General features: G+C 67.0%; 142 protein-coding genes, 2 tRNA genes, 1 pseudogene and 1 riboswitch (1 of these 146 only partly in view). Of the genes and pseudogenes, 70 read left to right on the plus strand and 75 right to left on the minus strand.

Going from position 1 to position 200,430, the window contains the following annotated elements:
* Positions 1-1,725, plus strand: partial view of a winged helix-turn-helix domain-containing protein gene (locus tag ACKN61_RS15765; RefSeq protein WP_408950334.1) — the 3' portion only. 1,215 nt of this gene lie to the left of the window's left edge; only the last 1,725 of its 2,940 coding nucleotides appear in the window; its start codon lies beyond the left edge, outside the window; the stop codon is at positions 1,723-1,725.
* 410 nt (positions 1,726-2,135) lie between these two features.
* Here ACKN61_RS15765 and ACKN61_RS15770 read toward each other — a convergent pair whose 3' ends face one another.
* The 7 genes from ACKN61_RS15770 to ACKN61_RS15800 all read right to left on the minus strand — a co-directional run bounded on the left by ACKN61_RS15770 (position 2,136) and on the right by ACKN61_RS15800 (position 8,964).
* Positions 2,136-2,627 carry a PhzA/PhzB family protein gene (locus ACKN61_RS15770; RefSeq protein WP_031370577.1) on the minus strand — a complete coding sequence of 164 codons (492 nt, stop codon included), beginning with the start codon at positions 2,625-2,627 and terminating at the stop codon, positions 2,136-2,138.
* Positions 2,628-2,696: 69 nt separating this feature from the next.
* The gene (locus ACKN61_RS15775; RefSeq protein ID WP_031370578.1) at positions 2,697-3,551 is read right to left on the minus strand and encodes a PhzF family phenazine biosynthesis protein; all 855 of its coding nucleotides are present in this window, start codon (positions 3,549-3,551) and stop codon (positions 2,697-2,699) included.
* Positions 3,552-3,564: 13 nt separating this feature from the next.
* Positions 3,565-4,194: a pyridoxal 5'-phosphate synthase gene (locus ACKN61_RS15780; protein ID WP_408950335.1), complete on the minus strand. Its 630-nt coding sequence runs from the start codon at positions 4,192-4,194 to the stop codon at positions 3,565-3,567.
* 303 nt (positions 4,195-4,497) lie between these two features.
* On the minus strand, positions 4,498-4,836 hold the full coding sequence (locus ACKN61_RS15785) for a hypothetical protein (RefSeq protein ID WP_036147925.1): 339 nt from the start codon (positions 4,834-4,836) through the stop codon (positions 4,498-4,500).
* Complete coding sequence (locus ACKN61_RS15790; protein ID WP_031370581.1) at positions 4,833-6,704, minus strand: anthranilate synthase family protein; 1,872 nt, start codon at positions 6,702-6,704, stop codon at positions 4,833-4,835. The genes ACKN61_RS15785 and ACKN61_RS15790 overlap by 4 nt, the downstream gene beginning before the upstream one ends.
* Positions 6,701-7,327 (minus strand): isochorismatase family protein, encoded by a 627-nt coding sequence (locus ACKN61_RS15795; protein ID WP_408950336.1) that lies wholly within the window; start codon positions 7,325-7,327, stop codon positions 6,701-6,703. Before ACKN61_RS15795 ends, ACKN61_RS15790 begins: the two co-directional genes overlap by 4 nt.
* Positions 7,328-7,545: 218 nt before the next feature.
* Entirely contained in the window at positions 7,546-8,964 is a 1,419-nt protein-coding gene (locus tag ACKN61_RS15800) for a class II 3-deoxy-7-phosphoheptulonate synthase (RefSeq protein WP_408950337.1), read from the minus strand.
* Between the two features lie 627 nt (positions 8,965-9,591).
* Between ACKN61_RS15800 and ACKN61_RS15805 the strand changes: the two genes are divergently transcribed.
* The 7 genes from ACKN61_RS15805 (at position 9,592) to ACKN61_RS15835 (ending at position 17,876) form a co-directional block, all read left to right on the plus strand.
* Entirely contained in the window at positions 9,592-10,617 is a 1,026-nt protein-coding gene (locus ACKN61_RS15805; RefSeq protein WP_408950338.1) for a methyltransferase, read from the plus strand.
* 1,206 nt (positions 10,618-11,823) lie between these two features.
* Positions 11,824-12,330: a hypothetical protein gene (locus tag ACKN61_RS15810; protein ID WP_408950339.1), complete on the plus strand. Its 507-nt coding sequence runs from the start codon at positions 11,824-11,826 to the stop codon at positions 12,328-12,330.
* 49 nt (positions 12,331-12,379) lie between these two features.
* Positions 12,380-12,706 carry an antibiotic biosynthesis monooxygenase gene (locus ACKN61_RS15815; RefSeq protein WP_051885243.1) on the plus strand — a complete coding sequence of 109 codons (327 nt, stop codon included), beginning with the start codon at positions 12,380-12,382 and terminating at the stop codon, positions 12,704-12,706.
* A 246-nt stretch (positions 12,707-12,952) separates the two neighbouring features.
* Positions 12,953-14,176 carry a flavin-dependent oxidoreductase gene (locus ACKN61_RS15820; protein ID WP_408950340.1) on the plus strand — a complete coding sequence of 408 codons (1,224 nt, stop codon included), beginning with the start codon at positions 12,953-12,955 and terminating at the stop codon, positions 14,174-14,176.
* A gap of 80 nt (positions 14,177-14,256) precedes the next feature.
* Positions 14,257-15,882 carry a flavin-containing monooxygenase gene (locus tag ACKN61_RS15825; protein WP_408950341.1) on the plus strand — a complete coding sequence of 542 codons (1,626 nt, stop codon included), beginning with the start codon at positions 14,257-14,259 and terminating at the stop codon, positions 15,880-15,882.
* A 197-nt stretch (positions 15,883-16,079) separates the two neighbouring features.
* Positions 16,080-16,499, plus strand: coding sequence for a hypothetical protein (locus tag ACKN61_RS15830; RefSeq protein ID WP_408950342.1), 420 nt, complete (start codon positions 16,080-16,082; stop codon positions 16,497-16,499).
* A gap of 594 nt (positions 16,500-17,093) precedes the next feature.
* Positions 17,094-17,876 (plus strand): PAS domain-containing protein, encoded by a 783-nt coding sequence (locus ACKN61_RS15835; protein WP_408950343.1) that lies wholly within the window; start codon positions 17,094-17,096, stop codon positions 17,874-17,876.
* Between the two features lie 88 nt (positions 17,877-17,964).
* Here ACKN61_RS15835 and ACKN61_RS15840 read toward each other — a convergent pair whose 3' ends face one another.
* Complete coding sequence (locus tag ACKN61_RS15840) at positions 17,965-19,863, minus strand: XVIPCD domain-containing protein (protein WP_408950344.1); 1,899 nt, start codon at positions 19,861-19,863, stop codon at positions 17,965-17,967.
* Positions 19,864-20,196: 333 nt separating this feature from the next.
* Between ACKN61_RS15840 and ACKN61_RS15845 the strand changes: the two genes are divergently transcribed.
* From ACKN61_RS15845 to ACKN61_RS15860, 4 genes are read left to right on the plus strand one after another with little or no spacing between them, the layout of a single operon-like run.
* On the plus strand, positions 20,197-21,516 hold the full coding sequence (locus ACKN61_RS15845; protein WP_408950345.1) for an alpha/beta hydrolase: 1,320 nt from the start codon (positions 20,197-20,199) through the stop codon (positions 21,514-21,516).
* A gap of 16 nt (positions 21,517-21,532) precedes the next feature.
* Positions 21,533-23,320, plus strand: a complete 1,788-nt coding sequence (locus ACKN61_RS15850) for a hypothetical protein (RefSeq protein WP_408950346.1) — start codon at positions 21,533-21,535, stop codon at positions 23,318-23,320.
* Positions 23,317-24,723, plus strand: a complete 1,407-nt coding sequence (locus ACKN61_RS15855) for a CHAT domain-containing protein (protein ID WP_408950347.1) — start codon at positions 23,317-23,319, stop codon at positions 24,721-24,723. The genes ACKN61_RS15850 and ACKN61_RS15855 overlap by 4 nt, the downstream gene beginning before the upstream one ends.
* A complete protein-coding gene (locus ACKN61_RS15860) occupies positions 24,707-26,104 on the plus strand; it encodes a hypothetical protein (RefSeq protein WP_408950348.1) in 1,398 nt (465 codons plus the stop codon). The genes ACKN61_RS15855 and ACKN61_RS15860 overlap by 17 nt, the downstream gene beginning before the upstream one ends.
* 28 nt (positions 26,105-26,132) lie before the next feature.
* Here ACKN61_RS15860 and ACKN61_RS15865 read toward each other — a convergent pair whose 3' ends face one another.
* On the minus strand, positions 26,133-26,972 hold the full coding sequence (locus ACKN61_RS15865; protein WP_408950349.1) for a hypothetical protein: 840 nt from the start codon (positions 26,970-26,972) through the stop codon (positions 26,133-26,135).
* A gap of 388 nt (positions 26,973-27,360) precedes the next feature.
* Between ACKN61_RS15865 and ACKN61_RS15870 the strand changes: the two genes are divergently transcribed.
* The 4 genes from ACKN61_RS15870 to ACKN61_RS15885 all read left to right on the plus strand — a co-directional run bounded on the left by ACKN61_RS15870 (position 27,361) and on the right by ACKN61_RS15885 (position 32,581).
* Positions 27,361-28,653, plus strand: coding sequence for a phospholipase D-like domain-containing protein (locus ACKN61_RS15870; protein WP_408950350.1), 1,293 nt, complete (start codon positions 27,361-27,363; stop codon positions 28,651-28,653).
* Between the two features lie 144 nt (positions 28,654-28,797).
* On the plus strand, positions 28,798-30,894 hold the full coding sequence (locus ACKN61_RS15875; RefSeq protein ID WP_408950351.1) for a catalase: 2,097 nt from the start codon (positions 28,798-28,800) through the stop codon (positions 30,892-30,894).
* Complete coding sequence (locus ACKN61_RS15880; RefSeq protein WP_408950352.1) at positions 30,797-32,155, plus strand: hypothetical protein; 1,359 nt, start codon at positions 30,797-30,799, stop codon at positions 32,153-32,155. Before ACKN61_RS15875 ends, ACKN61_RS15880 begins: the two co-directional genes overlap by 98 nt.
* Before the next feature lie 261 nt (positions 32,156-32,416).
* Entirely contained in the window at positions 32,417-32,581 is a 165-nt protein-coding gene (locus ACKN61_RS15885; RefSeq protein ID WP_408950353.1) for a DUF1328 domain-containing protein, read from the plus strand.
* 184 nt (positions 32,582-32,765) lie between these two features.
* Here the strand turns inward: ACKN61_RS15885 and ACKN61_RS15890 are convergent, their stop codons facing one another.
* From ACKN61_RS15890 to ACKN61_RS15925, 8 genes and pseudogenes are all read right to left on the minus strand, one after another.
* The gene (locus tag ACKN61_RS15890) at positions 32,766-33,188 is read right to left on the minus strand and encodes a response regulator (RefSeq protein ID WP_408953839.1); all 423 of its coding nucleotides are present in this window, start codon (positions 33,186-33,188) and stop codon (positions 32,766-32,768) included.
* A pseudogene (locus ACKN61_RS15895) lies at positions 33,186-34,301 on the minus strand (PAS domain S-box protein); the annotation flags it as partial. The pseudogene ACKN61_RS15895 and the gene ACKN61_RS15890, both read right to left, overlap by 3 nt.
* A gap of 197 nt (positions 34,302-34,498) precedes the next feature.
* Complete coding sequence (locus ACKN61_RS15900) at positions 34,499-35,275, minus strand: hypothetical protein (RefSeq protein WP_408953840.1); 777 nt, start codon at positions 35,273-35,275, stop codon at positions 34,499-34,501.
* A gap of 236 nt (positions 35,276-35,511) precedes the next feature.
* Positions 35,512-37,191 carry an ABC1 kinase family protein gene (locus ACKN61_RS15905; protein ID WP_408950354.1) on the minus strand — a complete coding sequence of 560 codons (1,680 nt, stop codon included), beginning with the start codon at positions 37,189-37,191 and terminating at the stop codon, positions 35,512-35,514.
* A 201-nt stretch (positions 37,192-37,392) separates the two neighbouring features.
* Positions 37,393-38,460: an SDR family oxidoreductase gene (locus tag ACKN61_RS15910; protein ID WP_408950355.1), complete on the minus strand. Its 1,068-nt coding sequence runs from the start codon at positions 38,458-38,460 to the stop codon at positions 37,393-37,395.
* 170 nt (positions 38,461-38,630) lie between these two features.
* Positions 38,631-38,906, minus strand: a complete 276-nt coding sequence (locus ACKN61_RS15915; RefSeq protein ID WP_408950356.1) for a hypothetical protein — start codon at positions 38,904-38,906, stop codon at positions 38,631-38,633.
* Positions 38,903-39,796 (minus strand): NAD(P)/FAD-dependent oxidoreductase, encoded by an 894-nt coding sequence (locus tag ACKN61_RS15920; RefSeq protein WP_408950357.1) that lies wholly within the window; start codon positions 39,794-39,796, stop codon positions 38,903-38,905. The genes ACKN61_RS15915 and ACKN61_RS15920 overlap by 4 nt, the downstream gene beginning before the upstream one ends.
* 147 nt (positions 39,797-39,943) lie before the next feature.
* Positions 39,944-40,372, minus strand: coding sequence for a CBS domain-containing protein (locus tag ACKN61_RS15925; protein ID WP_408950358.1), 429 nt, complete (start codon positions 40,370-40,372; stop codon positions 39,944-39,946).
* 303 nt (positions 40,373-40,675) lie between these two features.
* On the opposite strand from ACKN61_RS15925, the gene ACKN61_RS15930 reads away from it, so the two are divergent.
* Positions 40,676-40,900 (plus strand): hypothetical protein, encoded by a 225-nt coding sequence (locus tag ACKN61_RS15930; RefSeq protein ID WP_408950359.1) that lies wholly within the window; start codon positions 40,676-40,678, stop codon positions 40,898-40,900.
* 96 nt (positions 40,901-40,996) lie between these two features.
* On the opposite strand, the gene ACKN61_RS15935 is transcribed toward ACKN61_RS15930, so the two are convergent.
* The 5 genes from ACKN61_RS15935 to ACKN61_RS15955 form a co-directional block, all read right to left on the minus strand.
* A complete protein-coding gene (locus ACKN61_RS15935; protein ID WP_408950360.1) occupies positions 40,997-42,997 on the minus strand; it encodes a hypothetical protein in 2,001 nt (666 codons plus the stop codon).
* On the minus strand, positions 42,994-43,806 hold the full coding sequence (locus tag ACKN61_RS15940; RefSeq protein ID WP_408950361.1) for a hypothetical protein: 813 nt from the start codon (positions 43,804-43,806) through the stop codon (positions 42,994-42,996). The genes ACKN61_RS15935 and ACKN61_RS15940 overlap by 4 nt, the downstream gene beginning before the upstream one ends.
* Entirely contained in the window at positions 43,806-44,264 is a 459-nt protein-coding gene (locus ACKN61_RS15945) for a hypothetical protein (RefSeq protein ID WP_408950362.1), read from the minus strand. Before ACKN61_RS15945 ends, ACKN61_RS15940 begins: the two co-directional genes overlap by 1 nt.
* On the minus strand, positions 44,261-44,893 hold the full coding sequence (locus ACKN61_RS15950) for a hypothetical protein (protein ID WP_408950363.1): 633 nt from the start codon (positions 44,891-44,893) through the stop codon (positions 44,261-44,263). Before ACKN61_RS15950 ends, ACKN61_RS15945 begins: the two co-directional genes overlap by 4 nt.
* Positions 44,894-45,088: 195 nt before the next feature.
* Positions 45,089-45,718, minus strand: coding sequence for a hypothetical protein (locus tag ACKN61_RS15955; protein WP_408950364.1), 630 nt, complete (start codon positions 45,716-45,718; stop codon positions 45,089-45,091).
* 492 nt (positions 45,719-46,210) lie between these two features.
* On the opposite strand from ACKN61_RS15955, the gene ACKN61_RS15960 reads away from it, so the two are divergent.
* Positions 46,211-47,158, plus strand: a complete 948-nt coding sequence (locus ACKN61_RS15960) for a Vps62-related protein (protein WP_408950365.1) — start codon at positions 46,211-46,213, stop codon at positions 47,156-47,158.
* A gap of 1,092 nt (positions 47,159-48,250) precedes the next feature.
* Here the strand turns inward: ACKN61_RS15960 and ACKN61_RS15965 are convergent.
* Entirely contained in the window at positions 48,251-48,499 is a 249-nt protein-coding gene (locus ACKN61_RS15965) for a hypothetical protein (RefSeq protein WP_408950366.1), read from the minus strand.
* 548 nt (positions 48,500-49,047) lie between these two features.
* Positions 49,048-49,269: riboswitch (cobalamin riboswitch) on the plus strand.
* Positions 49,270-49,406: 137 nt separating this feature from the next.
* Here ACKN61_RS15965 and ACKN61_RS15970 point away from each other — a divergent pair.
* Genes ACKN61_RS15970 through ACKN61_RS15995 form a run of 6 tightly spaced genes read left to right on the plus strand, consistent with a single transcriptional unit; the run spans position 49,407 to position 55,641 of the window.
* Positions 49,407-50,921: a CoA-acylating methylmalonate-semialdehyde dehydrogenase gene (locus tag ACKN61_RS15970; protein WP_408953841.1), complete on the plus strand. Its 1,515-nt coding sequence runs from the start codon at positions 49,407-49,409 to the stop codon at positions 50,919-50,921.
* Positions 50,922-50,932: 11 nt separating this feature from the next.
* A complete protein-coding gene (locus ACKN61_RS15975; RefSeq protein ID WP_408953842.1) occupies positions 50,933-52,111 on the plus strand; it encodes an acyl-CoA dehydrogenase family protein in 1,179 nt (392 codons plus the stop codon).
* Positions 52,108-52,917, plus strand: a complete 810-nt coding sequence (locus tag ACKN61_RS15980) for an enoyl-CoA hydratase (protein ID WP_408950367.1) — start codon at positions 52,108-52,110, stop codon at positions 52,915-52,917. The genes ACKN61_RS15975 and ACKN61_RS15980 overlap by 4 nt, the downstream gene beginning before the upstream one ends.
* Positions 52,914-54,086 carry an enoyl-CoA hydratase/isomerase family protein gene (locus tag ACKN61_RS15985; RefSeq protein ID WP_408950368.1) on the plus strand — a complete coding sequence of 391 codons (1,173 nt, stop codon included), beginning with the start codon at positions 52,914-52,916 and terminating at the stop codon, positions 54,084-54,086. Before ACKN61_RS15980 ends, ACKN61_RS15985 begins: the two co-directional genes overlap by 4 nt.
* Positions 54,083-54,973 (plus strand): 3-hydroxyisobutyrate dehydrogenase, encoded by an 891-nt coding sequence (gene mmsB, locus ACKN61_RS15990; protein WP_408950369.1) that lies wholly within the window; start codon positions 54,083-54,085, stop codon positions 54,971-54,973. Before ACKN61_RS15985 ends, mmsB begins: the two co-directional genes overlap by 4 nt.
* Positions 54,970-55,641, plus strand: a complete 672-nt coding sequence (locus tag ACKN61_RS15995) for an epoxyqueuosine reductase QueH (protein ID WP_408950370.1) — start codon at positions 54,970-54,972, stop codon at positions 55,639-55,641. The genes mmsB and ACKN61_RS15995 overlap by 4 nt, the downstream gene beginning before the upstream one ends.
* 48 nt (positions 55,642-55,689) lie before the next feature.
* Here ACKN61_RS15995 and ACKN61_RS16000 read toward each other — a convergent pair whose 3' ends face one another.
* From ACKN61_RS16000 to ACKN61_RS16010, 3 genes are all read right to left on the minus strand, one after another.
* Positions 55,690-57,933 (minus strand): YjbH domain-containing protein, encoded by a 2,244-nt coding sequence (locus ACKN61_RS16000; RefSeq protein WP_408950371.1) that lies wholly within the window; start codon positions 57,931-57,933, stop codon positions 55,690-55,692.
* Between the two features lie 146 nt (positions 57,934-58,079).
* A complete protein-coding gene (locus ACKN61_RS16005; RefSeq protein ID WP_408950372.1) occupies positions 58,080-58,835 on the minus strand; it encodes a capsule biosynthesis GfcC family protein in 756 nt (251 codons plus the stop codon).
* Positions 58,836-59,034: 199 nt separating this feature from the next.
* Positions 59,035-60,141, minus strand: coding sequence for a polysaccharide biosynthesis/export family protein (locus ACKN61_RS16010; protein ID WP_408950373.1), 1,107 nt, complete (start codon positions 60,139-60,141; stop codon positions 59,035-59,037).
* Positions 60,142-61,190: 1,049 nt separating this feature from the next.
* Between ACKN61_RS16010 and ACKN61_RS16015 the strand changes: the two genes are divergently transcribed.
* The 12 genes from ACKN61_RS16015 to ACKN61_RS16070 all read left to right on the plus strand — a co-directional run bounded on the left by ACKN61_RS16015 (position 61,191) and on the right by ACKN61_RS16070 (position 79,148).
* The gene (locus tag ACKN61_RS16015; RefSeq protein ID WP_031372789.1) at positions 61,191-61,625 is read left to right on the plus strand and encodes a low molecular weight protein-tyrosine-phosphatase; all 435 of its coding nucleotides are present in this window, start codon (positions 61,191-61,193) and stop codon (positions 61,623-61,625) included.
* A gap of 36 nt (positions 61,626-61,661) precedes the next feature.
* Entirely contained in the window at positions 61,662-63,887 is a 2,226-nt protein-coding gene (locus tag ACKN61_RS16020; protein WP_408950374.1) for a polysaccharide biosynthesis tyrosine autokinase, read from the plus strand.
* A 1,097-nt stretch (positions 63,888-64,984) separates the two neighbouring features.
* Entirely contained in the window at positions 64,985-67,246 is a 2,262-nt protein-coding gene (gene wecB / locus ACKN61_RS16025) for a non-hydrolyzing UDP-N-acetylglucosamine 2-epimerase (RefSeq protein ID WP_408950375.1), read from the plus strand.
* 172 nt (positions 67,247-67,418) lie between these two features.
* Positions 67,419-68,675 carry a UDP-N-acetyl-D-mannosamine dehydrogenase gene (gene wecC, locus ACKN61_RS16030; protein WP_408950376.1) on the plus strand — a complete coding sequence of 419 codons (1,257 nt, stop codon included), beginning with the start codon at positions 67,419-67,421 and terminating at the stop codon, positions 68,673-68,675.
* A 40-nt stretch (positions 68,676-68,715) separates the two neighbouring features.
* Positions 68,716-70,005 (plus strand): oligosaccharide flippase family protein, encoded by a 1,290-nt coding sequence (locus tag ACKN61_RS16035; RefSeq protein WP_408950377.1) that lies wholly within the window; start codon positions 68,716-68,718, stop codon positions 70,003-70,005.
* Positions 70,002-70,592 (plus strand): acyltransferase, encoded by a 591-nt coding sequence (locus ACKN61_RS16040; RefSeq protein WP_408950378.1) that lies wholly within the window; start codon positions 70,002-70,004, stop codon positions 70,590-70,592. The genes ACKN61_RS16035 and ACKN61_RS16040 overlap by 4 nt, the downstream gene beginning before the upstream one ends.
* A gap of 65 nt (positions 70,593-70,657) precedes the next feature.
* Positions 70,658-71,989 carry a hypothetical protein gene (locus ACKN61_RS16045; RefSeq protein WP_031372783.1) on the plus strand — a complete coding sequence of 444 codons (1,332 nt, stop codon included), beginning with the start codon at positions 70,658-70,660 and terminating at the stop codon, positions 71,987-71,989.
* Positions 71,986-73,083, plus strand: a complete 1,098-nt coding sequence (locus ACKN61_RS16050) for a hypothetical protein (protein WP_408950379.1) — start codon at positions 71,986-71,988, stop codon at positions 73,081-73,083. The genes ACKN61_RS16045 and ACKN61_RS16050 overlap by 4 nt, the downstream gene beginning before the upstream one ends.
* A gap of 117 nt (positions 73,084-73,200) precedes the next feature.
* Positions 73,201-75,354, plus strand: a complete 2,154-nt coding sequence (locus ACKN61_RS16055) for a bi-domain-containing oxidoreductase (protein WP_408950380.1) — start codon at positions 73,201-73,203, stop codon at positions 75,352-75,354.
* A 43-nt stretch (positions 75,355-75,397) separates the two neighbouring features.
* Positions 75,398-77,095, plus strand: a complete 1,698-nt coding sequence (locus ACKN61_RS16060) for a heparinase II/III family protein (RefSeq protein WP_408950381.1) — start codon at positions 75,398-75,400, stop codon at positions 77,093-77,095.
* A 6-nt stretch (positions 77,096-77,101) separates the two neighbouring features.
* Positions 77,102-78,355, plus strand: a complete 1,254-nt coding sequence (locus ACKN61_RS16065; protein ID WP_408950382.1) for a glycosyltransferase family 4 protein — start codon at positions 77,102-77,104, stop codon at positions 78,353-78,355.
* 10 nt (positions 78,356-78,365) lie between these two features.
* A complete protein-coding gene (locus ACKN61_RS16070; protein ID WP_408950383.1) occupies positions 78,366-79,148 on the plus strand; it encodes a YdcF family protein in 783 nt (260 codons plus the stop codon).
* Positions 79,149-79,176: 28 nt separating this feature from the next.
* On the opposite strand, the gene ACKN61_RS16075 is transcribed toward ACKN61_RS16070, so the two are convergent.
* Positions 79,177-79,866 carry an ArsR/SmtB family transcription factor gene (locus ACKN61_RS16075; RefSeq protein WP_408950384.1) on the minus strand — a complete coding sequence of 230 codons (690 nt, stop codon included), beginning with the start codon at positions 79,864-79,866 and terminating at the stop codon, positions 79,177-79,179.
* A gap of 105 nt (positions 79,867-79,971) precedes the next feature.
* Here ACKN61_RS16075 and ACKN61_RS16080 point away from each other — a divergent pair, with 105 nt between their 5' ends.
* The 4 genes from ACKN61_RS16080 (at position 79,972) to ACKN61_RS16095 (ending at position 90,693) form a co-directional block, all read left to right on the plus strand.
* Positions 79,972-80,316, plus strand: coding sequence for an NIPSNAP family protein (locus ACKN61_RS16080; RefSeq protein WP_408950385.1), 345 nt, complete (start codon positions 79,972-79,974; stop codon positions 80,314-80,316).
* On the plus strand, positions 80,313-80,660 hold the full coding sequence (locus ACKN61_RS16085; protein ID WP_408950386.1) for an antibiotic biosynthesis monooxygenase family protein: 348 nt from the start codon (positions 80,313-80,315) through the stop codon (positions 80,658-80,660). The genes ACKN61_RS16080 and ACKN61_RS16085 overlap by 4 nt, the downstream gene beginning before the upstream one ends.
* 1,079 nt (positions 80,661-81,739) lie before the next feature.
* A complete protein-coding gene (locus tag ACKN61_RS16090; RefSeq protein ID WP_408950387.1) occupies positions 81,740-90,484 on the plus strand; it encodes a GH36-type glycosyl hydrolase domain-containing protein in 8,745 nt (2,914 codons plus the stop codon).
* Positions 90,481-90,693: a hypothetical protein gene (locus ACKN61_RS16095; RefSeq protein WP_223620541.1), complete on the plus strand. Its 213-nt coding sequence runs from the start codon at positions 90,481-90,483 to the stop codon at positions 90,691-90,693. The genes ACKN61_RS16090 and ACKN61_RS16095 overlap by 4 nt, the downstream gene beginning before the upstream one ends.
* Before the next feature lie 784 nt (positions 90,694-91,477).
* Here ACKN61_RS16095 and ACKN61_RS16100 read toward each other — a convergent pair.
* Together ACKN61_RS16100 and ACKN61_RS16105 are read right to left on the minus strand one after the other, a co-directional pair.
* Positions 91,478-92,500, minus strand: a complete 1,023-nt coding sequence (locus ACKN61_RS16100) for a FecR family protein (RefSeq protein WP_408950388.1) — start codon at positions 92,498-92,500, stop codon at positions 91,478-91,480.
* Positions 92,497-93,048, minus strand: a complete 552-nt coding sequence (locus ACKN61_RS16105; protein ID WP_408950389.1) for an RNA polymerase sigma factor — start codon at positions 93,046-93,048, stop codon at positions 92,497-92,499. Before ACKN61_RS16105 ends, ACKN61_RS16100 begins: the two co-directional genes overlap by 4 nt.
* Before the next feature lie 165 nt (positions 93,049-93,213).
* On the opposite strand from ACKN61_RS16105, the gene ACKN61_RS16110 reads away from it, so the two are divergent.
* Entirely contained in the window at positions 93,214-96,408 is a 3,195-nt protein-coding gene (locus ACKN61_RS16110; protein WP_408950390.1) for a TonB-dependent receptor domain-containing protein, read from the plus strand.
* A 661-nt stretch (positions 96,409-97,069) separates the two neighbouring features.
* Here ACKN61_RS16110 and ACKN61_RS16115 read toward each other — a convergent pair.
* The gene (locus tag ACKN61_RS16115) at positions 97,070-97,225 is read right to left on the minus strand and encodes a hypothetical protein (RefSeq protein WP_408950391.1); all 156 of its coding nucleotides are present in this window, start codon (positions 97,223-97,225) and stop codon (positions 97,070-97,072) included.
* Positions 97,226-97,296: 71 nt separating this feature from the next.
* Here ACKN61_RS16115 and ACKN61_RS16120 point away from each other — a divergent pair, with 71 nt between their 5' ends.
* A complete protein-coding gene (locus ACKN61_RS16120; protein WP_408950392.1) occupies positions 97,297-98,448 on the plus strand; it encodes a metallophosphoesterase in 1,152 nt (383 codons plus the stop codon).
* 57 nt (positions 98,449-98,505) lie between these two features.
* Here ACKN61_RS16120 and ACKN61_RS16125 read toward each other — a convergent pair whose 3' ends face one another.
* Entirely contained in the window at positions 98,506-99,228 is a 723-nt protein-coding gene (locus ACKN61_RS16125; protein ID WP_408950393.1) for an FKBP-type peptidyl-prolyl cis-trans isomerase, read from the minus strand.
* Positions 99,229-99,286: 58 nt separating this feature from the next.
* Complete coding sequence (locus tag ACKN61_RS16130) at positions 99,287-100,948, minus strand: multicopper oxidase family protein (RefSeq protein ID WP_408950394.1); 1,662 nt, start codon at positions 100,946-100,948, stop codon at positions 99,287-99,289.
* A 910-nt stretch (positions 100,949-101,858) separates the two neighbouring features.
* Here ACKN61_RS16130 and ACKN61_RS16135 point away from each other — a divergent pair.
* Positions 101,859-104,552: a PKD domain-containing protein gene (locus ACKN61_RS16135; protein WP_408950395.1), complete on the plus strand. Its 2,694-nt coding sequence runs from the start codon at positions 101,859-101,861 to the stop codon at positions 104,550-104,552.
* 119 nt (positions 104,553-104,671) lie between these two features.
* Entirely contained in the window at positions 104,672-105,178 is a 507-nt protein-coding gene (locus ACKN61_RS16140) for a hypothetical protein (RefSeq protein WP_408950396.1), read from the plus strand.
* 350 nt (positions 105,179-105,528) lie between these two features.
* On the opposite strand, the gene ACKN61_RS16145 is transcribed toward ACKN61_RS16140, so the two are convergent.
* A complete protein-coding gene (locus ACKN61_RS16145; RefSeq protein WP_408950397.1) occupies positions 105,529-105,876 on the minus strand; it encodes a hypothetical protein in 348 nt (115 codons plus the stop codon).
* Between the two features lie 575 nt (positions 105,877-106,451).
* On the opposite strand from ACKN61_RS16145, the gene pip reads away from it, so the two are divergent.
* Positions 106,452-107,405 (plus strand): prolyl aminopeptidase, encoded by a 954-nt coding sequence (gene pip, locus ACKN61_RS16150; RefSeq protein ID WP_408950398.1) that lies wholly within the window; start codon positions 106,452-106,454, stop codon positions 107,403-107,405.
* A gap of 39 nt (positions 107,406-107,444) precedes the next feature.
* On the opposite strand, the gene idi is transcribed toward pip, so the two are convergent.
* The 3 genes from idi to ACKN61_RS16165 all read right to left on the minus strand — a co-directional run bounded on the left by idi (position 107,445) and on the right by ACKN61_RS16165 (position 109,241).
* Positions 107,445-107,984 carry an isopentenyl-diphosphate Delta-isomerase gene (gene idi, locus ACKN61_RS16155; protein ID WP_031373766.1) on the minus strand — a complete coding sequence of 180 codons (540 nt, stop codon included), beginning with the start codon at positions 107,982-107,984 and terminating at the stop codon, positions 107,445-107,447.
* A gap of 229 nt (positions 107,985-108,213) precedes the next feature.
* A complete protein-coding gene (locus ACKN61_RS16160; RefSeq protein ID WP_408950399.1) occupies positions 108,214-108,552 on the minus strand; it encodes a hypothetical protein in 339 nt (112 codons plus the stop codon).
* 604 nt (positions 108,553-109,156) lie between these two features.
* Positions 109,157-109,241: transfer RNA gene (locus ACKN61_RS16165), tRNA-Leu, on the minus strand.
* A gap of 407 nt (positions 109,242-109,648) precedes the next feature.
* On the opposite strand from ACKN61_RS16165, the gene rnk reads away from it, so the two are divergent.
* Positions 109,649-110,086 (plus strand): nucleoside diphosphate kinase regulator, encoded by a 438-nt coding sequence (gene rnk / locus ACKN61_RS16170; RefSeq protein ID WP_408950400.1) that lies wholly within the window; start codon positions 109,649-109,651, stop codon positions 110,084-110,086.
* Positions 110,087-110,368: 282 nt separating this feature from the next.
* Here rnk and ACKN61_RS16175 read toward each other — a convergent pair whose 3' ends face one another.
* The 5 genes from ACKN61_RS16175 to ACKN61_RS16195 form a co-directional block, all read right to left on the minus strand.
* Positions 110,369-111,763: a heavy metal sensor histidine kinase gene (locus ACKN61_RS16175; RefSeq protein WP_408950401.1), complete on the minus strand. Its 1,395-nt coding sequence runs from the start codon at positions 111,761-111,763 to the stop codon at positions 110,369-110,371.
* Positions 111,760-112,476: a heavy metal response regulator transcription factor gene (locus ACKN61_RS16180; RefSeq protein ID WP_408950402.1), complete on the minus strand. Its 717-nt coding sequence runs from the start codon at positions 112,474-112,476 to the stop codon at positions 111,760-111,762. The genes ACKN61_RS16175 and ACKN61_RS16180 overlap by 4 nt, the downstream gene beginning before the upstream one ends.
* A gap of 49 nt (positions 112,477-112,525) precedes the next feature.
* Positions 112,526-115,654: a multidrug efflux RND transporter permease subunit gene (locus ACKN61_RS16185; protein ID WP_408950403.1), complete on the minus strand. Its 3,129-nt coding sequence runs from the start codon at positions 115,652-115,654 to the stop codon at positions 112,526-112,528.
* Positions 115,651-116,868 carry an efflux RND transporter periplasmic adaptor subunit gene (locus tag ACKN61_RS16190; RefSeq protein WP_408950404.1) on the minus strand — a complete coding sequence of 406 codons (1,218 nt, stop codon included), beginning with the start codon at positions 116,866-116,868 and terminating at the stop codon, positions 115,651-115,653. Before ACKN61_RS16190 ends, ACKN61_RS16185 begins: the two co-directional genes overlap by 4 nt.
* A gap of 344 nt (positions 116,869-117,212) precedes the next feature.
* Positions 117,213-118,037 (minus strand): glutaminyl-peptide cyclotransferase, encoded by an 825-nt coding sequence (locus tag ACKN61_RS16195; RefSeq protein ID WP_408950405.1) that lies wholly within the window; start codon positions 118,035-118,037, stop codon positions 117,213-117,215.
* 196 nt (positions 118,038-118,233) lie between these two features.
* Here ACKN61_RS16195 and parC point away from each other — a divergent pair, with 196 nt between their 5' ends.
* Positions 118,234-120,477 carry a DNA topoisomerase IV subunit A gene (parC, locus tag ACKN61_RS16200; protein WP_223620529.1) on the plus strand — a complete coding sequence of 748 codons (2,244 nt, stop codon included), beginning with the start codon at positions 118,234-118,236 and terminating at the stop codon, positions 120,475-120,477.
* 723 nt (positions 120,478-121,200) lie between these two features.
* Here parC and ACKN61_RS16205 read toward each other — a convergent pair.
* A complete protein-coding gene (locus tag ACKN61_RS16205; RefSeq protein ID WP_408950406.1) occupies positions 121,201-125,442 on the minus strand; it encodes an autotransporter domain-containing protein in 4,242 nt (1,413 codons plus the stop codon).
* A gap of 624 nt (positions 125,443-126,066) precedes the next feature.
* Here ACKN61_RS16205 and ACKN61_RS16210 point away from each other — a divergent pair.
* From ACKN61_RS16210 to ACKN61_RS16235, 6 genes are all read left to right on the plus strand, one after another.
* Positions 126,067-126,143: transfer RNA gene (locus tag ACKN61_RS16210), tRNA-Arg, on the plus strand.
* A gap of 494 nt (positions 126,144-126,637) precedes the next feature.
* Positions 126,638-128,725, plus strand: coding sequence for a hypothetical protein (locus ACKN61_RS16215; protein WP_408950407.1), 2,088 nt, complete (start codon positions 126,638-126,640; stop codon positions 128,723-128,725).
* 324 nt (positions 128,726-129,049) lie between these two features.
* Complete coding sequence (locus ACKN61_RS16220; RefSeq protein ID WP_408950408.1) at positions 129,050-130,582, plus strand: aldehyde dehydrogenase family protein; 1,533 nt, start codon at positions 129,050-129,052, stop codon at positions 130,580-130,582.
* Between the two features lie 123 nt (positions 130,583-130,705).
* Positions 130,706-130,897, plus strand: coding sequence for a hypothetical protein (locus ACKN61_RS16225; protein WP_031373778.1), 192 nt, complete (start codon positions 130,706-130,708; stop codon positions 130,895-130,897).
* Between the two features lie 184 nt (positions 130,898-131,081).
* Complete coding sequence (locus tag ACKN61_RS16230) at positions 131,082-131,276, plus strand: hypothetical protein (protein ID WP_408950409.1); 195 nt, start codon at positions 131,082-131,084, stop codon at positions 131,274-131,276.
* A 173-nt stretch (positions 131,277-131,449) separates the two neighbouring features.
* Positions 131,450-131,737: a DUF4190 domain-containing protein gene (locus ACKN61_RS16235; protein ID WP_408950410.1), complete on the plus strand. Its 288-nt coding sequence runs from the start codon at positions 131,450-131,452 to the stop codon at positions 131,735-131,737.
* Positions 131,738-131,883: 146 nt separating this feature from the next.
* Here ACKN61_RS16235 and ACKN61_RS16240 read toward each other — a convergent pair whose 3' ends face one another.
* On the minus strand, positions 131,884-133,611 hold the full coding sequence (locus ACKN61_RS16240; RefSeq protein ID WP_408950411.1) for a glycosyl hydrolase family 28-related protein: 1,728 nt from the start codon (positions 133,609-133,611) through the stop codon (positions 131,884-131,886).
* A 416-nt stretch (positions 133,612-134,027) separates the two neighbouring features.
* Here ACKN61_RS16240 and ACKN61_RS16245 point away from each other — a divergent pair, with 416 nt between their 5' ends.
* The 5 genes from ACKN61_RS16245 (at position 134,028) to ACKN61_RS16265 (ending at position 139,577) form a co-directional block, all read left to right on the plus strand.
* Complete coding sequence (locus tag ACKN61_RS16245; RefSeq protein WP_408950412.1) at positions 134,028-135,086, plus strand: quinone-dependent dihydroorotate dehydrogenase; 1,059 nt, start codon at positions 134,028-134,030, stop codon at positions 135,084-135,086.
* 57 nt (positions 135,087-135,143) lie between these two features.
* Positions 135,144-136,184: a UDP-N-acetylmuramate dehydrogenase gene (gene murB, locus ACKN61_RS16250; protein ID WP_408950413.1), complete on the plus strand. Its 1,041-nt coding sequence runs from the start codon at positions 135,144-135,146 to the stop codon at positions 136,182-136,184.
* Between the two features lie 20 nt (positions 136,185-136,204).
* Entirely contained in the window at positions 136,205-137,092 is an 888-nt protein-coding gene (locus tag ACKN61_RS16255) for a DMT family transporter (RefSeq protein ID WP_408953843.1), read from the plus strand.
* Between the two features lie 421 nt (positions 137,093-137,513).
* Positions 137,514-138,917 (plus strand): pectin acetylesterase-family hydrolase, encoded by a 1,404-nt coding sequence (locus tag ACKN61_RS16260; RefSeq protein WP_408950414.1) that lies wholly within the window; start codon positions 137,514-137,516, stop codon positions 138,915-138,917.
* A gap of 45 nt (positions 138,918-138,962) precedes the next feature.
* Positions 138,963-139,577 carry a hypothetical protein gene (locus tag ACKN61_RS16265; protein ID WP_408950415.1) on the plus strand — a complete coding sequence of 205 codons (615 nt, stop codon included), beginning with the start codon at positions 138,963-138,965 and terminating at the stop codon, positions 139,575-139,577.
* 30 nt (positions 139,578-139,607) lie between these two features.
* On the opposite strand, the gene ACKN61_RS16270 is transcribed toward ACKN61_RS16265, so the two are convergent.
* The gene (locus tag ACKN61_RS16270; protein WP_408950416.1) at positions 139,608-140,678 is read right to left on the minus strand and encodes a GGDEF domain-containing protein; all 1,071 of its coding nucleotides are present in this window, start codon (positions 140,676-140,678) and stop codon (positions 139,608-139,610) included.
* 333 nt (positions 140,679-141,011) lie between these two features.
* On the opposite strand from ACKN61_RS16270, the gene ACKN61_RS16275 reads away from it, so the two are divergent.
* Positions 141,012-141,380 carry a hypothetical protein gene (locus ACKN61_RS16275; protein ID WP_408950417.1) on the plus strand — a complete coding sequence of 123 codons (369 nt, stop codon included), beginning with the start codon at positions 141,012-141,014 and terminating at the stop codon, positions 141,378-141,380.
* A 145-nt stretch (positions 141,381-141,525) separates the two neighbouring features.
* Here ACKN61_RS16275 and ACKN61_RS16280 read toward each other — a convergent pair whose 3' ends face one another.
* The 9 genes from ACKN61_RS16280 to ispG form a co-directional block, all read right to left on the minus strand.
* Entirely contained in the window at positions 141,526-141,963 is a 438-nt protein-coding gene (locus ACKN61_RS16280) for a hypothetical protein (RefSeq protein WP_408950418.1), read from the minus strand.
* 125 nt (positions 141,964-142,088) lie between these two features.
* Positions 142,089-142,568, minus strand: a complete 480-nt coding sequence (locus ACKN61_RS16285; protein ID WP_408950419.1) for an OmpA family protein — start codon at positions 142,566-142,568, stop codon at positions 142,089-142,091.
* A gap of 539 nt (positions 142,569-143,107) precedes the next feature.
* Positions 143,108-143,749 carry a hypothetical protein gene (locus ACKN61_RS16290; protein ID WP_408950420.1) on the minus strand — a complete coding sequence of 214 codons (642 nt, stop codon included), beginning with the start codon at positions 143,747-143,749 and terminating at the stop codon, positions 143,108-143,110.
* Between the two features lie 379 nt (positions 143,750-144,128).
* Positions 144,129-147,443, minus strand: coding sequence for a S8 family serine peptidase (locus ACKN61_RS16295; RefSeq protein WP_408950421.1), 3,315 nt, complete (start codon positions 147,441-147,443; stop codon positions 144,129-144,131).
* A gap of 493 nt (positions 147,444-147,936) precedes the next feature.
* Positions 147,937-151,221, minus strand: coding sequence for a S8 family serine peptidase (locus ACKN61_RS16300; protein WP_408950422.1), 3,285 nt, complete (start codon positions 151,219-151,221; stop codon positions 147,937-147,939).
* 293 nt (positions 151,222-151,514) lie between these two features.
* Positions 151,515-152,783 carry a YadA-like family protein gene (locus tag ACKN61_RS16305; protein WP_408950423.1) on the minus strand — a complete coding sequence of 423 codons (1,269 nt, stop codon included), beginning with the start codon at positions 152,781-152,783 and terminating at the stop codon, positions 151,515-151,517.
* 142 nt (positions 152,784-152,925) lie between these two features.
* On the minus strand, positions 152,926-156,204 hold the full coding sequence (locus ACKN61_RS16310) for a S8 family serine peptidase (RefSeq protein WP_408950424.1): 3,279 nt from the start codon (positions 156,202-156,204) through the stop codon (positions 152,926-152,928).
* A 283-nt stretch (positions 156,205-156,487) separates the two neighbouring features.
* Positions 156,488-157,225, minus strand: coding sequence for a phosphatase PAP2 family protein (locus tag ACKN61_RS16315; RefSeq protein ID WP_408950425.1), 738 nt, complete (start codon positions 157,223-157,225; stop codon positions 156,488-156,490).
* Positions 157,200-158,471 carry a flavodoxin-dependent (E)-4-hydroxy-3-methylbut-2-enyl-diphosphate synthase gene (gene ispG / locus ACKN61_RS16320; RefSeq protein WP_036149614.1) on the minus strand — a complete coding sequence of 424 codons (1,272 nt, stop codon included), beginning with the start codon at positions 158,469-158,471 and terminating at the stop codon, positions 157,200-157,202. Before ispG ends, ACKN61_RS16315 begins: the two co-directional genes overlap by 26 nt.
* A 209-nt stretch (positions 158,472-158,680) precedes the next feature.
* Here ispG and xseA point away from each other — a divergent pair, with 209 nt between their 5' ends.
* The 4 genes from xseA to ACKN61_RS16340 all read left to right on the plus strand — a co-directional run bounded on the left by xseA (position 158,681) and on the right by ACKN61_RS16340 (position 166,486).
* Positions 158,681-160,042 carry an exodeoxyribonuclease VII large subunit gene (xseA, locus tag ACKN61_RS16325; RefSeq protein ID WP_408950426.1) on the plus strand — a complete coding sequence of 454 codons (1,362 nt, stop codon included), beginning with the start codon at positions 158,681-158,683 and terminating at the stop codon, positions 160,040-160,042.
* A 1,079-nt stretch (positions 160,043-161,121) separates the two neighbouring features.
* Positions 161,122-162,768 (plus strand): acetolactate synthase large subunit, encoded by a 1,647-nt coding sequence (locus ACKN61_RS16330; protein ID WP_408950427.1) that lies wholly within the window; start codon positions 161,122-161,124, stop codon positions 162,766-162,768.
* A 35-nt stretch (positions 162,769-162,803) separates the two neighbouring features.
* Complete coding sequence (locus ACKN61_RS16335; RefSeq protein ID WP_408950428.1) at positions 162,804-164,309, plus strand: aldehyde dehydrogenase family protein; 1,506 nt, start codon at positions 162,804-162,806, stop codon at positions 164,307-164,309.
* 710 nt (positions 164,310-165,019) lie between these two features.
* On the plus strand, positions 165,020-166,486 hold the full coding sequence (locus tag ACKN61_RS16340; RefSeq protein ID WP_408953844.1) for a vWA domain-containing protein: 1,467 nt from the start codon (positions 165,020-165,022) through the stop codon (positions 166,484-166,486).
* Here ACKN61_RS16340 and ACKN61_RS16345 read toward each other — a convergent pair.
* Positions 166,476-169,523, minus strand: coding sequence for an EAL domain-containing protein (locus ACKN61_RS16345; protein WP_408950429.1), 3,048 nt, complete (start codon positions 169,521-169,523; stop codon positions 166,476-166,478). The genes ACKN61_RS16340 and ACKN61_RS16345 overlap by 11 nt on opposite strands.
* Before the next feature lie 217 nt (positions 169,524-169,740).
* On the opposite strand from ACKN61_RS16345, the gene ACKN61_RS16350 reads away from it, so the two are divergent.
* The 4 genes from ACKN61_RS16350 to ACKN61_RS16365 are packed head-to-tail and all read left to right on the plus strand — an operon-like array spanning position 169,741 to position 173,884.
* The gene (locus tag ACKN61_RS16350) at positions 169,741-170,295 is read left to right on the plus strand and encodes an RNA polymerase sigma factor (protein WP_408950430.1); all 555 of its coding nucleotides are present in this window, start codon (positions 169,741-169,743) and stop codon (positions 170,293-170,295) included.
* Positions 170,292-171,425: a hypothetical protein gene (locus ACKN61_RS16355; protein WP_408950431.1), complete on the plus strand. Its 1,134-nt coding sequence runs from the start codon at positions 170,292-170,294 to the stop codon at positions 171,423-171,425. The genes ACKN61_RS16350 and ACKN61_RS16355 overlap by 4 nt, the downstream gene beginning before the upstream one ends.
* 40 nt (positions 171,426-171,465) lie before the next feature.
* Positions 171,466-172,071, plus strand: coding sequence for an IMPACT family protein (locus ACKN61_RS16360; protein ID WP_408950432.1), 606 nt, complete (start codon positions 171,466-171,468; stop codon positions 172,069-172,071).
* A 10-nt stretch (positions 172,072-172,081) separates the two neighbouring features.
* Entirely contained in the window at positions 172,082-173,884 is a 1,803-nt protein-coding gene (locus ACKN61_RS16365; protein WP_408950433.1) for an ABC transporter transmembrane domain-containing protein, read from the plus strand.
* 110 nt (positions 173,885-173,994) lie between these two features.
* Here the strand turns inward: ACKN61_RS16365 and ACKN61_RS16370 are convergent, their stop codons facing one another.
* The 9 genes from ACKN61_RS16370 to ACKN61_RS16410 form a co-directional block, all read right to left on the minus strand.
* Complete coding sequence (locus ACKN61_RS16370; RefSeq protein WP_408950434.1) at positions 173,995-175,194, minus strand: S1 family peptidase; 1,200 nt, start codon at positions 175,192-175,194, stop codon at positions 173,995-173,997.
* A gap of 468 nt (positions 175,195-175,662) precedes the next feature.
* Positions 175,663-175,839: a hypothetical protein gene (locus tag ACKN61_RS16375; RefSeq protein WP_408950435.1), complete on the minus strand. Its 177-nt coding sequence runs from the start codon at positions 175,837-175,839 to the stop codon at positions 175,663-175,665.
* 123 nt (positions 175,840-175,962) lie between these two features.
* Positions 175,963-176,457: a murein L,D-transpeptidase family protein gene (locus ACKN61_RS16380; protein ID WP_081931258.1), complete on the minus strand. Its 495-nt coding sequence runs from the start codon at positions 176,455-176,457 to the stop codon at positions 175,963-175,965.
* Positions 176,454-178,091, minus strand: a complete 1,638-nt coding sequence (locus tag ACKN61_RS16385; protein WP_408950436.1) for an acyl-CoA dehydrogenase family protein — start codon at positions 178,089-178,091, stop codon at positions 176,454-176,456. The genes ACKN61_RS16380 and ACKN61_RS16385 overlap by 4 nt, the downstream gene beginning before the upstream one ends.
* A gap of 1,186 nt (positions 178,092-179,277) precedes the next feature.
* Positions 179,278-179,484 (minus strand): cold-shock protein, encoded by a 207-nt coding sequence (locus ACKN61_RS16390; RefSeq protein WP_031373678.1) that lies wholly within the window; start codon positions 179,482-179,484, stop codon positions 179,278-179,280.
* A 184-nt stretch (positions 179,485-179,668) separates the two neighbouring features.
* Complete coding sequence (locus ACKN61_RS16395; protein WP_408950437.1) at positions 179,669-180,427, minus strand: S-methyl-5'-thioinosine phosphorylase; 759 nt, start codon at positions 180,425-180,427, stop codon at positions 179,669-179,671.
* A 1-nt stretch (position 180,428) separates the two neighbouring features.
* Positions 180,429-180,983, minus strand: a complete 555-nt coding sequence (locus ACKN61_RS16400) for a hypoxanthine-guanine phosphoribosyltransferase (protein ID WP_408950438.1) — start codon at positions 180,981-180,983, stop codon at positions 180,429-180,431.
* Positions 180,983-181,978, minus strand: coding sequence for a beta-N-acetylhexosaminidase (gene nagZ / locus ACKN61_RS16405; protein WP_408950439.1), 996 nt, complete (start codon positions 181,976-181,978; stop codon positions 180,983-180,985). Before nagZ ends, ACKN61_RS16400 begins: the two co-directional genes overlap by 1 nt.
* Positions 181,979-182,093: 115 nt before the next feature.
* The gene (locus tag ACKN61_RS16410; RefSeq protein WP_031373674.1) at positions 182,094-182,624 is read right to left on the minus strand and encodes a CYTH domain-containing protein; all 531 of its coding nucleotides are present in this window, start codon (positions 182,622-182,624) and stop codon (positions 182,094-182,096) included.
* A gap of 93 nt (positions 182,625-182,717) precedes the next feature.
* On the opposite strand from ACKN61_RS16410, the gene ACKN61_RS16415 reads away from it, so the two are divergent.
* Positions 182,718-183,338, plus strand: coding sequence for a hypothetical protein (locus ACKN61_RS16415; protein WP_408950440.1), 621 nt, complete (start codon positions 182,718-182,720; stop codon positions 183,336-183,338).
* 134 nt (positions 183,339-183,472) lie between these two features.
* Here the strand turns inward: ACKN61_RS16415 and rlmD are convergent, their stop codons facing one another.
* From rlmD to ACKN61_RS16430, 3 genes are all read right to left on the minus strand, one after another.
* Positions 183,473-184,816, minus strand: coding sequence for a 23S rRNA (uracil(1939)-C(5))-methyltransferase RlmD (rlmD, locus tag ACKN61_RS16420; RefSeq protein WP_223621705.1), 1,344 nt, complete (start codon positions 184,814-184,816; stop codon positions 183,473-183,475).
* A 165-nt stretch (positions 184,817-184,981) separates the two neighbouring features.
* Entirely contained in the window at positions 184,982-185,605 is a 624-nt protein-coding gene (locus ACKN61_RS16425; protein WP_031373671.1) for a YdbL family protein, read from the minus strand.
* A 116-nt stretch (positions 185,606-185,721) separates the two neighbouring features.
* The gene (locus ACKN61_RS16430) at positions 185,722-187,740 is read right to left on the minus strand and encodes a hypothetical protein (protein ID WP_408950441.1); all 2,019 of its coding nucleotides are present in this window, start codon (positions 187,738-187,740) and stop codon (positions 185,722-185,724) included.
* Positions 187,741-187,785: 45 nt separating this feature from the next.
* Here ACKN61_RS16430 and ACKN61_RS16435 point away from each other — a divergent pair, with 45 nt between their 5' ends.
* Positions 187,786-188,517, plus strand: coding sequence for a response regulator (locus tag ACKN61_RS16435; RefSeq protein ID WP_408950442.1), 732 nt, complete (start codon positions 187,786-187,788; stop codon positions 188,515-188,517).
* Positions 188,518-188,609: 92 nt separating this feature from the next.
* Here ACKN61_RS16435 and recO read toward each other — a convergent pair whose 3' ends face one another.
* The 9 genes from recO to rpoE all read right to left on the minus strand — a co-directional run bounded on the left by recO (position 188,610) and on the right by rpoE (position 198,022).
* Positions 188,610-189,365, minus strand: a complete 756-nt coding sequence (recO, locus tag ACKN61_RS16440; protein ID WP_408950443.1) for a DNA repair protein RecO — start codon at positions 189,363-189,365, stop codon at positions 188,610-188,612.
* A 119-nt stretch (positions 189,366-189,484) separates the two neighbouring features.
* The gene (gene era, locus ACKN61_RS16445; protein ID WP_031373667.1) at positions 189,485-190,378 is read right to left on the minus strand and encodes a GTPase Era; all 894 of its coding nucleotides are present in this window, start codon (positions 190,376-190,378) and stop codon (positions 189,485-189,487) included.
* A 178-nt stretch (positions 190,379-190,556) separates the two neighbouring features.
* Complete coding sequence (gene rnc / locus ACKN61_RS16450; RefSeq protein WP_408950444.1) at positions 190,557-191,216, minus strand: ribonuclease III; 660 nt, start codon at positions 191,214-191,216, stop codon at positions 190,557-190,559.
* Positions 191,209-191,586 (minus strand): DUF4845 domain-containing protein, encoded by a 378-nt coding sequence (locus ACKN61_RS16455; protein WP_408950445.1) that lies wholly within the window; start codon positions 191,584-191,586, stop codon positions 191,209-191,211. Before ACKN61_RS16455 ends, rnc begins: the two co-directional genes overlap by 8 nt.
* A 90-nt stretch (positions 191,587-191,676) precedes the next feature.
* The gene (gene lepB, locus ACKN61_RS16460; protein WP_031373664.1) at positions 191,677-192,462 is read right to left on the minus strand and encodes a signal peptidase I; all 786 of its coding nucleotides are present in this window, start codon (positions 192,460-192,462) and stop codon (positions 191,677-191,679) included.
* Between the two features lie 230 nt (positions 192,463-192,692).
* A complete protein-coding gene (gene lepA / locus ACKN61_RS16465; protein WP_031373663.1) occupies positions 192,693-194,486 on the minus strand; it encodes a translation elongation factor 4 in 1,794 nt (597 codons plus the stop codon).
* Between the two features lie 269 nt (positions 194,487-194,755).
* Entirely contained in the window at positions 194,756-196,312 is a 1,557-nt protein-coding gene (locus ACKN61_RS16470; protein WP_408953845.1) for a Do family serine endopeptidase, read from the minus strand.
* A 139-nt stretch (positions 196,313-196,451) separates the two neighbouring features.
* Entirely contained in the window at positions 196,452-197,420 is a 969-nt protein-coding gene (locus tag ACKN61_RS16475) for an RseA family anti-sigma factor (RefSeq protein ID WP_408950446.1), read from the minus strand.
* Positions 197,420-198,022 carry an RNA polymerase sigma factor RpoE gene (gene rpoE / locus ACKN61_RS16480; protein ID WP_031373660.1) on the minus strand — a complete coding sequence of 201 codons (603 nt, stop codon included), beginning with the start codon at positions 198,020-198,022 and terminating at the stop codon, positions 197,420-197,422. The genes ACKN61_RS16475 and rpoE overlap by 1 nt, the downstream gene beginning before the upstream one ends.
* Before the next feature lie 218 nt (positions 198,023-198,240).
* Here rpoE and ACKN61_RS16485 point away from each other — a divergent pair, with 218 nt between their 5' ends.
* Positions 198,241-200,310: a 3-hydroxyacyl-CoA dehydrogenase NAD-binding domain-containing protein gene (locus ACKN61_RS16485; RefSeq protein WP_408950447.1), complete on the plus strand. Its 2,070-nt coding sequence runs from the start codon at positions 198,241-198,243 to the stop codon at positions 200,308-200,310.
* Positions 200,311-200,430 lie beyond the last annotated feature (120 nt).

Below are 200,430 nucleotides of genomic sequence, written 5' to 3' on the forward strand. Positions count from 1 at the left end.
CAGATCACCATCGAATCGACCAAGCCGGTGCCGGCCGAAGTCGAGGAATCGATGCGCGCCGAAGCCCTGGCGATGGACCCGCGGCGCCATCAGCAGGCGCGCGAGGCGTTCGCGAAACTGGTCGCGCGTTATCCCGCGCAATCGAACTACGCCCTTCAATACGCCCATTTGCTGTCGCAGACCGGCGAGCTGCAGCAGGCCTTGAAGATGCTGTCGGCGCCCGAATGGGAACGCAAGCCGATGGGTACGCGCATCGCCCGCCTGCTGCAGATCAGCGAAATCCACCAGCTGATGGGCGACCCCGAGCGCATGCGCGAATACGCGCGCAGCGCCGAACGCATCACCCGCGAGGCCGGCGCCGGTTGGGAACTGGAACACGGCAACGCCCTGCTGATGATGGCGGTGGCCGACACCATGCAATACAAGGAGCGCGCCGACGTCGGCCAGTACGAGCAGGCGGCCCAGCGATTGGAAGCGGCCGGCAACCGCACCCGGGCGCTGTTCGCGCGCTTCCTCGCCGAAGCCACCGCCGCGCCGGACGCGGCCTCCGCCGCGCGCATGCAGACCTTGTTGGCACAGGCCCGCGCAGGCGGCTACCGCCGTCTCGAGATCGACATCCTCGCGCGCGCCGCCGGCCAGCACTACAAGGCGGGCGACTGGCCCGGTTATCGCAAGCTGCTCGAAGAAGCCTTGATGGTCACCCACGATTCCGGCGACGTGCTGATCGGCAACCGGCTCGCGATGGCCCTGCTCGTCGAGGACATCGTCGGCGCCCGCTTCGACAGCGCCGCCGAGCGCTTGCGCCAGTTGCGCAAGGCCGGCCTGCAGGGCCGCTGGGTGGTCGATCTGGCGCATTTCGAAGCGGCGCTGAGCTCGATCCACGGCCGCTACGCCTATGCCGTCGCGGTGCTGGACGGCGCCGAGCGCGAGTTGGCCAAACTGCCGGACGGCGGCGCCGGCGAATTGCGCGCCCGCATCGCTTGCCTGCGCGCCGAGGCCCGCCTGCCGCTGGGCGATCTGCAGGCGGCGCGCAGCGACTGGTTGCGTTGCGGCGCCTCCGAGCAGCAATCCAACCAGGTCTCGCCCCTGGTCGGCCGTGCCCGCACCGAATGGCTCGGTGGAGACGAGCAAGCCGCAACAGAACTGCTGCGACATGCGCAAACCGAGCTGGCGAAGCTGGGCGATTCGCCCGAAGGCTCGGAAGCGGCGATCGAGATCGCCACGCTGTTGGCGCGTACCGGCGCCCTCGCCGAATCCGATCGTCTCTACCAACGCGCCCTGCCCTTGATGCGCACGGCGCAATACCAGTGGTTGGTCGCCAGCGCCGAGACCGGTCTGGCCGAGAACGCCGCCGCACGCGGCGATTGGGCCGCCAGCCGCCGCTTGGTCGCCGATGCGCGCAGCAAGATACCCGCCGATGCCTGGCCCTTGACCAGCCGCCTGGACTTGCTCGACATCGTCGCCGCCTTGGCCGGCGACGATAAGCAACGCGCGACGGCCTTGGCCTCGGCGCTGCACGCGAAAGCGCAACGCAGCGGCGACCGCGTGACCCAGATGGAATTGCACAGCCTGATGCCGCACGGCGTGGTGGCCGCCGACTGCAGCCGCAACCATCGCGACAGCATGACCGCCAGCACCGGCATGCGCGGTGCGGGTCTGCTGTGGCTGAAGCCGAAATCGCAAGTGCTGGCGGCGGAACCGGCGCTGGAAACGCTGTCGCCTTGACCTTCAAAGCCTTCGCCGACAACGGCCAAAGCAAATCCCCCGGCGCAGCTGCTCTATCCCGGCTTCCCCATACGTGGGCGCCTGCCCCCTTTGCCAAAGGGGGCGAAAAAGCGTACGCCTCCAAAATTTGGTTCGCACAGTGCAACGACGCCGGGGCCGCCCCTGCCGTTGGAGAGGGGCGAGCCGGTTCGCTGGAGGCCACGATGCTGCCGTCGCCCCCATTTGGAAAATGGGGGGATGGGAGGATGGCTCCTCGCAGCAACGGCCGAAGCAATCCCCCGGTGTAACCGCTCTCCCCCAGCCGCCGTTCACGCGAGCGTCTGCCCACTTCTTCAACCCGGTCACGGCGACCGCGATCTTGCGTGCTGCTAGGTGCTGCTATGTCGTACGGCGCCCTGGAACGAACAGCCTCAAGCCGGAATGCCTTCGCGCTTGATTGCCGGAATCGGAATGCCGAGCGCGCGCATCTGCTGGTAGGGGTTCATGAACTCGCGGTTCTGCTTGATCTTTCCGTTCTCCAGCAGGAAGGAATGGATGAAGTGGTTGCTGTAATAACCCGGCGGATAACCGGGGAACAGGATCTGCCCTTCGCCGTCGCACTCGACCCAGAAGCGGTTCGGGTCCTGGGTCTCGAAGATCTGCACGTTCTTCCATTCCCAATCCGGGAAGCACTTCAGCGACCAGGCGCCGTGCGCCTTCAGGCCTTCGTGGCCGCGCGAAACGATGGGCTCGCCGGTGTCGTTGGTCCACAGGCCGCCGCTACCGTCGGGCGTGAACAACAGATAGCGGGTCAGCCGCGTCTCGCCCTTGCGGCTCATATAGTCCTCGACCACCGCCCGATGCCTGCGACGCAGATCGTCGTCGCTGCTGGCCTCGGAAGTCTTGAATGCATGTTCAATCATGATGCCGTCCTCTGTGTATGGCATGAGTCGATCGGTACAAACTGCTTGCCGGCCGGATGCCGCCCGGCCTCAGACTTTCCAGCGCGTAAGTTCGCCGCGCGCGACGACCGTCGCGCTGCCGGAGACGCGGATCGGCCCGATCTGCGCCAGCGAGCCTTCGACCACCGCGTGCATGACCGAGCGGCGGCCCATCTCGACGCCCTGGCAAATCTCGATCGGCTGGCCGAAACCGAGTTGGCCGTGACGGATCAGATGCAAGGCCAGCGGCCCCGCTGCCGAACCGGTCGCGGCGTCCTCGGCTACGCCGTAAGCCGGCGAGAACATGCGCATGCGCCATTGCGAGCCCGAGCCGGCGAAGCAGTTCGCGGCCATGTCCGGCAGGGTCGCCAGGATGCGCAAGTCGGGTTTCACCGCCGACAGCGCCGGGATGCTCGGCAAACCGACGAAGACATGGCGCGGCCCGTTGCGGTAGATCTCCACCGGCAAGGTCGACGACGCCAGGCCGAGGCCTTCGAGCAATACATCGGCGAGTTCGTACGGTTCCCAGGCCGGAATCGGCTGCTGCATGCTCGCAGTGAGGATGCTGCCGTCGTCGCTGCGCTGGAAGGTGAAAGGCACCGTGCCCATCGCGGTTTCCAGGCCGAACCCGGCCGCATCGCACTGCTCGCCGAGCACGATGGCGGTACCGAGCGTCGGGTGACCGGCGAACGGAAGTTCGTTGACCGGGGTGAAGATGCGCACGTGGAAATCGCCGTCGGCGCCGGGCGGGAACACGAACGTGGTCTCGGAGAGATTCATCTCCCGCGCGATGCGTTGCATGTCCGCCGCTTCCAGGCCGAACGCGTTGGTGAACACCGCGACCGGGTTGCCTTCCAGCGGCCGGTCGGTGAATACATCGGCCACTACATACTTGCCTGCCGTCATGATCAGCACATCCTTATGGTTGAAGCCTGCGATGGGTCCAGCCCGACGGCGCGGCGTCGTAGCGCAAACGGCTGTGCAGCCGGTCGTCGGAGGCCTGCCAGAACTCGACGATGGTCGGACGCAGGGCGTAGCCGTGCCAGCCCTCCGGCCGCACCAGCGGAATCGCCGAGCGGGTCAGGCGCTGGGCCTGCAGACGCAGCGCCTTCTCGTCTTCCAGCAAGGCGCTCTGGCGCGACACGGTCGACATGGAATTGGCCTCGGGCGGCCGCTTGCTCCACAGCAAGTCCGACTCGGCGCCCGACAGCGGCCCGATCGGGCCGGACAACACGATCTGCTGCTTGGTCTCGCGCCAATACAACACGCCCGAGGCCCAGCCGTTGAAGGCGATTTCGCGGCCTTTCTGGCTTTTCGCATGGGTGGTGAACACCAGCGAATCGCCGGTGATCTCGAGCAGATGGACCATGCGGTTGGAGGCGCGGCCGTCGATGCCGGTGGTCGCCAGGGCCAAGGTGCCGGGATCGCGCACACGATTGTCGATGGCCTGGTTGAACCATTCGCGCAGCAGCGGGATCGGTAGCTCGGGTGGAACATCGAAGATGGAAATCTCCATCGCCTCGGCTTGCGTGTGGTTGAGTTGACTCATGTCGGTTCGTCCGTTGAATGGGGGCTTGCGTGTTCGCATCGACGCTCGCATCGCTGATCGGTCTGCCGATGGCCGTCGATGCCCGCGCCGAACGCCAGGCGCGGCGATTGCTCGTTTTATTGCCGGCGCGGCCGGTGCGCTTGGAGCCGGCTCCGATACGCCGGCGCCGGCTCCGATACGCCCGGCGCCGGTTCCGGCGCAGCCGGGCACGCGTACCGGTCCGTCGCCTGCACCGACGAACCCTGCGCGCCGCCCGGCTGCGCCGGTGGCCGAACGCTCGGCCATGCGCTTTGAAGCGATGCTTCAGGCGTGCTCTTCCTCCAGCGCGTCGCCGACCAGCCACGGGCCGGCGCGGCCGTTCTCGATCAATACCTCCATGTCGAAGGTCGTGCGCATGCTCGGCGGATAACCGATCAACTCGGTCGCGCGGTTCGGCGGCAGCGGCTGGCTCATCGCGTCGCTCGACTCCCACACCACCACCGCGCCCCACAGGTTGTTGGCCGGGTCGGAAATCCAGAACTTGGAATGCATGCCGCGCACGTCTTCCCAGGGCGCAACGCCCTCCTCCCTCAGGTAGTCGCGCATCGACTCTATGGTCTGGCTCGATTTGTCCAGGTTCCACCAACTGATCGTCGTTTTCATGTGGTCAACACTCTCTTTACGCTCGAAGCGATGATGTCCACGCCGCGGTGGGTCAGCAGCGACTCGGCATGGAACTGGATCGAGGCGAAGCTGGCGCCGCGCAGCGCGTGCACTTCGTTCGACTCGGCATCGCGGCTGACCTCGATCAGGCTGTGGTCGCCGCGGGCGAACTGGCTGCTGTCGCACTTGGCGACATAGGTGTTGTAGAAACCGACCAGCTCGGGGCTGCCGAAGAAATCGATCTCGCGCTGCACGCCCTGGTTCGGCGAAGCGCGCTGGATCAGCTCCAGGCCCAGCTCCAGGCACAGGATCTGGTGGCTCAGGCACACCGCCAGGAAGGATTTCTTCTCGGCGAGCAGGTGGCTCATCGCGCGGCGGATGCTGGCGATGCGCGGGTCGTCCATATTGCGCGGGTCGCCCGGGCCGGGGCCCATCACCGCCAGGTCCCAATCGCCCTTGAACAGCGCCGGTTCGTCGAAGCGGCACATGGTGACGTCCAGGCCGATCGATTTGAGCTGTTGCGCCAGCATCGCGGTGAACGCGTCCTCGGCATCCACCATCAACACCTTGCGCCCGCTCAACGCCGGGTCGATGCGGATGCGGTCGTCGGCATCGGACAACCAGAAGTCGGCGATGCCGCCGTTGCGTTGCTTCAGCGCCGCCTGCACGTCCGGGTCGAGCCCGAAGCTGGACTTGCGGCCGTGACCGAGCGCGGCCAGCAAGGCCTTGGCCTTGGCGCGGGTTTCCGCGGCTTCCGAGGCCGGGTCGGAATGGCGCACGATGGTCGCGCCGACGCCGATGCGCATGCGCCCGCCGGCATCGATGTCGGCGGTGCGGATCAGGATCGCCGAGTCCATCATCGCCTGGCCGTTCGCATCGCGGCCGATCAACGCAGCCACGCCGCCGTAGTAACCGCGGCCTTCCGGCTCGTGGCGGGCGATGATCCGGCAGGCGTTCTCGATCGGGCTGCCGGTGACGGTGGGCGCGAGCAAGGTGTGGCGCAGGATGGTGCGCGGGTCGCTGGTCGTACGCCCTTCGATGAAATACTCGGTGTGGGCGAGCCGCGACATTTCCTTCAGATAAGGCCCGACCACCTTGCCGCCTTGCGGGCAGAAGTGGGCCATCATCTTCAGCTCCTCGTCGACCACCATGTACAGCTCGTCTTTCTCCTTGGCATCGGCGAGGAAACCCATCACCCCCGACAACGACGGCCCCGATGGCGGATAGCGGTAGGTGCCGCTGATCGGGTTCATCGTCGCCACGCCGTCGCGCAGGCTGACCTGGCGCTCCGGGCTGGCGCCGATGAAGGTGCGCTCGCCGGTGTGGACGATGAAAGTCCAGTAGGCGCCGACTTCCTCCTGCACCAGGCGGCGGAACGCAGCCAGCGCGACCCGCAGCGAATAGCCGCTGATGTCGGCGATGAAAGTCCGCTTGAGCACGAAGTTGGAGCCCTCGCCGCGGCCGATCTCGTCGGCGACGATCCGCCGCACCTTGTCGGCGTAGGCCTCGTCGTCGATGTCGAACTCGCCGCCGGCCAGCTCGATCGGCGCTGCGGCGATCGTCTTCAGGGCTTCTTCGACGGAAACGCGCTCACGCTGATGGATCGTCATGACTTGCAGACGCTGGCCATCGTCGACGGACGCGAAACCGCGCTCGCGCAATTGTCCGTAGGGAATCAGCACCAACACTTCCTCGCCGACGGTTCCCGCGTCGGCCAGCGGAATCGATTCGAGCGTATCGAACTGGCCCATCTCGCCGGCGAACACGTCCAGCATGTCCTGGACGTCCGACTGCGGACGGAACAGCAGCGCGAACGCGGCTTTGCCGGTATTACCCGCGACGATGTCGCGCAGCAATGGAGTAGTCATGCGGCCACCTGTTCCGAGGTCACCACGACGGCGCAGCAGCGCGCGGCGTACTCGAGCGCCATCAGGTGACGTTCCAGGGAGAAATCGGCGACGGCGTCGCCGACCACGAAGGTTTCGATATCGTTGGAAAAAGCTTCGACCGCGGTCATCAGCACGCCGATGTGGGCGTAGACGCCGCAGATGATCAGCTGGTCGCGGCCGGCCTCGCGCATGCGCTGGAGCAGGTCCGACTTCCAGAACGCGCTGTAGCGCCACTTGGTCAGCGACCAGTCGCCCTCGATCGGGCTGAGCTCGTCGACGACGTTGCGGTCGACCGGATCGACCTGCATGCCGCTGCCCCAGAAGTCCTTGAGCAGTCCGCGCTCTTCGGCGGTCATGCCGCCCGGCTGCGCGGTATAGGCCACCGGAATGCCGAGCGCCTGGCAGCGCCTGCGGATCGAAGCGGCATTCTTGACCAACACCGAGCCCAGCCCTTCGGACGGGATCGGACGCAGGAAATAACGTTGCATGTCGTGCACCAGCAGCACCGCGCGATCGGGATCGATCTTCCAGCTCGCGATGTTGGCGGGAAGCTGGGCGGAGGTCGGCATCGCATAAGGCTGGATCTTGGGAATACCGGTCATGGTTGCTTCCATCGTCTCGGGCGTAACGCCCTTCGTGGCGGTTGCCGCGGCGGAGCGAGCGCTGCCGCAGCTTGGGATTCGTAGCCCGCGCGCAGCCGCCGCCGACGGCGCGCGGGCGCGATACGCGAGGACACGGCGGTCGTTCGCGGCGTTCGGGTTGGGCAGCGCGTGCTAGCTGCTGCGATGGGCGGTCGCGCGGACGCGACCGCCCATCGCGCTCACAGCGAACCGCCCATCGCCTGCAAGCGCGGCGCGATCGGACGCGCCGACGGCGTGGCGCGGCTGGCGGAGACGATCAGCATCGACAGCTCCAGGGACTGTTCGTAGTTCAGGCGTGGATCGACCGCGGTCTTGTAGGCGCGGCTGAGGTCGGCCTCGGCCAGGTCGCGTGCGCCGCCCAGGCATTCGGTCACGTCCTCGCCGGTCAGTTCCAGATGCACACCGCCCAGGCGTGTGCCTTCGGCGGCGTGGATGTCGAAGGCCAAGTCCAGCTCGCCGCGGATATTGTCGAAGCGGCGGGTCTTGTAGCCGTTGCCCACACTCTCGGTGTTGCCGTGCATCGGATCGGCGACCCACAGCACCCGGCGACCGGCCTGCCGCACCGCCTTGAGCAGGCCCGGCAAGGCATCGGCGATGCGGCTCTTGCCCATGCGCGTGATCAGGGTCAAACGACCCGGCTCTTCGTAGGGATTGAGCACGTCGATCAGGCGCAGCAACTCGTCGGGCTTGGTGGTCGGGCCGACTTTCACCGCGATCGGATTGCCGATACCGCGGAACAGCTCGACGTGGGCGCCATCCAGCGCTGCGGTGCGCATGCCGATCCAGGGCAAATGCGTCGACAGATTGAACCAACCGCCGCGTTGCGGCACCCGCCGGGTCAAGGCGGCCTCGTAGGGCAGCAGCAGGGCTTCGTGCGAAGTGTAGAAGCCGGTATGCATGCGGCTGTCGACGAACTGCCCGCCGACGGTCTTCATGAAACGCAGCGAGTCGGCGATTTCCTCGACCACGCGCTTGTATTCGATGGCGCGCGGCGAGTGCTCGACCCAATCGAGTTTCCAGTACTCCGGATGATGGATGTCGCCGAAGCCGCCATCGACCATGGCGCGGGTGAAATTCAAGGTCAGCGCCGAGTGGGCGTAGGCCTCGAACATGCGGTTCGGGTCGGGGCGGCGAGAGGCTTCGTCGAAATCGGCGCCGTTGACGATGTCGCCGCGGAAGCTCGGCAGCGACACGCCGTCGCGCGTTTCCTCGTCGCTGGATCGCGGCTTGGCGTACTGGCCGGCGAAACGGCCGACCCGGATCACCGGCTGCTTCAGTCCGTGCGCCAGGACGATGCTCATCTGCAACAGCACCTTGAGGCGGTTGGCGATGATCTCGCTGGTGCAGTCGACGAAGCTCTCGGCGCAATCGCCCCCGTGCAGCAGGAAGCGGCGCCCCTCCTGCGCTTCGGCCAGCGCCCTCTTCAGTTTAAGCACCTCCAGCGAGGTCACCAGCGGCGGCAGTCGCGCCAGCCGGTCGGTCGCCTTGGCCAGTTCCCCATCCGCCGCGTACTGGGGTTGCTGCTGCGCCGGACGCTGTTGCCAGGTCTGCGGCGACCAATCGTCCTCGTTTCTGACTACGCTCAACGGTCGAAACATGGATTCATCTCCCCACTAGGTTTGAGTGCCGGCACGCGATCAGTTCGCGTCGATCCCTGCATGCGAGCTTCTGCATCTGGCGCTGCACGCCATGGCGCCGATTGCGACGCGCCGTATATCGAGTGCGTGCCGAATCCGTCGCCCCATCCGTGTCGATGGGAATGCCGCAAACCCCGCTGCTCGAACCGCGTCTTTCCTCGCTCGAATACAGCTCGCGACTTCCAGCAGTGAAAGCAAATTATCAGATGAAAAATGAGGGTTTAACCGTAGAAAGTACGTAACCGACGCCGATGCGATCGATGTAGATTTGCAGCCGCCGAGCAGACTCATCGCGCGGTACGTACGGCACTTCATCGCAGTTTCCGATTTAGTGTGAGCGTTATCGGTTTTTTATTTTGATCAGCGCACCGACGTTGTCCGGACCGCGCCTTGATAGCGTCCGCAAAGTCTCGAAAACGAATCCGATGTTCGCAAGGGGGCGGTCATACATCGGACTTGTTGCGGCGTTTCAATCAACGGCTGAGCGGTTCCGCGCCCGTCGCATCGACTATCCCATCCCGGTTGGGCGATTCGCCCTTCGCCAGTGCCATCCGCGCTTGTTTGCGCATAACCACTCCAGGAGTGCATATGACTGAGAATAACCGTGCCGGCGCCGTACCCTTGTCGTCGATTCTGCTGCAGATGATTACCGGCTATTGGGTGACTCAATCGCTCTACGTCGCCGCCAAGCTCGGCATCGCCGACCTGGTCGCCGATGCGCCGAAGACCATCGAAGAGCTGGCGGCGAAAACCGGCGCCAAGGCGCCGCTGCTCAAGCGCGTCCTGCGCACCATCGCCAGCATCGGCGTGTTCACCGAAACCCAGCCGGGCATCTTCGGCATCACTCCGCTGGCCGCGTTGTTGCGCAGCGGCACTCCGGACTCGATGCGTCCGCAGGCGATCATGCACGGCGAAGAACAGTACCGCGCCTGGGCCGACGTGCTGCATAACGTGCAGACCGGCGAGACCGCGTTCGAGAAGGAGTTCGGCACCAGCTACTTCGGCTATCTGGCCAAGCATCCGGAGGCCGACCGCGTCTTCAATGAAGCCCAGGCCGGCTACACCAAGCAAGTTGCCCATGCCGTCGTCGATGCTTACGACTTCTCGCCGTTCAAGACCGTCATCGACATCGGCGCCGGTTACGGCCCGCTGCTGTCGGCGATCCTGCGCAGCCAGCCCGAGGCCCGCGGCATCCTGTTCGATCAACCGCACGTGGCCGAAGCCGCCGGCAAGCGCCTGGCCGAAGCCGGCGTCGGCGATCGCTGCGGCACGGTCGGCGGCGACTTCTTCGTCGAAGTGCCCGCGGACGGCGACGTCTACATCCTGTCGCTGCTGCTGCACGATTGGGACGACCAGCGCAGCATCGAGATCCTGCGCAATTGCCGGCGCGCAATGCCGGCGCACGGCAAGCTGCTGATCGTCGAGCTGGTGCTGCCCGAAGGCGAGGAACCTTTCTTCGGCAAGTGGCTCGACCTGCACATGCTGGTCCTGCTCGGCGCCCAGGAACGCACCGCCGACGAGTTCAAGACGCTGTTCGCCGCGTCGGGCTTCGCCCTGGAGCGCGTCCTGCCGACCGCATCCGGCCTGAGCATCGTCGAAGCGCGTCCGATCTGATCGCATCGTCCGGCCATGCGCCGGATTACTCGCATGCAGCCGGCCGCCGATGCGGCCGGCTGCATGTCGTTACAGTTGCTACCTAATCGCATCTTGACGACTTAGTGCCGCGTGTTTGGACCGTCGTGCGCAACGCCCTGTCTGCATAGCGATCGCGCTGCGACGGGCTTGCGAGGTTTCGTTCAAGCAAGATCCAGATCCAGATCAAACGCCAAGAGCTTCCGCCACTAAAGCGGCGGGTTACTTTCTTTTGTCATAGGCAACAAAAGTCCGTCTGGATTCCCTTCGGTCAAAGGTAACCAAAGAAGTTGCTTTTCATTGAATCACAGGCCCGCGCGTTCGATGCATACGCGGGGATCTACATACGGGACATCCCTGTCCCGATGAAAAACGGCCCGCATCCCTGCGGGCCACCCTCCGGGTCTTCTACTGCCTTCGCGAGCGCTCGGCGACGCCAAGCCAGAGCCAGAGCCATAGAAAAGGGCATGGGTGCGGTGAGGCCATCCCCTGTAGGAGCGGCGTGAGCCGCGACCATGAGACGCGCTGAGGCAGAAATGCCTATGTCGCCGGGTAGGAGCGGCGTCCTCCTGGATTTCCTTCGGTCACAAGCCGCGACCGCGAATCTGCGGTTGCCGGCGCGGGTGGTCGAAGCTGCGTGGTCGCGGCTTGCGCCGCTCCTACCCAAGAGCAGACCGGAAGCCACCAATCGTTGCCGTTGCCGTTGCCGTTGCCGTTGCCGTTGCCGTTGCCGTTGCCGAGATTTTGATCTGCTTTGCCGCTGTGCCGCTGTGCCGGTCAAGTGGAGACCCGGAGGGCGCCGCACAGGACGTGCGGCGTTTTCCGATAGGACAAGGATGTCCTATCGGAAAATCCCGGCGACAGCATCGCACTCGTGGCCTGTGCCCTTGCAAGGAAAGCCCTTTTCTTTGGTTAGCTTTCTTTTGGGCCAGCAAAAGAAAGTAACCCGGCCGCGTCAGCGGACGGAAGCTTTAGATGTTGCTTTACCGCTCTGCAGTAAGAAACGCAACAACCGCCAGTTGCGTGGTCGCGGCTTATGACCGGAGGAAATCCAGTGGGACGCCGCTCCTACAGGAGGCCGCGGCGCGTAACGCCGCGAAGTCGACGCGGAGCGGCGCGACTTGCGTCGCTCCTACCCTTGGCTACAGGGCATCGTGACGCGAATGTTAGGCAACACGGCCGCAGCTTGTGACCGAAGGAAATCCAGTCGGACACCGCTCCTTCCAACGGCCGATCACCGCCTCGAACTGCGATCGTCATCGATGCGTCATCGTCGCCTCACTTCTTATTCAGCGGCTTGCAGCGACTCGTTTTGGCGTTGATTTCTGCGACGCCGCAGATCATGACGACATACTGATTGTTTATATGACAGATAACACTTGCATCGATTACCGCACAATTTACGCGCATCCACATGCCTACCAAATACCGCTGTTTTCAAGTGATTTTCCGGCAATAGGCGAACCCCTCAGATTCGGCACATTCACCCCGATGTCGCATTTCGCAGCGAATGTCATCTTCGCCCGAACGCCAAAATCTCCACATCGCCATTCTTTATCCGTAGAAAATACAGATGTGCCGATGGGGGGCTCTCATTACTTTATCGATCGAAGCCCGACCGCGAGTTTCACTCGCGGCAAGCGGACACAGGGTCTTCGAGATGCACGGCAAGGCTCCCTGGCGAGTTTGCCGTGACCCCACCGACTGGCGTAGTCCACGCCAGATTAAAGACGAGAATCACATCATGGCCAAGAACGAACAGGTAATCCGCGCCGACGACACGGTGACCTTCATCAACGTTTTCGACGTCGAGCCCTCCAAGCAGCAGGAGCTGGTGAACCTTCTCAACGAAGGCGCCGACAAGGTGATCCGCCATCGCCCCGGCTTCATCTCGGTGAGCATCCTCGCCAGCAAGGACGGCAGCCGCGTCGTCAACTACGCCCAGTGGCGCAGCGCCGAAGACATCAAGGCCACCCGCGAAGACCCCGCCGCGCAGGACTACGGCAAGCGCAGCGCCGAACTCGCGCGCGCTACCCCGCACGTCTACTCGGTGGCTTCGGTCCATCGTTGATATACGCCGCCCGTCGCGACGGTCAGGCGCACGACCCGCTGTCGTGAGCCCGGCGCCGCCGACGGGTTGAAGGTGATGAGGGGTCGGGACGCTCTCGCGGGCGGCTCGGCCCCTCTGCTCGGTAGGTCTGCAGTCCCGCACTCGCTCGCCCTCGCCGACACCGTTGCATGAGCCTCGGGCGTCCTCGATCGAGCGGCTGCTGGAACCGGCAGTCCGACTACACAAGGTCGAGGAGCTTCCGTCGTTATGACCACCGCTACGCAAACCGACATCGTCATCGCCGGCGCAGGGATCGGCGGCCTGACGACCGCGCTGGCCTTGCACGCGCAGGGCATCGAACGAGTCGTGGTGCTCGAGAGCGCCAACGAGATCCGCCCGCTCGGCGTCGGCATCAATGTCCAGCCCGCCGCCATCGCCCAGTTGTTCGCACTCGGTCTTGGCGAGCCGATCGCCGCGACCGGCATCGCCACCCGCGAGCTGCGCTATCTCGACCATGCCGGCACCACGCTGTGGACCGAACCGCGCGGCCTGGCCGCCGGCGATCCGTATCCGCAATACGCGATCCACAGAGGCGAGCTGCAGATGTTGCTGCTGGCAGCCGTGCGCGAACGGCTCGGCGCCGACACCGTCCGCACCGGCCTGCGCCTGCAGGACTTCGAACACACCCGCACCGGCATCCGTGTCCACGCCCAGGACCGCGGCAACGGCGGCTCGACGGTTTCCTTCGAAGCCACCGCCCTGGTCGGCGCCGACGGTCTGCACTCGGCCGTGCGCGCCCGTCTGCATCCCGACCGCTGCGAGTTGCTGCCCGCCAGGATCCAGATGTGGCGCGGCCTGACCGAAGTCGACGAATTTCTCGACGGCCGCAGCATGATCGTCGCCAACGACGACCGTTCCACCCGCCTGATCGCCTACCCCTGCTCGGCGCGCCATGCCCAGCAGGGCCGGGCGCTGGTCAACTGGGTCTGCATGGTGCCCGACGTCGCCCAGGACCTCACCCGCGAGGCGAGCTGGGACTGCTCGGGCCAGCTCAAGGACGTACTGCCCTACTTCGCCGACTGGAAGTTCGGTTGGCTCGATGTGCCCGATCTGCTCTCGCGCAGCACCCAGATCCTCGAATACCCGATGGTCGATCGCGACCCGCTGCCGCGCTGGGGCATCGGCCGGGCGACCCTGCTCGGCGACGCCGCCCATCTGATGTACCCGGTCGGCGCGAACGGCGCCTCGCAGGCCATCCTCGATGCGGTCAGCCTGGCCAACGAACTCGGCGACAACAGCGACACGGTCGAGGCGTTGCAGCGCTACGAAGCGGTCCGGCGCCCGCCGACCACTGCGATCGTCCAGGCCAATCGCGACCGCGATACCGCCGAGCGCGCCATCGCCACCCGCCCCGACCCGGAAAAAACCGCCGCGCTTGCCGCGATCACGAGCTCCTACCGCAGCATCGTCGATCGCTCGCACGTCCGGTGAAAACGTGGTTTCCCGAAACTACTCCGACGCCAGGCCTTCCGAGTGATCGGGGACGCTGAGGAGCACCAAGGAGTCAATCCGTGATCGACAATGACAAGACCCACTTCGATGCGATCGTAATCGGCACCGGCTTCGCAGGCATCTACATGCTGCATAAGCTGCGCAACGAGCTTGGCCTCAAGGTCCGCGCCTTCGACAAGGCCAGCGGCGTCGGCGGCACCTGGTACTGGAACAAGTACCCGGGCGCGCGCGCCGACACCGAGAGCTTCGTCTACCGTTATTCCTTCGACAAGGAAACCTCGGAAGGCTGGGACTGGCGCAACCGCTACGTCGACCAGCCCGAGATGCTCGGCTACCTGCAGGCGGTGGTCGATCGCCACGGCCTGGCCAAGGACATCCAGTTGAAGACCGGCATCGACAGCGCCGTGTTCGACGAGATCCACCATATATGGACCCTGACCACCAGCACCGGCGAGCTGTTTACGGCCCGTTATCTGGTCAACGCGGTCGGTGTGCTGTCCAAGATCGTGATTCCGCAGATTCCGGGACGCGATAAGTTCCAGGGCCAGATCGTGCACACCGGCGCGTGGCCGGCGGATCTGTCGCTGGAAGGCAAGCGCGTCGGCGTGATCGGCACCGGCTCGACCGGCGTGCAGTTCATCTGCGCCGCCTCCAAGCTCGCCCGGCACCTGACCGTGTTCCAGCGTTCGGCGCAGTTCTGCGTGCCGGCCGGCAGCCGCCAGGTCAGCGAGGGCTATGTCGCCGAGTACAAGAACAACTTCGAACAGATCTGGGACGGCATCCGCAACTCGCGCATCGCCTGCGGCTTCGAGGAAAGCGGCGTCTCGGCGATGAGCGTGTCGGAAGAAGAGCGCCAGAAGGTGTTCGAGCACCATTGGGAGATCGGCAACGGCTTCCGCTTCATGTTCGGCACCTTCTCCGATATCGCGGTCGACCCGGCCGCCAACCAGGCCGCCTCGGACTTCATCCGCGCCAAGATCCGCCAGATCGTCAAGGACCCGGAGACCGCCCGCAAGCTGTGTCCGACCGACCTCTACGCCAAGCGTCCGGTCTGCACCAACGACTATTACGAGACCTACAACCTGCCGAACGTGAGCCTGGTCAGCCTGCCGGAGAACCCGATCAAGGAACTCACCGCGAACGGCGTGCTGACCGAGGACGGCGTCGAGCACAAGCTGGACCTGCTGGTGTTCGCGACCGGCTTCGAGACGGTCGAAGGCAGCTACAACCAGATGGAGATCCGCGGTCGCGGCGGCGAAACCCTTCAGCACCACTGGAAGGACGCGCCAAGCAGCTACCTGGGCGTCGCCACCGCCGGCTTCCCGAACATGTTCATGGTGCTGGGCCCGAACAGCGCCTTCAGCAACCTGCCGCCAAGCATCGAAAGCCAGGTCGAGTGGATCGGCGAGCTGATCGGTTGGGCCGAAGGCGAGTCCACGCCGGTCATCGAGACCACCCGCGAGGCCGAGGAGGCCTGGACCGCGACCTGCAAGGAGATCGCCGCCTACACCCTGTTCCCGAAGGTCAAGTCGTGGATCTTCGGCGAGAACATCGACGGTCGGAGCAGCCGCGTGCTGTTCTACTTCGGTGGCCTCGCCGGCTATCGCGCCAAGCTGCGCGAAGTGGCCGACGCCGACTACGAGGGCTTCATCCTGCACAGCGAGCCCTCGTCGATGGTCGCCTGACGCGGCTGCGAACGCCGCGCGGCATTCGCGTATCCATCGTTCGATTCAAGGCCGGCCCCACCGTTCGCGGTGGGGCCGGCTTCGTTATGAAGACTTATTCTTTTCCGATTTATTTTCTACCAAGTTATTCCTCATGCGCTCATGCCGAACACGCATCCGCCGCGTCGACCTGATGTGCGATGTAGCGACTTGCGCACATGCACGACGCCATGCGCGACGGCATCGCCCTCCGCGACCGTGCATTTGCACGGCCGCCAGCGCGCCGAAAGGCTTGTCGCCGCCGATGCCACCGATGTCATGCACGAACTAATGCGAGCGCGATGACGATGGCGAAGCGAATGAACATGCCGAATCGCTTGGCGCCGGCGGATGCCGGCTTTCAAACTCCGCGCAAAACTATCGATGCAGACGATGAAACTCGTTCGTCGAAACCGATCGAGTTCACGCTCTTCGACTTTGTGTCATTTGTCACTGGCCAAGCGAATACGATTGCTGTCGAGATTTCTCGATTCGACGCAATTCCCCTTGTTTCAAGGGATATTTATCGTCTTCACACGATCGTTCATTCGATTCTGAAAGCGTCATTGCGATCACAGACCGGTAACGAAATAGATTGATACTCCGCTTGCGCTGCACGATTCCCAATGCTTATCACACAATAAATCCATGCATCACGTTTAAATAGGTCGGCACGATTCCGAAGCAGCCACACCCTCGGAAGATGCGCAATAGTCAGCCCGAAGTCCGGCTCAAGACGTGCAAGCCTGTCGCGCGATGTTCGATTGAACCAAAACTCGCGGATACGGTCGGATCCTTGCAGCGGCTCGCAAGGAACGGCCTCCGGCAGATTGCACGAACCAGCGGGAACTCAACCTGGATCACGCCGGTCCCGCATTGCGGGCAGGCCGCGCCCATCACTCGACCCATAAAAACCAGTGGGCGCGCGGATGGTGATCGGCAGGGAGCGTAGCGGCTGGCGGTACGGACGCGTCGACGGCAGGACGGACCACAGGACATACGCCGAAGTCGCCCAGCAGTGACCTGCCTCGGCCCCGCTGCGTTACGGCGGACCGAGGCTGCGAACGGCCCAATCCAGGCAACAAGGGTCTCCCTTGCTGCGTGGACCCCTGCGAACCGCGTTATCGAGGAAGTCCAACCTACTCGTTCCGGAAAGATTCGGAATTGCTGCCCTTCAACAAGGATGTCTCCCCATGGCAATCGCAATCAGTTCGGCGCTTTCTTCCATGATCGAGCAAATGCCCGGACCTTGCGCCTGCAAGGACCAGGATTCGAAATTCCTCTACGCCAACACCGAGTTCAAGGCGCTGGTCGGCCTGGAGCCCGACGAGGACGTGGACGGGCTTTCGGATTTCGACCTGCCCTGCGAAGTCGCTTCGCACGGCAAGACCTTTCGCGAACAGGACAAGTACGTGATGGAGCGGCAGATCTCCATCACCACCTTGAACGTGCACCGCTTCAAGTGCGCGAAATGGAGGGCGTTCCTGATCGTCAAGAAGCCGTTCTTCGACCAGGAGACCAACATCCGCGGCGTGCTGTTCCACGGCACCGACATCACCGCGATCAACGCCGGCGCGCTCGGCTCCTATTTCGGCAACCTCGGGCCGCACCAGGCCTCGATCAGCAACCTGCCGCAATCGGGGCAAGCCCATGCCGATTCGGAGGCCGACATCGACATGACCCGCCGCGAGTACGAGGTGTTGTTCTTCCTGCTGCGCGGCGGCACCTCCAAGCGCATCGCCGAGCTGCTGTCGATCTCCTCGCGCACGGTCGAGCAATACATCGACGTGCTGAAGGACAAGTTCGAGGTGCTGACCAAGCCCGACCTGATCGAAAAAGCCATCTGCAAGGGCTATCTGTACGTTGTCCCGGACACTTTGTTCATGAAGTGCTCGTCGAAGATCATCTTCCAGGGCACCCCGCCGCTGTCGCTGATGCAGCCCTCGAACGCCCCCTCCTACCTGCCCACCAACTAAGAGGCGCGGGTCGCCGGCGCCTCCGGGCGGCGGCGACCCCCGTCGCTGCGGCCGGGTCAGTGCGATTGCATGCCTGCCGGCACCGCGTCTACTTGGTCATGCCGGAGTTCTGCATCGGGCCGTGACTCGACAGCGAGGCGACCGCGGTCGGCTTGCTCAAGGCTTCGCTGCTTTGTTCGATGGATTGCGCGATCGCCTGCTGGGTCGGCACTTCCGCCCAGCGCTGGAACGGCGAATGCGGCGAACCGGACACGGCGAACAACTTCGCGCCGTTGTCGCTGCGAGCGATGTAGTCGATACCCGGCAGCTGATTGTCGCGGGCGGCGCACATCAGGGCCCCGGCGGCATTGTGTTGCTGCTGCGACGACAGCCCCCCGCCCGATTTCGCGACCAGGTCCCCGAGCTTCGCCACCGTGTCGCGAAACACTGCGTTGTGCGGGCTCGCCGACTCGTTGATCAGAGGCGCCTTCGCGACCGGCAGCGACGGCGTGGCGAACGCCGAGATCGGCGCACCGAAGCCAGAGGGAGGCGGGCTCGGCGAACCGGACGGCGAAGCGCCGAAGCCCATGCTGCCCAGACTCGAGCTGCCTAAGCCCGTGCCGCCGAAACCCTGGCTGGCCAGACCGGGGTGGCCCAAAGCCGATGGCGATGGAGCCGATGGGCCATGCGCACTCGGGGTCGACCCGCCCAAGCCCGGCAACTGCGCGTGAGCGAACGCAGACCCACCGCTCTTCTGGGTCAGCACGCTCGCCGCCAGCGAATCCGACTGGTCCATCGGCGAGGCGCTCGAACTCTGCGAGCCGCCGCCGAAACCGTTGGATGGGACGCTGGCCTGCGGCGCCGGCAGGCCCGGGCTGTTGCCCTTGCGGCGGACGCCCGGCTGGTGCACCGGGCCGTCCTCGCGCATGTCCATGGCGGAACTCGACGACGCCTTGGGCGTGGTGTCGAAATGCTCGCGGATCAGCGAGCTCACCCCGCTCGCTCCGGTGTTCTTGCCGACCATGAAACCGTCGAACTCGCCATGGATTTCCGGCACCTCCTCGTCGCGGTATTCGCCGGAGACGTTGAGTTCCCATTCGTGCGAGCTGTTGGCGCCGCGGCCGACCAGGCGCAGGTTCGAGGTGTCGTTGTAAGCGTCGAGCGCATCGGCCTTGCTCAGGCCGCCGGGCCCGGCGTGCTTCGCCATCTCCTTGGCCACGGTCTCGAACGGGATGCGGTGATCGATATCGAGTGCGTCGCGCGTGACCAGTTGCTGGGTGGCGGCGCAGCGGAACAGCGGCACGTTGTGCTTGGAGCCGTCGATCGGACTGGTCGCCACCACCGTGCCGACGTAGCTCTCCTTGAGCTGTTGCTCGAACCACTTGCCGCGCACGCCGGCATCGAAGGCCAGGCCTTTGCGTCCGTCCTCGGGCGACCAGGCCTGGCCCAGGGTGGCGCCGGTACGCCGGGCGATGTCGCGCTCGGGATCGAACTTCGGCGGGTCGACCGACGGATCGAAGCCGCAGCGTTCGTTGGTCCAGGCCTTCCATTGGCTGGAGTCGGCGCCATGCAACAGTATCCGGTCGGCGCTGTCGCGCGCCCGGTTGTAAACGGAGGGCAACAGGCGCAAGTTGCCGACGTCGTTGTAGGCGCGATGGGCGTCGGCATAGTTGTCGACGCCCAGGCCGGTCAGATGCGCTTTCCACGGCTTGACGTGATCGACGTCGAGGGCGTCGGCGGAATGCCAGGTCTTGGTGCCTGCGCTGTAGAACAGCAGCAGGTTTTCGCGCCCGAGCGAAACGTGCGCTCCGGGCATGTGCTTCTGCGCCCAATCGTTGCGCATGTAGTGCACGGTCGAGTCGTAGAACGCCATGCCGTCGCGTGCGCTCAAGGCATTCCAGCGCTTGTTCTGCAGGCCGTCTCCGTGCACGGGCGGTTTGTACTCGTCCCATTCGGCCAGGACGACCTGGCGACCGCTGCGCAGACTGACCTTCACTTCGCCGCCCATCCCGCTTCTCCCCGCCAGCGGCGTTCGACTCGAAGCACCGCAGGGCCGGAACGGCGAACCTCTCCCCCTGCGGCATCCTCGGTCGGCACCCTGACCCGAGTGGTCAAACGCACTCCCCGCACGGTGCAGGCCATGACCGGTACCCGCGACACCGACACGCCGCCCCGGCACGAATGAATGCGCCCGTCCCGCATCGATCGCGCCAACACCGACGGCCGGCACGCTGCCCCGCCCGCAATGGCCGCCCCACAAGGCTTTCGCCGTTTCTTTGATCAGGCTAGGGAGTCAGCCCGGCGCCGTCGGCGCCGCTCCCTTCGAGAAGGGGGACTCGGAATGCCATCGCTAATACCGGTTGGACCGTACAAGCAATTCACCACCGCCGAAGGCACGGTATTTCCTTACTACATCGTGCCGTTCGACAAGAACGGCACCTGCGAAGGACCGCTGACGCGCCAGCATGTGCTCGACCATCTGGATGGGCACAGCGATATCTTTTTGTTCTCGCACGGCTGGAACAACGACTGGGAAGCCGCGAGCGAACGCTATGCGAGCTTCGTCAACGGCTATATCGAGCAGCGCCGGCAACTCGGCCTGCCCGCTCCGGCCGGCTATCGGCCGCTGTTGATCGGCATCTTCTGGCCCAGCCAGGCCTTGTCGTGGTTCGACAGCGAAACCGGTCCCGGCTTCGCCGGCGCCGGCGACGATGTCGAAAGCGGCCGCCAACAGATGGCCGACATCGCCGCGATGCTGGCGCCGGAACAGCGCGAACGCTTCCACGCGCTCAGCCAGACCCCGACCTTGTCCGAGGCCGAATCGCGCGAGCTCGCCGACCTGCTGGCCAGCGTGCTGTCGCCCGACGACGAGGGCCACGACGCCGCACCCGCCTCCGCCGACGACCTGCTCGCCGCAGCCGCCTCCTTGACCGAGGCGCCGCCGGATTTCGACGACGTCGGCGCGGTGGCGGCACCGAACGCGGGCGGCCCGGCCGCCGCGGGCGGCATCGGCGATGCGCTGAAGAAACTCGACCCGCGCAACCTGATCAAGCCGTTCACGGTCTGGCAGATGAAGGACCGCTCCGGCAAGGTCGGCAGCCGCGGCGTATCGCAACTGCTGGCCGAGTTGCTGCGCCGTTCGCAGGCGCGCATCCACCTGCTCGGACATTCCTTCGGTTGCAAGGTGGTGATGTCGGCCACCGCGTCGCTGCCGGACGGCCTGCGCAAAGTGCATTCGGCCCTGCTGTTGCAGCCGGCGATGTCGCAGTACGCCTTCGCCGCGCAGGTGCCGGAAACCGGCCGCACCGGCGGCTACCACCGCAACCTGCAGCGCATCGAACGGCCGGTGGTCGCGACCTTCAGCGGACGCGACATCGCCCTGACCAAGACCTTCCATTTGGCCTTGCGGCGCGACCACGACCTCGGCGAGCAGCCGCTCGCCGCCGGCGACTCGCCGAGCAAGTACGCGGCCCTGGGCGGCTACGGCCCGCAAGACTCCGGACAAACCCTGGTCGACATCAAGGACCCGGCGAGCGCCTACGATTTCGGTCCCGGCGGGCGCATCGTCGGCGTGCGGGGCACCCGCACCATCGGCGGCCACGGCGATATCAGCAACGCTTCGACCTGGTGGCTGGCGCACAACCTCGCCTCCAGCCGCTGAGCGCCGGCACCGCACCATGGCCGAACTGCTGAAGCGCGAGAACGACATCGTCACCCTGAAAATGGAGCTGACGAGGCCGCAACACGCACGCGCCACCCTGCAGTTCCAGGCCTGCGGCAGGCTGCAGAGCCTGCCGCTGTGGGAGGGCGGCCTCGAGGAATGGGGGCTGGCGCCGTCGATCGCCTCGGACCTACGCACGCGGCCGGACGAGTCGCAGTTCCATATAGCGCCACGCCTGCTGCCGAGCCTGCACTCGGTCTGGCTGCAGCACGCGGCGCCGCAACGCCCGCTGTGGATTCACCTGGCCAAACCCTACGGCGCGCTGCGCTTCCTGCCGTGGGAACGCCTGCTGGTCGACGCCTTGCAGACGCCGGTGTTGATGCTGCCGGATTTCATTTTCCCGCCGCCGCGCGAAAGCGCGACCATGTTGGACATCGCCGTCTGCGCCAGCGCGCCGCTCAACTGCGAACACGCCCATATCCGCGACGGCCTGGTCGATGCGATCCAGGCGATCGTGTCCGGCATCGACCGGCCGGTGCGCCTGCACGTGTTCGCCGACGCCGAAATGGGCGAACCGGTACGGCATCTGTCGCCGGGCTCGGCCGAACTGATCCTGCACCCGCCGGCCGATGCCGAGCGCTTCGTCGTCGAGGACCCGTCCTCGCGCCTGCTCGACAGCAGCGGCACGCTGCGTTCGCCCTGGCTGCTGTGGATGCGCCAGGCGCTCAAGCCCTACAGCACCGATGCGGTGCACTTCGTCTGTCACGGCCATCTGTCCGGCACGTCCGGAGCCATGCTGCTGGCGCAGTCGCCGCTGGGCCGCACCGAGAATTATCTGGCCGGCCCGGTCGGGGCCTGCGAGCTCACCAGCTTCCTGACCCAGGTCGGCGCCTGGTCGACCGCGTTCTCGGCCTCGCGCGACAACCACAACCCGGTCGGCCTGCGCGCACTGGCCGACGAAATCGCGCAATCGCTGCCGGGGCCGATGCTGTTGTTCAATGCGGCCTACGATGCGCCGACGGCATTGGCGCAAAGCTATCGCTTCATCCACGCGCAGTCGGCGCAACCGCCGCCGCGCTCGCGCGCCGTCTATCTGTATTGCCAGCCCTATCTGGTCTCGCCGACGCGCGGCGCCTCCGACGACAGCGAGTTGTCCGAGCAGGTGCGCAGCCATATCGAGCTGTATTCGCGCAACGACACCCAGCGCGATTCGGCCTTGAAGTCGCTGCCGCTGTCGGCCGCCGCATCCGCGACGCGCAGCCCCTCCTTCGTCCAGGCCGCCAGCAAAAGCATCTCCGCGGTCACCGCCGCGACCGAGCGCCTGGCCGAACAAGTGCAAGTGCAATACCAGCAGGCGATGCGCGACGAAATCCTTCCCGAAGCCATCGTCCAGCGCGACCTGGACACGGCCATGGACACGATCGACCTGCTGCGGCAGGCGGTGGGCGATATCGAGCGCCGCCGCATCCACGGCGAGATCGAGCAGCGCCTGGTCGAAATCGAACAGGATGCGCCGCCCGCCGTCGAGGCCGCGGTCGAAGCGCCGATCCAAGCGCCGGCTGAGGCCGGTATCGAAGACCGTTTCGCTATCGGCTTCGGTGTAGCCGATTCCGCGGAACAGGCGCTGCTGCAGGCCCAGATCGAACGCATGGACCAGATCGTGGACTACCGACTGCAGGTCGAACAATTGCCCGGCGAAGCGACCGAATCGCCGTTGGATCGACGCATCCGCAAGGCCCAGTTGGACATCGAGCAGCGCAAGCTGCAGTTGTCGGACTCCGACGAACTCGAGGACGCGCCATGAACGAGCGCACCATCCTCTCGGTCGATATCCTCGACGACGACCTGATCGCCAGCGTGGTGCGCGCGCCGTTCCCGGTCCACGGCGGCCGCGCCCTGGGCCGGGTGAAACTGCGCGCCGACCAGTTGCCGGGCCTGGACACGCAGACCGCGGTGCTTGCGCGCGGGCGCATGGTGCGCGATGCCCTGCGTCAGCACCAGGGCATCTCCGGCGTGCTCGACAGCCTCAGCCAGACCCTGCCGACCCAGGTCCGGCCTCTGTTCGTCATGCTCAATCCGTCCGAGGCCGAGCTGATCAACTGGGAGATGCTGTGCGACAGCAACGAACAGTTCGTGGCCCTCGACCCGCGCTGGCCGATCGCCCGCATCATCGATCCGATCAATGCACCCAGCCGCCTGCCCGGCGAACTGACCACGCCGGTGCGGCTGATGGCGGTGATCTCCGCGCTCGGCATCGCCGATCAGCGCAAGGAGTGGGAACTGCTGCGCGATGCGGTGCTGGCGGCGCGCCAGGACGGCCTGCCGGTGCTGCTGAAGCTGTTGGTCGGCGACTCCGCCCTGCACACGCGCATCCGCGATGAAATACAGCAAGACCCGGCCGGCCTGGCCGACATCGAAGTGGCGGCGATCGACGAGACCGCGGCGCGGCTGACCCAGCGCATCCGCCAGTGGTCGCCGAACATCCTGCATTTCTTCTGCCACGGCCACGCCGGCAGCGCCGGGCAATGGCTGGAACTGGCCACCGCCAACGATCACGTGCAATTCGCCGCGCACGACCCCGACACCCTCGCCGGCTCGATCAACCTGCCCTCGCAGGACCTGGTGACCCTCGGCGCGTCGCTCGGCAATCCCTGGCTGATGGTGCTGAACTGCTGCTCCAGCGGACAAGGCGGCAACGGCCTGCAGTCGATGGCCAACCAGGTCGTGTCGGCCGGCTTTCCGGCGGTGGTCGCGATGATGGAACCGGTCGAGGCCAACGACGCCTACGAGTTCACCCGCGCCTTCTATCCCGAGGCCCTGGCCGCACTGCTGGGCGCGCGCGAGGAACTCAAGCAACGCGCCAGCACCACCCTGGAATGGACGCCGATCATGTTCCACGCGCGCAGCGCCATCTCCCAGCTCGGCAACCGCGACGCCCAGGCCTCGCCGGAGTGGTCCCTGCCGGTGCTGTACGTGCGTGGCGTCGAGGCCCAGGTCTTCATTCGTCCGCTCGGCATCGAGCAGGCCAAATCCGACGAGTTCCGCATCCGCGCCGAAACCACGGCCTGGTGGCTGCGCACCGCCGGCCAACAGTTCAGCGAAGCCGAACGCATCGAAGCGCTGGAACGCACCCTCGCCGAAAAAGGCGTGCCCCGGGCGCTGTGGCCCTCCGCCGACGGGAACTTCGACCATGTCGGCGGACAATGAGCTGGCGTTGCTGCTGAGCAATGCCTGGTGCGGCGATGCCGTCGCCAGCGGCGCCTGCTCCGAACACGCGACGGCCTGGGCCTTGCGTGGCGCGATGTCGTCGCCGCGTCAACTCAGCGGCGCGGCGCCGGCGCTCGACCTGACGCAGTGGCAGGACCCGCGCGTCGGCTGGGGCGTGGTCCTGCCCGATCGCGACGGCCTCGGCGATGCCGACAAGGCCGCCGCCGCCGATGCGCCGGCGGCGATCCGCAGGCTGATCGCCGCGCGCGGCAACGCACCGGTGTTCCGCTATCGCCCCGAGATCGCCAAGGACGGCCGACTGCAGCGTTATTACCCGCATCGCGGGCCGGCCAGCCTGCGCCTGTCCGGCACCCGCGGCACGGTCGGCGACGCCGCGGTGCCGCGCTATCTGTTGATCGTCGGCTCGCCCGAGCAGATTCCCTGGCGTTTCCAGTACCGCTTGCAGACCGATGCCTTCGTCGGCCGTCTCGACCTCGACGAGGCCGGCCTGGAGCGCTACGTCGATGCGCTGCTCAACGATTGGCCGGGCCATCAGCGCGACGTCGAGGCGCCGTTGTTGTGGGCGGTGGATCACGGCCATCCCGACATCACCTTCCTGATGCGCAAGACCATCGCCGAGACCCTGTTCAAGGCCTTCGATGCCGATGGTTTCCATCCGCTGCTGCTGACCGGCGCGCAAGGACGCCTGGAAGACTTCTATGCCGGCCTGAAGCAACGCCAGCCGGCCTTCGTGCTGAGCTCCAGCCACGGCGCCACGTTTCCGCTACACGACCTCATACAGCTCAAGGCGCAGTTGGGTGCGATGCTCGACGTCGACCACGCCTTGCTCGACATCGGAGCCTTGCTGCGGGCCTGGAACCCGGCCGGCGCGATCTGGTACGCGCATGCCTGCTGCTCGGCCGGCGCCGACCGGCCGTCGACCTTCCAGGGCCTGGTCGACGAACAATCCAGCCTCGGCCGCATGCTCGCCGCGGTGGCCGGGATCGGCCCGTGCACCGCGCCGTTACCGCGCGCCCTGCTCGGCAGCGAACGCCCGTTGGCGGCCTTCATCGGCCATGTCGAACCGACCTTCGACTGGACCTTGCGCGATCCCGATACCGGCCAGCGCATGACCGATGCGCTGATCGTCGACACCTTGTACACCGCCCTGCATTCGGCGCAGCGTCCGCCGGTCGGCCTGGCCATGGACGGCTATTACGACGCCGTCGCCGGCCTGCTGCTCGACCACCTCGATGCCATCGAGGCCTTCAACAACCACGAACACGATGCCGAATCGCGGGCGCGCAAGGCCAAATTGCTGGCCATGGATCGCCTCGCGATGGTGGTGCTGGGCGACCCGACGGTGCGCTTGCCGAATTGAGGCGCGCACGCCTGGATCCGGGTCTCGGTCACTCCTTCGCAGCCGGCTTCCCCGCGCGGCGGGCATCGCCGAGCGTGGCGTAGGCTTTGCCGTCGCTGGACGTCCAACCGCTCAGCGACAACGAATCCGGTAAGGCCTGCGTCTGCACTTGCAGGCCGATGATCGCGGTGAACCCGGAGCCGACCGGCGCCAACTCGGCCAAGCGCGCGGCGCGGTCCTCGGCGGTGCTGAAGACGAAGGGCTGCTCGCAGCGCCCGGCCTTGGCCTCGGCATCGCTGCACTCGCCGGCCTGCGGTGCCGGTTCCGGAGGCGCTTCGCCGCCCACGGTGGCGGTCTTGGCCAGGTCGATGCGATAACGCCCCTCGCCCTGCGCCTGGACCTGCACCCGGTATTTTTCCACGCCGTAGGCCCAACTGGTTTCGCCCACCGCATCGAGATCGCGACCAGGCAAGGGCAGCTCGAAGTTTTCGCCGAGCAGTATGCCGAGCCACATCACCGGCGTACTGGCCAGCAAAGCGCCGAGTTCGGCGGGCGTGGCGACGGCCGTGGATTCGAAATCGGTCTTCGCGACATGGCGGCCATCGCCCAGCACGATCAATTCGATATCTTTTCCGTCGCGCTGCACCGACGCGGCGCTTTCGTTGCCGGGATAACGCTGCCAGCGCCCACGATAGGCTTCGTCCGGCGGAGAGTTCGAGCTCATCTCGACCGAAGCCAGGCACTGCGCCAACTGCAACAGGCGCCGGCAATCGGCTGACGCCGGCGACGCTTGCGTCGCGGCGACAGTCTCGGCCGCGCCGCTGCGCAGCGGCGCGAGCGCAAGCAGGCTCGCAAGGATGGCGAGGACGGCATTACGAATTGCACTCATGCGGTCGATCCCTGATCGTTGATGGCTTCATGCCCGATGCCGCGCGTTCCGCGGCGGCCCGGCACCGAATAGAACGGCGCTCGCCGATCGGCTGGGTGGCGATTGTGCTGCGTTGCCGCATCATTTTCCAGCCGCTACGCCACACGGGTCTGTGCCGGCAACGGCCTCGCAATGCCTGCTCGTCGCCCAACACGCACCGCTCGTCACGCGCCGCGCCGCCCCCAGCCGGAACTTCGCGCGGGCTCCACAGTGCGCGGCCGATGCTCGGACCGTGGGGAAGCGCCATCGCGCCCGATACCGACTAACGCCGCGCCCTCGCCCCCCCGCACGCGCTGCTTTCGCAAAACCGCAGCGCCGCCCCGCCAGTCGCCCTTCACGGTCGCTACTCATGTCTGAACGCTGGACTCGAAAGCAAGTCGCCTCGGCGATCGTCTCGACCGTTCTGATTACGGTCCTGCTGGGATGGCTGGCGGTCAATCTGGCCGGGCCGGAAAAGCGCCTGCAGCGCAAGCCCGAGCATCGCTACGCCGTGACCGACCCGCAGTTCCGCCAGGAGATGGGCGTAATGCTCGGACCGGCGCTGCTGTCCGGCAACCATGTGGTCGATCTGCAGAACGGCGACGAGATCTTTCCGGCGATGCTCAAATCGATCGGCTCGGCGCAACGCACGATCACCTTCGAGACTTACATCTATTGGTCCGGAGAGATCGGTAAACAGTTCAGCGCCGCCCTGTCGGAACGCGCCCGCGCCGGCGTGCGCGTGCACGTCACCATCGACTGGCTCGGCAGCAGCAAGATGGACTCCGATCAGCTCGCACAGATGCAACAGGCCGGCGTGCGCGTGCAGCACTATCGGCCGATCGCCTGGCACAGCCTGGACCGCATCAACAATCGCACCCACCGCAAGATTCTGGTCGTGGACGGGGCGATCGGGTTCACCGGCGGCGTCGGCGTGGCCGATCAGTGGCTCGGCCACGCCCAGGACCCGGAGCATTGGCGCGAAAGCCATTTCATGGTCCGCGGACCGGTGGCCGCGCAGATGCAGGCGGCCTTCAGCGACAACTGGATCAAGACCACCGGGCAGGTGCTGAACGGCCCGGAGTATTACCCACCGCTGCGTCCGGTCGGCCACATGAATGCGCAGATGTTTCTCAGCTCGCCGGGCGGCGGCAGCGACAGCATGCACCTCATGTACCTCATGGCGATCGCCGCCGCCTCGCGCTCGATCGATCTGGCCGCGGCGTATTTCGTTCCCGACGAGCTGATCGTCCAGGGCTTGATGGCGGCGCGCCATCGCGGGGTACGCATCCGCATTCTCGTCCCGGGCAAGCACACCGATTCCGATGCCGTGCGCCTGGCGTCCAAGGCCGGCTGGGAGCCCTTGCTTCTCTCCGGAGTCGAGTTCTACGAGTACGACCCGACGATGATGCACGTCAAGGCCCTGATCGTGGATCGGCACCTGGTGTCGGTCGGGTCGACGAATTTCGACATGCGCTCGCTGCGGCTGAACGACGAAGCCAGCCTCAACATCTACGACAGCGGATTCGCCGAGCGGATGACCACCGTGTTCGAGGCCGATCTGACCCAGGCCACGCCGTACACACTGGCGCATTGGCAGGATCGCCCGTGGACCGAGCGCTTCGCGGAGAAATTCATCCTGCCCCTGAAAAGCCAGCTGTGACGCGCATCGGCTCGGCTTTCGCAGCGGCGATCCTCGCTGCCACGACGCGATGAACGCGCGCGGTGCCACACGGCCTTAACTTTCGCGGGCGCAGGATCGGGTGTCGCCCGCGCATCGGCGCCCCTTTCCTTCAGGAGCAGCTCCATGGCCACTAAGAAGGCTTCCGCCTCGGCATCGAACCCAACCAAGGCCGACCGCGACACTCGCGGCAACGGCGACGAGTTGCATCAGTCCGCCTCCGGACGTCACCCGCCGCTCACGACCAACCAGGGCCTGCCGCTGTCGGACAACCAGAACTCGCTGCGCGCCACCGAGCGCGGCCCGACCCTGCTGGAAGACTTCATCCTGCGCGAGAAGATCACTCACTTCGATCACGAGCGCATTCCCGAGCGGATCGTGCACGCACGCGGATCGGCCGCGCACGGCTATTTCGAACTGACCCGTTCGCTGAAGAAGTACACGACCGCCGACATCCTGACCCAGGTCGGGCAACGCACCCCGCTGTTCTGCCGCTTTTCCACGGTCGCCGGCGGCGCCGGCTCGATCGATACCCCACGCGACGTGCGTGGCTTCGCGGTGAAGTTCTATACCCAACAGGGCAACTGGGACCTGGTCGGCAACAATATCCCGGTGTTCTTCATCCAGGACGCGATGAAATTCCCCGACGTGGTGCACTCGGTGAAGATGGAACCCGACCGCGGTTTTCCCCAGGCCGCCAGCGCCCACGACACCTTCTGGGACTTCATCTCGCTGACCCCCGAGGCGATCCACATGATCATGTGGGCGATGTCGGACCGCACCATCCCGCGTTCGCTGCGCATGATCGAAGGCTTCGGCGTGCATAGCTTCCGCCTGCTCGACGCCAAGGGCGCTTCGACCTTCGTCAAGTTCCACTGGCGGCCCAAGCTGGGGCTGCAGTCGACGCTCTGGGACGAGGCGGTCAAGCTAGCCGGCGCCGATCCGGATTTCCATCGGCGCGACCTGTTCGAGGCCATCGAGAACGGCGATTTCCCCGAATGGGAGCTCGCCGTGCAGTTGTTCACCCAGGAGCAGGCCGACGCCCTGCCCTTCGATCACCTCGACCCGACCAAACTCATCCCCGAGGAAACCATTCCGCTGACCGTGATCGGGCGGATGGTGTTGGATCGCTGGCCCGACAATTTCTTCGCCGAGACCGAACAAGTGGCCTTTTGCCCGTCGCATATCGTGCCGGGCATCGATTTTTCCAACGATCCCTTGTTGCAGGGCCGCTTGTTCTCCTACCAGGACACCCAGCTCTCGCGCCTGGGCTCGCCGAACTTCCATCAGTTGCCGATCAACGCGCCGAAGTGCCCGTTCGCCAACCTGCAGCGCGACGGCCATATGCAGATGAGCGTGCCCAAGGGCAGAGTCAATTACGAGCCCAGTTCGCTCGATCCGAATTCGCCGCGCGAAACGCCGGCCGGTTTCCGCAGCGCCGCCGCGCCGAGCGAGGACGGCAGCAAGGGGCGGATCCGCGCGGAAACCTTCGCCGACCACTACTCCCAGGCCAGGCTGTTCTTCCGCAGCCAGAGCGCGCCCGAGCAAGCGCATATGGCTTCGGCGCTGGTGTTCGAGCTGTCCAAAGTCGGCACCGCGCACGTGCGCGAAGCCATCGTCGGGCATCTGCGCCACGTCGACCCCGACCTGGCCAAGCGCGTCGCGGCCGGGTTGGGGTTGGAACGCCTGCCGCCGGCGCCGCCGACCGCGGTCGAGCCGGTCGATCTGCCGCCGTCGCCGATGCTGCAGCTGATCGGCAAGATGAAAGACACCCTGGCCGGGCGTTGCATCGGCGTGTTGATCGACGACGGTTCCGATGCCTCCGCCATCAAGGCCTTGCGCAAGGCGGTCGAAGCTGCCGGCGCGCGGGTCAAGCTGGTGGCGCCGAAGGTCGGCGGCGCCAAGCTCAGCGACGGCAAGCACCTTGCCGCCGACGGGCAATTGGCCGGCACGCCCTCGCTGCTGTTCGACGCGGTCGCGCTGGTGCTGTCGGACGCCGCCGGCAAGCGCCTGGCGAAGGAAGCCGCAGCCGTGGACTTCGTCCGCGATGCCTACGGCCACCTCAAGGCGATCGCACTGGATGCCGGCGCGCAGCACCTGCTGCGCGCAGCCGGGATCGAGCCGGATGCGGGCGTGGTCGCAGCCGACAAGACCGCGGCCTTCGTCAAGCTCGCCAAGGTCCGGCAATGGGACCGCGAACCCACGCTGCGAACGCTTGCGTGACCTCGCCCCTCATCGCGCATCGCGCCTGCGCTGCATCGCCGTAGCGGCGATGGCGTTTACCCAGGCCGTGACCGCCACGGCCTGGGCGGCGGCGCCGGACTGCAAGGCAGAGCTGCTGCAGGACCTGGGTTGGCGGCTGCGTCCGGCATCCGCCGGCAAGGTCGAGATCCGAGCCGGCGCGCCTTGCGATCGCGCGGATCTGGCCGACGCCCAGGCGGCGGGCGACCTGCGCGTCGCGGTTCCCGTCGGCCTCGACCGCCGCGCACGCGATCGGCTCCACGACGAACTGCTGGCGCATCCGGCCACGGCCTGCGCGTACGACTTCGCGCTCGGTGCGGCGACGCGGCGGGCGGTCGACCGCCTAGTGGCCAACCGAGGCTTTCGCTTTTCGGCCGTACAACTGGGCTGGATCGGCTTCGGCGCCAGCGGCTCGGCGCGAGACGGTTGGAGACCGGTCTCCTTGTTCGGCCGCGGCTACCGTCCCCGCGGCGCCAACTCGCGCGCGATCGAGGGTTTTTACAGCGGACAGGTCCGCGGCGAATGCGGGCTCGGGCGGCAGATCGCCCAGTACGCGGCCCAGGCCGAGCTGTATGGCATGGACGGTTTCGATGCCGAGTTCGATGCCGACGAGATCGTCATCGGCACCTTCAACCGCCTGCATTCCACCCGCAGCATCCTGCTCGGCAGCTCGGCGGGCCGCTATACCCACGACGGTCGCGCCGTCGCCGCCGCGCGCCAGGGCCGCCAGGCCTTCATGGGGCGCCCGGGTTTCGTGTTCCATGTGTTCGACCGCAGCAGCCTGGACGATATCAACAACCAGGCCGAGAACTTCGTCGTCTACGACGTCGACGCCCATGCCGCGGACGCTTTGCGCAAGCACGGCGGTTTCGAGTTCTACAACCGGCGCAATCGCGAAGTATGGCGGCTCGCCCGTTCCTTGCAGCCGTACCGGTCGAAGCGCTTCTTCGAGCGCTTGCTGTATGAGCGCGATCCGGCGCTGCGCGCCAGTCTTCCCGCGCAAACGCAAGCAACGATCGCCCGGCTGGACGCCGAACTCGCCGATCCGTTCTATCGCGGCTTCGAGATCTACGTGCACAAACAAGGCGTCAAGCCAGTCGGCTTCCATATCGTCCGCCTGCTCGACCGCAATCCGCGCACGCCGTTCCGCATCGAGCTGGCATTGCACAACCTGCAGACGACGCTGCAGCAGCGTTACTTCAGGCACAGGCTCAGGGCATGCGAACACGAGCGCAGCCTTTGATGGCCGATGGCGGGCCGCTCGCCGCACCGTGTCAGGACCCGAATCTGCGCGGCCGCATCGAAGCCAACAAGCCGTGAACAGTTCAGCTTCGCTCGTCCGCCGGCCGGCAAGACTCGAAGCCATCGACCGCCATGTGCGTGCAGCGTGAAGGCCGCCGCGTCTTTGTTTCGATGCAGTGAACCCCCGCACTTCGCCGCGCGACCGGCCATTAACACGACATGGCTCAATGTCGATATCAACCGACATCGTGAGGAGAATGAAATGCTCAGCTACGCCGTAGTCTTTCTGGTCATCGCTCTGGTAGCGGCCGTCCTCGGCTTCACCGGCATCGCCGGCGCCGCCAGCAACATCGCATGGATCCTGTTCGTCGTATTTCTGGTTCTGGCCGCGATTTCGTTCTTCCGCGGCCGCGGCCCGGTAGCCTAGCCGCTGCATGACGTCCCGCGACCGGCGCAACGATGCGCCGGTCGCGCGCGCTGGCAGCACCCGCACTGGCAGCAACGGCCATCGCTGTCGTCGTGAGGCGTCTACCCTCTCTCCAACCGCGACAGAACCCCAACCGGGGAGCATCGCGCAGACTCGCTCAAATGGCGAAGTCTTCCGCTGATAGCTACGTCGAAAGCGTCGCCTGATCGGTTGGGCGGCGCTTTCGACGCAGGCGGCGATCCAGGTCCGACATTTCGTAGGGCTTCGGCAGGAACTCGCAGTTCGGCGGAAACTCCGGCAGCCAGTTCGGCGAGTATCCGGAGGTCAGGATCACCCGCAGGGCCGGACGCACTTCGTAGGCATGCCTGGCCAATTCGATACCCGACATGCCGCCGGGCATGGAGATGTCGCTGAATACGACGTCGATCCTGCCGGCGTCTTCATTCAGTATCTGCAGCGCCTGCGCACCGTTCGCCGCGGTAACGACCGAATAGCCCGCATCGCGCAAGCTCTCCTGCACCACATCCAGGATGTTCTCGTCGTCGTCGACCAGCAGCACGGTCGGTTGCGACGGCGCCTCGATCAAGCTGCTCAAAGCGAAGTGCATCACGATGCTGGTGCCGCCTTCGGCAGACGACTTGAGTTCGAAGGCACCGCCGGTCTGCTTGACGAAACCGTAGACCTGGCTGAGACCCAGGCCGGAACCCTTGCCGACATCCTTGGTGGTGAAGAACGGTTCGGTGGCGCGCTTGGCCACTTCCGGCGTCATGCCGCTGCCGTTGTCGGATACCGAAATGCGCAGATGCTCATCGTGGATCTCGGTCGACACCCGGATTCGGCCACCGGCGGATGCGACCGCATCGCGGGCGTTGATCATCAGATTGAGCAGGCTCGCCTCCAGTTGGGTCGGGTCGGCCTGGATCGTCGCCGTGCCGGCGCACAAATCCAGGGACAACTCGATGCGTTCGTCGCAGACGCGGCTCAACAGCACCTCGGCATCGCGGATCAAGGCGTTGACGTCGACCGCCTTGGGTCGCAGGACCTGTCCGCGCGAGAATGCGAGCAACTGCTTGGTAAGGCGCGTGCCGCGGTCCAGCGCGCGGCGCGCGGTGGTCGTCGTGCGATCGAACTTCTCGTCGTCGTGCCGCACCACCCGAAGACGGTCCAGGCTGTGCCCCACCACGGTCAGCAGGTTGTTGAAGTCGTGCGCCATGCCATAGGTCAGTTGCCCGACCGCTTCCAGCTTCTGCGCCTGCAGCAGCGCGTTCTGCGCCTCTTCCAGCGCTTGCGCGGCATGCTTGCGCTCGGTGATGTCGCGGGTGACCTTCGCGAAACCAAGCAGCTCGCCGTCCTCGCGAATGGCATCGATGACGACGCTGGCCCAGAAGCGGGTTCCGTCCTTGCGCACGCGCCAGCCCTCGGCATCGAACTGGCCGGTCTGCGCGGCGCGCGCCAATGCGGCCTGGGGCACGCCGGCGGCGACGTCTTCTTCGGTATAGAAAATGGAGAAGTGACGCCCGATCACTTCCTCGGCGTCGTAACCCTTGATGCGCGCACCGCCCGAGTTCCAACTCGCGATGTTGCCGTTAGGGTCGAGCATGTAGATCGCGTAATCCACCACGCCCATGATCAGCAGTTCGAGCTGGCGCGACTGTTGGACCAAGGCCACGCCCTCGCCAATGCCGGTGAACGCATTGTCGATATGCAATGAGGTCGACATGGAACTCCTCTGACGTCTGGGGCGTCCTACAGTGCGCGTACGATCGGCGCCAGATGCTGAGCAATCGATAGTGCGCACAGGGACGACAGCCTGCAACGGAACCATGCCGATGCCGCCGCCGGATCGATAGGCGACGAGTCCCGAATCGAAGCGTTGCCGGCGCCGAATCGGCGCCGGCAACGTGATCGCCTCAGCCGTTAGCGACCGTCACGGTCGGCGTCGCCCGGAAGCGCCCGTTCGACGCTATGCCAAGCGTCCTTCGTCGCCGCCTTGGCCTTGTCCCAGCCGAGTCGCGACTGGCCTTTGACCTTATCCCAGCCACGGCCCAGCTCGTTTTCGAGCTTGTCGTCCCACTCGCGTCCGGCTGCCTGGTGGCGCGCCTGCACGCCATACCGATAGGCCGGCCGATAATCGTTGTAGCCGACGTCCTTTTCGCGATAAGTCGCCTCATCGAACCTGGATTCGTAGTAGCGGTCGGCTGCGTCGTAAGTACGGTAAGTCCGCTCGGTGCGGTCCCAGGCGTCGCGGACGGCGGGCTTCGCATCGGCCCAATCGAGCCGAGACTGATTGCGCGTACTGGCCCAATCGCGCTCCAGCTCCGCCTCGATGCTCGGGTCCCAGGGGCGATCGTTCAGGCGCGAGCGGGCTTCGGCGCCGTAAGCATAGGCCGGCGCGTAGTCGGTCGCATAATCGTACTTGGCGTCGTAATAAGGCCGCTCGGCATGAGCGCTCTGCCAGTACTCGGACTCTCCGGTCGGATCGATGCGCTCGGCGATGCCCTTACCCGCCGCTGCGCCCGCGATGGCGCCCACGCCGCCGCCGACCAGCATGCCGATGGGTCCGGCGATGGCGCCGATGATCGCGCCCGCCGCGGCGCCGCTGGCGCCGCCCAAGCCGACGCCGACTGGATGCGATCCCGGTGTACCACTGATGGGGTCGCGATTGAGATCGCGCGGCTCGTTTGAATTCGACATGTCGTCTCCTCGTGTGGCCTTGATGGCCGTGTGCAATGCCTGCAAGCATCCTCCCCGAAGGATGTGCAGCGCGTCGCCGAGGCGCGAAGACAGCATTAACATTGGCGAAAATTCGCGGCGAAACTGAAGCAGTCAGCAAGCCCTGAGCATTCGACCGCGGCGCATCGCAACGCAACACTCCATGGTGGCGATCGTTCAGGTGGCGCCTGCTTCGTTACGAACAGGTTCTAGCGCAATCACGAACGCATGCCGCGCTCCTCGCGCGGCCGCGGCTTCTTGTCGTTGCGCAAGGCGCTGACCACGATCGCCAGCCCGAGCCCCACCGCGACCACGAACAACAGCAGCGCGAAGGCCGGATAGCCGAACAGAAACGGCCCCACCCCCGAGCGCAGCAACAGCGCGCTGGAGATCAGCAGCGCGGCGACGACGATGCCGGCGGCGATGCGGTTGGCGATCTTCTGCAGGTTCTCCATGATCGCCGAATCCTGCCAACCGGTGATCCGCATCTGCAGGCGGTTCTCGGCGAGCAGCGACAGCACGGTACCGACCTTGCGCGGCGCATCCTGTAGCAGCGACTGCAGCTCGATCGCTTCGCTCGCCAGGTTCGCCGGCGACAAGGTTTGCAGCAGACGGTCGCGCAACAGACCTTGCAGGTGATCCTCGACCGTCGCCTTCAGGCTCAGCTCGGGGTCGAGCGCGACGCAGACGGTTTCGAGGTTGAGCAGGGTCTTGGCGAGCAGATTGAACTCGGGCGGGGTGCGCAAGCCGCACAAGGCGCTGAGGCGGCTCAGGTGCAGGAACAGGCGCCCTTCCGACCAATCCTGCGAATGGCCGTGCGCCGCATAGCGCGCTACATGTTGCCCGACCTCGCGCACGAAGCGGCCCTCGTCGAAATCGTGCAGCCGCACGCCCAGGGCGATCAGTTCGTCGGCCACCGCTTCGCCGCGCCCGTCCACCGCCGAGAACACCAGTTTCAACAAGCGCCCGCGCATCTTGGGAGGGATGTGCGCGACCATGCCCAGGTCGAATATCGCCAACCGGTGATCGGGCGTGATCAGCAGGTTGCCCGGATGCGGGTCGGCATGCATCTCGCCATGCACGAACATCTGGTCGAGGTAGCCGCGCAACAGATCGACCACCAGGGGGCGCATGGAATGCTCGGTGCGGCGCAGCCCGAGCGGTTCGGTGACCTTGCTGCCGGTCACCAGTTCCATGGTCAGCACGCGCGCACTGGACAGGTCGCGCAGCGGTTGCGGCACGACCAGCATCGGGTACTTGGCCAGGTGCTCGCCGAAACGTTCGAGATGATCGGCTTCGAGCCGATAGTCCAACTCGTCCATGACCGTCTTGCGAAATTCCTGGACCCAATCGACGAAATGCAGGCGCCTGCCGACCTGGGTGTTGTGATCGGCTTTCGCGGCGAGCATCTGCAAGGTGTCCAGGTCGCCGCGGATGAGCTGCGCCACGTTGGGCCGCTGCACCTTGACCGCCACTTCGCGGCCGTCGCGCAGGGTGGCGCGATGCACTTGCGCCAGCGACGCGCAGCCGAGCGGCTTGGCGTCGAATCCCGGAAAGACGCTGTGCAGCCGCACCCCCAGTTCCGCCTCGACCACCGCCTCGATGGTCGCCGCATCCAAGGCGGTAACGTCGTCCTGCATTTTCTCCAGCGCCGCCAGATACGCCGGCGGCACCATGTCCGGCCGCGTCGACAAGGCCTGGCCGATCTTGATGAAGGTCGGCCCGAGGGCTTCGAGGTCGCGTACGAAATCCGCCGGCCGTCCCTCTTCGGGCACCTCCACGTCGAGGTCGGTCGCGGCATCCCAGTCCAACCCGGTGAACACGCCCGAGTTTCGGTACTTGAGCAAAAAGCCGACCAGTTGCGCGGTGCGGGTCAAAGTGCTCGGGGTGGCGCTCATTGCGGCGGCTCCTTGGCGGTGATCGAACCATGACGCAGAACGGACAGGCCGACTATTCCGCAGACCTCGCCAACAGCTCGTGAGGGTCGCGCGGGCGCGCGACGTGTCGGCGAGAACGCGCGTTCAGACAATGCGCGGCCGCGGGCGCTCGCGCCGAGCTCGCAGCTCAGCCATGCGCCGAACCGGTGCCCTGCGTGCGAACTAACCCCGGGGCCCACCCATGACCGGCAGGATCACGCCGTTGACGTACGACGCGCAGATCGGCGCGGCGAGGAACACGTAGGCGGGCGAAATTTCTTCCGGCTGCGCCGGTCGCCCCATGTCGCTGTCCTGGCCGAATTTCGCCACCGCATCGGCCGGTTTGTCGGCCGGGTTCAACGGCGTCCAGACCGGGCCGGGCGCGACCGCGTTGACCCGGATCCCTCTCGGCAGCAATTGGCTCGCCAACGACTTCGTGAACGCATGGATCGCGCCTTTCGTCGCCGAATAATCCAGCAGATGCTTGCTGCCGAAGATGCCGGTCTCCGAGCCGGTATTGATGATCGATGCGCCCTGCCCCAGATGCGGCAAGGCAGCGCGCGCCATATGGAAATAGCCGGCAATATTGGTCTGAAGGGTTTCCTGCAGATGCGCGTCGCTCAGCTCTTCCAGCGACTGCGCATGCAGTTGGAAGGCGGCGTTGTTGACCAGCACGTCGAGGCGCCCGAACTCAGCGACGGTCTGGGCGACCGCCGCTTCGCAAAACTTCGGGTCGCGCACGTCGCCGGCGATCGCCAAGGCGCGGCGCCCTTCGCGCTCGACGTATCTGCAGGTGTCCAGGGCGTCTTCGTGCTCGTTCAAGTACAGCACCGCCACATCCGCGCCTTCGCGGGCGAACAACACGGCCACCGCGCGTCCGATGCCGGAGTCGCCACCGGTCACGATCGCGACCATGCCGTCGAGCTTGGCGCTGCCCAGATAGCCTTCGGCGGCGAACTTCGGCGCAGGCACGAGATCGCTCTCGCGGCCGGGCTTGAGCAGATGCTGCTTCGGCAGCGGGTTCTCGGGCTGGCTATGCGGCCCGGCCTGCACGGCGGTTTTCCCGGAGGCTTTCTTCGAGGCGGACGGGTCCTGGTTCGCATCGATGTTCTTCTGGATGCTGCGCTGTCGCGCTGCGGTACGCTCGGCCGCCGCCGCCCCCATCGAGGCGGTGGAGGCGGGACGAGGCGAGCGCTTCACCGAGCGGTCTACGGATTTCCCGGGCGACTTGGATGCCTTCTTGCTGGCCATGTGATCACCACGACAGAGGAACAGGCCCCGACCATAGAATCGGCTTCATTCGGTGGACGTGAACGGCCGTTCGACATCAACGCCAGTACAGGCAATCCGCAGCGGACGCTCGTGCGGCCTATCCGCTCGTCGTGACCGACCGGCTTCGTTCATCCGCTGCCTGCATGCGCCTACGCCTGCGACCTCGCTTTTTTGCGCTTGGCGACGAGCGCCTGGCCGACGATCGCGGTCGCGAGCACGGCACTGTTGGTCACGATGAACACCCAATTCCCGACCAGGATGCTGTAGGCCACGAACCCGGCCGAGGCCGCGCACTGGCCGATGAACAGCCATTTCGAAACGCCTGCGGCCTCTTTGTCCTGTTGTTGCTTGACGATCTGCCGTATCAGCGTGGCGATCAGCACCGCCGATGCCAGCCAACCGATCGCATCGGGCGATACCGTCATGCCTGCGCAGCCCGGATCGCCGCCGGCAGACGGTTGTGCACGTGCGTGGCCGCGATCGCGGCCTGCCCGACGGCGACGGAGATCTGGTTGAGGCCGCTGACGACGTCGCCAATCGCATACAGGCCCGCGACCCGCGTCATCTGATGCGCGTCGACGACGATTTCGCCGCTCGCGCTCAGCTCGGCGCCGACCGCCGCGGCCAACGGCGCATTGGTGACGCAGCCCAGGTAGGGATAGATCGTGTCCAGGCGCGTCGTCGCGCCATCCGGCTCGCGATAGCTGCAGCGCTCGCCATCGAAGGCCAGTTCGCCGCCGCCGGCCAGTACGGTCAGCCCGGCCAGATCGTCGGCCTCGTCCGCCGAGTACGCATCGGACGGAATGACGAAGACGTGCTCGGAGTAGCCGCGCAGAAACCGGGCATGCGACGCGAGCCGGGCGCGCGGGCCATACACGCCGATGCGCAGATCGCTCGCTTCATAGGCGTCGCAGACGGCGCACAGGCGGACCGCACCGCAGGCGATCGCGTCCTCGATCCAATCTACCTCGGGCAGCTCGTCCTGCACGCCGCTGGCCAGGATCACCGCTCGCGCACGCCATCGTCCTTCGCGCCCCGACACGATGAACCGTTCATCCCGATGGGCGACGGCATCGACCCAATCGGCACGGAACTGCGCGCCTACGCCCTCGGCCTGACGTTTCATACGCGCCAGCAGATCCACTCCGGAAACGCCGTAGGGAAATCCGGGGCAGTTGTGGCTCTCGGGAATTCGCTTCGCCCGGCTGTTGCCGGCGTCGATCACCAGACAGCTGCGATGGAAGCGCCGCAGATAGGTCGCCGCGGTCAGGCCCGCCGGGCCGCCACCGATCACGATCGCATCGAACTCGTTCATCGCCTGCCCGGGCCGGAGCGCAACGCCGACGCGCATGCGCGAGCCGGCTCATGCGCCTGCACGAGCCTTGGCTCCGACTGGCACTCGCTTATGCGCAGGCAAGTTCGGCCCGATGTCTGTCCGCTGCGCATGGACAAGACCGATCGCCTAGTGCGCGGCGGCGGGCGTGGACACTTCCTTGATCACCGCCGCCGTGGCCCGGCTCTGGCCGGCCAGCGCGATATCCGCCAAGGACACGATGCCGACGAGTTCGCCGGTGGCGTTGACCACCGGCACCCTGCGCACCTGCGCGGTTTCCATCAGGACGACGCAGTCTTGCAGATCGCTGTCTTCGCTCACCGTCTTGACCGGCGAGGTCATCGCTTCGCCGGCGGTGGCGGTGCCGTCGCCGCCGGTGGCGACGATACGGATCGCGATGTCGCGATCCGTCACCACACCGAGCGGCCTTCTTTGCTCATCGAGCACGGGAATCTCGCCGCAGTCGTGGTCGAGCATCAGGCGAGCGATCTCCCGCACCGGCGTGCCGATGAAACAGGTCGCCGGATCCGGCGTCATCAGGGTTTTCGCAGTGATCACGATGCTCCTCCGCAGTGAGTGAAAGATGCAGTGCAAGCGGATTGTCGTCCGCGTTTCGTTCGACCGCCGTGAACCGCGGCGATGGCGGCCTTCACGTCGCGGCAATGACGTTCGCAGCGCGCTCGGCGCAATGAATGGCCGTCAGCGCGCAACTATTATTTTTTGCGCTGCTCCGCCCGCGCATCGCGACGCGTGCGCTACGCCACCCGCGCATTGCCATCGGTCGCGCCGCGCCGCCGATGCGACGGCCGGGACCTAGCGCTTCGGGGCCGGGTCTTGCGGGTCTTCGCCGGGCAAGGGTTGATGCCCCTCACCTTGCGGCAAATCGGCGTTCTGGACTTTCCGCTTCCCGTGCTCGCCTTCCTGCGCAGGATTCTCGCCGGGCAAGGGTTGGTGGCCCTGGCCGTGCGGAGGCCGGCCTTGCTGAGGCCCGCCATCGCGTGGGTTGCCGTTGCTCTTGTTGCCCATGTCCGCTACCTCGTCGCCGCCGAAATCGGGGCGGCCCTTGGACGACGGTGGCCCCCATGAGGTTAAGCAGAAGTCGTGCCCGACCGCCCAGGCGTTCACGAACGCCCAACAACCGCTGCGGCGTTCACCGTCGAGGCGGTGCCCGCCGGCTGCGCCTCAGCGCTGCCGCGTCGCCGGAATATCGACGCGTTGGCTGCGCCGCACGCCGACTTCGATCGACTGCAGGCCGCGGTCGTCGCGCACCGCCCACGGCAGCGGCAGGTTGTCGGGAATCACCGCGATCGTGTGCTTGCCGACCGAAACGCGCGGGAACGAGAACTGGCCGTTGCTGTCGGTGCGCACCGCGTAGCGGCCGTCGAGCACCACAGTCACGTTCGGCGCGGCCTGTTCGGACGCGGCGCGCACACCGTCGTCGTTGTCGTCTAGGAACAGCGAACCGTCGATGCTGCCGACCGCCGAGCCGGGTGCCCCGCCGATCACCGGCAGCGCGCGGCCGGCCTGACGCACGTAACGCAGGGTTAGGAAGGCCGAGCGTTCGCGCGGCAGCGACAGGAACGGCGAGTCGACGATCAGCGGATCGAGCGCGAACGGCGAGCGCTGCGAGCCCTGGCTCTGGTACAGCGCGGCGGTCAGCGACCAGCGCGGTGCGATGCGCCAGTTGATGCCGAGGTTCATGTCGACGCCGCGCATCGCCGCCGGGCCTTCGCCGTGGGTCCAGCGCGCGGTGCCGTCGACGGACACGCGGTCGCCGAGCTCCACGCCGCCGTACATCGAAAAGGTCGTGGTGCGGGTCGTGGTGCGGACCGCAAGCCCGGACGAGGTTTCGTTGCGCTCGCCCCATTCGCCGTACCCGAGCGAGACCGACAAACGCCGGCCTTCGCGCAAGGGCAAGGCCTGGTCGATGCTCGCCTGCCAGCTGCGCCCGACTCCGCCTCCACCGCCGGCGTGATCGAACTGGACGCGAGTCTGGCCCCAATCGTTGCGCCGGTCGGCGAACAACTGCGCCGCGTAGGTGTCGTCGTCGGCGTGACGCAGGCTCAGGCTGGCGCCGTAACCGAACACGCTGCTCGCCTGGTAGCGCGCGAACGCAGTCGCGTACTGGCCGTCGAAGCCGGCGCCGCTGATCGAACGGATGTCGTCGACGCCGGTGTTCCAGCTCCAGCGGCCGTACTGATAGGCCAGCCGGTAATAGCCGCCGCGTACGTCCTGGTTGATCGGCGACGCGCCCCAGGTCAGGCCCGGGTCGAGCGAGAACAGGCCGTAGTGGTGGCGATAGCGGCCGCGTCGCGAACTCGCGTCGATCCAGGCGCCGGTGGCGTTGCCGCCGCCGTCGTGACTGCCGAGCAGGTTCAGTTGCACCGCATCGCGATCGGACCGCCACGCGCTCGCCCAATGCGCGGCCTGGCTGGGCCGGTCGACCAGGCCCGGCTCGCCGACGTCGTCGGGCACGATGCGTCCATCGGTGCTCAGCGCCGAGACCGCGTGGGTCCAACCGGGCGCGCCCTGCCATTGCGCGCCGAACGCGCCGACGTGGCCGTCGGCAACATCGAAACCGACCACGCGGGTGCCGTTGTAGAGCCCGGCGCGCCCGACCGCGCCGTACACGCTCAGGCCGCTGGCGTCGCGGGTCCATTGCGTGCTCAGGCCGGCCATCGCCACGCTCGGCAGGAAGAACCGGTATTGGTTGCGTTGCAACTGCGAGGACGGCGTGTTGATCACGCCCAGGCCGTTGTCGAGACGCCAACCGCCGTCGACGAACAGATTGCGCTGCCATAAGGTCGTCGCCCCGCCCCAACCGCTGTCGTCGGCGAAGCGGTCGCGGTCGCTGTGGAAGACGGTCGCGTCGAGCGACAGGCTGCCCCAGTTCGCGGTTTCCCAGAATCCGCCGGCGGCCAGGCCTTGCTCGCCGAAGTGCTCGTCGCCGCGCTCGGTATAGGCCGCGTTGAGCTCGAGCCGGAACGAACGCGGCAGGCCGTCGCCGTCGACGACCTCGTCTTCGTCGGGCGGCAGCGGCGCCAACGCCTGCGCGGCGATGATGCGGTCGCGGTAGACCGGCGCCGACGCATCGGCCGCCAACGCCGCAGGCGCGGCCGACGCAAGCGTACAGGCGACGCAGATCGCCAGTCTGCGCCGGGCGAGCCGTCGGGCGGGTCTCATTTGTCGATGCGTACGTCGAGTTCGAGGCGCTGACGGCCCCATTCCAATGCGCCCTTCAGGCTCAGCGGATAGACGATCGGCGGCGCCGGCGTGGCCGGGTCGTCGCCTTCCGGCACCAAGGCGATCGAACGCGTTTCGCCCGGAAGAATCGGCAGGCTGGACGGTGCGAGCGCGAACTTGCGGCCATTCGCGTCGACGCCGTCGACCAGCCCTTCCAGACGCGTATGCGCCTTGCCGGTGTTGCGGATGTCGAGCACCGGCAGGCGCCGGCCGTCGATCTCGCGCACCTGGCTGGCGACGTGCTGCAACTGCGCGGCGACCTCGCCGATGCCCAGGTAGACGATGATGCCGATGCGCCCGGACACGGGCACGGTGAGCTGATCGCCGACCATCTCCGGCGCGCCTTCGAGCAGGATCGCGAACCGGCATTCGCTGGGCGCCGCCTGTTCCGGCACCACCACCTCGAAGCGATAACGGCGCTTGCCGTTCGGCGCGATCTCGATCTGCGCCGCTTCCAGGCCGACCCAGGGCCGGCAACTGTCGGGCGCGAGCGCCTCGTCGAACACCGCCGCGCCCTGCGCGTCGAGATGCCAGTCGGCGGTCTTCAGGGTGTAGCGGCCGACCGCATTGGAGATGTTGGAGATCTCGACCACGTTGCGGTACGTGGTGCCGGGCTTGGCCGTGTCTTCGAAGCGCGGCGGCGAAACCAGGGCGGAAAAACCCTGGGCGAAGCTCGGACCGGCGATCGACGACAGCGCGAACGCGAGCGCCGCAAACGTCGAGGCATGGCGCAGGACAGCGGTACGCATCAGAGGTCTTCCACGTCGATTTCGAAGGAGAAATTGAGTTGTTCGGTACGCACCAGCTTCTGTCCGTCGGCCTGGATGGTCAGGCGGATGGTGTCGTCGAGCAGGCCGGCCGGCATGGTGCCGCTGTAGACCAGGGTGCGTTCGCCGGCGCGCAGCGTGCCCGGCAGCAAGCGGCCCTGGGTGGTCCAGGTGGCGGTGATCGGGCCGGTCGCCTGTGGCGGCAAGGTCATATAGACGCGGCCGCTGCGGCCTTGCCACGGCGCGAGGTTCAGACGCACCCACACGGTCAGCGCGCCCGACACCGTCGGCCGCTCGCCGCTGCGCGGCGCGACCGAGTCCCACTGCATGCGCAAGGTGTTGGCGGTGACCTGGCTGGCGCTGTCGTCGACGCGATGGGTGCCGGCCTGCGACGGCAACATCGCGGCGAACAGCGCGCAGGCTGCTATGACGCGCTTCATGGCGCGCTCAAGGTGTAGACCACCTGGCCGGTGTAGGTACCGGAGGCGACGACGGCGTCGTTGGCGTAGCGGAAGGTGTGGCAGCTTTCGCGCCAGGTATTGACCGGAAAACTCGCAAGGGTCTGCGGGCCGCCGGTGAAAGTGCCGGCCAGGATCGGCTGCGCGCCGGTGTCGTTATTGCCGCTGCTGGTCCAGCTGATCTGCGAGAACGGGATCGTACTGCCGGCGCCGTTGCTGAGGCCCGCCGCCGGTGCGGTCGCGGTCAGGGTCGCGGTGCCGGTGCTGCCGGGCAGACGATAGAAACCGCCGACATAGATCTGCGCCGGCACGTTGCAGAAGGCGAAGCCGTCGTAGGAACTGTTGGCCTGGGTGGCGTCGGTGGTCATGACCTGGTCGGTGCCGTTGCCGAGCACCGCCGCGGGCACCGTCACCGAGACTTTGTTGATCGCTCCGCCGCGGCCGGGCGTGCCGCCGCTGGAATAATTGCCGGTGAACACGCCGTTGCCGACCCGCAGGTAGACCATGCGCGCGCCCGGCGAGATCGTGACGACGAAGGCCTGGGCGGTGTCGAACCAGCCCAGCGCAAGCAGGAGCAGCACCCAGCACGCCGGGCGTAAGGACAAAGCCATGTCGGGCCTCTGAAATCGGAACCGTTGCCGCGGGTGCAGGCGAACCGGAACCGTTCCCGCGGTCGCGGGGCGGTCCGGAGCCTTTCCGCGGCTGCGGATCAAGCCGGGGCCGTTCCCGCAACCCCCGGGACAAGCCGGGACCGTTCCCACGGTTGCGGGAACGGAGAATGTCGCAAGGGACGTCCGGCTTGCGGCTTACGGCATCGAAGCCGTGTAAGTGACGCGGCTGTTGTTGGCGTTGACGCCGCCGTAGACGCCCGGAGCGACGACGTTGGCGTTCTTGTACTTGTAGGTCCAGGTCGCGTCGCGGTTGACCAGCTTGCCGGTGCCCGGAACCACGGTGGTCGTGGTGGTCGCGCCGTCGGCCAGGGTCGGATGCGGCAGCGCCGCCGCCGAGGTCAGCACGGCCTCGGTCGCTTCGATCTGACTGTAGGAGATGGTGTCGCCGGCGACGCCATTGCTCAACGCGCCCAGGGTGGTCGAGGTCAGGGTGATGGTGCCGTTGTTGCCGACCAGCTTGGCGGTGACCTTGCCGTCGTTGAGGTCGCCGGAGGCGGCGGTGGCAGCGATGCCCGCGCCACCGATACCGACCTGCGCGGCCGGCACGACGAATGCGATCTGGTTGACCGTGGTGTTGGTGGTGTAGTCCGCACCGCTGCCGACGCGCAGGAACAGGATCTTCGGAATCGTGATCTGGAAGTCCAGCTTGGCGCTGGCGGTGATCGGGGTGCCGGTGCCGGTGGTGTACTGCGACTCGGCTTGGGCGAGCATGGGTACGGCGGCGAGCAGCGAAAGGGCCAAAAGGGACTTCGTGAGCGTTCGCATTATTGGGTTCCAGGGAAGGTCGATAGCGTGCCGGGGCTCCGGGCGCAGGCCATAAAAACGCACAAAGTATGCCAATGAGTGACATTCGGCATATTGCTTGTTAAGTATACGTAAACTTCGTGCGACCGATGTCACACTGCTGACGTTCTTGGTCACACCCCGCCCTGCCCGGTCAATCCCGGTCACACTCTGTACAGCTCGCCTCTTCCACAGAGATCGATACCGTACGTGGCCGGTTGGAAGGCGCGCTGCTGGCCCGGTTGAGGTGCCCGCTCCCCCGCCCGGCTCGCCCGCGCTCCTGTGGATTCGATTGCGTACGGCCCCGCGTCCGGCCCGTCCTGCAGGGGCATTCGGGTCTCCCTGCGAGGCAGGTTGCCGGTTTCGCGGTTGCATTCGCATTCGCGCGGCCCGCCCTAGGGTCTGCCCGACTGCTGCAGCCCGATCCGCCTTACTAAACTCGTACCGCGACCTCCCGCGCACTGGAGCAGTGCCATGTATCCCTCCGATATTTCCGGCCCCTCCCGTCAATGCCTGCCGCCGGCCGAACCGGTCACCCCGGCGCCGCTTACTCCCGTGCAGCAGCAGGAACTCGCCCAGCGCTACGCCCCGATCCTCTACTTCCATCCACAGGAAGAAAATTTCCTGCAGGACCCGAACACCTATATCGAGCAATCGACGTTGCGGCAGGAACGCGACTTCTGGGGCGACAAGGAACTGCATGGGCTGGGCGAGGTGCCGGCGCAGGAACTGGCCGACATCGGGCCCGACAACAAGGATGCCGACAGCCAGTTGTTCCTCGACCACCAGAACGAAGAACTCGGCGACGGCGTCCGCGACGGCGACCTCGCCAACAGCAAAAACCTTTACCAATACGACCCCGAAAGCAACACCATCACCTACCACCTGTTTTATTCCTACAACGACGGCCCGTCCGGCCTTGGCGACGTGCAGAACCACGAAGGCGACTGGGAAAAGATCACCGTGCAGCTCGACGACCAATACCAGCCGACCGCGGTGCGCTATAGCGCCCATGGCGGCTTGAACGCCGAGCGCTCGTGGGCGGACACGCCGAAAGAAGACGGCCGCCCGGTGTCCTACGTCGGCCAGGGCTCGCATGCGAATTTCCCCGAGACCGGTTCTTGGGAAACCAAGGCGCCGGGCATCGACGACTCGGCCAAGAGCGGCGGCGTGCGTTTCGACCTGGCCGGCCAGCCGGCGGTCGATGTGACCACGCAGGATTGGTATGGCGGCCACGTGCTGTGGGGCGAACGCGGCAGCGGCCAGGAACTGGGCATCGGCGAGACCACCGGCCCGACCGGACCGTCGGCCGACAAGGGACCGATCGTGGCCGGCGACGCCGATCCCTCGCTGCAGCCCAACGACGAAAAACCGGGCTTCCCGTTTTATGGGCCTTACCCACCGTTCGTGTTTCCGCCGTGATGTGGCCGGGGTAAAGGTGGCATCGATCGCGATAGCGTTCGCGTTCGCGTGCGATCTTGGGCTTGCTTGAGCGATACGCCGCGAAGCCTAGACCCTGCGGTCGCGACTCACGTCGCTCCTACAGGGATGGATTCGCTGCACTGCGTGCTCATGCCGTGCAGAGCCTGCAGTTGTAGGAGCGACGTGAGTCGCGACCGCGGGACGCACAGAGACAACAATGCCGCCGTCGCTCATCGAAACGGCGTGCCATCGCCAGGGTAGGAACGGCGTCCTACTGGATTTCCTTCGGTCACGAGCCGCGACCACGCCGCAACGCTCTTGCCGCGCACTTATCAAGCAAGATCAAGATCAAACGCCAAAAGCTTCCGCCACTAAAGCGGCGGGTTACTTTCTTTTGTCATAAGCAACAAAAGAAAGATAACCAAAGAAAAATGCTTTTCTTTGAGTCAAGGGCCCGCACGAACGATGCCGACGCGGGGCTTTTTCATACGGGACATCCCTGTGCCGATGAAAAACGGCGCGCATCCCTGCGCGCCGCCCTCCGGGTCTCCATCGGTCTCGCCAGTGCATGGCTACGCCAAGCTCTAAATGGCAACGGCAACGACGAATCTCGCTCTAAGGGTAGGAGCGGCGTGAGCCGCGACCACGAACTGTGGATGGCGACGATACTTCGCAGGCAGTGTCAAATACCGGCCTCGGTCGTGGCTTTGGCCTTTGCTGTTGTTGTGCGACGTCTCGCACTAGCGAAGGTAATCGAAGACCCGGAGGGCGGCCTGCATGGATGCAGGCCGTTTTTCATCGGGACAGGGATGTCCCGTATGAAAAATCCCCGCGGAGGCATCGCTCGTGTGGGCCTGTGATTCAAAGCAAAAGCATTTTTCTTTGGTGACTTTCTTTTGTTGCTTTAGACAAAAGAAAGTTACCCGCCGCTTTAGTGGCGGAAGCTTTTGGCGTTTGATCCTGATCTTGGTCTTGCTTGATCGATACGCCGCGAGACCGAAGCAGCGCGGTCGCGGCTCGCGCCGCTCCTACCCTCAGAGCCCCCACCGCGATGCCACGGACACGAACCAACCCGCGCCACCGGCAACCCCCTCAGCGGCGTATCTCGAACCCCGGGTTCTCATTGAGCGAACCGTCCGCCTCCAGCACCGCGTAACGCTCGCCATCGGGATGGAACACCACCGGAATCGGCTCCAGGAACAGCGGCCGCCGAACGAAACGCAGTTCCCAGCGGAAATGCTCCAGGGTCGTCAACGCGTCCAGCTGCTCGCGGGTCAACCCTGCGCGCAAGGCCACGGCACTGGGCTGCTCGGTTCCGTTGCGTCGTTCGCGTTTGGTCATCGGGTGCCGCTCCTTCGAGAATGCCGCGTTGCGCTCACGCCATGATCTTGCAACGGCATGCGAATGTCACCCGCGCGGCCACTGCCCGTGGGATGCTTCAGCGCCGACGCTCGACGACGAACCGATCCACCGCCACCGATGCTCCCCATCGTGGCGATACGCCCATGCCGACCCGGATGCCCCCGTTCACAGCCGTCCCCGCCGCGCCAGTCATTTCGCCCGTATCGTTTCCAGGAATACACGCTGCCCATCACAGTATCGAGCGATGCCACGCGTTTCGCCTGAACCTCGCACACAGGCGAACGCGGCCGACATTGTGGGCGCCGTCGCGACCGACATGCGGCGCACGCGCGCTCCCACGCGGGCAAGTAAACATCGCGCATTGCTCGCCCTGCATTCCATTCGCCGCAGTGCGGTGTGGTGCCGAGTCGTCACACATCCACGCAGCAACAAGATGAATGCGGCGTTCGAATCAATCCGACCACGCCGTCGTGCGAACGAGCGCGCAGCTTTGCGCAGCGCAGCTTGTCCGCTTTCGATCCGGCGCCTACACTCCGCCGGCCACAGGTGTCCTGCCGCCGTACCGGCGAGCAGGGTGAAACGGGAAGCCGGTGCGAGTCGTCAGACTCCATTCCGGCGCTGCCCCCGCAACGGTAGGCGAGAACACCCGACTCAATACCACTGCGATCTCGCGGGAAGGTGTCGGGGTGATGCGGATCGCTCCGCATCGCTCGCAAGCCCGGAGACCGGCCAGTGGCGGGCATCGCATGCGATGTCGTCCTCGGGTGTTGCGGTGGGCAACCGGACGGGCTGGCTCGACGCGATGTCCGTTGCGTGGAACCGACTTGTCTTGCTCCGCAATCCCCGTCACGCGGGTGAGCGACACGGAGCCGAAACAATGAACGATATGAATCGCGTCGCGACCGAAGTCGCGACGGTCAAGCTGCTGATCGACGGCGCATTCGTCGAATCCCGATCCGAACAATGGCGCGATGTCGTCAACCCCGCCACGCAGGCGGTGCTGGCGCGGGTGCCGTTCGCGACCGCGGACGAAGTCGACGCCGCGGTACGTTCGGCGCACCAGGCCTTCAAGAGCTGGCGCAAGACCCCGATCGGCGCGCGCGCGCGCATCTTCCTCAAGTACCAGCAACTGATCCGCGAGCACATGGGCGAGCTCGCCGCGATCCTCACCGCCGAACAAGGCAAGACCCTGGCCGACGCCGAAGGCGACGTATTCCGCGGCCTGGAAGTGGTCGAGCACGCAGCGGCGATCGGCAACCTGCAACTCGGCGAGTTGGCCAACAACGTCGCCGGCGGCGTCGACACCTACACCCTGTTGCAACCGCTCGGCGTCTGCGCCGGCATCACCCCGTTCAACTTCCCGGCGATGATTCCGCTGTGGATGTTCCCGATGGCCATCGCCACCGGCAACACCTTCGTGCTCAAGCCGTCCGAACAGGACCCGCTGGTGACGATGCGCCTGGTCGAGCTGGCGCTGCAGGCTGGCGTGCCCAAGGGCGTGCTCAACGTCGTCCACGGCGGCGAAGACGTGGTCAATGCGATCTGCGACCACCCCGACATCAAGGCGGTGTCCTTCGTCGGCTCGACCAAGGTCGGCACCCATGTCTACCACCGCGCTTCGCTGGCGGGCAAGCGCGTGCAGTGCATGATGGGCGCGAAGAATCACGCGGTGGTGCTGCCCGACGCCAACAAGGAGCAAACCCTCAACGCCCTCGCCGGCGCCGCGTTCGGCGCCGCCGGCCAACGCTGCATGGCCGCCTCCACCGCGGTGCTGGTCGGCGAAGCGCAGGCCTGGATCCCCGAGCTGGTCGCCAAGGCGCGCACGCTCAAGGTCAATGCCGGCACCGAGCCCGGCACCGATGTCGGCCCGGTAATTTCCTGCGCCGCGCGCGAACGCGTCGAAAGCCTGATCGCCTCCGGCGTCGAGCAAGGCGCACGGCTCGAACTCGACGGCCGCAAGCCGTCCGTGCCGGGTTTCGAGCGCGGCAACTTCGTCGGCCCGACCATCTTCTCCGGGGTCGAGCCCGGCATGCGCATCTACGACGAAGAGATCTTCGGCCCGGTACTGATCGTGCTCGCCGCCGCCACCCTGGAAGCCGCAATCGAGCTGATCAACGCCAATCCCAACGGCAACGGCACCGCTCTGTTCACCCAGTCCGGCGCGGCCGCGCGCCGCTTCCAGGAAGACATCGACGTCGGCCAGGTCGGCATCAACGTGCCGATCCCGGTGCCGGTGCCGCTGTTCTCGTTCACCGGCTCGCGCGCCTCCAAGCTCGGCGACCTCGGCCCCTACGGCAAGCAAGTGGTGATGTTCTACACCCAGACCAAGACGGTCACCGCGCGTTGGTTCGACGACGACACGCTCGGCCACGGCGTCAACACCACGATCAGTCTGAAGTGATGGCCGCCGTCATGAACCTGCAGGCGGTCAGTCCACCGCCGTCGCAGCTCGGCGAAGACCAACTCGCCTTCCGCGAGGCCGCGCGCGATTTCGCCCTGGCTGAACTGGCGCCGCACGCGGCGCACTGGGACGCGCAAGGCATCTTCCCGCGCGAGGCCATCGGCAAGGCCGGCGAGCTCGGGTTCTGCGGCTTGTACGTCGACGAAGCCGCCGGCGGCTCGGGCCTGACCCGGCTCGATGCGGTGGTCGTGTTCGAGGAACTGGCCGCGCTCGATCCGTCCACGGCGGCCTTCATCAGCATCCACAACATGGCCACCTGGATGCTGACCGCGCACGCCTCGCCCGCCGTACGCGACCTCTGGGGGCCTCGGTTGGCCTCCGGCGAATGCCTGGCGTCGTACTGCCTGACCGAACCCGGGGCCGGCTCCGATGCCGCGTCCCTGCGCACCCGCGCCGAGCACGACGGCGATCATTACCTGATCAACGGCGCCAAGGCTTTCATATCCGGCGCGGGCGCCACCGACATGCTGGTGGTGATGGCGCGCACCGGCGGCGACGGCGCACGCGGCATCAGCGCCTTCGCGGTGCCGGCCGATAGCGCCGGCATCGCTTATGGGCGCAAGGAAGAAAAACTCGGCTGGAACAGCCAGCCCACGCGCGGCGTGGTGTTCGACAACGTGCGGGTGCCGGCCGCGCATCTGCTCGCCGGCGAAGGCGACGGTTTCAAGATCGCCATGAAGGGCCTCGATGGCGGCCGCCTCAACATCGCCGCGTGCTCGCTCGGCGCCGCCCAGGGCGCACTCGACGCCGCACGTCGTTACCTCGGCGAACGGCGCCAGTTCGGTAAACCGCTCGCCGAGTTCCAGGCGCTGCAGTTCAAGCTCGCCGACATGGCCACGCAACTGGTCGCGGCGCGGCAGATGGTGCATACCGCGGCGCGCAAGCTCGATGCCGGCAGCGCCGACGCCATCGTCTGGTGCGCGATGGCCAAGCGCTTCGCCACCGATGCCGGCTTCGCCATCTGCAACGAGGCCCTGCAAATCCACGGCGGCTACGGCTACATGCGCGAGTACCCGATCGAGCGGCTGCTGCGCGACTGCCGGGTGCACCAGATCCTGGAAGGCACCAACGAAATCATGCGCGTGATCATTGCGCGCCATCTGCTGAACACCGAAGAGGAATTGCGATGAGCCGTGCCGACAAGCAGCACACCGGAAAGGTCTATGACGGACTGAAGCTCGACATCGACGGCCACACCGCCGTCGTCACCCTGAGCAATCCCCCGGCCAACACCTGGACCCGCGACAGCCTCGCCGCCTTGCGCGAGCTGGTGCGCGACCTCGATGCCGACCGCGAGGTCTACGCCCTGGTCGTCACCGGCGAAGGCGAGAAATTCTTCTGCGCCGGCGCCGACCTGAAGCAGTTCGCCGACGGCGACAAGGCCTTGGCGCGCGAGGCCGCACGCCGCTTCGGCGAAGCCTTCGAAACCCTCAGCGCGTTCCGCGGCGTGTCGATCGCCGCGATCAACGGCTACGCCATGGGCGGAGGGCTGGAATGCGCCCTCGCCTGCGATCTGCGTATCGTCGAGGAGCAGGCCCAACTGGCCCTGCCCGAAGCCACCGTCGGCCTGCTGCCCTGCGCCGGCGGCACCCAGCACCTGCCGCGTCTGGTCGGCGAAGGCTGGGCCAAGCGGATGATGCTGCTCGGCGAACGCGTCGACGCCGCCACCGCCCTGCGCATCGGCCTGGTCGAAGAGGTCGTCGGCAAGGGCGAAGCCAAGGCGCGCGCACTGCAGTGGGCCAAGCAGGCCGAGAAGCAGAGCCCGACCAGCGTCGCCGCTTGCAAGGCCCTGATCCAGGCCACCCGCAGCCAGAGCCACGACACCGCCCTGGTGCGCGAGCGCGAGGCCTTCGTCGATCTGTTCGACAGCGCCGATCAGACCGAGGGCGTGCTCGCCTTCCTGGAAAAGCGCGCGCCGCAGTGGAAGAACGCATGAACGCCGTGCTCGAAAACGAAGCAGTCGCCGCGCCGGTCCTGTTCGAGGAACGCGTCGCCGCCAACGGGCGCCGGATCGGCTTCGCCACCCTGAACGCAGCGGCGACCTTGAACGGTCTGTCGCTGACCATGGCCGAACTGCTCGATGCGCAGTTGCTGGCCTGGGCGCAGGACGAAGCCGTCGCCGTGGTCGTGCTGCAAGGCGCGGGCGAGAAAGCCTTCTGCGCCGGCGGCGACCTGCACGGGCTGTATCGCGGCATGCTGGAGCATCGCGCCAGCGGCAGCCGCGACATCCGCGACAACGTCCACGCGCGCGAGTTCTTCGAGACCGAGTACCGGCTCGACCACCGCATCCACACCTACCCCAAACCATTGCTGTGCTGGGGCCATGGCATCGTCATGGGCGGCGGCATCGGCCTGATGGCCGGCGCCAGCCACCGCGTGGTCAGCGAGCGCTCGAAGCTGGCGTTTCCGGAAATCACCGTCGGCCTGTACCCGGACGTCGGCGGCAGTTGGCTGTTAAACCGGGTGCCGCAACGCGCGGGCTTGTTCCTGGCCTTGACCGGCGCCCCGCTCAACGCCGGCGATGCGATCCATGCCGGCCTCGCCGATCACTATCTGCCGGAAGCGCAACGCGAAACGGTGTACGCCGCACTCGCCGCGGTGAACTGGGCCGACGACGGCGACGATGCGCGCCGGCTCAGCGCGGTACTGAAGGGTTGCGCCGAACCCGCTCCACCCGGCCCCTTGCAGCAACACGCGGCCGCCATCGCCGCAGCCTGCGCGCACGACGATCTGCCCGCGTTAGTCGAAGCGATCGCCGCGCTCGACAGCGACGACGCCTGGCTGCAGAACGCGCGCAAGACCCTCGCCGCCGGCGCGCCCGGCTCGGCCCGGCTCGGTTACGAGTTGCAGCGCCGCGCCGCCGGGCTGTCGCTCGCCGACACCTTTCGTCTCGAATACACCGCATCCCTGCATTGCGCCGCGCACGGCGATTTCGCCGAGGGCATCCGCGCCCTGTTGATCGACAAAGACCGCAGTCCGCGCTGGAACCCCGCCAACCTGGCCGAAGCCACGCCGGCCTGGGCCGAAACCTTCTTCACCGCCCCCTGGCCGGTGCAGGCGCACCCACTCGCCGACCTGGGCGCCCTCACGGAGACCACCGCATGAGCCGCATCGCATTCATCGGCCTGGGCAACATGGGCGGTCCGATGGCCGCCAACCTGCTCAAGGCCGGCCACAGCCTGCGCGTGTTCGATCTCGCACCGGCCCTCGTCGCCGGCGCGGTCGTGGCCGGCGCCCATGCCGCCATCGACGCGGCCGATGCCGTGGTCGATGCCGAAGTGGTGGTCTCGATGCTGCCGGCGAGCCGGCACGTCGAAGGCCTCTACCTCGGCGATGCCGGCCTGCTCGCGCAGATGCCGGCGGGCGCGTTGGTGATCGATTGCAGCACCATCGCCCCGGCCTCGGCGCAGAAAGTCGCCGCGGCCGCGACGGCGCGCGGCCTGCAGATGATCGATGCGCCGGTGTCCGGCGGTACCGTCGGCGCCGCCGCCGGCAGCCTGACCTTCATCGTCGGCGGCGAAGCCTCGGCGCTGGATCGCGCGCGTCCGCTGTTGCAGGCCATGGGCAAGAACATCTTCCACGTCGGCGCCAGCGGCGCCGGCCAGGTCGCCAAGCTGTGCAACAACATGGCGCTCGGCGTGATCATGGCCGCGACCGGCGAAGCGCTGGCGCTCGGCAGCGCCCACGGGCTCGACCCGAAGGTGCTCTCGCAGATGATGGCGGTCAGCACCAGCCGCAGTTGGGCGACGGAAGTCTGCAACCCCTGGCCGGGCGTGCTCGAGAATGCGCCGGCCTCGCGCGGCTACAGCGGCGGCTTCGGCAACGATCTCATGCTCAAGGACCTTGGCCTGGCCGCGGAAGCGGCGATGAGCACCGGCGCCTCGATCCCGCTCGGCGAACTCGCGCGCAATCTGTACGCGATGAACAGCCGCGCCGGCCACGGCGGCCTGGATTTCTCCAGTGTCGTCAAGCTGGTGGCGAAAGACCTGTGAGCGCAGCGGCGCTGAGCCCGGGCCGCGAGCGGCTGCGCCTGCCCGGCGACGGCGGCAGGCTGTTGCTGCACTCGTGCTGCGCGCCGTGCTCGGGCGAGTTGATGGAAGCCTTCGTCGAGTCGCAGATCGACTACACGGTGTTCTTCTACAACCCGAACATCCATTCGCTCAAGGAGTACGAGCTGCGCAAGGAAGAGAACATCCGCTTCGCACAGAAGCACGGCGTGCCCTTCGTCGATGCGGACTACGACACCGAGCGTTGGTTCGCCCGCGCCAAGGGCATGGAGAACGAACCCAAGCGCGGCATCCGCTGCACCATGTGCTTCGACATGCGCTTCGAGCGCATCGCGCTTTATGCGCACGAGCACGGCTTTCCGGTCATCGCCAGTTCGCTCGGCATCTCGCGCTGGAAGAACATGGAGCAGATCAACGGCAGCGGCCACCGCGCCGCCGCGCCGTACGAGGGCCTGGTCTACTGGGACTACAACTGGCGCAAGGCCGGCGGCAGCCAGCGCATGATCGAGATCAGCAAGCGCGAGCAGTTCTATCAGCAGGAATACTGCGGCTGCGTGTACTCGCTGCGCGACAGCAACCGCCACCGCAATGCGCAGGGACGCGAGCGCATCAAGATCGGGCTGATGTATTACGGCAACGACGCCGGCGATTGAGCCACGGCCGCCGGGTGCCGGCCGTTCCGCTGCGAACGGCTCCGCCGCTTACTCGACGATGCGGTGCAGGTTGCCGGAGAAGCTGGCGCGGTCGCGATCCTCGGTCAGCGAGTACAGGCCGTAGCGCTTGTTCAAGCGCGCGCCGTTGTCGCGGATGCCCGGCGACCAGACGAAATCGGCGCGGCTGCGGCTGGAACGCTGCCGCGCCAGGTCGAACGGAACCGACAGATACAGGCCGCGGTCGAAACCGCCGTCGCCGGGCTGGCGCGGCGAGTATTCAGTGAAGGTCGCATAGGCGCCCATGCGCACGCCATTGTTGAACTGGCGCGAGACGTCCACGGTCGCGCCCCAGTCGCGCGCCAGATAACGCCCGGCACTGACCTTCAAGCTGATGTCCTTGTAGCCGGTGTCGATGTAGGCGCTGACATGCCCGGTGACGGTGCGATAGCGGCGGAACGAGAAATCCTGGTCGAAACTGCGCTGGCGCACCCAGTTGACGTCGGCGCCGATCGCCCAGCGCTGCCCGAACGGCCGGTACAAGGTCTCGGCGCCGGCGCCGCCGTACATGCTTTCGAGCATGCCGACATAGGCCATGCCGTACCAATCCGCGCCCAGCGAGCCGGCTGCGGTCAGTTGCAGCTGCGGCATGGTCACGCGCGAGGACGTCACGTACTCGCGCACGTCGCTGCGCACGCGCGGCAAGGCCGTGACCGGGCCGCCGTCGTAGCGATCGTAGTTGTCGGCGATCAGGGCCTCGATGCGGCCGCTCAACCACAGGTTCGATGCGAACCGGTAGTCGGCATCGTAGGCCATACCGATCTTGTACAGGGCGGCGGTGTCGGGCGCACCGAGTTCGTGACCGACGCTGAGGCCGAACCCGCCGTCGTAACGGTCCAGCGGCGCCCGATACAGCAGCTCTTCGCGACGCGCCTGCGGGCGGTTGCGCTCGACGCCGAGGCGGAAGGTCTTGAGGTCGGCCTCGCCATCGAGCAGTTCGCCGAAGCGTTCGCGCTGCACGCTGGTCTCGATCACTTCCATGCCGGCGCGGGTCGAGACCAGGGTGTACCAGTCGACCGAGCCATCGACTTGGTTATCGAGGATGCGAGCGGTGCGGCCCAGCCCCTTCGCCGAATGCCGATAGCGGGTCTGCTCGCCGGTGACGAACAATTCGCTGCCGCGCCGCGAGATCTTGCTGACCCTCACGCCGGCGTTGTCGTACAGCTCGCGGCTGACCTGTTCCCAGTCGACCTGCTCGGGCGCGGCCGGCTCGGGCCACGTCTGCGTCGTTGAGGCCGCTCTCGTCGTAGTCTGCGGCAAGCCGGCAAGTGGCGTTGCGCTGGGTTCGCTGACTGCGATCGGCGGTGCAAGCCCCGTAGACGCTGCCGCTTGCGGCAACGGCGAAACGGGGCTTGCGTCGACCAAGGTCCCCGAAGCTCGCAATATCACAGTCGCCGCCGCGGCGGGCGCGGCTTCCAATGCGACCGGTGCCGCCGAATCCGCCACCGGCGCCACACTCGTTGCCATCGGAATCGCCGGCGCATCGTCGTATCGACGAGCGACCGGCGGCGGGTCCTTGGCCTTGATCGGTTCGGCCAGGCGGGCCGCGTTGGTGTGCAGGGTCAAAGCGAACGAGGCGGTATTGCCGCGCTGCAGGCCCAGGCTCAGGTCGAGATGGCGATTCGGGCGATAAACCACGCCGACGTTGAAGGGCGAACTCTGCTTGATGCGGCGCGGCCCGGGCTCGTGCCGGTAGTCGTTGCCGTCGTATTCGACTTTCACTTCCCAGGGCTTGCCGGCCGGGCGATAGGCTACGCCGCCGAACACCGCGGCGCGGCCATGAAAGTAGCGCGGCCGATCGAACTGATAGCGGGCGTCGGAAAAACCGCTGCGCGAAGGACGATGATCGAAGCGATCGTCGAGCGCCGACAAGGGATTGGCCAGGTTGCCGCGCGCGCCCAGGTTGCCCCAGGCGACGCCGAGGCTGGCGTCGACCGGGCCGAAGCGCTTGTTGGCGACCACATACTCGCTGGAGAAATAGCGCTTGCCGGCGATGTCGCGCGCACCGACCGCCACCTCCGGCAGGTAGCGGCTCTCGCGGCTCAGGCGGATCTTGGCGTCGAAGGCCTTGGCCGAGTTCGAACGGCCGCCGTCCGCGACCGGCGCGGCGTCGTTGTCGAAACGGGTGTAGCGGAAGCTGCCTTCCAGCCACGACAAGGGCTGGGCAGTGAAGTTGTAGCGCGAATACGGCTCGACCCGGCTGACCGACAGCGCGAGTTCGCCTTCGTCGGCCATGCGCGCGGTCGGCGTCTGCCACAGGCCGGCGCCACCGAAGTCGCCCTGGGTCGGCGCCTGATCGCCGGCATGGGCGAAGCGCGCGGCCAGCGTGGCGACGACCAGCAGCGCGATCTGGCTGTGACGCGGAGGCGGTCGGCCGGTATTCAGAACGGCCTCGCATCGGCCGCGGCGGCATCGGCCGCGACCGCTTCGGCCTGCGGCACTTCCCTGCCCGCTTCGGGCAAGGCTTGAGTGGCCAGGAACTCGGCGTACTCGCGATTGAGGTCGGGCGCGGTCCGCCGCACACGCCGGTCATCGATCGGTACATAGATCGTCGTGCCCGGCGCCAGGCGCAGAGGCTCGCCGCGATTCCACAGGGCGATGCCGTACTCGCTGACCCCTCCGTCGGCTTGGACCAGATAAACCCAATCGCGGTCGGCTTCGGCCGTCGCCGGGCAATCGCCGAGATAGTCGCGGACGCCGCGCCAGCTCGCATACGGCAGCACGCAATCCTTGCCGACCGCGCCGACGATGCGAAGCGACTTCGGCAGTTCGGGATAGTGCAGGCGGTCGCCGTCGGCGAGCGGCGCATTGTTCGCACGCTCGCTTTCCAGCGCTTTCGGATCGAGCGAGACGATGCGACGTCCGGTCGCCGGCATCGCCCGCACGCCAGCGCTCATGCGTTCGGCGAGCGCCAGCAGGCCCTCGTCGTTGCGCGCGCTCGCCTCGGCGATCACTTGCGACAGATCGAACAGGACGCCGGTCTTGAAACGGCGCTGCGCTTCGACCAGGCCAGGACGCAGCCAGGCCGCGCCGGCCACATAGGCCTGCGGCCGCACCCGCGCCGCCAGCACGGCATCGCGCAGGCGCGCTTTACCCGCATACACCTGCTCGCCGGGATGCTCGACCGCACCGCTCACCGAGACTCGTGTCTGCGCGCCGGCCGCAGCGCCGCACAAGACGAGCGACACCAGCGTCGTCAGCGCGAATCGCGCAGCGAGCGCGCAGAGCAAGGCACGGGCGAACGCAGGCCTCCGAAGGAATCGGCCGCCCACGAGCCCTGCATTGGTGCTGCGATTACCCATCCGCTCGATCGCCTTACTGCTCAGACCTGCCGACTCAGCGCTCGAGCAGGTCCTGCGTGTTCGCGGAGTTGTTGAGGATGTTGGAGAACGGCAACAACTGGTTGACGAATCGGTTCCAACGCGTCACCCCGGCCGGCCCGACGAACACCACGTCGCCGGCCCGCACCGTGAACTGGCTGGCCAAGGCGTACGACGCCGGCGACTTGGCGCTGAGGTGATAGATCTTGGCCGGCTGCTTCTGCATGTCCTCGACGCCGCGGATGACGTAGACCGCATCGCCCTTGGCGGTCAGCGGATTGAGGCCGCCGGTGCGTCCGAGCGCCTGCGACAGGGTCATGTCGCTGGTCTTGAAGTTGATCGCCATCGGCCGGATCACTTCGCCGACCACATAGACTTCCTTGCGGTCGTTGTAGGGCAGATAGATGTGGTCGCCGGCCCTCAGATAAATGTCGGGCGCGATCTGCTTGCCGCGGTTGAGCGCGTCGAGATCGATGCGGTAGTGCTGGCCGGCGCGGGTCAGCACCAGGCCGGACAGATCCGCGCGCAAGGGGTCGATGGTGGCGCTGCCGATGGCCTGCGACAGGGTCAGCGGCGTGGCGGTGATCGACTGGCGCTCGGTCTTCACGAACGCGCCCTGCAAGGTCACGCGCTGGCTGCCGTAATCGATGATGCTGACGTCGACCTGCGGGCTTTCGATCACCTGGGCGATCTTCGCGGTGATCAAGGTGCGCAGTTCGTCGATGGTCTTGCCCTGCGCCTGCAGGGAGCCGATATAAGGATAGAACAGCGTGCCGTCGGGCCCGACCATGCGGCCGTTGGCGGCGGTCTGCTGCTGGGTGCCGGCCGGCGAAGTCAGTTCGGGGTGGTCCCAGATGGTGATGTACAGCGTGTCGCCGGCGCCGATGCGGTAAGGCTCGGGCTTGTAGCCCAACAATTCCGCCGGCACTTCCGCCACCGGCGCCTCGGCCTTGTCCATTGCCAGCAGCTTCGGCGTGATCGGCACGATCTCGACGTGGTCCTCGTCGAGGGACGCGTCGCTCACGAACTGCTTCGGGCTCATGTGTTGGCCCGGGGCCAACATGCAGCCGTTGAGTCCGACGACGGCGGCGGCGATCGCCACCCAGCCAGAAAGCTTTCTCATATGCGGTTCAGTCTCTCGATGTCGCGGGCGCGGGTAGCGCGCCGGACGGGTTCGTGCATCGGCCTGTCGATGGACGGCCGACTTCATGGATGTCGATGGGGAGGTCGTTGAGTCGGCCGGTGCCGACGTGGCCGCGTCAGAGAACCTTGCCGGCTCGGTTAACGCGATGGCCGCCGGCACGCGCACCCGGTTCGGGCTGCAGCGCTGCGGCGGACGAAGGGCCCGGGCGATCCGGCGCGGCCCAATGCGTTGCGGAAGGCGAAGCCAGGGGCGCGGTCGGGTGGAGCGGCGCGGTGGCCTGCGGCAACAAGGGCGAGGTACTTCATGAGACGTGGGCTCCTAGCGGATACGATCGTTAGCAGTGCAGTCCCCTGCCCGAAGTATAGCGACAGCGCGCGGCGATTGGCCCCTCGCCGTTCACGCGCATTCGGGCAAACGGTACCTGATCACGTTTTTCGCGAGCGCGCGATACGGCGCGAAGCGGCCGCAACGCGCGCAGCAAGGCCTTGCGCGCCCTGCGCATACGCCATATCGCGCCGGCGATGTTCAGCGAAGGCTTAAGTTTCGCGTTGCGATACGTGACCGCATCGCCGATCCTCCATCGCCGATGCAATGCGCGTTGCGTACGTATGGCATCGCCGACGAGCGGCTTCGACAATCGTCGACGATGGCGTATCCAAGGCAACGCAATGCGGATAACGCAATGCGGATAAATCCAAATCCGTCAAAATATTCCGTTAAAACACCGTATTGCGAGCGAATTCGTTCCGCGCGCACGCAATCGCCAAGTGACTCGCGTCACGTCTTTGAAGTCGCGGGCCTGCTTCGTGTTGACCCTGCAAGAATCAGCTCTTACATTCCGCACCGTCACTTTCGGCGCACTGCAACATGTTGCGTGCATCGAGTCGCCGACGGCACGGAGCCGGACGAAAGGCCCGAACGATCGCACCCTCGGGCTCTGAGATTCTGCAGCCGCCGGCATCGCGCACGCGAGGTCGAAACTTTCCCGGGCCGTTCCGATGCCCCATCCAAGGTGAGACCTACCGCACGTGTTCAACCGGGTTTTGATGGTCTGCATCGGCAACATCTGCCGAAGTCCGACCGCTGAAGTACTACTGCGGCACCGCCTGCAAGGCAAGAACATCGTCGTCGAGTCGGCGGGCCTGGCCGCGGTGGTCGGCCATCCGATCGACGCCACCGCGCAAGTCCTGCTCAACGAGCACGGCTTGAACGGCGAGTCGCACGTTGCGCGGCAGATCGATCGCGCCATGATCGACTCGGCCGACCTGATCCTGGCGATGGAGCGCAAACACCTAGACGCGGTGCTGCAATTGGCGCCGCACGCACGTGGCAAAACCTACCTGCTGGGCAAATGGCAGGACGACACCGCGGTTCCGGACCCGTACCGGAAACCGCGCAGCGCTTTCGAACAGGCCTATCAGCTGATCAACTCAGGGGTGAGTAGCTGGGCGGCCCGTCTTTGACATAGCACGATCCACTTTTCAGCAGGTCTCACCCCAATGTCGAAAACATCCGCGGCTCCTGGTCCGTCTCAGGACGATAACGATGAGATCGATCTGGCCGCGCTACTCGGCACGCTTATCGACCACAAGTGGCTGATCGCCAGCGTCACCGCGGCCGGCTTCGCCCTCAGCGTCGCCTATGCCCTGCTCGCCGCGCCTGTCTATCAGGCCAACGCGATGATCCAGGTCGAATCCAATACCCCCACCCTGCCCGGCCTCAATGCGGTCTCGCAGGTGCTGACCGATTCGGCGCCGCAGGCGGTCACCGAGATCGCGCTGTTGACCTCGCGCGCAGTGGTCGGCAAGGCAGTGCAAGACCTCAAGCTCGACGTGCAGGTCGAACCCAGGCAGTTCCCGCTGATCGGCGGCGTGCTGTCGCGTGGTTTCAGCCCGTCGACGCCGGGCGAAGTCGCTTCGCCGTGGTTCGGCCTGAGCAGCTACGGCTGGGGCGGCGAGCGTCTCGACGTGTTCCAGTTCGACGTCTCCAAGGAACTGCTCGGCCTGCCGCTGACCTTGGTCGCCGACAACGGCGGCGCGTACCGCTTATACGACGAAGACGACACCCTGCTGCTGACCGGCAAGGTCGGCGAGCCCGCCGCGGGCGGCGGCGTCAAGCTGCAGATCAAGGAGATGGCGGCCAACCCGGGCATGCGCTTCGACCTGGTCAAGCTGCCCAGCCTGGCGATCATCACCGCCCTGCAGAAGAACCTGACCGCGACCGAGCGCGCCAAGGACTCCGGCATCATCCAGCTGAGCTATCTGCTCGGCGACCCGGCCCAGGCCGCCGCGACCCTGGACGCGATCACCCGCCAGTACACCCGCCAGAACGTCGAACGCAATTCCGCCGAAGCCGCCAACAGCCTGGAATTCGTCAAGGGCCAGTTGCCGAACGTGCGCCGCGACCTGGAGAAGGCCGAGCAGGCGCTCAACGCCTATCAGTCGCAGGCGCATACCGTCGACATCACCGTCGAGACCAAGTCCTACCTCGACCAGATCGTCGCCCTCGACAACAGCATCTCGCAATTGAAGATGCAGCAGGCCGAAGTCAGCCGCCGCTACACCCCCAAGCACCCGGCCTACCGGGCGCTGCTGGAACAGCTCGGCGAAATCGAGGCGCGCAAGAAGGAACTCAGCGACCGCATCGGCGGCCTGCCCGAGACCCAGCAGGAACTGCTGCGCCTGACCCGCGACATGCAGGTCAGCACCCAGACCTACACCAACCTGCTCAACCAGGCCCAGCAGCTCGACATCGCGCGCGCCGGCACGGTCGGCAACGCTCGCGTCATCGACCCCTCGGTGGTCGACGTCAATGAGCCGGTCAAGCCCAAACGCCTGCAGTTGGTGCTGATCGGCACCTTCCTCGGCGCGTTCGCGGCGATCGGCTGGGTGCTGGTGCGGCAGATGCTCAACCGCGGCGTCGAGGAGGCCAAGGAAATCGAACAGCTGGGCCTGCCGGTCTACGCCTCGATTCCGATGAGCCAGTACCAGCGCGACCACGAAAGCCTCGGCAAGCAGTTGCGCAGCAACGGCAAGCGCCACGACAAGCCGCACCTGTTGTCGCTGGATGCGCCCAACGATCTGGCGATCGAGGCCATGCGCAGCCTGCGCACCGGCCTGCATTTCGCCATGATGGAGGCCAAGAACAACATCCTGATGATCTGCGGCTCGGGCCCGAGCGCCGGCAAGACCTTCGTCTCGACCAACCTGGCCACCGTCATCAGCCAGGGCGGCCAGCGCGTGCTGCTGATCGACGCCGACCTGCGCCGCGGCACCCTGCATCGGGTCATGGGCCACACCAACCAGAACGGTTTGTCCGATCTGCTGGTCGGCCGCGTCGACGTCGCCGGCGCGACGCGCCATTCGACCATCCCCGGGCTGGACTTCATTCCGCGCGGACAGGTACCGCCGAATCCATCCGAGCTGTTGATGCACCCGAACTTCGCCACGCTGTTGAACACGGTGTCGCAACGCTACGACCTGGTAGTCATCGACACCCCGCCGATCCTGGCGGTGACCGACGCGGCGATCATCGGCCGCTACGCCGGCACCAGCCTGCTGGTCGCGCGTTTCGGCTTCAATTCCGCCAAGGAACTGGCGCTCGCCAAGCAGCGCTTCGAGCAGAACGGTATCGAGCTCAGAGGCGCCATTCTCAACGCGGTAGAGAAGCGCCATGACAGCACCTACGCCTACGGTTACGAATACCAACCGGTCCCCGAGCGCTGATCCGCGCGTCGCTGCGCCGGCAGGATCCGTGCGCAGCGAACGCCGTGGATGCACCGATCCGCGCTCGATGCGATCGGGTTCTGCGGATGTCGTCGCAAGCGCGATGCGAACCGGATCGAGAACGGAACTCGATCGACGTACATATGCACGACGCGCTTTCGCTTATGCAAAAGCGCCATTTGGAACCGCCGACGGCTGCGGCACAGTCGCAGAGGCGGCGCGGTTCGATGCAGGGCGAACGTTTCCGCTCATTCGCCGCGGCGATGACATTGCAGCGTCATGCAAGCGGAGCAGCCTGTCGGCGCTGCGGTATCGCCGAATGAATCATCGCAGCGGCTAGCGCACGGAGCGCACGCGGACAGCCGACCGACTGCGGCGACGGGACATCGGAGCCGGCGTCGCCGGCCACCGCGAAACCCAGTTGCCGGATCCGAAAAAAGGCGCTTTTTCCGAGGAAAACGACGATACGAAAAGCGACGGCAGCGCATGGACACTTTCTGACCATTGGATGTTTTTACGCAAGACATAAGCAATGCGTAACCGCGCATCGCAGTTCGCATGCGAAGCACGACCCAGAACAGAATCACGCTCGCTCACTTGCCGCGAATGCGAACGACAAATGAACGAAACATCGGATTCGCGTTGCTTGGGACGGCGTCACCGTGAAAGCCCTTACAGATTCACAGTATTTCCTGAACTCGAAATGGCAACCTAGGCGCACGTATGCAGCTCACCGTGTAGTACACAGGCAAGCAGTCGCGCACGAGCACGCATGCAAACGGACGCTGCCGCAGGCAGACGATCCCAGCGACATGCGATGCACAGCGCATCTGCACCCACGGCCGCCGGACATGTCGATCAGTCATTCCACTTTTGTTTTTGAAAACCATTATTCGAATCGACCGGCATCGATCGGCCGACGCACCGCGAACAACCGCAAGAACAACTAGAAACGCCAAAGGGACGATCACCGTGGGGGGCGGCGATTGTCGGCCAGGTCAACGAAGACTACCCCCGGACTCATCGTCATGCTGGATGAAAAATTTGCGATAGCGTGCGCCCTCGCGCTATTCGTCACCTGTGTCGCGATGTACGCGATGCATCCTCTGGCCGAACACATAGGCCTGGTCGACCGGCCCAATGCGCGCAAGCGGCATCAGGGGCATATCCCGGTCATCGGCGGCCTGTGTTTCTTCGCCGGTCTGCTCGCCGGCGCGGTCTATCTCGGCCTGGCCGACCGCTATGCGCTCTCGCTGCTCGGCAGCGCCGCGCTGATCGTGGTGGTCGGCGCGATCGACGACGCCAAGGACCTCAGCGTGCGCTCTCGCCTGTTCGTGCAGGTGCTGGCGACGGGCCTGATGATCACCGGCAGCGGCCTCTACCTCAACGACGTCGGCAACGTCTTCGGCACCGGCCCGATCCGCCTCGGTCTGCTCGGCATTCCGCTGACCGTGATCGGCGTGGTCGGCCTGATCAACGCCTTCAACATGCTCGACGGTATCGACGGTCTGGCCGGCAGCCTGGCCCTGGTCAGCATCGCCGCGATCCTGCTGTTCGACCGCGCCGGCCTGCTCTCGCAAGGCGCCCTGCCCTTGTTGCCGGTGCTGTTCGCGGCCTTGATTCCCTATCTGTTCGTCAACCTCGGCGGCTGGCGCGGGCGCAAGATCTTCATGGGCGACGCCGGCAGCATGCTGCTGGGCTACGTGCTCGCCTGGAGCCTGATCTACATGAACCAGCGCGGCGCCCCGCGCATCCACGCCGCCGCCGTGCTGTGGTGCGTGGCCCTGCCGGTGATCGACACCTTGGCGGTGATGTACCGCCGCGTGCGCCAGGGGCGTTCGCCGTTCAAGCCCGATCGCCAGCACCTGCACTACATGCTGCTCGATTCCGGCCGCTCGCCGCGCGCGACCCTGCTGATCCTGATCGCTGCGGCCTGCGTCCTGACCGCGCTGGGGTACTCGCTGCGCGGGGCCGGGCTCGGCCTGAATCTGCTGCTGTTCTTCGGCCTGCTGGGCGGCTACACCACCGCGACCACCCACGGCTGGAAACCGCAGCCGGCCTCGGCCTGGCAGCCCGAGGGCGAGACCGCAACGGCTCCCGCGCTCGCCGAAGCCACGACCTTGAGCTTCGGCCGCAACGAGTTGTTCGGCGACGACGCCGCGACCCTGCCGGCGATGGCCTCGACCGCGGCGATGCCGCAGTCGGCCTACCGCATCAAGACCTTGTGCGTATTCGGCACGCGCCCGGAAGCGATCAAGATGGCGCCGCTGGCCTTGCTGCTCGCCGGCGACCCGCGCTTCGAGGCGCGCGTGTGCGTGACCGGCCAGCACCGGCAGATGCTCGACCAGGTGTTGACTCTGTTCGACATCCAACCCGATTACGACCTGGCGATCATGAAGCCGGGCCAGGACCTGACCGACGTCACCACCGCGATCCTGACCGGCATGAAGCGGGTGCTGTCGGAGCTCAAGCCCGACGTGGTGCTGGTGCACGGCGACACCTCGACCACCATGGCCACCACCCTGGCGGCGTATTACCAGCAGATTCCGGTCGCCCACGTCGAAGCCGGCCTGCGCACCGGCAATCTGTACTCGCCGTGGCCGGAAGAAGCCAACCGCAAGCTCACCGGCGCCCTCGCCGCGATCCATTTCGCGCCGACCGAGTCGTCGAGCGATAATCTGCGCGCCGAAGGCATTCCGACCGACCGCATCGAGATCACCGGCAACACCGTGATCGATGCGCTCAAGCAAGTGGTGCAGCGCATCGAGCGGACGCCGGCGCTGCGCGCCGAGTTGTCGGCGCAGTTCTCGTTCCTGCGCCCGGAGCGCCGCGTGGTGCTGGTCACCGGCCATCGCCGCGAAAGCTTCGGCGGCGGTTTCGAGCGCATCTGCCACGCCCTGCGCGACATCGCCTTGCGCCATCCGGACGTCGACATCGTCTATCCGGTACACCTCAACCCGCAGGTGCGCGAGCCGGTCAACCGCCTGCTCAGCGACATGCCGCAGATCCATCTGATCGAGCCGCTGGACTACCTGCCGTTCGTGTATCTGATGAACGCGGCCCACATCATCCTGACCGACTCGGGCGGCATCCAGGAAGAAGCGCCGTCGCTCGGCAAGCCGGTGCTGGTCATGCGCGACACCACCGAGCGTCCGGAAGCGGTCGGCGCAGGCACGGTCAAGCTGGTCGGCACCGACCGCAAGGCGATCGCCGACGGCATCACCGCCCTGCTCGACGATCCCGCCGCGTATCAGGCCATGAGCATCGCCCATAACCCCTACGGCGACGGCAAGGCCTGCCAGCGCATCGTCGAAGCCTTGGCCGGCCTCAAGACCACGGCCTCGCAATTGGCGGCCTGACGTCGGCATCCGCAGGCGCCGCGGGCTTGCGCCTGCGCGCCGCATGCGCACCGGAGGCGGCCCGTCCGCCTCCGCTGTGCATTCGTATTTTCCCGCTCGTACGGCCCCTCTTCGCAACGTCTCTTAATCGAGCAGCAACGCCCTCCCCCGCGGGCACTCAACGGAGTCTTTCATGAGTTTCGAAACCGTCTCGGTCATCGGCCTTGGCTACATTGGATTGCCCACCGCCGCCGCGTTCGCCGCAGCGCGTAAAAAGGTGATCGGCATCGACATCAACCGCCATGCCGTCGATACCATCAACCGGGGCGAAATCCACATCGTCGAACCGGAACTCGACGTCGCCGTGCGCGCGGCGGTCACCGGCGGCTTCCTGCGCGCCTCGACCCAGCCCGAACCCGCCGACGCCTTCCTGATCGCCGTGCCGACGCCGTTCAAGGGCGACCACGAGCCCGACCTGGCCTACATCGAAGCCGCCGGCAAGGCGCTGGCGCCGGTGCTCAAGAAGGGCGACCTGGTGGTGCTGGAATCGACCTCGCCGGTCGGCGCCACCGAGCGCCTGGCCGACTGGCTCGCCGCCGCGCGCCCGGACCTGAGCTTCCCGCAGCAGGCCGGCGAGCAGGCCGACGTCAACGTCGCCTACTGCCCCGAGCGCGTGTTGCCGGGTCACGTCATGCGCGAGCTGATCGAGAACGACCGCGTCATCGGCGGCATGACCCCGCGTTGTTCGGAACGCGCCTGCGAGCTCTACAAGAGCTTCGTGCGCGGCGAATGCGTAGTCACCAACGCTCGCACCGCGGAGATGTGCAAGCTCACCGAGAACGCCTTCCGCGACGTCAACATCGCCTTCGCCAACGAGCTGTCGATCATCTGCGACAAGCTCGCCATCAACGTCTGGGACCTGGTGCGCCTGGCCAACCGCCATCCGCGCGTCAACATCCTGCAGCCGGGCCCCGGCGTCGGCGGCCACTGCATCGCGGTCGATCCGTGGTTCATCGTCGACAGCGCACCGGAAGAAGCGCGCCTGATCCGCACCGCGCGCGAGGTCAACAACGGCAAGCCGGCCTGGGTCATGAACAAGGTCGAGGAAGCGATCGAGCAGGCGCGGGCCGACGGCAAGCAAGGCAAGGACCTGACCATCGCCGTGTTCGGCCTGGCCTTCAAGCCGGACATCGACGACCTGCGCGAAAGCCCGGCGCTCGACATCGCCATCGAACTGGCCAACCGCCACCCGGGCCGCGTGCTCGCGGTCGAGCCGCACATCTCGGTGCTGCCGGACAAGCTCAACTCGCCGAACGTGATCCTGGTGGACTTGCCGACCGCGAGCGCGCAAGCCGACATCGCGGTGTTGCTGGTCGATCACAAGCCCTTCAAGGAGCTGTCGATGCCGGCGCACCTGAAGATCATCGACACCAAGGGCATCTGGACCTGAGCGCCGCAAGGCGCTCGACCCGGACACGACCACGACCACGATGATGCGGCGACTGATCACCACGGCCAGCCTGTCGGCGTTGAGCGCCATGGCTTCGCGCGGCGCGGTGTTCGCCGGCATCCTGTTCACCGCGCATTCGCTGGGCCCCACCGCGTTCGGTCAGTTCACCCTGATCCAGACCACCGCGCTGTTGTTCACCACCTTCTGCGCGTTGAGCCTGGGGCAGATGGCGACCAAGATCGTCGCCGAGGCCGCGGCTACCGATCCGCGCCGCATCGCCACGGCGCTGACCGTGTCCTACGGTTCGGCGCTGTTCGCCTCGCTGCTGTTCGCGGCCTTGTTGCTCGCCCTGTCGTACCCGCTGGCGGTCAAGGTCGGCGGATCGAACGACCTGGTCGCGGTGTACGCCGCCTCGGCGCTGTTGGTGCTGACCGGCTTCCTCACCGCGATCCAGAACGGCGTCGCCCTGGCTTTGCACAAGGTCAAGGAACAGGCGCTGGCCAATCTGCTCAGCGCGCCGCTGGTGTTCCTGGCGATCGTGCTGGCCGCGTTGCGGCGCGACATCGCCTGGGCGATCTACGGCTACATCGCCGCGCAGATCGTGATCGTGCTCGGTCAGGAACATGCGCTGCGCCGCTACCGGCGCGAGCAGGGCCACCGCCTGTCGCTGCGCAGCACCGAGCGCGGCGACTGGACCGTGCTGTGGAAACTCGGCCTGCCCTCGTCGGTGTCGGGCCTGTTGACCATGCCGAGCATCTGGCTGTCGATGGTGATGCTGTCGAGCAGCGTCGGCGGCGCCACCAGCCTCGGCAATTTCTCGCTCGGCAACCAGGCGCGTTCGATCCTGATGTTCGGCATGGGCGTGGTCGCCAACGCCACCCTGCCGCTGCTGGCGGCGGCGCTGGCGCGCGGCGACAAGCACGAGGCCAACACCGCCTTGCGTCACTCGATCCTGCTGCTGGTCACGGTCACCGCCGCCGTCGCCGGCCTGGTCGCAGTGGCCGCGCCGCCCTTGATCCATCGCTTCGCCCCGGCCTACGCCGGCGCGATCGTGCCGCTGCAATGGCTGTTGCTGTCGACCGTGGCGATGGCGCCGACCACCATCCTGATGCGCAAGGCCACCGCCGACGGCCGGCCCGGCGTGCTGTTCGCCGGCAATGCGGTGTTCTCGGCCGCCCTGCTCGGCGCCAGCGTGCTGGCCCTGCGCCTGCACGGCGGCGCCACCGGCCTGGCGATCGCCTACGTCGTCGCCACCACCGCCCAGTTGTTGACCTTCGCATTGTGCAATCGCGGCGAGTTCCGCAAAGCGCTGCCTGGAAGCCCCCAATGAACGTATCGCGCCTGCTCAAGAAATCCGTCGTGCTGTCGATCATCCGCATCGGCTGGTTCATCAAGCCCGGTCTGGTGACGCGCTTGTTCACCTGGTTCCTGCGTTCGGAAGGCGCGCACATCGAGGGCATGCCGAACTACCTGTCGGCCAAGATCTGGTTCGACGGCACCGATTATTCGCTGATCACCCTCGGCGAGGGCTGCACCATCTCCAGCAACGTGCGCATCCTGACCCACGACGCGGCGATCAACACCGTGGCCAAGGAACTCGGCATCCGCTTCGACAAACCCGAGATACGCATCAAGCCGGTGCGCATCGGCCGTTTCAGCTTCATCGGCACCGGCTCGATCATCATGCCGGGCGCCGATATCGGCGCCGGCTGCATCGTCGCCGCCGGCAGCGTGGTGCGCGGCAAGATCGCCCCGCTGAGCATCGTCATGGGCAGCCCGGCCCAGGTGGTCGGCTCGGTCACCGACTATCTCGCCAAGACCCACCCGCATCTGTTGCCGAGCGCGGTGCGCGAGACCGCCCATCCGCACCCCGAACCCGAACCGAGCTCCTGGCGCAACCGCGGCAACGCGCACTGAGCCCGGTCCCTTCTTTCAGCCCCCTCCCTCCACCGCAGCACTGACGGATCAATCACGGCGTCGTCTTGGCGATTCTCTATTTCATCTTCTTCACGAGCCTGACCCTGGTGACGTTCCTGCGCGTCGGCGGGCGGATGGACCGTATGTTCGTCAAGCCGATCTACGCCTTCCTGCTCGGCATGGCCTTCATCTACGGCTTCATGCCGTGGGTGAAGGAACTGCGCGGCATCCAGTCCTACCCGTTCTACTACTCGACGGACGCCAAGGCCATGGCACTGATGCTGTCGGTGATGTTCTGCATCTCCGGCATCGGCGGTTACCTGGCGATGGGCGGGTTCTCGACGCCGTCGCTGCCCAAGGTGCGCAGCCTGACCGCGCGCGAACGCCGCCGCGTGCTGGTGCTGGTCGGCATTCCGGCGATGGCGGCGGTGCTGTACCTGGCGCGCACCATCGCCAGCCACGACCTCGCCGACTACATGCGCGACCGCATCGTGATCCGGCGCGGCCTCGGCCCGGCGGTAGTGCTGGCCTTCGCCGCGATCTGCTACGGCGCGATCCTGGTCACCAATTATCTGGCCGAAAAGAAAGAGCGCGGCCGCAGCCCGGCGCTGTGGCGGCTGATCGCGATCTCGGCCACGGTGCTGGTGATCGCCGTGGCGTTCGTGGCGATGGGCAATCGCAACTTCGTCTTCAGCCTGATCGCGATCATCCTGTTCGCCTCGCTGTCGATGTTCCCCGGGCGCCTGCGCAAGGCGCTGATGCTGTTGCCGGTGATGCTGGCGCTGGCACTGGGGTTCTCGGCCTGGGCCAAGATCCGCACCACCCTCGACAGCGCCGGCCCGTCCGCACTCAGCGGCCAGGACCCGACCGAGCTGCTCGTGTACGGTTTGAACGGCGCCTTCGGCAACAGCGAAAACCTGATCTGGCTCGCCCAGCACGATTACGCCTGGCATCCGCTGTGGGGCGAGACCCTGTTCGCCGCCGCGGTCAACCCGGTGCCGCGCGCGATCTGGCCCGATAAGCCCTTCGGCGGCGGCCCGGCGTTCCGCAACATGATCTATCCCGGCAGCTACACCCTCGACGGCGAAAAGCTGACCTCCTACACCACGGGCCTGCCGACCGAGGGCTACATGAACTTCGGCATGCTCGGCCTGATCCTGTTCGGCGCGGCCAACGGCATCTGCCTGGCCTTGATACGCAACGCCTATTCGCGGATGCGCACGGTCACCCCGGTCGGGGTGGTGATCTACAGCTTCTCGATCTTCATGTTCTCGATTGGATTTCTGTATATGGAACTGCTCGGCGGCTGGAGCCGTTATTTCATCACCGTGTTGCTGCTGTTCGTGGTGAGTTACCTCGGCAACCGGCCGATCCGCTCCAGGCTGGTGACGGCATGAACGCGATCATTCTCGGCCAGGGCAACCCGTACCTGAAGAATCCGTATTTGAGCAAGCTGTCGAAGGTGCTCGAAAGCGCGTCGATCCCCTACGAGTTCTGGATCTGGAGCCGCGACAAGCAGGCCGCCGAACTGCCGCGGGTGAAGGTGCTGCTGAGCTTCGGCTCCTGGGGCGGCGGCGCGGTCAATGCCCTCGGCTACGCCCTGTGGGTCGCCTGGCTGACCTTGCGGGTGTTCGTGCAGCCGCGCGCCGGCATTTATTTCTGCTCGCGCCTGGACGCCGCTCTGCCCTGCGCCCTGGTAGCCTCGGTGCGCCGCTGCCAATACGTCTTCCTCGACCGCGACAAGCTGTCCAAGAGCTACGCCTGGCCGAAGCCGGTCAAGCGGGTCATCGAATGGGTCGAAGGTTTCGTCGGCCGCCGCGCTTCCCTGCACGTGCTGCCGGGCGCCTCGCGCGCGGTCGACGGCGACGCCGCCAATATCCGCATCGTCCGCAACACCCCGCACACCGACGTGATCGAGCGTGCGCGCAGCCTCGCCGCCGAACTGCCGCCGAAGAGCGGCCGTCTGCGCGTGCTGATCAGCGGCCTGATCTCGCCCGAACGCGGCGCGACCATGATGCGCGAAGCGGTCGAGCAAACCGCCGGCCGCATCGAGTTCGTCGCCGCCGGACGTCTGCTCGGCGACGACGCCAAGCGCCTGGCCGAACTGCTCGGGCCGCATTACCGCGGCATCGTCAGCAACGAGGACGCGCTGGCGCTGTTGCTCAGCGCCGACGTGGTGCTGGCCTTCTACGACCCCTCGCTGGAGATCAACCGCCTGGCCGAGCCGAACAAGTGGTTCGATTGCGCCGCGCTGGAGATTCCGTTCTTCACCAACCCCGGCCTGAGCACCTCGCAGCCGTTCGAAGACTCCCAGGCCTGTTTCCTGTGCGACTACGGCGACAGCCGCCAGCTCAGCGAGCAGTTGCTGCGCATCGCCGAGACGCCGGCCCTGCTCGAACAGCGCCGCGCCGGCCTGCGCACCCTGCGCTACGAAGCCTGGGACACGGCGATGGCGCGGGTGATCGCCGAATGCGCGAGCCTGCAGCCATGAGTCTTCCGCGCGAACCCCAGCTGATCTGCCTGCGTCACTGAGCCGGCCTACCGATCGGCCGCGCGGCTCCCCCCAGCCGGCGCGGCATCCCCCCTCTCGATACGTACTGGAATCACCATGCAACAGGTCCTGCAAAACCTGCGCGACGGCAGCACCGAAATCGCCGACGTGCCCGCCCCCGCCCTGCGCCGCGGCCATCTGCTGATCCGCACCCACGTCACCCTGGTGTCGGCCGGCACCGAGCGCATGCTGGTCGAGTTCGGCAAGGCCAACATGCTGCAAAAGGCGCGCCAGCAACCCGACAAGGTGCGCATGGTGCTGGAGAAGATCCGCACCGACGGCCTGGCCACCACCGTCGACGCGGTCCGCAGCAAGCTCGACCAACCGCTGGCCCTGGGCTATTGCAACGTCGGCACGGTGATCGGCGTCGGCGCCGGCGTGACCGGTTTCGAAATCGGCGACCGCATCGCCTCCAACGGCAAGCACGCCGAAGTGGTGGCGGTGCCGTCCAACCTGTGCGTCAAGATTCCCGACGGCGTCGGCGACGAGGCCGCGGCCTTCACCGTGCTCGGCGCGATCGCCCTGCAAGGCATCCGCCTGGTCCAGCCGAGCCTCGGCGAAGCGGTGGTGGTGACCGGCCTGGGCCTGATCGGCCTGATCACGGTGCAATTGCTGCGCGCCCACGGCTGCCGCGTGCTCGGCATCGACTTCGACAGTTCCAAGCTCGCCATCGCGCGCAGCTACGGCGCCGAGACGGTCGACCTGTCCAAGGGCGAAGACCCGCTGGCCGCGGCGCAGGCGTTCTCGCGCGGACGCGGCGTCGACGCGGTGCTGATCACCGCCTCGACCAAGAGCAACGAACCGGTCTCGCAGGCCGCGCACATGTGCCGCAAGCGCGGCCGCATCGTCCTGGTCGGGGTCACCGGCCTGGAACTGTCGCGCGCGGATTTCTACGAGAAGGAACTGTCGTTCCAGGTGTCGTGCTCGTACGGCCCGGGCCGCTACGACCCGTCCTACGAGGAACGCGGCAACGACTATCCGGTCGCCTTCGTACGCTGGACCGAACAACGCAACTTCGAGGCCGTGCTCGACATGATGGCCAGCCGCGCGATCGACGCGCCGCCGCTGATCAGTCATCGCTACTCCATCGCCGAGGCCGAACAGGCCTATGCCCTGCTCGGCGGCCACGAGCCCTCGCTCGGCATCGTCCTCGACTACGGCCGCGACAAGGCGATTCCGGAAACCCTGGTGCGCCGCACCGTGCCGCTGTCGGTCAAGACCCCGGCCGCGACCTCCGATACCGACAAGGGCGGCGACGCGATCGCCTTCATCGGCGCCGGCAACTACGCCGGCCGCGTGCTGATCCCGGCCTTCGCCAAGGCCGGCGCCGAACTGCACACGGTGGTGTCCAGCGGCGGCGTCAGCAGCGTCCATTTCGGCAAGAAGTTCGGTTTCCGCAACGCCAGCACCGACACCGACGCGACCCTGCGCGAGAACGGCGTGGGCTCGGTGGTGATCGCGACCCAGCACGGCAGCCATGCCGAGCTGACCCTGAAGGCGCTGCGCCACGGCAAGCACGTATTCGTCGAAAAACCGCTGTGCCTGACCCTGGACGAGTTGCAGGCGATCGAAAAGGCCTACGCCGAGCATTCGGTCTACGGCCGCCCGCCGGTGCTGATGGTCGGTTTCAACCGCCGCTTTGCCCCGCAGGTGCAGAAGATGCGCACGTTGCTGGCCGGCGTGCGCGAGCCCAAGTCGTTCGTGATGACGGTCAACGCCGGCGCGATCCCGGCCGACCACTGGACCCAGGACAGCCAGCTCGGCGGCGGCCGCCTGATCGGCGAGGCCTGCCATTTCGTCGACCTGCTGCGTTTCCTCGCCGACTCGCCGATCGTCGGCCACCAGCTCACCGCGGTCGGCAACGTCCCCGGCGCCGGCATCCGCAGCGACCGGGTCAGCTTCACCCTGAGCTTCGCCGACGGCTCGTTCGGCACCGTGCATTACCTCGCCAACGGCGACAAGAGCTTCCCCAAGGAACGCCTGGAGGTGTTCACTGCCGGTCGCGTGCTGCAGTTGGACAACTTCCGCCGCCTGCGTGGCTACGGCTGGCCGGGCTTCAAGAAGATGAACCTGTGGCGCCAGGACAAGGGCCAGGCGCAGTGCGCCGCCGCCTTCATCCAGGCGGTGAAGGGACAGGCCGCAGCGCCGATCCCGGCCGAAGACGTGTTCGAGGTGGCGCGCGTCACCATCGAACTGGACGCCTCGGTCTGAACGCCATGCGCCGCCTCGTCGCCTCTCCGAGCGGAATACGGTCGTGACCTCGTCGTCGCGAGTGCCGCGCCTGTGGCACACGGTGCGCCATCTGCGCGCCGTGCAGATCTACGGCCGCGCCTGGCACCGCCTGCACCGCCCGCGCATCGACGATTCGCCGGCGCCGCCGCCGGCGGTCGTGCGCGATCGCTGGCGCGGTTGCGCGCGCGCGGCCTCGATGCTGAGCGCGCAGCGCTTCCGTTTCCTCAACGACGAACACGAGATCGCCGGCGACGACTGGAACAGCACCGCCCTGCCGAAGCTGTGGCTGTACAACCTGCATTACTTCGACGACCTCAACGCCGACGACGCGGCGGCGCGGCTGGCTTGGCATCGCGACCTGATCCGGCAGTGGATCGCGGCCAATCCACCGGCCGCCGGCAACGGCTGGGAGCCGTATTGCCTGTCACTGCGCATCGTCAACTGGGTCAAATGGTGCTGCGCCGGCGACACCGTCACCGACCCGGCGCTGCGCCGCAGCGTGCTCAACAGCCTGGCGACGCAGGCGCGTTATCTGCGCGGCCGCCTGGAACGGCATTTGCTCGGCAACCATCTGTGGGCCAACTACAAGGCGCTGCTGTTCGCCGGCGCCTTCTTCGACGGCGCCGAAGCCGAACGCTGGCGCGGCGTCGGCCTGCGCGGTCTGCGCGCCGAGATCGACGAGCAGATCCTCGCCGACGGCGGGCATTTCGAACGCAGCCCGATGTACCACGCGATCCTGCTCGAGGACTTGCTCGACCTGGTGCAGTTGGCGGCCTTGTTCCCGGGCGCCTTCCCCGAACGCGACGTCGAGCTGTGGCGCCAGCGTGCGAGCCGCATGCTCGGCTGGCTGGCGGTGATGACGCATCCCGACGGCGGCATCGCCTTCTTCAACGACGCCGCCCACGGCATCGCCCCGACCCTGGCGCAGTTGCAGGCCTATGCGCGCTTGCTCGGCGTGGCGGTGCCGGCGGCCTGCGACGATGCGCTGCAGGTGCTGCCGGTGTCGGGCTATGTACGGCTGCAATGCGGACCCGCGGTGCTGATCGCCGATGTCGGCGAAATCGGCCCGGCCTATCTGCCCGGCCATGCCCACGCCGACACCCTCAGCTTCGAGCTCTCGCTCGGCGGCCGCCGGGTATTGGTCAACGCCGGCACCTCGCGCTACGACATCGGCGCCGAGCGCCTGTGGCAGCGCGGCACCGCCTCGCATAACACGGTCGAAATCGACGATGCCGATTCCTCCGAGGTATGGAGCAGTTTCCGCGTCGCCCGCCGCGCCCATCCGCTTGCGGTCGAACACGGCCGCAACGACGAGGGGCTGTGGCTCAGCGCCGCCCACGACGGCTACCGGCGCCTCAAGGGCCGGCCGCTGCATCGCCGGCGCTGGGTATTGCAAGCCGGCTCGCTGCGCGTCGAAGACCGCATCGAAGGCGAGTTCGAGCGCGCCGTCGCCCGCTTCCGCTTGATGCCCGACGTCCGCCTCGACGGCCCGCAACTGCGCCTGGACGAATCGCGTCTGGGCGAATCGCACCTGGACGAATCGCGCCTGGGCGAATCCGGCGCGGTGCGCTGGCAGGTCGAACCGGCGAACGCAACGACCGCCGCGGCCCGCAGCACCTATCACGCAGGCTTCGGCCTGAGCGAAGCCTGCGACGTCCTCGAAATCGCCCTGCCCCCCGGGGCCGGCGCGCTGACCACCACGTTCCACTGGGATTGCTGAGTTCTCATGCGCATTCTGTTTCTGTCGGACAATTTCCCGCCCGAAGGCAATGCGCCGGCCACGCGCACCTACGAGCATGCGGTGCGCTGGGTGCGTGCCGGGCACGAGGTGACGGTGATCACCTGCGCGCCGAATTTCCCCGAGGGCAAGCTGTTCGACGGCTACCGCAACGCCTGGCGCAGCGTCGAGACCGTCGACGGCATCCGCGTGGTCCGGGTCAAGACCTACATCACCGCCAACGAAGGCTTCGTCAAGCGCACCCTCGACTATCTGAGCTTCATGGCCGCTTCGGTCGCCGCCGGCCTGTTCGAGCCGCGCCACGACGTGGTGGTGGCGACCTCGCCGCAGTTCTTCTGCGCGCTCGGCGGCTGGGCGTTGGCGCGCCTGCGCCGGCGGCCGTTCGTGTTCGAGCTGCGCGATCTGTGGCCGGCCTCGATCACCGCGGTCGGCGCGATGAAGCGCAGCGCCGCGGTGCGCGCGCTCGAACGCCTGGAGATGTTCCTGTACCGCAGCGCCGACGCGATCGTGCCGGTCACCCATACCTTCCGCGAAGAACTCATCCAGCGCGGTATCGCCGCCGACAAGATCCACGTCGTGCTCAACGGCGTCGACCTGCAACGCTACGCGCCGGCCGCGCGCGACGAGGCCCTGAGCCGGCAGTACGACCTGGACGGACGCTTCGTGGTCGGCTACCTCGGCACCCACGGCATGGCCCATGGCCTGGAGAAGGTCGTCGACGCCGCCGAGCGGCTGCAGCACGACCCGCGCATTGCCTTCTTCTTCGCCGGCAGCGGCGCCGAGCGTGCGCGCGTCGAGCGCCTGGTCGCCGAGCGCGGGCTGAGCAACGTGCGCATGATCCCGCGCCAGCCCAAGGAGATGATGCCGAAGCTGTGGAGCCTGTGCGACATCTCGCTGATCCCGCTGCGCAACAACCCGGTGTTCTCCGGGGTGATCCCGTCCAAGCTGTTCGAAGGCATGGGCATGGGCATCCCCGCGCTGATGTCGCTGCCGCCCGGCGAAGCCACCCGCATCGTCGAAACCACCGACTGCGGCGTGTGCGTGCCCCCGGAAGACGCCGAGGCGATGGCCGCGGCGATACTGGCGTTGGTCGAAGACCCCGGCCGTATGCGCCGCCTGGGCGATTCCAGCCTGGCCGCGGCGCCCTCGTATTCGCGCGACCGCCAGGCCGCGTTGATGACCGACGCCCTGGCGCGTCTGCTCGACGACGACACCGCCGACCTGGCGCGAGTGGCGAAGTAAGTCTGCGGCCATGACCGGCATCGGCCGATGGTTGGCGTGGCCGCTGGAACCGCTGCACTTGTCGTGCTGCCTGCTGGTGCTGGCGTTGCTGGCCTTCGCTTTGCGCCGGCGCCGTGGCGCGCTGGCCTTGATCGGGATCAGTCTGGCTTGGTCGTTGCTGTGGTCGTTGCCGGCGGCCTCCAACGCGCTGCGCAATAGCCTGGCGCTGCGCTATCCGCCGCAGTCCGCACACAGCCTGCCGACGGTCGATGCGATCGTCGTGCTCGGCGGCGGCATCGGCAGCGTCGCCTGGTTCGAACAGGGCGACCCCAACGATCCGCGTCTTGCCGGCAACCGCGTCGCCCTGGGCGCGCGCGCCTGGCACGACGGCCGCGCACCGTGGGTCTTGCTCAGCGGCGGCCCGACCTCGCGCACCCGCGGCGTCAGCGAAGCGCGCGAGATGGCCGCTGCGATGCGCGCGCTCGGCGTACCCGAGCGCGCCCTGGTGCTGGACGAGCGCAGCCGCAGCACCAGCGACAACGCCCGCAACAGCGCGCAGTGGGCGCGCACGCACGGATGGCGCAGGGTCGCGCTGGTGACCTCGTCCCTGCACATGAGCCGCGCGCGGGCGCTGTTCGAGCGGCAAGGCCTGCAGGTGCTGCCGCTGGCTTCGGCGGAGAAAGATTTCGAGCCCGTCCCGAAGCACGGCGCCGGCTCGCCGTGGTGGCCGACCCGCCGCGCCCTGCGCCGCAGCGGCGAGGTGTTCAAGGAATATGCGGGCCTGCTCGCCGCGCGGCTCGGCGTCGGCGGCTGAGCCGGGCTGGGTTGAGCCGGGTCGCGCGCTAGGGCGCAGGTTCTTCCACGAATGCCGCCAGACCGCGTTGCCCGCGCGCGGTCACGTTCAACGCGCGCGAGTACTGGATGCGGCGCAGCCAGCCCTGGGCGATGAAACGATCCAGCAAGGCCGCGCCGAGCACGCCGGCCAGATGATGGCGGCGTTCGCTCCAGTCCAGGCAGGCGCGGCACAGCGGCCGACGGGTGCGCGGCAAGGCCTCCAGCGCGATCCCGGCTTCAGCAACGAAACCGCGGCCGCGCTCGGTGAGCTGCAGGTCGTCGTCGCCCAGATGCAGAAAACCGCGGCGCACGAAGCTGTCGTGCACGCGCACGCCCCACTCGCCGGCGAGGTGGTCGTAGCAGACCCGCGCCTTGCGCAGCGCCAGGTCGCTCGGCCCGACGCTGACCGGCGCATCCGAGATGCGGTACGCCACCCGCATCAGATCTTCGAGCAACCGCACCACATCGTCGTCGGCGATGCGGAAGTAACGATGGCGGCCCTGCTTCTCGACGCTGAGCAGGCGCGCTTCGGTCAGCGCCGACAAATGCGCGCTGGCGGTCGGACGGGCCACACCGGCGGCCTCGGCCAGCTCGGTCGCGGTCAGGGCGCGGCCGGCCATGAGCGCGGTCAGGATGTCGACGCGGGCGCGGTCGCCGATCAGCGCGGCGACCCGGTTGAGGTTGGGGGAAATGTCCATGCGGCGATCCTGCATCACGCCCGGGCGGGAATACTTCGATACTGAGCGAAGCATCGCCCCGGCGGCAATCGCTATGGTGCCGGCCACCACTGCCGGAGCCTAACGATGCGCATCGCCTGCATGATCCGATACCGGATCGACCCCTTCCAGCTCGACGCCTTCCGCCGCTACGCCGAAGCCTGGGGCCGCATCATCCCGCGTTGCGGCGGCGACCTGGTCGGCTACTTCCTGCCGCACGAAGGCAGCAACGACATCGCCTGGGGGCTGATCGCCTTCGACAGCCTCGCCGACTACGAGGCTTACCGCGCCCGTCTCAAGACCGATGCCGAAGGCCGCGAGAACTTCGCCTTCGCCCGCGAACACCGCTTCATCCTGCGCGAGGAACGCAGTTGGACCGAAATCGTCGATGGCGCGTTCCGTATGTCTGCGACCATGGGCGTGCCGGCATGATCGCGGTGATCTTCGAAGCGCAGCCGCACCCGCAGACACGCCCGGATTACCTCGACACGGCCGAACGCTTGCGGCCCTTGCTCGCGCAGATCGACGGTTTCGTCTCGATCGAGCGTTTCGAGAGTCTGAGCCGGCCCGGCAAGCTGTTGTCGCTGTCGTACTGGCGCGACGAGGATGCAGTGAGGCAATGGCGCAATCTCGAACTGCACCGGCAAATCCAGGAGATGGGTCGGGGTTCGATCTTCGCCGACTATCGACTGCGCGTGGCGGAAGTTGTGCGCGACTACGGCCTGTATGATCGTGCGCAGGCGCCCGAAGACTCGCGCCGGCGGCACGACGAGTAGTCGCGGCAAACGCTTTAGCTTTAGTTTAGCTGTTGCTGTTGCTGTTGCTGTTGCTGTTGCTGTTGCTGTTGCTGTTGCTGTTGCCGAGATTTTGATCTGCTTTGCCGCTTTACCGGTCAAGTGGAGACCCGGAGGGCGGCGCACAGGACGTGCGCCCAGCCTTTAAAAAGGAATGACTCGATAAGACAGGGACGTCTTATCGAAAAATCCCGGCGCCGGCATCGCACTCGTGGCCTGTGCCCTTGCAAGGAGAGCCCTTTTCTTTGGTTACTTTCTTTTGGGCTTAGCAAAAGAAAGTAACCCGGCCGCGTAGCGGACGGAAGCTCTGCACTTGCTTATGGCTTTCATACAAGCAAGATCAAACGATAAGAGCTTCCGCCACTAAAGCGGCGGGTTACTTTCTTTTGTCATAAGCAACAAAAGAAAGGTAACCAAAGAAAAATGCTTTTCTTTGAATCACAAGCCCGCACGAGCGATGCCTCCGCAGGGATTTTTCATACGGGACATCCCTGTCCCGATGAAAAACGGCCCGCATCCTTGCGGGCCGCCCTCCGGGTCTTCTTTTGCCTTCGCTAGTGCAATGCGACGCACAGCAACGGCAACGGCAACGGCAACAGAAAAATCTATACGGCCACGGCAGGCGACGGCGATGACGAGAGCTCCTGTAGGAGCGACGTGAGTCGCGACCATGCGGCTTCGGTCTCCGGCCAGAACCTGGGAACCGATCATCCTCCAGGCTACGACCGGCGCCGGCGCCCCCCTTTCCCCAACCGGCCAAAGCGCCAACCTCGCCGCAATCGGCGGCTCGTGGCGATGACGATATCGCCGCCGAAGATCATACGCCGGCGACTCAGCGGATGATCGCGACGCTCCGCGCCCCTCGCCGACCCGGCCGCGGAACGGCCGCATCGGTCGCTTTTCGCGCATTCGCTACTGCGATCGCTCGCACATTTCGGCCGAGGCCAGGCCACGAGCCCGCCAGCACGGCGTATCGGCCGCGTCGATCGCGACTTCACAATCGCCTGCCCATGTAAATGCAATGATCCCGACCTTGAAGGCTGAAGTGCCTGGGATCTTGCATGCCCAATGTATGGCGAATTTTCAGTCAGTGGTTGCGCTTGCGCCGACGGCTGTGGCGATGGGGACGTGCGGCGACGAGCAAGCCGTGGCAAGCGGAACAACCTTTGCGCTCGCAGTTGTTCAGCGCCGAGCAGATGGAACGGCACGGCAAATCCCTCGCGCATGCGCATCGGGTGCGGGCGCGCACGGGTTCGGACTTGTTGCTGGGCCGCCTGCGCGAGAACGAGGGCATCCTCGATTCCGCCAGCACCCTGCTCACTCAGATGGTCCAGGACGAGGTCCGCATCACACCGGCGGGCGAATGGTTGCTCGACAACTATTACCTGATCGAAGAACAGATCCGCACCGCGCGCCGCCATCTCCCCAAGGGCTATAGCCGCGAGCTGCCGACCTTGAGCCAGGGCCCGTCGGCCGGCCTGCCTCGGGTCTACGACCTGGCGATGGAAGCCATCGCCCACGGCGACGGCCGCATCGACGCCGAAACCATGACCCGCTTCGTCGCCGCGTATCAGACGGTGACGCCGCTCAAGCTCGGCGAGCTGTGGGCGATTCCGATCATGCTGCGCCTGGCCTTGATCGAGAACCTGCGCCGCATGGCCGTGCGGGTGATGCGCGACGGCGCCGATCATCGCCGCGCCGCCGAGTGGGCCGAGCTGCTCAACGACACCGCCGACGCCAACCCGAAGAACGTGGTGCTGGTGGTGGCCGACATGGCGCGCTCGAATCCGCCGATGTCGGGCGCGTTCGTGGCCGAGCTGACCCGCGGCCTGCACGGCCGCAGCGCGGTCCTGGCCATGCCGATGAGCTGGATCGAGCAGTGGCTGGCCGACAGCGCCCACGGCGTGGAAGAACTGGTGCGCGCCGAGAGCCAACAGCAGGCCGCCGACCAGGTATCGATCAGCAACAGCATCGGCAGCCTGCGCTTCCTGGCCAACATGGATTGGCGCGAGTTCGTAGAGACCATGAGCCTGGTCGACCGGACCCTGCGCGAGGATCCGATCGGCGTCTACGCGAAGATGGATTTCAACACCCGCGACATGTACCGGCACGTGGTCGAGAAGATCGCCCGCCAAAGCGGTGTCAGCGAGATCGACGTGGCGCGCCTGGCCCTGAGCCTGGCGCTCGAGTCCGGCGAGGTCGACGACGGCAAGGCCCACGTCGGCTATTACCTGATCGACGACGGCACCAGCGAGATCAAGGCCGCGGTCGCCGCCTCGCCGGACGCACACAAGCCGGTGCGGTTGCGCTCGCGCAGGATGCCTCTGTCGGTGTATCTGCTGCCGATCGGCGCGATCGCCGCGCTGTTCGGCTACGGATTGTTGTCCGAGCTATACGCAGCGCCGCTTCCGGCGGTGGCCTTGTGCCTGTTCGCCGCGCTCAGCCTGCTGGCTTTCAGCGAACTGGGCATCACCCTGGTCAACTGGATCGCGACCGTGCTGGTTGCGCCGAAGCCGCTGCCGCGCCTGGATTTCTCCAAAGGCCTGCCGTCCAGCTCGCGCAGCCTGGTGGTGGTGCCGAGCATGATCGGCAGCGTCGATGCGATCGACGGCCTGGTCGAAGGGCTCGAAGTCAGGTTCCTGGCCAATCGCGATGCCTACCTGCATTTCGCCCTGCTGACCGATTTCCTCGACGCCGACCAACAGGACTTGCCCGGCGATGCGGCCCTGGTGGCGCATGCCTCGCGCCAGATCGAACAACTCAATGCGCGCTATGCCCCGGAAAGCGGCGACCTGTTCTTCCTGCTCCATCGTCCCCGCACGTGGAACCCGCTGGAAGGCAAATGGATGGGCTACGAGCGCAAGCGCGGCAAGCTCGCCGCGCTCAATCGCCTGTTGCGCAGCGGTGCGCGCGAAGCTTTCATGGCAGTGACCGGCAACACCGAGGTGCTCGCCAACGTCCGCTACGTAATCACCCTGGACACCGACACCCGCCTGCCCCGGGATGCGGCGCGCGAGTTCATCGGCACCCTCGCCCATCCGCTCAACCAGGCCCGCTTCGACGAACGCCGGCGGCGGGTGACGCGCGGTTACGGCATCCTGCAGCCCAGCGTCGGCACCGGCATGAGCGAACGCCGCGGCTCGCGTTATGCGCGCATGTACGGCAGCGAAGCCGGCATCGACCCGTATACGCGCACGGTCTCCGACGTTTACCAGGATCTGTTCGGCGAGGGCTCGTTCGTCGGCAAGGGCATCTACGACGTCGACGCGTTCGAGTACGCCCTGGAAGGCCGCTTCCCGGAAAACCGCGTGCTCAGCCACGACCTGCTCGAGGGCTGCTATGCGCGCGCCGGCCTGATCAGCGACGTACGCCTGTTCGAGGACTATCCCTCGCGCTATGCCGCCGACGTGAAGCGCCGCTATCGCTGGATCCGCGGCGATTGGCAGTTGCTGCCCTGGCTGTTGCCCTGGGTGCCGCGGATGAAGGGCGGTTACGAAGCCAATCCGCTGTCGTGGCTGTCGCGCGGAAAATTGCTCGACAACCTGCGACGCAGCCTGGTGCCGGCCGCCGCCACCGCGCTGCTGGTCGCCGGCTGGGCGATATTGCCGCAACCCTTGGCCTGGACCCTGTGGCTGCTCAGCCTGTGGCTGGTGCCCACCTTCGCCCTGGCGTGCTGGGACTTGGTCACCCGCCCGGTCGACATGGCGCTGGAAACCCATCTGATGCAGGTGGTCAGCTCGATCGCGCGACAGATGCAGCGCGCCGCGGTCAATCTGGCCTGCCTGCCGTACGAAGCCTTCTTCAGTCTGGGTGCGATCGCCCGCAGCGTGTGGCGGATGGCGATCAGCCGTCGTCGCTTGCTGCAATGGAACCCGTCGAGCGAAGTCGAGCGCAATCTCGGCAGCGGCGTCGGCGCGGAACTGCGCAGCATGTGGTTCGCGCCTGCGTTCGCGCTCGCCGTCGCGGCCGCGCTGTCGCGCATCAACCCGGCGTCGCTGTGGGTCGCCGCCCCGGTCCTGCTGCTGTGGCTGCTGTCGCCGCCGCTCATGGCCTGGCTGGGACGGCCGCCGAGACAGCGTCGCGCGAGTCTGTCGCAGACCCAGCTGAAGTTCCTCGGCCGACTGGCGCGCCGCACGTGGGCCTTCTTCGAGATCCACATCCGCGCCGAGGATCATTGGCTGCCGCCGGACAACATCCAGGAACATCCGAGCCTGGTGGTGGCGCGGCGCACCTCCCCGACCAACATCGGCCTGTCGCTGCTCGCCAACCTCGGCGCCTACGACTTCGGCTATCTGCAGGCCGGCGGGTTGATCGAGCGCACCCGCCTGGCGCTGACCACGATGGAAGCCCTGCCGCGCCATCGCGGCCATTTCTACAACTGGTACGACACCGAAACCCTGCTGCCGCTGCCGCCGCGCTATGTGTCGACGGTCGACAGCGGCAATCTCGCCGCGCATCTGCTGACCCTGCGCCAAGGCCTGCTGGCGTTGATCGACGAGCCGGTGTTGGCACGGCATACCTTCGACGGTCTGGCCGATACCTTCGGCGTGCTCGAAGAAACCTTGCGCGCGGCGGGCCGTATCGACGCCGCGCTCGAACAAGCCCTGAGCGCATTCCGCGAACGCATCGACGGCATCCGCGCGCAGCCGCCGGCGTCGCTGCCGGAAGCCGAACGCGTGCTGGCGGGGCTGTCGTCGCGGGCGCTCGCAATCGAATCCTCGCTACCGCCGTCCGCGGAACAAGCGTCGGACGCATCGGCCCCGCATTGGCCGACGATGCTCTCGGCCGCCTGCCGCGCCGCGCAGGACGAATTGCTGTTCTTTGCGCCCGGGCTCGGCACGCCGGAGGAAGGACAGAGCCGGCCTTCCGAGGCCGACCTCCTGGAACGCATTCCGACCCTGCGCGCCCTGCAAATGGCGCCGCAGGACGGACTTGCGCGCGACCGCGCCCGCAAACGCGTGCACGAGCTCGAACGCCTGGCGCATATCGCCGGGCAGCTGTCGCTGATGGAATACGAATTCCTCTACGACCGCGGCCGCCATCTGCTGTCGATCGGCTACAACGTCGAGGAACGGCGCCTGGATGCCGGCTATTACGACCTGCTCGCCTCCGAAGCGCGCCTGTGCAGCTTCGTCGCCATCGCCCAGGGCCAGTTGCCGCAGGAGACCTGGTTCGCCCTCGGCCGTCTGCTGACCGAGATCGACAGCGGCGCCACCCTGCTGTCGTGGAGCGGCTCGATGTTCGAGTACCTGATGCCGCAGTTGGTGATGCCGAGCTATCCCGACACCTTGCTCGACCAGACCGCGCAACACGCGGTGCTGGCGCAGATCCGCTACGGCCGCCAGCGCGACGTGCCCTGGGGCATCTCCGAATCGGGCTACAACACCGTCGATACGCGGATGAACTATCAGTACCGCGCGTTCGGCGTGCCCGGCCTCGGGCTCAAGCGCGGCCTCGGCCAAGACCTGGTCATCGCCCCCTACGCCAGCGCCATGGCCTTGATGGTGCTGCCGGAAGCGGCTTGCCAGAACCTGCAACGCCTCACCGAACTGGGCTTCGCCGGCCATTACGGCCTGTATGAAGCGATCGACTACACCCCGACGCGGGTGCCGCGCGGCCAGGAGCATGCGGTCGTCCGCTCGTTCATGGCCCACCACCAGGGCATGGCCTTCCTGTCGCTGGACTATCTGCTGCGCGACCAGCCGATGCAGAAACGCTTCGTCGCCGATGCCGAGTTCCAGGCGACGCTGTTGCTGCTGCAGGAACGCATTCCGCGCACCGGCGTGTTCCACCCGCACGAGGCCGAAGCCAGCGGCGCACGCGCCGCCCCCGCCGCCAGCGAGACCCAACTGCGGGTATTCGCCAATCCGAGCACCGGCCGGCCGGCGGTGCAGATGCTGTCCAACGGCCGCTACCACAGCCTGCTGACCAGCGCCGGCGGCGGCTACAACCGCCTAGGCGACATGGCGGTGACGCGTTGGCGCGAAGACGGCACGCGCGATCACTGGGGCTCGTTCTGTTATCTACGCGACGTGGACAGCGGCGAATTCTGGTCGGCGACCTATCAACCCACCTGCGTGCCGGTGGATCATTACGAGGCGATCTTCTCCGACGCCAAAGCCGAGTACCGCGGGCGCAAGCGCCGCTACGAGACTCACCTGGAAATCGCCATCTCGGCCGAGGACGACATCGAGCTTCGCCGCCTGCGCATCGGCAACCGCTCGCGCCACACCCGCACCATCGAGATCACCACCTACGCCGAAGTCGTGCTGGCCTCGTCGCTGTCGGACGAGTTGCATCCGGCCTTCAGCAATCTGTTCGTGCAGACCGAGGTTGCCCGCGACAAGCAGGCCCTGCTGTGCACGCGGCGGCCGCGCTCGCACGACGAGGTACCGCCGTGGATGTTCCACCTGGTCGCGGTGCACGATGCCGACATCCAGACGATCTCCTACGAAACCGACCGCTCGCGCTTCCTCGGCCGCGGCAACACCCCGCGCACGCCGCTGGCCCTCACCGCGACCGAGGCGCTGTCGGATTCGGTCGGCTCGGTGCTCGACCCGATCGTCGCGATCCGCACCCGCATCGTGCTCGCGCCCGAGCAGAGCGTCATCGTCGACATGGTCTCGGGCGTGGGCGTCGACCGCGCGGCCTGCAGCCGGCTCATCGACAAATACCGCGACCGGCGCCTCGCCGACCGCGTCTTCGACCTAGCCTGGACCCACAGCCAGGTGGTGCGGCGCCAGATCAACGCCTCCCAGGCCGATGCCCAATTGTACGAACGGCTGGCCGGGCTGATGGTGTATGCGCATCCGTTCCTGCGCGCCGACAACACGGTGCTGTTGCAGAACCGGCGCGGGCAGTCGGGACTGTGGGGGCACTCGATCTCCGGCGACTTGCCGATCGTGCTGCTGCAGATCGCCGAGGCCGCCAACATCGAGCTGGTCCGGCAGATGGTGCAGGCGCATGCGTATTGGCGCCTGAAGGGGCTCAACGTCGACCTGGTGATCTGGAACGAAGAACAGGGCGGATATCGCCAGCAACTGCAGGAGCAGATCCTCGGCCTGGTCTCGGCCGGCCCCGAGGGCAACGTGCTCGACCGGCCCGGCGGCATCTTCGTGCGGCCGAGCCAGCAGATGTCGCAGGAAGACCGCATCCTGCTGCAGGCGGTGTCGCGGGTGATCATCAGCGACAAACGCGGCACCCTCGCCGCGCAGGTCAGCCGCCACGTGCCGCCCGAGCGCGAGATCCCCTTGCTGTTGCCCGACGGCCCGCCCGACGAGTCCGAACCGATGGACGAAACCGCAGCGGCCTATCCGCCGGCGTTGCCGGGCCTGCCGCCGCCGCGCGCCGAAACCGACGAAGATCCGTGGCCGTTCGAAGCGGTGACCGAGGCCTTCGTGTTCGACAACGGCACCGGCGCGTTCGCCGCCGACAGCCGCGAGTATGTCGTGGTGCTGCGCGAAGGCGCGCCGACCCCGGCGCCCTGGTCCAACGTGATGGCCAACGCGCAACTCGGCACCGTGGTCAGCGAAAGCGCGCCCGGCTACACCTGGTTCGAAAACGCACACGAATTCCGCCTCACCCCCTGGCATAACGACCCGGTCGCCGACACCGGCGGCGAAGCCTTCTACCTGCGCGACGAGGACAGCGGCCGGATCTGGTCGCCGATGCCTCTGCCCTGTCGCGGCAGCGGCGCCTACCGCACCCGCCATGGCTTCGGTTACAGCGTCTACGAGCACATCGAGGACGGCATCGCCAGCGAGCTGTGGATCTACGTGGCGCTCGACGAGGCGATCAAGTACTCGGTGCTCAAGCTGCGCAACCTGTCCGGCCGCGCACGGCGTCTGTCGGCCACCGGTTACGTCGAATGGGTGCTCGGCGATATCCGGGTCAAGTCGCAGATGCACGTGGTCAGCGAGCTCGACGGCGCCAGCGGCGTGCTGACCGCGCGCAATCCCTACAACACCGAGTTCGACGGCCGCGTCGCCTTCTTCGACGTGGACGGCGAGCAACCCAGCTTCACCGCCGACCGCACCGAATTCCTCGGCCGCAACGGCAACCTCGGGCAACCGGCGGCGCTGCTCAAGCAGCGCCTGTCGGGCAAACTCGGGGTCGGGCTGGACCCGTGCGCGGCGCTGCAGGTGCCGATCGCGCTGGCCGCCGACGAGAGTTACGAGACGGTATTCCGCCTCGGCATCGGCGCCGACTATGCCGCCGCCGTGCAACTCGCCCAAGCCAGCAAGGGCAGCGGCGCCGCCCGCGATGCGCTGGATGCGGTGCGCATCCATTGGACGCACACCCTAGGCGCGGTCCGGGTCGAGACCCCCGACCCGAGCGTGGACGCGCTCGCCAACGGCTGGCTGCCCTACCAGGCCTTGGCCTGCCGTTACGTCGCGCGCAGCGGCTACTACCAGTCCGGCGGTGCGTTCGGCTTCCGCGACCAGCTGCAGGACACGATGGCGACCGTGCACGCGATGCCGGCGCTGACCCGCGAACACCTGCTATTGAGCGCGGCGCACCAGTTCCCCCAGGGCGACGTGCTGCATTGGTGGCATCCGCCGCTCGGCCGCGGCGTGCGCACGCGCTGCTCGGACGATTACCTGTGGCTGCCGCTGGCCGCCTGCCGTTATCTTGAGGTCACCGGCGATCGCAGCGTGCTCGACGAGCGCGTGCGTTTCGTCGAGGGCCGCCCGGTCAACGCCGACGAGGAGTCCTACTACGACCTGCCGCTGGTCTCCGGCCGCCAACAGCCGTTCTACGACCATTGCGTGCTGGCGCTCAAGCGCGGCACCGAGTTGCTCGGCGAACGCGGCCTGCCGCTGATCGGCAGCGGCGACTGGAACGACGGCATGAACCGCGTCGGCGACGCCGGCAAGGGCGAAAGCGTGTGGCTGGGTTTCTTCCTGTTCGACACCTTGAACCGCTTCGAGCCGGTCGCGCGCGAGCGCGGCGACGCCGCCTTCGCCGATTACTGCATCGAACACGCGCAGCGCCTGCGCGGGAATCTGGAAACCCATGCCTGGGACGGCGACTGGTACCGGCGCGCCTGGTTCGACGACGGTACGCCCTTGGGCTCGGTGCACAGCGACGAATGCCGGATCGATTCGATCTCGCAGAGTTGGTCGGTGCTCTCGGGCGCGGCCGATCCCGAACGCGCGCGCCAGGCGATGGAGTCGCTGGACCAATACCTGGTGCGGCGCGATGCCGGCCTGATCCAGTTGCTGCAACCGCCGTTCGACAAAACCAGCAAGGACCCCGGCTACATCCGCGGCTACGTGCCCGGCGTGCGCGAGAACGGCGGCCAGTACACCCATGCCGCGGTATGGGCGGCGATGGCCTTCGCCGAACTCGGCGACAGCGCGCGGGCCTGGGAACTGGCGCGCATGATCAACCCCATCCACCACGCCCGCGACGCGGAAGCCACCGCCGTCTACAAGGTCGAGCCCTACGTGCTCGCCGCCGACGTCTACGGCGTCGACCCGCACACCGGCCGCGGCGGCTGGACCTGGTACACCGGCTCGGCCGGCTGGATGTACCGCTTGCTGACGGAATCGCTGCTCGGCCTGCAGCGCCACGGCGACACGATGCGCCTGAAACCCTGCATTCCGGCCGATTGGCCTGAATACCGGATCCAGTACCGCCACGGCGACAGCCTGTACCGGATCCACGTGCGTCAGGTCGATGCCGATGGCGGCGCTGCGCAACTGCAACTGGATGGTGTCGTGCAGGAGGGCCTGCAGTTCTCTCTGCTCGGCGGGCGGACGATCCACCACGTCGAGGTGACCTGGCCGCGGCCGCAGCCATGAAGACCCGGGCGCAACTGGATGCCGGACTCGAGCGCCTGGCGCAGATGCTGCCGCCTTGGCTGGAATCGCTGCGTCACGAGGCGCAGTTCTGGCCGCAGTTCAGGGCGCTGGTGGACGAGTTGATGGCCGACGCCGATCCGGCCGATCGCGCGCATGCGCAGCGGCGTATCGATGAGATGTTGGCGAGGCATGGGCTGCGCTGGCGCTGAAGTTAACGCCGTTGCCGTTGCCGTTGCCGTTGCCGAGATTTTGATCTGCTTTTCTGCTTTTCTGCTTTTCTGCTTTGCTGCTCTGCTGCTTTGCCGGTCAAGTGGAGACCCGAAGGGCGGCGCACAGGACGTGCGCCGTTTTTCGATAGGACAAGGATGTCCTATCGAAAAATCCCTGCGCAGGCATCGCACTCGTGGCCTGTGCCCTTGCAAGGAGAGCCCTTTTCTTTGGTTACTTTCTTTTGGGCTTAGCAAAAGAAAGTAACCCGGCCGCGTAGCGGACGGAAGCTCTGCACTTGCTTGAAGGCTGCGCCGGAGGCCGCCAGGGCGTGGTCGCGACTTACGTCGCTCCTACAGGGGACAGGCTTCGCACTTTCCTGTCGCTTTGCAGAAGCAAGATCAAACGCTAAGAGCTTCCGCCACTAAAGCGGCGGGTTACTTTCTTTTGTCATAAGCAACAAAAGAAAGGTAACCAAAGAAAAATGCTTTTCTTTGAATCACAGGCCCGCACGAGCGGTGCCGACGCAGGGATTTTTCATACGGGACATCCCTGTCCCGATGAAAAACGGCCCGCATCCCTGCGGGCCGCCCTCCGGGTCTTCTCTAGCCTTCGCTAGTGCGAAACGACGCACAGCAACAGCAACAGCAGAATCTTCGCGGCAACGGCGATAACTTTTGTAGGAGCGACGTCAGTCGCGACCGCGCGGCTTCGGTCTTGCGGCGAAACCCGCCAAAAACCACCACACATCCGGGTGAGGGGCCATACCGGCGGCACTCCCCTCAATCAACGCCGCGCAGCGATGACGATATCGCCGCCTGAGGACTCATCGACCGCGACCGGGTACAACTCCTCCAAGGCCTCGACGAAGGCATGCGGGTCGTCGCTGCGGAACACGCCGCTGACGCGCAGGCGCGCGACTTGCTCGCCGCCGAGGACCATGCGCCGGCGGCTATAACGGTTGAATTCGGCGACCGCGGCCGACAAGGCCTGGTCTTCGAACACCAACTTGCCCGACAACCAGGTCGGCAAGGCGCCGGGCGCCGCCGGTGCCAACCGGTGCAACGGCTGGTGTTTGCGGAAACGCGCCTTCTGGCCGGGGTCGAGCGTGCCGAGCGCAGCCTGTCCGGCATCGGCGGTCGGCGCCGCCAACAAGGCGACCCGGCCTTCGACCAGGGCGACCTCGGTCGTGTCGTTGCGCCGATAAACCTCGAACTCGGTGCCGACCGCGCGGACGCTGCCGTCCTCGGTATGTACCAGGAACGGCCGCCTGGCCTTGGCCACGCGGAAATACGCGCGACCGCGATCCAGGACGATGCGGCGCTCGGCGCCGGAAAAATCGACGACCAGGCGGCTGTCGGTGTCCATGCTGACGCGCGAACCGTCGTCGAGGGCGATGGTGCGGCTTTCGCCGACCTGGGTGACATACACAGTCTCCGGCACCGGCCGCTCCGACCAGCGCGGCACCACCGCGGCCAGGGCCAACACCGCAGCGAGCGCGCCGGCGCCCAGGGCATAGCGTGCCCAGGCGACAGGCGCACGGCTGCGGCGCTTCGGCGCAGCCGGCGCCACCGCATCGCGCAGGCGTTCGGCGATCTGCGGGTGCTGGGCGTGCTCGCCGGCCGCCGACCACAGGCGCTCGATGCGCTCATAGGCGGCGCGGTGGCGCGCATCGGCGGCCATCCAGTGTTGCCAGCCCTGGCGGTCGCTTTCGGCGACGTCGTCGGCGCGCAGGCGCGCGAACCAGGTCGCGGCCTGGCGACGGAACGGGTCGCCGCCCTCGATCACGTTGAGACGCGGTGGTTTCACGAGCCTCCCAGACGCGTATCGAAATGCAGCAAGGCGCGCATCATGTTTTTCTCCACTGCGCTCACACTGATCTCCAAACGTTTGGCGATGGCGCTGTAGGTCAGGCCTTCGTAGCGCTGCAGCAGGAACACCTGGCGGCAGCGCGGCGACAACTCGTCCAGCGCCGCCAGGAACGCCTGCAGGCGGCGGTTACCTTCGTAGACGCATTCGCCGTGCGGGTCCTCACTCGGCCAGTCCTTGGCGACCTCGTCGATCGACACGTGCTGCAGCACCTGATGGCTCTTGTCGCGGCGGAAACGGTCGCGCAACAGGTTCGAGGCGATCTGCAACAAGAAGGCCTCGACGTTGAGCACACCGCTCAGCGACGGCATCCGCACCAGCCGCACCAGGGCTTCCTGGGCCAGGTCCTCGGCGTCGTCGGCCGATTGCAGATGGCGCGAGAAATAGCGGACCAGGGCCGGGCGGTAACGGGCGATCAGCAGCGGCAGATCGGCGGCGCACGGGGCGTCGCAAGCACCCAGCGTATCGCCGGCTTCGCCGCTGTTCATGGCCCCTCCCCCGCTATCGGACAAGCGGACGCTACGGCACCGGCCGGCCGCCGGCAAGCCTGCCGAAAGGCGAGTGAGGGATCCGTGGCAAGCTGCGTCTACATCGGTGGGGAAAGGACAACAGTCGAAGGATCGAGTCGTAGCCACTCATCGGGGAGCGTTGCAATGGGGATCGTTTCACAGCGTCGCGCAGCACAAGGCAGTCGGTCTAACGGTAGGGATTCGAACCAGCAGGCATCGGCGGGGGCCGATCCGGGACATACACTGAAAACAAGCGCGCATACGCATTGCGCCCGGCGCCCGCTGTCGGTCGCGCTGAGCCTTGCGCTCGGCCTGTCGGCCCTGGTCGCCGCGGCGCCGGCGCTCGCCCAGCAGACGCAGGACAGCGCGCATCACTACGCCTTGCCGAGCCAATCGCTGGCCGCGGCGCTGAACCAAGTGGCGTCCTCGTCGGACGCGCAAATCCTGATTCCGCCGGACCTGGTGCGCGGCCGCATCGCCCCGGCCCTGTCCGGCCGCTACACCACCCGCGAGGCGGTCACCCGCCTGCTTGCCGGCAGCGGCCTGAGCTTCCGCGTCACCCAGAGCGGCGTCATCGCGATAGTGACTGCGCGCGAACCGGCGCCGCCCAAGGCCAAGCCGGCGAGCTCGCGCGAGCCCGCGGCCAAGGCCAAGGCGGAGCCCGATCCGACCGAACTGGCGGCGATCCAGGTCACCGGTTCGCGCATCAAGCGCGCTGAAATCGAAGGCCCTTCGCCGGTCACCGTGATCACCGCCGAACAGATGGAACGCGAGGGCCACGCCACCGTGTTCGAGGCGCTGGACACCCTGGTGATGGCCAACGGCGCGGTCGAGACCGAACTGTCGGGCGGTTTCTCGGCCAACGCCCATCCGCTCAACCTGCGCGGCCTGGGCCCCGGCCGCTCGCTGTTGCTGATCGACGGACGCCGCGCCGCCGACTATCCCTTCCCGTACGAAGGCCGCAGCAACTTCCAGAACTTCGGCAACATTCCCTCCGGCGCGGTCGAGCGCATCGAGATACTCGCCGGCGGCGCCTCCGCCATCTACGGCGCCGATGCGGTGTCCGGCGTGGTCAACATCGTGCTCAAGCGCAATTACCAGGGCGACGAGGTCAAGCTGCGCGCCGGCAGCAGCACGATGGGCGGACGCGACCGCTTCGACCTGCAATGGACCGGCGGCAAGACCGGCGAGCGCTGGGGCGTTACCTATGCCTTCCAGGCCTACAACCAGGAACTGTTGTACGGCTTCCAGCGCGACGACTGGGATCTGCGCGCCAATCCGAGCCCGGATCCGCGGCTCGGCGTGCAACCCGACGCCGGTCTGCGCATCCGCCGCGGCAGCAGCAGTAGCAGCAGCCCGCTGATCGCACCGCCGGCCGGCACCTGCGAGCGTTGGGGCGACGAGTTCCAACGCCACACCTACAAGCGCATCAGCTCCGGCGCCGTGCAAAGCCTCGGCGATGCCTGCGGCACCTGGAAGGACGTCGGCTACCAGCACCTGAGCAAGGGCAAGAACGAACTCGCCGGCTACGTGTTCGGCACCTGGGATTTCTCCGACGACCTGCAGGGCTGGGGTTCGGTGCAGGCCTGGCGCTCGCGGGTCGAGTCGCTCGGCGGCTTCGAGAGCATCACCGGCCCGCATACCGACGGCGTCGGCCGTCGCGGCGATTTCTACGACCCGCAGTTCAACGCGGTGATCGCGCCCACGCGTTTGCTGACCCCGGTCGATCTCGGCGGCGTCGAGCAGATGAACCAGCACTACCGCGAGCGCTCGCTCGACGTCGCGCTCGGCCTGCGCGGCAAGATCGGCGACGGCTGGGATTGGGACGCCACCGTCAGCCGCGCCGAGTACCAGTTCGAACGCACCCGCCGGCGCATGGTCGGCAACCTGGTCAACGATTATTTCTTCGGCAAGCAACTGGGCACCCGCCCCAACGGCGTGCCGATCTATCGCTTGAACCTGCCGCGCTGGTACCGGCCGATGACACCGGAGGAATACGAGTCGATCTCCACCCTCGCCAAGTACGAGGCCGAGTCCTGGGTCAACACCGCCAGCTTCGTGCTCACCGGCGATCTGTTCGAGTTGCCGGCCGGACCGGTCGGCGTCGCCACGGTGCTGGAAGCGAGCTCGCAGGGCTACGACCTGTCCAGCGATGCGCGCGTGCAGCCCGGCGTGGTCCAGCTCTACAACCTCACCGGCACCAACGGCGGCGGCGAACGCGACCGCTATGCCGCGGGCGTGGAGTTCAGCATCCCGATCCTGAGCACGCTCAAGGGCAGCCTGGCCGGCCGCTTCGACAAGTACGACGACATCACCGCGGTCGACGACGCCAAGACCTGGAACGCCGGCCTGGAATGGCGCCCGACCGACAACCTGCTGATCCGCGGCGCCTACGCCACCAGCTTCAAGGCGCCCGACCTGCACTGGGTCTTCAGCGAAGGCAGCGGCAGCTTCGGCAGCGCGGTCGACCCCTGGCGCTGCATCGCCGCAGGCGCCAACCCGGGCTGCTCGGGCTATAGCTACAACGTCTTCAGCTTCACCGAGGGCGACCCGAACCTGGAAGAGGAAACCGGCAAGTCCTGGAGCGTCGGCGCCGTGTGGGACGTCTTCGACGGCTTCTCGGTCACCGCCGATTACTGGAGCATCGAACTCGACGGCGCGATCGAACGTCTCAGCCCGACCAGCATCCTCGAAGGCGAAGCCGGCTGCCGCACCGGCAAGCAGCTCAACGGCCAGCCGTTCGCATTCGGGCCCGACTCGGGTTATTGCCGCAACGTCACCGCCCTGGTGACACGGCGTCCGGAAGGCAGCGAAGCCATCGACCGCATCGCCGAGGTCAAGTCGGCGCCGCTCAACCAGTCCTACCGCCGCGTCACCGGCATCGACGCCAGCGTCAACTGGCGGCTCAAGACCGAGCGTTACGGCGACTACCGTTTCGACCTGAGCTGGTCGCACACGCTGAAGTCCGAACGCCAGGTGTTCGCCACCGATCCGATCGAAAAGGATTGGCGCGACGACCCGACCAACCTCGACTTCCGCAGCCGCCTGCGGGCGGGTGCGAGCTGGCGCGCCGGCGACTGGTCGTCGAGCCTGTTCATGACCCGCTACGGCACCCTGCCGAAGGCGAACGGCCTCGGCCGCACCGGCGTGTATTTCCTCTGGAACGCCAACATCGGCAAGCAGATCACCGACCAGGCCACGATCAAATTCTTCGTCAACAACCTGTTCAACAGCACCCACCCGGACGACGAGACCAACACCTCGTTCCCGTATTTCTACGATGCCTACAGCCCGATCGGCCGCGAGTTCGCGTTCGAGTATGAGTATCGGTTCCGGTGATTGGGGGCTGGCGTGGCGACGACGGCGGTGAGCGCCGCGTCGCCATAGCCGTCGCTGCAGTTTGCCGTTGCCGTTGCCGTTGCCGTTGCCGTTGCCGTTGCCGTTGCCGTGATTTTGATCTGCTTTGCTGCTTTGCCGGTCAAGTGGAGACCCGGAGGGCGCCGCACAGGACGTGCGGCGTTTTCCGATAAGACAGGGACGTCTTATCGGAAAATCCCGGCGCGGGCATCGCACTCGTGGCCTGTGCCCTTGCAAGGAGAGCCCTTTTCTTTGGTTACATTTCTTTTGGGCTTAGCAAAAGAAAGTAACCCGACCGCGTAGCGGACGGAAGCTCTGCTCTTTCTTGAAGGGTTGTGCCGGAGGCCGGCAGAGCGTGGTCGCAACTTACGTCGCTCCTACAGGGGTACTTCGCACTTGCCTGTGGCTTTAATGGAAGCAAGACCAAACGATAAAAGCTTCCGCCACTAAAGCGGCGGGTAACTTTCTTTTGTCTAAAGCAACAAAAGAAAGTAACCAAAGAAAAATGCTTTTGCTTTGAATCACAGGCCCGCACGAGCGATGCCTCCGCAGGGATTTTTCATACGGGACATCCCTGTCCCGATGAAAAACGGCCCGCATCCATGCGGGCCGCCCTCCGGGTCTTCGATTGCCTTCGCGAGGCTTAGGCGGCGCACAGCAACAACAACAGCAACAACAGCGACAGCGACAGCGACAGCGACAGCGACAGCTCGAAGCCTCGATGAATGACGATGGCGCTGCAATGCCTGCCCATTCCTTGGTCGCGGCTCGCGCCGCTCCTACCCTTGGCTGCGGCCATTAACGGCGCAGATGCGTCAGTGCGGCCTCAAACAGCGACAATGCCGATCAGGCGAATACACGAGTACCCCGATGACCAAACTATCCCGCCTTGCCTCCACCTTGCTGGCTCTGTCTCTGTCGGCCGCGACCGCCGTCACCTCAGGCCAGGAACGCGCGCCTGCGGCCTCGGAGAAGACAGCGGCGGCAAACACGCTGGGTTTCGACGACGGCCCCTACCTGCGCTACGCAGCCGACCGCATCGAGGCGCGCTGGGTCTGCGGCGGCAAGCCGGTCGAGCGCTCGTTCCCAGCCCTGCGTTGGCCGGTCGTGGTGCCAGCGCAATGCGGTCATGCCGAGCCGATCTCGGTGCGCGCCCCGGCCGAAGCCGAGGCAGAGGTCTCGCCGCAGGGCGTCGAGCGCATCGCCGCGCTCTCGGACGTGCACGGCCAGTACGAGCTGATGGTCCAACTGTTGCAGAACAACGGCATCGTCGACCGCAAGCTGCGCTGGCGCTATGGTCGCGGCCATCTGGTCATCGCCGGCGACGTGTTCGACCGCGGCCCCAAGGTCAACCAGGCCCTGTGGCTGCTGTACGGCCTGGAACAGCAGGCGCGTGCGGCCGGCGGCGCGGTGCATCTGTTGCTCGGCAATCACGAGATCATGGTGCTGGCCAACGACCTGCGCTATGTCAACGAAGGTTATCAGCGCAACGCCGGGCTGCTCGGCAGTTCCTACGTCGAGCTGTACGGCCCCGACACGGTGCTCGGGCGCTGGCTGCGCAGCAAGTCGGTGATCGGCCAGGTCAACGACCTGTTGTTCGTCCACGGCGGCATCGCCGCGAGCTATTTCGAATCCGGCCTGAGCCGGGCGCAGATCAACGACCGTTATCGCGACACCCTCGGCACGCCCAAGACCGTCTGGCAGCAGGACCCAGCGCTGATGCCGCTGTACAACGGCAAGACCAGCCCGATCTGGTACCGCGGCTTTTTCATCGACCCGGCCCTCACCCAGGAGCAGGTCGATGCGATCGCCGCGCGCCTCGGCGTCGGCCGCATCGTCGTCGGCCATACCTCGCACCAACGCATCGGCAGCTATTTCGACGGCCGCGTGATCGCGATCGACAGCAGCATCAAGAACGGCAAATACGGCGAGCTGCTGCTGATCGAGCGCGGCAAGATCAGCCGCGGCACGCCCGAGGGCAAACGTTTGCCGCTGACCGCCGGCGAAGCGCTCTCCGACTGAACCAGCGCTCGCGACGCGAACGGCGCTGTCGCCGCTCGCGTCATTGCACCACCGCGCTCAGCGTGCGATCTCGAGCAATTCCAGATCGAACACCAGGGTCGCGTTCGGTTCGATCTGGCCGGGCAATCCGGTCTCGCCGTAGGCAAGCTGGGCCGGCACCCAGAAACGGTGTTTCGCGCCCGGCGACATCAGCATCAGCCCTTCGCGCAGGCCCGGCATGATCTGGTTGAGCGGAAATTCGGCCGGGTGATCGGTGGCGTAGGTGCTCTCGAACTCGCTGCCGTCGAGCAGGCGGCCGACGTAATTGACCCGCACCGTGCCGTCGGCCGCCGGCCTGGCGCCGCGGCCGGCGCGTTCGACCCGGTATTGCAGGCCCGAAGCGGTCGTGACCACGCCCGTTTGCTTGCCGTTATCGGCCAGGTAGCGGCTGCCTTCGCCGAGGTTCTTCTGCGCCAGCGCCTGTCGGCCGGCCTCGCGTTTGCGCTGCAGGTGCTCGACGAAGTCGCTGCGGACCTTGGCGATCTGCGCCTCGTCCAGGCGCGGCGGCGCGCCGGCATGGGCCGCGCGCAACGCGCTCACGACGGTGTCGATGTCGACCTCGTCCTTGATCGGTGCAAGCCGCTTGGCCATGTCGAGACCGACCATGTAGCTGACTTGGCCGCGCGGGCCGTCGATGGCGGCCGGCTTTGCGGCTGCAGCCGCGGTTTGCCCGGCATCGGAGCTGCAGGCCGCGGGCGACAACACGAGACAAAAAGCGATGGCGTGGGCGAAGCGGTTCATGGCGCGGCACTCTCCTGGCGATGAGCTGAGAGACGGTCGATAGGCTGGGCTGCAGCCCTCAGTCGGTCACCGCGAAGGCGACCATCATGCCCATGTCCTCGTGCTCGAGGTTGTGGCAATGGATCATGTAGCGATGCGTGCCCGACAGCTCCTGGGCGAAATCGATGGCAATGCGGACGATCTCGCCGGGCCAGATCACCACGGTGTCGTTCCAGCCGGTGTCCTGAGGATTGAGCCCCTTAGGCGCGACGGCGCGGCCGCGGATGTCGGGCGGGCTGATGCTGCGCGAGACCACGCGGAAGCGGAAGCCGTGGACGTGGATCGGGTGCGGCATGCTGGTCATGTTGTTGCGTATCTCCCAGACCTCGCGGCTGCCGCGCTTGATCCGGAACATCGGCTCATGGCCGACGGTGTGCATGTTCCAGTCGTTGATGAACCAACTGCCCTCTTGATTCATGCTCAGGCGGATCGGACGCACCGACCAGCCCGTAGTATCAGGCGGCGGCGCCAGATCGCTCAGGCGCTCGGGCAACTTCACCGGCGGACGTTTGGCCGGCTTCGGCGTGGTGTCGCTGCAACCGGCGATGCAAAACTGCATGAGGTCGAAGGCCTCGCCCATCGCCGCGGCGCCGGGGTGCTCGCCCATCGGGTCGGGCGCGAACGCACCGGACTCGTCTTCGTTCTCCATCGCCAGGTATTCCAGGCTGCGCAGCAACACGCGCTCGCCGGCGGCCACCGTGCTGAAATCGACCAGCACGTCGATGCGTTGCGCCGGCGCCAGGAACACGTCCTCGACCGTCCACGGCCGCGCCAACAATCCGCCGTCGCTGCCGATCAGATGAAACGACAAGGATTGCCCGCGATGCTCGAAAGCGAGCCGCAGCATGCGCGCATTGGCGACATTGGCGATACGGAAACGATACAGCGCCTGCAGCACGTCGAGAAAGGGTTCAGGGGTCCAGTTGACCAGCAGCCGGTTACCGATCCAGTCGTCGGCGCCCTGGCGATAGACGATGGCGTTGTCGGCGTTCACCTGCTTGTCGAAAATCATCAGCGGCAGGTCGCGCACACCCCAGGGCAGACCGAGGCTAGCGGCGAGCGCACGCTCTTCGTCGTCGTCCACGCGCAGCAGGCCGGCCAGGCCGTGTTGCAACTGCGCGCCGGTGCGTCCGTGCGGATGCGCGTGGTACCAGTACAGACCGGCGCGATCGGCGACCCGGAAGCGATAACGCTTGCCGGCGCCGGGTGCGACCGGATGCAGGCCGCTGCCGTCGTTGGCTTCGTCGACGCTCAGGCCGTGCCAATGGATCGTGGTGTCTTCGCCGAGACGATTGTCCAGGCTGACGTCCAATTCTTCGCCGCGATCGATGCGCAGCAAGGGGTTGATGCCGAGGCCTGCGCTGGCGGCATGGGCGTAATGCCAGATCCGGGTCGGCGCGCCGTCGAAGATCGGAAACGCCGCTTCCGTCGCCGCCAACACCAGCGGCGCCGACAGATGGGTTTCGGCGAGCAGGCCGGCAGCGCCTGGAATGCGCAGCGGTTGCCGGAACGGTGCCGGCGCCGACGGCGTCGCCGCATCGGCGGGCGACGCATCGGCATCGGCATGCGCTGCGTGGGACGAGCGGCGAGCGCGTTGCGACAGCGCATACGGCAGCGCGACCGCTGCGGCAGCGGCCGCCGACAGACCCAATACCCACTTGCGACGATTCGTGTTGACCATGGAACGGAACACCCTCGCTAGCGATGCGTCGACGAGTCGCGCTGCCGATGCATTCGTCGTTGCACGGACTCGCCCATTGCTGATCGATTACAGATGGAACCATCCACGCATCGCGCCGGACCGGCTCTGAGCCTCATCGGATCCAGCATGAATTACGGGCATCGATCACGATTTACGCGCCGTCGATGCACGCCGAAACCCCTTGATTCGCAGCGTTTGTTTCATCCTCGACGCGGCCGCGTCAAATAACCAAAGATCATGAGAAATCCGGCCGTTCGCAACTGAGGTATCGGCGAGCCGCGCCGTCTGCATCTCAACAGGGGTGCACTTCAGTCATTCGATGCGAGGCAACCACCATGTCCATGAACGGCGGCGAGGCCGCTCGTCCTCAGTCAGGCGTCACAGTCGTTGCAGCCGGCGCCAGCAGCGTTTCACCGACTCCGCCGATGCGGCAATGCTTCGCCAGACACACTAATGTCATCGATGTCCGACACCTTGCCGTGCGGCATTCTTCTGTTCGACGCGTCTTCGTCCGACGCGCGTTCGACGGCCCCGTCCTTCTCTCGCCGATGCCGCCTGCGGCATCCGGCCAGCCCATCGCGCTTCGCGCGGGAACCAGCGCCCCACTGCGTCGGCCGAGTCGTCGGCCGAGGCATTTCTCCGCAACAAACTACACCGGTCGCCGAAACCAGGCCTGACGACGACACAGGCCTGTGCGTGCGGATCGGGCGACGACTTCAGCGCCCGGCCACCGATGCGCGGGCGACTTCCCTTCAAACACGGAAGCTAAGAGGAGACTCTGATGGCCACCCCAGGTGCAAGCGGTTTTCGCCGGCGAATCACGCTCGGCGCGTTGTTGTTGTTCGGAAGCTTGATCGGATCCCAGTCCGCGTTCGCGGCGCAGCGGACTGTGCAACTCAGCGAAGACGACGTCGTCACCAAGCGTGTGCCGAGCACGCGCTCGGCGCTATTGGCCTCGCCCGGCAATCGCGTCTGCGAGGCCGGCGCGAAATGGGTCCGGGTCGGCTTCAAGGAATTGGTGCTGCAGGGTTACGACTCGCTCAAGATCACCAGTTCCGGCGGCGACCGCTATATCTTCCAGGGCGATCACTGGAACGACCGTGCCTTCCACTCGCGTGCCTTTCGCGGCGAGTGCGTGGTCATCGAGCCCTACTTCGGCCACCCCGACAGCCGTTATGCCGTCGACAGCTACGACTTCGGCACCAAGGACCTCAACCTGACCACGGTGACCGTGGCCGGCGCCGGCGACATCTGCGACAGCTCGCCGGCCGATTGCGGCAGGACCTCGGACCTGATCGTGGCGATCAACCCGACCGCGGTATTCACCGCCGGCGACAACGCCTACGGCAGCGGCACCTTGTCGGAATACAACAACCTCTACCACTCGCGTTGGGGCCGATTCAAAGACCTGACCCGGCCCACGCCCGGCAATCACGACTATCAAACCTCGGGCGCGGCGGGTTACTTCGACTATTACAACGGCGAGGACGAACCGACCGGGCCCGCTGGCGATCGCAGCAAGGGCTATTACAGCTACGACGTCGGCGACTGGCATTTCATCGCCCTCAATACCATGTCCGGCGGCACCATCGCCTCCGCCCAGCTGACCTGGCTGAGCAACGACCTGGCCGCCAACACCAAACCCTGCACGGCGGCGTATTTCCATCATCCGCTGATCAGCCGCGGCAATTACTCCGGCTATAGCTCGGTGAAGCCGATCTACGACCGCCTGTATGCGGCCAAGGCCGACCTGGTGATGGTCGGCCACGACCACAATTATCAGCGCTACGGCAAGATGGACGGCAGCGGCACCGCCAAGACCGACGGCCTGCGCCAGATCCTGGTCGGCACCGGCGGACGCGATTTCTACTCGCTCAGCGGTAGCCACACGCTGTTGCAGGCCAGCCAGGCCCATACCTGGGGCGTGCTCAAGCTGACCTTGACCGCGACCGGCTATACCGGCGACTTCGTGCCGGTGGCCGGCAAGACCTGGACGGATAATTTCTCCGGCACCTGCAACAAGGCGCAGACCGGCAACCTGCCGCCGGTGGCGAACTTCAATTCGGCGACCAACGGCCTGACCGCCAACTTCACCGATGCCTCCAGCGACAGCGACGGCAGCATCGCCTCGCGCGCATGGACCTTCGGCGACGGCAACAGTTCGACCGCGACCAACCCGAGCCACGCCTACGCCAGCGCTGGCACCTACTCGGTGTCGCTGACGGTCACCGACAACGGCGGCGCCACCCACAGCGTGACCAAGTCGGTCACGGTCGTGGCACCGGGCAACGCCAATCCGGTCGCAGCCTTCACCTTCACCACCTCCAACCTGACCGCGGTGTTCACCGACGCCTCGACCGATTCGGACGGCAGCATCGCCGCGCGCGAATGGAATTTCGGCGACGGCATCACCTCGTCCACGACCAGTCCTTCGCACACCTACGCAGCGGCCGGCACCTATACCGTGTCGCTGAAGGTGACCGACGACGACGGCGCCACCCACACGGTAAGCAAGTCGGTGACGGTGAGCGCCGCGCCGACCGGCAACGTGCTCAGCAACGGCGTGCCCGCGACCGGCATCGCCGGCGCCAAGGACAGCGAACAATTCTGGACCTTGGCGGTCCCGACCGGTGCGACCGGCCTCAAGTTCGTCACCGCCGGCGGCAGCGGCGATGCCGACCTGTACGTGAAATTCGGCTCGAAGCCGACCACCGCCAGCTACGACTGCAAGTCGGACGGCAGCAACAACGCCGAAACCTGCTCGATCGCCACCGCCCAGGCCGGCACCTATCACGTACTGATCAAGGCCTATGCGGCGATCTCCGGGGTGTCGCTGACCGGCAGCTATGCCAGCGGCCCGTCCGGCGGCGTGGTCTGGAGCAACGGCGGCCTCAGCACCGGCGCCACCGCCAAGGACGGCACCGCCGCACCCTCGGGCACGAACTGGAGCGAGTTGCAGAACAACAACGGCAACACCGCCGAAAGCAACACCACCACCGGTTACGCCGTCAGCAACGCCACCTATCGCGTGGCCGACGACTTCGTCGTGCCGAGCGGGCAAAGCTGGACGCTGTCCGCGGTCGACGTCTACGCCTACAAAACCAGCTACAGCGGTTCCAGCTCGCCGTTCACCGCTGGCGTCCTGCAGGTCTGGCGCGGCCGGCCCGGCGATTCGGGCAGCACCTTGCTATGCGGCAGCACCAGCAGCAACGTACAGGCGTCCTCGACCGATGCGCGGATCTATCGCACCGGCAACAGCCTGTATCCGTCCCCGGGCAGCGCTACGGTCACCACGCGCAAGGTCTGGCGCAACCGCCTGAACATGCCGGCAGCCTGCGCGGGCAGCGGCTTCTTCAGCGCAGGCAGCTATTGGCTGGTGTGGGGAAGCACCGACAGCAGCGCCGGCGCGCACTTCGCCCCACCGATGACCGTAGTCGGCGCGCGCGGCCGCAGCGGCGCCAATGCCCGCCAGTACGATGTGTCGGCCGGCACCTGGAGTTCCCTGATCGATGTCGGCAACCCGTCCTCGGCACCGGACGTCGCCCAGGAGCTACCCTTCGACCTCATCGGCACGACGCAGTAAAGCGCAGGCCCGGGTCGCCGCCTTCGGCGATCCGGGCTGTCTCAAGCATGGCTGCCCATGCACGGCCGACGCAGGCGAGGTTGCGACCTCGCCTGCGTCTTCGCGACAGAGAAACTCGAATGAAACACCGGACTTACCGCCTCACTGGCGCATCCCTCGTAGTCGTCGCCTACTTGCTGTCCGCTTGCGAACGCCAGGCCACGACGCCGCAGCACGCGACCGAAGCGCCCTCGCCGGCCGCCGCGCCTGGCAAGGACAATACGCTCATGGCGGTATCGACCTCGCCGGCGGTGTCGATCACCGGCGTCGAACTCGGCAGCGCAGCGATGCGGCCGCAGGACCTGCCCAAACGGCAGAAGAGCTTCACCACCGGCGACACCGTGGTGGTGACGATCAAGACCGCGACCCGCGACGCGCAGGCGCGCGTGCCGGGCCGTTTGAAGGTGCGCTGGATCGACCCGGCCGGCAAGGTCTTCAACGAAGAAGCCAAACCGGTGACCTTCAACGGCGCCGGCGTCGACGATTTCCGCGTCGCCGAGCCGATGGGATGGAAGTCCGGCAACTACCGCGTCGAGGTGTCGCTCGATGGCGGGCCGGTAGTGCAGGAGGGATTCTTCGTTCGTTAGGCTTGCGTCGGTGAAGCCCTGGGTCTCCGCTCGATGCGTCGGGGTTGCGACTTCAAAGAGTAGGAGCGGCGTCCGACTGGATTTCCTTCGGTCACAAGCCGCGACTACGGGACGGTCAGAGACAACAACGCTGGTGCGGCCCGTCGAAGCGGAGTGCGTTCGCGGGGTAGGAGCGGCGCGAGCCGCGACCGCGCTGTTTCGATTTTGCGGCGCGGCGCTCAAGCAAGATCAAGATCAAGATCAAGATCAGGATCAAACGCTAAGAGCTTCCGCCACTAAAGCGGCGGGTTACTTTCTTTTGTCATAAGCAACAAAAGAAAGCTAACCAAAGAAAAATGCTTTTCTTTGGATCACAGGCCCGCGCGTTCGATGGCTCCGCAGGGATTTTTCATACGGGACATCCCTGTCCCGATGAAAAACGGCCCGCATCCCTGCGGGCCGCCCTCCGGGTCTTCGATTGCCTTCGCCAGTGCGAGGCGACGCACAGCAACAGCCAAGGCCAAGGCCAAGGCCAAAACCATGGCCCAGGACGGGATTTGACGTCGGCAACGAAATATCGCTGCCATCGACGGTTCGTGGTCGCGGCTCACGCCGCTCCTACAGTGGTCGATCACCGTTGCCCGTTGCCCGTTGCCCGTTGCCCGTTGCCCGTTGCCCGTTGCCGAGATTTTGATCTGCTTTGCCGCTTTACCGGTCAAGTGGAGACCCGGAGGGCGGCGCACAGGACGTGCGCCCAGCCTTTAAAAAGGAATGACTCGATAGGACAAGGACGTCTTATCGAAAAATCCCGGCGACAGCATCGCACTCGTGGCCTGTGCCCTTGCAAGGAGAGCCCTTTTCTTTGGTTACCTTTGACCGAAGGGAATCCAGACGGACTTTTGGGCTTAGCAAAAGAAAGTAACCCGGCCGCGTTAGCGGACGGAAGCTTTAGATGTTGCTTTACGCTTCTACGGCAAGAAACGCCCCAACGACGAGCAGCGCGGTCGCGGCTCACGCCGCTCCTACAGGGGGGGCTACGACTAGTAACACCGCTAGGCCGAAGCGACGCGGTCGCGGCTTGAGACCGAAGGGAAATCCAGTAGGGCGCGGCTCCTACCCTTTGAAGCCGCGACCACGACGCCTCGACCACGACTCCCCTATCACACGCCGCAATGCGAACCACAACGCCTCACACCGTGCCGGATCGGTCAAAATTGCGACGCGAGGTTCGCGGCTGATGACGCGCACGGAACCCTGGCGCTATGCTCGGGCGATTCCCTGCAGGAGACCGTCCGTGCGCGAGCTGTATCCGGAAATCGAGCCTTACCGCACTCATCGCCTCGCGGTCGACGAGCTGCACGAGCTGCACATCGAGGAATGCGGCAACCCCGACGGCTTGCCGGTGATCTTCCTGCACGGCGGCCCGGGCGCCGGCGTCTCGCCGTACCACCGCCGCTTCTTCGATCCCAAGCGCTATCGCATCGTGCTGTTCGACCAGCGCGGCGCCGGCCGCTCCACGCCGCACGCCGAACTGCGCGACAACACCACTTGGCACCTGGTCGCCGACATCGAAGCGATCCGCGAGCATTTCGGCATCGAGCGCTGGGTCGTGTTCGGCGGCTCCTGGGGTTCGACCCTGGCGCTGGCCTATGCGCAAACCCACCCCGAGCGCACGCTCGGCCTGGTCTTGCGCGGCATCTTCCTCGGCAGCACCGGCGAGCTGCGCTGGTTCAACGAACTCGACGGCGGCGCGCGCTGGATCTTCCCGGAACGCTGGACGCGCTATCTCGAACATATTCCCCCGCAGGAACGCGAGGACATGACCGAGGCTTATTGGCGCCGGCTCGACAGCGACGACGAGGCGGTGCGCCTGGCCGCGGCGCAGGCCTGGAGCTATTGGGAAGGCGGCAGCACCACCCTGGTGCACGACCCCGACGAGGCCGGCAACTTCGAGGAGCCGCATGCCGCGATCAGCGTCGCGCGCGCCGAGGCGCACTACTTCCGCAATCGGGTGTTCCTGGAACCGGACCAGTTGCTGCGTGGGGTCGAGCGCATTCGCCACATCCCCGCGACCATCGTGCACGGGCGCTACGACATCATCTGCCCGGTCAAGAGTGCCTACGACCTCGCCTGCGCCTGGCCCGAGGCCGATTTCCGCGTGGTCCTGGCCGGCCACAGCGCGGCCGATCCGGCAATCGTCGACGTGCTGGTCAGCGCGACCGACGCGCTGGCCGATCGCTACGGCTGAGGCTCGCCCGCAGCAGGCAGGACCGCAAAGCCGGCGGCGTTATCGCGTCGCCAGGCTTTGCCAGCGTTCGAACTCGGCGCGCCCGGTTTGGTCGGCGATATGGCGCAGCCAGCGGCTGAACTCCTGCGGCCGTCCGGCCAGGGCATCCCACAGTTCCGGCAGCGGCTTCCAGGCCCAGTCGGAAGCTTCCGCGGGATCGGGCAGCGGCTGGCCGTCGTAGCGGCCGACGAAGACGTGGTCGCATTCGTGTTCGACCAGGCCGTCGGAGACGTCGAGACGATAGGTGATGCGGGCCACGTGCCTGAGCTCGCACTCGAAACCCATCTCCTCGCGCAAGCGGCGCCGCGCCGCGGCATCGGTGGCCTCGCCTTCGCGCGGATGGCCGCAACAACTGTTGCTCCACAAACCGCCGGAGTGGTATTTGCCGTCGGCGCGACGCTGCAACAGCCAGCGCCCCCGGGCATCGAACACGAACACCGAAAACGCGCGGTGCAACAGCCCTTGCCGGTGCACCTGCATCTTCTCGCCGACGCCGATGGCCTGGTCTTGCTCGTCGACCAGGATGAGCATCTCGTTCATATCGCTCTCGTTCGCTGCATGAGCGCGACTATGCCAGCCCCTGCGTTCGGGGTCGTGCGCTCAATCACGGGCAGGACATGAAACCGGCCGAATCGGCACAGCGCAGGGATGGCCGAGCGGGCTTGCGAAGCGCAACCTCTGCGCCTCCTGCAGCTCGCTTGCGAATCCGCAAAAACGAACGGCCCCGCCAAGGCGGGGCCGCTGCGTTCGAAGCGATGTCGCGGCCGGCTTACTTGTCGATGCGGGCCGGGTCGCGATTGGTGGAGCTGGCGCCCTTGGTGTCGGTGGTCGGAGCCGGCGGTTCGCCGCCCAGATCGCCGGCCGGCATGCCGTTCGGGAACGCCTGCTTGCACACGCGCGAGAACAGGTTGGCCGAATAGGGGTTGAAGCACTTGCGGTTGACGACCTTGTACTCGCCGGTGGCGGCGTTGACCGGCCTCCAGCAGTCCTGCGGCACGCCGATCTTGCAGAACAAGAAGGGGTTGTTGCCGTAATACGGAATGAACTCGTTGGCGAAGGCGCTCGAGGACGCCATCAGCAACACGATCGACAGACAAAGCTTTTTCATGAGACCTCTCCTTAGTGTGAACTCGATTTCCTGTATTGCAGACCGGCGCGTCGTTCCCCTCGCCTGGATTCGCGGTCGAAACCGTCGAATCGGCCCCCGGGGCCCTACGCTTCCCCTTGCCGCCACAGCCTTCACGGCTTGAGCTTCGTGGCGAAGACTAGCCGATGAGCCTGGGCCAGGCAAAGGCCGACCCCGGATAAGACTATCGCCGAGCCCGGTCGCAGGGGCCACGACGGCCCGGCCGGCAGGGGCGGACATCCTGGCGCCCCGTCGCCGGCACACCGAATACCGCCCGGCCATCCCGCGCCGGTCTCGGCAGCGCCGGAGGCTGTCCCGACCCTGCAAACGCCCGAAACCCTCGATCGGCCGGCCGCAACGGTCGCGAACGGCCACCTATCTGGACAAATACGGCAGCCCTGGTCCGGACCGGTCAGGCCTCGTGGCCGCAGCAGGATGAATGAGGGGCGGCGGCACTGCGCCGGCCGGGGCCGGCGGGCCGCCGCGAGAGTGGCGCCGGCAAAAATCGCGGGCAACAAAAAACCCCGCCGGGGCGGGGTTCTTCGTTGGATCGTCGCATCGGTGCCGACTGCGATGATCGATGTAGTGGTGCCCAGGAGAGGACTCGAACCTCCACGGTTTTACCCGCTAGTACCTGAAACTAGTGCGTCTACCAATTCCGCCACCTGGGCCTGCCGCAACACGTTCAGTACTGCGGGGCGCGTATGTTGCGTTGCGGCGGGTCGGCTGTCAACGGTTTTGTCACAACTTATTTCAACCAGCATTTAAGGCAAGGTCGGGAAGGCCGCATCCGAGCCGCTGCGCTCGCGAGGACTGCAGCGCAAGGCCCGCGCCATCCGCGCGCCGACGCAATCGCGCCGCTGTGGGCGCCGGCGAACGGCGCTGAACGCTCCGCTTGCCGCGCTCCATCACCGATGCCCGGTTCCATCTGATTCCTACCGCATTCGGACCGCGCAGCCGTGCGGCAGGGCAGCGCCTGCGGCTTGATGCCCCCTCGCCGCCGGGCTAATGTCCGCGAACATCCTGAACCGCGGGCGGCGCATCGTGCGTCGCCCGTTCTTGCTTTGGAGATCCACGAATGAACCCGAACCACCTGCCCCATCCCTCCGGACTGCCTCCTCCGCTGACCCTGTCGCGCCTGGACTGCGACCGGCTCGAAGCCCTGCTGGAACAGCCGCTCGCCGCCGCTCTCGACACCCGCGGCCTGCGCCGCGAACTCGACCGCGCCGACCTCGTCGAACCGGCACAGATGCCGGCCGACATCATCACCATGAATTCGGTGATCCGCTTCCTCGACGAGAGCAGCGGCGAAGAGCGCGAAGTCACCCTGGTGTATCCGCGCGACGCCGACGGCAGCGCCGAACGCATCTCGATCCTGGCGCCGATCGGCACCGCCCTGCTCGGCCTCGCCGTGGGCGCCCGCATCGACTGGCCCCTGCCCGGCGGCCGCAGCGCACGCCTGCGCGTGCTCGCCCTGCGCTACCAACCCGAAGCCGCGGGCGACCTGCACCGCTGAGTCGTACGGCCGCGCCCCTGGGTAGGAGCGGCGCGAGCCGCGACCGCGAAACCAACGGCGACGACGCCCCCGGCAAAGCCCACGAGAGAACCAGCGCGCGAGCGACGGCCATGGTTCGTTCGCGGCGATCAGAAACCGCGCGGTCGCGGCTCACGCCGCTCCTACATCAGCGACGCCGTGCCTGTAGGAGCGGCGTAAGCTGCGACCGCGCAATCCGGTGGGTGGCTTAACTGCGGATTCGCGGTCGCGGCTCGAACCGCTCCAACCCTGTACCGCGCTGGCTCAGGCGGCGCAGGCCGACGGCGTGGCGAGGCTGAAGCCCACCGTCGTCGCGCCCTCTTCGCTGCTCGCGAATACTTCGCCGCCGTGCAGGACCGCGATGGCCTTGACGATCGACAGGCCCAGGCCGTGATGGCGTTCGCCGCGGTGTTCGCGCGCGGCATCGACGCGATAGAAACGATCGAACATGCGCACCAGGTGCTCGGAGGCCACCGAGGAGCCCTGGTTGCGCACCGCGACGCGCGCGCCTTCGCCGCCGTTGCCGAGTTCGACCACGATCTCCGAACCCGGGGTCGCGTGCTGCACGGCGTTATGCAGCAGGTTGGTCATGGCGCGGCGGAACAGCGCGGTGTCGATCCAGGCATCGGCGGTGCCGTCGATGCGCAGGCGCATGCCGGCTTCTTCGAGCAGGTATTCGAGGAACTCGCCGGTCTTGGCGACTTCGTCGGCGAGCGCCACGCAGACCCGGTCCAGGGCGATGTCGCCCTGGTCGGCGCGCGACAGGAACAGCATGTCGTTGACGATGCAGCGCATGCGTTCGAGCTCTTCCAGGTTCGACTGCAGCACGTCCTCGAGCTGGGCGGCTTCGCGCGGCCGCGACAGCGCGACCTGGGTCTGGCCCATCAGATTGGTCAGCGGCGTGCGCAATTCGTGGGCGACGTCGGCGTTGAACGCATCCAGGCGCGTGTAGGCGCCTTCGAGCCGGTCGAGAGCGCCATTGAAGGCGCCGGTCAGATGGCCGAGCTCCGGGGGCAGTTGCGCCGGCTGCAGGCGTTGCGAAAGATTGCTCGGGCTCAAGGCCTGCGCCTGGCTCGACAAACGTTGCAAAGGCCGCAGGCCGACCCGCGCGATCCAGTGGCCGAGCAAGGCCACCACGGCGGTGCCGACCACGCCGAGCACCACCAGCGCCAGCACGAACGAGCGCAAGGCCGACACGTAAGGCCAGGAATCGATACCGATCCACAGCCGCACCGCCGGCCGCTCGCCATGCGCGGGAATCAATTCGTTGAGGGTTCGGTACGGCGCCGAGTGGCCATCCAGCCACAAGCGGCCCATGCCATGGTCGCCCTTGCGCGGCACGTCCACTTCCGGCTCGCCGCTGCCGATGCGGAAACCGGGATTGCCGCTCCAGGCCCAGATGCGGATGCTGCGATCGCTGGAGGTCAGGTTCTCGACCTTGTCCTGCACCTTGTACCAACGCTCGCGGGTGTCGCACATGGCGACGCTGCCGGCGACCGAACGCAGCTTGGTCTCCAGCTCGGCGCGCTGGTAACGCACGATCTGGTTCTCCAGCACCTGGTACAGGGTGACGCCGACCAGGGTGAACACCAACAGCGCAGCGAGCGCGAACATCGCCGCGAGGCGTTGCGCGATGGAGATGTCGCTGAAAGGCCTCATGCCGAGGCCCGCCCCGACGACGACGGGCCCTCGCCCTGCTCGCCCTCGCGCGCCTCCAGCACGTAGCCCATGCCGCGCACGGTGTGCAGCAGCTTGTCGCGGAAGGGGCCGTCGATCTTGGTGCGCAGGCGCTTGATCGCAACCTCGACCACGTTGGTGTGGCTGTCGAAATTGATGTCCCAGACCTGCGCGGCGATCACCGTCTTCGACAAGATCTGGCCGCGGCGTTGCGCCAACAGGGCGAGCAAGGCGAATTCCTTGCCGGTCAGATCCAGGCGGCAGCCGTCGCGATGGGCGCGGCGCGCGATCAGGTTGATCGACAAATCGCCGATCTGCAGCTCGGTCGGCTCCTGCTGGCGGCCGCGCCGCACCAGCGCCTGCAAGCGCGCCAACAGTTCGATGAAAGAGAACGGCTTGACCAGGTAATCGTCGGCGCCGGCGCCGAGGCCATGCACGCGGTCGTCGATGCGGTCGCGCGCGGTCAGCATGATCACCGGCGTCTGCTTGCGCGTGCGCAGTTCGCGCAGCACCGCGAAGCCGTCCATGCCGGGCAGCATCACATCGAGCACGATCACGTCGTAGTCGAGTTCGCGCGCCAGGTGCAGGCCGGACACGCCGTCGCGGGCGACGTCGACCGTCCAGCCCTGCTCGGCCAGGCCGTCGCGCAGGTAATCGGCGGTCTTGATTTCGTCTTCGACGATCAGCAGCTTCATCGCGACACCGAGCTTGCGGGCAGTACCTGGGCCGACATCGTACCGCCGCTCAGGCCGTCGCCGCTGCGGCCGGGTCGGCCGGCGCGGGCGAGGCCGCCTGCGCTGCCTCGCGGCGACGGCGCAGGAACAGCCGGTCCAGCGCCAGATAGATCACCGGCGTGCTGTACAGGGTCAGGACCTGGCTGATCAGCAGGCCACCGACCACCGCCACGCCGAGCGGCTGGCGCAGCTCCGCGCCGGTACCGAAGCCGATCATCAGCGGGATCGCGCCGAGCAAGGCCGCCAGGGTGGTCATCATGATCGGGCGGAACCGGGTCAGGCAGGCCTCGTGGATCGCCGCGGTCGGCGTCAGGCCGCGTCGGCGTTGCGCGTCCAGAGCGAAGTCGACCAGCAAAATGCCGTTCTTCTTGACGATGCCGATCAGCAACACGATGCCGATCAGGGCCATGATCGAGAAATCCAGGCGCCACACCCACAGCAGCAAGACCGCGCCGATGCCGGCCGACGGCAGGGTCGACAGGATCGTCAGCGGGTGGACGAAGCTCTCGTAGAGCACGCCGAGGATGATGTAGACCGCGAGCAAGGCGGCCAGGATCAGCAGCGGCTGGGTCGCCAGCGAGTCCTGGAAGGCCTGCGCCGAGCCCTGGAAATTGCCGCTGACGCTGCTCGGCATGCCGATCTCGGCCTTGGCCCGGTCGAGTGCGGCGACCGCATCGCCGAGGGCGACGCCGGCGGCGAGGTTGAAGGAGATGTTGACCGCCGGCGACAGGCCGTTGTGGCTGATCGACAAGGGCCCGTTGCCGGGCGGCTCGACCCGCGCCACCGCCGACAACGGCACCATCTGCCCGGTGGTGGTCGAACGCAGATGGAAGTAAGCCAGGCTGTCGATGCTGCCGCGCATGCGCGGGTCGATTTCGAGAATCACCCGGTATTGGTTGGTCTCGGTCTGGAACTCGTTGATCTGGCGCTGGCCGTAGGCGTCGTACAGCGCATCGTCGATGTCCTGGGCGCTGAGACCGAAACGCGCCGCGGCGGTGCGGTCGATCGCCAGGCGCACGATGCTGGCGCCGATCTTCTGGTCGTTGGACACGTCGCGCAGCTCCGGCAATGTCGCCAGGCGCTGGGTCAGGCGATCGGCCCACAGCCCCAGTTCGGCGCTGTCGGCGCCGCGCAGGGCGTACAGGTATTGGGTGCGCGAGGGCCCGGTGCCGATGTTGATGTCCTGCGCCGAGCGCATGAAGATCGTGATGCCCGGCACCTGCGACAGCTTGCCGCGCATGCGGTCGATGAACTCGTCGGCGGACACGTCGCGGTCGCCGCGGTCCTTGAGCACGAACCAGAACCGGCCGTTGGACATGGTCGAGCTGCCGGCGGTGGCGCCGACCGAATGGCCCCAGCTCTGCAAGGCCGGATCTTCGGCGGCGAGCTGCGCCAGTTGCTTGTGCTTGGCGACCATGTCCTCGTAGGAAATGTCCTGCGCGGCTTCGGTGGTGGCGAACACGAAGGCGGTGTCCTGCGAGGGAAAGAAGCCTTTCGGGATCAGCGCATAGGAGGCGACCGCGATCGCCACGGTCAGGCCGAAACCGGCCAGCATCAGGCGCTGATGGGCCAGCGCCCATTGCAGGCTGCGGTCGTAGCCGGCGAGCAACCGTGCCGACCAGGTGCCGGCGGCGTCGGCATGGCCGGAGGACTTGCGCATGAAGCGCGAGGCCAGCATCGGCGCCAAGGTCAGCGAGGCCACGATCGAAATCAGGATCGCCACGGTCACGGTCAGCGCGAACTCGGCGAACAGGCGCCCGACCACGCCGCCCATGAACAACAAGGGGATGAAGGCGGCGATCAGCGACACGCCGATGGTCACCACGGTGAAGCCGATCTCGCTGGCGCCCTGCAGCGCCGCCTGCAGCATCGGCATGCCGGCTTCGCGGTGACGGTGGATGTTCTCGACCACGACGATGGCGTCGTCGACCACGAAACCCACCGCGATCACCAGCGCCACCAAGGTGAGGTTGTTGAGAGTGAAACCCAGCGCGTACATCGCCGCGAACGTGGCCACCAGGGCCACCACCAGCACCGCGCCGACGATCAGGGTGGCGGAAAGTTCGCGCAGGAACAGCCCCATCACCACGACCACCAGCAGCACGGTCAGGACCAGGGTCAGCTCGACGTCGTGCAGGGACGCGCGAATGGTGCGGGTGCGGTCGTTGAAGACCTCGACCTCGACGCTGGCCGGCAGGTTGGCGCGCAACCGCGGCAACGCTTCGAGCACCGCGTCGGTGGTCTTGATGATGTTGGCGCCGGGCTGGCGAAACACCACCAGCATCACCCCGTCCTTGCCGTTCGGCCAGGCGCGCACGTAGTCGTTCTCGCCGCCGAAACTGATCCGGGCGACGTCGCCCAACCGCACCGGCGCGCCGTTGCGATAGGTCACCACCAGGCGCTCGTAGTCTTCGGCCTTGAACAACTGGTCGTTGGTTTCCAGGGTCGACATGCGCCGCGCGCCGACCACCGCACCCTTGGCCTGGTTGACGCTGGCGCTCTGGGCGACGTTGCGCAGGTCGGCCAGGGTCAGGCCGATCGCGGCCAGGCGCTCGGGCGCGGCCTGGATGCGCATCGCCGGCCGCACCTGGCCGGCGACGAAGACTTCCGACACACCGTCGATCTGGCTCAGGCTGCGCGCGAAGCGGGTCTCGGCGAGGTCGCTGAGCTCGGTCAACGGCATCAGCGGCGAATGCATGCTCAGGATCAGAATCGGGCTGTCGGCGGGATTGATCTTGGTCCAGCGCGGCAGGCTCGGCATGTCGCGCGGCAGGCGCCCGGAGACGTTGTTGATCGCCGCTTGCACTTCCTGGGCGGCGGTGTCGATGCTCTTGTCGAGCACGAACTGCAAGGTGATCGAGGTGCTGCCCAGGGCGCTGGTCGAGGTCATCTCGCTGATGCCCGGCACCGCGGTCAGCTGCGTCTCCAGCGGCGTCGCCACCGCCGAAGCCATGGTCTCGGCGCTGGCGCCGGGCAGCGAGGCATCGATGCGGATGGTCGGGAACTCAGCCTGCGGCAACGGCGCCACCGGCAGCCGCGGCAAGGCGAACAAGCCGAGCAACAGCACCGCTGCGGTCAGCAGCGTGGTCGCGACCGGATGGCGAACGAACCAGCCGGAAATCGAGACACGCCCGCTCACGGCGCCCCCGCCACGCGCGCCGCCACGGCGTTGCCCGGCGCGGCGCGCACGGTCGGCGCGGTCGGCGCGGTCGGCGCGGTCGGCGCCACGGTCATGCCGGGTTTGAGTCGCGACTGGCCGTCGCGCACCACCACGTCGCCGGCCTGCAGCCCGCTGACCACGGCGAGTTTGTCGTCCTGGTACTCGATCCGCACCGGCACCAGCGCGACTTTGTTGTCGGCCTCGAGGCGGTAGACGAAGTGGTCGTCGACGCCGCGCTGCACCGCTTCGCTGGCGACCACGGTCGCGGCTGCGCTGGTGCCGGTGCGCACGCGCACGCTGACCAGCTGCCCGGGCCACAGGCGGTCCTGCGAATTCTTGAACACCGCGCGGATGCGCACCGTGCCGGTGGCGTCGTCGATCTGGTTGTCGATCACGCTCAACTCGCCTTGCGCCAGCACCACGCCAGCGTCGCGGTCGAGCGCCTGCACCTCGACCGCGCCGGCGGCCTGGGCTTGGCGCAGGCCCGGCAACTGGTCCTGCGGCAGGGTGAACATCACCGAGATCGGATCGACCTGCTGCACCGTGACCAGGCCGTCGTCGTCGCCGGCGCGCACCACGTTGCCCGGATCGACGCGGCGCAGGCCGACGCGGCCGTCGATCGGCGACAAGATGCGGGTATGCGACAGCTGCACGCGAGTGGCGTCGATCGCCGCCTGGTTGGCCTGCGCTGTGGCCTGCAACTGCTGCACCGAGGCGGCCTGTTGTTCCAGCATCTGGCGGGCGATCAACTGACTGCCGGACAACTGGCGGAACCGGTCGAGGTCGGATTTCGCCGCGCGCAGCTGCGCCGCATCGCGCGCCAGCGCGGCCTGGGCGCCGTCGAGATTCGCGGCGATGCTGCGGTCGTCGATGCGCGCGAGCAACTGCCCGCGCTTGACCTGCTGGCCTTCGCGGAACAGCACCTGGGTCAGCACGCCATCGACCTGCGGGCGCAACACCGTGCTCTGCAGGGAGGTCACCGTGCCGATGGTTTCCTGCCAATGCGGCACGTCGCGGCGTTCTACCCGCATCGTCGTCACCGGGACCGGCGGCGGTGGCGCCGGCGGCGGCGCGCCGCGGCTGCCGAAAGCGCCCCAGACCAGCCCTCCGGCGAGGACCGCGAGCGATGCGGCAGCGGCGAAAACGGTCTTGCGGGCGCGGGGCGAAAGCGTGGCGGCGGGCGTGGGCGACATGGCGGCATCCGTGGCGGGTCGATGGAGCGGCGCACCGGAGCGCGCCGCGACGGCCCGCGAGGGGAGGAAAGCAGACCGTGCGACGACTCTAGGCGGCGGCCACGGACAGCAAGCTGTCGCTTGGCTGACAAATTCGTCAGCTGGCGCGGGTATCGGCGGCCGCGCCCATATCGGCCCGTACGACGACAGTGCCTTTCGGCACGGTCGCATCAAACGGTGGCATCAATCGGCCATCGTGCTTTGCGGATCGCGCACGGCGCGAAGCCGCGCCGTAACGGCGCCCCTCGCCTCAACGACGCTTGCCCAAGAAGACGGTGTTCGACAGGTTGGCCTGCGAGGTTCTCTCAGCGCGGCTTGGCGGCGCGCGAGGCCGGTGGCACCAGTTCGATCTCGAACAGATCCGGCCACAACTTGCCGGTCACGAACAGACGCTTTCGCGCGCCGTCGTAAGCGATGCCGTTGAGCACGTCGGCGCCGCGGGCGCGAGTGCCGTGACGCGCGAGCAGGCCGCCCAGGTCGATGCGACCGACGACCCGACCGCTGTTCGGGTCGATGCGGACGATGCTGTCGGTCATCCAGACGTTGGCGAACAGCTCGCCGTCGACCCATTCCAGTTCGTTGAGCTGCGGCAGCGGCTTGCCGTTGAAGGTCACCCGGATGCGCGAGCGCTCGCGCAGCGACTTCGGATCGAGCAAGCGGATCTGCGCGGTGCCGTCGCTCATGTAGATCGTGTCGGCCGAGCGCGCCAGGCCCCAGCCCTCGCCCGGATAGGCGAAGTTGCCGGTCACCGCGAGCCCCGGCAGCTTGACGATGTAGCCGGTCTGCGTGGTCCAGGTCAGCACCAGCAACTGCTGGCCGCGGTCGGTCAGGCCTTCGCCGAACACCGAGGCCGGCAGATCGGTCTTCTCCAGCACCTTGCCGTCGGCCAGACGGACTTTGCGCACCGACGAGCGCCCGTACATGCCGGTGCTCTCGTACAGGAAACCGTCCTTGAAGATCAAGCCCTGGGTGAACGCGCCGGCATCGTGCGGATAGCGCGCGACCACCCGGTAGGAATACACCGGCACCTCGCGCCCCGGCGCCTGGGCCGTCGCCACCGGCAGCACACTCGCCCCGATCAAGGCCAGGCAAGGGATCAGCGAGGCGGGAAGGCGTGCGCGCAAGGGCATGGCAGTCTCAACGTGGGCGATCACGGATGCCGAGAATACCGCCTCGCGCCCAAACCGGCTGCCGCACGGCTGCCGCACGGCGCCCGCGCCGGTCCACGCCCCGTCCACGACGCCCCGTCCACGACGCTTCGTCCACATCAGCCCAGCCGTCCCCGGTTAGAATCCCGGCTCAGCCCTACCCCGCCTCAAAGGTTCCATGACTGATCCCGTACGTCCGGTTTTCCACGGCTTCGAACAGATTCCCCTGCGCGAGTACGCCGAGCGCGCCTACCTCGACTACTCGATGTACGTGGTCCTGGACCGCGCCCTGCCCTTCCTCGGCGACGGCCTCAAGCCGGTCCAGCGCCGCATCATCTACTCGATGAGCGAACTCGGCCTCAACGCCGGGGCCAAGCCGAAGAAATCCGCGCGCACCGTCGGCGACGTGATCGGTAAGTACCACCCGCACGGCGACAGCGCCTGTTACGAGGCGATGGTGCTGATGGCGCAGCCGTTCTCGTACCGCTATCCGCTGGTCGAGGGCCAGGGCAACTTCGGTTCCAGCGACGATCCCAAATCGTTCGCGGCGATGCGCTATACCGAATCCAAGCTGACCCCGATCGCCGAAGTGCTGCTCGGCGAGCTCGGCCAGGGCACGGTCGACTGGACCCCGAACTTCGACGGCACCCTGGAAGAACCGACCTGGATGCCGGCGCGCCTGCCGCACCTGCTGCTCAACGGCACCACCGGCATCGCGGTCGGCATGGCCACTGACGTGCCGCCGCACAACCTCAACGAGATCGTCAGCGCCTGCGTGCGCTTGCTCGACGACCCCGACGCCACCACCCGCGACCTGTGCGAGCACGTGCTGGGCCCGGACTATCCGACCCCGGCCGAGATCATCACCTCGCGCAGCGACCTGTTGGCGATGTACGAGACCGGCCTGGGCAGCGTGCGCGCCCGCGCCATCTTCGAGAAGGACGGCCCGAACATCGTCGTCACCGCGCTGCCCTACCAGGCCTCGCCGGGCAAGGTCATCGAACAGATCGCCACCCAGATGCGGGCCAAGAAGCTGCCCTGGCTGGAAGACATCCGCGACGAGTCCGACCACGCCAACCCGACCCGCATCGTGCTGGTGCCGCGCTCCAACCGTGTCGATGTCGAACAGCTCATGGGCCATCTGTTCGCGACCACGGACATGGAGAAGAGCTACCGGATCAACATGAACGTGATCGGCCTGGACGGCCGGCCGCAGGTCAAGGGGCTCAAGGCCTTCCTCAGCGAGTGGCTGAGCTTCCGCACCGACACCGTCACCCGCCGCCTGACCCACCGCCTGGAAAAGGTCGAGCGCCGCCTGCACTTGTTGGAAGGCTTGCTGGTCGCGTTCCTCAATCTCGACGAAGTGATCCGCATCATCCGCAGCGAGGACGAACCGCGTCCGGTGCTGATGAAGCGTTTCGGCCTCAGCGAAGAGCAGACCGACTACATCATGGAAACCCGGCTGCGCCAGCTCGCGCGCCTGGAAGAAATGAAGATCCGCGGCGAGCAGGACGAACTGGCCGCCGAGCGCGAACAACTGATCGCCACCCTCGGCAGCAAGGCCAAGCTCAAGAAGCTGATCAAGGACGAGTTGCTGGCCGACGCCAAGAAGTTCGGCGACGCGCGCCGTTCGCCGCTGGTCTCGCGCAACGCCGCCCAGGCCTTGTCGGAAACCGAGCTGGTCGCCAGCGAGCCGATGACCGTGGTCATCAGCGAAAAGGGCTGGGTGCGCGCGGCCAAGGGCCACGAGATCGACGCCGCCACGCTCAGCTATCGCGACGGCGACGGCCTGCTCGGCGCGGCACGCGGACGCAGCACCCAGCAGGTGGCGTTCCTGGATTCGACCGGCCGTTCCTACTCGACCCTGATCCACGGCCTGCCCTCGGCGCGCGGCAACGGCGAACCCTTGACCGGCCGTTTCTCGCCGGCACCGGGCGCGTCGTTCCAGACCCTGGCGGCTGGCGACAACGATCAGCGCTTCGTTCTCGCCAGCAGTCACGGCTATGGCTTCGTGACCCGCTTCGAGAACCTGACCGGCCGCAACAAGGCCGGCAAGGCGATGCTGTCGCTGACCCCGAACGCGAAGGTGCTGCAGCCGGCGCAGGTCGGCGATGTCGAGCAGGACCGCGTGGTCGCGGTGACCAACGTCGGCCACCTGCTCGCCTTCCCGGTGTCGGAGCTGCCTGAGCTCGACAAGGGCAAGGGCAACAAGATCATCGACATCCCCAAGGCCAAGCTCGGCACCGAACGCGTGATCGCGGTCGCCGTGGTGGCCCCGGGCGGCACCCTGACCGTCAAGTCGGGCGCGCGCACCATGAGCCTGTCCTGGAAAGACCTGGAACCCTACCTCGGCGCCCGCGCCACCCGCGGCGGCCTGTTGCCGCGCGGCTGGCAGAAGGTCGAAGGCTTGTCGGTGGAGTAAGCCTGCGCAGGCCCCGTCGCAAATCCGATAACGCCCCGCTTCGAGCGGGGCGTTGTCGTTATGAGTCCGGTGGCAGCGACACGCTTTTGGGTAGGAGCGGCGCAAGCCGCAATCAACCGAAGCGGCGAAATTCCACGCCGGTGTCCGGAGCCAAGACGCAATCGGACATCGCTGTAAAGCAGCCGCTTCCCTGCAGCTTCGGCTGACTGCGCTTGCGAGAATTACTTTGGTTGGTCGCGGCTCGCGCCGCTCCTACCCCGGGGCGGCGACGCGCTTTTGGGTAGGAGCGGCGCAAGCCGCGACAGCCGAAGCAGTGCAATACCAAGCTGGTGTCCGGAGCCAGGACGCAATCGGACATCGCTGTAAAGCAGCCGCTTCCCTGCAGCTTCGGCTGACTACGCTTGCGAAAATTACTTTGGTTGGTCGCGGCTCGCGCCGCTCCTACCCCGGGGCGGCGACGCGCTTTTGGGTAGGAGCGGCGCAAGCCGCGACAGCCGAAGCAGTGCAATACCAAGCCGGTGTCCGGAGCCAGGACGCAATCGGACATCGCCATAAAGCAACCGCTTCCCTGCAGCTTCGGCTGACTACGCTTGCGAAAATTACTTCGGTTACCCGAAAAGCAGAACGCTCCGGGTGCGAGCCCGGAGCGTTCTGAGTGCATCGTTTCAATCAACTTCGCGGTTGCGCTTTGCAGCCAATCAACCGCGACTCAACAGCGCCCACTCAACGACCGGTCTCCGGCGTCTTCGTGGCCGCCGCATCCGTCTCCATCGCCACGTCCTGCGCACTCGGGGCCATCATCGCCGCGCCCGACTGCAGGCCCGGCGAGAACGAGAGCAGCAGGCCGAAGCTGGTGCTCGGGTCCTGGCCGCTGCCGTGCTGGCGACGCATCAGCAGCGACAGCTTCCAACCTCTGGAGAAGGTCATGTCCATGCCGGCGCCGTAGCTGAGCGCGTTGTCGCCGTAGCTGCGCAGGCCCAGCACGTAGTCGTTGGCGACCGGCATGATCACGTAGTTGAGGTTGACGTCGCTGCGGTTGTCGAACGACTCGCGGTATTCGAGCAACCAGTAGGGACGGAAGATGTTGCCGCGCGCGGTCACGATCGGCAGGCTGCCTTCCACGCCGAGCGAAGCGCCGCTGTTCTCGACGGTCTGCGAACCGTAGCTCAGGTCGTAGATACCCAGGCCGGTCTCGCGGTAGCCGTCGAGCTTGGTGCGGCTACTGTCGAGGCGGCCGTAACCGGTCAGCATCATGCCGTTGCCGCCGCCGTGTTCGTAACCGGCGGTGAGCGAACCGAACACCTGGTCGCCTTCTCGCTCGGCCGAAGCGGTGGCACCGGCCGTCGCACTGTAGCGGCGGATGTCGAAATCCAGGCGGCCCCAACCGAGGATGCCGTCGACGAACCAGCGTTCGCTCGGCCGCCACAGGCCGTACAGCGACAACGCGCGCTGCTCGGCATCGAGCTTCGAGCGGCCGTCGTCCAGGTCGGTGTCGTTCCAGCCGAAACCGCCGGCCACGCCGAGCAGGAAACGCTCGCCGATACGCCAGTCGGCGCCGACGGTGAGGCCGTCGCTCTGGAAGTCGAAACCGTCGCTGCGCGCGTTGCGTTCGCGCTGGCCGTTGGTGATGCTGCCGGCCGTCCACAGGCCCCAGCCTTCCGGCAGACGCACCGGATCGATCGACATCACCTGGCCCGCGGTCAGCGACATCGCCCCGCCCGAGCGGCTGCTCAGATTAAGGGCCATGTCGTTGCTGGAACGGTTGGCGCCAGCGAAGCGCTGCTGGCGCAGGCGATCGTGAATGTTGGACTGCTGCGCCGAAGCGAAGCGCACGCTGGCGTCGACCTGCGCTTGCAAGCCGCCGACCACGCTGGGATCGCGGGTCGGGTCGGGGCGGCCGGTCACCGTCAAGGTGGCATCGATCGAGGCCTGCAGATAACTGCCGCTGGCCGCCTGCGTCGCGACCAGGGTCGCCACGCCGGCACCGACGATCGTCACCCTGCGTCCGCTGACCGTCGCCACCGCCGTATTGGCGCTGCTGAAGCTGAAGGCGCCGTTGCTGTTGCTGCTCGGGTCGGGCAGATCGAAGGCCGCCTCGCCGACGGTCTTGGCGAGGTCGCCGATCCAGGCCAGGTTCGGCGTGGCGCCGCTGATGATCACTTGCAGAGCGACTTGCGGCGCGGCGGTGTAGTTGGCGTTGCCGGCCTGGTCGGCGGTAAGCGAACACGTGCCCGATCCCAGCGTGCTGACCGTATTGCCGCTGACGGTGCAGATCGCCGGCGACGTGCTGGCGAACACCACCGGATTACCCGAGGCACCGCCGCTGGCCGATACGGTGAAGCTGCCACCCGGCGTGTACACCGGCGCTGCCGGATTCGCGCTGAAAGCGGTGATGGCCTGAGCCGCCGCGCCGATGGTCACGTCCAGCGTCACTTGCGGCGCGGCGCTGTAGTTGCCGTCGGCGGCCTGGTCGGCCGTCAGCGAACACGTGCCCGCGCTCAACATCGTCACGGTGCTGCCGCTGACCGTACACACCGAACTCGTAGTGCTGGCGAACACGACCGGGCTGGTCGAGGCGCCCGGCGTGGCCGAGACCGCGAAGCTGCCGCCGGCCGCGAACACCGGCGCCGCCGGGTTGGCCGCGAAGTCGGTGATCGCCTGGGCCGCCAGGGCGATGGCCACGTTCAAGCTGACCTGCGGCGAAGCGCTGTAGTTGCTGTCGCCGGCCTGATCGGCGGTGAGCGAACAGTTGCCCGCGCTCAGCATCGACACCGTGCTGCCGGCCACCGTGCACACGCTCGGCGTGACGCTGCCGAACACCACCGGGCTGCTCGACAGACCCGGCGTCGCCGAGACCGTGAAGCTGCCGCCCGGCGCATACACCGGCGCGGCCGGATTGGCTGCGAAGTTGCTGATCGATTGAGTTGCGACACCGATCGCGACGACCAGCGAGGCCTGCGGCGCGGCGCTGTAGTTGGCGTTGCCGGCCTGGTCGGCGGTCAACGAACAATTGCCCGCGCTGACGATCGTCACCGTGTTGCCGCTGACCGTGCAGATGGCCGGCGTAGTGCCGGCGAACACCACCGGGTTACCCGAGGCGCCACCGGTCGCCGACACGGTGAAGCTGCCGCCCGGCGAGTACACCGGCGCGGCGGGATTGGCCGCGAACGCGCTGATGGCCTGGCTGGCAGGGCCGATGGTCACCGCGAGCGTCGCCTGCGGCGCGGCGGTGTAGTTGGCATTGCCGGCCTGATCGGCGGTAAGCGCGCAGTTGCCGGCCGCCACCGTCGTCACCGTGTTGCCGGCGACAGTACAGACCGCAGGCGTGGTGCTGGCGAACACGACCGGGTTACCCGACGCGCCACCGGTGGCCGAGACGGTGAAGTTGCCGCCCGGCGCGTACACCGGCGAGGCCGGGTTGGCGGCGAAGGCGGTGATCGCCTGGCTGCCCTGCGCGATCACCAGGGTGTAGGCGCGCGTGCCGCTGAAACCGTTGTTCGAAGTCGCCTGCACGGTGAAATTGAACGAACCCGCGGCCGTCGGGGTACCCGACAACGCACCGGCGCTCGACAAGGCCAGGCCGGGCGGCAGAGCGCCGGCGGTGACCGTAAAGGTGTACGGGGCGACGCCGCCGTTACCGCTGGTGGCGCTGAGGGTCTGCGAATACGCGGTCGCGAGCGCGCCATTGGGCAAGGTGGCCGGATTGACCGTCACCGCCACCGTCACGCAGCTCAGCACGAGGTTGGTCACGTCGGCTGCGATCGCCGAACCGCTGGACGGCGCGACGCTGCACAACTGCCCCGCCGGATTCGTCAGCACGCTGACGTTCCAGTTCGCCCCCTGTGGCAGGCGTGTGGGGAACACGAAACTGCTGGCGGCCTGCGCCACCACGACCTGCTGCGAGCTGACCGGATTGGTCGCGGCGAGTTGCAGGGTGACCGGGCCGGTCTGGCCGCTGGCCGAACCGCCGACCGCGAACTGGGTCGGGGCGAAACAGATCAAGGCCGCGCCGTTGCCGGCTTGCACGCCGTTGTTGATGGTGACCGCGGTCAGGCCGGTTGCGCCCGAGCTGCCGCCCGCGCCGCCGCCACCGCCGCCGTTCCAGTTCTGCTGGCAAGTGACGGTACCGACGCCGGCACCGCCACCGCCCGCACCGACCGTGGCACCGCCGCCGCCGCCGCCGCCGAAGCCGGCACCGCTGAAGGAACCGGAGAAGTTGAAGGCGTCGCCGCCGTTGCCGTTGGCCGCGTTGCCGGCAGTGGCCGGAAAGCTGCCGCAGCCACCGCCGCCCGCACCACCGGTGCCGACCGTGCCGCCACCGCCGCCGTAGGGACCGGGGCCGCCAGGCACGTCGGCGCCCGCGCCGCCCGTGCCGCCGCCGCCGACACCGCCGGCGCCGCCGGCGATGACGTTCGCGGTGCTCCAGCCGGCGTTGCCGCCGCCACCACCGCCGCCGGCGATGCCGACCCGATTGCCGATGCCGTTGCCGCCGACGCGCAGATCGGTGGCGCCGCCACCGATGCCGTCGATGCCCTCGCCGATACCGCCGGGGTTGACCGCCTGCGAGCCCTGCCCGCCGACCCAGATCGACAAGGTCGCGCCGGGCGTGACCGCCAGGGTGCCGCGTACGCGCCCGCCCAGGCCGCCGGTGCCGCCCGGCGAGTTCGGACTGCCGCCGATGGTGCCGGCGCCGCTACGGCCGGCGCCGCCCTGGGCGCCGCTGAGATAGACGGTCAACGAATGCACGCCGGCCGGCACCGCGACGGTCTGTTCGCCGCCGGTGAAACCGAACGCCGCCGGCGTTTCGCCGACGCCGCAACTCTGCGCTTGCGCAGTGCCGGTGATGCCGAGCCCCGCCAGCAACAGCAGGCCGCCCAACCGGGCCATGGCACCGCGAGCCGCGCGCAGGGCCGGGTCGAGACGCAAGCGCGTGATCGCGCCGGCACGGAATCGCAACGTGTTCATAGCCATCCAATCGCCCCCTAGGCGAACCGCAGTGCGGTTGCACGAAACCCACGCACACGCGATCGCGCGCACGGCCTGTGCGCCACGAACGCGGTGCTCCCCTGCAAAAAGTCCTGAGCCTTATCGCTCGCGACCTGCCCCAAGGCCACGCGAGCGTCCGGCCACAGTCGGTAACCGGAACAGAAACGCCACTCCCTGAGACGCTTCGTTGGAACTGCTAACGTGAAACGAGCCCGTTAGCGGACACTTCGTCACATTTTTTACTGTGCCAGGCGACACATTAAGCCAGATGACTCGGATTTCTCGTACCGCTGGTCCGACAACCCCGGGCCAGACTTCACGATGCCGGCCGCGGCTCGTCACCCCGAGCTTGCCGACTCGGGCGCACCGCCCTGCTCGATCGGGCCGGTCATGGCCGAGTTCCTGCGAGACGACCCGCCCACGACGAATCCGGCCGCGAGCCTCGCGGTGCAACGCTCAAGCACGGCATCGCGGCCTCCCCGACAGGGCCGGCGGATGCGGTCGTGGCCCGGCCGCTGTCGCCCCGGGTACAATCCCCCCCGGCTCGCTGCACTCAGGCGCAGCGCGGTCGTAGAGCAGCCGGCTACACCGCGAAATCGCAACGGCCCCGTAGCTCAGCTGGATAGAGCATCCCCCTCCTAAGGGGAAGGTCACACGTTCGAATCGTGTCGGGGTCGCCAACCACGGGCTGGAGAGACAGCAAGCAAGCGCTTCCAGGTCTCGATGGCTCCCCCCATCTCCCATCGGTTCCTGCCTCACCGGGCCGGGCAAGCGGTCGACACCCCGCCACGGCTGCTCGGCCGGCACGATCGACGCATCGGACACTCCCTTCTTTGTGCGTTTCCGTCCGCCCCGGCAGCGACGCCGGCGGCGCGTGCACAACGTCGAACGGCGCCGTCTTCGGCCAGCAGCCATGAACAAAAAATAAGTGTGATTGCCCTGAATTTGACGTATTTCTCTACGTACGACTGAACATGCGGCCCTATGCTTGCGTACTGTCGGAACAACCGACGAACCGCTGGCATCGAGTTGCTACAGCCGTTCTCAGGGGGAATGTTCCATGCCGAAGTCATCGAGTGCTCTGCTGCCGTCAGGTGCAGCCCTGCTTTCTGTGAGCCGGCACATGCCGCGCATACGATTTTCAGGACGCGCCCTGCTGTGCCTGTTTGCGGCGATGTCGGCATTCGGATTCGCCGGCAATGCTTTCGCGCAGACCAATTGGGTCACCTTGTCGGGCGGTAACCCGGGCATCTTGAACAGCGGTCAGACCGCCACGCGCACCTGGCTGTGGGCGCCCGGCGGAAGCTCCATTACCGGCACGGTCGACATGACCCGTACCGGCGCCGGGCAGGTCTATGGATTTACCGAGAATCATCAAACCACCATTACCGCGAGCGGCTTCGGCGCCCCCGCTTATTCCGACGCTTACGCCAACTCTGTCGGTGGCGTGACCGGAATCTTCCACTTCGGCTTCGAGGGCGAATTTCCGCGCGCACCGGACGATGCACCGCCCGCGGCGGTTTCCACGACCGTCGTCGACTTCAAGTTCAACGGCAGCGTCACCTCGCCCGACAACACCATCATCTCGCTGTTCGACCCGGGCTCCGGCGATACCGGCGTCACCGGGCCGTTCACTTATAACTTCGATGCCTACTATCAAGGCGTTCCGATCAACACCAGCACCTGGACAGTGACGGTCGTCGACCCGTATCCGCCGACCGGCACGCCGACGAACTACACCTGGAACGCATCCACCGCGACCTACACGCTGTCGTCGTTTCCGTCGGCGACCGGCGGCAACTATCCCGACACGCTGGTTTTCATCGATACCCACAACACCACCTTCGACCGCCTGGTGTTGACGGCGACCGGGTTGGCGACCGACAACCTGGGCGTCGGTTTCGGCTCGGCCAATGTGCCCAATCTGCCGATCACCCTGGGCAAGACCTGGGTCAACGGCAAGAGCGGCGACACCGTAAGCCTCGCACTCGCGGGAACCGGCGCGGAAAACCCTACCGCCGGCAACTCGACGCCGCCGGCCACGACGACAACGGCAAGCGCGAACGGCTTGCCGGGCCAAACGGTCACCCTCAGCGAAACCTTCACCGCAGGCAGCGCGGCGAACTACACCATCGCCTGGGAATGTCGGCGCATCTCGAACAACACCTTGGTAGCGAGCGGCACCGGCGCCACAGGCAGCTTCACCATGCCGACCGACTCGGGCGTTGGCTGCACCTTCACCAATACCCGCATTGCGCAGCAGATCAATCTGGCCAAGACCTGGCAAAACGCCACTGTCAACAATGCGATCTCGGTGACGACGACGGGCGGCACCAACAACCCGACGCTCGCCTCCACTGCGAACACTACGAACGAAACCGATACCGGCACGGCGGTAACGGTGTATGCCGGCGATGCCGTCGTGCTGCCGGCGGAAACCTTCTCCAACGGCAGCCAGGCGAACTACCTCACCACGGTCGCCTGCGCCGGCGGTTCGACGCTCGCGTCCGGGGCGACCGGACGCTCGCTGACGATCTCGACCAGCACCACCGCGACCATCTGCACTTACACCAATATCAAGCAGCCGGTGATTCGCTTGCAGAAGTCCTTGCCGCTGGGGCGCTTCGTCGCTGCCGATCAGTTCACGCTGAGCGTGGCCGGCCCCGGTGCGCCGGTGCCGCTGACCACGACCGGCAGCGGCAGCAGCGCCACCGGTATCGTGACGGTGGACCCGGCCACGATCGGCTCGGCCTATACGCTGTCGGAAACGGCGGCGGCTGGCGCCAATCTGGCGAACTACACCACGACCTGGAACTGCAGCAACGCCTTTTCGGGCGGACAGACGCCCAGCGGCAGCGGCACCGGTTTCAACCTCACTCCGGTGGCCGGCGACGATCTGACCTGCACCTTCGCCAACACCCGCGCACCGCTCGCGGACTTGTCCATCACCAAGACCAACACCCCGGGCGTGAACGGCGACGTCGACCAGATCAACGACACCTTGGTCCAAGGCGCCACCACCACCTACACCATCGTGGTGACCAACAGCGGGCCCGATGCGGTGACCGGCGCGGTGCTGCGCGATCCGATCGCCGGCCGCAGCGAGCTGACCTGCCCCGGCCCGGCGGCTTGTTCGGGCGCGGGTTGCCCCGCACCCACCCTGACCATCGCGCAACTGGATGCAGGGGTGGCGCTGGCAACCTTGGCGGCGACGGCACCGAACAATCAGGCGACCGTAACCCTGAGTTGTACGGTCCAGTAAGCAGTCCCAGCGCCGCATCGGCAGCGGCGGCCGTGCGGCCGTAGTCGGCCAAATCATGCCCGGCCACAACGGGCGATAACGGGCCACAAGCGCCCGTCGCCGGACGTTGCTGAGCACCGCTGCGGCCCGCCGGCTACAATTCGCCGGAGCACCCCGCGCTTCGACTGGACGCGGCGTCCCCCTGCTAAGGGGACGCTCGCAGGTCCGAATCGTGTCGGGGTCGCCCACTACGCAGCGCCGCCCGTGCGCGCTGCCGGCGCCCGCGAGGGCGTCCCCTTTCCGTCTCGCCACGCCACGGCGCGACCATCACTTGGAGCTTTCGGTATGACCCACCCCGTTCTCGCCGCCCTGGGACTCAAAGACAACGAGTCCGGCACCTACCTCGGTCATGGCGAATGGTCGAAGACCGCCGACGCCGGCGTGCTGGAGCCGATCAATCCCACCGACGGCGAAGTGCTGGCGCGCGTGCAGGCGTCCTCGCAGAGCGACTACGACACCATCGTCGAGCGCGCCCAGGCCGCCTTCGCGGTGTGGCGCACCACCCCGGCGCCGCGCCGCGGCGAAGCGATCCGCCTGTGCGCCGACGCGCTGCGCAAGCACAAGGACGCGCTGGGTTCGCTGGTCGCGCTGGAAATGGGCAAGTCCAAGCCGGAAGGCGACGGCGAAGTGCAGGAAATGATCGACATCGGCGATTTCGCCGTCGGCCTGTCGCGCCAGTTGTACGGCCTGACCATGCACTCCGAGCGTCCCGGCCACCGCATGTACGAGCAGTGGCATCCGCTCGGCCTGGTCGGCGTGATCTCGGCGTTCAACTTCCCGGTCGCGGTGTGGGCCTGGAACTCGTTCATCGCGGCGATCTGCGGCGACATCACCATCTGGAAGCCTTCGCCGAAGACCCCGTTGTCGGCGATCGCGTCGATGAAGATCTGCAACGAGGCGCTGCGCGCCGCCGGCTTCCCGGACATCTTCTTCCTGTTCAACGACGCCGGCACCGAGCTGGCCTCGAACTTCGTCGACGACAAGCGCATCGCGCTGGTCAGCTTCACCGGTTCCACCAAGGTCGGCCGCGTGGTCGGCGAGCGCGTCGCGCGCCGCATGGGCCGTTCGCTGCTGGAACTCGGCGGCAACAACGCCATCATCGTCGACGCTTCGGCCGACCTGAAGCTGGCGATCCCGGCGATCGCGTTCGGCGCGGTCGGCACCGCCGGCCAGCGTTGCACCACCACCCGCCGTTTGTTCGTGCACGAGTCGATCCATGACGACGTGCTGGCCAAGCTGGTCGCTGCGTTCAAGCAGGTCGAGAAGAAGATCGGCGACCCGACCGACCCGGCCAACCTGATGGGCCCGCTCAACAGCCGCGATGCGGTGCAGGCCTACCTGGATGCGGTCGAGAAGGCCAAGGCCAGCGGCGGCAAGGTCGAGACCGGCGGCGCGCAGATCGAGCGCAAGGGCAACTTCGTCCTGCCGACCATCATCACCGGCCTGAGCAACGACGCCGAAGTGGTGCAGACCGAAACCTTCGCGCCGATCCTGTACGTGATGAAGTTCAAGACGCTGGACGAAGCCATCGCCCTGCAGAACGACGTGCCGCAGGGCCTGTCGTCGTCGATCTTCACCGCCAACCTCAAGGCCGCCGAAGCTTTCCTGTCGGCCGCGGGTTCCGATTGCGGCATCGCCAACGTCAACATCGGCACCTCCGGCGCCGAGATCGGCGGCGCGTTCGGCGGCGAGAAGGAAACCGGCGGCGGTCGCGAGTCGGGTTCGGACGCATGGCGCGCCTACATGCGCCGCCAGACCAACACGATCAACTACTCCGACGCATTGCCGCTGGCGCAGGGCATCAAGTTCGATCTGTAAGCGCGGGCGGCGATGCCGTTCTCCGATCGAACGCCAGGTCCGTTGCCACCGGGGTATCCCCTGGCGGCAACGGATGCCGCGGGCCAGCCCATCGGTGCAGGCACGCGGGTATGCATTCCCTGTTTGCCCGACTGGTTGATCCACGACCTGCCCGAGCCAGAGGTCGCGGAGCTGCGCCGCTTCGAAGGCCAGTCGCTGCCGGTTTTGCGCATCGACGCTTACGGTTACCTGTGGTTCGGCGAGAACTCTCCGCGGTTTTGCCTCAGGCCGGCCGAAGTGTTGGTCGAGCCCATCGATTCCAGCAGCCCGGGCTAGCGCAACGCAGCCCCCGGCAATCACACCGTTTTGTGATCACAAGCGCAAAATTCCGCCACACCGGCGATCGCAGACCGCGACGCATTCGGCGTAATCGCCGCGCCGCCGCCCCTAGCATGGGCTTGCCAGATGGACTGGCGACGGTGAAGGACGTCTTGTGGTCACACGGAACCGTAGCATCCGCTTGAGCGCACTGGCCTTCGGCGTATTCGGCTTCGCCGCCGCCCTGACCGCCTACGCCGCGCCGCAATGCGATCACTGCCTGGCCGGCTACTACGTCTGCCGAAGCAACAGCCCCGGCGACACCCAGCCCTGCCTGGAAGCCATGTGGGCCTGCGAGACCGCCAACGGCTGCGCGATGAGTTTTCCGCCGGACTGACCGATCGCGGGCGTCGGCATGCGCCCGAGAACGACATGATCGAACGCGGCCCGCGAACCCGCTTCGTGGACCGCTTCGTCTTTGCGTCGTCGCGATAACCGGCGGCGAACATGCCGGCGCGGCGAGCCCGTCGTATGCTGTGACGATATTCACATCACGAGGGAACGTCCCCCATGCAAATGCCCGTCCGCCAGACCAACGTCCTGGCCATCATCAGCCTGATCGCCGGCATCCTCGGCTGGACCCTGCTGCCCCTGGTCGGCAGCCTCGGCGCCATCATCACCGGCCACATGGCGCGCGGCCAGATCCGCCGGGAGCCGGACCGCTACGACGGCAACGGCCTCGCCATCGGCGGTCTGATCCTGGGCTGGGGCTCGGTGATCATCGCCGTGCTCAGCATCATCGTCATCGTGCTGTTCTTCGGCGGCCTGGCCACGATCGTGGCCCTGAGCGGCCGCTAATTCAAAAAAACAGCGGCGGCGGCTCGCATCGCGTATAGACCGCGACCTACCGAAGTGGGCCGCAGCCGCCGGTGAACAAGCCTGGACGGAGTTAGGGCTTGTATACATCAAATGACCAAGATCAACTGACCGCCGCTCGTTTCCGCTTACTCGTAATGGACCACCGAGAACCGAACTGGCCCGCTCGGCAGGGCTAGGCCGTTGCGCGTTCTGAGCAAATATTGGGCCCGCGTGGGAGTGCTGGCCGGCGACTCGTAATCGTAAAAACACAGGATATCAGCGGCAGCAGTACTGCTGGCCAAGGAAACGGTCGCCTTACTGAGAAAAAGACCCGCCGGGATCTCGAAGGAAATGCTTTCCTGTGGCTGCCCGCCGACCAACTGCTTGACGACGCTCTGCCTCAAATGCCGCCCAGGGGCGTACACCGAGCCGGCAGCCAGCCCGGGCGAGGAAGCGTATTCGGTGTTATCGATTACCGAGGAGCGGCCTCCGAGCCCACTGAGGTCGTAGCAACGCACCGACTGATTCGCAAACACGTTGTGGGTGATGCACCAATCGAAACTATTGCCGTCGGCGCTGATCGCTTGCCCGTAACTCAAAAAAGTGTTGCCGATGACCTGTGTCAGCGAGACATTAGTGCCGTTGAGCGCAATCCCGTCGATGGGATTGCCTGGGCCTGAAAAGGTGTTATTGGAAACAATATTGCGTGAACTGTCTTGAAGCTTGACCGGCATACGGCCGGAGATCCAATTCCCGATCAAGGTCGTGCAACTGGCTTTACTGAAGATCGGAAATCCGCCCTGGGTGACGTCAATGACGTTCGCGGAAAAAACGGGGAGCAAGGTTCCCGCTTCCGCATAAAAATGTGTGATGTTCCTGATGAATGTATTAGCGGAAAACAACCAGCCTTCGCAAAAATCGTTTTGCCCCGGCCGAGGCGTCCCGGTCAGGAAAACAGCGCGGTCGTAGTTCATGAAGGAGCAGTCCACGACCCGCACGTTCACGCTGTAATTGGCCACGATCGCATAGCCGTTGCAAGGCTCTGCCCCGAGCGTGGTGTTCCGGAAGTAGCAGCCGCGGATCGAGAAATTCCAACAACGATTCATCTCCACGACTTTTTCAAAATAACTCCCGGCGCTCTCGGCCACGAAATCGCAATCAACAATCGAGGCGGAATGGTTGTCACTGACCTCGCCGGTCTGGATGCAACAGGCGACCACGCCGTGAGCCACGAAGCGGATGCCGGCGACTTCCCAGCCGAAACCGCTAAACATGAAGCCTGCTGAATTGCCCACAAGGGTAATAACCGTCAAGCCATTGCTGTGCCCATACAGGCTCGTTCCAACCGAATTCGACAAAGAGCCTATCGGCCCGGTGATACGATAGTTTCCGGCCGGCACACTGATGCACTTATGCGCGGCGAACGCGTTGGCAAAGGCACTTGTATCATCAGCAACACCGTCGCCGATCGCGCCAAAATCCTTGACGCTGACGATTTCGCGAACCTTGTCTTGGTAAGTACGCGGTACCGCGCCGGCTCCTGCTTGCAGGAAGGGATCGGAAACGGGATTGGCGAGCGAACTCGTGGCACTCACTGGAGCGACGGCTGCATTGCGTTCGCCGCGTTCGATTAAGAGTGTGGCGCCAACAGGAATCGGCGCGGTAGGCGTCAGGGTGGCGCCGCCCGCCGCGCGCGCGCCGGCCAACGTATAGTCGACACCCAACCGCCATGCGACGGGGGGGAGTGCAGAATCGGCGAATTGTACAGTCGCCCGAATATCCGCGTCGTCCAAAAACCGAAAAGGCACGGCGAGCGGCGCGACGGCGCCGGTGCCGGCATAGGACACACGGGAGTGTTTGCTTTCAGCGGTCATAGCATCATTCCTTTTTATATATGCATTGCAGGGAGAAAGCTTGGCGACCGTTCGGGTCTCAAGCGCTTATCGAGCCCGGTGCGCCGAGCCGAGCCAAGCGGGATTTGCGCCGGCGGACACGGAATTCGCCGCTGTCCGCCCTGTCGCCGCCGTAATGCGGGCGGTTCTGCCTGTCTGAAAGCCGATGTGTACGGGCCCATTGCGACCGCATCGAGCGGATCGAACGTGGTGAACGAATTAGCCCATATTCACGTCGCAACGGTCGCGATCGCCATGGAGATTTCATGGACAGTCCGGCGTTCATATGGCACCTGCGCTGACAGGCTCTGGGATGGAGGAGCGTCGTTGAGCTCGCCGCGGGGCATCGACTTGAGCGATAATCGGCCTCCCCGTCCCCGAGCGCCCCCGACGACCTCGTGTACAGCCTTGCCCGACCCTTTCTCTTCGGACTGGATGCCGAACGAGCGCACGGCCTAGGCCTGACGGCGCTGGAAACCGCTTATCGCAGCGGCCTCAATCCCCTCATGGCGCGGCCGCCCAAGCCGCTGCCGACCAAGGTCTTCGGCCTCAGCTTCCCCAATCCGGTCGGCCTGGCCGCCGGCCTGGACAAGAACGGCGCCCACGTCGACGCCCTGCTCTCGCTGGGTTTCGGCTTCATCGAGATCGGCACCGTCACGCCCAAGCCGCAGGCCGGCAACCCGCGTCCGCGCATGTTCCGCCTGCCCGAACAGCAGGCCGTGATCAATCGCCTGGGCTTCAACAACGACGGCGTCGACGCGCTGGTGCGCAACGTCGCCAAGGCGCGGCGCAAGCGCGGCCTGCTCGGCATCAACATCGGCAAGAACAAGGACACGCCGAACGAGAGCGCAGAAAGCGATTACCTCTACTGCCTCGAACGCGTGTATCCGTTGGCCGACTACATCACCGTCAACATCTCCTCGCCCAACACCGCCGGCCTGCGCGAACTGCAGGAAGAGCAGTCGCTGCGCCGCCTGGTCGGCAGCCTGCGCGAGGCGCAGGAGAAGTTCGCCGCGCGCGAAGGCCGGCGCGTGCCGATGCTGGTCAAGATCGCGCCCGACCTGTCCGACGACGACATCGAGGCCGCCGGCCGCGTGCTCGGCGAGCTGCAGGTCGACGGCGTCATCGCCACCAACACCACCATCGGCCGCGACGGCGTCGAAGACAGCCCGCATGCGAAGGAAGTCGGCGGCCTGTCCGGGCGCCCGCTGATGAGCCAGTCGACCACGGTGCTGCGCAAGATGCGCACGCGCCTGCCGGAAAACATTTCGATGATCGGCGTCGGCGGCATCCTGTCGGGCGCCGACGCGGTCACCAAGATGGCCGCGGGCGCGAGCCTGGTGCAATGCTATTCGGGGCTGGTGTATCGGGGACCGGCCTTGGTCCACGAATGCGTCGAAGCGATCCGCCGCCGCAAGGAAGCGCCCAGCCGCGGCAATGTCCCGCCGACGATCTGAGCCCGCCGTCATCCATCCGTTTCCTAATTCGCAGGCATGGTTCGCAGGCATGAGCGCATGAACCCGAGTGTGCGCGTGCTGCGCGATGCCTCGCTGAAAGACCGCAACAGCTTCGGCGTCGCCGCGCGCGCGCCGTGGCTGGTCAGCGTCGACGAGGCCGCGGCCCTGCCCGAGGCGCTGCAACGCCCCGAACTGAGCGACGGCCTGGCCCTGGTGCTCGGCGGCGGCAGCAACCTGCTGTTCGCCGGCGACCCGAGCGGCGCGGTACTCGAACTCAGCGGCCGCCAGGTGCGCATCGTCGAGGACGACGGCGAACGCGCGATCGTCCGCGCCGATGCCGGCGTGCCCTGGCACGGCTTCGTCATGCAGATGCTCGCGCAAGGTTTCGCCGGCCCCGAAAACCTGGCCCTGATCCCGGGCACGGTCGGCGCCTCGCCGATCCAGAACATCGGCGCTTACGGGGTCGAGGTGCGCGACTTCGTGCACGCGGTCGAGGCCTTCGAACCCGCGACCCGGCGCTGGCTGCGCTTCGACAGCGCGCAATGCGAGTTCGCCTACCGCGACAGCCTGTTCAAGCAGTCGCCGGACCGCTACCTGATCAGCGCGGTCGAGTTTTCGCTGTCGCGCACGCCCGCGCTCAAGCTCGATTACGCCGGCATCGGCGACGAACTCGCGGCGATGGGCGTGCACGCACCGACGCCGCAGGCGGTCGCCGATGCGGTGATCGCGATCCGCCGCCGCAAGCTGCCCGACCCGGCCGTGCTCGGCAATGCCGGCAGCTTCTTCAAGAACCCGATCGTGCCGATAGCGCAAGCAGAAGCCTTGTTGGCCGAGCATCCGGCAATGCCGTCGTTCCGCGGCCACGATGCCGACACGCGCAAGCTGTCGGCGGCCTGGCTGATCGACGGCTGCGGCTGGAAAGGCCATCGCGACGGCGACGCCGGCGTGTCGGCCGCGCATGCGCTGGTGCTGGTCAACCACGGCCAGGCCAGCGGTGTGCAGTTGCTCGACCTGGCCCGCCGCATCGCCGCCTCGGTGCAGTCCCGCTACGGCGTCGCCATCGAACCCGAACCGCGCCTGATCGGCGCCTCGTGGTGAGCGCCGCGCCGGCGCATCCGATGCGGGCCGCCAGCCTGATGCTGGCCAGCACGATTTCGTTCGGCGTGATGACCATCGCGATCCGTTTCGCTTCGCACTCGCTGCATACCTTCGAGATCGCCTTCTTTCGCAACCTGTTCGGCCTGCTCGCGGTGTTGCCGCTGTTGCTCGGCGCGCAGCGCGCGGAACTGCGCACCCGGCAGTTGCCGAAATATTTCGTGCGTTGCCTGATCGGCATCTGCTCGATGCTCGCCGGCTTCTGGGCCATCGGCCACCTGCCGCTGGCGCAGGCGATTTCGCTGACCTATTCGACGCCGATCTTCGTCACCATCGCCGCGGTGCTGTTCCTGCACGAACAAGTGCGCGCGCGGCGCTGGCTCGCGGTGCTGGCCGGTTTCATCGGCGTGTTGGTGATCGTGCGGCCGGGCTCGGCGGATTTCTCCATCGACAGCCTCGCCGCCCTGCTCGCCGCCGTGCTCGGCGGGGTGATCTCGATCCAGATCAAGCAGCTCTCGCGCATCGACTCGGCCAACACCATCGTCCTCTACACCTATGCGTTCTGGGTGCCGATGTCGTTGATCCCGGCACTGTTCGTCTGGCAGTGGCCGCAGGGCACGGTGTGGTGGTGGATCATCGCCGCCGGCGTGTTCGGCACCGGCGGGCAAGTGCTGTGGACGCACGCGCTAAAGCTCGGCGAAGTCTCGGCGCTGACGCCGATCAGCTTCATGCAACTGCCGCTGGTCGCCCTGGCCGGCTGGCTGTGGTTCGGCGAAGGCCTGGACGCCTACACGGTGACCGGCGCGGCGATCATCCTGGCCTCGAACGCCTACATCGCCCACCGCGAAGCGGTACTGGCGCGGCGCGCGGCGTCCGCTGCGGCGACGGCGGGGGCTGTGCCGGGGGAGTGAGTTGCCGCGAATGGTCGTAGCGCTTGCACGGCTCGCCGGTCGGCTGGGTCCTCGCGACTAGGCGCAAATCCCCCCTGCCCCCTTTGCAAAGGGGGGGAACAGCACGGTGGTTTTGAAGGCACGAACGCTCCTGGTGGCTCGTACCAGCGATGCATCGACTCTGCTTGTTGCAGCGCACGAAGGCGCGAACCGCACTCGGCGATTCCGTGATCGGGGTCCGGGCATTAGCGGACAGGCGCGGCCGCATTAGCGGTCAATCTGCGCGGATCGGGTCCGGCGCACGCCGGCGCGATTGACGCGGCCGTACGGCGGGCGATATCCAGACGCGGCAGTACGGAGGGGAACCGGCCACGCGCACGCCCTAGCGCGCGCCGGTAACGCGACCCGCTCCTCCCTTCATGACGATCCAAGGAGAGAGATCATGGCACTGAGCCGTCACGTGGCCGTCGCCCTTCTGGGCGGCGCCGTCGCCTTGTCCAGCCTGCCCTCGCATGCCGAGCAAGGCGATTACGGTTTCTTCGAAACCATCCGCAACCTGTTCTCGCCGCCCAAGGCCGACAACAAAGTCCAGCCGGCGCAGCGCAGCGGGCAATACCCGCTGCTCAGCCGGGATGCCGCACGCGCCGACGGCTTCGATCCCGGCGCGTACTACCAGTGGCAGACAGTGCAGTTGCCGGCCGAGACCGGCGCGGTCTGCGGCAACGGCTCGCCGTACAAGATCTTCGTCAACCGCGTGCCCGACACCACCAACACCATCATCTACATGGAAGGCGGCGGCGCCTGCTGGGACTATGCGAGCTGCTCGGGCCAGGGCGGCGTGCGCGGCGCGCGCAATCCCAACGGCGTGCCCGACGACTACATGAAGCTGCTCAATCCCGGCGCCAGCCTGGTCAGTCCGTTCGTGACCCGGGTCAGCCCCTTCGACGGGGTCAAGACCCAGGGCTGGAACATGGTCTACGTGCCCTATTGCACCGGCGACCTCTACGGCGGCGACAAGGTCGCGGTCTACAACGACCCGAGCGGGCAGGCGCAACCGCTGGTCTGGCACCACAACGGCCTGCGCAACTCGCGCGCGCTCACCGCCTGGCTCAAGGACAACCTGCCGCGACCGGGGCAGATGCTCAGCACCGGCTGCAGCGCCGGCGGTGCCGGCAGCCTGATCAACTACGACCCGCTGCGCCGCGATCTCGCACCGAGCCGCGCCTTCCTGATCGACGACTCCGGCCCGATCTTCCCGACCCCGCGCAACGGCGACCCGGCGCAATACCCCTCGCAGCCGCTGATGGCGCATATCCGCGGCGCCTGGGGCCTGGACGCACCGAACGGCCCGCTGGCCTACCTCGCCAGCGGCCTGCCGCAGCTCGACCTCGACGAACTCGGGTCGATCTATCCCGCGCTCGCCAACAAGCACGGCAACGACCGGCTCGGCGCGACTCACTTCTGGCAGGACCTGAACTACTCCTCGTACTCCTACGAACGTTTCCACGACGACATCCAGTCGGCACCGAACCAGGCCGCCAAGGAAGCCCTGATCCATGCCAAATGGGGCAGCGACACCCAGCGTCTGTCGGAGCGGCTCAACGGCCTGGACAACTTCGGCGGTTACTTCCCGCAGTACCGCGCCTTGAACGAAAGCCACTGCACGACCATCGTCGATTTCAAGAACGGCGATGTGCAGGAGCAGAGCCTGGAGCTGAAGCACTTCATCGACAGCGTGCTCGACGGCAGCGGCAAGGTGCGCGACGCTTCCGAGCAGAACGACAGCCGCGACAAGGCCAAGCCGTTCAACCTGCTGTACTGGCTGGTCGACCAGTTGCTGGCCTGAGCGGCCCACACCTGACCGGCTCACACCTGATAGAAGCAGGCACCGATGCGCACGACCCTCCTGTGGGTGCTCACCCTGACCGCCGCGGCCATCGCCGCGGCGGTCGGCGGCGGCTGGCTGCCGCTGTCCAAAGCGAAAGCCGATGCGGTACCGGCCAGCAACGCTCAGGGCACCGGCGCGCCATCGCAGATGCAGGCCCTGCTGGCGACACCGCAGGCCCGCGACTACCGCCAGCGCCAGCAGTTCCAGCGCGATGCGCAGCGCTTCTTCCGCGATGCGCGCAACCTGGGGCCGGTCGCACGCAGCCAGCGCGCGCAAGTGTTGGAGCGCAAGATCGATGCCTATGAGAACGCCGGCGAACTCTCCGCCGGCGAAACCATGCTGCTGCGGGTCGGGCTGATCCAGGCCACGGTCGCCGACCCCGCCGAACAGGCGGTGCAGGTCGAAGCGCTCGCCCAGCGTTACCGCGCCGATGCCGCACGCCGCAATGCGCAGTGGCAAGACCAGCAACAGCGAGACCCGCGTTTCCGGGACTACAAGCAACGCGAACGCGACGTGATCGCCGAAGTCCTGGCGATGCAACGCATCCCCGGCGGGCTCAGCCGCGACGAGTACCTGCGCCAGCGCCTGCAGGCCGAACGCGAACGGGCCTATCGTTAGCGGTGCTGCTGTCGGCTGGCGGCAACGCGCTCAATCGCCTTCCGCCACCACCACCCGATTGCGCCCGCCGCGCTTGGCCGCATACAAGGCCTGGTCGGCGCGCGCGAACGTGGCGGCCGTGTCCTCGCCGGCGCGGTGCGTGGCCAGGCCGATGCTGATCGTCAGCGGCAGGCCCACCGGCAGGTTAGCGACCGCCTCGCGCACGTATTCGCATTGCAGCTGCGCTTGCGCCTGACCGCACTCGAACATCATCAGGAACTCCTCGCCGCCGTAGCGCGCCACCCCGCCCGGTGCGGCCGCGTACAGGCGCAGCGCCTCGGCGACCGCCAGCAGGACACGGTCGCCTTCGGGGTGGCCGTGGATGTCGTTGATGGTCTTGAAGTGGTCGATATCGAGCACGGCGACATGCAGCGCCGCCGGCGCCTGCTGCCGGGCCAGCGCTTGTTCCAGCGCCAACGCGAACGCGCGCCGGTTCGGCAAGCCGGTCAGCGGATCGGTGCGGGTCAGCGCAGTCAGATCGGCGTTGCTGGCTTCGAGCTCGGCTTGATACTGCAGTAGCTTCTGCTCGTACCAATCGCTCTCCTGCAACTGCCGCGCCAAGGCGTGGCTGACCCGGCGCAATTCGAGCAGGCGCGAGGTCTGGGTCGACAAGGCCTGCAGGGCGAGGTACTGGTGCTGGCGCAGTTCGCGCGGCTGGCGGTCGATCACGCACAGCGTGCCGAGCGCCTCGCCGCCCGGCGTCACCAGCGGCGCCCCGGCATAGAAGCGGATGTTCGGGTCGTCGACCACCAACGGGCTATCGGCGAACCGCGCATCGTTATGCGTGTCCGGCACCACCATGGTCCGGTTCGGCTCGAGGATGGCGTGAGCGCAGAACGCCAGCTCGCGCGGCGTCTCGCTCGCGGCCAGGCCGATGCGCGCCTTGAACCACTGCCGGTCGGCATCGATCAGGCTGACCAAGGCGGTCGGCACATCGCAGATCGCGGCCGCGATCGCGACCAGATCATCGAAGTCCTTTTCCGGGGCGGTGTCGAGGATGTCGTAGCTACGCAACGCCGCCAGGCGCGCGGCTTCGTTGGCGGGTATCTCGGGTTTCTGCACGACTCGGATTCCTGGGGTCGGACCTGTCGGACCCCATCCCCTGTCATGGCCTCCGACCTGCCGAGTCTAGCAAGGCCTCGCCGCCGCGGGATCGGACCAGAGCACGGACCGGACCGGCCGCCCTGCCCCGTAACCGCGCCATGCGCAAGTGCGGGACCGCCCCGACCCTCGTTTCGCCGACCGCCGTCACGGCCATTGCGCGATGCCGTACTTTCAGGCGATGGCGCTGCTTGCAATGTCGGCCCGCTACAATCGAACCTGCCGTGCAGGCGCGCGAGCGGCCTGCGAACGACAACCTGGAACGACCGCACCCATCGCCACAGAGAGGGCCACGTGCAAGTGGAAACGAACGATTACGTCGAACTCAAGAGCGAGATCCTCGACGGCATGCGCAGCTACATGGAAGAAGTCGCCGAAGACGGCAGCGACGCGGGTTACACCGCACAGGACATCGACGACTGCGAAGGGATCATCGATCGTTTCCTCGCCGCCATCGCCCACGCCGCCGGCGACAACGCCCGCGCCAGCGGCGCGGTCAAGGATGCGGTGCTCGCCCTCAACGCCCTCAACGCGCGCTGCGGCCACAGCCTGATCGAAACCGATCAGCGCGAAGGCCTGTGCGAACTGATCATCCGTGTCGCCGCGACCGCCGGCGTGGGCTCGGGCCAGGACGACATCACCGAGGAATGGCGCGAGTGGTGAGGCTTGTCGGCTCCTGATAGCTGCCACTCCGGCGGCATCTCATGCATTCGGAGCGTAGAACGCGAGCCGTTCTACCTCCAACTTGGGCGCATGCATCGCCCCTTCAGGCAAAGCTCATAGCATTCGCAGCACAGGCCTCGCTGCGCTACGGCGGGATGATCTCAGTCTTTCTAACGCTCTGCCTGATATTTGTCTTGCCGAAATAGCACTTACCACGATACTGAATCGATCTACCGCCGTGGCTGTAGACAATCGACGAGCGGCCGCCTATTTCGATCAGTACCGTTTGCTGGCCAGCCGGACAATTCGACGGAACCGCGTCGCGCAAGTGCTGGACTACAGGCCCCATCAGGCGGGCACAGTTCCCTCCACATTGCCGCCTGATCAAGAGCGTGGATTGCTCCTTAATCTCCTCGCGCGTGTACGAATATTCCCCAGTGCGCGACACATAGTAGACCGAGACCGAACTCGATTCGCGCAAGTCTTTTGAAAGCTCAGCGGAAGCCGCGCGACCGGCATCGCCCGCTTGTTGGGCACCCGCAATGGTCAGGAGAAGTGCGGACAGACTCGTTGCAGTGGGCATCGCTTTACGCTCGTTGGCTCACAAGTACTGAGCGACCCAGCAGAGCCTCCGGCGCCAACGGCGTCTGTGCGGTGGAGTACGGCGAATCTTTCGGCCATTCGCTGCCTACAGCGAGGATATGAAACTCATGGTTCGAGCGCAAAGTTGACCTCCGCCCGCTGATTCCGCTTGTAATCATCGCCATCAGCTATCTGGCGCTCCGACGCATACTCACTCAACGATATGAGACGGCGAGCATCGACACCCGCATCCAGTAGATATCTATAAACCAATACTGCACGCCGAAGCGCGAGCTCATTGCACTCCTTCCCAGAACATTCGTGAGGATCGGTATGACCTGTCACCTCGAATTGCAGGATCGGATGCTGTTTCAGTGTCTCAACCGATTGCTTCAAACGGCCGATATCGAACTCACTGGAAACAGCGGACTCCATACTCTCGCCCTTTACCGGACGACCGCTCTTGAAAGATGCACCACCAAGATCGATTGAAGTACATCTTGCGGCACCTGGGAGGGCAAGAAGGCCGATCGCCACCAATAGAGTGTGATCACGGAAAATTCTTATCGCAGTTGATGACATAGCGCCCCCGGTTTCAGAAGACAATTTACCGATGAAAAAACATTCGTCTAACCAGCCCCCCGACCGCCAGTTCGATGAAATCCGTCTCGATACCGATGCTTTGAACGAACTTGCTGTCTCGAAGAGCCTGACAGTACTCGCCCGCGGCAAAGACACCAGCGGAGTAACCTGCCAAAGAAATCCTCGACATCGGCTCTCGGCACGTTGTAGCAGTCCAATTGAATCACCACTCTTTTGCCTAACGAATTCGGGAAGCTGCTGAACAACACCCCATCGAGTGCCGCATCTATACAGCCATAGACACGGTTTTTCAGCCGACAAAGCTCCTCATCAATCGAGCCAACCCACGGCCCTTCTTCGACAAGCACCATCTTCCACTCATCGTGAGAGCCCCCCTTCACAACAAAGTCGACAATAGTATTACTGCGGCTATTCATAGCGGCACAAAAGCACATGATCGATCGCAGTAAACCTTGGCGAGTGACCTAGCCATAGCGGGCGACATAAACCCATCACACAAGCTTGCGCATGTACGGAAAAGAAATTTCGGTCAAGACATAGCGTCATAACCCCACCCTCCTCGAGGCGCGATCACCCAGCCAGTTGAAGGTGTACTTGGTGCCGTCCGGCGCGTAGCCGATCAATCCCTTGCCCGGGCCATTCTGCACGCTGGGCAGTTCGGAGAAGAACCATCCGTCTTTGGTGGCGTAGGTGTAGTTGATCGAATTCACCGGTTTGACGCGCTTGGGATCGGCCGGAATGCTCAGCAAGTCCCCACCGCCGCCACCATCGATGGTGAGCCGGTTACCGCTCCAGAACATCGAGCGGTCGAACTCGATATAGCCGTTGTCGACGTTCGCCGGAACCGGCACCCAGCCATTTTGTTGCGCGCTCTTGCTTTCGTGGATGGCGCCGACATAGGGGATGTCGAGGTCCCAGTTGCCGTTGAGCTGTCCCTGTGCGATGTCGTGCGGGTCGTGGAAAATACCCAGCGCCACGCGCAATCCGCTGTTACCGGGCAAAGCGACCAGATCGTGGCTGAAGCGGACGGTGCCGTTGAACAGGCTGACCTTGTCGCCGAACGCCTCGTCGCCCAGAGGAGACACGTTCTCGGTCGAACGAACCCGCTTGGCGTATTCGTTAGGCCAATCGGTTCCCTGGGCCCGCACCGAGCCAAGCGCCAATGCCAGCGTAAAAAACGCCATCCATGCCAAAACGCGCCGCAACCAGCGATTGCGATCCGTAGTTCCGTTTGTAGTTCTCATGGCTCATCCGTGTAGTCAGCCCTTGCGGCTGAAACCTTCGATGCGGGCAACCTTTCCCGCTTCCCGTCACGATTTTTCTTCGTAAGAAATGTGCTTTGCAAGCGGCACGAGCGGCTGAAAAAGTGAACAGGAGTTGCTTGAAGGTAATGTGCTCTTTGCCTGCTCCATTCGGAGCCAAGCACTCTTATCCACGACGCAGCGATGCGACAGAGAACTATCGATCGATATCCGATTGATGCCTTCGCCGGCGTAACACCAGGCGCAAAAAAACCGGGCCCGCGAACGGGCCCGGTCTGGATGACGCTTCAACCTGCGATGGTTACGGAGTGACGGTCAAGGCCACCCGCAACGCCACCTTCGGCCGCACCGGATCGTCGCTGGCCACGCAGACATAACCCACGTGCCCGCCCGGCGCGAGGCCGGCGGTGTTGATGCGCACGCGATTGGCGATCGTGCCGTGTCCCGGCACGGTGCCGAAGGCGCGCGTCGGCGCACCGATCCAGGGCGCACCGCAAGCGCTCAGGCCCTGGATGTCGTAGGCCAGCCCGGCGAAACCGGCACCGGCCAACCAGGTGCCGACACCGCTCGCGTCCGGCGCGATGGTGCGGAACTGGCTGTCGCCGCTGTTGGAGGCGAACCAGACCCAACGGTTGGCGAAGCTAGTGCGTGCGTTCACCACCAGCCAGTAACGGCCCGGTGCCAGTTCGACGTTCTGCCCGGCCGCGACCAGGTCCAGCGCGATGTTGGCGCCGTCCAGGGTCACGCCCGTGCCGTTCGGCGCGGAGGTGTAGCTCCACACCGCATTGCCGGCCAACGGGTTGCTGCTGGGATTACCGCCGTTATCGGCGTACACGCTCCAGCTGATGTTGGTCGCCGTGCTCGCCAGGGACGCACCGCTGGACACGAAGCCTTCCGAGAACAGCTTGGACAGGCGGGTGGTGTCGGTCAGGGTGAAATCGTCGCTGGAGAACTGCGCCGGCAGACCGCCGGCCGATGCCGGGTCGGTGTAGATCGTGCTGCGGAAGCCGCTGGCGACGCCATCGCTGCTGGCGTTGACGACGGTGCGCGAAGCCGAACCGGTGTTGTCGACCTGGAACTCCAGCGGCGAGGCGCTGGTGTTGCCGATGCTGAAGTCGGCGAAACCACGGCTGCCGGCCCTCAGGCTCAGCGACACCTGTTCCGGACTCAACGCGATCGCCGGCGGCGGCACCGAGATCGCGATCGGCAGATGCAGATCGGGCGATGCGCGGGTCAACAGCGGCTTGAGGTCGAGCTGACCGAAGTGCCAGCTTCCGTCCTTGGCGAAGCCCTTGCTCAGCACGATCACGTGCACCGTCGTGCTCTGCCCGGGCGCGGACAGGAACACCGGCGGGAAGGCGATGCCGTCGAGCCCCTTGACCTGCGCCAGCCACAACTCCGGCTTGCCCTGGGCATGGCGGAAGACGCGCTTGAAGGTGCACGAGCCATAGCACTCGCGCTTGTCCAGGCTGGCCAGGTTGAGCTTGGAGACGTCGCCGCCGGTGGCCGGATCGGCCGCCAGGAAGTTCGCCGTGGTTTCGTTGAGCACCAGGCCCGAGCGCAAGGCGCGATCGACCTGGATGCGGCCCGCTCCCTTGGCGAAGGCGTCGGCCGGGGTGACTTCGTCTTCTTTGAAGACCTCTTCCTTCGAGGTCATCATCAAGGCCGACTTGATCTCGTGCGAGGTCCAGTCCGGCTTGGCCTGGCGCAACAGCGCGGCGGCGCCGGCCTGATGCGGCGAAGCCATCGAAGTGCCGCTGAGCAGACCGACGATGTTCTCGCTGCCGGTCAGGGTGGTGCCGGAAATCACCGCGAGCACGTTGACGCCGGGTGCGGTGACGTCGGGCTTGATCAGGTCCAGGCCATCGGTCGGTCCGCGCGAGCTGAAACCCGCGAGCACATCGGGCGTGTTCGGAATCGGCGTCGGCGGGAAGTTGATCCCGCCGGTCGTCGTATTGCCGTTGCCGGTGGCGAAGTTGCGCAAGGCATCGCTGTCGGTCTGCGCGGCGAGGAAGGTCGGGATCGTCGTACCCGGCACGCTGGGCGCGGTGACGCCCGGCTGGTTGTTGGCGATCACCACCGCGACCGCACCCGCGGCGGCGGCGTTGTTGACCTTGATGGTGAAATTGCAGGTGCCGCGACGCACCACCGCTATCGCGTTCTGGAACGCGGCCGCCGGGAATGCGGCGCACCCGTCGGCGGCGGTGTCGATGCCGGCGCTGACGCGCACCGGCGTGGTCGGCGGCAACGAAGCGGTGAACGCCGCCCCGGACACGCCTTCGGTCAGCTGCACCGCCTGCAATGCCGGCGGCACGGCGCCCGGGCCGGTCACCTGCAGCAGATAGGCGAAGGTGCCGCGGCCGTGTTGGGCCGCAGCGGTCGTCGAGGTCCACGGTTCCTGGTGGCCCAGCGTGTTCGGGCCGGGGCCGCTGTTGCCGGCCGAGGTGGCGATGTAGATGCCGGCATCGGCCGCGTTGAGGAAGGCCAGCGACACCGCTTCGCCCCACGGCGAGGCGCCGCCGCCGATCGAGTAATTGATCACGTCGACGCCGTCGGCAATCGCCTGGTCGACCGCGGCCACCGCCGAGGTGTTGGGGCATTGGCCCTGGTTGGTCGCGATGATCGTGTAGCAGATGTCGTAGGCGATGATGTTGGCGTGCGGGGCGACGCCGGAAATGCGGATGTTGCGGCCCTTGAAATTCGCGGTCCAGGCGTTGCCGGCCGCGGTCGAGGCGGTGTGGCTGCCGTGGCTGTTGGTGTCGCCGAAACCGGGCTCTTCGCGCAGGCCGGCAACGCCGCAGGTGTTGCCGGGCGGCCCGCAGACGAAGTCGTAACCGCCGATCAGCTTGTCGTTGCAACGGCCTTCGTCGACGCCGCCGGGGGCGCAGGTGCCGAGGTAGTTGCCGCTGCCGTTGGGATTGATGTGCTGATAGCCGGTATCGTCGACCGCGGCGAACGCCGGGCTGCCGAAGTTGATGCCGGTATCGAGCACGCCGACCACCACGCCTTCGCCGCGGAACTGAGTCGGGCTGGCGTTCCACAACGCCGGCGCGCCGATCAACTGCGGGCCGACGTCGGTCGCCAGCGGATATTCGCGGTATTCCTCGACCAGTTCGACGCCGGGCAACTTGGCGATGCGCGCGGCTTCGTTCTGGGTCATGCGGGTGACCACGCCGTTGACGGCGTGATGCATGCGGCGCTCGATCGCGAGCGGACGGCCGATCAAGGCACTGATGCCGCGCTCGTGATCGCGCTGCACGGTGTCGAGGTGGCGTACGTAGCTGCGCGCTTGCGCGCTGTGTACGTCGATGCGATTGCCGTCCGCGTTGTTGGCGGCAGCGCTGTTCGCGTTCTGCGCGCCGGCCAGGCGTTGCGGCGCGGGCAGGCCCGCGACTTCGCCGTGGTAGGTGCTGAGCGGTGCTTCCTTGTACAACACGATGTAACGGCTGGTCTGGGTTTCCAGGCCGTTATGGACACGATTCGGCGATGGTGCGCCGCCGATCGGGCCGGCATCGGCCGGGCTGTCGTTCGAGAGACCGCGGATCGCGGCCCCCGCGAGCGCCGCCAGCCCGACCAGGCTGATGGCGATCGTCAATCGGTTCAGTGCAGTTGGCATGAGAGATCTCCTCGTCCGTTCGCGAAGAAACCGCCCCACGCCTGCCCCCTCAGGCATGTCGCGGTTCGAATTCAGGAAGGTAAAGATCGTCGGCGACGAACGGCGGCCCTGCTCCGTGCCCGCAGCCCCCCAGCGCCCTTCCAAGCGCCGGAACTACCGCAAACGCAACGAGGCGTTGCCTCCCCTCCCAGGCCAGCAGCCTGCTGGAGCCTCGAGCGTTGCGGCGTGATGAGTAACACATTTTCGATGCGCCCACAGATGCTTTTTCGGCATGTTGCAGTGCTGAAACCTCAGTTCCGGGGCAGGCGCGGACGTGCGGCCGATGCCGGCCAGCGATGGCAGCGAGGCCGAGCGAACCTGTCGCCTTCGGCGAGGCCTGCCGCAAACGACGACGGCGCCCCGTGGGGCGCCGTCGTTTTGTTGCGCCGCGGCAGAGTCGCGGCGTTCACCTTGCATCGCACGAGTCGCGGGTAAGGCGCACTGCGACGCGGCCTCAGGGCGTCACGGTCAACTCCACGCGCAAGGCCGAGTTGGGGCGTTCGGGATCGTCGCTGGAGACGCAGACATAACCGACGTAGTGCCCAGGGGCGAGACCGTTGCTGACGACGGTGACGTCGTGGTCGTCGCCATTGCCGATTCCGACTTGGCCGCTGCCCAGGTGGGTGAGGATCCAACTCGCTCCGCAGGTATGCCGCGTCTCGACGCGCCAGGCCAGTCCGGTCCCGCCGGGCCCGGGCAAGCCATTTCTCCAGTTGTAGAAACCGGGACGCATGGTGCGATAGCCGTTGCTGCCGGCCGAGTTCGATTGCTGCCAGATCCACTGCGTGGCTTGCGCCGTGCGCACGTAAGGCACCAACCAATACCGTCCAGGCGCCAAGTCGAGCGTTTGATTGGCAGCAGCGAGATCCAAGCCGATATCGCCCCCCTTGAGACGCAGACCGGGCGCGGTCATCGAAGCGGTGGAGAAATTCCAGACCGCCGGTGGATTGCCGACCGTCATCGGGTGTCCGGATGGGTTGCCGGTGACATCCGGATACACGCTCCACCCCAACATCATGGCCACGTTCGCCAACGGCGAGCCGCCGCTATTCGCGCCCCGCACGAGCACTGTGCCTATGCGCGTGGTTTCGGTGAACGTGAAATCCTCGGCGGCGAAGGCCGCCGGCGGATTGAGGTTGGGATCGGTGAAGATCGTGCTCACGTCTCCATACGCAATAGGCGAGGCGCTGGTGTCCACCAGCGTGCGCAGTGCGGTGCCGCCGAGCTGGAACTGATACAGCAAGGACGAGCCGCCACGATTTTCGACACGGAACGGCACCGTCGCGTTGCTGCCCGCGGCCACGGTCAACGACACCTGCGCCGGATTGAACGCGATCGCCGGCGGCGGCACCGCGACCGCGATCGGCAAACGCAGAACGGCCTGAGTACTGCCGCTGCCGGAGCTGAGCTCCAAACGGCCGTGACGCCACGAGTTGTCTTTCGGCACGCCGCTGCTGTCGATGGTGACGAGCACCGCCTGGCTTGCGCCCGGCGTCAGCGTGAACTGGGTCGGCGCAACCGTGCCGGGAAAGCCATGCAGAACCAGGTTCCAGGTCTGCGCGTTCGCCGAGGTATTGCGGAAAACCCGGGTGAAGCTGCAACTGTCGGGACACTTCGCCTGCGCCAGGCTCGCCAGGTTCAAGTTCGCCGGGTCGCCGCCGTTGGCCGGATTGGCCGCGCGGAAGTTCGCCGCGGTTTCGTCGAGCACCAGGCCGGCGCTCCAGGCCTGATCGACGCGAATGCGGCCGGCACCGATCGCATGCGCATTACCGGGCGTGTACTCGTCGGGCAGGAACACCTCGTGCTTGGCGGTCATCATCAAGGCCGACTTGAGCTCGGCCGCGCTCCATTGCGGCCGTGCCTGACGCAGCAACGCCGCCGCGCCGGCATTGTGCGCGGCCGCGATCGACGTGCCGTTCGCCAACGCGACCGCGGACTCGCTGCCGCTGATCGCCGTGCCCGACGTCGCCGCCAGCACCAGCACGCCGGGTGCGGTCAGGTCGGGCTTGAGCACGGAGAAACGGCCGGCCGGCCCGCGGCCGCTGCTGCCGGCCAACACGTCGGGCGTGTTCGGGATCGGCGTCGCCGGATAGCCGATGCCAGCGGTCGCCGAGGCCTGGGCCATGGCGAAATCGCGCAACTGCGTGCCATCGGCGGCGGAAACGTGGAAGGCCGGGATGGTCGTGCCCGGATAGGTCGGCGCGAACGTGCCCGGCGCGTTGTTGGCCATCACCACCGCGACCGCACCGGCTGCAGCGGCGTTGTTGACCTTGATCGAGAAGGTGCAGGTGCCACGGCGCATGATCGCAACCGCGCCCTGGAACGTCCCGCTTGGGAATGCACTGCAACCATCGGCCCCGGTGTTGATGCCCGGACTCGCGCGCAACGGCGTGCTCGCGCCTATCGCCGCAGTCAGCGCTACACCAGTACTGCTTTCGCCCAGGACGATCGTCTGCACCGCCGCCGGCACCGGTGCGGGACCGGTGACCTGGAGCAAGGAAGCGAACTCGCCGCGCCCATGCTGCGCGGACGCGGTCGTCGCGACCCAGGGTTCGAGATGCTCGACCTTGCCCGCCTCCGAGCCCAGATTGCCTGCCGGTACCGCTACATAGATGCCGGCTTCGGTGGCGTTGAGCAACGCCAAGGACACCGCTTCGCCCCAAGGTTCGAGACCGCCGGTGATCGACAGGTTGAGCACGTCGACGATACCGTCGGCCACGGCCTGGTCGACCGCCGCGACCACCGACACGCCAGGGCAATAGCCCTGCCCGGTCGAGGCCACGCTGTAACAGGCGTCGTAAGCGATCAGATTGGCGTGTGGAGCGACACCGGAGATGGCGACGTCGCGGCCCTTGTACTGGACCGTGCGCGCATTGCCCGCGGCCACCGAGGCCACCTGCGTGCCGTGGCCTTGGTTATCGCCGAAACCGGGCTCTTCGCGCACCGTCGAGATACCGCAGAAATTGCCCGGCGCGCCACAGACGAAATCGTACCCGCCGATCAGCTTGTCGTTGCAGCGCCCTTCGTCGACGCCGCCGGGAGCGCAGGAACCGAGATAATTGCCGCTGCCGAGCGGATTGAGGTGTTGATGATTCGCCGCGTCCACGGCAGCGAACGACGGGCTGCCGAAATTGATGCCCGAGTCGATCACACCGATCACCACGCCATCGCCCCGGAACGAGGTCGGGACGGCATTCCACAACGCCGGTGCGCCGAGCAACGCCGGCCCGGTATCGCCGGCCTGGGCGTATTCGCGATAGGGCTCGACCAGCAAGACCTCGGGGCGCTGCGCGACACGCGCAGCCTCGGCCGCGCTCAAGCGCACTACCGCGCCATTGAGCGCGTGACGCAGGCGCCGCTCGACGTGCAGGCGGCGTCCGAGCGCGCGGCCGATCGCGGCTTCGTGCCGCGCCTGCAGGCGCTCGAGGTGATCCAGATAGGCGCGTGCGCCATTGCCATGCACGTCCAACCGTCCGCGGCCGGCAGGGCCGGCCTGCTGTCGCGCCGGTGCCGGCAGATAACCCGACTCATCGCGATAGGCGCTCAGCGGCGCCTCGCGATAGACCACGACGTAGCGCACGGCGTCGCTGCCGCTGCCTGTACTCAAGCTCGGTGGCGGAGCGCCGCCGACCGGCCCCGAATTTCCTGCCTCCTCGCGCGGCATCTTCATGGCCGCGAAAGCGAGCGCTGTCACCGCCGCCGCGGCTAGCGCCACGGCGATCGAAATCTGCTTCGACATCCTGTTGTCTCCCGGGTGATGGGACGGTACGAGCGCACCGTCCGGCCGCGATGTTCGCATTACGCCTTGCGGATGTCCGCTGCGGCCGCGCGCATTGCGGTGGCTTGCAAAAGCACAACTAACCTGCGCCCGACCGGTCGCCAAGACTGCGACGCCGGGCCCCACCCGGAAGGCTGCGCGCCAAAAAAAGCGGCGCCCTTACGAGCGCCGCCCAGAACTTGTTGCTTTTGAAATCGCGCTTCAACGATCGGACATGGACTGCCCTGCGTTACCCGACGACGATGCGAACCGCCTTACCAGCCGAAGCCGACGCCCACGCCCGCCGAGCTCTCCGAATCGCTGAACGCACCGCCGACGGTGACCGTGGCCCGGTCGCTGATCGCGCGCTGATAACCGATCGACAAGGCCTGCTCGCCGCCCTGGAAACCGGCGCCGACCGCGATGCGGTTCTGGGTGCGCAGGCCGGCGGCGCTGGCCGACATCTGCACCATCGCCGAGGTCATCGCGCCCAGCTTGTCGATGCGTTCGTCCTGCTTGTTGAAGCGCCAGTTCATGTCCTCGCGCAGTTCGTTGATCGCCGCGGTCGGCGCCGCCAGCATCTGGTTCATGCGCGCATCGGTGTAGGTGTTGGCGCTGCGCAGCGTCTGCGCATCGCCGGCCTGCACCTGGGCGACGTTGGCCGCATCGGTCGGCGCAGTGCCGGTGGCGACGTTGGACACGCGCGTGCCGCCACCGCCCTGCAGAGTGACCTGTGCCTTCGAAGCGTCGTCATAGGTCACCGACGAAGCCACACCGGCGCCGACCCGCGTGTAGAGATCGGTCAAACGGCCGTCGACCGCGGAGAAGGCCGCGCCGACGTCGTTGTAGTTGCCGCCCTGGATCACGTAGGTCGGCGGCGTGAACACACCGCCGGCGAAGCTTGCGCCGCCACCGAAGGCGCCGCTCAGGGTGTTGAGCTGCGACAGGTTCACCGCATCGGTGTCTTGGGTGGCCGCGGCGACGTTGACCAATTGGCGCTCGCTGCCGGCCGCACCGAAGGACACGCTGTTGGCGCGGTCGGCGATGGAATCGCTGCCGAGCGCGACCGAGCCGACGGCCGACGCCGAGCTGTTGGCGCCCAACGCAGTGGCATTGTCGGCGCTGGCCGAACTGCCGGCACCGTTGGCGGTGGAGAAGCGTCCGCCGGCGGTGCTGGCCGAGCCGCTCGCGGTGGAGAACTCGCCGGCCGCGGTGGCGCTGTCGCCGATCGCGCTGCTGTTGGCGGCCGAAGCGGTCGCGCCGGTGCCGACTGCGGTGCTCTGGTCGCCCGCGGCGGTGGTGCCCGCGCCGACCGCAACCGCACCGACCGCGCTGGCGGTCGCGCCGGCGCCGGTGGCCACGGCGAAGTCGCCGTCGGCGCTGGCGCCCTGACCGCAAGCGATGGCGCTGCCGCCGGTGGCGGTGGCGCCGCCGGTGGTGGTGCCGCCGAAGCCGTCGTCGAGCACGCAGGGCTCGCCGGCCCAGACGGTTGTGCAAGCCAGCGACAGAGCGGCGGCGAGAAGAGTCTTGTGCGAAATGTTCAAACGGTCCCCCAGTAGGATGTCGTGCGCTGCCGCGGATCCGTGCATCGGCGCGGCGGCGGAAAGAGGCATCGACGCCGACCGCGCAGGCGGCCGCGCCGGGTTTTGAGGTGCCGGACCCGAATGCGGGTCCGGCACCGGAGCGTCACGGCGAGGGCGTGACCGTCAGCGCCACCCGCAGCGCCGCCTTGGGACGCAGCGGATCGTTGCTGGCCACGCAGACATAGCCGGAATAGCTGCCCGGCACGAGGCCGGCGGCGCTGATCTGCACCTGCGTATCGACGTTGGCGCCGACCGCGAGGCGGCCGAACGCGCGCGACGGCGCGCCGATCCAGGTGGCGCCGCAGGCGTTGGCGCCCTGCAACTGATAGGCCATGCCGGGCGCACCGGCCGTCGCCGTCCAGGCACCGCTGCCGTCCGGGACAATGATCGCGCCGCGGTAGATGCTGTCGCCGCTGGTGGCGTTGAACCAGAACCAACCGGTCGCCAAAGGCGCGCGCACCGATACCACCAGCCAGTAGCGACCGGCCGGCAGATTGACGTTCTGGCCGGCGGTGGCGAGGTTGAGGTTGATGGTGGCGAAGCCCGAGGTCGACACGCCTGCGCCGTTCACCGTGGAGGTGTAGCTCCACACCGCCAGCTGCGGCGTCGATTCCGGATTGCCTTCGGGGTTGCCGTCGACGTCGCGGAAGATCGACCAGTTGATGTTGGTCGAAGTCGCCAGGGAGCCGCCGTTGACGAAACCGTCGGCGACGATCCGGGTGATACCGGTCGCATCGCTGAGGGTGAAGTCGTCCGCCGACAGCTGCGCGCGCGCGCCGACCGTGGCCGCGTCGGTAAAGCGAGTGGAACGGCGGCCATTGGCGTTGTTCGGCAACTGTGCGACCAGGGTGCGTCCACCGCTGCCGGTGTTGTCGATCTGCCAATCCAGGTTGGAACCGCCGATGTTGCCGAGGCGGAAGGTCACGTTGCCGCTGCTGCCTTGGGCGAGGGTCAGCGCGGTGGCCGGGGTGGCATCCAGACGCGGCGGTTGCACCGCGACCGCGATCGGCAGGCGCAACAGCGGTTGGCTGGTGTCGCCGCCGGAAGGCGTCAGCACCAACTTGCCGAAGTTGAAGTTGCCGTTCGAGGGCAAGGAACTGGTGCTGACCGTGATCTTGACCGTCTTGGTCTCGCCCGGATTGAGCGTGAACAGCGAGGGCGAGACCAGTGCGCTCAGGCCCTGCACCTTGCCGGTCCAGGTCTGCCGGGTCGACAGCACGTTACGGAAGGTGCGGGTGAACGAGCACGAACCGGCGCAGCTGAACTTGGCCATGCTGGCCAGGTTCAGTGCCGAGACCTCGCCGCCGGCGGCCGGATTGGCCGCACGGTAGTTAGCGGTGGTTTCGTTGAGCACCAGACCGGCGCGGATCGCTTGCTCCAGCTGCAGGCGGCCGGCGCCCATCGCGTGCGCATCGGCCTGAGTGACGCCGTCTTCCTTCAGGACTTCCTGTTTGGCGGTCATCATCAGCGCCGACTTGACCTCGGCCACGGTCCAGTTCGGACGCGCCTGGCGCACCAGCGCGGCGGCGCCGGCATGGTGCGGCGAGGCCATCGAAGTGCCGCTGATCAGGCCGACCAGGTTCTCGCTGCCGCTGATCGCCGTGCCGGCGGTGACCGCCAGGATATCCACGCCCGGCGCGGTGATTTCGGGCTTGATCACATCCAGGCTACCGGCCGGGCCGCGCGAGCTGAAGCCGGCGAGCTGGTCGGGCGTGTTGTTGACGATCACCGACGGGAACGGGATGGCGCCGACGCTGGTGTTGGCGTTGGCGTTGGCGAAGTCGCGCAGCAGGTTGCTGTCGGCCTGGCTGGCGACGAAGGCCGGAACGGTCGCGCCGGTCACCGTCGGGGTCAGCCCCGTGACTTGGTTGTTGGCGATGACCACCGCCACCGCACCCGCAGCCGCGGCGTTGGCGACCTTGTCGGTGAAGTTGCAGGTGCCGCGGCGGACCACCGCGACCGCGTTCTGGAAGGTATTGGCCGGGAACGCGGCGCAGCCGTCGTTGGCGGTATCGATGCCGGCGCTGACCCGCACCGGCGTGTTGGCCGGGATGGCGACGGTGAACGGCGTGCCGCCGCTGCCTTCGGTCAGTTCGATCGCCTGCAGGTCGTCGGGCACGCTGCCCGGGCCGGACACCGACAGCACCCATGCGAAGGTGCCGCGGCCGTGCTGCGACGCCGCGGTGGTGGCGACCCACGGCTCCAGATGGCCGGAGCTGTAAGACCCCGGGCCGTCGTTGCCCGCAGCCGCGGCGACGTAGATACCGGCATCGGTGGCGTTGAGGAACGACAGCGAGGTCGCTTCGCTCCACGGATTGGAACCGCCGCCGATGGAGTAGTTGATGACGTCGACCACGCCGTCGGCGATGGCCTGGTCGATCGAGCGCACCGTGGCGGTGTTTGGGCACAGGCCGCGGCCGGTCGAGATCTGGGTGTAGCAGGCGTCGTAGGCGATGATGTTGGCGCGCGGCGCGACACCGGAAATGCGGATGTTGTGGCCGCGGTAAGTCGCGGTCCAGGCATTGCCGGCCGCGGTCGAGGCGACGTGGCTGCCGTGGCTGTTGGTGTCGCCGAAGCCGGGCTCTTCGCGGATGTCGGCCACGCCGCACTGGTTGCCCGGCGCGTTGCAGACGAAATCGTAGCCGCCGATCAGCTTGTCGTTGCAGCGGCCTTCGTCGACGCCGCCGGGGGCGCAACTGCCCAGGTAGGTGCCGGCGCCGAGCGGGTTGACGTGCCGATAGCCGCTGTCGTCGATCGCGGCGAAGGCCGGGCTGCCGAAGTTGATGCCCGAGTCGATGATGCCGACCACCATGCCTTCGCCACGGAAGCCGGTCGGAGCGGCGTTCCACAGCGCCGGCGCGCCGATCAGCGCAGGGCCGACGTCGGTGGCCTGCTCGTATTCCTTGTACGGTTCGACGAAGCGCACTTCGTCCAGTTGGGCGAGGCGATCGGCCTCACGCGGGGTGAGCTGGGTGACCATGCCGTTGAGGGCGTGGCGCATGCGGAAGTCGATGCGCGGGCTGCGGCCGAGCAAGCCGCGGATACGCTGCTCGTGCTGGGCCTGGACATCGCCCAGATGCTGCACGTAGCCGCGCGCCGCCGCGCTTTGGACATCGATGCGTCCATTACCGGCGACCGTGCTCGGCAGGCGCTTGGGCGCCGGCAAACCGCGCACTTCGCCCTTGTAGCTGCCCAACGGCGCCTCGCGGTACACCACGATGTAGCGCTGATAACCCTCCAGCGCCGCCTCGCTCGGCAGCGACGGCGGCGGTGCGCCGCCGATCGGCCCGCTCGGGCCGGCATCGCGGCCCGACATCAGCGCGCTCGCCCCCGCGACGGCGGCAACCGCGGCGATCGCCGCCGCAATGGAAGTCCTCTTCATCACTTTCCGCATTCCCCTAGCCCCTCTTTGCTGACGCATGCGCTAAGCGCAACGCCTGGCCAACGCGACCGGCATTGCGCACTCGTGTAGGGGAAGGTGGATCCGTCGCGGCGCCGGCGTGGACACGGCCCAGGTGCTGCGTTGTTCCTTCCCCCTGAAGTCACAACGCAGGCGGAATGGGATCCCCCCACCCGTATCACACATTATTTGTGGAGTAACTTTGCGAGCCGTGGCGAAACCGGCCGAACGATGGCCGCCGAAACCCTTGCTCGCGGGCTTGGAATCAGGTAGCCGCGCGCCACGGCCGCAACTGCGCGCCGCGATACACGATCAGATACACCGCCACCACCCAGGCGGTGGCGACCGCCCAGCCGGCGAGGATGTCGGAGGGGAAATGCACGCCGAGATACAGGCGCGAGAAGCCGACCAGGGGCACGAAGGCCGCCATGATCGCCAGCACCGGCCAGCGCCAGCGTGTATTCCAGCTCAGCAGGATCAAGGTCGCCGCGAGCGTCATCGAGCCCATCGCGTGGCCGCTGGGGAAGCTGTAGTTGTGCTCGGGCGCGATCGAGTCCCACAACGACGGCCGCTCGCGGGCGAAGAACTGCTTGGCGGCGATGTTGAGCAGGGCCGAGCCGCCCAGGGCGAGCGCGGCGAAACTGCCTTCGCGGAAACGGCGGCGCGCGATGAGCGCGGCGACCAGGGCGATGTCGAACGGCACCACGCCGTGCAGGTAGCCGATCCGGGAGATCAGCACGAAGAACTTGTCGTAGCCCTCGCGCGCCAGGCCGTGGGCGTATTCGAGAATGGGTACGTCGAAGACGATCGCTTCCTGCTCGTGGATCTCGTCGGCGAGTTCGGCGAAGCCCCACAGCGGCATCAGCAGACCGATGAACACCAACAGCAACAGCCAGCCGTGTCGACGCAGCAGCGCGGCGCCGAAGCGCGCTTCCTGCTGGAGGGTGTCGCCGCCTTCGCGAACGGCGACGCTGGACTCAGACGCCTGCGGCGCGGGCGCCATAATTGCGCTCGACGTAGGTGTCGATCAGGGCGACGAACTCGGTGGCGATGTTCTCGCCGCGCAGGGTCACGGTCTTCTGGCCGTCTTCGAACACTGGCGCCGACGGCGCTTCGCCCGTGCCCGGCAGCGAAATGCCGATGTTGGCGTGACGCGATTCGCCCGGGCCGTTGACGATGCAGCCCATCACCGCCAGGGTGAGGTTCTCGGCGCCCGGATGGGTGATCTTCCACTCCGGCATCTTGGCGCGCACGTGTTCCTGCACCTTCTGCGCGAGTTCCTGGAAGAAAGTGCTGGTGGTGCGGCCGCAACCCGGGCAGGCGGTGACCATCGGCGTGAACGCGCGCAGGCCCATGGTCTGCAACAGTTCCTGGGCGACGATGACTTCGTTGCTGCGGGCCTGGCCCGGCTCGGGCGTCAGCGAAATGCGGATGGTGTCGCCGATGCCTTCCTGCAGCAGCACGCCGAGCGCGGCGCTGGACGCGACGATGCCCTTGCTGCCGATGCCGGCCTCGGTCAGGCCCAGGTGCAGGGCGTGGTTGCTGCGGTTGGCGAGTTCGCGATACACCGCGATCAATTCCTGCACGCCGCTGACCTTGGCGCTGAGGACGATGCGCTCGGCCGCCAGGCCGAGTTCGACCGCACGCGCGGCCGAGTCCAGCGCCGAACGGATCAGCGCCTCGCGCAACACGCGGCCGGCGTCCCAGGGCTCGGCGCGCTCATGGTTTTCGTCCATAAGCTTCGCCGCCAGGGCCTGATCGAGCGAGCCCCAGTTGGCGCCGATGCGCACCGGCTTGCCGTGTTTGATCGCCAGCTCGATCAGAGTGGCGAACTGGCTGTCCTTCTTTTTGCCGAAACCGACGTTGCCGGGGTTGATGCGGTACTTGGCCAGGGCCTCGGCGCAGGCCGGCTCGGCGGTCATCAACTGATGGCCGTTGTAGTGGAAGTCGCCGATGATCGGCACTTCGATCCCCATCATCGCCAGCTTGTCGACGATGCGCGGCACCGCCGCGGCCGCCTCGGCGGTGTTGACGGTCACCCGCACCATCTCCGAGCCCGCTCGCCACAGTTCGGCGACCTGCTTGGTGGTCGAGGCCACGTCGGCGGTATCGGTGTTGGTCATCGACTGGACCACCACCGGCGCGCCGCCGCCGACTTCGACGCCGCCGACCTTGACCGTACGGGTCAGACGGCGCGGGAGGGGGCCAAAACCGGAATGAGCGCAGGGCAGGACGAGGTCTGAATTCATGCCCGCCATTGTAGCGCCGAGGGCCGGACTTACGTGTCGCGCAGGTGAAGCGCGGTTCGATGAACGGCGCCGCGCAAGGCACGGAGCCGTGGACCGGCGCTGAGACCGGGCCGGCCCATCGCGATACTATCGGCGCCTGCGCCCGCCGCCGCCCCTTGCGGCGCCAGGCCTTCGCTCCCGCCTGCCCCGTCGTCTCTTCAGTCTCTTCCATGCCCCCCAGCGACCCCGATCACGTCCTGACGCCCAGCCAGCTCAATACCCTGGCGCGCAACCTGCTCGAGGACACCTTCCCGCTGATCTGGGTCGAAGGCGAACTCGGCAACCTGTCGCGGCCGTCCTCCGGGCATCTGTACATGACCCTGAAGGACGCGCGCGCCCAGGTCCGCTGCGCGATGTTCAAGCCCAAGAGCAGTTGGCTGAAGTTCGTCCCGCGCGAAGGCCTGCGGGTGTTGGCGCGCGGCCGGCTGACCCTGTACGAAGCGCGCGGCGACTACCAGCTCGTGCTCGACCATATGGAAGAGGCCGGCGAAGGCGCGTTGCGGCGCGCGTTCGAGGAGCTCAAGGCACGGCTCGGCGCCGAAGGCCTGTTCGACGCCGAGCGCAAGCGCGAGCTGCCCCGTTTCCCCTCGCGCATCGCGGTGATCACTTCGCCGAGCGGTGCGGCGGTGCGCGACGTGCTCAGCGTGTTGGCCCGGCGCTTTCCGCTGGTCGAAGCCGAGGTGTTGCCGGTGCCCGTGCAGGGCGACGCCGCGGCGGCGCAGATCGTCGCCATGCTGCAACGCGCCCAGGCCTCGCAACGCTACGACGTCATCGTGCTGGCCCGCGGCGGCGGCTCGCTGGAGGACCTGTGGGCGTTCAACGACGAACGCCTGGCGCGCGCGATCGCCGCATCCGAAGTGCCGGTGGTCTCGGCGATCGGCCACGAGACCGATTTCACCCTCGCCGATTTCGCCGCCGACGTGCGCGCACCGACGCCTTCGGTGGCGGCCGAGCTGCTGGTGCCGCAACGCGAAGACCTGCTGCACCGCCTGCGCGTGCTGGAGGCGCGCCTGCGCAATCTGCAACTGCAACGCCTGCGTCAGGCCATGCAACGCGCCGACCGCGCCGGCCTGCGGCTTAATGCACTGCGCCCGCAGGCGCGACTGGCGGCCCTGCGCGGCCGTCAACAGGACGCGCTGCGCCGCCTCGAACAGGCCTGGCGCCGCCAGCTCGAACGCGAACGCGCGCGCCTGCGCCACGCCGACGCCGTGCTGCGTGCGCACCAACCGCAGCGTCGCATCGCGCGCTTGCGCGAACGCCTGAGCGCCCTCGCCCACCGCCCGCAGGCGGCGATCGCCCGGCGCCTGCGCAGCGACGCCCTGCGCCTGCGCGGCCTGGCGCGCTCGCTCGAAGCCTGCAGCCCCTTGGCCACGGTGGCCCGCGGCTACGCCATCGTCCAACACGAAGACGGCCGCGTCGTGCGCAGCGTGCTCGACGCCGCCCCCGGCGACCGCCTCAACGCGCGGGTCAGCGACGGACAATTGCGCTTGGTCGTGGAAGCGCCGGCCGGCGGCGACGGCGAGCGCGGGTAGCGACACCGGCCCAACAACAGCGAATCGCGGTCAGAATGCGGATCGCGATGCCCTGATCGATGACTGTCGCGACTTATAACCGCAAGGAATCCGGTAGGACGCCGCTCCTACGGCGGCTGTGGCCGGATACGACGCGAGACCGATGCCGTGCGGTCGCGGCTTGCGCCGCTCCTAGCCTGAAGCCAAGCCTCCGGCTGCTATGCCGTTGCCGTTGCCGTTGCCGTTGCCGTTGCCGAGATTTTGATCTGCTTTGCCGCTTTGCCGGTCAAGTGGAGACCCGGAGGGCGCCGCACAGGACGTGCGGCGTTTTCCGATAAGACAGGGACGTCTTATCGGAAAATCCCGGCGCGGGCATCGCACTCGTGGCCTGTGCCCTTGCAAGGAGAGCCCTTTTCTTTGGTTACATTTCTTTTGGGCTTAGCAAAAGAAAGTAACCCGACCGCGTAGCGGACGGAAGCTCTGCTCTTTCTTGAAGGGTTGTGCCGGAGGCCGGCAGAGCGTGGTCGCAACTTACGTCGCTCCTACAGGGGTACTTCGCACTTGCCTGTGGCTTTAATGGAAGCAAGACCAAACGATAAAAGCTTCCGCCACTAAAGCGGCGGGTAACTTTCTTTTGTCTAAAGCAACAAAAGTCCGTCTGGATTCCCTTCGGTCAAAGGTAACCAAAGAAAAATGCTTTTCTTTGAATCACAGGCCCGCACGAGCGGTGCCTCCGCAGGGATTTTTCATACGGGACATCCCTGTCCCGATGAAAAACGACGCGCATCCCTGCGCGCCGCCCTACGGGTCTTCTATTGCCTTCGCTAGTGCCAACCTACGCACAGCAACAGCAACAGCAACAGCCAAGGCCAAGGCCAAGGCCAAGGCCGAAGCTACGGCACAAGGCAAGAGACGGCGCCAGCTTGGAGCCCCGCAGTCGCGGCTCACGCCGCTCCTACAGGGGTTCGGCCGTACCTCCGCCCCCATTCCGCAACGCGACGCACTGTTCCGCCCACACGCCCCCGTTCATCGCCCATCGCTAACGCCATTTGCGCGAACATCGGCGGGCTCGGGCTCCGCCGCCCGATACGGAGTCCCGCATGACCAAGGCGTCCGATCTGTTCGTCGCCGCGCTCGAGGCCGAAGGCGTCGAATACGTGTTCGGCATCCCCGGCGAGGAAAATCTCGATCTGCTCGAATCGCTGCGCACCTCGAGCATCCAACTGGTTCTCACCCGCCACGAACAGGCCGCCGGTTTCATGGCCGCCACCTACGGCCGGCTCACCGGCAAGGCTGGGGTCTGCCTGTCCACCCTCGGGCCCGGTGCGACCAACCTGGTCACGCCCGCCGCCTACGCCCAGCTCGGCGCCATGCCGATGCTGATGATCACCGGTCAGAAGCCGATCAAGACCAGCAAGCAAGGGCATTTCCAGATCGTCGATGTGGTCGACACGATGCGCCCGCTGACCAAGTACACGCGCCAGATCGTCGCCGCCGACAGCATCCCGGCACGGGTGCGCGAAGCCTTCCGCCGCGCCGAAGAGGAACGCCCGGGCGCGGTGCATCTGGAGCTGCCGCAGGACATCGCCGGCGACCCGACCCAGGCGCGCCTGATACCGGCCTCGTTCTCGCGGCGCCCGGTGGCCGAGGACAAGGCCATCGAACGCGCGGCCGAAGCCATCGCCCAGGCCCGCCACCCGATCCTGATGATCGGCGCCGGCGCCAATCGCAAGACCACCGCCAAGACCCTGCACGCATTCGTCGCCCAGCTCGGCATCCCCTATTTCACCACCCAGATGGGCAAGGGCGTGCTCGACGAGAACGGCCCGCTGTGGCTCGGCAATGCCGCGCTGTCGGACCACGATTTCGTCCACCGCGCCATCGATGCCGCCGACTGCATCGTCAACATCGGCCACGACGTCATCGAGAAGCCGCCGTTCTTCATGCGCGAAGGCCGGCGCACGGTGATCCACGTCAACTACGCCAGCGCCGAGGTCGATGCGGTGTATTTCCCGCAGATCGAAGTGGTCGGCGACATCGCCCACTCGGTCTGGCGCCTATCGCAGGCGCTGCAGCCGCAGGCGCATTGGGACTTCTCGTTCTTCGACCGCGTGCGCAGCGCGTTGTCGCAGCAACTGCTCGACCGCAGCGAAGACGACCGTTTCCCGTTGGCGCCGCAGCGCCTGGTCGCAGAATTGCGCGCCGCGCTGTCACCGCGCGACGTGGTCTGCCTGGACAACGGCCTGTATAAGCTGTGGTTCGCACGCAACTACCGCTGCGCCGAGCCCAACACTTTATTGCTCGACAATGCCCTGGCGACAATGGGCGCGGGCTTGCCCTCGGCGATCGCCGCGCGCATCGTCTGCCCGGACCGCAAGGTCGTCGCGGTCTGCGGCGATGGCGGCTTCATGATGAATTCGCAGGAGTTGGAGACCGCGGTGCGGCTGGGCCTGGACATCACCGTGCTGGTGCTGCGCGACGACGCCTACGGCATGATCAAGTGGAAGCAGGCCCACGAACGCTATCCGAGCTTCGGCATGGACCTCGGCAATCCCGACTTCGTCGCCTATGCCCGCAGCTACGGCGCGCGCGGCCATCGCCCCGAGTCCAGCGATGCCTTCGCTCCCTTGCTGCGCCAGGCCCTCGACACGCCGGGTATCGACCTGATCGAAGTGCCGATCGACTACCGCGACGACGACCGTATCCTCAACGAAGACATTCCGCGCCTCGCCGCCGCCGTGAAGTGACGCGGCGCGCCCCACTTACGACCCAGGAGCATTCCATGGCCCGATCGCCGAAACCGTCCGAGCGCGGCAAAGCCGCCAAACCCGCGAAGCCGGGCAAGGGGCTGAAACCGAGCTATCCCTACTACCTGGCCAACCGCCCGGTCGCCGCCAATACCGCGCTGGAAGTGCTCGACAAGTACAGCGGCAAGCGCGCGACCCGGGTCGCAATGGCCGACGCCGCGGCGGTGCGCAAGGCAATCGTCGCCGCGCACAAGGCGCGCGAAGCGATGGCGGCGTTCACCCCCGATCGCCGCCGCGACGTGCTCGAACACTGCGTGCGCCGCTTCAGCGAGCGCTTCGAGGAACTCGCCTTGGCGCTGTGCATCGAGGCCGGCAAGCCCATTCGCGACGCCCGCGGCGAAGTCACCCGCCTGATCGATACCTTCCGCATCGCCGCCGGCGAGGCCACTCGCAGCAACGGCGAACTGATCGAGCTGCAGATCTCCGAGCGCACCCGCGGTTATCGCGGCATGGTCAAGCGGGTGCCGATCGGGCCGTGCAGCTTCATCACCCCGTTCAACTTCCCGCTCAACCTGGTCGCGCACAAGGTCGCCCCGGCGATCGCCGCCGGCTGTCCCTTCGTGCTCAAGCCGGCGATCAAGACCCCGGTCGGCGCGCTGATCATCGCCGAGGTGCTCGCCGAGACCGACCTGCCGGAAGGCGCGTTCTCGGTGCTGTGCTGCTCGAACGAAGACGCCTCGCTGTTGGTCGAGGACGAGCGCATCAAGCTGCTGAGCTTCACCGGCGGCCTGATCGGCTGGGACCTCAAGGCGCGCTCGGGCAAGAAGAAAGTCACCCTCGAACTCGGCGGCAACGCCGCCTGCATCGTCGATGCCGACCCGGGCGCGAGCCTGGATCATGTGGTCGAGCGACTGGTGTTCGGCGCCTACTACCAGAGCGGCCAGAGCTGCATCAGCGTGCAGCGCATCTACGCCCATGCCGATATCTACGACAAGCTGCGCAAGAAGCTCAAGGCCGCTATCGCGACACTGCGCATGGGCGACCCGCGCGACGAGAAGACTTTCATCGGTCCGGTCGTCGACGTCGATGCCGCCAAGCGCATCGAGTCCTGGATCGACGCCGCGGTCAAGGGCGGCGCCAAGCGTATCGTCGCCGGTCCGCGCGACGGCAACATGATTCCGGCGACCTTGCTGGAGAAGGTTCCGCGCAACTCCGACCTGTACCGCAAGGAAGCGTTCGGGCCGGTGGCGTTCATCGAGCCCTTCGACGATTTCGACAAGGTCCTGAGCACCGTCAACGACAGCGATTTCGGCCTGCAGGCCGGCGTGTTCACCGGCCGCCTCGACCATGCGATGAAGGCCTGGGACCGGCTCGACGTCGGCGGCGTCATCGTCGGCGACGTGCCGAGCTTCCGCGTCGACAACATGCCCTACGGCGGGGTCAAGGATTCCGGCCTCGGCCGCGAAGGCGTGCGTTATGCGATCGAAGACATGAGCGAGCAGCGGCTGTTGGTGATCCGCGATCCAACCGAAGCGATGTAACCTCGGGACTCCCCGAAGCCAGGCCCCTCCCGCTTAGCGGCCGGGGCCGGCTCACCCGCCCGACAACGCCCGAACCTCACGTTCGGGCCGAACCGGCTCAAGGGCCAGCACCGCCCTCCCCCGCAAAAAATTTTCGCAGGCTCAACCCCACGGCCATCGATGGTCCGTTCCACTTCCCAGGTCCACACACCAGGGAAGCCGCCATGAACGTCCGAGCCACGCCGCAGCCGTCGTCGAACCTCCGCTCCATCCGTCCCCTCACTGCGGCCCTGGTGACCGCGCTGGCGTTCTCGATCGCCGGCTGCCAGGCCCCCGGCGAGCTGGCGCAGTCGCGCGACAAGAGCGATGGCGACACCCTCGTTGCCGAAGTCGCTCCTCACGATGACACCGCCGCCGCCGCGCTGGCGGCCGATGCCGCCGCCAGCGCGGCGGCGGCGCCTCCGGCCCCATCGGCACCGCTCGCCGAAGCCGCCAAACCGATTCGTGCCGATGCTCGCGCCAAGGGCGCGGTCGAGCAGTCGCGAGGCCAGGTATACGCAGAAGCCAAGGCCATGCCGGCCGGTAACGCCGCAGCGCAGGGCGCCAGCCTCGACCGCATCGAGGTCACCGGCAGCCGTATCGGGCCGGCCCCACGCATGCTCAAGCGCAGTCAGTTCGCGCAGATGGCGGCTCCGTCCGTGCTCGCGCCGCCGGCACCCCCGCCGCCGCCGATGCACCAGGCCAGCGTCGACACCGAAAAATACGCCGAGCGCGACGACAACCCGGTGCACCGCACCAGCGAACAGCCGCTGTCGACGTTCTCGATCGATGTCGACACCGGCAGCTACGCCAATGTCCGGCGCATGCTCGGCGACGGTCAGCGGCCGCCAGCCGATGCGGTGCGCGCGGAAGAATTCATCAACTACTTCGACTACGGCCACGCCGCGCCGGCCTCGCTGGCCACGCCGTTCCGGGTCAGCACCGAACTCGCGCCGGCGCCGTGGAATGCCCAGCGCCAGTTGCTGATGATCGGCATCAAGGGCTTCGACGTGCCGAAAAAGACCCTACCGCCGGCCAATCTGGTGTTCCTGATCGACACCTCCGGTTCGATGGACTCGCCCGACAAGCTGCCGTTGCTGAAAAGCTCGTTCTCGATGCTGGCCAAACAACTGCGCGCGCAGGACCGCATCTCGATCGTGGTCTATGCCGGCTCGGCCGGCCTGGTGTTGCCGCCGACCCCGGGCGACCGCCAGGAGGAGATTCTCGCCGCGCTCGATCGTCTGCAGGCCGGCGGCAGCACCAACGGCGGCGACGGCATCCGCCTGGCTTATGCGATGGCCAAGCAGGCCTACGTCAAGAACGGCGTCAACCGCGTGATTCTCGCCACCGACGGCGATTTCAACGTCGGCACGGTCGACAACAACGCCCTGGAAACCCTGGTTGCCGACCAGCGCAAGAGCGGCATCGCCCTGACCACGCTGGGCTTCGGCCGCGGCAACTACAACGACGAACTGGCGGAGAAACTCGCCGACGTCGGCGACGGCAACCATGCCTACATCGACACCCTGCAGGAAGCCCGCAAGGTGCTGGTCGAGGAAATGGGGTCGACCCTCATGACCATCGCCCGCGACGTCAAGATCCAGATCGAGTTCAACCCGGCCCTGGTCGCGGAGTACCGCCTGATCGGCTACGAAAACCGTTTGCTTAAGCGCGAGGACTTCGCCAACGACAAGGTCGACGCCGGCGATATCGGTGCCGGCCACGAGGTCACCGCGCTGTACGAACTCACCCCGGTCGGTTCGACAGCGATGCGCCTGCCCGCGCTGCGCTATGCCGGCAGCGCGCCGGCGACCGGCCAAGGCGGCGAGATCGCCAACCTCAAGCTGCGCTACAAGCGCCCCAACGAAGACCGCAGCCAGTTGATCGAAACGCCGATCCGCCGCTCCAGTCTGCGCATGGTCGCGAGCGAACCGATGCGCATGGCGGCCTCGGTCGCGGCCTTCGCCGACACCCTGCGCGGCGGCAGCCAGTACGACGGCTGGGGCTGGGACCAGATCATCGCCACCGCCCGCGGCCTCAAGCTCGACGACCGCTGGGGCCAGCGCGCCGAGTTCATCGGCCTGGTCGAACGCGCGAAGGTGCAGATCGGCGAGATCGGCCGGGTCGGCCCGGTCGCGGGCGTGGCGGTCAGCGAATGAGGGTCGAGGCCGCCTTCGCGGCGGCCGCTTCGACCCGATCGGAGGCGATCGGGTCGACCTCTGCGGGCAGTGCCTCATCGGCGCCGAGTTCGATCAGGCCCGATCCGTCCGCCAGCGCAACCACCGCATCCGATCCGAGCAGGCCTGTGCGATAGCTTTCGGCGATGCTCGCCGCGCTGCGGATGTGTTCGCCGGGATGGCCGAACAGATAGCCCTGGCCGTAGGTGCAGCCCAGCTCGCGCAACGCCGTGCGCTGGGCTTCGGTCTCCACGCCCTCGCCGATGGTGTGGATGCCGAGGGTGCCGGCCAGCGCCTGGATCGCGCGCACTACCGCCACGCTTTCCGGACGCGATTCGCCGACCAAGCCCGCGACGAAACTCTGGTCGATCTTCAAACACTCGATCGGGAACCGGTGCAAGTACGACAACGCCGAGAACCCCGTGCCGAAATCGTCCAACTGCGCCAGCACCCCGTGATTGCGCAGGATCCGCAGCATCCGCAACGCGCGCGGCACGTCGTCGAGCAGGGCGACCTCGGTGATCTCGATGCGCAGGCGGCGCGGATCGGCGCCGGCCTCGTCGATCATCCGCAACAGCCGGTCGGCGAAATCGCCGGAACGGAAATGCCGCGGCGAGACGTTGACCGAGATGTAGCCATCGCCGCCGCGCGCCAGTTCGGTGACCACGCGGCCGTAAAGGATCCAGTCGGCCTCTTCGATCAGGCCGCTGTCCTCGCCCAGGCCGATGAATTCGCGCGGCAGCAACAGGCCGCGTTTCTCGTGACGCCAGCGCAGCAGCGCTTCGTGGCCGATCAGGCCGTGATCGTCGAGGCGCACGATCGGTTGGTAATAAGCGATGAAGGCATCGCCGTTGATCGCGCGGCGCAGGTCGGCTTCCAGGTCGAGAATGCGCATCGCCTGCTCGCGCATCTCCTCGTCGAACACCGCGCAGCGGCCGCGGCCGGCGCCCTTGGCGCGGTACATCGCCGCATCGGCGTCGCGCAGCAGTTCGATGCCGTTGCGATAACGCGGGTGCCACATGGCGATGCCGATGCTGGCCGACGGAAACACTTCGCGCCCGGCCACCCAGCACGGCTCGCCCAGCGTGCGCAGTACGCGCGAGGCCAGTTCCTCGGCCACGCCGAGGCCGTCGATGTTCTCGATCAGGATCGCGAACTCGTCGCCGCCCAAGCGCGCCACGGTGTCGTTGCTGCGCACGGTCGAGACGATGCGGCGGCTGCTTTCGACCAACAGCTCGTCGCCGGCCGAGTGGCCGACGCTGTCGTTGACCAGCTTGAACCGGTCCAGGTCGAGGAACAGCACCGCGAACGCGCGCTGCTCGCGGCGCGCGCGGGCGATCGCGTCGTCCAGGCGTTCGAGCAACTGGCCGCGGTTCGGCAGGCCGGTCAGGGCGTCGTGCAGGGCCTGGTGGGTCAGCTTCTGTTCGGCGCGCACGCGTTCGCCGATCTGGGCGAGCAGTTCGGCGTTGGTGTGGGCCAGCTCGCGGGTGCGCGAAGCGACCCGCTGCTCGAGCTCGCCGTGCGCGGTCACCAGCCGGTCCTGGGCCTGCTTGCGCGCCAGGCCGATGCTGATGTGGTGGGCGACGAAAGTCAGCAGTTCCTGGTCGCGGGCGTTGAAGCTGATCGCGCGCGAATAGCTCTGAATGGCGATCACCCCGACCACCGAGTCGTCGCGGTACAGCGGCACGCCCAGCCAGCAATGCGCGGCCGAGCCGTGGCTGCGCACTTCGCCGCGGCTGTTGAGCTCGGCGATGCGGTGGCGGTCGGCCAGCAGCGGCCGGCCCTGGCGGATCACGTACTCGGTCAGGCCGCCGGCGAGTTGGCGGCTCTCGCGGATCATGTCGCGCTCGTCGATCGAGTACGGGAACTGCAGGCGGTCGCCGTCGTCGGACAGCAGCGCGATGTAGAAATTGCGCGCGTACAGCAGCTCGCTGACCACGTCGTGCACTTGCGAATAGAAGCGGCCGAGGGTGTCGGAGGTGATGGTCAGCTCGGCGATGCGGAACAGCGCGCGCTGCAGGCGTTCCGAGCGCTGGCGCTCGATGATTTCGGCCTGCAGGTCGCGGTTGCTGAGCTGCAATGCATAGGTGCGCTCGGCGACGTGGCGTTCGAGTTCCTCGCGGGCGCCGAAACGGTCGAGCGCGGTCAGGATGTGCTGGGCCACGAACGACAACAAGGCCCGGTCTTCCTCGCCGTAGCTGCCGGCGCTCTCGTAGTTCTGCACCACGATCGCGCCGCAGACGCGTTCGTCGCGGCGCATCGGCACGCCGAGCCAGTCGGCGCTGTCGGGGCCGTGATACTCGTCGGGCGGCACGCCGAGCAGGTCGCGCAACGCCGCCGAACTGCCCTGCAGCGGCTCGCCGTGGCGCAGCAGCGCCAGGGTCAGGCTGGTCGGCATCTCGTCGCCGCGGATCACCCGCTGCGGATCGGCCACATAAGGATCGTTGCGGTCGGCGAAGTACAGAAAGCGCATCGTGTCGGCGACGTCGTCGTAGAGCACGATGTAGAAATTCTCGGCGTACATCAGGCCGCAGACCACGCCGTGGATGCGGCTGAGCAGGTCGGTCATCTCCAGCCCGGAGCCGGCCAGGTCGGCGATGCCGTACAGCGCCTGCTGCAGGCGTTCGGATTTTTCCAGGGCTTCGGCGCGGGCGTGGGCGCGCACCGCCGACAAATCGGCGGCGACGATGCGCCGCGCCATCGCCAGCCAGGCGGCGCGCAACGGCGTCGGCAGGGCCTGCGGCAAGCAGGCGACGATCGCCGCGCGGCTGCCGTCCTCCAGCCACCAGGCCGCCTCGATGCGGTCGCCGCCGCAATCGTCGGAAGCGCCCACCGCGGGCGGATCGCGTTCGAGCAAGGCGCCGGCATCGGCGCGCAAGGGCGCGTCGACACCGGGGGTGAACGATTCGGACAGGCGGCCGTAGGCCGAGCGCCAGCAGACCACCACCAGGGAGCCGACCGGCAGAGCCTCCTGCAACGCACAGGCGAGCGCCTCGCCCGCGGACGACCTATCGCTCACCGTTGCCCCTGGTAATACGTCACTGTGCACCGCATCGCCGCCTTCTGCGCAAGGCGCAGGATAACGCGAGCTTTACAGGATCGGCAGACGGCAACCCCACCGGGGCTCCCGGACCGTTGTTCCGAACATGCAACTGGCCCTCCCATCGCCGCTATACGACGTCTCTCCCGTGCGCAACCGCTTCCCGTCTGCGTCGCCAGGCCGTACCCTGCCGCGGATGAATTCCGGTGCGGACGCTAGCGATGACGTGCTGATGCTGGCCTGGACGGGCGGCGACGCCGCCGCGTTCGAGGTCCTGTATTCGCGTCACCGCGGCCCTTTGTACCGTTTCTTGCTGCGTCAGATCCGTGATTCGGCGCTCGCTGACGAGTTCTTCCAGGACGTCTGGCAGCGCGTGATCGCCGCGCGCGAGGGCTGGAAGCCCGATGCGGCGTTCAGCACCTGGCTGTTCCGGATCGCCCACAACCGCCTGAACGACTACTGGCGCGGCCTCAAGCACCGCCCGCCGACGCCTGCCGACGGCGACGAGCGCGCCGCCCGGGTCGCCGACCCGACCACGCCCGAGCGCGAACTGTCCGAGTTCGAACAGCGCCGCCGCCTGCAGCGGGCGATCGAGGAATTGCCGGAGGAGCAGCGCGAAGTGGTGCTGCTGCGCCTGGAACAGGAACTGAGCCTGGAGGACATCGGCGCCATCACGGGGGCCGGCAGGGAAACGGTGAAGTCCAGACTGCGCTACGCGATGGACAAGTTGCGCGCGAGGTTGACCGAATGAACCGCCGTCACGACGCTCCCGATCCGCTGTCGCCCGAGGAACGCGAGCTGGCCGAGCGCCTGCTGCGCCTGGGACCGCACGACGGCCCCTCGCCGGCGCTCGACGCCAGGATCCTCGTCGCCGCCCATGCCGCCGTGGCGCAGACCCCGCGTGCGCGCAGCAAGACCCGCTGGCCGGCCTGGATCGGCGTGGCGGCCTCGCTGACGCTCGCGATCGGCGTGGCCTGGCAGTTGCGGCCGATGGACAAGGCCCTGGAGTCGGTCGGCGAAGACCAGGCCACCGCCGCCTCGGTGAGCTCGGCCGAGGCCGATGCCAAGGCCGAATCGGCGACGGCCGCGGCCGCCCCGGCCGCCGCCGAAGCCTCGGACTACGCCCGCGACAGCAGCGCCGGCGCGGCCGATGCCGCGGCCGCGATCGCCGTGCCCGAACCCCCGGCGCCGCCGCAGGCTCAGCCGCGAATGATCGCACCGCCCCCGCCTCCGCCGCCGCTGGAAGCCGCCAAGCGCAGCGACGCGGCCGCCGATAGCCTGCACACGCAGCCGCGGCAGCAGGAATACAAGCGGGCCGCCAAGCGGGCCGAGACCCGCGACGTCCAGGCCTTTGGGGCGCCGACGCCGATCGACGCGCCAGCGCCGGCGCCGCCCGCCCCGGCCTCGGCTCCTGTCTATGCGCCGGCCCCGGCCGCCGCGCCCGCCGCCACCGCCAGCGATGCCGCCAAACCGCAGCTCGCCCGCGAGCGGCGCTACGAACTGCAGGAAGCTGCCCCGACGGGCGCAGCCGCCACCTCGGCGCCGAAGGCCGAAGGCGAGCTGCGCGGCAAATCGGCGCCCGCCGCAGCCAACGCCGCCCGTTCGGTCGCTCCTGCCGCCGCTCAGGCTGCCCCGGTCGAGGCCCCACAACCGACGGCCTCGAACGACTCGAGCACACTCGAACGCATCGAGGTCACCGGCAGCCGGATCATGCCGAATGCCGCCCAGGAAGCCCGCCTGACCCCGGCGCAATGGCTGGAGCTGATCCGCGGCTACCGCGACCGCGGCGACACCGAGCTCGCCCGCGACAGCCTGCGCCGCTTCCATCGCGCCCATCCGCAGACGCGGGTGCCCGACGACCTGCGCACCCTGCTGAAATGAGTCCGGGCCATCGGCCCGGCACCGGCGCGAGCATCCGCCGATGACCCTCGCAACCCTGGCCGCGCGCGCCTCGTTGTCGATCGAGGTCAAGCACAGCCGCTTTCTGGCCCTCGCCGCTCCGGTGACCACGCCGGAAGCGGCGCTGGCCTTCATCGCCGAGGTCGGCGACCCGGCAGCGACCCACAATTGCTGGGCCTACCGCATCGGCGCCCAGTATCGTTTCAACGACGACGGCGAACCGGCCGGCACCGCCGGGCGGCCGATCCTGGCCGCGATCGACGGCCAGGGCTACGACCAGGTCGCGGTGGTCGTCACCCGCTGGTACGGCGGCATCAAGCTCGGCGCCGGCGGCCTGGTCCGCGCCTACGGCGGCTGCGCGGCGGAGTGCCTGCGCTGCGCCGAACGCCACGAGTTGCTGCGCTACAGCGAGCTGGAGCTGGCCTTTCCGTTCGAGGACACCGGCGCCGTGCATGCCGCCTTGAGCGCCCATGGCGCCGAGAAAGACCAGGAACGCTACAGCGCCGAAGGCGTGCGCATGCTTATCCGCCTGCCCGAATCGCAGGTCGACGCCTTGAAAGCGCAGCTTCGCGACGCCACACGTAATCGCGTGCGCCTCGAAGAACCCGGCCGCGCCCCCTCCCCATGAACGCCTCCCGATGACAGATTCCAGCGCCGGCCGCCCGGTCGACTCACGCCGCGACGACCGCAAGGCCCCGATCGGCAGTCTGCGGACCTTGTGGCCGTTCGTGCGCAAGCACAGCGGTTTGTTCGTGGCCTGGCTGTTCGCCTTGGGCGCGTCGAGCGCGGCCACCCTGAGCCTGCCGGTCGCGTTCAAGACCATGATCGACCAGGGCTTCGCCCAGAGCGCCGCGGGCGGCGGCAGTAACGCCATCGACCGCGCCTTCCTGTTGCTGTTCCTGGTCGCCATCGCCCTGGCCTTCGCCACCGCGATCCGCTTCTATTTCGTCTCGGTGCTGGGCGAGCGCGTGGTCGCCGACCTGCGCGAGAAGCTCTACAGCCACCTGATCGCGCTCGATGCCGGTTTCCACGACCGCAACCGCAGCGGCGAGTTGGTCTCGCGCCTCACCGCCGACGCCGAACTGCTGCGCAGCGTGGTCGGTTCGAGCATGTCGGTGGCCTTGCGCAGCACCGTCACCGTGATCGGCAGCCTCGGCATGCTGTTCTGGACCAGCCCGCGCCTGGCCGTGTTCGCCCTGATCGGCATTCCGCTGGCGGTGCTGCCCATCGTCGTCGGCGGACGCAAGCTGCAGAAGATCTCGCGCGCCAGCCAGGACCGCGTCGCCGACGCCAACACCCTGGCCAGCGAAACCCTCGGCGCCGTGCGCACGGTCCAGGCGCATGCGCGCGAACCGTACGAGCAAGGCCGTTTCAGCCAGTCGCTGCAGATCGCGGTGAAAACCGCGCGCCAACGCATCAGCGCCCAGGCCTGGGTCACCGCGATCGCCATCACCCTGGTGTTCGGCGCGATCACCCTGGTGCTGTGGTCGGGCGCGCACGACGTCGTCGCCGGGCGCATGAGCGCCGGCACGCTCGGCCAGTTCGTGCTCTATGCCCTGATCGGCGGCGGTTCGATCGGCGCCCTCGCCGAGGTCTGGAACGACCTGCAGCGCGCCGCCGGCGGCATGGGCCGGATCAGCGAACTGCTCAACGAATCCAGCGCGGTGCGCGCGCCCGCGCATCCGAAAACGCTGGCGAAGCCGCTGCATGGCGAACTGGTCTTCGAGCATGTCGGCTTCCACTACCCGCTGCGCCCCGACCTGCCCGCACTGGAGGATTTCAGTCTGCGCGTGCGTCCGGGCGAGACCGTGGCCCTGGTCGGTCCCTCCGGCGCCGGCAAGAGCACCGTGTTCTCGATCCTGTTGCGCTTCCACGATCCGCAGCAGGGTGCGGTCAAGGTCGACGGCGTCGACGTGCGCGAGCTCGACCCGGCCGCATTGCGCGAGGCCATCGCCCTGGTGCCGCAGCAGCCGACCATCTTCGCCACCACCGCGCGCGACAACATCCGCTACGGCCGCCTCGAAGCCAGCGACGACGACGTCGCCCAGGCGGTGCGCGCCGCGCATGCCGCCGATTTCATCGAGGCCCTGCCCGACAAGCTGGCGACCGAACTCGGCGAACGCGGCGCGCGCCTGTCCGGCGGCCAACAGCAACGCATCGCCATCGCCCGCGCCCTGCTCAAGGACGCGCCGATCCTGCTGCTCGACGAAGCCACCAGCGCACTCGATGCGCAGAGCGAACGCGCCGTGCAGCAGGCGCTGGAAACACTGATGGAAGGCCGCACCACCCTGGTCATCGCCCACCGCTTGGCGACCGTGCTCAAGGCCGACCGCATCGTGGTCATGGACCGCGGCCGCATCGTCGCCGAAGGCACGCACGCGCAGTTGCTCGCGCAGGGCGGTTTGTACGCCGAACTGGCGAAACTGCAGTTCCTGGATTGAGCCGCACACCGGGTTCGGCGCAGCCTCGAGGGATGAGCGCCTGAAAGAAAACGCCCCGCACGAAGCGGGGCGTTTTCATTGAGACCGAAGTCCCGATCGATCGCGATCGATCAGCTGCGCACCAGGGTCAGGCCGTACTGGCTGAGGATCGGGCCGAGCCGCTCGAACAGGCTGCTGCGCTGCGAGGCCGGAATGCCGCAGTTGTTGCCGTTGGCCTGCACGTTGCCGCCCGACATCACGCCCTGCGCCTGGCCGGCGCTGGTGATCCAGGAACCGCCCGAATCGCCGCGGCCCATGCAGGCGTTGCCCTGGGTCAGGCCGCGCACTGCGCCTTCGGCGTAGTTGGCGGTAACGTTCTTGGCGGTGATGGTGCCGCAGCGATAGCCGGTGGTGCGGCCGGAACGGCACACCGCCGCGCCGATCGCCGCTTCGGTGCTGCCGCGCACCGCGACGGTGCCGCCGCTGTAGTTGCTGACCGCCCCCTGCAAGCTGTGGGTGCTACCGACGCTGACCCAGGCGCGGTCGTTGCCCGGGAACACGCGAGCGGCGAAGGAGCCGACCTGCACACCGCCGACGCGGGCGATGGCGCCGACCGTGCCGCAATGGCCGGCGGTGACATAGCCCTTGGTGGTACCCCGCGTGACCGAGAAGCCGACCGAACACAGCGAGGCGTTGTTGATCGAATACTCGATGCCGCCGAGGATGGTCGCGGTGGTCTGCAACGTGCCCGGCATTTCCTCGATGCGCACCATGCCGCTGTCGGCGCCGCTGAGGGCGACGAAATCGACGCCGCGCTCGGTCGCGCCCTGGTCGACCTTGACCACGACGCTGTTGCTGGTCTGGTCGACGTACCAGCTCTGCACGCCGGTCAGCGGTTTGCTGATGCCCTTCACTCGCGCCTGCGAACTGGCGTCGAGCAGATCCATCGAGTTCTGCAACTGTTTCAGGCTGTGGCGCACGGTGCGCACTTCGACGCCGGGAATGCGCGAGGCCTTGCGTGCGCCCGAAGTCGCGGCGACGTACTTGAAGCTGCCGTCCTCGTTGCGTTCGATCCAGCTGCCGGCGAAGTTGCCGCCGAGCTCGCGTTCGACCGCGGCCGCCTGGGTCTGCGCGAGGCGTTCGGTGGCCAGATACTGGCCGAGCTGCGAAGGGAACACGCCGAGGTCGCGCTGCATCGCGAACTTCAGTTCGGGACTCACTTCGTCGGCCGCCAGCGCCGCGCCGCAGGACAATGCGGCCACCGCCGTCATCATCGAGAACAAAGACACACGCGCCAGGCCGGCGCGCTTGCCGGATTTCGATACGGACATGTTGAAGAACTCCTTAGGGATGGAATCTGACATGGCTCGGATAAGGTCAGTCGTGACGACCTCGTGTCGCCATCGCATGGATGGCAGACCCATCATCGGGACAACACTCGCGTGGCGTTCGATGCGTATCGGGACGACGGGAGCAGACAGATAAGAAGATGCCGGGCGCTCGCACAAGCCGCCGGCGAGGCCCCGTCACACCGGTATTCCGAGGCGCGTCACAAGAACGCGCATGCAATGTTGAGGCTGAACGAATCCGCGCCTGATCCCACCGGACGATGCGCATACGAATGTTGCCGCACACCTTTGCGACGCTGCAGTGCAACAGGAGTATCGCGAGAGTGCCGCTGCGATCATGTCCGGCGATGCGCGAACGGCGATGCGCATCGCGAGCAACGCACTCGCATTCATCGAGCGCTCGACGATCGACGCATACCGATGCGGCAAGCCGCCGCGTCCACCGATGCGTCAACCCACGCGTCTGGCCTCGCCGATCAACCAGACCGTGAACAGACACAAGGCGAGCAGTGCCGCCCCGCGTCCGAGCCAGAACAGCGCAAACGAAAAATCCGAACCGTGCGCCGGCGGCGGTACCGCGGCCAGCGCCAGCAGCGCCAGCGCCTGGGATTTACGTGAACCACGCATGGTTGCACCTCCCGCTGCGGCCTGGAGTGGCCGACCGGGCGACCATACACCCATCCGGAGAAAACCGGCGTCATCGCCGGCTCGCTGCGACGGACGGCGCATTCAGGGATGTCGTCGCGCGGGCTAAGGGTCGATCCGGATCGGCGTGCCGTTCGGCACCAGGCTCCAGACTTCCTCGATCTGCTCGTTGCTCAGTGCGATGCAGCCGTCGGTCCAATCGCGCCGGTATCCGGGCGGCGTGCCGCCATGAATCATGATGTCACCGCCCGGATCGACGCCGCGCGCACGCGCCTGCTTGCGATCGGCCTCGTTCGGATACGACACGCGCAGGGACAGATGAAAGCGGCTGTTCGGATTGCGCCCGCTGATGCGGTAAGCGCCTTCGGGCGTGCGCTCGTCGCCCTGCTGGCGCTTGTGCCCGCTCGGCGCATCGCCGAGCAGAATCGAATAGGTGCGGATGAGCTTGCCGTCGCGCAGCAAGCGCATGCGCCGCTCCGACTTGTCGACGACGATGCTGTCGGCGCGTTGCGAAGCCGGCGCCATCGCCGGCGGCGTGCGCGCCCAGGCCGGCGCGCAAAGCACGGCGGCGGCGAACAGACCGATGCGCATCGCCCTCATGCCGGCAGCACTCGCTGCAGGACGAGGTCGAAGTCCAGTCCTTCAGGCAAGGTGCCGAAAGCCAGGCCATGCTGCCCGCCAAGCCGGCTCGCGCAGAATGCCGGCGCCAGCGGACTGCCGGCGCGCAACAAGGTGGCCGCCTGCAGCGCAAGAGCGAGGCGCTCGGTCCAAACCCGCGCCTGCGCCTCGACCACTGGCGTTCGCCCGCTCAGGACCGCGCGCAATGGGTCGAGCTGGGCGTCGAATGCGGCGTCGCGGCCTGCGGCCGATTCGAGCTCGGCCAGCAAGGCCGCAGCGGTCTGCGGCTCGCGTGCGAGCGCACGCAGCACGTCGAGGCATTGAATGTTGCCGCTGCCCTCCCAGATCGAATTCAACGGTGCTTGCCGGTACAGACGCGGCAAGATCGATTCCTCGACATAGCCCGCGCCGCCCAGGCACTCCTGCGCTTCGTTGACGAAGGCCGGCGCGCGCTTGCAGATCCAGTACTTGCCGATCGCGGTGGCGATGCGCGCGAACGCCTGCTCGCGGGCATCGCCGCCGGCACGGTCGACCGCGCCGGCGACCCGGATCGCGAACTGGATCGCGGCCTCGGCTTCGAGCGCTAGGTCGGCCAGGACGTTGCGCATCAGCGCGTGATCGAGCAGCGGCTTGCCGAAGCTGCGGCGATGGCGGGCGTGGTGCATGGCCTGCGCCAGGGCCATGCGCATTTCGCCGGCCGAGCCGAGCATGCAGTCCAGGCGGGTCAGCATCACCATTTCGATGATCGTCGCCACGCCGCGGCCTTCATCGCCGATGCGTTGCGCCCAGGCGCCCTGGAATTCGACTTCGGACGATGCGTTCGACCAGTCGCCGAGCTTGTCCTTGAGCCGCATCAGTCGCAACGCGTTCTTGCCGCCGTGCGGATGCCAGCGCGGCATCAGGAAGCAACTCAGCCCACCCGGCGCCTGCGCGAGCACGAGGAAGCCGTCGGACATCGGCGCCGAGAAAAACCATTTGTGGCCGACCAGTTCGTACTCGTCGCCGGACACGGGCGCGGCGACGGTCTGGTTGGCACGCACGTCCGAGCCGCCCTGCTTCTCGGTCATGCCCATGCCGAGGGTGAGGCCGGTCTTGTCGCCGAAACCGACATCGCGCCCGTCGTAACTCGGCGCAGCGGCCTTGCGCGCCCACTCGGCCAGCGCCGGCGCGTGACGCAGCACTGGCGCGGCGGCGTGGGTCATGGTCAGCGGACAACTGGTGCCCGGTTCGACCTGGTGATGCAGATAACTCAGCGCCGCGCGCGCGACATGCGAGCCCGGACGCGGATCGTGCCAGGACAGCCCCGCCACGCCGTGTTCGATCGCCGCGCGCATGATCGCGTGGTAATTCGGATGGAACTCGACCAGATCGATGCGATGGCCGAGGGCATCGTGGCTGCGCAGACGCGGCTTGTCGCGATGCGCATCGAAGCTGAGGCGGTAGATCTCGTCGCCGGCGAGCGCGCCGTAGCGCGCCAGCGCCTCGGCATGGCTGTCGCCGCTTTCGCGGCTTACCGCTTCGCGCAGGGCGACGTCGTCGCGCCACAGATCGCGCGGGGCGAAGGGCGGCGGTTGATTCTCGACCCGATGGGTCGCGAACGGGGGCAGCGTGTCCATGGCGGCGAATCTCCGTTGGGTTTGTCTGGATTCTAGTGGGGACTGGGCGGTGTGGCTCGGGAACCCAGAAAACCGGGGCGAGCCGATCTGCAGCGCAGTGGCCGCAACCGCAGGCCCTCGCTCGCGTTGGCGCTGCAGTACGCCAGCGCTCCAGCGCGCTTGGCGCTTGATGCTTGGCGCTTTCGAGGTAGGAGCGGCGCCCTACTGGATTTCCTTCGGTCACAAGCCGCGACCGCGGGGTTCCAAGCTGGCGCGGTCCCTTGCCTCGTGCCGCAGCTTCGGCCTTGGCCGTTGCCGTTGCCCTTGCCCTTGCCCTTGCCGTTGCCGTTGCCGTGCGCAGGTTTGCACTAGCGAAGGCAATCGAAGACCCGGAGGGCGGCCTGCATGGATGCAGGCCGTTTTTCATCGGGACAGGGATGTCCCGTATGAAAAATCCCCGCGGATGCAGCGAGCGTGCGGGCCTGTGATTCAAAGAGAAGCATTTTTCTTTGGTTAGCTTTCTTTTGTTGCTTATGACAAAAGAAAGTAACCCGCCGCTTTAGCGGCGGAAGCTTTTGGCGTTTGATCCTGATCCTGATCTTGCTTGAGCGATGCGCCGCGAGACCGAAACAGCGCGGTCGCGACTTGCGTCGCTCCTACCCTGGCGAAAGTGCGCCGCTTCGATGAGGAACGCCCGCCCTGCTGGCTCAGCGCGTCCCTGCGGTCGCGACTTACGTCGCTCCTACAGGGGTGGATTCGCAACATTGGGTTGCTCAATCAAGAGCAAAGCTTCCGCCCGCTCACGCGGCCGGGTTACTTTCTTTTGCTGAGCCCAAAAGTCCGTCTGGATTCCCTTCGGTCAAAAGTAACCAAAGAAAAGGGCTCTCCTTGCAAGGGCACAGGCCACGAGTGCGGTGCCGGCGCCGGGATTTTCCGATAAGACGTCCCTGTCTTATCGGAAAACGCCGCACGTCCTGTGCGGCGCCCTCCGGGTCTCTACTTGACCGGTAAAGCGGCAAAGCAGATCAAAATATCGACAACTGCAACTGCAACTGCAACTGCAACAACAACAACAACGGCAACAGCAACAGCAACAGCAACGGCTACAGCCGCCACGGCGCACAAAGAAAAAAGGCCCCGCCGGAGCGAGGCCTTGGAAACTGTCCGATGCGATCGGGCCAGCCATTGCCCTCGAGGGGCAACGCAATCAAACCACCGGAGCCACTTCGGACGCTTGCGCGCCCTTCGGACCCTGGGTCAGCTGGTAGCTGACGCGCTGACCTTCCTGCAAACTGCGAAAGCCTTTTGCGTTGATCGCGGAGAAGTGCACGAATACATCCGCGCTGCCATCTTCGGGAGAAATGAAACCGAAGCCCTTGGCGTCGTTGAACCACTTCACGGTGCCGTACTGCATATCCTTATTGACCTCATGCTGGATGCGTTGACGTGCGTCGTCGCTATGTGTGCCACGAGACGCATTGCGAGTATGCAAACTGTGCCGGTGGATGACAACGGCTCAGCGTGACCACATCCATCACGTAGTCCGCAGGGAAAACCGGCCACGCCCTATCGGCGAGATTCGGTTTATGCGACTCCTATCACCTATCGAGCACGGCGCTCAGCAGCGCCGGCAGCCCGGCGGAGGCCGCCGCGACATTGTCGAGCACGTCCTGCAGGGTGATCACTTCGTCCGGATCGGGGCCGGCGCCGGCGGCCCAGTTGGCGACGATGGCCAGGCAGGCGTAGTCGAGGCCGAGTTCGCGTGCGAGGCCGGCTTCGGGCATGCCGGTCATGCCGACCAGGTCACAGCCGTCGCGGCGCATGCGCACGATTTCGGCGCGAGTCTCCAGGCGCGGGCCCTGGGTGGCGCCGTAACAACCGCCGTCGACCAAGGCCACCCCGGCGCTCTGTGCGGCGGCGATGACGGCCTGGCGCAGGCTGCGGGTATAGGGCTCGCCGAAATCGACATGCAGCACTTCGGTGCCCGGTTCTTCGCAGATCGTCGAAATGCGGCCCCAGGTGTAGTCGATCAGCTGATCGGGGCAAGCCAATACGCGCGGCCCGAACCGTTCGGTAATGCCGCCGACCGTATTGAGCGCCAACACGCGCTGCGCGCCGAGAGCCTGCAACGCGGCGAGGTTGGCGCGGTAATTGACCTGGTGCGGCGGCAGCGAATGGCCTTCGCCATGGCGCGCCAGGAAGGCGACTCGGCGGCCGCCGAGCAGGCCCACCCGGATCGGACCGGACGGCGCGCCGTAGTGCGTCACCGGCTGGTGCGACTCGACATCCTGCAGCTCGGCGATGCGGTACAGGCCGGTGCCGCCGATGACCGCCAGGTCGATTGCCAGATCGCTCATCTCAATCCTTCAGTGCGTAGATCGCGGGCAGGTTGCGCCCCTGTTCGTGGAAATCCATGCCATAGCCGAACACGTAGCGGTCCGGCACTTCCACCCCGACGTAGTCCGCGCGCAGGCCTTCGACGCAACGGTCGTGGGCCTTGACTGCGAGCGCAGCGATACGCACCTCGACCGCGCCCTGTTGCAGGCACCACTCGCGGATCGCATGCAAGGTGTGGCCTTCGTCGACGATGTCGTCGGCGAGCAGCACGCGCCGTCCGCGCAACGGCGTCGCCGGACGATGCTTCCAGACCAGTTCGCCGCCGGAGGTCGCGCCGCGGTAACGCGTCGCATGCAGGTAATCGAATTCCAGATCGAGCCCGCGTGCGCCGATCTCCATCGCCAGCTGCGCGGCGAACGGCAGGCCGCCGTGCATGATCGTCAGGTACACCGGCACGTTGCCGGCGTAGTCGTTGCGGATCTTGCCGGCCATGCGCGCGATTTCGCGCTCGAGCGTGCGGCGATCGAAAATCAGATCGGCATCGGCGAGCGCCGCGGCCAGGTCGTGCGAAGTCATCAAGCCAATCCTTCCAGACGGTGGCGGGTTTCGCCGTAGCGGGCATCGGCGATCAGGCCGTCCCAGCCCATGGCGCCGCGACCGATCAAGCCGGTCAGCGCCGCGGTGTTGAGGCGACGGCCTGCGACCGCCGCCAACGATTCTTCGACCAGTTGCGGGTGGCAGACCAGGACCACGTCGCAGCCGGCGTCCAGGTGCGCATCGATGCGCGCCTTGATGCCGCCGACCGAGAACGCGGCGGCCATGCCGATGTCGTCGCTGAAGACGACGCCGCGGAACTGCATCTCGCCGCGCAGGATCTCCTCGATCCAGCGCCGCGAATAGCCGGCCGGTTCCGGCGCGACCGCCGGATACGACACATGCGCCATCATCACCGCATCGGCCTTGGCCTCGATGCCGGCGACGAACGGAATCAGGTCGGTCGCACGCAGTTCCTCGAGGGTGCGCGGGTCGATCGCCTCGTCGAAATGGGTATCGGCCAACACCGAGCCGTGGCCCGGGAAATGCTTGAGCGTCGCGGCCATGCCGCGCGCGTGCATGCCGCGGACGTAGGCAGCGGTGAATTCGGAGACGACCTGCGGGTCGGCGTCGAAGGCCCGATTGCCGATCGCCAGATTGCCGCGGCCCAGGTCGACCACCGGGGCGAAGCTCAGGTCGACGCCGCTGGCCTGCACCTCGCTGGCCATCAGCTGGGCGTGTTCCTCGGCCAACTTGAGCGCCGCCTCGCGGTCGCTGGCGTAGAGCCGGCCGAACACGTCGAGCGGCGGCAGCGCGCTATAGCCCTCGCGGAAGCGCTGCACGCGCCCGCCTTCCTGGTCGACGCAGATCAGCTGCGGACGCGGCGCGGCCTCGCGGATCGCCGCCGACAGCTCGGCGACCTGGGCCCGGGAGGCGAAGTTGCGGCTGAACAGGATGACGCCGGCGCAGGCATCGTGCTGCAACCAGTCGCGCTCCTGCGCGGTGAGTTCGGTACCGGCGACGCCGATCACGAGCATGCGGAACTCCAGGAAAGAAGGCGGCGCTGGCTGCGCCGCGGCCATTGTCTCGCAGATGGCGCGGCAGGCGTACCCCGCCCGTCTCCGACCCTTCAGCCGGCGCCAGACGCGGGGCTCAGGCGGCGCTGCCGTCGCGCTCGGCCGGGCTCCAGCGCGCGTACGGCCGGGTGGCCAGGGCCAGGTTGTAATAGCGCGCCGAATCGGTGACCTCCGCGCCGGCCCAATCGGGCCGGGCGAAGTCGGCCTCGGCGTGCTCCAGCTCGATCTCGGCCACGACCAGGCCGGCGTTGTCGCCGAGGAACTCGTCGACTTCCCACAGGTGCCCCTGGTGTTCGACGTAGTGACGGCGTTTGTCGATCATGCCGCCGACGCAGAGCGCAAGCAGGCTGCGTGCGTCCTCGACCGGGATCGGATAGTCGAACTCCTGCCGCGTGTGGCCGAGCTCGCGCGACTTGAGGTTCAAGAACGCCTCGTCGCCGGCGATGCGCACGCGCACCGAGGCCTTCATCGCTGCGGCGCCCGCGACCGGCGCATCCATCGCCGCCAGATCGTTGAGATAGCCCTGCGCCATCGGCACGACTTTGTGCGCAGCCGTACGCCAAGCGTCGCCGACCACCAGGAATTTGCGTTCGATTTCTATAGCCATGCGCCATTATGACGCAGCCGCTGGATGCGGTCGCGCGCTTGCGTACACTGCGCGGTCCGCGGGCGCCGCCCGCCACTCCCGAGTTCCGCACGGATGCCCGTCATCGCCCTCACGTCCCGCCTGTTGTGTCTCGCCCTGCTGTCCGCTCCCGGCGCTGCGTTCGCCGCCAATGCCGCGCTCAGCCTGGATGAAGCCAAGGCCGCCTTCCGCCTCGCCATCGATGCCGAAATCAGTAAGCAAGCGAGCAAACAATCGCCTTCGCTGCTGGTCGCGACCATGCTGGAATCGATGAAGATCGCCGCGGTGCAAGGCTGCCAGCCCCTGGATGCGGCCCAGACCACCTGCATCCTCAGGATGGAAGGCAGCATCGGCGACAACTACACGGCCCTTCGCTTCCGCCGCGACGGCGCGCAGTGGCGCGCGGTCGAAGAGAAGGACATCGATGCGCCGCAACCGACGTTGGCGCGGGCGCAGGAGCTGGTGCGCGAGCACTTGGCGCATCTCGGTGGTCAGGAACAGGACCCGAAGGCCGCGGCGCAATTCAAGGAATTCGCCGCTACTCTTACCGTCACCGCGTTGGAGTCGTGCAAGCTCGAGCGCGATAGCGATGCGGTGGAGTGCCATGCCGAGCTGGACACGCCGAGCCAGGGCAAAGGCTCCAAGCCGCTGCGTTTCCGCCTGCAGGGTGCCGATTGGTCGCTGCTGCCGGAGTGATCCGGCGAGTGCGCGCGGCACAGGCCTCAATCGCAGCGCGCAGATTCTTGAGAGATGGCGGTCGCGACTTGCGCCGCTCCTACCCTTAGGGCAGCGGCGCGATCTCGCAGATTCCAGGCAACCCGGCTTCGGCCTCAGCGCGGCTCGAACATCGCGATCGATTCGACGTGGGCAGTGTGCGGGAACATGTCCATCACCCCCGCGGCACGCAGTTTCCAGCCCTTCTCGCGCACCAGATAGCCGGCATCGCGGGCGAGCGAGGCCGGGTGGCAGCTCACGTAGACGATCCGCTTGAACTGCTTCAGCGGCAGCTGGGTCAGGACGAAATCGGCGCCCGAACGCGGCGGATCGAGCAACAGACGGTCGAAGCCTTCGCGCATCCACGATTCGCCGCTGAGGTCTTTGCTGAGATCGGCGGCATGGAACTGCGCATTGGCCAGGCCGTTGTGTTCGGCATTCTCGCGAGCGCGCCGCACCAGACCGGCTTCGCCTTCGACGCCGACCACTTCGCGCACCGTGCGCGCCAAAGGCAAGGTGAAATTGCCCAGGCCCGCGAACAAATCGAGCACGCGATCCTGCGGCTGCGGTTCGAGCAGGTCGATCGCGTGCTGGATCATGTGGCCGTTGAGGCCGGCATTGACCTGGATGAAATCGAGCGGACGGAACTTGAGTTCGAGGTTCCACTGCGGCAGCGAGAACGCGAGCTTCGGCTCGGCCGGCCACAGCGCGTGCACGCTGTCGATGCCGCCGGGCTGCAGGAACACGGCGAAACCGTGGGCCTGGGCGAAGGCGACGATGGCCTCGCGATCGGGTTCGGACAGCGGCGCAAGATGGCGGAAGGTCAGCGCCACGCCGGTGTAGTCGGGCGTGGGATCGCCGGCGATGAACTCGACCTGCGGAATCTCGCGACGCGCCTGCAGGCCGTCGATGAGATTCGCCAAGGCCGAAATCCTGTCGCCGATCAGCGGAATCACGGTCTCGCAGCGGGCAATGTCGGCGACGAAGCGCGGATCGTTCTCGCGGAAGCCGACCAGGGTCTTGTCCTTCTTCTCGACCCGACGCACCGAGAACCGGCCCTTGCGGCGATAACCCCAGGCCGCATCGGTCAGCGCCGGCAGCACGCGCTCGGGCACGACATGGCCGATGCGCTCCAGGTTGTCCATCAGCACGCGCTGCTTGGCGAGGATCTGCTTGTCTTCGGCCAGGTGCTGCAAGGCGCAACCGCCGCAGACGCCGAAATGAGCGCAACGCGGCGCGACCCGGTCGGGCGCGGCTTCCAGCACTTCCAGCGTCACCGCCTCGTCGAAGCTGCGCGAACGCGCGGTCTGCTTGGCCATGACGCGTTCGCCCGGCAAGGCGCCGGCGACGAACACGGCTTTGCCGTCGGGACGCCGGGCGACGCCGCGGCCGTCATGAGTGAAGTCGGTGATCGCGACTTCGAAGGGGGTTTGATCGATGCGGGCCACAGCTGCTGGCAGGAATCAAGGCCGGCCATTGTCGCAGATTCGGGATTGGGGAGCCGGGATTCGGGATTCGTCGAGAGCGAGAGCCCTCCCCCGAGAAAGCAAAAAACCCGCCTGACGGCGGGCTTTTTGCTCTAAACCGAATCCCGAATCCCTATTCCCGAATCCCGGCCGTTAAAGCTATTTCTGCTTCCAGCCGCCGCCGGCGTCCTGGTACCACCAGCCGCCCTTGGCGCTGTCGATCCACTGGCGGGCGAACACCTGGCGGATCTGCGCTTCCCATTCCGGGTGGCCGTTGGCGACGGCGATTTCGCGATACACCGCGGCCGAATCGCGGCCCTGGTCGGCCACCGCCTGGTTGACGGCGACGCGCTCGGCGAGCGGGATCTTGGAGGCGTCGCGCACGCTGACGGTGCCGCTGTTGGTGAAGCCCAGCGCACCGGAGTCGAAATGCGCACGCAACTGGCCGTCGAAACGCGAGGCCATGCGCGACTGGATGGCCTGAATCGCCGGGGTCTTGATCGAGATGTCCGGCGATTGCGCCTGGGCGCTGCCGATACCGACCAGCGACCACCAATCGACCCGGCCGGCCAGCCGGTCCAGTTGCAAGGCCGGGCGCTCGAGCGAAGCGCTGCCGCCGGGCTTGCCGGGCTCGGCCTTGGGTTCGGCCGGCATCTCGCCGATCACCTTCTCTACGAATTCCTTGGCGGCTTCCTTGGCCTCCGCGGCCGGGAAGTAGACGTTGATCGTGACGCAAGCCGTCAACATCACGGCGGCGACCGGTATTCCCATCCAACGGCGCATGAGCGGGTCCTTATCGGTTATGCGCGTCCTGCGCGGCGTCCCGCGCATCCGGCGCGGGCTGAACGATTGGCGCCTATTGAAGCACGACGCCGTGACGGGACAAGGCTGGCATGGCGTCACTGAACGACGGGTTTGACCTCGCCCTTGCTCACCGCCTCCAGGCGTTCGAGCAGGGTCGGCCAGTCGACCCGGCGGTTGTAGCCGACCACGTCCAGGTGCGGCACGCCCGCCCCCTGGACGATGGTGAAGCCCTGGTTCTTGGCCGGCCCCAGGCCGCCCATGTTGCAGACCTCGTCGGCAAGGCGGCAGGAAATGCCGATCCGGGCATAACCGAAGTCGTCGAAGAACCCGATCAGGCGGTCCTGCAGGCTGCCGACGAAGGACGAATCGCCGACGCTGGACAGGTCTTGGACCGCGCGCTGGCTGATGCGCTGGCGCACACCGCGAGCCTTGCGCGTATGCAACTCGGCGTCGAAGGCGACCGGCTGCCAGTCGACCAGGCGCAGTTGATCGATGCGCCCGTGGAGCCGGCCTGTGATGCTGCCGAACCCGAACACCCCGGTCAGCGATTCCAGGTCGAGGTTTTCCAGGGCGAGGTCGGAACTCAAGGTCGGCGCGACGCCGAACGGGCGTTCCATCGCCAGGGAGGACACCGCCACGGTGCCGCCGAACAGTTGCATGGTCAGGCCGCCGGCGAGTTCGAGCCGGTCGTCGGCATAGTGCGCTTCGGGCAGGCGACCGCTCAGCTCGCCGGTGAACGCGGGCCAATCCAGGGCCTTGGACAGTTGGGCGACATCGAGCCGGTCCAGGGTGAGGCCGAAACGCACGTCCAGACCCTTGCCGCCGGACGGCGGGCGCAGGCGCAGGCCGTCGAAACCGGCGCGGCCGCCGAGCATCGGCAACGACACCGCGCGGTCCAGGCGCAACTCGCCGTCGCCGCTGGAAAACGGCAGCCGCACCGCGCCGAAATCCAGCCCGTACAGCTCGCCGCTGCGCCAACCCAATTCGCTGTCGACCGCGGTGTCGGCGGAGTAACTGACCGTGCCGTCGAGGCCGTCGAAACGGAATCGCCCCTGGGCATCGTTCATCGACGCGTCGATCAGAGTCGCTTCGGCCATCCGCAACTCGTCGCCGCTCATGCGCAAGCGCACCTGCGCCGCACCGCTCAGTTCGAGCTTGGCCAGGCCGGCAAGACCGAGGAAACCGGACAGATAACCGTCGCGCAGCGGCGCGAGGTCGGCGCTGCGCAGGTTCAGATCGAGTTCGGCCAGCCCCGCGTCCGGCGTCAGCGCGGCGCTGCCGTCGAGCGCGAGGATGCCGTCGTCGCGCCACGAAAAACGCGGCAGGCGCCAGCCCTCGCCGGCTTGTTGCGTTGCTTCGATGTGCAGCACGACCGGCCGGCGTTGCAAAGAAACGTAGGCATTGCCGAACAGCAGCTCGCCGCCTTCCAGATGACCGTCGACGAGGACGCGGTCGCGGCTATCGAGTTCACTGTCGATCCGCAGTCGCGCGCCGAGATTCTCGGCGGCGATCGAGCCGTCCGGCGTATCCAGCGCCCCACCGCTCAATTGCAGGGGACCGGCGATGCGCAGCGGTTGCCGCGTCGGCGCGGCGATGTCGAGACGACCGTCGAGCCTGCCGCCCTTGATCCGCCCATCCGGCCAGGCCTGGGCCACCAGGGCCTGGGCCCAGATCAGCGGCACGCGGGCGAGATCGATCCGGGTCAGGTCGGGCGCCGCCGCGTCGCGGTGCAGCGACAGCAGGCTTGCGCCCTGGCTCAAGCGCGCATCGGTCGTGGCGACACCGAGGTCCAGCGCCAACCGCAGGGGTTTGCCCGCGCCGCCGCGCAGCTCGCCGTCGCAGCGCCAACCGCCATGGCCGTCGCGCTGCAGCGGACACCGCCAGACCACATCGCGGAAGCGGTAGCCCAGGTCCGGCGCCACGACCCGCCCGGCCTGCAATTGCAGCTCGCCCTGCCGGGCTTGCGCCGGCCAGGACAACCGCACCCGCACGTCTTCGAGCGTGGCCACGGCGGTGCCGACCCGCGCGATCCTGGCGTTCAGTGTCGCCGCCCCAACATCGACCGACACCGCCCAGCAAGCGGGCAGCGACAAACCGATCAGGAGGCGTAACATGGTCCGCAGCATGGAAGCAGGATAGCGGGCGGAAGCGAACCGGCAATGAAGACATCCCAAGTCCCACGCATCTTGCTGGTCGAGGACGACCCGACCAGCCGCGCCTTCCTGACCGCCGCGGTCGAGGCCGTGCCGGCCGAAGTCGACGGCGTCGACAGCCTTGCCGCGGCGATGGCGCTCGGCAATGCCGAGGACTACCAACTCTGGCTGTTCGATGCCCACCTGCCCGACGGCAGCGGTATCGACCTGCTCAAGCGCCTGCGCGAGCGTCATCCGAGCACGCTCGCGGTCGCTCATACCGCAACCGGCGAAACCGAAGTCCGCGACCGCCTGATCGCCTCGGGCTTCGCCGAAGTGCTGGTCAAACCATTGCCCGCGGCCGCGGTGCGCGCCGCGGTCCGTCGCTTGCTCGGCCTGCCCGAGCACGATGTCGCGGTCGCGCTGTCGTCGATCGACGACGCCGATGCGCCGATCTGGGACGACGAGGTCGCCGCGCGCGCACTCAACGGCAATCGCGCCCATATCGCGACCCTGCGCGAGCTGTTCACCCAGGAACTGCCGAACGCACGGCGCTCGATCTCCAGCGCGGCCGAACTGGGCAACCTCGACGCCTTGCGCGGCGAACTGCACAAGCTGCGTGCGAGTTGCGGCTTCGTCGGCGCCGCACGCCTGGCACAGGCGGTACAGGAGCTGCAGGCACAGCCGGATTCGTCCTTGCTGCTGACGCGTTTCGATCAGGCCGCGCAAGACACCATCGCCCAGCCGATGCTGGGCTGAATCCTTCGCTTCGGGTTTGCGGCTGGTTCCAGCGGCAGATGGTGCGAGCGACTGCGTATGCGCAGCCGCTTGTTCCGGCCAAACCGATACGCTCAGCCGACGTCGTCGTCGCGCCGGATCTCGCGCTTCGGCGCCACCCGCGCCAGATCGGCCAACAACTCCCAGGATTTCAAACCACGCGGCCCCAGATGGTGCACGAGCACCGAACGCATGGCCTGACGCAGGCCCGGCAGATCGGCCGCTTCCGGCGCGCTGTCGTCAGCGAGCGCGAGCAAGGCCCGGCCGGTCGCGGCGGCGCTGCGCTCCCCATGGCCGCGATCGCTGAGCATGCGCCGCGGCCCCTGCTCAGGGTCCAGGCGATAGCGCGCGGCGGGATCGATCGCGACGCCCTCGGCGTCGACGCTCCAATCGAAGCCCGAGCCGAGCGCATCGAGCAGATCGCGCTCGAAACAGCGCAAGGTCCAGGCCAGCCCCTCGTCCCGCAGACGCGCGCGGGTGCGGCCGTACAGCTCGTACAGCTCCGGGAACGGGTCGTTGCGCTGCAGCAGGCGCAGCAGCAATTCGTTGATGTAGAAACCGGCCAGCGCGACTTCGCCGTCGAAGCGCGGGGCAGCGTCCAGGGCTTCGGCCGAGATCAGCCGGGCCAGTTCGCCGCGCGCCAAGGCATCCAGGCGGATGTGCTGGAACGGCTGCAAGGCCGCGCGCAGCACCTGCCGTTTCGGCCCCTGCACCCCGCGCGCGACCAGACCGATGCGCCCGTGATGCTCGCTGAGCACCTCGACCAACAGGCTGGTCTCGCGCAAGGGGCGCGTGTGCAGCACGTAGGCGGATTCGGCGACGAGGTGCATGAGAGCCGGGAGTGGGGATTCGGGATTGGAGATTCGTCAATGCGATGCGCGGCGATCGGGCCCCGCCAGTTGGCGGCAGTGTTTCCTAATCCCGAATCTCGAATCTCGAATCCCGGCCCTCACTCGTATCCCAGCTGGCGCAAGGCTGCTTCGTTGTCGGACCAGCCTTCGCGCACGCGCACCCAGGTTTCCAGGAACACCTTGGAACCGAACAGGCGCTCCATCTGCACGCGCGACTTGGCGCCGATCTCGCGCAGGCGCGAACCGGCCTTGCCGATCACGATCGCTTTCTGGCCTTCGCGTTCGACCCAGATCACCGCGCCGATGCGCAGCAATTCGCCGTCGACGACGAAACGCTCGATCTCGACCGTGGTCGCGTACGGCAGCTCTTCGCCGAGCTGGCGCATGAGCTGTTCGCGGACCATTTCGCCGGCGAGAAAGCGCTGGCTCTTGTCGGTGATCTCGTCTTCGCCGTACAGCGCTTCCTGCTCGGGCAGCAGCGACAGCACCGTCTTGACCAGGGCGTCCAGGCCCTTGCCCTTGAGCGCCGAGATCGGATGCACGCTGGCGAAATCGCGGCCTTCGCTGACTTTCGCCAGATACGGCAGCAGCACGGTCTTGTCGGTGATGCGGTCGACCTGGTTGACGACCAGCACCACCGGCAGGCCGGCGCCGCGCAGGGCGTCGAACGCGAGGGTGTCCTCGTCGTCCCACTGCCCGGCGCGCACGACCAGCAGGGCCGCATCGACGCCTTCGAGGGCGCCGCGGGCGGCGCGGTTCATCATCCGGTTCATCGCCCGCTTTTGTTCGCGGTGGATACCGGGGGTGTCGACCAGCAGCAGCTGGCCTTCTGGAAAGGTGGCGATGCCGAGCAGGCGATGGCGCGTGGTCTGCGGGCGCGGCGAGACGATGCTGACCTTGGCCCCGACCAGGGCGTTGACGAGGGTGGATTTGCCGACGTTGGGACGGCCGATGACGGCGACGTGGCCGGCGCGATGCGAAGAGGAAGTCATGGGGGAATTGTCCGCCTGGGCGGCGGGAACAGCAAATCGGCTGGGAATCGGGAATGGGGAATAGAGAATCGGCGAGCGCTACATCGCGAACTGGCGCATGCGCCGAGAAACCAGGACCCGACGGCTCCGGCTTTTACGATTCCCGACTCCCGATTCCCGCCCGGGCCCGCCCAGGCAGTCAATCCGCCTTGAGCTGGCGCAGCACGTCCTCGGCGGCGATCTGCTCGGCGGCGCGGCGCGAGCCGGCTTCGCCCACCGCGCTGAGCGGCGGCTGTGTCAATACGCAGCTGACCTGGAAGGTCTTGGCGTGGTCTTCGCCGCTTTCGGCGATCAGGGTGTACACCGGCAGCGGCTTCTGCCGCCCCTGCAGCCATTCCTGCAGCCGGGTCTTGGCGTCCTTGCCGACCTTGTGCGGCGGCGGCAGGGCCTCCATGGCTGCGGCGAACCAGGGCAGGACCTGGGTGCGGCAGGCCTCGAAGCCTGCATCCAGGTAGATCGCCGCGACCACGGCTTCGAGGGCATCGGCGAGGATCGAGTCGCGGCGGTGCCCACCGGACTTCATTTCGCCGGGGCCGAGGGTCAGTTTTGCGCCGAGTTCGAGCGTGCGCGCGATCGGCGCCAGTGCCGACTCGCGCACCAGCTCGGCGCGGGCGCGGGTCAACGCGCCTTCGTCGGCCTGCGGCCAGCGCTGGTACAGCGCCTCGGCCACCATCAGGTTTACCAATGCATCGCCTAAGAACTCGAGACGCTCGTTATGCGGGGCCCCGGCGCTTCGATGCGTCAGGGCCTGCTCCAGCAATCCCGGGTTCGCGAAACGATGCGTGAGCGAATCAGTCACTGCCGTTGGAGCGCATCTGCTGCACGGTATTGAAGCGCCCGACCACGTCCAGGTTGGCGATCAACGGACGGCGCACTTCGTAAGCCACGGCGACTTGGATGCCTTCGTCGTTACGCACGATTTTAACGTTGGTCGGCTTCACGCTCTCGACATAGCTCATTTCAAAACGACGGAACAACAAGGTTCTGACCTTGCCGCTGTCCATCTGGCTGGCACCCGGCTCCTTCGCAAGGTCCGCCAGCGAACGCTTGACCGAATAGAACTCGGTATACATCGGCACCAGCTTCATGCCCATGTAAGCGAATACGCCGACCACGGCCAGCAGGAGAATGAACCCGATCAGGGTGATGCCGCTCTGGTTACGCTTCATACCTTCGATCCCCAATTGATCAATGTGCCGGGTTCGCGCGTGCCCGATGCACTCGCGAACCTCGTCCCCATCCGCAACGACGCAGCGCCGTTACGGAATGCTGCTGCCGATGCGCGAGAAATCCACGCCCCCATCGAAGTTCATCCAGATCAGGAACGCCTTGCCGCGCAGGTTCTGTTCCGGCAGGAAGCCCCAGTATCGGCTGTCCTCGCTGTTGTCGCGATTGTCGCCCATCACAAAATACTCGCCCTGCGGCACGACCCATTCGCCCTCGCCCTGGTCCAGCAGCGGCGACTCTGCGCGCAGCAGGATCCGATGAACGTGGTTGCCGACCTGCTCGCGCAATTCCTGGGCACCGGTCATCTCGGTGCCGTTACCGCGGCCCTGGTAGGTGCCGATCGGGGCGTAAAGGATCGGCTCGCCGTTCACGGTCAGGCGGCCGTCGCGGTAGCTGATCTTGTCGCCCGGCAGGCCGATGACGCGCTTGATCCAGTCCTGCTCGGGGTGGTGCGGCGGGCGGAACACGACCACGTCGCCGCGCGCCGGCTCGCCCATCGCCAGGATCTTGCGATTGGTGATCGGCAGGCGCAGGCCGTAGGTGAACTTGTTGACCAGGATGAAGTCGCCGGTCAACAGGGTCGGCATCATCGAATTCGAGGGGATCCGGAACGGTTCGGCGATGAAGCTGCGCAGGATCAGCACCACGAACAGCACCGGGAAGAACGCCTTCGAATAGTCGACGACGATCGGCTCCTTGCCGTCGTCGAGCAGGCCCTCGCGCGCGGCGCGGCGCTTGGCCAGGACCAGCTTGTCGAGCAGCCAGACGACGCCGGTGAATATCGTCAGCGACACCAGTGCGATTTCGAACCAACGCATTGCCGTTTCCTTGCGGTGTTGTGAGCCGGAGCCGAGAAACGCAGCCGGCGGGCCGAACGTCGTGCGCGACCGGCCATGACGGCTCGATTGCGTTGCGCCTGTCCCACCCCCTGCCTACCCTCGCAGTCCGATGATGTTACGGAAACTCCTGGACGATCGTCGCAACCGCTTTGCGCCGGATCGGGCGCAGCCGCGGTTCCTCAACCCCCCTCCCTATTTCCGCCGTTCGCTTACTTGTCACCGGTGGACAGCACCGCGAGGAAGGCTTCCTGCGGAATCTCCACGCGACCGACCTGCTTCATCCGCTTCTTGCCCTCTTTCTGCTTTTCGAGGAGCTTCTTCTTGCGGCTGATGTCGCCACCATAACATTTGGCCAAAACGTTCTTGCGCATGGCCTTGACCGTGCTGCGGGCGATGATCTGCGAGCCGATCGCGGCCTGGATCGCGACGTCGAACATCTGCCGCGGGATCAGCTCCTTCATCTTCTCGCACAAGTCGCGGCCGCGCCGGTCGGCATGGCTGCGGTGGACGATGATCGACAGCGCATCGACCTTGTCGCCGTTGATCAACGTGTCCACGCGCACGAACGGGCCATCCTGGAAACGCAGGAAGTGATAGTCCAGCGAGGCATAGCCGCGCGAGACCGATTTGAGCTTGTCGAAGAAGTCCAGCACCACTTCGGCCATCGGCAGCTCGTAGCTGATCTGCACCTGGCTGGCCATGTAGGTGATGCCGATCTGCACGCCGCGCTTTTCCTCGCACAGTTTGATCACGTTGCCGATGTAATCGGGCGGCGTGAGGATGTTGGCGCGGATCACCGGCTCGCGGATTTCCTGGACCAGGTTCAACTGCGGCAGCTTGGCCGGGTTGTCCATCGGGATCACGGTGCCGTCGGTCTTGAGCACTTCGTAGATCACCGTCGGCGCGGTGCTGATCAGGTTCAGATCGTATTCGCGCTCCAGGCGCTCCTGCACGATCTCCATGTGCAGCATGCCGAGGAAGCCGCAGCGGAAGCCGAAGCCCATGGCCTCGGAGCTTTCCGGCTCGAAACGCAGGGCGGCGTCGTTGAGGCGCAGCTTTTCCAGGGCTTCGCGCAACGCGGGATAGTCCTCGGCATCGACCGGGAACAGGCCGGCGAACACGCGCGGCTGCATTTCCTGGAAGCCCGGCAGCGGCTTGGGCGCGGGGTCGCTGGCCAGGGTCAGGGTGTCGCCGACCGGCGCACCGTGGACGTCCTTGATGCTGGCGTTGATCCAGCCCACTTCGCCGGCACCGAGCTTGGCCAGGTCTTTGCGCTTGGGCGTGAACACGCCGACCTTGTCGACCAGGTGGGTACGGCCGGTCGACATGACCAGGATCTTGCTGCCCGGGACGATCTCGCCCTGCATGACCCGCACCAGCGAGACCACGCCGAGGTAGTTGTCGAACCACGAGTCGATGATCAGCGCCTGCAGCTTGTCGGTATCGCGCGGCTTCGGCGGCGGGATGCGCTTGACGATCGCCTCCAGCACCAGGTCGACGTTGAGGCCGGTCTTGGCGCTGATCGCGACCGCATCCTCGGCGTCGATGCCGATCACCGCTTCGATCTCGGCCTTGGCGCGCTCGATATCGGCGGTCGGCAGGTCGATCTTGTTGAGCACCGGCACGACTTCCAGGCCCTGCTCCACCGCGGTGTAACAGTTGGCCACCGATTGCGCTTCCACGCCCTGGGCGGCGTCGACGACCAGCAGGGCGCCTTCGCAGGCGGCCAGCGAGCGGCTGACCTCATAGCTGAAGTCGACGTGCCCGGGGGTGTCGATGAAGTTGAGCTGGTAGACCTGCCCGTCCTTGGCCTTGTAGGGCAAGGACACGGACTGGGCCTTGATGGTGATGCCGCGTTCGCGCTCGATCGGATTGGAATCGAGCACCTGCGCTTCCATCTCGCGCGCTTCGAGACCTCCGCACAGCTGGATGATGCGGTCGGCGAGCGTCGACTTGCCATGGTCGACGTGGGCGATGATCGAGAAGTTTCTGATGTGTTGCATGCGGGGCGACGCGGAGCTCGCCGGTTCCAGGAAAATTAACGGGAGATTATCGCATAGGCCCCGGCACTGACGGCAGTTCCCGCGTTGCCCCCGCGGGCGTCGCTCAGAAAGCCCGCCGGAAGCACACCGGGACCGTGCAGCCGGCCCTGACCGACGCGGAGGCCCGCCGCGGACAGGCGGGCGCTCATCGGCTGGCCCGGCGCGGTTCCAGCCCGGCGGCGCCGGCAGGCACCTCGGGCTGGAACGTGGGCTGGAACGCGGGCTGAGGTTTATTTTTCCTCGCTGGCCTGGACCGCGATGAACTGGGTCGCGGCGCCGCGGCGAATCAGCAGCATTACCGTCTGGCCCGGCTTGGTGCCGGCCAGAGCGCGATCCAGGGCCGCGGCGCTGCCGACCTGGACCCGGCCGACCGAGAGGACGACATCGCCCGGACGCACCCCGGCCTCGCCGGCGGCGTCGCCCGGATCGCGGACCACCACGCCCTCGCCGGCCTTGATGCCGAGACGCTGGCGGGTGGCCGCATCGACGTCCTGGGTGACCAGGCCGAGCGGATTGCCGTTGCTGCGCGGGGCGGCCGAGTCGCCCGGTCGGGCCGGCTTGTCCCCGCTGAGGTCGGCAGAGGCCCCGGCATCGAGCTCGCTGACCGCGACGTTGAGTTCGACATTCTTGCCGTCGCGGAACACCCCCAACTTGGCGCGCGAGCCCGGGGCAAGATTGCCGATCAAGGGCGGCAGGTCGCTGGACTCGCGGATCTGGGTGCCATTGACCGAACGGATCACATCGCCGGGTTGGATACCGGCCTTGTCGGCCGGACCGCCCGGCAACACCTGCGACACCAGGGCACCGTTACTGTCGGGCAGACCGAAACCCTTGGCGCCTTCGTTGGTGAGCACCTGCACGACCACGCCCAGCTGGCCGCGGCTGACCTTGCCGGTCGCACGCAACTGCTCGGCCGAATTCATCGCCACGTCGATCGGGATCGCGAAGCTCACGCCCATGTAACCGCCGGAGTTCGAGAAGATCTGCGAATTGATGCCGACCACTTCGCCGCTGGTGTTGAGCAGCGGGCCGCCCGAGTTGCCCTGGTTGATCGCTACGTCGGTCTGGATGAAGGGCACATAGCGCTGATCGGCATAGGGGTTGCTGCGCCCGACCGCGCTGACGATGCCGGCGGTGACCGAATGGTCGAGGCCGAACGGCGAACCGATCGCGACCACCCACTGCCCGGCCTTGGTCTGGCCGGCGCCGGCGGCGCGCAGGAACGGCAGGCCCTTGGCGTCGATCTTGAGCAGGGCCACGTCGGACTGCTCATCGCTGCCGATCACCTTGGCCTTGAGCTCGCGGCGGTCGGTCAGCTTGACCGTGACCGTGTCGGCGCCGTCGACGACGTGATGGTTGGTCAGCACATAGCCGTCCTGCGAAATCAGGAAGCCGCTGCCGATCGAACGACCGCCGCCGCGCGGCTGGCGCGGGCCCTGCTGGCCCGGCCCGGGCATGCCCGGCATGCCTTCCGGGCCGAAGAAGCGGCGGAAGAACTCGGGAATCTGCTCCTCGTCCGGCATGCCGCCGCTGCGCGCCACCCGTTTGGGGGTGACCTCGGCGCTGATGTTGACCACCGCCGGGCCGACCCGCTGCACCAGATTGGTGAAATCGGGCAGACCGGCGACCAGGGGAGCCGCGGGCGTCGCCGACGGCGGCGGCGCGATCGGGGTGGTCGGCGCCTGCGCCGTGCAGGCCACCGGCAGCGCGGCGATGATCGCGCCGACCAGGGCCAGGGAATGCAGCGGGCGGCTGCCGGCTGCGGTGCTCTTCGGAAGGCTGTTCATCAGGGGACGGATCATGGAAGCGGCCTCGAAACGACGTGGATTTTCCGGGAAAAGGACAGCAGGTCGCGTTGCGCGGCGGGGCCGCGCATTCGGCGAAAGGGGTCTGCCCGGCCGGAACGGCCGTGGCAGGCAGGGCGGATCAGGGCTGTGGCTGCGGCCGTTGCGTGGCTTGCGACCGTGCCCTGGCCTCTTCGGCCTGGGTTGCGGGCTCGAAGGGGTAGAACGATTGCGAGGCGCTGCCGCCGTTGCCGACGCTGCCGTAACCGGCGGTATAGCTGCTGCCGCCCGAATAATTGGGCAGGACCGCGCGCGGCCACGGGCGCGCCGCGGGCGATTCGCTCGGCTGCGGCCGGAACGGGTTGGCGTGGACGGCATCGGCCGGCAGCGGGGAGGCACTGGCGACCGCGACGACTTGCACCGGTGCCTCGGCCGCACGCTCGGAGGCGCGCAGGGCGGCACGCTGGCTTTGGCCGCGCGAACGGCGTTCGGCCAGACGGCGCGGGATTTCGGCGACCGCGACCGCGCCGGCCAGCGCCGAAGCGTCGCCGGAAGTCAGTGCCGGCTCGGGCTGGGTGGGATCGGACTGGGCCGGCGCCGCAGCCAAAGCCGCCGGCGCTTGCTCGACCGGTGCCGGGACAGGTATCGGTGCCGATGCCTGAGCGGCCGGAGCGCTCTGCGCGGCGACCTGGGCCGGGTCGGTAGCCGTAGCGGCCGGATCGCCGGAGAACGGACGCGCCACGAACAAGGCCGCCACCGCGACCGAAGCCGCCAGGGCGCCGCCGATCCAGCCGCGACGCGAGCCGCCGGCCCGACGCGGGGTGATGCCGGCCTCGGCCTTGCCCGCCAATGAGGCCTCTTGCGAACGCAGCATCGCCGCTTCGGCGGCGACCGCCGCGGCCACGCGCCCGGCGAAATCGTGCCCGGCCGCGCCGCTGACCTTGCCGCGCAGCACGTCGCCGCACAGCTGCCAGCGGCCGCAGGTGTCGCGCCACTGCACATCGTGACCGAGCCGCTTCAGCGCGAAGCGCGCGGCGTCGCCGTCGAGCTCGCCGTCGAACAGCGCGCTCAGGTTTTCGCGATCATCGCCATGGAGGGTAGTAGACGTCATCAGTGGGCGCGCTCCCGGGTGTCTTGATTGTCCAGCAAAGGCCGAAGTTCGGTGTCGATCGCCTCGCGGGCGCGGAAGATCCGCGAACGCACGGTGCCGATCGGGCAAGCCATCTTCTGCGCGATTTCCTCGTAGCTCAGGCCGTCCACCTCGCGCAAGGTGATGGCGGCCCGCAATTCTTCCGGCAACGAATCCACCACCCGCATTACCGTGCGCTCGATCTCCTGGCGCAGCAGCTCGTGCTCCGGGGTATCGGTGTCGCGCAGGCGGATGCCCGTATCGAACTGCTCGGCGTCGCCGGCGTCGATGTCGTCGGTGGGCGGCCTGCGGTTCTGGGCAACCAGATAGTTTTTGGCGGTGTTCACGGCGATCCGGTGCAACCACGTATAGAACTGGGCGTCGCCGCGGAAGTTCGCCATCGCGCGGTAAGCGCGGATGAAGGTTTCCTGGGCCACGTCCTGGCATTCGCTCCAGTCGGGGATGTAGCGCCCGATCAGCGCGGTGATCCGATGCTGGTACTTGCGCACCAAGGCATCGAACGCTGCGCTGTCGCCACGCTGGACACGCCTGACCAGCTCCTGGTCCAACTCATTCTCGGCCATGCCGCGCCGGCACTCCTGTCAGCTCGGCAATAGCCGAACAATGGGACAACCCTGTCGGGGGAAAAGTTCAATCGCGGCATTAATGGGGCCGCCGGCGGTCGCCCGCAACCGCCAAGTGTCACATGAGGCCCCCGGGGCCTGTCGACACGGGCGATTTGACGGCAGTGAAACAAGATCGGGATGATAGCGGCTTCCCATACCTGAACGGATGGTGCGGCATGACTGCAGCCCTCGACGGCCTCCCCGCTTTTGACGGGCTCCGCGCCCGCCATTGGCACACCGAATTGCGCGAGGACGGCGTACTGGTGCTCTCGTTCGACCGCGAAGGATCGCCGGTCAACACCTTCGCCCAGGAAGTGCTGATCGAACTCGACGGCCTGCTGGAGCGCCTCGCCCTGGACCCGCCCAAGGGCCTGGTGCTGCGCTCGGCCAAGAGCAGCGGCTTCGTCGCCGGTGCCGATATCAAGGAGTTCCAGAGCTTCGACGAGAAAGGCACGGTCGGCGACGCCATCCGTCGCGGCCAGCAGGTGTTCCAGCGCCTGGCGGAACTGCCCTGCCCCACGGTCGCGGCCATCCACGGCTTCTGCATGGGCGGCGGCACCGAGATCGCCCTGGCCTGCCGTTACCGCGTCGCCAGCAGCGATGCCTCGACCCGCATCGGCCTGCCCGAAGTGAAGCTCGGTATCTACCCGGGCTGGGGCGGCAGCGTGCGTCTGCCGCCGCTGGTCGGCGCACCGGCCGCGTTCGACATGATGCTGACCGGACGCACCCTGTCGGCATCGGCCGCGCGCGCGATCGGCCTGGTCGACAAGATCGCCGAGCCCGCGGTGCTGGTCGACACCGCCGCCGGCATCGCCCTGCGCGGCGCCGAACGTCCGTTCAAGCAACGCTTCATGGGCTGGGCCAGCAACACCTGGCCTGCGCGCAAGATCCTCGCGCCGATGCTGGTCAAGCAGGTCGCCCGCAAGGCGCGCAAGGAGCACTACCCCGCGCCCTACGCCCTGATCTCGACCTGGGAGCGGACCGGCGGCGGCGTCCAAGCCAAGCTCGCCGCCGAACGCAAGTCGGTGGTCAAGCTGTCCTCCACTCCGACCGCGCGCAACCTGATCCGAGTGTTCTTCCTGCAGGAACGGCTCAAGGGCCAGGGCGGCAAGGAGCACGGCATCAAGCACGTGCACGTGGTCGGCGCCGGCGTGATGGGCGGCGACATCGCGGCGTGGTCGGCCTACAAGGGCTTCGAGGTCACGCTGTCCGATCGCGAACAACGCTTCATCGACGGCGCGCTCGAACGCGCCCAGGAGCTGTTCGCCAAGAAGGTCAAGGACGAGGCCAAGCGCCCGGCCGTGGCCGCGCGTCTCAAGGGCGACCTGGGCGGCGAAGGCGCCGACCTGGCCGACCTGGTGATCGAGGCGATCATCGAGAAGCCCGAAGCCAAGCGCGAGTTGTACGACCAGATCGAACCGCGCATGAAACCCGATGCGCTGCTGACCACCAACACTTCGTCGATTCCGCTCGACGAACTGCGCGAACACATCCGCCGCCCGGCTCAGTTCGGCGGCCTGCACTACTTCAACCCGGTCGCCTTGATGCCGTTGGTGGAGATCATCCGCCACGACCGCATGGCGCCGGAGACCGAACAACGCCTGGCCGCGTTCTGCAAGGCCATCGACAAGCTGCCGGTGCCGGTCGCCGGCACGCCGGGCTTCCTGGTCAACCGCGTGCTGTTCCCCTACATGCTCGAAGCCGGCACGGCCTTCGCCGAAGGCATCCCGGGCCCGGCGATCGACAAGGCCGCGGTCAAGTTCGGCATGCCGATGGGCCCGATCGAACTGATCGACACCGTCGGCCTGGATGTCGCCGCCGGCGTCGGCGCCGAACTCGCGCCCTTCCTCGGCCTGACCGTGCCTCCGGCGCTGAGCAACGTCGAGCCGGGCAAGCGCGGCAAGAAGGACGGCCAGGGTCTATACAAGTGGGAGAACGGCCGCGCCCAGAAGCCGGAGCTGTCGAAAGACTACAAAGCGCCGAACGATCTCGAAGACCGCCTGATCCTGCCCTTGATCAACGAAGCCGTGGCCTGCCTGCACGACGGCGTGGTCAGCGACGGCGACCTGCTCGACGCCGGCGTGATCTTCGGCACCGGCTTCGCCCCGTTCCGCGGCGGCCCGATCCAGTACGTCCGCGAAAACGGCCCCGACGCCGTGCTGGCCCGCCTCAAGCAATTGCAGGCCCGCTACGGCGACCGCTTCGCCCCGCGCCCCGGCTGGGATTCGCCGCTGTTGCGCAAGTAAGCGCAAGCGATCCTGGAAACAAAGAAGCCGCGCACCGCGCGGCTTCTTTGTTTGCGCAGCATGCACCTGCCGTTGCCGTTGCCGTTGCCGTTGCCGTTGCCGTTGCCGTTGCCGTTGCCG

The organism is Lysobacter sp. Hz25 (assembly GCF_046097045.1).
Taxonomy (GTDB): Bacteria; Pseudomonadota; Gammaproteobacteria; order Xanthomonadales; family Xanthomonadaceae; genus Lysobacter; species Lysobacter antibioticus_B.

Coding starts and splice junctions, on each gene's coding strand:
- ACKN61_RS15770 (WP_031370577.1), bottom strand. CDS start 2,627: ATGATTGAACATGCATTCAAGACTTCCGAGGCCAGCAGCGACGACGAT.
- ACKN61_RS15775 (WP_031370578.1), bottom strand. CDS start 3,551: ATGACGGCAGGCAAGTATGTAGTGGCCGATGTATTCACCGACCGGCCG.
- ACKN61_RS15780 (WP_408950335.1), bottom strand. CDS start 4,194: ATGAGTCAACTCAACCACACGCAAGCCGAGGCGATGGAGATTTCCATC.
- ACKN61_RS15785 (WP_036147925.1), bottom strand. CDS start 4,836: ATGAAAACGACGATCAGTTGGTGGAACCTGGACAAATCGAGCCAGACC.
- ACKN61_RS15790 (WP_031370581.1), bottom strand. CDS start 6,704: ATGACTACTCCATTGCTGCGCGACATCGTCGCGGGTAATACCGGCAAA.
- ACKN61_RS15795 (WP_408950336.1), bottom strand. CDS start 7,327: ATGACCGGTATTCCCAAGATCCAGCCTTATGCGATGCCGACCTCCGCC.
- ACKN61_RS15800 (WP_408950337.1), bottom strand. CDS start 8,964: ATGTTTCGACCGTTGAGCGTAGTCAGAAACGAGGACGATTGGTCGCCG.
- ACKN61_RS15805 (WP_408950338.1), top strand. CDS start 9,592: ATGACTGAGAATAACCGTGCCGGCGCCGTACCCTTGTCGTCGATTCTG.
- ACKN61_RS15815 (WP_051885243.1), top strand. CDS start 12,380: ATGGCCAAGAACGAACAGGTAATCCGCGCCGACGACACGGTGACCTTC.
- ACKN61_RS15820 (WP_408950340.1), top strand. CDS start 12,953: ATGACCACCGCTACGCAAACCGACATCGTCATCGCCGGCGCAGGGATC.
- ACKN61_RS15830 (WP_408950342.1), top strand. CDS start 16,080: ATGCACGACGCCATGCGCGACGGCATCGCCCTCCGCGACCGTGCATTT.
- ACKN61_RS15835 (WP_408950343.1), top strand. CDS start 17,094: ATGGCAATCGCAATCAGTTCGGCGCTTTCTTCCATGATCGAGCAAATG.
- ACKN61_RS15840 (WP_408950344.1), bottom strand. CDS start 19,863: ATGGGCGGCGAAGTGAAGGTCAGTCTGCGCAGCGGTCGCCAGGTCGTC.
- ACKN61_RS15845 (WP_408950345.1), top strand. CDS start 20,197: ATGCCATCGCTAATACCGGTTGGACCGTACAAGCAATTCACCACCGCC.
- ACKN61_RS15850 (WP_408950346.1), top strand. CDS start 21,533: ATGGCCGAACTGCTGAAGCGCGAGAACGACATCGTCACCCTGAAAATG.
- ACKN61_RS15855 (WP_408950347.1), top strand. CDS start 23,317: ATGAACGAGCGCACCATCCTCTCGGTCGATATCCTCGACGACGACCTG.
- ACKN61_RS15860 (WP_408950348.1), top strand. CDS start 24,707: ATGTCGGCGGACAATGAGCTGGCGTTGCTGCTGAGCAATGCCTGGTGC.
- ACKN61_RS15865 (WP_408950349.1), bottom strand. CDS start 26,972: ATGAGTGCAATTCGTAATGCCGTCCTCGCCATCCTTGCGAGCCTGCTT.
- ACKN61_RS15870 (WP_408950350.1), top strand. CDS start 27,361: ATGTCTGAACGCTGGACTCGAAAGCAAGTCGCCTCGGCGATCGTCTCG.
- ACKN61_RS15875 (WP_408950351.1), top strand. CDS start 28,798: ATGGCCACTAAGAAGGCTTCCGCCTCGGCATCGAACCCAACCAAGGCC.
- ACKN61_RS15880 (WP_408950352.1), top strand. CDS start 30,797: ATGCGGGCGTGGTCGCAGCCGACAAGACCGCGGCCTTCGTCAAGCTCG.
- ACKN61_RS15885 (WP_408950353.1), top strand. CDS start 32,417: ATGCTCAGCTACGCCGTAGTCTTTCTGGTCATCGCTCTGGTAGCGGCC.
- ACKN61_RS15890 (WP_408953839.1), bottom strand. CDS start 33,188: ATGCACTTCGCTTTGAGCAGCTTGATCGAGGCGCCGTCGCAACCGACC.
- ACKN61_RS15900 (WP_408953840.1), bottom strand. CDS start 35,275: ATGTCGAATTCAAACGAGCCGCGCGATCTCAATCGCGACCCCATCAGT.
- ACKN61_RS15905 (WP_408950354.1), bottom strand. CDS start 37,191: ATGAGCGCCACCCCGAGCACTTTGACCCGCACCGCGCAACTGGTCGGC.
- ACKN61_RS15910 (WP_408950355.1), bottom strand. CDS start 38,460: ATGGCCAGCAAGAAGGCATCCAAGTCGCCCGGGAAATCCGTAGACCGC.
- ACKN61_RS15915 (WP_408950356.1), bottom strand. CDS start 38,906: ATGACGGTATCGCCCGATGCGATCGGTTGGCTGGCATCGGCGGTGCTG.
- ACKN61_RS15920 (WP_408950357.1), bottom strand. CDS start 39,796: ATGAACGAGTTCGATGCGATCGTGATCGGTGGCGGCCCGGCGGGCCTG.
- ACKN61_RS15930 (WP_408950359.1), top strand. CDS start 40,676: ATGCCCCTCACCTTGCGGCAAATCGGCGTTCTGGACTTTCCGCTTCCC.
- ACKN61_RS15935 (WP_408950360.1), bottom strand. CDS start 42,997: ATGAGACCCGCCCGACGGCTCGCCCGGCGCAGACTGGCGATCTGCGTC.
- ACKN61_RS15940 (WP_408950361.1), bottom strand. CDS start 43,806: ATGCGTACCGCTGTCCTGCGCCATGCCTCGACGTTTGCGGCGCTCGCG.
- ACKN61_RS15945 (WP_408950362.1), bottom strand. CDS start 44,264: ATGAAGCGCGTCATAGCAGCCTGCGCGCTGTTCGCCGCGATGTTGCCG.
- ACKN61_RS15950 (WP_408950363.1), bottom strand. CDS start 44,893: ATGGCTTTGTCCTTACGCCCGGCGTGCTGGGTGCTGCTCCTGCTTGCG.
- ACKN61_RS15955 (WP_408950364.1), bottom strand. CDS start 45,718: ATGCGAACGCTCACGAAGTCCCTTTTGGCCCTTTCGCTGCTCGCCGCC.
- ACKN61_RS15960 (WP_408950365.1), top strand. CDS start 46,211: ATGTATCCCTCCGATATTTCCGGCCCCTCCCGTCAATGCCTGCCGCCG.
- ACKN61_RS15965 (WP_408950366.1), bottom strand. CDS start 48,499: ATGACCAAACGCGAACGACGCAACGGAACCGAGCAGCCCAGTGCCGTG.
- ACKN61_RS15970 (WP_408953841.1), top strand. CDS start 49,407: ATGAATCGCGTCGCGACCGAAGTCGCGACGGTCAAGCTGCTGATCGAC.
- ACKN61_RS15975 (WP_408953842.1), top strand. CDS start 50,933: ATGAACCTGCAGGCGGTCAGTCCACCGCCGTCGCAGCTCGGCGAAGAC.
- ACKN61_RS15980 (WP_408950367.1), top strand. CDS start 52,108: ATGAGCCGTGCCGACAAGCAGCACACCGGAAAGGTCTATGACGGACTG.
- ACKN61_RS15985 (WP_408950368.1), top strand. CDS start 52,914: ATGAACGCCGTGCTCGAAAACGAAGCAGTCGCCGCGCCGGTCCTGTTC.
- mmsB (WP_408950369.1), top strand. CDS start 54,083: ATGAGCCGCATCGCATTCATCGGCCTGGGCAACATGGGCGGTCCGATG.
- ACKN61_RS16000 (WP_408950371.1), bottom strand. CDS start 57,933: ATGGCCGACGAAGGCGAACTCGCGCTGTCGGTCAGCCGGGTCGAGCCG.
- ACKN61_RS16010 (WP_408950373.1), bottom strand. CDS start 60,141: ATGAGAAAGCTTTCTGGCTGGGTGGCGATCGCCGCCGCCGTCGTCGGA.
- ACKN61_RS16020 (WP_408950374.1), top strand. CDS start 61,662: ATGTCGAAAACATCCGCGGCTCCTGGTCCGTCTCAGGACGATAACGAT.
- wecB (WP_408950375.1), top strand. CDS start 64,985: ATGCATCCTCTGGCCGAACACATAGGCCTGGTCGACCGGCCCAATGCG.
- wecC (WP_408950376.1), top strand. CDS start 67,419: ATGAGTTTCGAAACCGTCTCGGTCATCGGCCTTGGCTACATTGGATTG.
- ACKN61_RS16035 (WP_408950377.1), top strand. CDS start 68,716: ATGATGCGGCGACTGATCACCACGGCCAGCCTGTCGGCGTTGAGCGCC.
- ACKN61_RS16040 (WP_408950378.1), top strand. CDS start 70,002: ATGAACGTATCGCGCCTGCTCAAGAAATCCGTCGTGCTGTCGATCATC.
- ACKN61_RS16050 (WP_408950379.1), top strand. CDS start 71,986: ATGAACGCGATCATTCTCGGCCAGGGCAACCCGTACCTGAAGAATCCG.
- ACKN61_RS16055 (WP_408950380.1), top strand. CDS start 73,201: ATGCAACAGGTCCTGCAAAACCTGCGCGACGGCAGCACCGAAATCGCC.
- ACKN61_RS16065 (WP_408950382.1), top strand. CDS start 77,102: ATGCGCATTCTGTTTCTGTCGGACAATTTCCCGCCCGAAGGCAATGCG.
- ACKN61_RS16070 (WP_408950383.1), top strand. CDS start 78,366: ATGACCGGCATCGGCCGATGGTTGGCGTGGCCGCTGGAACCGCTGCAC.
- ACKN61_RS16075 (WP_408950384.1), bottom strand. CDS start 79,866: ATGGACATTTCCCCCAACCTCAACCGGGTCGCCGCGCTGATCGGCGAC.
- ACKN61_RS16080 (WP_408950385.1), top strand. CDS start 79,972: ATGCGCATCGCCTGCATGATCCGATACCGGATCGACCCCTTCCAGCTC.
- ACKN61_RS16085 (WP_408950386.1), top strand. CDS start 80,313: ATGATCGCGGTGATCTTCGAAGCGCAGCCGCACCCGCAGACACGCCCG.
- ACKN61_RS16090 (WP_408950387.1), top strand. CDS start 81,740: ATGCCCAATGTATGGCGAATTTTCAGTCAGTGGTTGCGCTTGCGCCGA.
- ACKN61_RS16095 (WP_223620541.1), top strand. CDS start 90,481: ATGAAGACCCGGGCGCAACTGGATGCCGGACTCGAGCGCCTGGCGCAG.
- ACKN61_RS16105 (WP_408950389.1), bottom strand. CDS start 93,048: ATGAACAGCGGCGAAGCCGGCGATACGCTGGGTGCTTGCGACGCCCCG.
- ACKN61_RS16110 (WP_408950390.1), top strand. CDS start 93,214: ATGGGGATCGTTTCACAGCGTCGCGCAGCACAAGGCAGTCGGTCTAAC.
- ACKN61_RS16115 (WP_408950391.1), bottom strand. CDS start 97,225: ATGGCCGCAGCCAAGGGTAGGAGCGGCGCGAGCCGCGACCAAGGAATG.
- ACKN61_RS16120 (WP_408950392.1), top strand. CDS start 97,297: ATGACCAAACTATCCCGCCTTGCCTCCACCTTGCTGGCTCTGTCTCTG.
- ACKN61_RS16125 (WP_408950393.1), bottom strand. CDS start 99,228: ATGAACCGCTTCGCCCACGCCATCGCTTTTTGTCTCGTGTTGTCGCCC.
- ACKN61_RS16130 (WP_408950394.1), bottom strand. CDS start 100,948: ATGGTCAACACGAATCGTCGCAAGTGGGTATTGGGTCTGTCGGCGGCC.
- ACKN61_RS16140 (WP_408950396.1), top strand. CDS start 104,672: ATGAAACACCGGACTTACCGCCTCACTGGCGCATCCCTCGTAGTCGTC.
- idi (WP_031373766.1), bottom strand. CDS start 107,984: ATGAACGAGATGCTCATCCTGGTCGACGAGCAAGACCAGGCCATCGGC.
- ACKN61_RS16160 (WP_408950399.1), bottom strand. CDS start 108,552: ATGAAAAAGCTTTGTCTGTCGATCGTGTTGCTGATGGCGTCCTCGAGC.
- rnk (WP_408950400.1), top strand. CDS start 109,649: ATGAACCCGAACCACCTGCCCCATCCCTCCGGACTGCCTCCTCCGCTG.
- ACKN61_RS16175 (WP_408950401.1), bottom strand. CDS start 111,763: ATGAGGCCTTTCAGCGACATCTCCATCGCGCAACGCCTCGCGGCGATG.
- ACKN61_RS16180 (WP_408950402.1), bottom strand. CDS start 112,476: ATGAAGCTGCTGATCGTCGAAGACGAAATCAAGACCGCCGATTACCTG.
- ACKN61_RS16190 (WP_408950404.1), bottom strand. CDS start 116,868: ATGTCGCCCACGCCCGCCGCCACGCTTTCGCCCCGCGCCCGCAAGACC.
- ACKN61_RS16195 (WP_408950405.1), bottom strand. CDS start 118,037: ATGCCCTTGCGCGCACGCCTTCCCGCCTCGCTGATCCCTTGCCTGGCC.
- parC (WP_223620529.1), top strand. CDS start 118,234: ATGACTGATCCCGTACGTCCGGTTTTCCACGGCTTCGAACAGATTCCC.
- ACKN61_RS16205 (WP_408950406.1), bottom strand. CDS start 125,442: ATGAACACGTTGCGATTCCGTGCCGGCGCGATCACGCGCTTGCGTCTC.
- ACKN61_RS16215 (WP_408950407.1), top strand. CDS start 126,638: ATGTCGGCATTCGGATTCGCCGGCAATGCTTTCGCGCAGACCAATTGG.
- ACKN61_RS16220 (WP_408950408.1), top strand. CDS start 129,050: ATGACCCACCCCGTTCTCGCCGCCCTGGGACTCAAAGACAACGAGTCC.
- ACKN61_RS16235 (WP_408950410.1), top strand. CDS start 131,450: ATGCAAATGCCCGTCCGCCAGACCAACGTCCTGGCCATCATCAGCCTG.
- ACKN61_RS16240 (WP_408950411.1), bottom strand. CDS start 133,611: ATGACCGCTGAAAGCAAACACTCCCGTGTGTCCTATGCCGGCACCGGC.
- murB (WP_408950413.1), top strand. CDS start 135,144: ATGAACCCGAGTGTGCGCGTGCTGCGCGATGCCTCGCTGAAAGACCGC.
- ACKN61_RS16255 (WP_408953843.1), top strand. CDS start 136,205: ATGCGGGCCGCCAGCCTGATGCTGGCCAGCACGATTTCGTTCGGCGTG.
- ACKN61_RS16260 (WP_408950414.1), top strand. CDS start 137,514: ATGGCACTGAGCCGTCACGTGGCCGTCGCCCTTCTGGGCGGCGCCGTC.
- ACKN61_RS16265 (WP_408950415.1), top strand. CDS start 138,963: ATGCGCACGACCCTCCTGTGGGTGCTCACCCTGACCGCCGCGGCCATC.
- ACKN61_RS16280 (WP_408950418.1), bottom strand. CDS start 141,963: ATGCCCACTGCAACGAGTCTGTCCGCACTTCTCCTGACCATTGCGGGT.
- ACKN61_RS16290 (WP_408950420.1), bottom strand. CDS start 143,749: ATGGCGTTTTTTACGCTGGCATTGGCGCTTGGCTCGGTGCGGGCCCAG.
- ACKN61_RS16295 (WP_408950421.1), bottom strand. CDS start 147,443: ATGCCAACTGCACTGAACCGATTGACGATCGCCATCAGCCTGGTCGGG.
- ACKN61_RS16300 (WP_408950422.1), bottom strand. CDS start 151,221: ATGTCGAAGCAGATTTCGATCGCCGTGGCGCTAGCCGCGGCGGCGGTG.
- ACKN61_RS16310 (WP_408950424.1), bottom strand. CDS start 156,204: ATGAAGAGGACTTCCATTGCGGCGGCGATCGCCGCGGTTGCCGCCGTC.
- ACKN61_RS16315 (WP_408950425.1), bottom strand. CDS start 157,225: ATGGCGCCCGCGCCGCAGGCGTCTGAGTCCAGCGTCGCCGTTCGCGAA.
- ispG (WP_036149614.1), bottom strand. CDS start 158,471: ATGAATTCAGACCTCGTCCTGCCCTGCGCTCATTCCGGTTTTGGCCCC.
- xseA (WP_408950426.1), top strand. CDS start 158,681: ATGCCCCCCAGCGACCCCGATCACGTCCTGACGCCCAGCCAGCTCAAT.
- ACKN61_RS16330 (WP_408950427.1), top strand. CDS start 161,122: ATGACCAAGGCGTCCGATCTGTTCGTCGCCGCGCTCGAGGCCGAAGGC.
- ACKN61_RS16335 (WP_408950428.1), top strand. CDS start 162,804: ATGGCCCGATCGCCGAAACCGTCCGAGCGCGGCAAAGCCGCCAAACCC.
- ACKN61_RS16340 (WP_408953844.1), top strand. CDS start 165,020: ATGCACCAGGCCAGCGTCGACACCGAAAAATACGCCGAGCGCGACGAC.
- ACKN61_RS16350 (WP_408950430.1), top strand. CDS start 169,741: ATGAATTCCGGTGCGGACGCTAGCGATGACGTGCTGATGCTGGCCTGG.
- ACKN61_RS16355 (WP_408950431.1), top strand. CDS start 170,292: ATGAACCGCCGTCACGACGCTCCCGATCCGCTGTCGCCCGAGGAACGC.
- ACKN61_RS16360 (WP_408950432.1), top strand. CDS start 171,466: ATGACCCTCGCAACCCTGGCCGCGCGCGCCTCGTTGTCGATCGAGGTC.
- ACKN61_RS16365 (WP_408950433.1), top strand. CDS start 172,082: ATGACAGATTCCAGCGCCGGCCGCCCGGTCGACTCACGCCGCGACGAC.
- ACKN61_RS16370 (WP_408950434.1), bottom strand. CDS start 175,194: ATGTCCGTATCGAAATCCGGCAAGCGCGCCGGCCTGGCGCGTGTGTCT.
- ACKN61_RS16375 (WP_408950435.1), bottom strand. CDS start 175,839: ATGCGTGGTTCACGTAAATCCCAGGCGCTGGCGCTGCTGGCGCTGGCC.
- ACKN61_RS16380 (WP_081931258.1), bottom strand. CDS start 176,457: ATGAGGGCGATGCGCATCGGTCTGTTCGCCGCCGCCGTGCTTTGCGCG.
- ACKN61_RS16385 (WP_408950436.1), bottom strand. CDS start 178,091: ATGGACACGCTGCCCCCGTTCGCGACCCATCGGGTCGAGAATCAACCG.
- ACKN61_RS16390 (WP_031373678.1), bottom strand. CDS start 179,484: ATGCAGTACGGCACCGTGAAGTGGTTCAACGACGCCAAGGGCTTCGGT.
- ACKN61_RS16395 (WP_408950437.1), bottom strand. CDS start 180,427: ATGAGCGATCTGGCAATCGACCTGGCGGTCATCGGCGGCACCGGCCTG.
- ACKN61_RS16400 (WP_408950438.1), bottom strand. CDS start 180,983: ATGACTTCGCACGACCTGGCCGCGGCGCTCGCCGATGCCGATCTGATT.
- nagZ (WP_408950439.1), bottom strand. CDS start 181,978: ATGCTCGTGATCGGCGTCGCCGGTACCGAACTCACCGCGCAGGAGCGC.
- ACKN61_RS16410 (WP_031373674.1), bottom strand. CDS start 182,624: ATGGCTATAGAAATCGAACGCAAATTCCTGGTGGTCGGCGACGCTTGG.
- ACKN61_RS16415 (WP_408950440.1), top strand. CDS start 182,718: ATGCCCGTCATCGCCCTCACGTCCCGCCTGTTGTGTCTCGCCCTGCTG.
- ACKN61_RS16425 (WP_031373671.1), bottom strand. CDS start 185,605: ATGCGCCGTTGGATGGGAATACCGGTCGCCGCCGTGATGTTGACGGCT.
- ACKN61_RS16430 (WP_408950441.1), bottom strand. CDS start 187,740: ATGTTACGCCTCCTGATCGGTTTGTCGCTGCCCGCTTGCTGGGCGGTG.
- ACKN61_RS16435 (WP_408950442.1), top strand. CDS start 187,786: ATGAAGACATCCCAAGTCCCACGCATCTTGCTGGTCGAGGACGACCCG.
- recO (WP_408950443.1), bottom strand. CDS start 189,365: ATGCACCTCGTCGCCGAATCCGCCTACGTGCTGCACACGCGCCCCTTG.
- era (WP_031373667.1), bottom strand. CDS start 190,378: ATGACTTCCTCTTCGCATCGCGCCGGCCACGTCGCCGTCATCGGCCGT.
- ACKN61_RS16455 (WP_408950445.1), bottom strand. CDS start 191,586: ATGAAGCGTAACCAGAGCGGCATCACCCTGATCGGGTTCATTCTCCTG.
- lepB (WP_031373664.1), bottom strand. CDS start 192,462: ATGCGTTGGTTCGAAATCGCACTGGTGTCGCTGACGATATTCACCGGC.
- lepA (WP_031373663.1), bottom strand. CDS start 194,486: ATGCAACACATCAGAAACTTCTCGATCATCGCCCACGTCGACCATGGC.
- ACKN61_RS16470 (WP_408953845.1), bottom strand. CDS start 196,312: ATGAACAGCCTTCCGAAGAGCACCGCAGCCGGCAGCCGCCCGCTGCAT.
- ACKN61_RS16475 (WP_408950446.1), bottom strand. CDS start 197,420: ATGACGTCTACTACCCTCCATGGCGATGATCGCGAAAACCTGAGCGCG.
- rpoE (WP_031373660.1), bottom strand. CDS start 198,022: ATGGCCGAGAATGAGTTGGACCAGGAGCTGGTCAGGCGTGTCCAGCGT.
- ACKN61_RS16485 (WP_408950447.1), top strand. CDS start 198,241: ATGACTGCAGCCCTCGACGGCCTCCCCGCTTTTGACGGGCTCCGCGCC.